Source organism: Pseudomonas fluorescens (assembly GCF_902497775.2).
GTDB classification, from domain to species: Bacteria; Pseudomonadota; Gammaproteobacteria; order Pseudomonadales; family Pseudomonadaceae; genus Aquipseudomonas; species Aquipseudomonas putida_F.
The window spans coordinates 1010491-1241176 of sequence record NZ_OZ024668.1 but is presented as its reverse complement, the minus strand read 5'-3'; the positions used below and the strand labels follow the sequence as shown (position 1 = coordinate 1241176).

Below are 230686 nucleotides of genomic sequence, written 5' to 3'. Positions count from 1 at the left end.
GCAGCAGCCTGACTGCCCAGAAAATCATTGTGAAAGTCGATTGGATCCGTAAGCGCCATGGCTATTTACCTGTGGTTGGAGGATTGGAATTGCCAGGATGCCGGGGATGTCTTGATGTACCCCTGCTCACCTGCCTGATGGGAGAGCCCCTTGAGCGGGTCATCCTGAAGCACGATGGAAAAATGCACGAAACGCGAGCCCCACTGTTGCTCGAAGCGCCGTATGAAGCGCCGGGTGGCCTCCAGTTGGCTGTCCTGCAAGTTGCCTTCGATGCGCAAGGCGATGCCGCCCGCCTGGTCACTGCGCTGGAACGGCACACCGATCTGACGCAGGCCGGCAAGGGCCTGCTCGACACTGACGCGGTCGTCCTGCACACGAAACGCCAGGTGCCCAGCGTAGGGAGCATCGCGCAGCAATTGCTGCTCAAGGCGCTCCTTGAGGCCTGGCTCCAGGGTGTTGCCGGCAAGCACCAGTAACGGCCGTTGTGGATCGTTCAGGTCAAGCAGCCTGATCGGCAACCCGGGCTCGACCGCCAGCAGTTGCTGCTCCAGCCGTTGCTGCTCCTGTGCCATCACGGCAACCACCACGCTGCCCAGTTGCTGACGCATCAGTACCTGGCGGTTCCAGGCAGCTTCTCGTTGCGAGTCGACCAGCACATAGACCAGCTGATCACGCCCCTGCAGTACCTGCGCCTGAGCGCTGACCAAGGCCGAGACGCTACGCTGTTGCGCAGAGGCTGTGCGATCGGGCAATGACCAGACGCCCACCGAAGCTACCAGCAGGCCCAAGGCGAGCACGACGCTGGCCAGGCGCAACGAAACCGAGAGTTTTTTCCGTGCGATCGAGGCCACGACGGGTTGTTGCAGCGCCCACTCCTGTGAACTCAAGCGGAACGCGAGCTGCAAGCCACCGATCTGCCGCTGCTGCTGCAAGGGCCAGTGTTGCCATGTGGCTGACGCGGGTTGCAACGGCCGTAACCGGACCGAGTGGGTATCGGGGTCGGGTGCCACTACCTCGAAACTGCAATTGTCCTGCTCGAACGGTACGCACAGTACCTGCTCGCCAATCCCAGGCCCGGTGCCGGGATCCTGCGTCTGGAGCGGCCCGACCAACACCCGGGTCGGGCCCTGCGCCAGGACAAATTCGCACCCGGCCATCGGGCCGTTGAACACGCGCATGACGCAAGGATCTGTCGCGGTCGTTTGCATACCAGCACTCTTGAAAGACGTGAACAAACACGAACAGTGCAGAGCCTAGGGAAGTTGGCGAAGGCGATCCTGATGAGAATCTGATGATTGCCAGCCATCAGTCGCCAGCAGCGGAAAATGCGCCTCGAGAAAATCGAGCAACTGCCCCAGCACCTGTTGCTGGCATCCGGTGAACAGAGCGCAATCGATAACGCGATGGTCATGCCCCCTGACCAGTTCCACCGCCAGTTGGTAAACCCCGTCAGAGTCGACGCAACAACCACACAGGTAATGGCCGGGCGCCAGGCATTCGATCAGGTCCAGGGCTTCCAGGGGAGTGGCGCACAGGCTCGCCACCGACAGCGACAGCAGCTCGACGCGTTGGCGCAAAGCATTGCGCAGCAGGCATTTGATGGTCTCATTGAGCACCAGCATCTCCACCGGCATCCCGCCTCTTAACGGCAGGATGGCCAAGGTAGGCAGCGCCGGGCGCGTGACGGGCTCGCTGGGTATGCCTCGAACCTGGCCGTTGAACCGATAGCCCCGGCCATAGACCGTGACAATGAGGCCGCGGCGCTCCTTGAGCAGCTTGCGCAGCACGCAAATACAACGGGTCAGGGACTCTTCGGCGGTATCCAGGCCTGGCCAGACAGCATCGAGCAAACTGTCCTTGGACATCAGCGTACCGGCGTTGGCCAACAGCAGACGCAGCACTTGCCGCTCCTTGGGCGGCAAGTGCTGGCCACATTGGTCATGCCACAACACACCATCGGGACACAGGCGCCAGTGCTCGAAGACATAGGTGATGTTAGTGGGGACATGGTAAAAGGCGGTCATCGGGGCGGTGCCTGTCATTGTTCTTCGAACGCAGTGCCAACCCGTTGCCGCCGGGCCGCCTGCCGCCGACGACTATAAGAACTCCTTCCCGGCAAAACTGTAGGCAAACACCTACATACGCACCCCAACGAATCGGAAAGAGCCTGTAAGACTATTCATCCGAATAGCCCTACAGCGCCTGCCGGACCGTTTCAATCACATCCCCGACCCGCCGCCAGTGCCTGACCGCTTCGGGGTCCAGCCGGCGGTCAAAGTGTTCATTGAGCGCCTCTACCATCTCGACAATGTTCAGCGAATCACAGCCCAGGTCATGCACCAGGTCGGCCTGGCGTGTCACCTGCCCTGCATCGCCACCCAGGCAGGTCACCAGTACGGCGATGACCTGCTGCTCCAGTGGCGAACTCACCAGGTACTCATGTGCTTGAGCATGTCGGCGTACTGGCTCAGGTGTGCCGACAGGGTCTTGTTGAAATTATCGTGGTAGGAGTTGGCATTGGCATACTTCGAGGTGATCGATTGCAACATGTTCTTGAGGCGTTCCTCCTGGGCATTGAAACCCGATTGCCAGGCATTGAACTTGGCGGTATCGATTTCATGCGGTTTGCCAGGCTTGGGTGGTTTCGAGGCACTGGGTAGGCTGTTGCGAATAGTCAGCACCGGGCTGTTGTCCAGGTTCACCACCCAGCTGCCATTGCCAAGCTGTTGTAGACTTTTGTCAGGCAAGCCCAAGGCAAGCTGCCATTTGCGTGCTTCCTCCTTGCCCATCGGCGCAGCGCCGGGAATGGGCACAAGCTGGCTGGGGCTGCCCGAGAAACTGTTGAGCAGCGAGCCCAGGCGCTGTTCAAAGGCATCCCGATTGAATTTTATTTTTTTGCCATCTTTGTCGGCTTCAAAGTACTCGCTCATCTTGCTGGTAATCTGGTCAGTAAAGGCGGCATAAAACTTGGTGTACACATCGAGAACATGCTCGTAGACACTCAGGTACTGGTCCTTGATCACGCCGATCAAATCAAGCAGCTTGTCGAAGAACGGTGCCACCGCCTGCATGTCTAAATTCAGTTCGCCAGGAAGTTCACGCACCTGCTTGTCCGCCATGGCTGCCTCGTGAGTGCGTATCCGCTCGCGTTTCTCAGGGGATAAACCGGTGCAGTCACATTCGACGCGCTGTTGGAACACCCGCAACTCATTCTGTGCAAAAGCCATGCGAACCCGACGCGCTTCTGCCGATTGCGCAGGTTTCAGGTGACGCTGCAGGCGACTGAGGGAGTCATCCAGCAGCTGTTCACGGCTGGCGCGAGCGCTGCCTGATTGCGCCCCTGTCGCAGGTGTATCCAACCGAGGATTGTCGCTGGGCACCTCGCTCTCTTCTGCCCGCGTCAACCGCGCAACACCATTTGTAATGGCAAATTCCATATGTACTACCTCAGCGAACGGTAAGTGCGGCTGCCCGCGACTGCATGATCTGCATGAAGATCTCCATGATCTTGTTCAGCAGGCTGGCATCGGCGCCATCTTTCTGGCTCACCTCATCGGAGAGCCCCTTGCCCAACCGCGCCTGACCTTGCTGCCTGGTTTCTTCAGCCCTGGCAGACGACTCGACGGTACGCAGGATACCGCCCACGGCCTGGCCAACCACGCTCGCCATAGTCGACAGTTGCTGACCTCGCTGCTGCAGAATCGACGTGTTCTTTTCGCTCATTGCGCTGTTCCAGTCGGCCAGACGGGCCTGCTTCTCAGCCTTGACGATCTCACCATCGAACCAGGCCAGCTCTTCGGGGCTCGCGTGTTTGCCCTTGGCGACAAACTCATGCGTTTTGGGCTTGCCCGCTGCATCCAGCACCTGCAGATCATTGCGTTTACCGGGCTCGAAATCCTGGCGGTTACGCTGCAGGCGCAGGTCGCTGGCAACTGTGTTGGCATCCAGGGCCTGGCGTTTGTTGGTGCTGATGTCCTGATGTCGCCCATTGATACCCTGGATGCTCTTGGCCGTGCCTACCCCCGACATGGTGGTCACCACTGCACCCTGGGCAATGGCGCTGTACATCTGCATCAAACCGGCCTGACGAATCGCCTGGGCCTGCCCCTCGATGGCCTTTGCCTCGAAGCCTATGAAGACGCCCTTGAGCGCAGCATTCACCACCCGCGCGACGTTTTGCGCAATGACGAGCAGGATCAGCACATTGACATGTTTCTCCCATGCACCCGGATCGAACACCAGGCTATCGCGAGCCTCCTGATCCAGTGACTGTTTGAACGCCTCCAGAACCATTGCCTTCTCCTGCGACGACCAAGCGTCGGTACTGAGCATCCGCTCGACCTCAGTTTCATCGGGCAGTCGCACCGATGGGGTCGGCGGCACCTGCACCTGCGCCAACAGATTCAGGCTTTCCAGCGAGCTTGTGATCGAAGACTTGCCCATGGACCAAGACGAGAGCGCAGCACCATCAACCTCAATCCTCTGGGTTGTCGGCAAGGCAGCTTTTTCAATCATTTCGACCTCCTTAAATGCGTTGTGTGATGAACAGGCGCGTTGCGGTCTGTTGCTCAAGATCGCCAAACAAGTGCTGCACCGCAGCGGTGCGCTGCTTCATTGACTCGGAAAATCGATCGACCACTTCTTTGAGGTACTCGCTGACCAACTCGACCTGGGCCTGGGCCAAGTGCGCCTCGGCCTGGTGGTCGGCAATGTGCTTTTGTTGCACGCCAATCCCCACTTGCAGGCCCGACTCAAGCAGGCTTCCCCCCACCTGGATACCCTCCAGCGCCATCTCCACACGCGTGGAGAAACGCGCCAACGACACACTGTCCGACCCTACGCCCATCGCCGTACGCATCGATTGGCCCATCGCCGAGCCCGCCGAGCTGGCGGCCTGGCGTAGCGTCTGCAGGCCTGAAGTTGCCGTTTGCGGAAGCACGGCTGCGATCTTGGCCCCCACCTTGGAAGCAATGCTGCTGACCACGCTGCCGGCGACGCTCGCCGCAACCGTAGTCGCAACCGCAGCAGCGATCATTCCAGCGATTTCGGCAACCTTGCGTGACTCTTCGCCGAAACCCAGCATTTTCAATTGCGCTGCGTATAACTCGGTGAAGACTTTCATGAGAAACTGCATGAGCTCCATCAACGGCTCCATGGCCTTGGCCATGAACGAGGTACCGGTGGCTTTCTCGACGACCATGTCGGTGACCCCCAGGGCCAGTCCAGCCGCCGCGACTACCACTTTGACGGATATGGCTGACGTAGTAGCCGCCGTTGCTGCGCCAGCACCGGTGGCGGCAGCAGCAGCCCCGCCAGCTGCGGCGGCTCCACCGACGACGGCAGTTCCAGCACCGGCGGTGGCGACAACCAGCACGGCGGCCGCGATGGCAATGCCCACCCACTTGAAGATGCACCCCAGCGCATTGCCGCGTTCGGCCTTGCGCGCTTCTTCCTCAAGCTTTTCCTGTTGCCCCTTTTGCACCACTTGATAGAGTTCGCGGCTGGCCAGCTCTTTTTCTTCTGCCGCCTCGCCCAGTAACTCGATAATCTGCAAGCGCAGCAGCAGAGCCCGGCCAATGGCGTTACTCAATTGAGTATCCACTTGCTTGATATCACCATTGTCGAGCGACGAATCCTGGACCCGTGCCTGAAGCTCAGTTGCCCGAAGGGCGGCCTGATCGGCCCCCGCGACGGCCTGGCGCAGATGTTCAACTTTGCTGTCGACTACCTGCTGGCGAACCTCCAGGCGCTCTTGCAACCTCTGTAACAGTCGCTGCTCCTGTGCATGTTCGGCGGAGCCAACCGGCAGCCCGGCCAAACGCTCTTCACTTTCTTGCGCACGCTGCGTGATGGCCTCCAGGCGTACCTGTGCCTTTTCCAGTTGGCCTTGGCCCTGCTCGACTTCGGCCTCGGCAGCCTGGAACTCATCGACGGCTTGCAGATACTCACTGGACAACCGCTCAAGCGCCTTTTGCCGCTCCCCTTGCAGGCTTTGCACGATCGACAGACGCTGCTTGAGCTTGTGGTTGTCGGCCTCACCCAGCAATTCGCTGACAGCAGCCATCAGTTCGATAAAGGTGGCCTGGCTGTGCGCTTGACTGTGAGGGGGAGCCAATTGTGGTCGACCGGCAATTACCTGACCAACAGCCGCGTGCTGCACCCCGGCCAGCGCCTGTGTGGCGATATGGCGAAAGTCCAGCGTCTGTGCGGCACTTGCAGCCGCCGCTTTGTAGTCCAGCGGCTGCTCAAGCCCCTGTGGTCGCCCTGCGGGCGTGACCGTCATGCTCATTCTTCCTGCTCCTCACTCGAAGTTTCACGCAGTTGATCCAGCGCCTGCAGACAGGCAGTTGCCTGGGCATGGAGTTGCTTGTCGCTGCTGTAGCGCCTTATATAGTCAAAGCACCGCCGCGCCTTGCCGGGCTTGCCCTGAGCCAGCTGACACTGGCCGACAAACAGCATGGGCCGGCAGTCCTTCTCGTTCTGCACCAACGCCACGCTGTACAAATCGATGGCTTTGGCATAGTCCTGCTTAAGCTGGTGCACGGCCGCCAGGCCGGTCCAGTACTGGCTGTTGTGAAAGTCGTAGATACACAGGAAGTGAAACAACTTACCGGCGTCATCCAGCCGCCCCTGCTCGTAGAAGCGGTAAGCAAATGCATACAGGTCGTCCATGCGGGTGTCGCTGAGCCCATGGATCTCCCGCAGCGTCGCACCGCTCATGACGGCGTCGGCAATACCGAGTGCCACCTCTTCATCCAGCGTATCGCTGTCTTTCATCACACCACTCCTTGATACCGACAATGGGATTGAGCCAGACCCTGCGCATAGCCGCTGCCACATAACGCTCATCGAGCAAACCTCAGGCCTGCTCCACCTGCTCGAGCCAGACCAGCAGGCGCAGCACCTGCTCGACTTCCTGCACCTGCAGGAAGCTGTAACGCCGATGGGTCTTGAAAATGCGCCGGGCCAGGTTGACGTCGGTGATCACCGGCACCCCGACCTCCTTGGCATACTCGCGCACCGCCAGGGCGCGCTGGTTGGTCTCGATGACGGAGATGAACGGCAGCAGGCTGACCTCCGGGCGGAAGTAGATGCCGATGGCGATATGGGTTGGATTGGCGAGGATCATTCGCGAGTTGCCCACGTCGGAACGCACCTGCTCATTGAGCAGTTCCTGATGCAGTTGGCGGCGCTTGCCCTTGATCTGCGGGTCGCCGTCCTGCTCCTTGTGCTCGCGCTTGACCGAATGCGCGTCCATCTTCATGTCGCGCATGAACAACCAGTACTCCGCCAGCGCGTCGAGCACCACGATCAACACGATGCAACCGAGGATCAGCATGAACAGGGCGAGCAACATCTCGCCCCAGATCGCCAGCAACACCAACGGCGTGGCATGCAGCTGGGCAAACAGGAGGTGCCGGTACTGCCACCACACAAGACACAGGGCCAGGGCGAAGCAACCCAGGTACAGCAATGCCTTGAGCGTGTCCTTGACGGTGCGAATGCTGAACAGTTTCTTGAACCCGTTGATCGGGTTCAAGGCGCCCAGGTTGAGCTTCAACGCTTCACTGGCCAGGCGAAAGCCACTTTGCACCAAGGCTGGCAAGGCGCTGCCCAGGGTGCAGATCAGTACCATCGGCAGGATCAGCTCCAGGGCCAGACGCAACAGGCCGGCGCTATAGCGCGCCAGATCATCCTCCATGCCACTGGCCAGGATCTGCCGGTACACCTGCATTATCTCCAGCACGCGCGCATCGTTGAGCATGAAAGCCAGGCCCACGAGCATCATGCAACTGGTGACCAGGTCGCGGGCCTTGAAAGTCTGGCCTTTGCGGGCGGCATCGCGCAGGCGCTTGGCCGTGGGTTTTTCGGTTTTCGAGGCACTGGAGGACATCAGTGCGATTCCTCTGCCTGCAGGTACTGCGGCAGGTAGTGGGGGACCGCGGCCATGCGCATGATTTCCTCGGGCAAATGCGTACCGAAATACAGCAGCAGTACCACCAGCGCCGCCAGGCTCTTGATGGTCAGCGAAACCGAGAAGGCGTTCATCTGCTGGGCATAGCGTGACAGCAGCCCGAGCAAAGCCTCGCTGAGCAGCAATGCAGCCACCACCGGCGCACTGATCGCCAGGGTCTTGGCGACAATGGCATCCAGCAGCGTCGCGACAGCCGACAAGGAAAACCCGCAACTGCGCCCGGGATCGCAGAGCTGGTAACTCAGCTCTATCGCCTGGAGCATCAGCAGCAGCCCGCCACCTTCAAGGTAGATGACGGCGGCAAACATCTGCAGGAAGCCCGCCAGCTCCGAATTGTCGACGCCGTTGGCCGGATCGATGACATTGCTGAGCATCGCCCCGCGCTGATTGTCGATGAGGTTGCCCATGCCGTGCAGAACCCAGAACGGCCAACACAGCAAGCAACCGAGCAAGGTACCAATGCCCGCTTCACGCAACAGCAGGCCCAGAAACGCCAGGCTGTCGAGCGCCGGCAACTGCTCGCCGATCAGCGGAGTGAGCGCCAGTGCCAGCAGGAACAACACCGCCTGGCGCGGCGCACCGGTCAACACCCCACTGTTGAGGAAAGGCATCATGAAAAACAGCGGCGCCAGCCGTGCCACACCCAGCAAGGCCACGGCCATCAGGTTGTGCAGCTCAAAAAACAGCCCCGCGGCCATCAGCGCAACGCCAGCTGCAGCACTTCACGACTGAAACCGAGCAACACTTCACCGTACCAGCCAGACAACAAGAACAGACAGATCGAGACCGCGAGCAACTTGAAGCCGAACGGCAAGGTCTGTTCCTGCAACTGGGTGACCGTCTGGAACAGGCCGACCAGCAGACCGACCACGGTGGCAACCACCACCGGCCATGCCACCATCAGCAGGATCAGGTACAAGGCCTTGTTGCCCGCGTACACCAGCTCACCCATGCCCCACCTGCCGGCCCACGGCCAGGTACTGCTCGACCAGCCCGGTGGACAGCAACGCCCAACCATCGAGGGCAACGAACAGCACCAGCTTGATCGGCACTGAAATAATCACCGGACTCATCATCATCATGCCCAGCGCCAGCAACAGGCTGGAGATCACCAGGTCAACGATGACAAACGGCAGGTACAGGTAGAAACCGATCTTGAACGCGCTCTTGATTTCACTCAGGGCATAGGCCGGCAGCAGGGCGAACAGCGAAGGCTCGGCGCCCTCCTCCTGCCACTGATCCGCGCCTGGCTGGCCACTGTGCTGGGCACGCTCGAAAAACAGCGCAAGCTCAGGATCGGTGTACTGGCGCAGGTAGCGCTTGTAGCTACCCAGGCCGTTCTCGGCAAAGTCCACCACCGCCTCGATGTCGTTGAACGCGACCTGATGCTCCTTGTAGTAGCTGTAGCCCTGCTGCACCACCGGGGTCATGACAAAGATCGCCAACATCAGCGCGATCGCATTGAGGCTCATGTTCGACGGCACCTGTTGCAGGCCCAGGGCGTTACGCACGATCACGAAGACAATCGAGAACTTCAGGTAGCAGGTGCCTGCGGCCACCAGAAACGGCAGCAGCGAGGCGAATGCCAGAATGGCGATCAGCGAAACATCATTCATGGCCTGGCATATCCCGCACCTGATGCAGCTCAAGCGCCAACTGCTCACCCTGGCGCACCAGCTCGCCACAGCCCAGCCACTGCCCGTTGGCACGCACCTGGACCTGCTGCAATGCCTGCGGGTCGAGCTTGAGCAGGCCGCTCTCAAGGCTCGCGGCCAGTTCGGCAAAGCTCAGGTCGACGGCGGGCAGAAAGAACTCCAGGGTCACCGGCAATGCCGCCAGCAAGGGCTGGCGGCATGTCTGCTCGGGATCGGGGGATGGGACGGTGGTCATGTGTATTCCTTGCTCGATGAAATTGAACGCGCCACCGAAGCGGCCGCTCAGACGCCAGTGCGGGGTGAAATCAACAATGCGCAACAGGTCGCCTGCGACGGGTGACAGCAGCGGTCGCCACTGGCTCAAGCCAAGCAACAGCTCAAGGCTGGCAGGCAGCTCCGCGCACGGTTCGAGTAGCGGTTCGGGCAGCGGTAACGCAGCGGGCAATTCGCTCAGCCACAGCGGCCCCGCAGCGCTGCTGAGTACCGGCAGCGGCCAGTGTGACAACGCTGCGCCCGCCACGCGTTCGACCGACTCCAGGCGCTCGTAGGCCAATGCCGGCAGCGGCGCGGCTACCGGCTGCGGCAGGCGTTCGAACAGTTGGCGGATGTGTTCCGTGCACGGTGGGCGCAGTAACAGCGCCGACAGTTGCGGCAGACGCTGCTCCAGCCAAAGGGTGGCAACCACCAGCCCCGACCACCGGCCCGCGGCGCAATGGGCGCGAAACAGCAGGCAGTCGGTGTCTGCGGGCGGTGTGCTCATTTGCAGCTGCCCTGTAGGGCGCAGCAAGCGCCGCTGCAGCGCTGCCTGGGGGTGAATCTGGCGCAGGGCGAGCGAGTTCAACGCGGGTCCTCCTGCTCATCGTCCAGCTCGTCCCGGCTCGGCTGCCCACGCTCCTGTGGATGCTCGCCGGCGCGCTCTGCCAAGCGCCAGGCGGGCTGCTCGAGCCGCGCCAAAGGTTCGCGCAACTGCTCCAGCAGCAGGCTGTTGCTGGGGGTCAGCAGCATGCCCGGCGTGCTTTCACTGCCCGTGACCAGCAAGCTTCCGCTGACCCGACCATTGTTGAACGGCACCCGCAAGCCCTCGCCCGGGGCCCTGGTTGACGCCGGAGCGATCGGTAGCATCGGGGCGGCAGGCGGCTGCGTGGGTAGCGAAGGTTTGCCCGCCAGCGCAGATTGCGCAGCGCCAGGTACCGGCCGAAGTGGCTCGACAACCACCACAGGGCTGGCCAGTACGGCGCCTGGTACGGCGGCCCTTTCACTATCGGCTTCGAGCACAGGTGCTCGCGCTGGCGCCGGTATTGCGGGCAGTGGGGTCTCGATGCTCAGCACGGGTCCGGCAACAGGCGGACTACGCTGCTGCACGCCAGTAACCGGCATCGCTACACCCGGCAGGGTTGGCGTTTGCGCTATGTCGGCAGCCAGCGCCTTGGCCTGCGGTTTGAGGCTCAGTTGCGGTTGCAGAATAAAAGCGGCCAGGGCCTGCACGACAGCCTCGGACATTTCCGGTAGTTCAAGTGGAAGCTCGAGCGCTTGCGGCTTCAGCGTTTCCAGATCAAGGTGCAGCGTGTTGCTATTCCCGACCGGTGTGATCATTCGTTCCATACCTTGCCCGTGAGCCTGTGCTCATCCAGTTCGTTGTCTTCCTGGCGCTGGCGTTGCAGCAGCCATTGCCGATGCAACTGCTGCAGATGCTGCTGATACTTGTCATGGCGGCGCTGCAAGGCGCTCATCTGCTTTTGGCTGTCTGCTTGTTGCTGCTGCAGTTGCTGCTGGCGATGGCTGATCTGCTCCAGCTCCAGGGTCAATACCTGGGCCTGGCGGCGCAGCAAGGCCTGACGGCGCAACAGGTCGAGCAACTGGCTATGACTGAGCCGCTGGCCCGGCTCCTCGACCCGTAACTGGCGCAGCGTTGCCTGTTGTTGCTGCAACTCGTCCGCCTGTTGCTTCAATGCCTGCAACTGCTGGGCGTTGCCTGCCAGGTGCTGCTGCAACGCCTGCAGGCGCCCTTCGCCCAGGCGCAGCCAGGCCTGCCACTCAGGTGAACAGCGCATGCAGGGCCTGCTCCGCGTCATCGGCCGTGACAGCCTGATCGCTGCTCTGGCGCAGCCATTGCTGCAAGTCATCGCGACGCGCCAACGCCTGGTCGTTGAGTGGATCGACGCCGCTCTGGTACTCACCCAGTTCCAGCAGCAGGCGCATGGCCTGCAGCCGGGCCAGACACTCGCGGGCCTGGCCGGCCAGGGCAATACTCGCGACGCTGCACACCTGGTGGGCGACCCGGCTGGTGCTGCGCAACACATCAATAGCGGGAAAGTGGCCTTTGCCAGCCAGCTCGCGGCTCAGGTAGATATGCCCATCGAGGATCGAGCGGATTTCCTCGGCCAGCGGGTCGGGCTCGTCGTCGCTTTCCAGCAACACCGTGTAGAACGCCGTGATACTGCCACTGGCCGTCACCCCCGGGCGCTCCAGCAGGCGCGGCAAGGCCTCGAACACCGAGGCTGGATACCCGCGCCGCGCCGGTGCTTCACCGGCGGCCAGGGCCAGGTCGCGACGGGCGCGGGCATAGCGGCTCAACGAATCGATCAGCAGCACCACACGCTGGCCGCGGTCGCGGAAATACTCGGCGACACTGGTCGCCACCAGAGCCGCGTTACAGCGATCGACCGCGGCGCTGTCGGAGCTGGCCTGTACCACCACGCTGCAGCTACTGCGCGCCGAACCGCGCAGGCGCTGGACGAACTCCGCGACTTCACGGCCACGCTCGCCGATCAAGCCGATGACGAACACGTCCGCCTCGCTGTGCTCCACCAGCATGTCGAGCAAAGAGGTCTTGCCGGTACCGGCCGCCGCAAAAATACCCACCCGCTGACCGACGCCGCAGGTCAGCAGGGTGTCAATCACGCGGATCGCCGTGTCCAGGCGCTGGCTGACCGGACGGCGCTGGCTATAGTGCGGTGGTGGGTTGTCCAGGCCATAGTGGTAAACCGGCAGGCCCTGGGCCGGCGCCAGGCGCTCGACCACCTGCCCGCGGGCATCCAGTACGGCGCCGAGCAGATCATCGCCGCAGTAAAGGTACATCGGTGCCCCCGTGGCCATTACCAGTGACTGGCGCGACAACCCCTGCGGCTCGCCCAGCAAGCTCAGCAGCGCCACTTCGGCATTGAAGCCGATGACCTGGGCCCAGGCTCGCGGCACCGGGTCGCGCCAGTGCTGAAAGACTTCGCATAGCTCACCGATGGCCACGCCGGCCAGCGGCACCTCAAGCAGGGGCCCGAGCGAACGGCGCGGGTGCGCGCCCTGGCGGGCCAGTTGCAGCAGCGTCATCGCAGCACGAGGGCGCGCAATTGCAGAAGCACGCCAAAGAATTCGTCCAGGGCCATGGCAAAGCCCTGGACACTGCTGTAGGCCTGGTCGGCCAGCAGCATGCGCAGCTCCAGGCTATCGCCCTGGCCAAACAACTGTAATTGTTGGTTACGCGCAGAGGTACTGGGGCGCATCAGCAGTTGCAGGATCGGTTCGGCATGGCGGCGCAGTAAGGCCGGGGTCAATGGCACAGCGGCTGCGGAAAACCAGATATCGCCTTCCTGCTCGCTGATGCTGATGTCCGGCAGGTCGTCCAGCAGCCGTTCAAGACGCGTGTCGCCGTGCTGATGCTGGCGCAAGGTGCCACGCAACAGGTTATCAACAGTTGCCATACCTACTCCTAGAGTGTCTTGATCACGTTGACCGAAATGTTCTCGGCGACTTCAGCGAAGGACATCACGTCCAGTTCCCTGAAACGGCCATCAATCAGTTTCTTGATGTAGCGCCGGACATCCACCGAACACAGCAACACCAGGTCCTTGTGCGGGATGTACAGGTCGCTCAGGCCCGCGCCGACGCGATCGAGCAGCTCTTCGACCTGGGCCGCATCGAGGTTGACGAAATTACCTGCCGAGGTCTGGCGCACAGCCGAACGCACCACCTCCTCGAACTCGGCACCGAGCAACAGCACGTTGAGCGTGTCTTGGCGGGCGAACTTGTTGCTGATGTAGCGCGCCAGTGCGGCCCGGACATGCTCGACCAGGGCCAGCGTGTCCTTCTCGCGGGAGGCCCAGTGCGCCAGGGTTTCCATCACCAGCTTCATGTTGCGCACCGAAATGCGCTCGCCAATCAGCCGCTGCAGCACTTCACTGATCTTCTGCACGGTGACGTAGCGATAGACTTCCTTGAGCAGGTCGGGGTACGGCTTTTCCAGTTCATCGAGCAGGGTCTTGGTTTCCTGGACGCCGAAGAACTCCTGGATATTGCGCGCCAGCACCACCGCCAGACTGTGATAGAGCTCCTGCTGGGCGGTCCGCAACGGATAACCGAGCGCGGCGATGGCCTGGCTCTGGTTGTCGGCGACCCACAGGCTTTCGACTTTATTGCTGTCGTGCCCACGCTTGATCTCGATCCCCGAGTCCTGCAACTGCTCAGCGAAATCGAGCAAGCGGTGATGCTCGAAAAACAGATCGAACTGGTCGGCGCGCACTTCGTTGATCAGGATCGTGACCTGATGCTCGGGCAAGTTCTCGGCAGCCCTCAGGTGCGGCAGCGGAACACGCAAGCCGTAGTCGATGAAGAACTGGCTGCGTAAGCGCTCGGTGAAACGCGCCTGCTGCAATTCAGCCAGCCGGGTCGACGGGACCAGCAACAGCAGCGGTAAGGTTTCGGTGTTCAGGTTGTCGACATCCACCAAGCCCTGCGCCGAACCCTTGTCGCCAGCGGGCTGGGGGCTTGCGCCCTGTTCCGTCACAGCCTGCTGCGCCCGGCGCCGGCGACGCCAGAGCACCGCGACCAGGGTAAAGGCGATGAACACGAACACCGCCAGCGGAAAACCCGGCAGCAAGCCGACGCCCAGCGCCAGCAAGGCACTGACGCCAAGCACGAAGGGGTTGCCGAGCACCTGGCTGAGCATGTTGCGCCCCAGGTTCTGCTCATCGCCGTTGACGCGGGTGACAATGAACCCGGCACCGATGGCAATCAGCAACGCGGGGATCTGCGCCACCAGGCCATCACCGATGGTCAACAAAGTGAAGGTCGACAGTGCCGTGGACAGGTCCATGCCCAACTGCCCGACACCAATGGCCATGCCCCCAATGAAGTTGACGAAGATGATCACGATGCCGGCAATGGCGTCGCCCTTGATGAACTTCATGGCTCCGTCGAACGAGCCATACAACTGGCTTTCGCGCTCCAACTCGCTGCGCTTGGCGCGCGCCTGGGCAGCGTCGATGGCGCCGGCCTTGAGGTCGCCGTCAATGCTCATCTGCTTGCCCGGCATGCCATCCAGGGAAAAGCGCGCGGCGACTTCCGCCACCCGCTCCGAGCCCTTGGTAATCACGATGAACTGGACAATGGTGACGATCGAGAAAATAACGAAGCCCACCACCAGGTTCTCGCCAATCACAAACTCGCCAAACGAGGCGATGATCTCGCCAGCGTCGGCCTGGGTCAGGATCAGTCGGCTGGTGCTGATCGACAGGGCCAGGCGAAACAGCGTGGTCAGCAACAACAGGGCCGGAAAGGTCGAGTAGCTGAGAATGCGCTCGATATAGAACGAGCCCATGAAAATCAACAAAGACAGGACGATGTTCAGGCCGATCAAAAAGTCCACCAGCACCGTCGGCAAAGGAATGATCAGCATGGCGATGATCATGACCATCAACGCCAGAATCAGCAGTTCCGGACGCGCGGCGAGCCTGGCCAGCCAGAGGTTCAGCAATGCCATGGGTTCACCCTCGCAACGCCGGCGGCAGGCCGTGTCGGTGACGTTGCAATAGCGCTTCAGCAGCGAAACTGCTGTCGGCCAGGTGCTCGAAACGCTCAGCCAGGTAGAGCAAGGCATGCTCCTCGCTGAACAGTTGTTCCGGCAGGGTCAGGCAGGCGCGACGCACGCACTGCAAGAGGCTGGCGCGGGCAACCGCATCGACCTGCAGCAAAATCGGGCCGACCGCCTGCTGCAGCAGTTCATCCAGTGCATGGGGGTAGCGCAGAATGCCAAGCAGCAGGACCAGCCAGTCCAGTTCGCTGACGGCGAAGCGCCCGAGCAACGCCCCAACGAACATGCGGTCGGCCGAGCGCAGCCGCTTCAACTGCCCGAGCAGGATCAGCAGCGGGCCGAATTCGTGCAGGCTGCAACTGGGGTCCTGGCCCTGGATATCGGTCAGCAGACTCTCTTCCAGAAAGCTCAGGACGCTGTGGCGGTGCTCGGGCCCATACAGTCCGATCCACTGCTCGTAGTGATCGGCAGCCTCGCCGTCGGACTCCAGAAAGTCCCGGTAGTTTTCTCGCAGGGCGCAGGCGCGCACGGCCATGCGCCGCCCATAAAGCCGCGCCTTGAGCGCAGTGTTGATGCCCGCCTGCAGACGTTTGGGGCAAGCCCGCTCGCGCAAAGCCTGCTCAAGTTGCAGCAGGCGCCTGCGGGTTTCATTGGGCAAATCGGACTGGCGCAACAACAGGCCGAGGATCAGCGCCAGGTCGCTGTCATCGGCAAACAGCGCGGCCGCCTGCTGCATCAGCAAGCGCAGCGGCAACTGCCGGTCCGCCGTCAGGGCCAGCAGTTGCCGGGCCTTGGGCGGGGCGTCGTCTTCGAGCACGCGCTCGAACAACTCGCTGGCCGACTCGCTTTTGAGCTCGAACTGACGGCGACGAAACTGCGCCATGACCTGGGCCAGGTCATCGCTGCTTTGCACCGCATGCTGCAACAGGTTACTGCGCGCATCCTGATTATCATCCTGGACTTCGGTCGCCGGCGCCTGGCTCTCCGCTGCAAGCTCCCGGCTCAGCCGCGCCTGTGCGGCACGCCCGCCCAGATGAGGTAAGCCGGTGATCACAGCGACACCGCGCGCATGAAGGCCTTGCGCAAACGTTCGTGCTGTTCGGCTTCGAACAGTTCCTGCTTCAGGCTCTGCGGGTCGAAGGCCAGCGCCTCACCAATTTCCCGTGGCTGGATGAGAAACACCCGCACGGTGTTGGACGAGCGCTCCACACGGTAGCTGAACAGCCGGCCGATCCAGGGCAAGGCACCGAGCACGGGCACCCTGCCGACCTGCTCGGCGCTCTCATCGCGGCTGAAACCACCGACCAGCAGGCTCTTGCCCTGGGGTACCCGGGCTACGGTACTGATCCGCGTGCGGCCAACGGTCGGCAATACCGTATCAGTGCGGCGTGACTCCACCTCGTTGCCATCTTCGATGTTCAGCGACATCTCGATTTCGTCGCCCAAGGCAAAACGTGGCAGCACACTGACCAAGGTGCCATAGGTGACATGCTGCAGATCGACACTGCGCTCGCCAACCAGCGGCGCATAGAAGGTGCGGTTGTTGTCGAAGATCGCCGGGACGTTCTCCTGGGTGAGGATCACCGGCCGCGCCACCACATTGGCCAGGTCGCTGCGGGCCAGGGCCGAGACCCGGGCTATGAACGAGAGGCCATCGAGGGTGGTCGCCGAGCCACCGTTGAGCGAGATGGCGAACTGCGTTCCGATGTTGACCTGGCCCTGCCAGTCGATCCCCAGTTGCTCCAGCGCCTCTTTTTGCAGGTCGATGATCCACAGCGACAGCTCGACGTGGCGCTTGGGCGTATCCAGGGCCTCGACCAGGTTTTCGATGAAGCGCACCTGCTCGGGCAGGCCCTTGACCAGCAAACTGTTGGTATCCGGGTAGGCGACCACACGAATGTTCGCCGCGGCCATTTGCTCCGCAGGCAAGCGTACGCTCTCCCAGGCGTCGTCGATCAACTGCTCGTTCAGCGTCGAACTCAGCAGGCCCGGCGCCTGCTCACCCGAGCCAGGCTCGCCTCGCAGGTCGACCCGGGCTTTTTCGTCACGCAGCAGGTTTTCGATGACACTGGCAATGCCCGGGATGCTGACAGACTGGTCGCGCAGCTCATAACGGCGATCTCCCACAAAGGTGTTGAGCAGGTGAATCACCCCGACCTGCTGGCGCCCCAGCAAGATCTGCGACGACTCCTGATCGACCATGGCCGCCGAGCGCTGGACCAGGTCGACATAGATCGGCGGCCCGGAGACATAAAAGGTGCGCCGGCCATCGCCACGCAGCGGGTAGCGTGAATCGAGCAGGCCGGAGCGGCGCAGGAAGGCGCGCAGGCTGTCAACGCTGGTGTTCTGCAACGAGACCACCGCGCTCTTGAGTTCGGCGCTGTCATACAGGTAGATCGCCTGGCCGTCGCTGTACCAGATAAGGCCCATCTGGCGTACCACGCGATCGAACACCTGTTGCGCCGAAGTCATGGCGAAGTCACCGGAAATACGCTTGCCGGCAGCCGCCTTGCTGACGATGATCGGCTTGCCCAAAGGCTCGGACAGGGCGACGAAGAAACTGCGCAGGCTTTCTTCCCGCGCCCGGTAGCTGTCCGCATGCGCCATGGCACTGTGAAACAGGCACAGCAGCAGGGTGCAGCACCAGATCAGCCCTCGGCTGTCGAAACGCACAACCCCGGTCATGGCCGCAGGGTCCCGATGATGTCGCCCAACTGGCTGGGCGCCACACCCAGCAACTCACGCACCTCCCGCGAAAAGTGCGAGGACGAACAGTACCCCTGATTCTGCGCAACCTCAGTCAACGAGCGCCCTTCGCGGATGCTTTCCAGCAATGCCCGCGCCACCCTCCAACCGCGCAGAGCCGGCTTGGTCGCACCGCCCAATGCCTGATGGCACAAGCGGCGAAAGTGCGACACCGACACACCATAACGCCGGGCCAGCATCTGCAGGCTGTCCTGGCCAGTACCTTGCTCGAGCAGATAGCGGACCAACCCGTATTCCTCGCTGCTGCGCAAGGCGGTGGCAAAGCGCTCGAAGTCCTGGCTCGCACCCAGCGCTTGCTGGATGTACCAGGACTCAAGCAACTGGGCATCCCGGGCCACCTCGAATGGCAAAGGCAAGCAGGCCGCCGCGGTGCTGGTCACGGGCGGGTGCTGCGCAACCTCGCCCTGGTCAATGAACACCTGCAGCCTGGTCAGCGACTGGCAGCGCACAACTCGAAGGTCTGCCGGCAAGCCATTGAGCCGGCTGTGAGCGGTCACTGCCAACAGCCCCTGCCAACCTGGCGCCACGCCTGATTGCGTCCCCCTCTGCTGCCAGTGCAGCGGATGACGGCCAACCGTCACATGCCAGACGCCATCAGCCAGTTGCGCGGTCGGTGAAGCGTGGGGCAGCAGCTGAGACACCTGGGCCTCCTCGGGCATCGGCAATTGGAAAGATGGCCAGATTGCATCAGCCCCGTTCGGCAATCCTGATGGAAAACTGATGAGCCCTGGCACACGCCTTGCTCCAGAAGCAGGACACCTACGCAGGAGAACCTTACAAATGCCGAGCGCCGATCCGCTGGCTTGGGTCCATGGCAGCGATGCACCGGAAAAACCGCTGCTGGAGCTGGGCTTCATGGCGCTCACCGACTGTGCCCCGCTGGTGGTCGCCGCCACCCAGGGTTTCGCCCAGCCCTATGGCCTGAGCCTGAACCTCAGGCGCCAGAGCTCCTGGGCCGGCCTGCGGGACAAGCTGGCCAGCGGCGAACTGGATGCCGCCCACAGCCTCTACGGCCTGATCTATGCGCTGCAACTGGGCATCGGCGGTAGCGCGGCCACTGACATGGCGGTGCTGATGGGCCTGAACCAGAACGGCCAGGGCATCAACCTGTCTGCGGCCTTGCAACGCCAGGGCGTGACCAGTCCCGAAGCGCTGGAGCGTTTCGTGCACCAAAGCAGGACAAAATTGACCTTTGCCCAAACTTTTCCCACCGGCACCCATGCCATGTGGCTGTATTACTGGCTGGCCAGCCAGGGCATCCACCCATTGCATGATGTCAACAGCGTGGTGGTGCCGCCGGCACAGATGCTCGCGCACCTGCAGGCCGGGCGCATCGACGGCTTTTGCGTCGGCGAACCCTGGTCGGCAGGCGCCATCGAACAGGGCCAGGGGTTCACCCTGGCTACCAGCCAGTCGATCTGGCCGGACCACCCGGAAAAAGTCCTGGGTTGCACCCGCGCCTTTGTCGAGCAGTACCCTAACAGTGCACGGGCCCTGGTGATGGCCGTGCTGGCCGCCAGCCGCTTCATCGAGCAGAACAGCGAAAACCGCCGCAGCACCGCACAACTGCTCAGCGGCCAGGCGTATCTGGATGCACCGTTGTCGAGTATTGAACCGCGCCTACTCGGCCAGTACCAGGATGGCCTGGGCAACCAGTGGCACGATCGGCACGCCCTGCGCCTGCATGATCAGGGCCGGGCCAACTTGCCATACCTGTCCGATGGCATGTGGTTCATGACCCAGTTCCGCCGCTGGGGCCTGCTGCGCGAGGACCCCGACTACCTTGGCGTGGCCCGTCAGGTCCAGCAACTGGCGCTGTACCGCGATGCCGCCACGGCGATCGGCGTGCCCTGCGCAGGTCCCGACATGCGCAGCAGTCAGCTGAACGATGGCATCCGCTGGGATGGCAGCGACCCACACGGCTATGCCCGCAGCTTTCGTCTGCATGCGCTGGCTGAACCTCACGCCGCCCTCGCCCGCCACTAAGAAGGAGACGCCCGCATGCTGCGAATCCTGTTGATCGACGACACCGCGAAAAAAGTCGGCCGCCTCAAGGCCGCCCTGGTCCAGGCCGGCTTCGAGGTGATCGAAGAGTCGGGACTGACCATCGACCTGCCGGCGCGCGTCGAAACGGTGCATCCGGACGTGGTGCTGATCGATACCGAGTCACCGGGCCGTGATGTCATGGAGCAAGTGGTGCTGGTCAGCCGCGACCGGCCACGACCGATCGTCATGTTCACCGACGAACACGACCCTGGGGTAATGCGCCAGGCAATCCGCGCCGGAGTCAGTGCCTACATCGTCGAAGGCATCCATGCCGCGCGCTTGCAGCCGATCCTCGACGTGGCCATGGCCCGCTTTGAAAGCGATCAGGCGCTCAAGGCCCAGCTACAGGCCCGCGACCAGCAACTGGCGGAGCGCAAGCGCATCGAGCTGGCCAAGGGCCTGCTGATGAAAATGAAGGACTGCAACGAAGAACAGGCCTACACCCTGATGCGCCGCCAGGCCATGAGCAAGCAGCAGAAGCTGATCCAGGTGGCCGAGCAGATCATTGCCATGAGCGACCTGCTCGGCTGAGCGATTGTGGCCCGGCTCTTGCTACCACCAGAGGACAGGTAGCCAACGGCGGTTGCCCCCTTCACGACAAAGACGTCGCACCCCCACCCGCGCAAGCGGGTCGGGTGGCGACGTCTTTTTCGTTTCCGTCCCTGTTCAACGAGGTGTTCGATGAATACGAGTTTCTGGAAGTCCGGGCATGTCCCCACCCTGTTCGCCGCCTTTTTGTATTTCGACCTGAGCTTCATGGTCTGGTACCTGCTCGGCCCGCTGGCGGTGCAGATTGCCGCGGACCTGCAACTGACCACCCAGCAGCGCGGGTTGATGGTAGCCACGCCGATCCTTGCCGGGGCGATCCTGCGCTTTATCATGGGCCTGCTGGTAGACCGGCTGTCACCCAAGACCGCCGGGCTGATCGGCCAGGTGATTGTCATCGTCGCGCTGTTCTGCGCCTGGCGCCTGGGCATCCACAGCTATGAGCAAGCCTTGTTGCTCGGGGTGTTCCTCGGTGTTGCCGGCGCCTCGTTTGCCGTATCACTGCCGCTGGCCTCACAGTGGTACCCGGCGCAGCACCAGGGCAAGGCCATGGGCATCGCCGGTGCGGGTAACTCCGGCACGGTGTTCGCCGCCCTGCTGGCCCCGGCCCTGGCCGCAGGCTTTGGCTGGAACAACGTGTTCGGTTTTGCGGTGATCCCGCTGCTGCTGACCCTGGTGTTGTTCAGCCTGCTGGCGCGCAACGCCCCCGAGCGGCCCAAACCCAAAGCCGTGGCCGACTACCTCAAGGCCCTGGGCGATCGCGACAGCTGGTGGTTCATGTTCTTCTACAGCGTCACCTTCGGCGGCTTTATCGGCCTGGCCAGCGCCCTGCCCGGCTACTTCAACGACCAGTACAGCCTGAGCCCGGTGACGGCTGGCTACTACACCGCCGCCTGCGTGTTTGCCGGCAGCCTGATGCGGCCGTTGGGCGGCGCCCTGGCCGATCGCTTCGGCGGCATCCGCACCCTGCTGGCCATGTACAGCGTCGCCGCCATCTGCATTGCCGCCGTCGGCTTCAACCTGCCCAGCGCGGTAGCTGCCCTGGCACTGTTCGTCAGCGCCATGCTCGGCCTGGGTGCCGGCAATGGCGCGGTGTTCCAACTGGTGCCGCAACGCTTTCGCCAGGAAATCGGCGTAATGACCGGGCTGATCGGCATGGCCGGCGGCATCGGCGGTTTTCTTCTTGCAGCGGGCCTGGGGGCGATCAAGCAGCACAGCGGCGACTATCAACTGGGCTTGTGGCTGTTCGCCAGCCTCGGCATCCTTGCCTGGTTCGGCCTGCACGGCGTCAAGCAGCGCTGGCGCACCACCTGGGGCTCGGCGGCGGTGACTGCGGCGCGGGTCTGAGGGTGATGCCATGAGCCTGCAACTGAGCTTCGCCCAGGCCAGCGCCAGCGGCCCCCGGGAGGAAAACCAGGACGCCCTGCGCCTGGTCACGCCCAACTCGGAACTGGCCGCCAGCAAAGGCTACCTGTTCGCCCTCGCCGACGGCGTCAGCCAGTGCGCCGATGGCGGGCTGGCGGCGCGGGCCAGCCTGCAGGCGCTGGCTTTGGACTACTACGCCACGCCGGCCACCTGGGGCGTGGCCCAGGCCCTGGACCGCCTGCTGCTGGCGCAGAACCGCTGGTTGCGCGCCAACGGCGGCGGCCAACCGCTGCTGACCACCCTCAGCGCCCTGGTGCTGCGCGGCCGGCGCTTTACCCTGGCGCATGTCGGCGACTGCCGGATCTACCGTTGGGCTGCCGGGCAACTGCAACGCATCAGCGAAGATCACGTCTGGGACCAACCAGGCATGCAGCACGTGCTCAAGCGTGCCCTGGGCCTGGACCAGCACCTGCAGGTCGACTACCTGGAGGGCGAGCTGCAGGCCGGTGAGTGCTTTGTGCTGCTCAGCGATGGCGTCTGGACCAGCCTCAGCGAAGCGCAGATCCGCGCGGTGCTGCGCGAACAGATCGACCTGCAGGACGCCGCCCAGACCCTGGTCAGCTCGGCCCACCACAGCGGCAGCCAGGACAACGCCAGCGCGCTGCTGGTGCGCATCGAGCAACTGGGTGCGAGTAACCTGGGCGACTCCCTCGCCCAACTGCAGCAATGGCCGTTGCCAGCCGCCCTGCGCAGCGGGCAGACGATTGACGGCTGGACAGTCGAGCAACAGCTGGGGCATAGCCGCCAATCGCTGCTGTACCGCGTGCATGACAACCAGCAACAGGCCTGGCTGCTGAAAACCCTGCCGGCAGAGCGCAAGGACGAACCTGGCGCGCAACAAGGCCTGCTGCTCGAAGAATGGTTCCTGCGCCGGGTAGCCGGGCGCTACTTCCCCGAAGTGCACCCGGCCACCCAGCGCCAGCACCTGTACTACCTGATGCGCGAATACCCCGGCCAGACCCTGGCGCAACTGTTCGCCCGCACCGGCCCCTTGCCGCTGGCGCAGTGGCAGTCACTGGCCCAGCAACTGCTGCAGGCGGTGGGCTCGCTGCACCGGCGCAACATTCTGCATCGCGACATCAAGCCCGATAACCTGCACCTGGGCGAAGACGGCCAACTGCGCCTGCTGGATTTCGGCCTGGCCTTCTGCCCGGGGCTTTCCGAAGACCGCGCCCACGAGCTGCCGGGCACCCCCTCGTTCATTGCCCCGGAAGCCTTCGAAGGTCAGCCCCCCAGCCCGCAACAGGACCTGTATAGCGTCGCGGTATCGCTGTTCTACCTGCTCACCGGGCATTACCCCTATGGCGAAATCGAAGCCTTCCAGCACCCACGCTTTACCCAGGCGGTCAGCGCCGCCCGCTATCGCCCGGACTTGCCCGAATGGCTCGAACACAACCTCGCCCAAGCGCTGCTCGCCGACCCACAGCAACGCTTTGAAACCGCCGAGCAATGGCTGTTGCTGCTCGAGCAGGGCGAACGCCAGCCGTTGAGCGTGCGCCCGCGACCACTGCTTGAACGCGAGCCGCTGAAGGTCTGGCGCGGCCTGGCGCTGCTGTCCCTGCTGCTTAACCTGATCCTGCTGATCGGCCTGCTAAAAGGCTGACGGCCCCTTTGCCGATGAGGAATACCCGATGCATGCGAAAGTCTGGCTGATTGGTGCTGGCCCCGGCGATCCGGAGCTGCTGACCCTCAAGGCGGTCCGTGCCCTGGGTCAAGCCGAGGTGGTGTTGATCGATGACCTGGTCAACCCGCAGATCCTTGAACACTGCCCGCAGGCGCGGGTGGTTGCCGTGGGCAAGCGCGGTGGATGCCGGTCCACGCCGCAAGCCTTCATTCAGCGCCTGATGCGGCGCTATGCCCGTCAGGGCCGCTGCGTGGCCCGGCTCAAGGGCGGGGACCCGTGCATCTTTGGCCGTGGCGGCGAAGAAGCCGCCTGGCTGCAGGCCCATGGCATCGAAACCGAGCTGGTCAACGGCATTACCGCCGGCCTGGCCGGTGCGACCCAATGCGGCATCTCACTGACGTTGCGTGGCGTCAGCCGTGGCGTGACCCTGGTCACCGCCCACACCCAGGATGACAGCCCGTTGAACTGGCAGGCGCTGGCCCAGGGCGGTACCACCCTGGTGGTGTACATGGGCGTAAGCAAACTTGAGGAGGTGCAGCAGGGCTTGCTGGCAGGTGGCCTGGCGGCGCAGACGCCGGTGGCCATGATCGAGAACGCCTCGCTGCCCCAGCAGCGCGAGAAACGCAGCAGCCTGGCGCGGATGTGCCTGGATGCCGCGCACTTCAAGCTGTGCAGCCCGGCGATCCTGGTGATCGGTGAGGTGGCTGCAGCGAACAGCGCAGCGCTGACGCAACTGACGGCCTGAATCGCAGGCAAAGAAAAGCCCGGCCTAGGCCGGGCTTTTCAGTAGGGCTTGGACCAATTACTTGGCTTGGGCTTCTACTTGTGCTTCTACGCGACGGTTAACAGCGCGACCAGCGTCGGTGGCGTTATCAGCAACCGGACGGGTTTCACCGTAGCCAACCGATTCAACGCGGTTCGACTCAACACCGTACTGGTTGGTCAGAACCTGTTTAACGGCGTTTGCACGACGCTCGGACAGTTTCTGGTTGTAAGCGTCAGGACCGACGGAGTCAGTGTGACCTTCAACAGTGGTGGTGGTCTGTGGGTACTGCTTCATGAAGTCAGCCAGGTTCTTGATGTCGCCGTAGCTGTTAGGCTTGACGACCGACTTGTCGAAGTCGAACTTGACGTCCAGCTCAACACGGACGACTTCAGCAACAGCTGGGCAGCCATCAGCGTCAACGGTAACGTTGGCTGGGGTGTCAGGGCACTTGTCGACGTTGTCGCAGACGCCATCGTTGTCGCTGTCGGAGCAGACTTCAGCAACTGGAGCAGGAGCTGCTTCAACCTTGCCGCCGCTACCACCGAAGTTCAGACCCAGACCAACGGTCGGACCCCACTCGGTGTTGCCGTTGTCGATGTTGTACATGGCTTCAACGCCAGCACGGGCGAAGAACATGTCGGTGATGTACCACTTGGCGCCAGCGCCAACGTTGGCGAAGGTGGAGTGGTCACGACCATTGCGCTCAGCCTGGCCCAGGCTCTCGTGAGCGAAACCAGCCGAAACGTACGGACGCAGAGCGTCGCCGACGGTACCGAAGTGGTAGGTAGCGTCCAGCTTGGCCTTGGAACCTTTGATGTCTTTGTTGAAGACGTCGCCACGAACGTTGTGAGTTTCGTTGTAGCCCAGGTCCAGGGACAGGTCGTCGGTCAGGAAGTAACCGAGGCGAACACCAGGATTGGTGCCGTCGTTCTTGAAGTTACGCTCGCTGTCGTAGTACTGCTTGGTGACGTTGCCTTCAATTTCGACTGCGCCTTGGCCTTGTGCCAGAGCGCCGAAGGAAGTTGCGGCTACAAGAGAACCAATGGCCAAGCCCAAGGTGTTTTTCAATTTCATCCGTTAAATCCCCATCTGGTGATAGTTAAGCAGTCCCACCAACATCCGGGGGACAACTCGACGGCAAGTCTAGCAGAACTTGCCGGTACGTTAGAGATATTTGCGCGCCACTAAGTTTCAGCAAGGCCCGCAAATTTCTCACGTAGCTTGTCAAGCGCACGCTTGTACCGCATTTTCGTTGCGCTCAAGCCCATGTGCATGATATCGGCGATTTCCTGAAATTCCAGTTCTGCGACAAATCGAAGCACCAGAATCTCGCGGTCAATCGGATTGACATGCACTAGCCATTTGTCCAGCCCGCCTTTCTCTTCTGGTTTTGGCGCCTTCTCTTCCGAGGCCTCCTCGAGTGGATCAAGACTCAAGGCATCCATCAGTCGACGTTTGCGCCGCTCCTTGCGGTACTGGGTGATGCATTCGTTGTAGGTGATGCTGTAGAGCCATGTCTTGAACTTCGATTTGCCCTCGAAGTTCTTCAGCCCATAGAGCACCTTGAGCATCACCTCCTGACAGACATCGTCAGCATCCCGATCGTTCCCTAAATAACGTGCACAGACGTTAAAAAGGGTCCGTTGGTAGCGGCGCATGAGCTCCTCATACGCGCGAGTAACATGAAACAGCTCCTCATGCGAACGCGCCACCAACTCCTCATCAGTGAGCTCGCGGGGGTCGTAACGCATGGGCAGCGAGTGAACTTTATTCAAAACGGATCTGGCCGACAGTCAGGTCAATGTCGCCGCATACCCCTGCCTGGGGCATTTTTGCGGCGGCATACATTAGCAGGATTTGCCCGGTTAGCGGCTATTGACTCGCTGCTCGAGCAGAATCCGGTTGGACAACGACACCAGTTCGCCGTCGTCGGTCAGCAGGGTCGTCTTGACCGTGCCGATCTCCTCGATCTGTCCTTCGACCTCGCCAATCCGCACTTGTTGGCCCACTTGATACAGTTCACGCACGTAAATTCCAGCCAGGATCTGCCCGGCAATTTCCCGGCTGCCCAGGCCCATGGCCAGCGCCACGGCCAGACCAACGGTAATCAAACCGATGACAATCACATGGTTGAGCAGGTCGGTCTTGACCTCGAGCTGGCTGATGGCCACCGAGATGCTGATGATGATTACCAAGCCCTGGGCGATGCGCCCGACGCCTGCGGCGTATTCCAGGCCGATGCCTTCGGCGGCGCCACGCACCAGGCCGTTGACCAGTTGCGCCAGCAATACGCCCGCCAGCAGCACCAGCGCCGCGCCAAACACCTTCGGCAGGTACAGGGCGAGCATGTCGAGGGTGGCCGAGACGCGCTCAAGGCCAAGGGATTCAGCGGCCGAAACGAGGAAAATCAGCAGCACGAACCAATAGACGATCTTGCCGATCAGGGTCGAGATCGGCACCTGGATACCCACCCGGCTGAGCATCTTGGTCAGGCCGGTACCGCCCATCAGGCGATCCAGGCCGAGCTTGGCCAGCAGTTTCGACAGCAGGGTATCGAGCAACTTGGCAACGACGAAACCGAGCAGCACCACAACCAGCGCGCCGAACAGGTTGGGGATGAAGTTCGCCACTTTGGTCCACAACGCTGTCATGGCGGTGACCAGGCTCTGGGTCCAGAGATCAAGTTCCATATTCAATCGGCCTTATCAGCTTTACGAGCGGTAGCGTTACGGCGCACCGGCGCAACATGCGCCGAGCCATTATTCACGGCGATCATCAGCGCCTGGCTCCAGCGGCCCAGCAGGCTGAACAGATCGCCCGCGCCAACCTGGCGGTTGGCGGTTTTCAAGACCCGGCCCAGGCAGGCATCGTCGTCGCGGTCCTGGCCGGACGGCGACGCCTTGAGCAGGTCTCGCAGGGATTCTTCAAACGGATCGTGCATAGGCACCTCGCGCAATATCTGTCAAAGACGAGGTCGCCACAGCACGGGTCACATGAACCAACCAGGCAGTTTGTGACTGCATGTTCACAAATTTCATCTTCACACCCAGCGCAGGCGGCGAAACAGCCACCATTGCCCCAACGCCAGCGTTAGCACCAGCAGGCTGGCGAAGAGAAAGCCGTAGGGGCTGTCGGAGCCGGGAATGCCACCGACGTTGATACCCAACAGCCCGGTCACGAAGCTCATGGGCAGGAAGATGCAGGTGATGATGCCGAAGCGGTACATGGTCCGGTTCATGCGCTCGCTGCGGCGCCGGTCTTCGCTTTCGAGTACCAGGGCGGCACGTTCGCGGGTCAGTTCCAGCTCTTCCAGGTAACGGGTCAGGCTGTTGTTGAGCTCGTTCCAGTAGTCGGCGTCGTCGGCGGCGAACCAGCTCCACTTGTTGCGCGCCAGTTGCGCGTAGATTTCCCGCTGCGGGTTGAGAAACCGCCGCAATCCGGCCGCACGTCGGCGGATCTGCTGCAGGCTGCCCTGGTCCGGGGCATAGCGTTTGTCGGCTTCAAGCTTCTCTTCTTCGACATCGACCACTTCCGACAGATCGCTGATCAGCGCCTGGACCTTTTCGGTCAGCAATTGCGCCATGCTCAGCAACAACTCGGAGGCGGTTTTCGGTCCGCGGCCTTCGGCCAGTTGCTGCAGCAGTTCGTCACTGGCGCGCAACGGTCGCAGGCGCAGCGAGATCACCCGCTGAGCCTCGGCAAAAATTCGCACCGAGACCATGTCTTCAGGTTCGGCACCGGGGTTGAGGTTGACGCCGCGCAAAAACAGCAGCATTTGCGCATCCGGCAGTGGCAGCAGGCGTGGACGGGTGTTTTCCTCCAGCAACAGGTCGCAGGCAAACTCGTTCAGGCCGCTGTCGTGGCGCAACCAGGTGCGGGTCTGCGGGTGGCTGCGGTCCCAGTGCAGCCACAGGCTTTCCTGGGGCTGCAGCTCGAGGGCGTCCAGTTCAGTTCGGGCGATTGCACGGGCACCGCCTTTTCCATCCAGCACCAGGGCATGCACCAGCCCCCATTGTGCGTTTTCTTCCTCGAACATCCCTACCCCACTGACCGGTTTCAGAGCTTTATTCAGGCATTTTCAACGGGCTTGGCGAGACGATCACGCCATTGTTGTCGGCGTAGATGTACTCGCCCGGGCGGAAGGTCACACCGGCAAAGGTCACGGGTATGTTGAGCTCGCCAACCCCGCGGCGTACGGACTTCAACGGGTGACTGGCCAGGGCCTGCACGCCGACGTCGGTCTGCGCCAGGACATCGACATCACGCACGCAACCGTAGATCACCAGGCCTTGCCAGTGATTCTTCGCCGCCTTCTCGGCCAGCATGTCGCCGAGCAAGGCATGGCGCAGCGACCCGCCGCCATCGACCACCAGGACCTTGCCGGTGCCATCGAGCTCGACCTGCTCCTTGACCCGCGAATTGTCCTCGAAGCACTTGATAGTGACGATCTCACCCCCGAAGGAGTCGCGGCCGCCGAAGTTGCTGAACATCGGCTCCAACACCTGTACCAGTTCCGGGTAGGCGTCACACAGATCGGGGGTGATGTAATGCATGGGAAACTCCTGTCAGTAGCAAGACAAAGGGATACCGCAGTATCAATCAGTTAACGAGGCATGGCGATCAGGCTTTAGGTTCAAGGCTACACGTCGGCGTCGAATCGGTCACCTGCTGCGCGGCATTGCCGGGCAAAGCGGCCAGCGGGTCGCGCAACCAACGCTCGACCAGCGGCCAGACCTGCGCCTGGGCCGGCTTGCTGACCAGCATGTCGACGTGGCCGAAGTTGTCGAAGCCCTCTTCGCGGCCCAGGCGGACAAACTGCTTGTGCTCGCTGCCCAATTGCTCGAACAGCTTGCGACAGGCCCATACCGGGTCCTGGTAATCACCGGCACCGGCCACGGCCAGTACCGGCACATCGACCTCGGCCAGGCCCGCCCACCAGTCGCGGTCCTTGTCAGCAAAACGGCCGAACAGGCCAAACCAGCGCATGCTTTCCAGCGCCAGGCCAATCGGCTCGTCTTCCGGCCCGCGCTTGAGCCGCGAGCCGGAGATCTGCGCAAAGCGCTTGAGCAGCAGGCGCCCGCCCCACTCCACCGGTGGCAACTTCAGCGGCCAGTAGGTACGGCTGACCTGGGTGCCGAAAAACGCGACGCTGGCCACCTGCTCGGCCCCCAGGTACTGGCCGCCCAGCGCTGCCGCCAGGGTGGTGCCACCCAGGGAGTGACCGATCCAGTGCGCAGGCCTGCCGGCTTGCTCGCAGATGAATGCGGCGATCACCGGCAGGTCGTAACGGGCGTAGTCGGCGACACGGTTGTGCCGGTAGTTGTGATTGCGCGGCGACAGGCCGTGGCCACGCATTTCCGGGATCCACACATCGTAACCGGCGCGCGCTAGATAAGCGCCCAGGCCAATGCCCCGGGGCGAATACCAGAAACGCCGGTTGGAAAAGCTGCCGTGCAGCAAGACCACCGGGGTGCCACGCACCTCGGTTTGATCGGCCATGCCCAGGCGGGTGAGCGCCAGCTCCACGGTGCGATCCGGGCTGTTACCGGCTTTGATCCGGTACACATCCTCGCTCAGGTCGCCACGGCGCTCAGCACTGAGCAAGGCCACGGGAAAAAGGCTACTGCTGCTTTGCATAGGGTTCTTGCACAAAAAAGGGCGAGGTCCATCACTGGATCACGCCCTGGAATACGGTCGGAACCTTCACCGGCACCAAGGCCAGGTGAAGGTTCCGGTTCAGCGCATCAGTTCGCGGCCTGGCCTTCAGCCAGGAAGAACCAGGTCTCGAGGACCGAGTCCGGGTTCAGCGAGACGCTTTCGATACCCTGTTCCATCAGCCATTTGGCCAGGTCCGGGTGGTCGGATGGGCCCTGGCCGCAGATGCCGATGTACTTGCCAGCCTTGTTGCAGGCCTGGATGGCGTTGGCCAGCAGCTTCTTCACCGCAGGGTTACGCTCGTCGAACAGGTGCGCAATGATCCCCGAGTCGCGGTCCAGGCCCAGGGTCAGCTGGGTCAGGTCGTTGGAACCAATGGAGAAGCCGTCGAAGAACTCGAGGAACTCATCGGCGAGGATGGCGTTGGACGGCAGTTCGCACATCATGATCACGCGCAGGCCGTTGTCGCCACGGGCCAGGCCGTTTTCGGCGAGCAGGTCGACGACCTGGCTGGCCTCGCCCAGGGTGCGCACGAACGGCACCATGATCTCGACGTTGGTCAGGCCCATCTCGTTGCGTACGCGCTTGAGGGCGCGGCACTCGAGCTCGAAGCAGTCACGGAAGGTTTCGCTGATGTAACGCGAAGCACCGCGAAAGCCCAGCATCGGGTTTTCTTCTTCCGGCTCGTAGAGCTTGCCACCGATCAGGTTGGCGTATTCGTTGGACTTGAAGTCCGACAGACGCACGATGACCTTCTTCGGCCAGAACGCCGCAGCCAGGGTGCTGATGCCCTCGACCAGTTTCTCGACGTAGAAGCCGACCGGGTCGTCGTAGCCGGCAATGCGCTTGTCGACGCTCTCTTTGAGCTCGGCAGGCAGGCCTGCGTAGTTGAGCAGCGCCTTGGGGTGCACGCCGATCATGCGGTTGATGATGAATTCCAGGCGCGCCAGGCCGACACCGGCGTTGGGCAGCTGGGCAAAATCAAAGGCGCGATCGGGGTTGCCGACGTTCATCATGATCTTGAACGGCAGCTCCGGCATGGCGTCGACGGAGTTCTTGCGGACATCGAAGCCCAGCTCACCTTCGAAGATGAAACCGGTATCGCCTTCGGCGCACGACACGGTCACGCCCTGGCCATCCTTGAGCAGCTGGGTGGCGTTGCCGCAACCCACAACCGCCGGGATCCCCAGTTCACGGGCGATGATCGCCGCGTGGCAGGTACGCCCGCCGCGGTTGGTAACGATGGCGCTGGCGCGCTTCATGACCGGTTCCCAGTCCGGGTCGGTCATGTCCGAGACCAGTACGTCGCCTGGCTGGACCTTGTCCATCTCCGAGACGTCCTTGATGATCCGCACCTTGCCGGCGCCGATGCGCTGGCCAATGGCACGGCCTTCGACCAGTACGGTACCGGTCTCCTTGAGCAGGTAACGCTCCATGACGTTGGCCTGGGAGCGGCTCTTCACGGTCTCAGGGCGAGCCTGAACGATGTACAGCTTGCCGTCGTCACCGTCCTTGGCCCATTCGATGTCCATCGGGCACTTGTAGTGCTTCTCGATGATCATCGCCTGCTTGGCCAGCTCGCTGACTTCGGCGTCGCTCAGGCAGAAACGGGTGCGGTCGGCCTTGTCGACATCGACGGTCTTGACCGAGCGACCGGCCTTGGCTTCTTCGCCGTAGACCATCTTGATCGCCTTGCTGCCCAGGTTGCGGCGCAGGATTGCCGGACGGCCGGCTTCCAGGGTGCCTTTGTGCACATAGAATTCGTCGGGGTTGACCGCACCCTGAACGACGGTTTCACCCAGGCCGTAGGCGCCGGTGATGAACACCACGTCACGAAAGCCCGACTCGGTGTCGAGAGTGAACATCACGCCGGCGGTGCCGGTTTCGGAGCGGACCATGCGCTGTACGCCGGCCGACAGGGCCACCAGCTTGTGGTCGAAGCCCTGGTGCACGCGGTAGGAAATGGCGCGATCGTTGAACAGCGAGGCGAACACTTCCTTGGCCGCGCGAATGACGTTTTCGACACCGCGGATGTTCAGGAAGGTTTCCTGCTGGCCGGCGAACGAGGCATCCGGCAAGTCTTCGGCGGTGGCCGAAGAGCGCACGGCCACGGCCATGTTCGGGTTGCCCTGGGACATAGTGGCGAAGGCGGTGCGGATTTCGGCGTTCAGACGCTCGGGGAACTCGGCTTCCATGATCCACTGACGGATCTGCGCACCGGTCTTGGCCAGGGCGTTGACATCGTCAACGTCCAGCGCGTCGAGGGCCGCGTGGATCTGGGCGTTCAGGCCGCTCTGCTCGAGAAAGTCACGATACGCCTGAGCCGTAGTGGCAAAGCCGCCGGGGACCGAGACACCGGCGCCCGCGAGGTTACTGATCATCTCGCCGAGGGATGCGTTCTTGCCCCCCACATGCTCTACATCATGGACGCCGAGCTTATCGAGGGAAACTACGTACTCTACCAAGGTGATCTCTCCACTAACTGTGTTGGAAAAGCTCAGGTCGCCCGCCTGCCAGCTCTGGCTTGGCCGGGCGCTTGTGGCCTGGACCTGGAAAATAAGTGAGAATGCCGAACGCAGTGTTCGGTAAACCGAACCTATCATATCCAAGATTCGTCACCAGCTTAAGGCCCAAGGCGCAAATGAAACGATCTGCTTTCTTTATCTCCGATGGCACCGGCATCACTGCCGAGACGCTGGGACAAAGTCTTCTAGCGCAGTTCGATACCATTCCGTTCAATAAATTCACACGGCCGTACATCGACAGCGTGGAAAAAGCGCGGGTGATGGTACAACAAATCAACAGCGCCGCTGAGAAAGACGGTGTCCGTCCGATCATCTTCGACACCATCGTCAATCAGGATATCCGCGAGGTGCTGGCCACCTCCAACGGCTTCATGATCGACATCTTCTCGACCTTCCTGGCCCCGCTGGAGCAGGAACTGACCGCCCACTCTTCCTATTCGGTGGGCAAATCCCACTCGATCGGCGGCAACTCCAACTACATGGAGCGCATCGAGGCGGTCAACTTCGCCCTCGACAACGACGACGGCGCGCGCACCCACTACTACGACAAGGCCGACCTGATTCTGGTCGGCGTGTCGCGCTGCGGCAAGACCCCGACCTGTCTGTACATGGCCATGCAATTCGGCATCCGCGCGGCCAACTACCCGCTGACCGAAGACGACATGGAGCGCCTGCAGCTACCCCAGGCCCTGAAAAACCACCAGCACAAGCTGTTCGGCCTGACCATCGACCCCGACCGCCTGACCGCCATCCGCCACGAGCGCAAGCCCAACAGCCGCTACGCAAGCTTTGCCCAGTGCGAGTTCGAGGTACGCGAGGTAGAGAACCTGTTCCGGCGCGAGAACATTCCCCACATCAACTCCACGCATTTTTCGGTGGAAGAGATTTCGGCGAAGATTCTGGTCGAGAAAGGTGTAGAGCGGCGATTCAAGTAGGAGCGGGCTTGCCCCGCGATCGCGGCCTGCCAGGCACATGGCATCGCGGGGCAAGCCCGCTCCTACAGGGTCCTGAGACAAAAAAGCCCCGGCAAATGCCGGGGCTTTTTCATTTCAGCTCACACTCAGGACGGCACCACCGTCGCCTGGCCACTCAGGGCCAGGTCGACCAGCTCACGGTTGGCCACCGCGTACATGGCGTAATCGGTACCGGTCGCAGCACGCAGCTCGTCGAGCATGGCGCGCCAGCGCTCGACCATGACCCGGTGCTGATCCAGCCACAGGGCCACCCGGGCGTCCATGTCCTCTGGCGCATCGACCATCTGCAGTACCGAGATGGTAATCGCCCGCTGCTGCAGGTCGATGTCATCGCGGAAGGCTTCACGGGCCAGGGCCTGCCAGTTGTTTTCCACCGGCAGGTTGCTGATTTCCTGCAAGTACCAGGTCAGGTCCAGGGCACTGCCAACGGCGAAGAACGCCTTGGCCACTTCGGCCGGGTCCTGGCCAGTGACGTCGGAGGCCTCGATGATCGGCAACAGGGTGTACAGGTGCGTAGTACCGGCCACCATGCGCGCCAGCAGCTCCGGCACGCCGGCTTCGACGAAGCCCTGGTAACGGGTCATCCAGCGCTCGCGGGTCGGCCCTTCCAGCAGTTCGTCGAGCTTCAGGCCCAGGGCGGCGATCTTCGGCCCGAAGTGCGCCACGTCACGGCCAGCATCCTGCTCGTTGCGACGGCTGCGCAGGAACCAGCGGGTCGCACGGCGGCCCAGGCGCATCAGCTCGTCCATCAGGGTCAGCTGGATCTCAGCCGGGACCTGATAGTCCAGGGCCTCGATCTGACGGAACCAGTGCGGCAGGTGGAAGATGTCACGCACGATCACGTAGGCACCAGCGACGTTCGCCGGGCTCATGCCGGTGGACTCTTTCAGGCGCTGAACGAAGGTGATACCCATGTTGTTGACCAGATCGTTGGCGATCTGGGTGCTGACGATCTCGCGCTTCAGGCGATGGCGACGCATGGCCTCGGCGAACTTGCTCACCAGCGACGGCGGGAACGCGGTTTCCATGTCGCGGGTCAGGTAGTCGTCGTCCGGCACCAGCGACTTGAGCAGTTGCTCCTTGAGGTCGATCTTGCTGTAGGAGATCAGCACCGACAGCTCGGCACGGGTCAGGCCCTGGCCAGCCGCCAGGCGCTCGGCCAGTTGCTCTTCGGTGGGCAGGAACTCGATGGCGCGGTCCAGCTTGCCACGGCCCTCAAGATCGGCCATCAGCCGCTTGTACTCGGCAATGCGTTCCTTGGCCCGACGTGCAGCCAGCGACAAAGCCTGGGTCTGCTTGTAGTTGTTGCCCAGCACCAGGCCGGACACTTCCTCGGTCATGCTGCCCAGCAGCTGGTTGCGCTGTTTCTCGGTCATGTCGCCAGCCTGCACCACTTCGTTGAGCAGGATCTTGATGTTGACCTCGTGGTCGGAGCAGTCCACGCCACCGGCGTTGTCGATGAAGTCGGTGTTGGTGGCGCCGCCATTGAGGCCGAATTCGACCCGGCCCAGCTGGGTCATGCCGAGGTTGCCGCCCTCGCCTACCACCTTGCAGCGCAATTCGTTGCCGTCGACACGCAGAGCGTCGTTGGCCTTGTCGCCAACATCGGCGTGGCTTTCTTCACTGGACTTGACGTAGGTACCGATACCGCCGTTCCACAGCAGGTCAACCGGCGCCTTGAGCAGTGCGTTGAGCAGCTCGGTCGGGGTCAGTTTGTCGGCTTCGATGGCGAAGCGCTCTTTCATCTGCGGGGTGATCGCGATGCTTTTCGCGCTACGCGGGAAGATCCCGCCGCCTTCGGACATGATGCTGGTGTCGTAGTCGCTCCAGGCCGAACGCGGCAGGTCGAACAGGCGCTGGCGCTCGGCAAAGCTGCTGGCCGGCTCCGGGTTCGGGTCGATGAAGATGTGCAGGTGGTTGAACGCCGCCACCAGTTGCAGCTTGTCGGACATCAGCAGGCCGTTGCCGAACACGTCGCCGGCCATGTCGCCGACGCCGACCACGGTGATCGGGTCTTCCTGGACGTTGATGCCGCGCTCACGGAAGTGACGCTGCACGCCAACCCAGGCGCCACGGGCAGTGATGCCCATTTTCTTGTGGTCGTAACCGGCCGAACCACCGGAGGCGAACGCATCGCCGAGCCAGAAGCCGTAATCGATGGCAATGCCGTTGGCGATGTCGGAGAAGGTCGCGGTGCCTTTGTCGGCGGCCACTACCAGGTACGGGTCATCGTCGTCATGGCGCACGACGTTGGCCGGCGGCACCAGGGCGCCGTCCTTGAGGTTGTCGGTGATGTCCAGCAGGCCGGAAATGAAGATCCGGTAGCAGGCGATGCCTTCGGCCTGGATATCGTCACGGCTGCCGCCCAACGGCAGGCGACGCGGCAGGAAGCCACCCTTGGCGCCGACCGGCACGATCACCGAGTTCTTCACCTGCTGGGCTTTTACCAGGCCCAGCACTTCGGTACGGAAGTCTTCTTCGCGGTCCGACCAGCGCAGGCCGCCGCGGGCGACGTTGCCAAAGCGCAGGTGCACGCCTTCGACCCGTGGCGAGTAGACGAAGATCTCGAACTTCGGCACCGGCTTGGGCAGCTCGGGGATCAGCTTGGGGTTGAACTTGAAGCTGAAGTACGACTTGTTATGGCCCTGGGCATCGGTCTGGTAGAAGTTGGTGCGCAGGGTGGCCTTGATCAGGTCCAGGTAGCGACGCAGGATGCGGTCTTCGTTGAGCACCTGAACGTCGTCCAGGGCGGTCAGAATGGCCTGTTCCAGACGCTGCTGCTTGTCGTCGAGGTCGTCGCTGGCGAGCTTGCGCGCCAGGTAGAAGCGGGTCTTGAACAACCGGGTCAGCTCACGGGCGATGTCGGTGTGGTTGTTCAGGGTGCTGGCGATGTAGCCCAGGTCGAAGCCCAGGCGGATCTGCTTGAGGTAGCGGGCGTAGGCACGCAGCAGCGCCACGTCGCGCCACGGCAAGCCGGCGGTCAGCACCAGGCGGTTGAACGCGTCGTTCTCGGCATCGCCATTGACGATGTGCACGAACGCATCCTGCAGGGTGTCGTTGAGCTGCTGGATGTCGAGGTTCAGGCCTTCGGCGGCAGTGAAGGCAAAGTCATGAATCCAGTACTCGCGGCCATTGGCATGGCGCAGGCGATACGGGAACTCGCCGAGCACGCGCAGGCCGAGGTTTTCCAGGATCGGCAGGACATCCGACAGCGCCAGCGGCGTATCGGCGTGGTACAGCTTGCAGTGCAACTGCTGTTTGCCGGCCTGGGTCAGCGGCTGGTAGAAGCTCATGACCAGCGGCTTGCGCTCGGACAGGGTCATCAGGTGCTGCATGTCGACCACCGCCGAATGGGCGGCGAAACGCTCGCGATACCCAGCAGGGAAGCCTTTCGGGAAGTCGGCCAGGACGTTGGTGCCCTGGGCTTCGCCGAAACTTTCGACGGTCAGGCTGGCGTAGTCGTCCTGCCACGAACGGCAGGCCTGGATCACTTCGTTTTCCAGCTGTTGCGGGTCAATGTCGATGCGGTTTTTCGGATCGACACGCAGGATCAGCTGTACGCGGGCCAGCACCGACTCGGAGAAGAAGGTCCAGAACTCGCAGTCGCTGGCCTTCAGGCGCTCCATCAGCACCTGCTGGATCTTCTGCCGTACCTCGGTGGAGTAGATGTCGCGCGGCACGTAGGCCAGGCAGTAACAGAAGCGGCCGTACGGGTCCTTGCGCAGGAACACGCGAATCTTGTTGCGCTCCTGGATCTGCACGATCGACATGACGGTGGTGAACAGCTCGTCGACCGGGGTCTGGAACAGGTCGTCACGGGGCAGCACTTCCAGGACCTGGGCCAGTTCCTTGCCCAGGTGGGCTTTGGGGTCGAAGTGCGAGCGGCGCTCGACTTCGGCGACCTTGCCACGGATGTACGGGATGGCGCGCACGCTCTCGCCATACACCGAGGAGGTGTACAGGCCCATGAAGCGGCATTCCTTGATGACCTTGCCGTCGGCATCGAGCTGGCGGATCGACACGTAGTCGGGGTAGGCCGGACGGTGCACGCGGCTTGGGTGCGCAGCCTTGGCAAAGGACAGCAGCAGCGGCTCGTTGAGGTAATTGACGGCGTAGTCTTCGATGCGCAGGTCTTCGGCGGTGAGACCGGCGCGCAGCAGGCGGGTCAGGCCGAGGAACGACTGCTCGTCGTATTGCAGCTGGCCGCCCTGGGCGTCGCCATGGACGACGAATTCTTCGTAGCCGAGGAAGGTGAAGTGGTTGCCCAGCAGCCACTCGAGGAATGCCTTGACCTCGGCCTTTTCGTTTTGTGCCGGGGCGTAGGCGGTCTGCTCGACCAGCGCCACGACCTCGCGCAGCTTGACCTTCATCGGTTCGAAATCGGCGACGGCAACGCGCACTTCAGCCAGCACCTGCTCAAGCTCACGGGTCAACACGTTGAGTTCGGCGGTGTTGGCGCAGCGGTCGATCTCCAGGTACATCAGCGATTCTTGCAGCACGCCCCCGCCCTGGGTGCCCTTGGGCAGGATTTCCAGCAGCTCGCCTTTCGGCCCGCGACGCACGCTCAGTACGGTGGTCTGCAGGGTATGGATGCTGTAGCCGCGGCGGTTGAGCTCGGTGCGCACCGAGTCGACCAGAAATGGCAGGTCATGGTGCAGGACTTCGACCGCGGTGTGGGTCGACTGCCAGCCATGACGCTCGTAATCGGGGTTGTAGACGCGAACCTGGGGCTGGGAGTGCTCGAAACGCTCGATGATGCGCCAGGCAGAGAGGGTGCAACCGGCCAGGTCCGACATGCGGCGCTGGGTGAGTTCGTCCAGAGAGATGATGCCGAAGAACTGTTCGGCGAACAGCGCCACTTGTGGCAGTGCCTGCTCGCTGATGTGCTGCGCCAGGGCCGCTTGCAGTTGATGCTGGAAGTCGGCTTTGCTGGCTGCGGTGAAAAACGCCATCTGTGGTACTCCGCTTGGGCTTTATTATTGAGTGAAGCGTCGCGCGCGTCCGCCGTGTACGGATCAACGATAGCCAACCCGTAGCAGGAAGACGGTAAAACCATAGAAACAGGCGCTCGAGGTGACCTATGAGTCACATCTTCCCGCTCCACGGATGGGCATCTGCAAAAACGACTGCCGGGCGGGCTGTGTCTTTACGGGTGTCCATCGACAGCGCAGCTTAACGAGTGCCCGCCCGCCCCTGCTTGCGGTGCTGCGACATATTCGGTCATTGAGGTGCAAGCGCACGTTTATCCACAGGCCGAAGACTGGCAGAATCGTGTTTCAACTTATTGATCGAGTCGCTCATGCAACTGACAACCGCCCTGCTCTTCGCCACCCCCTGCGATGATGAAGAAGACAACATGGCTACCCTGTGCTGCCACAGCGACAAGGGCCAGATGTTTCTCATGACCCGCTATCCGGACGAAGACCGAGTGGACATTACCCTCGACGAGCATTACGCACCCGTCGAAGGTTTGAAGGTCACGTTCAGTGCCGAAAGATTGCTGATTGAAGTTGCCCCGCTGGATGCCGACGCCCTCGGTGGTGACGACCATCTGGAAATTATCCTGACCTCGAAAGGCACCGACCTCGCCGAAGTCGAAGAAACCCTGCAGAACATTCTCAAGGACACCGGCACCTACGTCAGCGAGCTGTAATCGCCCACGGGGTTTCTTGACAAGGAACCGTTACAAAAGGCATTGTCTGACAACCTGACTAATGAGCCACCCCTCATGCTTGAGCTTCAGCGCCCCGACACCCTGGTTGAACGGGTTGTCGGCGCCATCCGCGCCGAAATCGATTCCGGTCGCCTGGCGGCCGAATCGCGCCTGCCCACCGAACAGCAACTGGCCGAGCAATTGAACGTCAGCCGCTCGGTGGTGCGCGAGGCGGTGGCCCAGCTCAAGGCGGACGGGGTGCTGATCGCCCGCCGCGGCCTGGGGTCGTACATTTCGCAAACCCCGACCGGCACGGTGTTCCGCTTCCCTTCTGCGCAAGGTCGCAGCCCGGACCTGGTGCAGATGTTCGAAGTGCGCCTGTGGATCGAGACCCAGGCCGCTTCGGTAGCCGCCCAGCGCCGCGACGCCGCCGACCTGGCACGCATGAGCAAGGCCCTGCAGGAGATGCTCGACAAGCGCAGCGAGTTTGCCGTGGCTGCCGCCGCTGACGTGGAGTTTCACCGCGCTATCGCCGAGGCCAGCAAGAACGATTATTTCGTCGCCTTCCATGACTTTCTGCGTGGCCAGTTGGCCGCGGCCCGCCGCACCGCCTGGGAAAACTCCGCAGCGCATTCGGTGGGCGGTTCGGCCGATGCCCACCGCGAACACCAAGCGCTGTACCAGGCCATCGCCGATGGCGACCGGCTTGGCGCCGCAGCCTGCGCCGAAGCGCACCTGCGGGCCTCGGCCAAACGCCTGAAACTGGACCTGCCGAGTATCGACTGAACCACCCTTTAGAATGGGCGCTGCACCATGGCGCCCTTTTGTTTGACCTACTTAGTCTGACAACCTGATAAGCAGACTCTCTGATAAGAACAAGCCAAGGTGACACCTGCATGATCTACGACTACTGCATCATCGGCGGCGGCATCGTCGGCCTCGCCACCGCCATGGCGCTGCTGGAACGCCAACCGGGCGCCTCCCTGCTGATTCTGGAAAAGGAAAGCAGCCTGGCCAGGCACCAGACCGGGCACAACAGCGGCGTGATCCACGCAGGGATCTACTACGCGCCGGGCAGCCTCAAGGCCGACCTGTGCAAGCGCGGCGCCCAGGCCACCAAAGAGTTCTGCACCGAGCACCAGATCAAGTTCGAGGTCTGCGGCAAGCTGCTGGTGGCTTCCACGCCGCTGGAGGTCGAGCGCATGCACGCCCTGTACGAACGCTCGCAGCAGAACGGCCTGAAGGTCGAACAGCTGGATGCCAAAGAGCTGCAACGGCGCGAGCCAAACATCGTCGGCCTCGGCGGCCTGTTCCTCGACGCCACCGGCATCGTCGACTACAAGCAGGTCTGCGAAGCCATGGCCCGGGTCATCCAGCGATTCGGCGGCGAAGTGCAGTTGCAGACCACCGTGCGGGCCATCGTCGAAACCGCCGACAAGGTCACCATCAGCAGCGACGACAAAGTCTGGAGCGCCCGCCAACTGGTGGCCTGTGCCGGCCTGCAATCCGACCGCCTGGCAACCCTGGCCGGGGTCAAGATCGACCACCAGATCATCCCCTTCCGGGGCGAATACTTCCGCCTGCCAGCGGCCAAGAACGACATCGTCAACCACCTGATCTACCCGATCCCCGACCCGCAGCTGCCGTTTCTCGGCGTGCACCTGACGCGGATGATCGACGGCAGCGTGACCGTCGGGCCCAACGCCGTGCTGGGACTGGGCCGGGAGAACTACCGCAAGTTCTCGGTGAACTGGCGCGACGTGGCCGAATACGCGCGCTTTCCGGGGTTCTGGAAAACCATCTGGAACAACCTTGGTTCCGGCACCGCCGAGATGAAGAACTCACTGTTCAAAAGCGGTTACCTGGAGCAATGCCGCAAATACTGCCCATCGCTGAATATCGAAGACCTGCTGCCCTATGAAGCCGGCATCCGCGCCCAGGCAGTGATGCGCGACGGCACCCTGGTGCACGACTTCCTGTTCGCCGAAACACCACGCATGGTGCACGTCTGCAATGCGCCATCGCCGGCGGCCACTTCGGCCATCCCGATCGGCCAGATGATCGCCGAACGAATTTTCAAGGCCCGCTGAATCCTGCTGCACACCTAACTACAAAGACAAAAAAGGAAAACCCCACATGTCCCTACATGAGGCGGCTGCGGCCGCGACCGAAACCCCGGAACAGAAACGCAAACGCCTGCGCAAAGTCGCTGCGGCAACCATTTTCGGCTCGATGCTGGAGTGGTACGACTTCTACCTGTACGCGACCATGGCGGCAATCGTGTTCTCGAAGATCTTCTTCGACCCGAGCAACCCGGCGGTGGCTTCGCTGCTGGCGTTTTCCACCTTCGCCATCGGCTTTATCGCCCGCCCCTTCGGCGGCGTGCTGTTCGGCTACCTGGGCGACCGCTTCGGGCGCAAGCAGGTGCTGGTCATCACCTTCTGCATGATGGGTGTGTGCACCACCCTGATCGGCCTGATCCCCAGCTACGCCTCGATTGGCATCTGGGCGCCGATCATCCTCGTGCTGGTGCGCATCATTCAGGGCCTGGGCGCCGGTGCCGAGCTGTCTGGCGCGGCGGTGACTTCCTACGAGCACGCCAGCGAAGGCAAGCGCGGCAGCCAGGGTGCCTGGCCGGCGCTGGGTTTGAACCTGGGCCTGCTGCTGTCGTCGCTGACCGTGTACCTGTTGACCATGAACGGCAACGAGTTCCTGCTCTCCGGCGGCTGGCGCATCCCGTTCATCTGCAGCATCGTGCTGGTCGGCGTGGGCCTGTGGGTGCGCAAAAGCATCCCGGAAACCCCGGATTTCAAAGAACTCGACAAAACCCCGGCCAAAGACCAGGTATCGCCACTCAAGCTGCTGTTTCGCAACGACCTCAAAGGCTTGGCCGTGGTGTTCTTCGTGGCCATCGGCTACAACGCCCTGAGCTACATCTTCAAGACCTTCTCGCTGGCCTACCTGACCCAGTACAAAGGCGTCGAAGCCCATGTCACCTCGTTGTCGGTCACCATTGCCAGCCTGGTGGCAATCATTGCCGTGCCGTTTTTCGGCTGGCTGTGCGACAAATGGAGCAGCAAGACTGTGCTGATGCTTGGCGGGATGTTCTCGGTGCTGTTCGCCTACCCGTTCCTGACCCTGCTCAACACCGGCGAGCCGATGATGATCTACCTGGCGATTGCCATCGGTACCGGCATCCTCGCACCGATGATGTTTGCCCCGCAGGGCTCGTTCCTCAGCCGTCAGTTCCCGACCCAGACCCGCTCTTCGGGCTTTGGCACCGGGCGTGAAGTCGGCACCGCCGTGGCCGGCGGCCTGGCACCGCTGGGCGGCCTGGCGCTGGTGGCCAACTCGGCGACCCACTCCACTGACGGCGTGGCGCTGATCCTGGTGGTGGCGGCGGTGTTTGTGGTGGTGTTTGCCCTGTGTGACCAGGGGCGCAAGCATTCCAGCTTCAAGAACTGAGTCATGGCCATCGCGGGGCGATCCGACTTGCCCCGCGATGCTTTTCGCCCCCGGATGCATTAAAGTATCAGCCCCCGCCCGGGCGCTTTTACGCCGCACGCCCTGGCTTTTTTCCAGGAACCTTCAACGATGGAACACCGTGAGGCGCTGATCGCGCTGCGCACCTTTCTTTCAACCCAGATCCTGGGCCAGGAAAAACTCGTCGAGCGCTTGCTCATCGTGCTCCTCGCCGACGGCCACATGCTGGTCGAAGGCGCCCCGGGCCTGGCCAAGACCAAGGCCATCAAGGAACTGGCCGAAGGCGTTGAAGCCGAATTCCATCGTATCCAGTTCACCCCCGACCTGCTCCCGGCCGACATCACCGGCACCGAGATCTATCGCCCGGAAACCGGCAGCTTCGTGTTCCAGCAGGGACCGATCTTCCACAACCTGGTGCTGGCCGACGAAATCAACCGCGCCCCGGCCAAGGTCCAGTCGGCGCTGCTCGAAGCCATGGCCGAACGCCAGGTCAGCGTCGGGCGCAGCACCTATGAACTGTCGCCACTGTTCCTGGTGATGGCCACGCAAAACCCGATCGAGCAGGAAGGCACCTACCCTTTGCCTGAGGCCCAGCTCGACCGTTTCCTCATGCACGTCAAGATCGGCTTCCCGGATGCCGCCGTCGAGCGACGCATTCTGCAGCAGGCCCGTGGCGAGGCGCTCAATGGCGAGACCAAGCCGGAGCGCCGGGTCAGCCAGCAGGCGATCTTCGCCGCGCGCAAGGAAATCCTCGGCCTGTACATGGCCGATGCGGTAGAGGAATACCTGGTGCAACTGGTGATGGCCACCCGCACCCCGGCCAAGTTCGACCTGGAGCTGGCCGACTGGATCGCCTACGGCGCCAGCCCGCGCGGCTCGATTGCCCTCGACCGCTGCGCGCGGGCCCATGCCTGGCTGGCCGGGCGCGACTTCGTCAGCCCCGAAGATATCCAGGCAGTGCTGTTCGACGTGCTGCGCCATCGCATCATTCTTTCCTTCGAGGCCGAGGCCGCCGGGATTGACCAGGACCGGGTGATCCAGCGCATCCTCGACGTCGTCGCCGTCGCCTGAGCCCATGCCCAATCGCCTGTTGGCCGCGCCCGGAATCCGCATCAGCCTCGCCGAGCTGATCGAGATGCGTCATCGCGTGCGCGAAGTGCAGCTGTTCTCCCGGCCGGGCCAACGCAGCCCGCTGGTCGGCCTGCACCACTCGAAACTGCGCGGGCGCGGGGTCGACTTCGACCAGGTGCGGGTCTACCAGGCCGGCGACGATGTGCGCAACATCGACTGGCGGGTGACCGCGCGCACCCAGGAGCCGCACACCAAGCTGTTTCATGAGGAACGCGAGCGGCCAATCTTCATCCTCGTCGAACAGAGCCAGCGGCTGTTCTTCGGCTCGGGGCTGATGTTCAAGTCGGTGCTCGCCGCCCAGGCTGCCGCCCTGATCGGCTGGGCCGCGCTGGGCCACAACGACCGCATTGGCGGCCTGGTGTTCGGCGACAACGAGCACTACGAGATCAAACCGCGGCGCAGCAAGCAGAGCCTGCTGCAACTGCTCAACCGCCTGGCGCGGGTCAACCAGTCGCTGCATACCGAAGCCGTGCCCCAGGCCGATAGCCTGGGCATCGCCTTGCGCCGCGCCCGCGAAGTGCTGCGCCCGGGCAGCCTGGCAATCATCATCTGCGACGAGCGGGCGCTAACGCCTGCGGTCGAGCAGCAACTGAGCCTGCTTTCGCGCCACTGCGACCTGCTGCTGTTGCCGCTGTCCGACCCGCTCGACCATGCCCTGCCCGCCGCCGGCCTGCTGCGCTTTGCCCAGCGCGGTGCGCAACTGGAGCTCGACACCCTCGACCCGACCCTGCGCAAGAGCTACCGCCAGCAAAGCGAAGCGCGCATCGAGCGCTGGGAGCTGCTGGCGCAAAAGCTGCGGGTAGTGCTGATGCCGCTGAGCACCCAGAGCGAGATGATCGAGCAACTGCGCGAATACCTCAACGCGCAACGACCAGGGAAATCCTCGTGAACCCGCTCGATCAGTTGCAGCCCTTGATCACCCCGGCACCGATCAATTGGTGGCCGCTGGCCCCGGGCTGGTGGGCACTACTGTTGCTACTGCCGCTGCTCGGTTGGGGCATTTGGCGTCTGCGCCATTGGCGCCCGGGCAAAAAAGCCATCGTGCGCGCCGAACTGCCCCTGGACCCGGTACGCGTCGAAGCCCTGGCCGAACTCGCGCGCCTGCCCAAACCCTACGACGGCGCCCCGGCCGGGGCCTGGCTGCAGCAGATCAACGCCCTGCTCAAGCGCCTGTGCCGCAATCATTACCCGGGCAGCCACAGCCATACCCTCAACGGCCGCCAATGGCTGGCGTTTCTCGATAACCGCTGCCCGGCCGCCGGCCTGACCCGCTGGATGGTGCTGGTCGAAGGCGCCTACAAGCCCGAATGCAAACTCGACGACAAAGCCATCAACGGCCTCAACCAGTCGGTCGAAACCTGGATCCGCAAACATGTTTGAACTGGCCTGGCCGTGGATCTTCGTGCTGTTGCCGCTGCCCTGGCTGGCGCGCCTGCTGCTGCCGGCCGCCGACAGCGGCGAGCCGGTGCTCAAGGTCAGTTTCCTCGATGAACTCGAAGGCCTGGCCGGCCGCCGCGCGCGCCTGAACCTGCCGACCTGGCGCCAGCAAGCGCCGTTCGTGCTGGTCTGGCTGTTGCTGCTGTTCGCCGCCGCTCGCCCACAGTGGCTGGGCGAGCCGCTGCCGGTGGCCGCCAGTGGCCGCGACCTGCTGGTGGCGGTGGACGTCTCCGGCTCCATGGACTTTCCCGACATGCAGTGGCAAGGCGACGACGTCAGCCGCCTGACCCTGGTCAAGGCCCTGCTCGGTGACTTTCTCGAAGAGCGCCAGGGCGATCGCGTCGGCCTGATCCTGTTCGGCAGCCAGGCCTACCTGCAAGCGCCACTGACCTTCGACCGGCGCACCGTGCGCACCTTCCTCGACGAAGCGCAGATCGGCATCGCCGGCAAGAACACCGCCATTGGCGACGCCATCGGCCTGGCCCTGAAGCGCCTGCGCCAGCGCCCGGCACAGAGCCGCGTGCTGGTGCTGGTCACCGACGGCGCCAACAACGGCGGGCAGATCCACCCGCTGACCGCAGCGCGCCTGGCCGCCCAGGAAAACGTGCGCATCTACACCATCGGTATCGGTGCCGACCCGGAACAGACCGGTGCCGCAGGGCTGCTGGGCATCAACCCAAGCCTGGACCTGGACGAAGCCTCGCTCAAGGAAATCGCCGCGCTGACCGGCGGCAGCTACTTCCGCGCCCATGACGGCGCAGAACTGCAGGCCATCGGCCAAGCCCTCGACCGCCTCGAACCCGTAGCCCAGCAGCCAACCCAGGCGCGCACCGCCGAGGCGCTGTACAGCTGGCCGTTGGCCCTGGCGTTGTTGCTCAGCGTGCTGCTGGTGATCGAGCAACAATGGCCAGACAACCTGTTGCAGCGCCTGCTGCGGCGCCCACGCTTCTTGCAGCCACACCCGCAATGGCGTCAACGCCTGCAACGGCTGCGCTTGAGGAGACGGCGATGAGCGAACCGTGGCCGCAATGGTTGCGCCCGCTGTGGCTGATCATCCTGCCGCTGCTGGCCTGGCTGCTGTGGAAGCTCTGGCACCGGCAAAAACGCGCCGGCCGCTGGCAGATGATCTTGCCTGCGGCCTTCCATGCCGTGCTGCTCGGCGGCGGCAACGGCCGCGACAGCAAACTGCCGTGGATCGCCCTGGGCCTTGCCTGGGTGATCACCGTACTGGCCTTGGTGGGCCCGAGCTGGCAGCGCCTGGAAGACACCCGCCAACGCCCGGCCGACCCGCTGGTGATCCTGCTTGAGCTGACCCCGCAGATGCTCGCCGACGACGCCGCGCCAAGCCGCCTGGAACAGGCCCGGCGCAAGATCCTCGACCTGCTCGAGCACCGCCGCGACAGCCAGACTGCGATCATCGTCTACGCCGGCAGTGCCCACACCCTGGTGCCGCTGTCCGACGACCTGGCCACCAGCCGCAACCTGCTCGAAGCGCTGGACCCGGCGATCATGCCGCAAACCGGCCAGCGTGCCGATCTCGCCGTGCGCAAGGGCCTTGCCCTGCTCGCCCAGGCAGGCATCGGCCAGGGTCGGCTGCTGTTGATCGGCTCCGCGCTCGATGCCCAAGAACGTCAGGGCATCGTGCAAGCCCTCGGCCGCCAGGGTCCGAGCCTGTTGATGCTCGGTGTCGGCAGCGCCGAGGGCGCGCCGGTCAAGCAGGCCAATGGCGAATTCCTCAAGGACGACCAGGGCGGCATCCTCTTGCCGCGCCTCGACAGCGCCAGCCTCAAGGCCTTTATCAACAGCACCGGCGGGCGCTACCGCAGCGCCCGCATCGACGACCTCGACCTGCGTGGTCTGCGCCTGTTCGACAACCCGCGCAACCTGCGTGACGATGGCCAGACCGTGCAACTCGACAGCTGGGCCGACCAGGGCTACTGGCTGTTGCTGCCACTGTTGCTGCTGGCCGCCTGCGCCGGCCGCCGCGGCTGGCTGTTCTGCCTGCCGTTGCTGCTGGCCCTGCCGCAGCCCGGTTACGCCTTCGAGTTCAACGACCTGTGGCTGCGCCCCGACCAGCAAGGCCAGCGCCTGCTTGAGCAGCAGCGCCCGGCCGAGGCCGCGCGGCACTTCCAGGACCCGCAATGGAAAGGCTTGGCGCTTTTCGAGGCCGGCGACTTCAACGGCGCCGCCCGCCAGTTCGCCCAGGGCAACAGCGCCGCCGACCATTACAATCGCGGCAACGCCCTGGCCCGCAGCGGTGAACTGGAAGCGGCGCTGGATGCTTACGAACAGGCCCTTGAGCGCCAAGCCGAACTGCAACCGGCGCTGGCCAACAAGGCCCTGGTCGAACAATTGCTGCAACAGCGTCAGGCCGAACAGGCACCCGAACAGCCGCCCGAAGATAACCCGCAGAGCAACCCCAACAGCAGCGACGCCGCCAGCAGCTCGCAGAACGCCCAGGACCAGGCTGCGGCGAAACCACCGGAAGTAGCCGATGAAGCGGGCAAACCTGAGGACAACGCCAACGAGCAGGCGCAAAACCAGGCCAGCGGCGCGGACGACGATGACACTACCCGGCCACCCCAGCGCCCGACCGACAGCAGCCTCGATGCCGAACAGCGCCAGGCCCTGGAACAATGGCTGCGACAGATCCCGGACAACCCGGCCGAGCTGTTGCGGCGTAAATTCTGGTATGAACAGCAACAACATCAGGAAACCCATCGATGAGTCGCGTCTGCGTCCTGGTCTTCAGCCTCTTTCTCGCCCTGCAGGTGCAGGCGGCGGCGCTGCTCGCCAGTGTCGACCGCACCCGCCTGAATGCCGGCGAAACCCTTGAGCTGACCCTCGAGACCCAGGACGTCACCCAGTTCGGCAAGCCCGACCTGACGCCGCTGGACGCCAGTTTCGAGGTGCGCGGCACCCGTCAGGTCAACAGCCTCAACAGCCTTGACGAAAACAGCGCCAACACCCGCTGGATCATCACCCTGCTGCCGCGCCAGAGCGGCAGCGTGGAGATTCCGGCGTTGCAGCTGGGGGAGGTGCACAGCCAGCCGATCAGCCTGCAGATCCAGGCCAACGAGGTCAGCAGCGAAAACCACGGCCCGGTGTTCATCGACGCCAGCCTCGATCAGCCGGAAGTCTACGTGCAGGCCCAAGCGGTACTGACCCTGAGCATCTATCACTCGGTACCGCTGTACGATGACAGCAGCCTCAGCCCGCTGCAGCTGGACAACGCCAAGGTCGAGCCGCTGGGTGAGTCGCGCACCTTCGAGAAAGTCATCGACGGTGTGCGCCACGGCGTGATCGAGATGCGCTATGCGATCTACCCACAGCAAAGCGGCGACCTGAAAATCCCCGCCCTGACCTTCAGCGCCACCGCCGCACAGAATGACGCCGAGCAGGAGCTCAACACCCCGCGCGCCGGCAAGCAGGTGCAGGTCAGCTCAACGCCGCTGGTGCTGACGGTCGAGCCGATCCCGGCCGACTACCCGGCCGATACACCCTGGCTGCCGGCCAACAGCCTGACCCTGGAAGAGCACTGGAGCCCGGACCCGGCGCAGCAGCAGACGCAGATCGGCGACTCACTGACCCGCACCGTGATCCTCCAGGCCGAGGGCTTGTCCAGCGCCCAGTTGCCACCGCTGCCCGGTACCGAGGTGACCGGCCTGCGTCGCTACCCGGACCAGCCGCAACTGCGCAACCAGGTCAACGATCGTGGCCTGCTCGGGGTGCGCGAAGAGCGCGAGGCGCTGGTGCCGACCCACGCCGGCAGGCTGGAACTGCCGAGCCAGGAAGTGGTCTGGTGGAACACCCGCGAAGATCATCTGGAGCGCAGCAACCTGCCAGCGCGCAGCCTGCAGATCCAGGACAACCCAGCGCTGAGCGGCGACAAGCCAGCCAGCGTCGATCCGCTGACGGTGCAAACCTACCTGCTCTGGCCCTGGCAGTTGAGTACCCTGGTGCTGGCCCTGACCACCCTGCTCGGTTTTGCCCTGTGGTGGCGGGCACGTTCGCAACCGGCGGTACTGCGTGCCGCGCAAACCGGGCCGAGCCCGCGCACTTTGCTGGATGACCTCAAGCGCGCGTGCCAGGCCAACGACCCTCAAGCGACGCGCCAGGCTCTGGATGCCTGGGCGCGCCAGCAACCGGAAACCCTGGCCGAGATGGCCGCGCGTTTCGTGCCGCTGTCCGATGCCCTCGACGGCCTCAACGGCGCGCTGTACAGCGAAAGCGGGCAGTATTGGCAAGGTGAAGAATTATGGCGGGCCATTGGCACCATCCCGGCCGCCGAGCAGGTCCAGCCTGCGCAAAGCGAGAACGGCAGCTTGCCGCCGCTGTACCCCAAATAACCTCAAGGCGTGACGCCCCGGGCGCCACGCCGGCACACTGCGGAACCCTTCATGCGTCTGTTTCACACCTCCGACTGGCACCTGGGACAAACCCTGCACGGCCAGGAACGCGACTTCGAACACGCCTGTTTTCTCGATTGGCTGCTCGGCCAGCTCAAGCTGCGCCAGCCCGATGCCCTGCTGATTGCCGGCGACATCTTCGACACCGTCAACCCGCCGGTCAAAGCCCAGGAACAGCTCTACGACTTCATCGTCCAGGCCCACGAACAGCAGCCCAAGCTGAACATCGTGATGATCGCCGGCAACCACGATTCCGGCTCGCGTATCGAATTGCCGGCGCCGCTGATGCGCAGTCTGCGCACCCATGCCCTGGGCCGCGTGCAGTGGCTGGATGAAGGTGAGCTGGACAGCGAGCGCCTGCTGATTCCACTGACCAACGCCAAGGGCAAGGTCGCCGCCTGGTGCCTGGCGCTGCCGTTCCTGCGCCCGGCGCAAGTTACCGGGGCGCACCTGGGCGATGACTACCTGCGCGGCATTGCCCAGGTCCACGAAAAACTCACCGCCGCCGCCCTGCAACGGCGCAAGGCCGGCCAGGCGCTGATTGCCGTGAGCCACGCACACATGGCCGGCGGCTCGATCTCGGAAGACTCCGAACGCAGCCTGATCATCGGCAACGCCGAAGCCCTGCCGGCGCGGCTGTTCGCCCCCGAAATCAGTTACGTCGCCCTCGGCCATCTGCACAAGCCGCAGAAGGTCAACCGCGAAGAGCGCATCCGCTACAGCGGCTCGCCCATTCCGCTGTCGTTCTCGGAAATCGGCTATCAGCACCAGATCCTCGAGATCGAGCTGGACGGCGCCAACCTCGTCAGCGTCGAATCACGCCTGGTGCCGCGTGCCGTGCACCTGCAACGCCTGGGCCCGGCACCGCTGGCCGAAGTGCTCGAACAACTGGCCGAGTTGCCGGTGGTCGACCTGCTCGACGACCCGCAGCGCCAACCCTGGCTGGAGATCCGCGTACGCCTGGACGAACCCCTGCCTGACCTGCGCGCCCAACTCGAAGGCGCCTTGCACGGCAAGGCCGTGCGTCTGGTGCGCATCGCCGCCGACTATGCCGGCAATGGCCGCAGTGAAGACGACAGCAGTGCCGACTTGCTGGAGCTGGGCCAACTGACCCCGCACGAGCTGTTCAGCCGCGCCTGGGAGCAGGCCTATGGCAACGCCGTCGATGAACAGACCCTGGCCGACTTTGCCCTGTTGCTGCAGGACGTCCAGCAGGAGGAAGAACAGCCATGAAGATTCTCGCCATTCGCCTGAAGAACCTGGCCTCTCTGGAAGGCCCGGTCGAGATCGACTTCACCGCCGAGCCGCTGGCCAGCACCGGCCTGTTCGCCATTACCGGGCCCACCGGCGCCGGCAAGAGTACCCTGCTCGACGCCCTGTGCCTGGCGCTGTTCGGCGCCGTGCCGCGGCTGAACAACATCGGCCGCGAGACCAAGCTGCCGGAAGTCGACAGCGACATCCTCACCAGCGACCCGCGCACCCTGCTGCGCCGAGGTTCGGGCAGCGGCTTTGCCGAGGTGGATTTTGTCGGCATCGACGGCCGCCGCTACCGCGCACGCTGGGAAACCAACCGCGCCCGCGACAAGGCCAACGGCAAGCTGCAAGGCAGCCGCCAGAGCCTGCACGACCTGGACAGCGAGCAACTGCTGAGCAACCAGAGCAAGGCCGAATACAAGCAACTGATCGAGTCGCGCCTGGGCCTGAATTTCGAACAGTTCACCCGCGCGGTGATGCTCGCCCAAAGCGAGTTCAGCGCCTTCCTCAAGGCCGATGACAAAGAGCGTAGCGAGCTGCTGGAAAAGCTCACCAACACGGCGATCTACAGCCAGTTGGGGCGCCGCGCCTACAGCAAGAGCAAGGAAGCCGAAGAGGCGCACAAGGCCCTGCAGGATCAGGCCAGCGGCGTCCTGCCCATGGCCGCCGAGGCCCGCGCCGAACTCGACCAGCGCTACACCCAAGCGCTCGAACGGTTCAAGGCCGAACAGGCGCAACTGCGCCAGTTGGAACAGCAACGCAGCTGGCTCAGTGAGCTGTTGCAACTGCAGGAGCAACTGCAGGCCAGCAGCGCCCAACTGCACAGCGCCCAGCAACACAACGACAGCCTGCATGGCGAGCGGCTGAAGCTGGCGCGTCTGGACCAGTTGGCGCCGCAGCGTCACCAGTTCGCCCGCCAGCAGGCGCTCACTGCCCTGCTCAGCCCGTTGGCGATGAGCATCGCCGCGCAGCGCCAGCAGCATGAGCAGCTGCACAGCCGCCAGCAGCAATTGCAGGATGAACAGGCCAAGGCCCGTGAAACCCTGGCCCAGGCCCTGGCGCAACAGAGCGAAAGTGCACCAGCGCTACGCCAGGCCTTTGCCGAACAGCACACCCTGGCCCGCCTGCAACAGGAACTGGCCAGCAGCGCGACGCTCAAGCAACAGGCCGAACAGGCCAGTGCCGAAGGCCAGCAACAGCTGCTGAGCCTCAATGAACAGCAGCGCCTGAGCGAACAACGCCTGCAGCAGATCGGCGAGCAGCTTGAGCAAAGCGTGGCGCTGGCCGGGCTGAGCGAAGCCTGGAACGCCTATCGCGACCGCCTGCAGCAACTGATGCAATTGGGCAACCGCCTCAATCAGGGCCGCGCCGAACTGCCCGGCCTGCAGCAACGTGCCAGCCAGGCCCACGCCCAACTTGAAGAGCAGCGCGCCGCCCTGGCCCTGCTCTACCGCGAAGCCGAGGCCGAACCCGAGGCCCTGGCCGAACAAATCGGCCTGCTCGGCGAGCTGCTGCAGAAAAACCGCCAGCAGCAGCGTCAGGTCGAAGAGCTGAGCCGACTGTGGAGCAACCAGCAGGACCTCGAACAGCGCCTGCAAGCCCTGCGCGAACGCCAGCAGGCCGCCCTGCAGCAGCGCGAACAGCTGATCAGCGAAGGCCTCAACGGCAAGAACCAGCTAACCGCCGCCGAGCAAGCGCTGAACGTCACTCGCCAGTTGCTCGAACGCCAGCGCCTGGCCCGCAGCCAGAGCGTCGAAGAGCTGCGCGCACAGTTACAGGACGACCAGCCCTGCCCGGTCTGCGGTAGCCAGGAGCACCCGTACCACCAGCCCGAAGCCCTGCTGCAAAGCCTCGGCCGCCATGACCAGAACGAAGAGGCCAACGCCCAGCAAGTGGTCGACGGCCTGAAGAAGCAGCTTGATGAACTGCGCACCCAACTGGGCGGGGTCAACGGCCAGATCAAGGAATACCTGCACCAGCAGGAGCAACTGGGCAACCAGCAACAGGCGCTGCTGCCCAGCCTCGAAGCGCACCCGCTGTACCCGTCGCTGGCCGATCAGGACGCCAGCCAGCGCAGCAACTGGCTGGACTTGCAGGCGCGCAACCTGAACCACGGCATCAGTCGTGACGAGCAGCGCCAGAACGCCCTGCTGACCCTGCAAAAAGACGCCAGCCGCCTGCAACAGCAAGTGCACGCGGCCCAGGAAGCCAGCCAGCAGGCCAACCAGCACCTGAGCCAGCAGCAAACGGCGCTGGCCAGCGATGAAGAGCGCCTGGAGCAAGAGCTGGCCAGTTTCGCCAGCCTGTTGCCCGGTGACATCCTCAATGACCTGCGCCAGGAACCGGCCGCCGCCTTCATGCGCCTGGACCAGCAACTGGCCCTGCGTCTGGACCTGCTGCAACGGCAAAAGGACGAACACCAGGAGCACGGCGAACGCCAGCAGACCCTGGACAAAGCCCAGCTGCAGCAACAGGCACGGCTGCAAAAGCAGGAAGAACTGCAACAGCAGTTCACTGAGCTGGAACATCAGCATCAACTCAGCCGCGACAGCCTCGCCAGCTTGCTCGGTGAACAGTCCAGCGCCGAGCACTGGCAGCAGAACCTGGAACAGGCCGTGGAGCACGCGCGCCAGGCCGAAGCCCAGGCGCTTCAACAGCTGCAGGAGACCCAGGCACGGTTGATCGAGCTGGCCGCCGAGCTCAAGGCTAAAGGCGAACGCCAGAGCAGCCTGGAACAGGAACACCACGAGGTTCGCGCCCAGATCGAACAATGGCGCCAGGGCCACCCGGAGCTGGACGACAGTGGCCTGGAGCAACTCCTGGCACTGGACGACAACGCCGTGGCACAACTGCGCCAAGGGCTGCAGGGCAGCGAAAAAGCCATCGAACAGGCCCGTACCCTGCTGCACGAGCGCCAGCAACGCCTGGACCAGCACCAGGCCCAGGGCAATGCCGAACTCACCCGCGAAGCGCTGGAGCAGTCCCTCGACAGCCTGCAGTTGCAACTGGCAGCCAGCGAACAGACCTGCGCCGAACTGCGTGCCGCCCAGGCCGAAGACCAGCGCCGGCAGCTGGCGCACCAGGCCCTGGCCGAGCAGATCGCCAGCGCCTACAGCGAGTGGCAGCGCTGGGCCCGGCTCAACGCGCTGATCGGCTCGGCCACCGGCGATACCTTCCGCAAGATCGCCCAGGGCTACAACCTCGACCTGCTGGTGCATCACGCCAACGTCCAGTTGCGTCAGCTGGCTCGGCGCTACCGGCTCAAGCGCGGTGGCAGCCTGCTCGGCCTACTGGTGCTGGATACGGAAATGGGCGACGAACTGCGCTCGGTGCACTCGCTGTCGGGCGGCGAAACTTTCCTGGTCTCGCTGGCCCTGGCCCTGGGCCTGGCGTCGATGGCCTCGAGTACCCTGCGCATCGAATCGCTGTTTATCGACGAAGGCTTCGGCAGCCTCGACCCGGAATCGCTGCAACTGGCCATGGACGCCCTCGACGGCCTGCAGGCCCAGGGCCGCAAGGTCGCGGTGATCTCCCACGTGCAGGAGATGCACGAGCGCATCCCGGTGCAGATCCAGGTGCGCCGCCAGGGCAATGGCCTGAGCACGGTGGAAGTCAGCGGATGATCCTCTACTCGTTCCGCCGCTGCCCCTGGGCCATGCGTGCGCGCCTGGCGCTGCGCTATGCCGAGTGCCCGGTGGAGATTCGCGAAGTCAGCCTCAAGGCAAAGCCGGCCGAACTGCTGGCGCTGTCGCCCAAGGGCACGGTGCCAGTGCTGAGCGCTGGCGACCTGGTGCTGGAAGAGAGCCTCGACATCATGCGCTGGGCCCTGGCCCGGCACGACCCGCAGGACTGGCAACTGGCGGCCGACCCGCAGGCGGCGCAGGCCGCCGATGCGCTGATCGAGCGCAATGATCGCGAGTTCAAAGCGCAGGTCAATCTGTACAAATATGCTGAACGTTACCCGCAGCACTCACGCGAGGAGTACCGGGCACAGGCTGAAACCTGGCTGGCCGAGCTGAATGAGCGACTGGTGCACCAGGCGTACCTGTTCGCTGATCATCCCAGCCTGGCTGACGCGGCGTTGCTGCCGCTGATGCGCCAGTTCGCCGGGGTGGAGCCGGAATGGTTCGCCCAGGCGCCCTACCCGCACGTGCGGGCGTGGCTGCAGGGCTGGCTGGAATCGGCGCTGTTCAAGGCGATCATGGCGCGATGAGGCCAGAAGCTACAGCGCCAGAATCGGCGAAGAATAGAGGAACAGCAACACCGCCAAAATTCGCCATTTCATGCCTGCATCCTCTGACGTCAATAAATTAGCGTCAAATTCAATCACATGGCGATGTGCTATTACCAGAAAAATCTACCGGCTCAGTGTTGCGATTTGTGGTCCAGCGCGGCGTAGAAGTTGGCACTTTGTTGCAGGTATTTCTGGGTGTAGCTCTGAGTCGACGATTTGCGCTCGCTAAGCTCGACATGGGCGTTGGCCGGCAGGACCACCGAAGCAGAAATGGCGGAAGCGGCGATGACCGGAAAAAGGTTGAAGTTCATGGCGCTGACCTCGAAGTCTGTGGTTTGAAGTGGCCGCCTGGGGCCGTGGTTCAAACTTACGCCGCTGACGCGGCGCACAGAAATTCATTGCAGCAGTAGCCAACATCAAGGCAATTGATAGTCAGTTGACGAACTTCAGGTCCGAGGGGGCATCCTGGTCCAGCTTCTGCACGGTTTCACCGAGCAGGCCACTGCGCGGATCCCGGCGGATCACCACGATCTGGTTGCTCTTCTGGTTGGCCACCAGGAGGAACTTGCCGGTGGGGTCGAGGGTGAACTCCCGTGGGTGATCGCCTTCGACACTGCGCCGCTGCACCTGCATCAGCTTGCCGGTCTTGTCATCGACGGCAAACACCAGCAGCTCGTTGGCCGTACCGCGGTTGCTGACATACAGAAAGCGCCCGTCAGCCGACAGGTGCAAGGCCCCCGCCGCCCTGGCCGAGGCATCGGTCTGCTCGGTCAATGGCAGGCGCTGAAGCTCCAGCAGCTTGCCGCCGTCCTGATAATCGAAAGCCACCACCTGCGCGCTCATTTCCAGAGTCAGGTAGGCATGCTTGCCATCGCGGTCAAACAGCAAATGCCGCGGCCCGCTGCCCGGCGGCAGGCTGACCGGCTCGAGCGCGCTCAATGGCTGCGTGGGGCTGGCGCCGTCGTAGCGGTAGACAAACACCCTGTCGGCGCCAAGATCGCTGGCAAACACGTATTCGCCATCGTCGGACGACACCACCGAATGCACGTGCGGCCCGGTCTGGCGCTCCGGGTTGACGCCGCTGGGCTTGTGCCGGTCTTGTTGCACCGACGCCTGCAGGTGGCCGTTACGGTCTACCGGCAACACGCTGAGGCTGCCGCCCGGGGCAGGCAACACGCCGTAGTTGGCGACGAACAGGTAGCGCTGGTCGTGGCTGAGGCTGGAATGGGTCGGCTCGTCGCCCTGGCTTGGCACCTGGCTCAGGGCCTTGAGGCTGCCGTCCTTGCCGATGGCAAAACTGCTGACCTGGCCATTGCCGGCGCCATTCTCGTTGACCGCGAACAGCAGGCGCTTATCGACCGAGAGGGTCAGCCAGGACGGGTTTTCACTCATGAGAATCTGCAGCGGCGTGGGATCGATCTGGCCGCTGTCGCTGTTGAAGCGGTAACGGTAGATACCTTCGCTGCTGCCTGCGGTGTAGCTGCCGACCAGCAGGTCGTGAGCCTGGGCGGTGAGAGTCAGGCACATGCTACTGGCGATCAGCAGATTCTTCAGCAGGCGCTTCATCTTCGTCCTCATCGCTGGCACTAAAGGCACTCATACAGACTAGCCGATGCTCGCCAGTGTCGGCGTTGATCAGCCAGTCGGCACCTTCAGCACGGGCGGCGCCGATCTGCTCCGGGGTGAACGACCATTGTTTAAGAACGCGGCCGTCCATCAATTCGATGCGCAGGCCGGTTTCGTCGAAAGTGAAGTCAAAGGCGTGCAGGCCGTCGATTGTGAGCATGTCGCAGGATTCGAGGGCTTGGGAGAGGGTTGTCATTGCAGGAAGATCACTGGCGGGAAAACCCCATGATACCTGAAAGCATCGCGGGGCAAGCCCGCTCCCACAGCCAAGGTGGGAGCGGCGGTGCGGCGATCCGACTTGCCCCGCGATTGCCCCATCAATGGGCGAAAATCGAACCGCCCTGCTTGCCCGCCATTTTCTCCGGTTTGATCAGGAACCGCGCCAGCGCCGGCAGCAGCCACAGCGCACCGAACATGTTCCACAACAACATGAAGGTCAGCATCAGGCCCATGTCGGCCTGGAACTTGATCGCCGAGAAGATCCAGGTGCACACGCCGATGGCCAGGCACAGGCCGGTGAACAGCACCGCCTTGCCGGTGGATTTGAGGGTCTGGTAGTAGGCTTCCTGCAACGGCAGCCCGGCGCGCAGGAAGCTCTCCAGGCGGCTGTAGATGTAGATGCCGTAGTCCACGCCGATGCCCACGCCCAGTGCCACCACCGGCAGAGTCGCGACCTTGACGCCGATGCCCATGTAGGCCATCAGGGCGTTGCCCAGCACCGAGGTCAGCACCAGCGGCAGGACGATGCACAGGGTCGCGGCGAAGGAGCGGAAAGTGATCATGCACATCACCGCCACGCAGATGTACACCAGGATCAGGATGGTCAGCTCGGCCGACTTGATCACTTCGTTGGTAGCCGCCTCGATCCCGGCGTTACCGGCCGCCAGGAGGAACTCCAGGCCTTCCTTGTTGTGGGTGTCGGCAAATTCCTGCACCGCCTTGACCGCGCGGTCGAGGGTCTCTGCCTTGTGGTCGTTGAGGAAGATCAGCACCGGCGCCAGCGAGCAGTCGGCGTTGTACAGGCCGTCAGCGCGGGAGATCGAGCTGTTGAGCACATCGGGGTTGCGCGACAGGCTTTCCCATTTCAGGTTGCCCTCGTTCATGCCCTTGATCATCTGCTTGGACACGGTCACCAGGGAGATCGCCGACTGCACCCCCGGGGTGTTCTCCATCTTCCACATCAGTTCGTCGATCGGCGCCATGGTCGAGTGCACCGAGCAGCCTTCGGTCGGGGTCTTGACCATCACCACCAGCACGTCGGAACTGGTCGAGTAGTTGTCGATGATGAAGGCGTTGTCCTGGTTGTAGCGCGAGTCCGGACGCAGCTCCGGTGCGCCCTGGTCGAGGTCGCCGATCTTCAGGTTCTGGCTGTACCAGAGGCCGCCGCCGAAGGCCAGCAAGGCCAGGACGATGGACACCGGCGCCACCTTGGCGCTGGCAAAGTTGGACAGCAGGCGCCAGAACGGATGCTCGCGGGTGGCGTCCTTCTTGCTGCGCTCGATGGCCTTCTTGCTGATACCGACATACGAGATGGCGACCGGCAGCAGGATCAGGTTGGTGAAGACGATCACCGCCACACCGATCGAAGCGCCGATGGCCAGTTCGCGGATCACGCCGATGTCGATGATCAACAGGGTAATGAAGCCCACGGCATCGGCCAGAATGGCGATCATCCCCGGCAGGAACAACTGGCGGAAGGTCCGCCGTGCCGCGGTCAGGGCGTTGTCGGCGTCACTGGACTGCAAGGCGATGCCGTTGATCTTCTGCACCCCGTGAGAGATGCCGATGGCAAAGATCAAAAACGGTACCAGCATCGAGTACGGGTCAAGGCCGAAGCCCACCGCATGCATCAGCCCCAGTTGCCAGACCACCGCCACCAAGGTGGTGATCAGCACGGCGATGGTGCTGCGAATGCACCAGGTGAACCAGTACAGCAGCACCCAGGTGATCACCAGGGCGATACCGAAGAACATCGCCACCATCATCAGGCCGTCGATCAGGTCGCCGACTTTTTTGGCGAAGCCGACGATGTGCACCTTCACATTGGGGTTCTGCGCCTGGAACTTGTCGCGGATCTTCTCTTCGAGCTGATGGGAGAACTGCTGGTAGTCGAGCTTGACCAGTTTGCCCTGGTCCTGCGGGTCGGGGTAGGACTCCAGCAGCGGAATGTCGATGATGCTCGACTTGAAGTTGTTGGCCACCAGGCGCCCGACCTGCCCGGACTTGAGCACGTTGTTACGCAACTGGTCGAGGCTGTCGGCCGAACCGTTGTAGGTCTGCGGGATGACCTCGCCGCCGGCGAAGCCCTCTTCGGTGACTTCGGTCCAGCGCACGCTGGGGCTCCACAGCGACTTCAGCCCGGAGCGGTCGACGCCGGGAATGTAGAACACCTCGTCATGCACCTGACGCAAGGTTTCCATGTAGTCCTTGCTGAAGATATCGCCGTCGGTGGCCTCCACCGAGATGCGCACGGTGTTGCCCAGGTTGGCCAGGTCATTGCGGTGCTCAAGCATCTTCTCGATGAAGGGATGCTCGAGCGGGATCATTTTTTCAAAGCTGGTAGAAGGACGAATCTGCGTGGCCTGCCAGAACAGGAACACGCTGACCAGCAGGCAGATGAGGATCACCACCGGGCGGTTGTTGAAGATCAGGCGTTCGAGCAAAGTCGCCTTGTCCTGATGGTGTTGCTGCTGATTCATGTTGAACTGCTCCTGACGGGTCATGGCTGCACTCCTTCGGCGCCCTGGGCCGAAGCCAGGTGCACGCCACCCTGGCCTACCAGCACCAGGCGCCCTTCACTCAGCCCGCTGACGCCGGCCAGGGCGATGCGATCGGCCCGGTTGAACACGCTGAAGCTCTGGCCGTCGTCGCTGCTGCGCAGCACGCTGCCGCCATTGCCCACCAATACCAGGCTGCCATCATCGAGAAGCGTAGCGCTTGCCAGGCCAAATTCGAGGTTGCCGCGCGCGGCTTTCAATTCGATCTGTTGCCAGGTGTCGCCAAAATCGCTGGAACGGTAGAGGTTGCCGCGCAAACCATAGGCCAGCAGGGTTCGTGGCTGGGCGGTGCCGGTGACGCCGAACAGCGAGCCTTCATAGGGGCCTTCGAGCTTTTCCCAGGTCTGGCCGTCGTCGCTGGAGCGGAACATGCTGCCCTGTTCGCCAACGATGAACAGGCCGGCGTCTTTTACGGCGGCGATGCCGTTGAGGTGAAACTGGTCTTCGTTGTGCAGGCGCTCGCCGACATCGTTCCAGCGCTTGCCACCGTCGGTGGTTTCCAGCAATGCGCCATACGCGCCCACGGCGAAGCCGTGCTGAGTGTCCCTGAACCAGACATCGAGCAGCGGCGCTTCGCGCGCCAGGTCTTCGAACTGTTTGCTCCAGGTGACGCCACCATCAGTGCTGGCGAGGATCTGCGCATCGTGGCCGACGGCCCAACCGTGCTTGTCGTCGACGAAATAGACCGCAGTGAGCAGTTGCCGGGTCGGCACCTTGGCTTGGGTCCAGGTCGTGCCCTGGTCATCGGAAAACAGGATATGGCCGCGATCACCCACGGCGACCAGGCGTGCACCGGCCTTGGTGACGTCCAGCAACAGGCTTTTAGCCGCCTTGGACGATTCGGTGGAGTAGACATCGGTTTGCGCGGTTGCGGCTTCGGCCGTGTTGGCCAATAGCCCGATCGCCAATACCAGCAAGCCGCTGGCGGCCAATGCCCATGGGCGACTGCCGGCTTTACGCGCAGCACCGCCGAGACCCGCCATGACAGGCTCAGTCATAGATCTATCCCCCGGTTATTGTTATTTGGGTCAATCTATATGCAGGTACTGCAAAAACCTTGTTCCAGAGCCCCGCAATAGCTGAGAGCCATCCTATCGGGGTTTGCAAAGGGCTGACAACGAACGGGACGTTATCTTTTGTTAAGCGGGGGAATTGCGGGGAAGCAATCGCGGGGCAAGCCTGCTCCTACAGGAGCGGGGCTTGACCCGCGATAGGGCCATCAAGCCAGGCTCTTGCTCACAACTTCATACACATCGCTGGACAACGAACCCGACGCCAGAATCCGCTCCAGCTCGGCCTTCATCAACGCCTGACGGGCGCTGTCGTACTTGCGCCAGCGGGTCAGCGGCGCCAACTGGCGCGAGGCGATCTGTGGGTTGAGTGCGTTGAGCTCGATCACCAGGTCCGCCAGGAAGCGATAACCCGAACCATCGGCGGCGTGGAAGTTGACCAGGTTCTGCCCGGCGAAGGCACCGACCAGGGCGCGGACCTTGTTCGGGTTCTTCATCGTGAACGCCGGGTGCTGCATCAGTGCCTTGACCCGTGCCAGGCCGCCCGGCAGGGTACTGGCCGCCTGCACGCTGAACCATTGGTCCATGACCAGCGGGTTGTCCTTGAAGTGCTCGGCAAAGCTTTCCAGGGCCGTGGCCCGCTCGGCTTCGAACGGCGAGTTGACCAGCACGGCCAGGGCGGTGAGACGCTCGGTCATGTTGTCACAGGCGTCGAACTGCTCCAGGGTCGCGGCCAGTACTTCAGGCTTGGCGCTGAGCATCAGGTACGACAGCACGATGTTCTGCAGGCTGCGACGGGCAAAGTGCTCGGCTTCGGCGACATACTCGGTGCCACGGGACACCGCACGGTTGGCCTGGTAGCGTGCGTTCAAGGCATCGAACAGCTGCTCGGCGATCTGTTTGCGGGCAAATTCGCGGGCGGCATGAATAGCATCGACGTCGGCCACTTCGCTGATTTCGGTGAGGTAGGCCTCACTCGGCAGCGAGAGCATTTCGGCGACCATGGCCTGGTCCAGTTGCTCGTTGGCCAGCACCGTGCCCAACGCAGTCACCAGGCGCTGGTCCAGAACCAGCTTGGCGCCCTGCTGGTGCTGGGCGATCAGCTCCTGCAGCACCTGTACCGACAGTTGCTGGCCGGCTTCCCAGCGGTTGAAACCGTCGCTGTCGTGCTGCATGAGGAACATCAGCTGGTCGCGGTCGTAGGGGAAGCTCAGCTTGACCGGGGCACTGAAGCCACGCAGCAGGGAGGGCAGCGGCTTGGCGGCAATGCCTTCGAAGGTGAAGGTCTGCTCGGCCTCGGTCACCGACAGCACCCGCGAGGTGCCAACCGCAGCCGCTTCGCCTTGCAGGCGCAGGGCAATGTCGTTGCCCTGGGCATCGAGCAGGCCCAGTTCCAGCGGGATCACGAACGGCTTCTTCTCGACCTTGTCCGGGGTTGCCGGGCAGCTCTGGCGCAAAGTCAGGCTGTAGGTCTGCGCGGCGCTGTCGTACGCCTCGCTGACCGCCAGGCGCGGCGTACCGGCCTGGCTGTACCAGCGCTTGAACTGGCTCAGGTCGACGCCGTTGGCATCTTCCATGGCCTTGATGAAGTCGTCGCAGGTCACGGCCTGGCCATCATGGCGCTCGAAGTACAGGTCGCTGCCTTTGCGAAAGCCCTCGGCGCCGAGCAGCGTGCGTACCATGCGCACCACTTCCGAACCTTTCTCGTACACGGTCAGGGTGTAGAAGTTGGAGATCTCGATGAAGCTGTCGGGGCGTACGGCGTGGGCCATTGGCCCGGCGTCTTCGGCGAACTGGTGGGTGCGCAGGTAGGCGACGTCCTCGATGCGCTTGACCGTGCGCGAGTTCATGTCGGCGCTGAATTCCGAATCACGGAACACCGTGAAACCTTCCTTGAGCGACAGTTGGAACCAGTCGCGGCAGGTCACGCGGTTGCCCGACCAGTTATGGAAGTATTCGTGGGCGACCACCGCCTCGACCCGCTGGTGGGCGGCGTCGGTGGCGGTTTCGGCACGGGCCAGCACGCAGCTGGAGTTGAAGATGTTCAGGCCCTTGTTTTCCATGGCACCCATGTTGAAGTCGTTGACCGCGACGATCATGAAGATGTCCAGGTCGTACTCGCGGCCATAGACTTCTTCGTCCCAGCGCATGGACTTCTTCAGGCTGGTCATGGCGTGCTGGCACTTGTCGATGTTTTCCGGCTCGACATAGATGCGCAGGGTCACGTCACGGCCCGACTGGCGGGTGAACTTGTCTTCGACGCACCACAGGTCACCGGCAACCAGGGCAAACAGGTAGGCCGGTTTCATGAACGGGTCTTCCCAAGTCGCCCAGTGCCGGCCGTCTTCCTGCGGGCCCGTACCGACCGGGTTGCCGTTGGACAGCAGCACCGGGTAGCGATGCTGCTCGGCGATCACCGTGGTGGTGAACTTGCTCATCACGTCCGGGCGGTCGAGGTAGTAGGTGATCTTGCGAAAACCCTCGGCCTCGCACTGGGTGCAGAACATGCTGCCGGACTTGTACAGGCCTTCGAGGGCGGTGTTGCGCTCGGGGTGGATCTTCACGCTGGTGTCGAGGGTGAAGGTCGCCGCCGTCGGCTGCACGGTCAGGTGGCTGTCGTCGAGCTGGTAGGCGCCTGCGTTCAGCACCTGGTCGTCCAGGGCGACGCTGAGCAGCTCCAGCTGCTGGCCGTCGAGCACCAGCGGCGGCAGGCCGGCACCACGGGCCGGGTTGCGGCGCATGACCAGCTGCGCGTGGACCAGGCTGTGGTCCTCGAACAGTTCGAAGGTCAGGTGCGTCTCGTCGATCAGGTATTCGGGGGCCTGATAGTCCTTGAGGTAGATCACTTGCGGCTGTTCGGTACGCATGTGGCGGTCCTTTTTTACTGATGCACGGCGAGCTGGTACGCCGTGTATTTGCGAATATTGATCACGCCGGTGTCGAAGATCAGGTACTGGCCCTTGATGCCCAGCAGCGTGCCTTCAGCCACAGGATTCTTGTCCAGGTTGAAACTGACGATCTTGCTCGGGTAGGCCTCGACCGGGTAGCGGATTTCCAGGACCTCGGCGTCATTCAGCGGCTGGATCGCCTGCAGGCCGAAGCGTGCCTGCAAGGCGCTGAAGCCCTCGGCGCAGCTGTCGAACAGTTGCTGGCGCACGGCAAGCAGGTCGACCGCCTCGGCATCGCCCTTGAGCAAGGCGCGCCAGTTGGTGCGGTCGGCCACCTGGCTGCGGAACAGGTCTTCGACCAGGCCCGATTGCTGACGGGTGGCAACCCGCACGATCGGCAAGGCCTGGCTTGCGCCCTGGTCGAGCCAGCGGGTAGGCAGTTGGGTCGCACGGGTGATGCCGACCTTGATACCCGAGGAGTTGGCCAGGTACACCACATGATCGGTCATGCAGAACTGCTCGCCCCACGAAGGTTCGCGGCAGGTGCCCTGATCGTAGTGGCATTTTTCCGGGGCCATGATGCACACGTCGCACTGCGCAAGCTTGGTCATGCACGGGTAGCAATAACCCTGGCTGAAGCTGGTCTTGGTCTTGCGCCCGCAGTGGCTGCAATGGATTGCACCGAGGTATTCCAGGCGCACGGTCTTGCCGATCAAGGGGTTGACCGGTACTTCCTGCTCGCCCAGACGAAAAGCGTACTGCACCACCGGCGCTTCGAGACGCGCCGACATTTTGCTGATGGAGCCGCGGCCGAGTTCGATCAATGGATCGCATCCGACTTGAACAGGATGTTTGGCACTGGCGCCGACTTCGAGCTGCACTCCTGCGGGCCCATGTAGCCGGTACGCTGGTCTTCCGGCAGGTTCTGCAGCTCCCAGGCGATTACTGCCTGCAGCGACAGCTCTTTCTGCTCGGTGGTGAGCTTGCGCCCGTCTGCCCATTTGCCCAGTTCTACGGCCAGCTTCAGGCTTTGGTAGATTTCCGGGGTGATGTTTTCAATCATTTGCGCAAAAGTGGACATAAGGTCTCCCAAAATCAAGCGGTCAGTTTACGCCGGGCCAACGCCCCGCCCAAGAGCCCACTGAGGCAACCGACCAACAGCCCGCCGACATGGGCGGCGTTGGCGATCTGGCCGAAGCCGAGCAGGCTGATCAATCCGGACAGGCACAGCAGCAGCCAGACCAGCATCATCACCAGCACGCCACGCGGCATGCGATACACCGGGTTGGGCGCCAGCCATTGGTACAGCCAGACATGCCCGAGCAAACCGTAGAGCACCCCCGACAGGCCGCCGAACAGGCTCGGGCCGCCAAACAGGTACTGGGCGGCGTTGGACACCAGGCTGAACAGCAGGGTCAGGCCGAGCAGGTTCCACGGGCCCTGGCGCAGTTCGATGCGCCGGCCCAGTTCCCAGTACCAAAGGCCGTTCATGGCCAGGTGGAGGATGCCGAAATGCACCAGCATCGGCGTGAACAGGCGCCACCACTGGCCATCGGCAAGGCTGGCGGCCAAGGGGGTGAAGTACAGGTAGTCGCCCTGCACGCGAAAATCGAGGAACGTCAGCCAGCTCAAGGTGGCGAAATTGTCGCCAAGGCCGGTAAGGCCGGCAACGATCAGGCACAGCAGCAGGATCGCCGCCGTGGCCTTGCTGGCGCGCAATTGCTCGCCAATGCTCGGCCGCGCCGGTGCGGCCAAGGCGGTGTCGGCCGGCAGTTCGAACTCGGCATTGCCCTCGGGAAAACGCTGGTACAACTGACGCACGTCTTCGGCAAGATTCTCGGCCACCCACAGCACTTGGTCGCCGCCCTCCTCGCTGACCCGGTGCGGCACCTGCAGGCGCCGCAACAGGCCGACAAAGCCGCTGAGATCGGTACTCAACGGCATGCGTAATACCACAACAGCAGTCATTGGCTGGCCTCCGGCCGGTCGACATCGACCCAGACGAACTTGCGCGGGTCGATGCGGGTTTCAGCATCCAGGCGGTAAGCGACCAGTTTGCCGTACAGCACCGCACTGTAGTCCAGGCAGGCCAGGTTGGCGCGGATCGGCGCCGGTTTGCCGCTGCGCCAGTAATGCCCGACGAACAGCATCGGTTCGTCCTCGCTGTAGCGCAGCAAGGCGTTCTTCTGGCTGTGGCTGAGCGGCGCGTTGGCCACCTGCTCGGGCAGTGCATCGGGCTGGAAGACGATATCGCCGTAGGTCTGCGGGTCTTCTTCCCAGAACTTGGTGCGGAAAAACGCGCGGGTCAGGCCGTCGCCACCGGTCAGGGTCAGGCCGTCCGGCAGGCGCATGTCGGTACCGCGCAACAGGCGGTTGCAGACCGTGGCGGCAAAGCTTTCCGGCACGGCCGAGGCCTGGATGAAATGCTCGTCGATGCGCCCGTCCGGGTACTGCTGGCGCAGCGGGTCGATCAGGCGCGCGTCCCAGCAGGCGTGCACCAGGCGGAAACGCCCGGCGTCGATGAACAGCGGTAGCTCGTAGAACCACTCGAGAAAATCATGCCAGTCGCCCGGATGCTGTTCGAACTGGGTCAGGGTCTCGTAGATCAGCCGCCCGTGGCGCGGAGTGTGCTCGCGCACGTAGTGCTTGCCGCTCTCGGGCAGGGCCGGGGTGTTCCAGCCCAGGGCGTTGTACTCGTGGTTGCCCATGATGCAGTAGGCCTGGCCAGCATCGACCATGTCATGGACGATGTGCAGCGCTTCGCGAATCCGCGGGCCACGGTCGATGATGTCGCCCAGAAACAGCGCCTGGCGCGACGGATGACGCCAGACGCCGCCCTGGCGCTGGTAGCCAAGGGCGTCGAGCAGCCGTTCGAGGGTGTGTGCACAACCGTGCACGTCACCGATCAGGTCGAAACTGCGAGCGGGATCGAGCATCACTCGCCTCCACCACCCAGGCGGCTGCCCCAGCCGAGCTTGGTCCGGCAGACCTCATAGTAATTGTGATCCAGCGGGTGGATCAGACGCAGCTTCTGCGGCTTCTTGTTCACCGTGATGGTATCGCCGGGGGCGCAGGTGAAATGGTTCTGGCCGTCACAGGAAATCTGCGGGTAGATCTGCAGGTCCTTGGACACGACGATTTTCAGCTCGCTGTTGCCGTCGACCACGATCGGCCGCCCGGACAGGGTGTGCGGGTACATCGGCACGATGACGATGGCGTCGAGCTTGGGGTGCATGATCGGCCCGCCCGCCGACAGCGCGTAGGCGGTCGAGCCGGTCGGGGTGGCGACGATCAGGCCGTCGGCTTTCTGGCTGCAGACGAACTGGCCATCGATGTAGATCTCGAACTCGATCATCCGCGTCGACTTGCCCGGGTGCAGCACCACATCGTTGAGGGCGTCGCCCTGGCCGATGGCTTCGGCGTGACGACGGACTTCGGCCTGCAGCAGGAAGCGGTTTTCCACCAGGTAGTGGCCGTCGAGCACCTCGGCGACCTTCACCTCCAGCTCATCGGGGCGAATGTCGGTCAGAAAGCCCAGGCTGCCGCGGTTGATGCCCAGCACCGGAATGTTATGCCGGGCCAGGGCGCGGGCGGCGCCGAGCAGGCTGCCGTCGCCACCGACGACGATCACCAGATCGCAGACTTCACCCAGCAGCTTGCGGGTCGAGGTCTGCAGGCCATGGCCGGGCAGGACTTCGGCGATGGTGTCCTCGAGGATGACGTGCAGATGCCGCTCCAGCAGGAATTTTTTCAGTCGGCGAATGGTATCGAGCACCTGGGAGCTGCCCAGCCGTCCGATGATACCGATATTGCGAAATTGCTCCATGGGGCTCCAGGGCTCTGCGGCGGGTAAAAAGGCGATGCTCGCCAAAGAGTTCGATTATGGGCGAAAGCGCCGGGCAGCGGCAAACCCCGGAGAAATTCAGCAAGCGCACAGGCTGAGCGGCTATGCTCGCTGAATGAACCCGTTCCCCAGCCTGACCGACCTGCCCTGCCAGTTGCACCAGCCCCAGGTGCGCGACCTGGCTTGGGTCATTCTTGCGCCGCCGATGCTGCGCGATACGCCGTGGCCGCAGCGTCATCCGCTGGCGGCCAGCCGCTGGGTGGCCGAGCCTGAACAACTGCGCCAGTGGCTGCTCGAGCAAGACCGCGACAGCCACGCCCTGCTGCACTGGCTGGCCCAGGCCAGCACCCGGCGCCTGGGGCTGTACTACGAACGTCTATGGCAGTTCGCTCTCCAGCATGCTCCCGGCGTGACCCTGCTGGCCGCCAACCTGCCGATCCGCAATGGCGGGCACACCCTGGGCGAGCTGGACCTGTTGCTGCGCGACAGCGACGGCGTGCACCACCTGGAACTGGCGATCAAGCTGTACCTGGGGCCGCAAAACGGCCCGGGGGACAACCCGGCGCAGTGGCTGGGGCCGGGGTGCCATGACCGTCTGGACCGCAAGCTTGCGCACCTGGCCGAGCATCAACTGCCGATTTCGGCCCGCGCGGAAAGCCGCGACGCGCTGGCGGCGCTGGAGATCGAGCAGTTCAGTGCACAGTTGTGGCTGGGCGGTTACCTGCTTTATCCCTGGCCGGGGCAGGCGCAACCGCCGCAAGGAGCGAATCCGCAGCATCTGCGTGGGCGCTGGTTGCACCAGCGCGACTGGGCGGCGTTCCGGGCCCAAAGCGCGCCCGGTCGCTGGCAGCCGTTGCCGCGCCATGCCTGGCTGGCGCCGGCCTGTTACCCGGCGCAGGACTGCTGGTCGGTGCAGCGCTTCGAGACCTGGTTGCAGGCGCTGGACCCGCTGGCGCCAGCGCAGTTGCTGGTGCGGCTGGTCGCGGGTGAGCGTGGCGAGTGGGAGGAAGCCGAGCGGTTGTTTCTGGTCTCGGACTTATGGCCGAACCTGCCAGGGTGACGGGTTTTGCGCCTGCTGCGCAGGCGATCGCCGGCAAGGCCAGCTCCCACAGGTTGTGGGAGCCGGCCTTGCCGGCGATGAAGCCAGCCCTAAACCACAGTCAACCGCAGCGCCAGCGCCACCAAGGTCAGCAACAACACCGGCACCGTCAGCACAATCCCGACCTTGAAGTAATACCCCCAGCCAATCTTCACCCCCTTGCGCTCCAGCACATGCAACCACAAAAGCGTCGCCAGGCTGCCAATCGGGGTGATTTTCGGCCCCAGGTCGCTGCCGATCACGTTGGCGTAGATCATCGCCTCCTTGACCACACCCGTGGCGGTACTGGCATCGATCGACAAGGCGCCGATCAGCACCGTTGGCAGGTTGTTCATGATCGACGACAGCACGGCAGTCAGCAGCCCGGTGCCCAGCGCCGCGCCCCACACCCCGCCCGCGGCAAAACCGTCGAGCCAGCCGGCCAGGTAGTCGGTCAGCCCGGCATTGCGCAGGCCGTAGACCACCAGGTACATCCCCAAGGAGAACACCACGATATGCCAGGGCGCCTCCTTGAGCACCTTGCGCGTGGAGATTTTGTGCCCGCGTGCCGCCACCAGCAGCAACACCAGTGCACACACCGCCGAAATCGCGCTGATCGGAATGCCCAGCGGCTCCAGGGCAAAGCAACCCAGGAGCAGGATCAACAACACCAGCCAGCCGGCGACAAAAGTCGCCGGGTCCTGCACCACGCTGCGCGGCGCATCCAGTTGCAGCGGATCATAGTCAGCCGGGATGTCCCGACGGAAGTACCACAACAGCACCGCCAGGGTCGCCGCCACGGCGACCAGGTTGACCGGCACCATCACCGCCGCATAGCGGTTGAAGCCGATGCCGAAGAAGTCGGCAGAGACGATGTTGACCAGGTTCGACACCACCAGCGGCAAGCTGGCCGTGTCGGCAATGAAGCCCGCGGCCATGACGAAGGCCAGGGTCGCCGCCGGGCTGAAGCGCAGGGCCAGAAGCATGGCCACCACGATCGGGGTGAGGATCAGCGCCGCGCCGTCGTTGGCAAACAACGCCGACACCAGCGCCCCCAACAGCACGATGTAGCAGAACAGCCGCCGGCCACTGCCGCGTCCCCAACGCGCCACATGCAACGCCGCCCAGGCGAAGAAGCCGGCGGCATCGAGCAACAGGCTGATGATGATCAGGGCGATGAAAGTACCGGTAGCGTTCCAGATGATCTGCCAGACCACCGGGATATCGCTCCACTGCACCACCCCGCAAAGCAAGGCCAGCAGCGCCCCGCCCGTGGCACTCCAGCCGACGCCAAGGCCTCGGGGCTGCCAGATCACCAGGGTAATGGTCAGCAGGAAAATCAGTGATGCCATCAGCATGAAGTACAAGCCTTGCAGATTAGAGTGGGTACAAGCGCCGGATTCTAGCGACAGATCAAGGTTGCCGTGATGAATTTCTGCTGCAATGCCCGGGTAACCGGCTGGCAAGCGGTTACAGTTAGCTGACTGCGCCAGAAGAGCGCGGATTTCGACCTGATGATGAGGAACACCCATGACTTTGAGCCAAAACCAGGCCCGCTACGGCGGTCTGTCGATAGCCCTGCACTGGCTGATGCTGGTGCTGCTGGCGGCGGTTTACGCCTTTATCGAACTGCGCGGGATGTTTCCCAAGGACAGCGCCGAACGCGCCTTGATGAAAGACCTGCACTTCATGCTGGGCCTGAGCGTGTTCGTGCTGGTCTGGCTGCGCCTGGCCCTGCGCCTGGGTCGCCCGACCCCGCCGATCATTCCGGCGCCACCGGCCTGGCAGACAGGCCTGGCGCACCTGATGCACCTGGCCCTGTACCTGCTGATGATCGGCCTGCCGCTGGCCGGCTGGCTGCTGCTCAGCGCCGCCAACAAGCCGATCCCGTTCTACGGTTTCGAGCTGCCGGCGCTGGTCGCCCCGGACCCGGACCTGGCCAAGTTCATCAAGGGCTGGCACGAGCGCATCGGCACCTGGGGCTACTGGCTGATCGGCCTGCATGCCGTGGCCGGCCTGTTCCATCACTACGTGCAGCGCGACAACACCTTGTTGCGCATGCTGCCGCGCAACAACTAGGCAAAACCGCGGCGGCCCTGCAGGCCGCCGCTGTGCAGGAAGATCAGCCGGGTGCCGGCGGCAAAGGCCCCGGCTTCGACTTCCCGGCGCAGCGCCAGCAAGGCCTTGGCGGTGTACAGCGGTTCCAGCGGCATGCCAGTTTCAGATTCGCAGTCGGCCATAAAGGCCAACAGCCCGTCATCGACCTTGGCAAAGCCGCCACGGCAGGCCTCATGCAAGCGGTAACCGCCCTTGCCGACCAGCGCTTGCACAGCCTCGGGCACGCCATGATCCAGCGGCACGGCCAATGCGCCATGGACCTCGTGCCTGCCTGCTTCCGCCAACACCATCCCGGCCAGGGTGGTACCGGTACCGGCCGCCAGCCACCAGCCGTGATAATCCGCCCAGCCCAGCGCCGCCAATTGCGCTTGCGCCTGCTCGACGATCAAGGCGCAGCCCTTGGCGCCCAAGGGCCCGCCCCCACCTTCGGCGACACATTGCCAGCCTGGATACAGCGCCTGCCAGGGCTGCCAGAAATCCGGCTGATGACGCTCGCGATAACCGCCATACCCCAACCAATGCAGCTGCATGCCGAAGGCCTGCAGGTCGCGCACGGTCGCTGTGTCCTGGGCATGGCCACGCAACAGGCCAGCGGTGGCAAAACCAAAGCGCTTGCCGGCCGCCGCCAGGGCATGCAGGTGATTGGAATGGGCGCCGCCGAGGCTGATCACCCCGGGCGCACCTTGGGCCTGGGCGAGGCGCAGGTGTTCGAGCAGCTTGAACCACTTGTTGCCGCTGATCAGCGGGTCGATCAGGTCCAGGCGCAACACCGCCAGCTCCACGCCATGGGCGCGCAGCCAGCTCAGGGGCAAGGGTTGCAGGGGTGCGAGGGGAAGGTCGTCGAATCTGCCGATCATGGGCGGGGCACAACAGGGCTGCCAGGGCCGCGCAGTGTAACAGCGCGACGGGCCCGGCAGCCCGCCGCGCTGCGCCAGTCAGAGCTCGGCGGCCAGGCGCGAACCCTGGTTGATGGCGCGCTTGGCATCCAGCTCGGCGGCGACATCGGCGCCACCGATCAGGTGCACCGACTGGCCGGCGGCGAGCAGGCCGTCCTGCAGTTCGCGCAGTGGATCCTGGCCGGCGCAGATGACGATGTTATCCACAGGCAGCACCTGCGGCTCGCCCTCGGCGATGCGGATGTGCAGGCCGGCGTCGTCGATGCTCAGGTACTCGACGCTGTTGAGCATCTGCACCTGCTTGTTCTTCAGGCCCGTGCGGTGAATCCAGCCGGTGGTCTTGCCCAGGCCGTCGCCGACCTTGGTCTTTTTGCGCTGCAGGAGGAACACCTGACGCGCCGGCGCGTGCGGCTCGGCCTCGATCCCGGCTACGCCGCCGCGGGCCTCGAGGTGGGTATCGATGCCCCACTCCTTCCAGAACGCTTCACGGTCCTGGCTGGTGGCCACGCCCTGGTGCACCAGGTACTCGGAGACGTCAAAACCGATACCGCCGGCGCCGATCACCGCCACCTTCTGCCCTACCGGCTGGCGCTGCAGCAGCACATCCAGGTAGTTCAGCACCTTGGCGTGCTCGATGCCGGGGATGGCCGGCAAACGCGGGGCGATACCGGTGGCGAGGATGATCTCGTCAAAGCCGCCCGCCGCCAGCTGCGCGGCATCGACGCGGGTGTTCAGGCACAGCTCGACGCCAGTGGTCTGCAGCTTGCGTTTGAAGTAGCGCAGGGTTTCATAGAACTCCTCTTTGCCCGGCACGCGCTTGGCCACGTTGAACTGACCGCCGATCTCGCTGGCCGAATCGAACAGGGTCACTTCATGGCCGCGCTCCGCCGCAACGGTGGCAGCCGCCAGGCCCGCGGGGCCGGCACCCACCACGGCGATGCGCTTGACCTGGGTGACCGGCAGGTAATTGAGCTCGGTTTCATGGCAGGCGCGCGGGTTGACCAGGCAGCTGGTCAGCTTGCCGCCGAAGGTGTGATCCAGGCAGGCCTGGTTGCAGCCGATACAGGTGTTGATCTCGTCGCCACGCCCGGCGGCGGCCTTGTTGACGAACTCCGGGTCAGCGAGGAACGGCCGCGCCATCGAGACCATGTCGGCATCGCCCTCGGCAAGGATCTGCTCGGCGACTTCCGGGGTGTTGATGCGATTGGTGGTGATCAGCGGGATCTGCACCGCACCGCGCAGCTTGGCGGTGACCTTGCTGAACGCCGCGCGCGGCACCTTGGTGGCGATGGTCGGGATCCGCGCTTCGTGCCAACCGATACCGGTGTTGATAAGGGTCGCGCCGGCCTGCTCCACGGCCTTGGCCAGCTGCACGATCTCTTCCCAGCTGCTGCCGCCCTCGACCAGGTCGAGCATCGACAGGCGGAAGATGATGATGAAGTTCGGCCCTACCGCTTCCCGCACACGACGGACGATTTCCACCGCCAGGCGCATACGGTTCTCATAGCTGCCACCCCAGCGGTCGGTGCGCTGGTTGGTGTGGGCGGCGAGGAACTGGTTGATGAAGTAGCCTTCCGACCCCATGATCTCGATGCCGTCGTACTCGGCGCTTTGCGCCAGCAGCGAGCAGGTGACGAAGTCCTGGATCTGCTTCTCGATGCCCTCTTCATCCAGCTCGCGCGGCTTGAACGGGTTGATCGGCGCCTGGATGGCGCTCGGCGCTACCGATTTCGGGCTGTAGGCATAGCGACCGGCGTGGAGGATCTGCATGCAGATCTTGCCACCGGCCTCATGCACCGCCTGGGTGACGATGCGGTGTTTATCGGCTTCTTCCGGCGTGCTCAGCTTGGCAGCGCCGGAATACACCCCGCCCTCCACGTTCGGGCCGATGCCGCCGGTCACCATCAGGCCGACGCCGCCACGGGCGCGCTCGGCAAAATAGGCCGCCATGCGCTCGAAACCGCCGGGCTTTTCTTCAAGGCCGGTGTGCATCGAGCCCATCAGGGTGCGGTTGCGCAAGGTGGTGAAACCCAGGTCCAGCGGGGCGAGCAAATGCGGGTATTGAGCGGCGGCCATAGTCAACTCCACAACAGGCGTAATCACGGAATGCGGGCGCCTCGCCAAGGCTGGCGGGGCCCGTCAGTTATCTGAGGCCGACATTAAAGAGCCAGCGGGCGCGGCTCAATGACCGAAAGTGACAAGTTATTGATCCTACTGCACCCGGGTCCCCTTGGGACCGATACTCAAAGTGTGTAATCACCTGTCGTTTTTCCGGAGAATCTTATGATTGCACCATTGCTCCTTTTGCACCTTTGTATTGACCGAAAACATGGTGGACCGGTGTGCGGGGACATAGTGGACACTTTCGGCACGATTTCTAGCCGGGATTTCACCCATGACCTGAAAGGCCAGGAGCCGCCCCCGAGGTGATCGCACAACTGCAGGACTACGCCGAGGGGCGGCGGGAGATCGAGGTGGTGCTGGAGAAATTTCAGGGGCAAGATTGTCGATGGACAACTGCTGCCTCACAAGGCATAACCCAGGAACCACGGAAATAACATGAGCAGCAAACAACTCAACGAAACCAGCAAGTTTCTCAGCTATGTTCTCAGGCATGAGCCACAAGCTATCGGCTTGCAGCTAGACAGCGAAGGCTGGGCAGATATCGATTCTATGATTGCCGGCGCGGCTAAAGACGGGCGAATCCTAGATACCGCACTTATTCAAGCGGTCGTCAGCAGCAGCGATAAAAAGCGCTTCAGCATCTCGGATGATGGACAACGCATTCGCGCCGTACAGGGCCACTCGACATCCAGCGTCAGCCTTCAGCACATAGAGAAAGAACCACCGGAATTTCTCTACCATGGCACAGCAACACGCTTCCTGGCGTCGATCCGCCAACAAGGGCTGATTGCTGGCTCACGCCACCACGTGCACCTATCGCAGGACAGATCAACAGCGATTGCTGTCGGACAGCGCTATGGAAAACCTGTGGTACTAAAAATTGAAGCCCTGCGTATGTACCAACAGGGCTTCAAGTTATTTCAGGCGGAGAATGAAGTTTGGCTAACTAGCCATGTGCCAGAAAAATTCTTGTGCGAAATATGAACTACCCGTTAACGGCCCAACAGAAATTATTTCCAAACAAGATACAATAAATAACGCCATTCTGAAAATCAGACTTTAGCAACGTCACTCAGCCAGACATCAAAGCTCGGCAACTCATAAGATCGCCCCTTGTTGCCTAGATCAATAACAACAACTCGAGGATCGCCACCTAGGCAGTGTACGAAAAGTAATGTCGCAAACACCGCATAGCACAAGCTAACGAGACCATTGCTGCGTAGCTTTTCGCGAGCTTGTCGAAGCGTGTGACGATGCGGCGGTTCTCTTTCAGCCAGCCGAACATGCGTTCGATGATGTTGCGTTGCCGGTATTTCGGCCGATCAAACAAGCGCGGCAAGCCGGGCTTGGGTTTGCGCTTCATAGATCGCAGAGGGATTACCGGCTGCATCCGGTATCGGTCACAGTAGCGTCGCAGGGCTTCGGCATCGTAGCCCTTATCAGCCAAAAGCCAACGGCAGCGTTTGCGAGGGCGACCGCGCAAACTGGGGACATAGGCTTCATCGAACAGTGGCTGGGCGTACGAGATGTCACTGGCCTGTCCGCCCGAAAGCAGAAAGCGCAGCGGTACGCCATTGGCGTCGCAAAGCATATGAATCTTGGTCGTCAGGCCTCCGCGACTGCGGCCTAGGGCGTGGTCTGAGGGTTCATCAGGCCCCCTTTTTTCCCGGCGCCAGATGAGGCTAGGGTTGCACGTACAGCAGTGGAGTCGATCATCCAGGTTTCCAGGTCGATCAATCCTTGCTCGTTTAGCTTGATGTGCAGCCGCTTGAGCATCAGGTCGAACGTTCCCTGGTTACGCCAATCCCGAAACCGCTGGTAGACCGTTGACCAGGGCCCGAAGCGCTCGGGCATGTCGCGCCACGCGGCGCCTGAGCAAAGCACCCAGAGCACGCCATTGAGCATCAAACGGTCATCGGCTCTCGGCCGACCGCTGCGCCGGGGCTGTTCAAAGAGATCAGCAACCAGCTCCCAGGCTGCATCGGGAATTTCGTACCGCTTAACCATCGTGGCCTCCTGCCTTCGATGGGCGCGAACTCTACCGAATATCAGTGTCCAGGTGCGGTGACGGCGGTTTCAAAGGATTTCGTACAGAACCTAAGTCGTCACCATCAAAAAAAGCGGCGTCATCATTTAACTGAGCAAATGGAATTAAATTTCGACCCTCTAAACCTACCCCCATAACTGTGCCGCAAACGCCACGACAACTCACCACCTTCCGTGCTTGCATCATCAAACCACCAGACAAAGTCATTAGGTAAATCTACCGACTTGGCCAGCTCCAGATATTTTTCTGGATACTTAAAGCCAGCGGGTAACTGCGCAGTTGAATAGGTACGAAAAGCCTTCTGCATTATCATCACCTCGGAATCTCAGGATCGGAAATAGATCTGCGGGGGAGCTTCTCCGCCCAATGTCTATCCACACTAGGCACTCCATAGAGATTTAACCCCCCAGCTTTTGAAGGGCGAACCTCAATAATTTCCCCTTTACCACCTGAAGCATAAAGTAACTTTCTTGCAATGCCTGAACAGTCTGATCCTGAGCAGCTCACCATATTTTTAATTTGCGAGCTCCGCATCACATCATCAACAGACTTGCTTGGCGAAAACTCCGGACTGACAGGGCGGAATGGACGATCCATTCCTGGCGGGATAAACTCGTCGACCTTTCCAGCAGAACCTGCGCCTTTTGCACCTATTCAGTTATTTGATAAAAAGTAACAGTAGGCCCGTAATCCTGATCCGAATTCGAAACTTCAACAGAAAATTTCCTCTCTGGAAATTTGTCTTTCAAGACCAACCGCCATGACAAAGAAACAATTTCAGCTAGCTGTTCAAAAACAACGTCATCGACCTCATCATTGCAGCCTGAAAAAACATCGTACAAGTGAGTATGGTTCATTATTTCTTCAACTGCACGAACATCACCATCAAATTTTTTTAGCCATACAAAAAAAACATCATGATCGTATTTAGCATTTAAAATAACAGCGCCCTGACTAACAAAAAAATCAGGAAACAACAGCCTGCAAAACAGCAGACAATCTTCAGGACTGCACACGGCGCTGACATAAGAAAATATATCAATATTATCTTTTTCAGCCCAGCTTGATGCCCACAACTCGTATCTGCTCAAACCACTAAATGGTCTAATTGTATTAATCTTCATTATGGAATCTCATCCGGGGTGGTAGGCCGCGGAGCCAGTTTCGTAGAAGGCGACTGAACCCTGACCGTCCCGTCCGGCAACGTATTTCGACCATATTCTATTACATGTGGTGTCGACACATTAGCATGAGCTTTGCCGGTAACGTCAACTCGCTTAACAATCATCCCGGCTGAATCATAGACGGCATAGCTGGTGATATTTCCTTGATTATCGGCCCGATACACAGTTCCATTCGCTGGTCCACCATCATGCTTAAAGCGGCCGCTAACCTGAGTAGCGTTTTCAAGCGGACCTCCAACAAGATCATTTGCGTTACGAGGAACAGAATTGATGCTAGTTGAGCCTTTTGCACCAACAGAAACTCAAAACTTAAGTATTACCCACATAAACGGCCCCGCCCGATAATTCCATGACCCAAGGTTCGGTTGATGACGAACAAAACACATTCAACACACGACCGTCAGATAGTTTAAAGCATGGGTCAATTGGCTGATCATCAATGAGCCAACTCACCTCAAGAACGGATAAATTTAAAAATCCAGAAACAAGATCGCGAGCGTCATTATCCCAACAAGCAAACAGCAAATCCCCATCCTTTGATACACGCCATGCACTCTCAGTCTGAAAGCTCCAATCCACCGAGAAAAGCATAAGCTTATCGCCATCCCACAATACTCTTTCAATTTTTATTGGCAACAAAAGAGCCACAGCTTGCAAAAATGTATTCATTGTTTAGTCCACTTGCTCAATATGCGTACGTTCTCTTATCCACTGCTTTCGCTCCGCCTTCGATAAACCCTGCGGGGGTTGCGGCGGCTTTCCTGTAGTAGGGTCCACAGGTCCGCCATTGGAGTTCTCAAATGATGCGCGCTGGGGACTTCGACCATCTGCCTGCATCACCCGAACTCGCGAACCATCAGGCAAGATGTACTGAGTTCCAACCACATTTCCGCTGGTTGGAGAAATCACTGGTTTTGTTGGATACCCTGCCGCTTCAAAGTCAGCAATCATCTTAGACTGACTTTTAGAAAGATTCACTCCAGAGACATGACTTACTGATCCCACATTTGCTTTTGCACCATTAAATCAGTCCAAGCTCTCGCAACTGCATCTCACTAGCAAAATCTAACCCCCCACTCTCAACCCTGGATCCATCTGAGTAATGGGAGTACCCACAAACATTGCACTGATACGCCAACAACCCATTATGTTTACCTATAAAAACGCGCATCCCTTCAGATTCACACTTGGGACATTGCTTATCAACTTCAACAGTCGCCAGCTCCTCAAGCGTATCGCGTAAAAATCTCGCAATCGCCTCTACATCTCTAGGCTGACGCTTCAAAATAACACTCTTGAAATTAATTAAATCACTCACTTTAAAGGACGAATACTCAACTGGAATCTCCCTCTCATTTAACTTTGCAAAGCTATCGAACCCATAGACCGAAAACGGCTCACCGGCAAGATACTTATAGTTACTCCTTATCCAAAACAATATTATCTCAAGAACTTGCCTCAAAGGTGCTTCATTAGTCAGAGTCGCCACTGCCAACTGAAAATCACGCCATATTTTAACAGGAAAAGTACGCATCAGTTGCTCACCTTAATCGGGAAGGTTGTAATTAAATTCCCTGCTTTATCGGTGAACACTTTTATCACAGAAGTAGGAACACCACCATCCTTCAATGTAGTAGTGCCAATAGCCCGACCTACATCGACCGTTCTTAAAAATTGGCCATCTGGCAGCGCAACAACCGGAGACTTCACAACAGCACTGCTTTGCAGGATCCCTTTCAGCTCGTCCGGAGCAATAGTAAACACCGAGCGCGAATTGGAGATTTCTCTATTAAAATGCCCATCTAGAACGTGGTCGAAACCCGCAGATACCGGATTGCCGTTATCACGAAGAGGAGTCGTTCCCGTACGACCATTGGCAATGTTTATACGAGACTGCACTCGGCCTGGGATCTGAGTAGCACCTTCGCCTGTCGCTTTTGCACCTTGCCCCGGACCAGATTCAACCTTGCTGACCGCCGGCTTCTTGCCACCTTCAACAACGCCATGCCCTTTGCGTCCAGGTACACCACCCGCAAGTATAGCTGCGATCAGCTCTCCGCCACCGACCAGATATCGATCACTCTCAACATTCAGGTCAAGAGTGTCCTTGCCTTCCATCCGTTCAGCAATCGCTTTCCCCAGCCTTTCCTGTATTTCGCCCAGCCTTGCCTGCAACTCCTCGGCAAACGACGTCTGCTCCAGAGCACCGAATACCATCGCTTGCGCGACACCTTTGGGCCCTTGAGCAAGCGCCAGTACGACTCTAACCGCTTGGGCTTTTTCGTCGTTATCTTTGATGTACTTGCTGATTGCCGATGTATAGCGCAGGGTTTTCTGCAGATGGTTCAGTTCATGCTCACGCCGTGCCTTCGACTCCTCCGCCTTGATTACAAGTGCATCCAAAAGCAGAGCTTTCGGATTTTCATAGCCGGAAAGCTCGGATCCCTTAGGCAGGGAATTCTGCACCTCCCGCAACTCGGTTTCCGACAATTTCCAGAAGTCGCTAAGTTGTTTCAGCACACGTTCCTGGAACTTGGCATCTCCCATCATCTCCATGGCAGCTGAACGACTCAGACCCGAGATAATCAGAGCCTCCAGGGTATTCTCAGCCAAATCCCTGCCGCCGATTTGCGCCGCGCCAGCCGCCATCTCCCGGCCCAGCACACGTTCCATGCGATTGATAACCGCGTTGACCCCTTTGCTTGCCTCCTCATAGTTGGCCAGGGCGGTCTCGTCGTAGTCGAGCAGCGAGTTGGACCATTGCTTGAGGGTCTCATCGGTCTTGAGTACCGCGTCGACAGACGACCCAGTGACATACAGATCCGTACGCGACTCTTCATCGCGGGTGATCTCGTAGGCCTTGTCGACATCGCGGTTCAGCCCCGCAGTGGAGTCGTCACCGGACTCGGCATCCTTGCGCACCACGATCTGGCCATCACCGACGGTGGCGCGGACGATCTGCTCGCGGTCCTTGTCGTACTCCCAGCCGTTGACGCTCCAACTGGTCTTGGCGTCTTCACCCCTGCCGCCCTTGCCCACCTGCGTGCTGTCCTGGGTGGTGTTGCCCTTGCCGGCGCTGTAGCTGCCGCCAGCGTTCAGGTAGTAGCCGTGCTCCTTGTCCTTGCCAGCGATATCGCTGAAACCCAGGGTGTCGGTATCGAGCTTGAGGTTGCCGTTGTCAGCGGCGATCAAGGCTCCATCAAGCTGGGTGTGATTCTCGGTACGGATATCGACCTTGTTCTTGCCGGTGATGCGCGTCTGATCCTCGACCCAGTCGGTCTTGCCGGTGGTCTGGCCATAACCGACCGAACCACTGACACCGGCCCCCGGGCCGAAGGTTGCGGTGACGCTGATGTCGAACTCCTTGCCCTTGACCTCACCGCTATTGGCCACCGACGACACGTTCAGGTCGCCGCCGACTCGGCCGGTCACCTCATCGCCACGCAAGTTGGCACCGGCGATGGTGGTGTCTTTGCCGCTGGTGAAGTTCAGACGGTCGCCGGCATACAGGTAGGCGTCCTGCTGACGCAGGGCGTCACGGTCCAGATTGCCCTTGCCCATGCTGACGCTGACGTAGATGCCCACGCCTTCAGAACCGACGGTGAGACCGACTTCGCCTCCACCGTTATGGCGATTGCTGTCGCTGCTGCTGTCGTTCTGCGCCGAACGAATGTTCAGGTCGTTAGCGGCAGCAAGGTCGATGTCGCGACCGGCCTGGACCTGGGTAGCGGTCATGTTCAGGTCATTACCGGCATCGAGCTTGACGTCGCGCCCTGCCTGCAGTTGGGTCGGCGTCGACGTGCCCTGGGTGCCATCCTCGAGGGCTTCACCATAGCTGCCACCGACGCCGGCCTTGAAGCCGCCGCTGGTACCGCCGTGCAGCCCCGCCCAGATCACGCGCTGGCTGCTTTCCTGGCTGACGCTGCCCTTGGCCACATCCAGGTTGATATCGCGGCCCTGGACGACAATGTCGCGACCGGCCTGCAGTTGCCCGCCCTTGACCGTGACATCATTGCCAGCCTTGAAGTTGAGGTCATTGCCGGCATTGAGCGTCGAAGCGCGATTCGACTCTTCGACCTGCTCCTGGTGGCTGCGCTGGATGCTGTCGCCCATCTTGCCGTCGCCCGTCGGCCCGGACAGAAACTCTCCGATCGAATCGACCGCGCGCAAGGTGCTCGACCCTTTGCTGACGCCGTTCTCACCCTTACCCGCGCCATTTATGGCGTCCTTGGTTTTGCCGAAGTTGTGGTTGAGAGTGGCGGTGGCACCATGGGTAGAGTGCTCGCGCATCTGCTCGAGGGTGCGGGTTTCGCGGGCTGCATCGACGTTGATATCGCGCCCGGCATTGAAGTTGATGTCGTTGTCAGCCAGCAGGTCGGAGCCGCTCTGGTTGATATCGCGCTTGGCGTTGATGTCCAGGTCGTTGCCAGCCTTGATCTGGCTGGCGGAAGCGAGCTGCTGCTCAAGGCGATCCTTGGTCTTGAGCCGCTCGGCGCCGACGAACATGCTCACGCCGTTGTCGTCACTGGAAACCCCGAAGCCAGCGCGCTTTTCCTTGGACCAGTTGGTTTCGCTCTGCTCGCTCTGCGCCGCAACCACGTTGACGTCACGCCCGGCATTCAAACTGACATTGCGCCCGGCACTGATGCCGCTACCTTCCACGTTGATGTCACGCTCGGCCTGCAGCATCGCATCACGCTCGGCCGTCACCTGGCTGCCGACGCTGGTGCTGCTTTGCGCCTGACGCCCCGATTCCTTGGCCGAAGCCACCGAGACAAAGCCGCCGGAAGTCGACAGGCCAGTTTTCTTCCGGTACTCCTCGCTCCGGCTGTAGGCCGTATCGTTGGCCGAGACCAGGTTGATGTCGCCGCCGGCATCGATCAGCCCGGCACGCAGCTCGACATCGTTGCCGGCCTTGGTTTCACTGGCGCGTACGCGCACATCGCTGCCAGCGGCAACGACCACGTCGTGGCTGGCTTCAAGCACGCTGGCGACCTGGGTGGCACTGGTTTGCAGCTGGCTCTTGCCGCTCTTGGACAGGCCGAGGAAGCCTGACTTGGTTTTCTTGCTGTACTCGCCGTGCTCTTCGATCCCCGAAAGCACCGCGATGTCACCCGTGGCGCCGACCAGCAGGTCATTGCCAGCCTTGAGCTGGCTACCGATGACGCTGACGTCTCGACCACCGTCCAGAGCGATGCCTCCGCTGGCAGTCTTGCTGGCATTGACGGTCAGGTCATGCCCCGCTTCGATCACCGAGGCGACGTTGGTGCTGTGGTAGCTTTCCTGCTGCTTGCTACTGCTGCGACCTAAGGAGCCTTTGCTCTTTTTCAAGTAGAAAGAAGCGCTCTCATCCTTGGCCGACGCGATGTTCAGATCACGCCCGGCATCAAGATCGACATCAGCCCCGCCCTTGACCCGGCTGGCGATGATGTCCATATCGTTGCCGGCACTCAGGGCAATATTGCCTCCGGCATTGAGCGTGGTCGAAACCTGGTTGATGCGGTCCTCTTGCGCGGTGACTTTTTTGCTTTTGCTGTAGAAGTGCTGCTCATTCGCTGCCGAGCTCAGGCTCAGGTCGCCGGTGGCGGCCATGGCGATATCGCGCTTGGCGTCGATCTGACTGGCAATGGCGCTGATATCGCGACCGCCACTGAGGCTCAGGTCGCGGCCGGCTTCAAGGCTTGAGCCATGTTGAGTGATGCGCTGGTCCTTGAAGTGTGTGCCACGGCTGGTGCCCGACACCTGTTCCACCGAGGCCAGATTAATGTCGCGCCCGGCCTTGATGCTGGTGTCGGCGCCGCTCTTGATGACCCCTCCGAGGTTGCTGACATCGCGCCCACTCTGCAGGCTCAGGTTATTGGCGGCCTCGATGCGGGCGGCGCTGTCGAGGAAGTCGCGGCGCTCGCTATAGCCACCACTAGCAGTCTGGAAACTACTGACGCTGCGCTCGTTGATGACATCCCCATCGATGGCACTGAGGCTGACGTCGCGACCGGCGATAATCCCACCGGCCTTATTCACCAGGTTATTGCCCGCCAACAGATCGAGACGGTTGCCGGCTTCCACCAGCCCGCTGTTGACCAGGTTGTTGCCGGCCTGGGCCGACAGGTTATTGCTGGCGCGCAACGTGCCGACGTTGTCCAGGTTGTGCCCGGCGATCAGGTTGAGATTGTTACCGGCGATCAAGGCACCGTTGGGCGCCAGCCGATTGTTCGAGTGGGCCAGGTACAGCACTGGCACCAACACCTGTTCGCCCTTGACCTCGGCGCGCTCCATCCAGACGATGTCGTGGGTCAAGGCCGCGACCTGTTCGGCGGTCAGGCTGACGCCAATGGCCAGATCAAGCTTTTGCTTGCTCTGGATGGCGTTGTCCATCAGGTACTTGAACAGCTGCTCGTCACTGGTTTGTCCTGCCAGCAGGCGCTCACCGGTACGCGCTACTACCGCTTGCTGGATCAGCCGCTGCTCGTAGTAGCCATCGCCCAGGCGTTTCCAACTGTCGTCGGGGTTGTAACCGAGGTTGGCCAGCAGGTAGTCCGAGCTCATGAACTGCTTGAGGTCGGTGAGGGCCGGGTTGGTTTCGATCAGGTACTTGTGCGGCTGAGACCGGGCAGTGTTGTCCGGCAGGCCTTGCACGCGGTTGACCACCTGATCGGCCGCTGAGGTTATCTGCTTGGCGACAGCCAGCGGATTAGCGACGACAGGCCCAAGCCGCTCACCCATGTTCGGTACATCAACCTCGACTGGAATCGCTCCAGGAAGATTGATTGACGTTTGTCCATCACGCGGCACGGGGGCGAACGGAGAAACCACCGAGGGCTGTGGCGCATTCACCGACACAAGGGCATCACGTTCGGCGGGCGCCAAGCCAGGCAAGTCGAGATCAAGCTGGACAGCCTTGTCCGCCGACTGCGACGAGCCGTTGCTCAGGTCCAGACCATTGACCTTGTTGCCTTGAGTGATTTCGCCAGTGACGGTACGACCGGATTGCCAAACGCCCGTGTCGGCTTCAACCACATCTGCGGTATTGATTACTCGACTACTGGCGTCGATGCCGCTGGCCTCCCGGGCTGCCACTGAGACCTGATGGGTGCTGGCGGACACCTGCGCAGCGTTCGCCGTTTCGATAGCGCGGCTGTGGGTTTCAGGAAGGGTTTGTTGCCGCTGGGTACTGCTGATGGCAGCAGCGCCCATGGTCCAACTCTGCGGTGCAGAGCTGGCGCTGGTGCTGCTGGTTTCACCGCTCAGACGGAACAGGCCGTTCTGGCCCACGGGCAGGCTGAAACCCGGCAGGCTCAGCGGGTTGATCTGCTGCTGGGCCAGATTGGGTGGCAGCTGTGCATTGAGCAGGATAACCGGCGCCTTGTTGGCGCCAACCTGGGTATCCAGTGAGCGATCATTCACCGCCAATGCGGTCTTGAGCACACTGATGTTGCTGATGTCGTTACTGGCCGTGAGTTGCGCGTTGCCACCCGCCTGGATAACGGCCGGCGCCATTGACTCGCCATTGCCCTGGACCACCAACGGCTGGTTGATACCGGGGAACAGCGACGGGCTCAGCTTGCTCATCAGTGTCGCGAAAGCCGCCTCATCCACCGGCGCCCCCGCGGGGCTCGACCGGTTGAAGTCCTGTACGGCCTGGGACAGTTGGTTGTATTGATTGCGGTAAATTTTACTGGTGCCATCGTAGCGCCGACTCTCGGTGCCGGAGCCGCCAGTGGCGCCCAGGTTCACGATGTTCTCGCCACGAATCGTCAGGTCATTGGCAGCGGACACCACGCTATAGCGGTTGGTGAAGTTCTGGCTGGCAATCTCCAGGTTGCCGCCAGCCCCGAGCGTGGCAGATGGCGAGTTCGCCTCGATCACACTCTCGACGGTGCGACTCATGGTGATGACCGGTCTTTTGTCACTCCAACCGCCGCCGCAGTGCTGCGAGCAACTGAGATCGACCGCTACGGACGTCAACCTCTGGTTGAGCTTGAACTTCTCCCGCTCGTTGACCACCTCATTTGCCGAAAGCCTGAGATCGACCCTGCTCTGCATGCTGCCGGAAACGTTTCTGACGCTCTGCGCGAAGGTTGCCTTGGTAAAACCTGCCACCGTCAGATTGCCGAGGCTATAGACCTCACCGTAGTCGTTGGTGAGGTTGTTCAGATTGAAGGTCGAGTCCTCACCACTGAACATGAAGCCGCGAATGTTCGAGTCCGCTGCGTCGCGGCCGTTGAACAGGCTTTGCGCGGTCAGGTCAAGATTCTGCGTGGCGCCCAGGGTGCCGGTGTTCTGTACGCTACCGGCGCCAATGCGCAGATCGGCAGCGGAGGTCAGGCGGCCCTGGTTGGCAAGCAGCCCGGCGACATCGATCGATGTATCGCCGCCCCCGGCCAAGCTACCGGCAGCCGCCAGATTCAGCTGCGCTGCGCTCAGCTCGAAGCTGCCGACACTGCTGGCACGACCGCTACCGCTATAGCTGCCACCCAGGTTCAGCTTGAGGCTGCCGTCACTGGCGATCAGGCCGTCGTTGTTCCAGTTACCGCCGTTGCCCACCAGGCTGTCGGAGGCCAGCAGTTGGCCGCCCGCCACCTGGTTGAGGGTGTTGACGTTGACCGTCAGCCGTCCGGCCTGGATCACGCTGCTGTTGGTCCAGTGGTCCGCGCTCAGGGTAAGCCCGCCACGGGTGACCAGGTTACCGCCGGCTCGGGTCAGGTTGGCGGTACTGATATCGAAGGTGCCGCGGCCAGCATGCAACACACTGCCGCCGCTGTTCTGGAAGTCGCTGGCGTTGAGGGTCAGGTCGCTGTTGGCTGTTTCAAGCACACCGCCACGGTTATCCAGCAAGCCGCCAATCTCGAACTCGGTCTTGCCGCTGCGCCCCAGAGCGCGCAGTTGCCCCTGTTGGTTGGCCAGGCTGGCCGCGCGCACGCTCAAGGTGCTGTCGCTTTCGATAATGCCTTGCTGGTTGTTCAGCGCACCGCTGAGGTTGAACTCGACCAGGTTGCCGGCGATCTGACCACGAGCGTCGCCGCCGTTGATGAAGTCATGACCACTCACCTTCACTGCACCCTGGCTGTAAAGGCCGCCATTGCGGTTGTCGAAGGTAGCGGCAGTAACGTTCACATCGCCGGTTTGTGCAGCGATTCGCCCGCCATTGTTGCCGACGCTGGTACTGATCAACTGCAAGCGCTGGGCCTGGAGAATGCCGCCTTGACGGTTGTCCAGGTCGAAGCCGTTGCGCAATACGCCCAGGGTACGCGCCTGCAGGGCGCCATTGAGGCTGGCCAGGGTGCCAGCACGGTTGTCGATGCTGCCGGCCTTGAGCGTGGCATCACCGGTCTGGGCAAGGATTTTGCCACCTTGGTTGTCTAGATCTGCCGCGACCTCGATGTCCAGGTCTGCCTGGCTCTGCACGGTACCTGCGGCGTTGCCGAGGCGCCCGGCCTTGAGCGACACGCCGGCATTCTGGCTGTAGATCAAGCCATCGCCGCTGTTGAGTACAGCGCCGCTGGCATTGAGGGACAGTTGGCCGCTGGCAGCGACAGTACCGCGATTGCGGTTGTCGAGGTTGCCCGTGAACAGACTCAGCAGACCCTGGCTGGCCAGTTGGCCGCCCTGGTTATCGATCTGGGCGGAACGCTTGATCATCAGCGCACTACCACTGGCCAGCTTGCCGTTGGTATTGATCAGTTTGCCGAGCAGGTCGAGGGTCACGGTGCCATTACTGGCCAGGGTGCCGGAACTGTTATCCAGGTCAGTGCCATTGATATCGATAGCCTGTTGGGCCTGGATCGAACCACCGGCATTGCCAAGGGCCTGCCCTTGAATCTCAAGCGTTGTGCCGCTGTCGATCAAACCGCCTTGGCCATTATCCAGCTGGCCGGAAACGATCAAACGTTGGCTGGTACCACTGGAGAGGATGCCTTTGGCGCTATTGTCGAGGCTGGCAGCATTGACGCTCAAGGCCTTCTGACTGACCAGCGCACCGCCAGTACTGTTGAGCAGGCTGTTGGTGAGATGGGCGTCAAGGTTGCCGAAACGGCTGGAGACAGTGCCACCATTGCGGTTGTCCAGGCTGCCAGCCGAGATGTTCAGGCCTTGCCAACCGGACATCAGGCCGCCCTGATTGAGCAAATCCAAACCTTTGAGGCTCAGCAAGTTGTTGCTGATCAGCTTGCCGTTGCTGTTGTCCAGGGTCCGCCCGGTCAGTTCCAGGCGCTGGGCGCTGGAGAGTTCGCCCCCTTGGTTGTTCAGGTCACGCAAGTGCTGGAGGGTCAGGGCGCCGGCGGTGGTGATCAGGCCGCCACGATTGTCCAGGTCGCCGGTGGCCGCCCCGAAGTCGATAGCAATGGCTTTGCCCAGCAACGCACCTTTGCGGTTGTCCATCGCGGTGCTGTTGAGCGTCAGCGTATCGGTGGCGTTGATCAGACCATCATTCTGGTTGCGCAACAGGCCATTGATGTTCAGCAGCAGATCGCTGCGGCTGGTCAGCATGCCGCCGCTGTTATCCAGCATGGCAGCATGACCATCGATGGATTGCGCGGCAATCAGGCCCTTGACGTTGTTCAGGGCCTGGTTGACGCGCAAGGTCAGGGCTTGGTTGCTCAGCAGTTTGCCGTCATTGTTTTGCAGGTTGTCGGCGGCCAGGGTGAAGGCTTGGGCACTGGAGATTTCGCCGCCCTGGTTGTTCACCCCCTTGAGGTTTTTCAGTACCAGCAACGGACCGTTGATCAAACCGCCCTGGTTGTTCAGCTGACCCTGGCTGAGGTCCAGCGTCACCGCTGTACTGCTGAAAAGCTTGCCACCTTGTTGATCCAGGCTGCTGACCCTGGCGGTCAGTGCCTTGCTGCTGGCGAGCTGACCGCCATCCTGGTTGGTCAATGGCCCAGCGGTGATATCGAGGGTCTCGGTGCTGCTGACCACGCCGCCGTGGCTGTTATCCATGGCCCCTGTAGTGATGTTCAGGGCTGCCTTGCTGCTCAGAGTGCCCTTTTGGCTGTTGTCGAGGCTGGCGCTGTGAACATCCAGAGTGCTGTCGGTGACCAGTTCACCGCCCTGGTTATCCACGGCCTGCAGCGTAGTCACACTCAAGGCACCCGCGCTGGACAGACTGCCCTGGCGGTTATCGAGGTTGGCCGCTTGCAGGCGCAACTGGCCTTCGCTGCTGATCAGGCCCTGGCGGTTCAGCGCCTCGCCACTGAGTACGAGGTCAAGCCCCTGCTGGCTGAGCAGGCGACCGCCACTGTTATCCAGGCTGACACCTGTCAGGCTCATGCCAGCCAATGTACTGAGCAACCCGTTGCTGTGATTGAGGAGCTTGTCGACAGTAAGGCTCAACGCTTTTACGCCAACAACCCGACCACCGTCACTGTTGTTCAGTTGCAGCCCCTGGAGACTGACACCGCTCGTGCTGAATATCTCACCGCCACGGTTGTCGACATCTACGACCTTGAGCTGCACGTCTCCGATCGCACCGACCAGACCGTTGTTGCGGTTGTCCAGCGTCGTACCGTCAAGCACCAGCGCACCCTCGGCAATCAACAGACCGTTCTGGTTGCTGACCGTTGTCACGCTCGCCTTGAGGTCACCTTTGCTGGAAATCTGCCCGTCGCTGTTTTCCAGACTGGCCGCACTGAATCGGCTACTGCCATCGGCAATCACCGTGCCGACCTGGTTCTTCAACGTACCGTCAATGGCCAGGCCCAGGTCACCGCGACTGCTGAGCAGGCCGCCCTGGTTGTCCAGACTGGCGCTACGCACTTGCAGCGCAGCCGCAGAAATCAATCCTTTGACGTTGGCCAAGGCGTGATTGACGCGCAGGGTCAGCGCCTGGTTGCTGATGAGTTTGCCGTTGCTGTTATCCAGGTTGCTGGCGGTCAGGGTGAACGCTTGAGTACTGGATATCTCGCCGTTCTGGTTATTGACGCCATTGAGGTTCTTCAACAGCAACGATGGCGCGTTGATCACGCCTTGGTTGTTCAGTTGGCCATTATTCAGGTCCAGGTCCAGGGCAGTTTTGCTAATCAGCTCACCGCCCTGTTGAGTCAACCCCTTTACATTGGCGCGCAAGGCGCCGGCACTGGCAATACGCCCGCCATTGTTGACCTGCGCGGCAGTCAATTCGAGGCTATCGGCACTGATCAGGCGTCCGCCAGGGGTGTTGCTGAACAGACCTGTGGTCAGCTTCGCCGCACCATCACTCTTGATCAGCCCTTGCAGACTGTTGTCGAGCATTGCGCTGGTCAGAATGAGACTACCCGCCGTCTCGACAGTGCCACTCCGGTTAAGCAGATCGGCAACACTGGCGATGTCCAGTGTTCCTGCACTGGACAGGTTGCCATTGCTGTTGTCGATAACCTGCCCCTGCAACTGCAACCGGCCTTCGCTGTTGATCTTGCCGCCGGAGTTGGTCAGACGACCGTCGAGCTCTGGGGTTGCCGACAGCTGAATCATCAGCGAGTGCTTGCCGGCAAAAGTACCCTGGTTGTTATCCAGACGTGCACCGGTAACCCGTGCGTTCTGGGCAAACACCAGTCCCTTGGCGTTGTTGATAACCTGAGCCACGGCAAGCTCCAGCGCGCTTGCGACCATGAGCTTGCCTGCGCTGTTGTCCAGGCGCTGGCCGCTGAAATCGGTGTCGCCCTGGCTGGAGATTTCACCGGCGCGGTTGTCGACAGTGCCGGCTTTGAGTTTCAGCGCTTTTGTAGCAGCCACCAAGCCGCCATCGCGGTTGTCGAGCGTGGTCGCAACCAGCGTCAGGTCGCCTTCAGCCACGAGCTCGCCGCCCTGCTGATTCAGCGCGCCCACGGTTGCCTCAAGATCACTTTGGCTGGAAATACGGCCGCGGCTGTTAGTCACGGTATCGGCGTTCAGGCGCAGGGGCCCTGTGGCACGGAGCAGACCGTCCTGGTTATTCAACTGCTGCCCGCTGAAGGTCAGCGCCTGCTTGCTTTTCAGTTCGCCGTGACGGTTATCCAACTGGCCAACCTGCAACAGCAGATCGCGACTGGCGCGTACTTTGCCGCCACGGTTATCCAGTGCATTGCTGCGCACGGTCAACAGGTTTTGCCCGACAAAGCTGCCACCGCGGTTGTCCAGGCTCCCCGCTTGCACGTCCATGACCCCCTTGGCCAACAAACTGCCCTTGGCCTGGTTATCCAGCAAACCATCGACCTTCACCGTCAAACTGCCGTCGGTGGCCAGGCTTCCGCCCAGGCTGTTGTCCAGGCTCAACGCCATAACCCGCAGTTGCTGACCGGCCCCAAGCTTCCCGTCATGGTTTGTCAGTGCGCCCTTGATCCTCAGTTCGAGGCTACCGTCACTCGTGACCTCGCCCTGATGGTTGTTCAGGGTCGCAGCGTTGACCACACTGAAGCCGGCTGCGGAAACCTCGCCTTGCTGGTTGAGCAGATCACCGCTCAGGCTCAGCGCCAGGTCGGTCGAACTGGTGAAGACGCCCGTGGTGTTATCCAGGCTCCCGCCTTGCGCCTGAAGCCCGGCCGCCGCGATCCGTCCTTTGACGTTTTTCAAGGCTTGGTCGACCTTCAGCGTCAGAGCCTGGTCACTGAGCAGCTTGCCCGTGCTGTTATCGAAGCTCTGCGCGGCGACAGCAAAAGCCTGTTTACTGGAAATTTCGCCCCCCTGGTTGACCACCCCGGCCAGGTTCTGCAATACCAGTGGGCCCGGCGCGTTGATCAAGCCAGTGGTGTTGTTCAGGTACCCGCGATTCATATTCAGGGTCAGGGCACTGTTGCTGTAGAACTCGCCACCGCCCCGTTGATCCAGGCCGGCAATGCTGGCATCGAGTGTTTTGCCGCTGGCAATACGACCGTGTTCGCGGTTATCCACTTCACCCGCCATCAGAGTCAGGTCGTCGGCACTGGTCAGGCGTCCACTCTGCTGATTGTTCAAGGCGCCTGTAGCCACGCGCACCGCGCCGTCGGCGACAATGTGCCCCTGACGGTTATCAAGGCTGGCGCTTGTAAGGTTCAGGGTATCGGCGCTGAGCAGCTCGCCGCCCTGGTTAGTGACTACACCTTGTGCCGACAACACCAGCACCTGAGCGCTGGACGCCCGGCCACGGTTGTTGTTCAGGCTGACGGTGTGCAGGGTCAGCGCGCCATCACTGCGAAGTGTCCCCTGTTGATTGTTCAACTGCCCATCAAGCGTGGCGTCGCGCGCGGTTGCCTCGCGCAGGGTCATGTTCAGGTTTCGCTTGGCGAACACGCTGCCCTGATCACTATTGTCCAGGTGCGCGGCATTCAACGTGACCGACTGCTGGCCACTGATGATGCCTTTGATCTGGTTGTTCAGCCGATCGAGGGTCAGCTGCAGGTCGGCGTTGGCCAGCAGGCGGCCGCCACTGTTGTCGAGTTGACGGCCCGTGAGGTCCAGTTGCGTAACACTGGAGATTTCCCCGGCACGGTTGTCCAGGGTATCGACGGCAAGGTGCATGGCCTTGCCCGAATTGAGCAGGCCGCCCTGCCTGTTATCCAGGGCACCGGCGTTGATCTTCAGCACGCCGACCGCAGCGATGCGGCCTGTGCGGTTATCAATGCGGGTGCCGTCGAGCAGCAGGTTCGCCTTGCTGGTAAGCCGCCCCTGGGACAGGTTATCGAGGCTGCCGGTGCCCAGTTGCAGGTCGTCGGCTGCGGCGATCAGGCCGGCCTGATTGAGCAGATGCCCGGCAATGCGGGCCGTCAGCGCGCCATCGCTGGTGAGTTTGCCGTCGGTGTTATTGACGCTGGCCGCGCTGAGCGTGAGCGTGTTGCCAGCCGAAAGTGTACCGCCAGCGTTGCTGATGGCGCCGTCGGCGCTGAGCGTCAGCCCATGATCCCCCTGAACTACACCTTGGCTGTTGTCCAGTGAACCGACAACCAACGAGGTGTCATTGGCCAGAATCTCGCCTTCGCGGTTATCCAGCCCCCTTGCAACCTTGAGGGTCAAGCTCTGCCCAGCGTTCAGGCTGCCTTCGTTGTTGGCCAGGCTGCCGAGTTCGAGATCCAGTCCCCTGGCCGATACCAGCCCTTTGGCGTTTTCCAGTGCCTTGGCAATGCGCAGGGTCAGCGTCTGTTCACTCAGTACCTTGCCGCTGCGGTTGTCCAGCTGCTGCGCGGTCAGTCCAAACCCGCGCACGCTGGAGATTTCCCCGCCCTGATTGTCAACCGTGACGAGGTTGCTCAACAGCAATTGCCCAGGCGCATTGATCAGGCCGTCCTGGTTGTTCAGGTAGCCGTGATTGAGGTCCAGGTTCAGGTCGGCCTGACTGCTCAGATGACCATCATTACGCTGATCGAGCCCGTTGATACTGACCGTCAGGCCCGTGCCGTCGACGCGCCCGCTGTTGCGGTTGTCCAGCAAACCGGCACGCAGTTGCAGCGTGCCGCCAGCGCTCAGTTGACCGGCCTGATTGTTCAGGTCGGCGCTGCTGAGCTGCAGGCCTTGCCCTGCAGCGAACAGACCTGTCTGGTTGAGCAGGTTGCCGGCGATAGTGGCAGTCAGTGCGCCGCCGCTGGTCAACTTGCCCAGGGTGTTATCCAGGCTGGCGCCAGTAAGCTCCAGCGCTTGGCCACTGTGCACAGTGCCGTTGCGATTGTTGACCGCGCCGCTGCTGTTGAGCTTGAGACCGCTGTCACTTTGTATCAGGCCTTGGGCGTTATCCAGCGATGCCACGTTGAGCAGCAAATCCCGCCCAAGGATTTTGCCACTGCGGTTGTCCAGCACACCGTCGGCAGAAAGCTTCAGACCTTCCCGGGCCTGCAGTTCGCCGCCGCCATTATTGACACGGCCAGCGTGCATCTGGAGTGACGATGCTTTGATCAACCCCTTGGTATTGTCCAGCGCACGGAGGATGGTCAGGTTCAGAGCCTGGTCACTCAACACCTTGCCATCGCGATTGCCCAGGGTATCGGCACTGAAGTCGAACGCCTGGACGCTGGAGATTTCACCGCCCTGGTTTTCGACGCTGTTGAGGTTTTTCAGCAGCAGCGTGCCCGGCGCATTGATCAGACCGCTTTGGTTGTTCAGGTGGCCACGATTGAGATCCAGGCTCAGATTCGCTGCGCTGTACAGATGACCATCGCCTTGCTGGTCAAGGCCGGTGACATTCGCCGTCAGGTCTTTACGACTGAAAATGCGTCCACCGCTGCTGTTGTCCAGCAGCCCTGAAGTCAACTGCAGGGTGTCTTCGCTACTGACCTGCCCGTTGCGCTGATTGTTCAGTTGGCCTGCCTGAATCTGCAGCGCGCCCTGACTGGCGAGCTTGCCGGCGCTGTTGATCAGGGTGCCGGCATTGAGCTGGGCAGCGCCATCCGCCGTGATGCTGCCGCCCCGGTTGTCCAGCTCTCGCGTCACCTTTGCATTCAGGGTGCTGCGGCTGTGGATTTTGCCCTGCTGGCCATTGATCAGGCTGGCAACATCCAGGTGCAGGCCGTTGGCAGTAATCAGGCCAGCCCCGTTGCTCAACTGCTGGGCCACTTGCAGGGTCAAGGCCCGATCACTGAGCAATTTGCCGGCATCGTTGTTGATCGTGCTGGCGACCACAGCGAAAGACTCGGGGCTGGATATCTCGCCACTGCGGTTATCCACGCTGCCGAGGTTCTTCAGCGTCAGCTGACCGGCCGAGTTGATCAGTCCGTCCTGGTTATTCAGGTGCCCCTGGTTAAGGTCCAGACTCAGGCTGGTGTTGCTGTAAAGGTGCCCCTTGCCTTGCTGGTCCAGGCTGCCGATCGATGCGTTCAGCGCTTGAGCACTGGCAATCGAGCCGCCCTGACTGTTTTTAACCGTCCGGGCCGTCAGATCAAGTGCTTGCTCGCTGGCGAGCGAACCGCCCTGCTGGTTATCCAGCTCACCTACCTTCACAGCCAGTGCAGCGATGGACTCGATGCGTCCCTGATGGTGGTTGGTCAAAGCACCCGCCACCTCCAGCCCCAGCGTTCCCTGACTGCTCAGCAGCCCTTTCTGGCTGTTGTCCAGTGAACCCGCAACAATCTTCAGGTCCTGGCCGGCCGCAGTACGCCCTGCCTGATTATTGATCGCCTCTCGGGCATTGATACTCAGCCCCGTGCCCGCCGACACCAAGCCTGCCAGGTTATCCAGGCGGGTGACGTTCAAGGCCATGGCATCAAGGCTGGATAATTCGCCAGAACGGTTGTTCAGCTGGCCAAGGCTCGCGGTAAACGGGCCGCTGCTCGTTACCAGGCCGCCTTGAGCATTGAGCAATTGCTCGGCATTGAGCTGCAGGCTGCCGGTGCTCAGCACTCGGCCTCGATTCTGGTTGTCCAGGCTGCCTGCGCTGAGGGTCAGCGCTTGCCTGGCGCTTAATGTGCCGCCCTGGTTATTGGTAGCCAGGTTTGTATTGACGGCCAGATTACGACTGGCAATAAGGCTGGCACCACGGTTATCGAGATACTCGGCGGAGATACTGAGATCACCCTGGGTGTTGCGACTGTTATCGGCATTTACCCCGGCTTCGATCACATCCTGGTTGCGTAACTGACCACCGCTGGAGAGGCTGATGCGATCAGCGGCTGCCAGTGATTTTCGGCTTTCGAGGTCGCCTCGGGTTTCCACGTCCAGGGTGGAGGCGGCGTATACCGGCCCTTGCAGTTGCGCACTTGCCGCCTTGATCTCGACGGCACCGGAAGCCACCGTCTGAGCCAGGCTCAGGTGGCCGTTGGCATCCAGCTGAATGTCACCTGCGCTGGCAGCCAGGGTACCGTCAAGCTTCACGCCGACCCCGGCCTCGGTGCCGACCAGCTTGATCGCCCCTGCGTACATGCCGCCCAGTGCGCTGGAGTCGATGGTCAATTGTGGCGCGTCCGCCGGGTTGGCAGCGCGGGCGGTAGCTTTGAGGGTGCTGGCGTCGACATCATTGGCGCCGGCGATCACCTCCAGTTTGTTGGCGTTGATCCGGGCATTGATCCGGGCACTGCGGGTGATGATTTCGAAACGGTCGACATTGCCCGCGTTAAGCCCCGCGCCTTCGATGGCAACACTGCCCTGATCCACTTGGTAATGGGTGATCTGGCCGTTCTCGATCACCGCCTTGCCGGTACTGAGCGTCGCCCGTGGGGTATTGATAAAGCCACAACCATCACAGCTGATGCCGTAAGGGTTGGCTACGATGACATGGGCTGATTGCCCCGCCACTTCGGTGTAGCCCTTGAGCTGGCTGGGGCTGCCGCCGTTGACCTCGTTGAGAATGATGTTGGCCGCACGGCCATCCAGGTTCGGGTTGCCGACAATGATGCCGCCCAGTTGAGTGTCCTGGGTGCGGTTGGTGGCATTGTTGAGGATTACCCCCTGCTGGCCGACGTTGTAGTCCTGGAATTGGTTATGCGACAGGCCATTGCCGTTGGGCGCGGCAATGTTGACGATCGGCACGCCATTGCCCGCCTGGCCCAGGGTGGTGCCAGGGGCACTGACCACAATACCCTCGGCCTGGGCCCACAACGGTTGCCAGAACATGACGTTGGCCAGCAAGAACGCCAGGCCCCGCCGGGGCATGCCCCAGAAATGATCGCGGGTTTTCAACCTGGCGGAGGGTTGGCGGGCCAGGAAGGCAAATTGGCTAACGTCCATGTCGGCTGTCTCGGAAAAGCGAAAATTAAAGGTAGAAATCCAGGCGGAAGTAGATCGGCGCTTCGTGCTCGCTCAAGGCGGCCGGGCGTTCCAGGGAGTGGGCGAAGGTCACGCTGGCGGCCATGTGCTGGCCACGGGTGAACAACTCCAGGGAATTGCTGGAAGCCCTTCCGTGGACCTCACCGTTGTAACGATCATTACGGATCACACCCTGGTCGTAGCCAAGGCCAGCGCCATACTCGCTCAGCAGCGGGTGTAACCAGTCCCAGGTCACCGCCCGGCTCCAGCGCACGTCGTTGCGCCAGTAACCGCCGCTGTCGCCGGATAAAGTCTGGTCCTTGTAGCCACGCACCGAAGACAACCCGCCCACGCTCATACGCTGGGGGCTGAAGAGGATGTCTTCGCTGCGTTGACCGGTCATCAAGCTGCTGAACACCAGCGACTCACCCCACAACTTGAAGGGCTGCAAGTAGCTGATCGTGGCGGTGTACTTTCGGTACCTGGCGTTTGCCTGCCGGCTACCGAGCTCACCGCGTTCTGCCTGATCCTGAGCGCCCAGGGCACTGATGCCCTGCTGCAGACCCAGGTCGAGGTTGACGAACGCATTACCAACCCGGCGCCCGTGGTTGATGCCGAACTGGGCCTCGGTCAGCCGGTTGCTGCTGACCCCCAGGCGGCTCTTCTCGATGTAGTTGTTGGTGCGCAGGTGCGACAGACCGGCGTTGAGCGACGTCTTGCTCAGGGCGTCTCGGTGAACCACCCGTTCAGCGCGCAGTTGATGGCTCTCGCTATCACCGCTCTGCTTGAACCCAAAGCCGTTGACCTCGCCCTGGGAGCGATAGCGACTCTGGTTGAAGTTGTAGTTGAAGTTCCACCAGCCCATTGGCAGGTTGTAGTTGAGCGTCTCGTTATGGGAGATGCGCTGGTGATCACTGACCGCGTCACGCCCGCCGCGCAGCATCAACTGGTCCGCCAGCCCCAGGGGGCTGTCCCATTCAAAGCTGCTGCCCCATTGCTGCTCACCGGTGCTTTTCTGACCCTCGTTGCTGCGCCACAGGCCAGCACGCCAAGGTTTTTTCGGGTTGTTCTTGACCAGTACTTCGCTGCCGCCCACGGCCTTGCCAGGCGCCAATTCCATCTGCGCCTGGTTCGATGGCAAGCGGTTGAGTTGATCCACCAGTTGCTCGATATCGCGCAGATTGAGCAGCTCGCCTGTCTTACCCGGAAAGGCCATGGCCAACTCACGGCTGGACAGTTCGCTGCCCTCGGCTCCTTTCAAGCCCTCAAGGCGACCTTCAACCACCAGCACTTGCAGATGCCCGCTGGAAAGGTCCTGTTGCGGCAGATAGGCGCGACTGGTGACCAGGCCTTTTTCGATGTAGTGATCAGTGATGACCTTGAGCAGTTCGTTGAGCTGGGCCACGCCCAGGCACTGGCCGATGTACGGCTGCAGGAGGCGCTCACGCGCGACGGCCGAAAGGGAATCGGCGCCCTTGAGTTCGATCTGCTTGATGAGAAAGCAACGGCTGTCGGCAGGGGCCGCGGGCGCTGCAGGGGTGGCAGGCTTGCCGGGTAGATCCTTGAGTTCCTCAAGGCGTCGGCGCTGCTCTTCGAGCAGGCGGTCCTGACGGTCACGGATCAGGTCCTGGTCACCCGGGGAAGTCAATGTAGCGGCGTGGACGGTGCTCGTAAGAAGTGCGCTGAAAACCAATAGGCCAGGCAAAAACCGCGTCCCTGGAAATACGGGGTGCATGTTCGATCCATCGAAAAAATTAGTGGCAAATTAACATCACCCATCTGTTCAGACAAGAATTCGAGGCACTCAGCCTGTCCAGACGGTAGTAAAAACCGCTGTTTGCGACTCAATCGCTATTAAGCCCCTTTCCATAAACCCAAGGGCGGCGAGCCAACGACAAGGGAGAAAAGCTGCACTAAACCGTTGATTTGCTGTATTGCTATGGCAAATCTCAGTAAAATTCCCAGCCATGCGAAAACTTCTGTTGAGCGCCCTGGCGCTGGTTGTCATTGCCGCCCTGAGTGGCTACGGGTTCTGGACCGAACAGCGCCCGGCCGGGCACTACCTGTCGGACCTGCGCATCGAGCTGGCCCTGAGCGAAGGCGTGCCGGCCGATCACGGCAACCTGCTGGGCGTCGAGCCGCAACTGTTCCCCGGTGACTACCAGAGCCTGCAGCGCCTGCATCGCAAGCTGGCCGCCTACCTTGAACATGCCCGCGCCCAGGGCCTGATCAACGCCAAGACCATCGTTATCCTGCCGGAACACATCGGCACCTGGCTGTGGGCCCGTGGCGAGAAAAACGAGCTGTACCAGGTCACTGAGCGCCGCGAAGCCCTGCAGTGGCTGGAGCTGAGCAACCCGCTGCGTTATGGCCTGGCCATGCTTGGCGCCGAAGGTGACGACCGCCGCGCCGATGCCCACCTGCGAATGAAGGCCGGGCAGATGGCCGAGGACTACCAGCAGCTGTTCGGCGGCCTGGCCAAGGAGTTCGGCGTGACCCTGGTGGCGGGTTCCATCGTGCTACCTGAACCCTATGTCGAGCGCGGCACCCTGCGGATCGGCTCCGGCGCCCTGTACAACGCCAGCCTGGTATTCGCCAGCGATGGTTCGGTACTCGGCCAGCCGCAACGCCAGCAGCACCCGGACAGTGAAGTGCGGCGCTTTATCAGCAGCGGCACCGACCAGCCGCCGCAAGTACTGCAAACCCCGGCCGGGCGCCTCGGCGTGTTGATCGGCAGCGACAGCTGGTACCCGAGCAACCAGCAGCAACTGGTCAACCAGTTCGCCCAGATCGTCGCCAACCCGGTGTTCCTCAGCGGCCTCAACAGCTGGAACGCGCCATGGCGCGGCAACCGCCATCAGCCGCTGGCCTCGTCGCTGGCGCTCAAGCCTGGTCAAGTGAGCGAACGCGACGCCTGGCAGCGCCTGACCCTGGACGCCAACGCCGCCAAGGTCAGCAGCATGAGCGTGTTCCTGCGCGGGCGCTTCTGGGACCAGGCCGCCGATGGCCAGGGCTTTGCCCAACTCAACGGAGCGAACCTGGGCGGCACCGCCAGCCCGGGTGCGCGCCTGTTGAACGTCTGGCTGTAAGGCATGAACAGCCCGCGTGTGCGCCTGGGCGATCTGTCGGTCGGTTTTATCCAGCCGTTGAGCGAAACCCTGCAACAACGCGGGATCGATCCCGGGCCCCTGCTCACCCGCTACGGGCTGGACTCGGCGCGCCTGGCTGAACCGGGCGCGCGCCTGTCGATCCCGCGCTATATGCACCTGGGCCATGCCGCCATCGAGCTGACCGGCGATCCGGCCCTCGGGCTGCACATGGGCCACATCAGCCGCCTCGGCCAGGCCGGCCTGGCCGGCGTCACCGCAGCGCAAGCGCCAACAGTCGGCGAAGCGGCGCGCACCTTGCTGCGCTTCGAGCCCCTGTATGCGGCCAACTACCGCGGGCACTCAAGCTTTCATGAGGACAGCGGCGGCGCCTGGCTGCGCTTCTACTCGATCAGCCCGTACAACGCCTACAACCGCTTTGTAGTGGATTCACTATTGGCCGGCTGGCTGGCGCAGTTGTCGAGCCTGGCAGGGGTGGTCCTGCTGGCGGAACGGGTCGAGATCGAGTTCGAGGCGCCCGCCTACGCCGCCCACTACCAGGCCTTGAGCAGCAACCAAGTACAGTTCGGCGCGCCCACCAACCAGTTGCGCCTGAGCCGCGCCAACCTTGCCCTGCGCAACCCGGCGCACTGCCCGAGCACCTGGCAGCACCTGCTGCAACTGTGTGAGGCGGAGCTTGAACAACGCACACGGATACGCAGCCTGGGCGAGCGCATCGCGCACCTGCTGGGGCCGTTGCTGAACGGCGGACGGGAACCGGATCTGGAGGAAGTGGCCAGGCATCTGCAACTGCCGACCTGGACCCTGCGGCGCAAGCTGGCCGAGGAAGGCACGCAGTTTCGCGCCATCCTCAACGATACCCGGCGCGACCTGGCCATGACCTACATCCGCGACACGGAGCTGGCCTTTGGCGAGATCGCCTATTTGCTCGGGTTTGCCTCGGCAGAGGCCTTTCAGCGCGCGTTCAAGCGCTGGAACGGTATCACTCCGGGGGAGTTTCGCCGCAGCCAGCGGCGTACCGGCTGATTACAGCTCGGTAGCGTCTTCGGCGGGCTCGACCGGGTCGAGCTCAATGGCGCGGTATTCGAGTAGTTCTTCTTGATAGTCGTCCATCATCTGCTCCGTCGTTTCACATTCATGTCATTGATTCGTCAACGAGCCTAAAGTGCCGTGATGAAAGAAAAATGACAATGACGCTTATCAAAACAACGTAGCAGGGACTGCTGAATTTACAGCGGCGCCTGCCCGCTGCTGCTGGCCGGTGCTGCCGGGGCGATGCTCGGGGTCGGCTCGGCCGGCGTGCTGCTGTCCTGGACGCTGATCGGCGCAGCTTCTGCCGGTGGCGGTACCGGCTTCGAGCCGTTGCTGTCGTCCACCACTGGCGCGGCGGGCGCCTCGGCAGCCGGGGCCGGCGCAGGTTCGCTGACCGGCACGGCAGACGCCGGAGCCGCTGGCGCAGGCGCTTCGGCCGGCGTGGGGGCCAGGGCGGCCGGTGGCGCTACCGGCGCAGTTTCCGGCACACCCAGCTCCACTGCCGGCTTGGCCGCAGGCTTGGGGTCGGCCTTTTTCTTGTTTTCCTTGGGCAGGAAGCTTTCGACCAGAGCGAAGTAACGCTCGTAGAACTTGGCCGACGTCACGGTCTCGCTGGCGACCTTGACCATCGAATCATCGCTGGAACCGATCGGCATCGACACCGAACCCAGCACACCCACGCCGAGGCTGGCCGAGGTGTTGGATTTTTTCAGCGCGTAGCGGTCCTGCAGGGCGTTGGCGAACATGGTCGAGCGCTGCTCGTCGCCGCTGTCAGGGGCGCAGACCACATTGAAGCTGATCTGCAGGTGAGAATCGCCGGTCTGCTGGAAGCTCTTGTTGCCATTGACCTGGCCAGCGTCGCTGCTGGTGATGATGTAGCCCTGGCTGAGCAAGGCACGGCGCGCCGCTTCGCAGGTACCGGCTTCACTCACCGGAAAGCTGCGCGAGAAGGTGCCCGAGTCGGCGAAATTCTCGTGTTCGTAGATGGCAGCTTTCTTCGAAGAACAGCCGGAAACACCCGCCAGCACAAGGGCCAGCCCGAGCGCACTGCAGACGGTTGACTTTGACATTGCAAATCCTGAGGAAAACGGTCGGTGCCTATTGTGCAACACATCGGCGGAATGCTGAAACCATAGCCTGCCAATCACCGCAGAAAATTCATGCAAGGCGCCAGTTACCGCCCCTGACGCCGGGGTTTGACCATTGGTCGATAAGCCCACAGCAACTTCGACCAAGCCCTACCTGTTGATCGGATCCATCCGACTATTGCCTGGCACATTCTACGGCTACGCTGGCAACTAGCCACCACCCCATCCATACAGGTCGACAGGAGTTACCTCGGTGAAAAACCTCTCCGTGAAAATCAAGCTGTTGCTCGGTTTTGCGCCCATCCTGGTGTTGATGGCGCTGCTGGCCATTACCGCCATCAACAGCCTGAACACCCTGACCCAACGGGCCGACCGCCTGGTGTCGGTCAATTACATCCTCGACAACCTCAATGAAATGCGCGCCGCCCAACTGAGCTTCGAGCAACGGCGCGACGCCACCTTCGCCAGCCAGCTGACCAAGGCCCATCAACAGGCCACACAGTTGGTCGAGGAAAACCTCGCCGCCTTGCCCGATGCCGATTCGCAGCGCTTGCTCACAGCCACTGGCGACGACCTCAAGCAATACCTGGAGCAGTTCGAGCAACTGAAAGCGGCCACCGGAGGCACCCTGCTGCAGACCAAGCTTCACGATCAACTGCTGGAAAACGTCCATCGGGGCCTTGAAGCGATCAACCAGCTAATCACCCTGCAAAACCAGAAGAGCACCGAGGAGTCGAGCAACAGCCGCAGCTTGATGCTCAGCCTGCTGTTCGCCGCCCTGGTGCTGGGCGTGCTGATCAGCGCGCTGATCATCCGTCAGGTCACCCAGCCGCTGCGCCAGGCCGTGGAAATTGCCCGGCGCATTGGCGAAGGCGACCTGACCAACACCGCCAGCGAACCCCGCCGCGACGAGTTCGGCCAGTTGTTGCAAGCCCTGGCGCAAAGCGGCAACAACCTGCGGGAAATGCTCGGCCAGGCCGGGCATGTCACCCGCCAGCTGTCGACCGCCGCCGAAGAGCTGTCGACCATCACCGAACAGACCAGCGCCGGCATCACCAGCCAGAAGGTCGAGACCGACCAGGTGGCCACGGCGATGAGCGAGATGGTCGCTACCGTGCAGGAAGTCGCGCGCAATGCCGAAGAAGCCAGCGAAGCCACGCGCCAGGCCGACAGCCAGGCCAAACAGGGCAATCGCGTGGTGCAACAGGCCCTGAGCCAGATTGGCCAGTTGGCCGATGACATCGGCAACTCGGCCAGTGCGGTCAGTCAGTTGTCGGAAGAAAGCGAGCGTATCGGCACGGTAATGACGGTGATCAACGCCATTGCCGAGCAGACCAACCTGCTGGCCCTCAACGCCGCCATTGAAGCAGCGCGCGCTGGCGAGGCCGGCCGCGGTTTTGCCGTGGTGGCCGACGAGGTACGCGGGCTGGCCCAGCGTACCCAGCAGTCGACAGCGCAGATCGAGACGCTGATCGTGTCCTTGCAACAGGGCGCGCAGAAGGCTGCCGAAATGATGCACGCCAACCAGCAGCAGGTCGGCGGCACGGTAGCGTTGGCCAATCAGGCCGGTATCGAACTGCAGGCCATCACCCAGACCGTGACCAGCATCCAGAGCATGAACCTGCAGATCGCCACCGCTGCCGAACAGCAGAGCAGCGTGGCCGAATCGATCAACCGCAGCGTGCTCAGCGTGCGTGACGTGGCTGAACAGTCGTCAACCGCTTCGCAGCAGACCGCGGCCTCGTCGGTGGAACTGGCGCGCCTGGGCAGCGAACTGCAACAACTGGTGGCGCGCTTTCGGGTTTGACGGTCAGATCAGCCGAACAGGCCGCCGTCATCACTGTCGATCACGATCGACGACAGGCTCACATGCCGCGGCCGGGTCACGGCAAACAGCACGGCCTCGACCACGTCACGGTTGGTGCCGCGCTCGCCCTTCTGACGCAGGGCAGCCGCCTCCCAGGCAGGTTCAGTCGGCGAAATATCGTCCAGGTACGGCGGGTGCACGCACAGCGAACGGATCGGCGTACCGGCCAACTGCTGGTGCAGCCCCTCTGCCAGCGCACGCTGAGCCTGCTTGGCGGCGTAGAACGGCACTGAGACGCTGTGCAAGGCGGCATTGGGCAGCGCGCTGATCGAGCCTATGGTGACGATGTCCGGGCGCTGAGAGCGGCGCAGGGAAGGCAGCAAGCCCTGGGTGAAGAGGAAGGTACCGGTGACTGCGGCGTTGATCACGCCGTGGACCTCTTCAGGGGAATAACCCTCTTCGTTCTGCTCCAGCCACATGGCGCCGTTGTTGATCAGCAGGTCGATGGTTGGCAAGCGCTGGCTGATGGCCTGGGTAGCGCGGGTGACGCTGGCGCTGTCGGCGAGGTCGACCTGGACAGTCAACGGCAGATGGCCGCTGCGGGTTTCGATGGTGGCGGCGACTTGGGCCAGCGCGGCTTCGTTGCGGCCACAGAGCACCACCTTGCAACCGGCGTCAGCCAGGGAGATGGCCAGGGCCGCACCCAGGCCGCGTCCGGCACCGGTGATTACCGCGATCGAGTCTTGAAGCTTGTTCATCCTGAACCTCAGTGGAAGACTGGAGGCTCCAGCATAACGGTTGTCAGGGATTTGATGTTGATCATGCGGGCCTCATCACGGGTCAAGTCGGATCGCCGCACCGCCGCTCCTGCAGAGTCCGAAATTCAGGCACAAAAAAAGCGACCCGAGGGGCGCTTTGTTTGTTACTGCAATATGGCGCAGCGGACGGGACTCGAACCCGCGACCCCCGGCGTGACAGGCCGGTATTCTAACCGACTGAACTACCGCTGCGTGTCGTGCTCACCCGAGTTGCGTAAAGGCTGCAAATCTCGGGCACAAAAAAAGCAACCTCAGGTCGCTCTCTTTGTTGCTTCGAGGAGTTCAAGGGCCTCGAAGCGAAGATGGCGCAGCGGACGGGACTCGAACCCGCGACCCCCGGCGTGACAGGCCGGTATTCTAACCGACTGAACTACCGCTGCGTATCGTACAGGCTTGCGCCCGCTTGAAACTGGGATCTGGCTACAAGGCCTTAGCCTTGAAACCTCAAACCGGTCGTTAAACCGATCTGGAAAATAGTGGCGCAGCGGACGGGACTCGAACCCGCGACCCCCGGCGTGACAGGCCGGTATTCTAACCGACTGAACTACCGCTGCGCATATGGACTTGCGTCCGGTTCCTCTCTGGTAACACCTTCTTGCGAAAGTGTCGGGTCAGGAACATCTCAGGAAGTGGTGGGTGATGACGGGATCGAACCGCCGACCCTCTGCTTGTAAGGCAGATGCTCTCCCGGCTGAGCTAATCACCCGTGTGCTTCGCTGAGGTGGCGAAATTTACGCAGGTATCGAACCTAAGTCAATACCCCCGTTGAAGTTTTTTTCAAAAAGGGCAAAAAAAGCAGTGTTACTTGTAGATCATCTTCTTGGTCATACCACCGTCGACCACGAATTCCTGGCCGGTGACGAATCCGGCATTGCGCGACAGCAACCAGGCCACCATCGCCGCCACATCTTCCACCGTCCCTACCCTGCCCGCCGGATGCTGGGCATGGTCGGCTTCGCTCAGGGGCTCGGCACGGCGCTGGGCAGGATCACGGGCATCGATCCAGCCAGGGCTTACCGCATTGACGCGAATCTCCGGGCCCAGGCTCATGGCCAGGGCATGGGTCAGGGCCAGCAGCCCGCCCTTGCTCGCGGCATAGGCCTCGGTGTCGGGTTCCGATTGCGCAGCACGGGTAGAGGCCAGGTTGACGATCGCCCCGCAATGGGCGCGCAGGTACGGCGCACAGTGCTTGGCCAGCAGCATCGGGCCACCGAGGTTGACCGCCAGCACCCGGTTCCAGTGCGCCAGGCTCAGGCTTTCGAGGGTGGTGTTGTGCGGGTCGGCAATCGCCGCATTGCACACCAGGGCGTCGAGCCGGCCAAACTGGCCCAGCACCTCGGCAACGCCGGTCATCACCTGGGTTTCGTCGGCGACATCCATGCCGACGAACCAGGCGTTGTCGCCAAGCACCTTGGCCACTTTTGCGCCACGGGCACGGTCGAGGTCGGTAAGCACCACCTGCCAGCCTTCGCTGATCAGCCAGGCAGCAATGCCCAGGCCAATGCCCCGCGCCGCCCCGGTGACCAGGGCGACGCGGCCGTTATGGCTGCTGTCGCCCACCGACCAGTCGATCACAGCGCCGCCAGCCCGCGGGCCAGATCGGCCTTGAGGTCAGCGACGTCTTCCAGGCCCACGGCAACCCGGATCAGGCTGTCGCGAATGCCGGCGGCCTCACGCTCCTGCGGCGACAGACGGCCGTGGGAGGTGGTGCCCGGGTGGGTGATGGTGGTCTTGCTGTCACCCAGGTTGGCGGTGATCGAAATCAGCCGGGTGGCGTCGATGAAGCGCCAGGCGCCCTCTTTGCCGCCCTTGACCTCGAAGCTCACCACCGCGCCGAAGCCGCTCATCTGCTGCTTGGCCAGCTCATGCTGCGGATGGCTCTGCAGGCCCGCGTAATGGACCTTGTCGATGCCGTCCTGCTGCTCCAGCCATTCGGCCAGGGCCTGGGCGTTGGCGCAGTGGGCGCGCATGCGCAGGTTGAGGGTCTCCAGGCCCTTGAGGAAGATCCAGGCGTTGAACGGGCTCAGGGACGGCCCGGCGGTGCGCAGAAAGCCCACCACTTCCTTCATCTGCTCGCTGCGCCCGGCAACCACGCCGCCCATGCAACGACCCTGGCCGTCGATGAACTTGGTCGCCGAGTGCACGACAATGTCGGCGCCCAGCTTCAGCGGCTGCTGCAAGGCCGGGGTGCTGAAACAGTTGTCGACTACCAGTTGCGCGCCCTTGGCATGGGCGATCTCGGCCAGGGCGGCGATATCCACAAGCTCCGCCAAGGGGTTTGAGGGCGATTCGACGAACAGCAGCTTGGTGTTGGCCTTGATCGCCTGGTCCCAGGCGGCCAGATCGGTCAGCGGCACGTAGTCGACCTGCACGCCGAAGCGCTTGAAGTACTTCTCGAACAGGCTGATGGTCGAACCGAAGACGCTCTGCGACACCAGCACGTGGTCGCCGGCGCTGCACAGGGCCATGACGATCGAGAGGATCGCCGACATGCCGGTGGAGGTGGCTACCGCCTGCTCGGCGCCTTCAAGGGCGGCGATGCGCTCTTCGAACGCGCGCACGGTCGGGTTGGTGTAGCGTGAATAGACGTTGCCTGGAACCTCGCCGGCGAACCGCGCGGCGGCATCGGCCGCCGTACGGAACACGTAGCTGGAGGTGAAGAACAGCGGGTCGCTGTGCTCACCTTCCGGCGTGCGATGCTGGCCGGCGCGTACCGCCAGCGTGTCGAAAGCGACCCCTTCGAGGTCGCTGTCCAGGCGCCCGGCATCCCATTCCTGTGTCATGCCGCTGCTCCTAACTTAGTTGTTGTAGAGGTCGATGATCGCGCTGACCGCCTGGTTCTTGACCTTGGAGGCGTCGTTACGCGCCTGCTCGATCTTGTCCAGGTAGGCTTCGTCGATGTCGCCGGTGACGTACTTGCCGTCGAATACCGCGCAATCGAAATGCTCGATCTTGATCTTGCCACCGCCGACCGCTTCGATCAGGTCCGGCAGGTCCTGGTAGACCAGCCAGTCGGCGCCAATCAGTTCGGCGACATCCTGGGTGCTGCGATTGTGTGCGATCAGCTCGTGGGCACTCGGCATGTCGATGCCGTAGACGTTAGGGAAGCGTACCGCCGGAGCAGCCGAGCAGAAGTAGACGTTTTTCGCGCCGGCTTCGCGGGCCATCTGGATGATCTGCTTGCAGGTGGTGCCGCGCACGATCGAGTCGTCCACCAGCATCACGTTCTTGCCGCGGAATTCCAGCTCGATGGCGTTGAGTTTCTGGCGCACCGATTTCTTGCGTGCGGCCTGGCCGGGCATGATGAAGGTACGGCCGATGTAGCGGTTCTTGACGAAGCCTTCGCGGAACTTGACGCCCAGGTGGTTGGCCAGTTCCAGCGCTGCGGTGCGGCTGGTGTCGGGAATCGGGATGACCACGTCGATGTCGTGGTCAGGGCGCTCGCGCTGGATCTTCTCGGCCAGCTTCTCGCCCATGCGCAGACGCGCCTTGTACACCGAGACGCCGTCGATGATCGAGTCAGGGCGAGCCAGGTAGACGTGCTCGAAGATGCACGGCGACAGCTGCGGGTTGGTCGCGCACTGACGGGTGTGCAGCTTGCCCTCTTCAGTGATGTATACCGCCTCGCCCGGTGCCAGGTCACGGATCAGGGTGAAGCCCAGCACGTCCAGCGACACGCTTTCGGAGGCGATCATGTACTCGACGCCTTCGTCGGTGTGACGCTGGCCGAAAACGATCGGGCGAATACCGTTCGGGTCACGGAAACCAACGATGCCATAGCCGGTGATCATCGCCACCACCGCGTAGCCGCCGACACAGCGGTTGTGCACGTCGGTGACCGCGGCGAACACGTCTTCTTCGGTCGGTTGCAGCTTGCCACGCACCGCCAGCTCATGGGCGAAGACGTTGAGCAGCACTTCCGAATCGGAATTGGTGTTGACGTGGCGCAGGTCGGACTCGTAGATCTCCTTGGCCAACTGTTCGACGTTGGTCAGGTTGCCGTTGTGCGCCAGGGTGATGCCGTAGGGCGAGTTGACGTAGAACGGCTGGGCCTCGGCCGAGGTCGAGCTGCCCGCGGTCGGGTAGCGCACATGGCCAATACCCATGTGACCGACCAGGCGCTGCATATGGCGCTGCTGGAACACGTCACGGACCAGGCCGTTGTCCTTGCGCAGGAATAACCGGCCATCATGACTGGTCACAATACCGGCAGCGTCCTGGCCGCGGTGCTGGAGGACGGTTAGCGCGTCATACAGCGCCTGATTGACGTTCGACTTACCGACGATACCGACGATGCCACACATGCGACGCAACCCCTACTTAATGAAACTGGATTGAAAAGCGCTCAAGGCGTTTTGGGCCCCAGCAGCTGTTCCTGGAACGGGAGATCAGCCGGTGCGCTGATCCCGCTGGCTAGCCACTGACTGGTGAAACCCAGAATGAGGTTTTTCGACCAGTCAGCCACCAATAGAAATTGTGGCAGGAGGCGAGACTCCTGCCACCACTGATCCTGTTGTACCGGCCCCAGGCTCAACAGCCCGACAGCCACTACCACCAGCAAGGCCCCACGGGCGGCACCAAAGGCCATGCCCAGGAAGCGATCGGTCCCGGACAGCCCGGTGACGCGAATCAGCTCGCCGATGAGAAAGTTGATCATGGCCCCCACCAGCAGGGTGGCGACGAAAAGAATGGCGCATCCGCCGATGACCCGGGCCGAAGGCGTCTGGATATAAGCTTCCAGGTACTGCGACAGCGAGCCACCGAACATCCAGGCCACGGCACCGGCGATGATCCAGGTAAGCAGCGACAAGGCCTCTTTGACAAAGCCGCGCTTGAGACTGATCAGCGAAGAAATGGCGATGATCGCGAGAATCGCCCAGTCGACCCAGGTAAATGCCACAGTGTTGCCTGCAAACGGATAAGGCGGCGCATTTTACCAGAGCAACGGGCTGTCGGTAAGCAGTGATTTACCGCCCGGTACGGGCCGGGCGGCAAGGGTTCAACTGCGCTCGGGCTGGAAGCGTACGACAAAGCCCTTGAGCTTCTGCTGGCGGTTGATCACATCGCGCAGGCGCTCGGCCTCGGCGCGCTCGATCAACGGCCCGACATACACCCGGTTCATGCCTTCGGCCGAACGGATATAGGCATTGTAGCCCTGGCTGCGCAGGGTTTTCTGCAGGTTGTCGGCGCTTGCGCGATTGGACAGGCTAGCCATCTGGATCGACCAGCTGACCGGCAGGCCATTGGCGTCGACCTTGCTTGCAGCCGGTTTAGGCGCGGTGGCGACCGTAGCTGCCGGCTTGGTTTCGACCTTGGCTGGCGCAGGCGCAGCCGGTTTTGCGGCGACAGCCGGTGCAGCCGGGGCTGACGTCGGCGTGGCGCTTGGCGCCGGGGCAATCGGCGTGCTCGGCGCCTGTACCGGTGCAGCGGACTGCTCGACGATGACCGGCTCTTCAGGCAACACCTGCGGCTCCGGGACCTGAACAGGCTCGACCTGCACTTGCGGCAGGGTCGGCGCAGCCGGTGCCTCGGGGGCCGAGACACGCACCTGGCGCATTTCGTCTTCGCGGGAGAACAGCATCGGCAGGAAAATCACCGCCAGTGCCACCAGCACCAGCGCCCCGACCATGCGTTGCTTGACCACTTTATCCAGCAATGCCATTTGCCCCGTCCTCCGTGGCCTGCCGGTCGAGCCACTGCAAGGCTTCGCCGACACAGAAAAATGATCCGAACAGCAGGATTTCATCATCCGCCGTTGCCTGTGCGCACTGCCCTTCCAGGGCCTGCGCAACACTGGCGTAAGACTGCACCACAGCGCCAAGGTTCGTCAGCGCCACCTGCAACTCGCTTGCAAGCCGGCTGCGGGCGGTTTCCAGCGGCGCCACGGCCCAGGCCTGAACCTGAGATTGCAGCGGCTTGATCACCCCTTCGAGGTCCTTGTCGGCCAGCAAACCGAACACGGCCAGGCGCTTGCCCGGCACTGGCCGGGCAGCCAGGCGCTGAGCCAGGTACTCGGCAGCATGCGGGTTGTGCCCGACATCCATGAGAATAGTCAACGCTTTGCCTTGCCAGGTGAAGGCCCGACGATCAAGGCGGCCGACCATGCGCGTATCGCGCAGGGTCTTGGCGATCTGCCCGGCATCCCACGGCAGGTCGAGCAACAGGTAGGCCTGCAGCGCCAGCGCGGCGTTTTCCATCGGCAGGTCGAGCAGGGGCAGATCATACAGCTCGACCGTCTGGCCGCGCGCATCGACGCCCCGCCACTGCCAGTGGTGATCGGTGCTGGCGAGGTCGAAATCACGCCCACGCAGGAAGAACGGGCACGCCAGTTCGCGCGCCTTGTCGAGCAGCGGCTGTGGCGGGTTCAGGTCACCACACAGGGCCGGCTTGCCCTGACGGAAGATCCCGGCCTTCTCGAAGGCCACCAACTCTCGCGTGTCGCCCAGGTAGTCGACATGATCGACACCTATGCTGGTGACCAGTGCAACATCGGCATCGACGATGTTGACAGTGTCCAGCCGCCCGCCCAGGCCGACCTCAAGCACCACGGCGTCCAGCGCCGCCTGCTTGAACAGCCAGAGCGCCGCCAGGGTGCCGGCCTCGAAGTAGGTCAGGGAGATTTCGCCGCGGGCCGCTTCGACAGCGGCAAAGGCCTGGCACAGTTGCTCATCGCCGGCTTCAGCGCCGTTGATCTGCACCCGCTCGTTGTAACGCAGCAGGTGCGGCGAGCTGTAGACACCGACCTTGAGACCCTGGGCGCGCAGCAACGCGGCGACAAAGGCACAGGTCGAACCCTTGCCGTTGGTGCCGGTCACGGTGATTACCCGTGGCGCCGGCTGGCCCAGCCCGAGCCGCGCAGCGACCTGTTGCGAACGCTCCAGGCCCATGTCGATGGCCGACGGATGCAACTGCTCGAGGTAGGCGAGCCAGTCGCCAAGGGTACGTTGGGTCATACGGTGGCAGGCGCCGGCGGAACGATGATCGGCTCGATCACCGGAGCGACGAACTTCGGCGTCGGCAGGCCCATCATCTGGGCCAGCAGGTTGCCCAGGCGCGGACGCAGCTCCTGACGCGGGATGATCATGTCGATGGCGCCGTGCTCCAGCAGGAACTCGCTGCGCTGGAAGCCTTCTGGCAGCTTCTCGCGTACGGTCTGCTCGATCACGCGCGGGCCGGCGAAGCCGATCAGCGCTTTCGGCTCACCGACGATGACGTCGCCAAGCATTGCCAGGCTGGCGGAAACGCCGCCGTAGACCGGGTCGGTCAGCACCGAGATGAACGGAATGCCTTCTTCGCGCAGGCGCGCCAGTACCGCCGAGGTCTTGGCCATCTGCATCAGCGAGATCAGCGCTTCCTGCATGCGCGCACCACCGGAGGCCGAGAAGCAGACCATCGGGCAGCGGTTTTCCAGGGCGTAGTTGGCGGCACGTACGAAACGCTCGCCGACGATGGCACCCATGGAACCGCCCATGAAGGAGAATTCGAAGGCGCTGACCACGATCGGCATGCCCAGCAGGGTGCCGCTCATGGAAATCAGTGCGTCCTTCTCGCCGGTCTGCTTCTGGGCGGCAGTCAGGCGGTCCTTGTACTTCTTGCCATCGCGAAACTTCAGGCGGTCGACCGGCTCCAGCTCGGCACCAAGTTCCGCGCGGCCTTCGGCGTCAAGGAAGATGTCGATACGGGCGCGGGCGCCGATACGCATGTGATGGTTGCACTTAGGGCAGACATCCAGGGTCTTTTCCAGCTCCGGACGATACAGCACGGCCTCGCAGGACGGGCACTTGTGCCACAGACCTTCTGGGACCGAACTCTTCTTCACCTCGGAACGCATGATCGAAGGGATCAGTTTGTCTACTAACCAGTTGCTCATGCTTTCTTTCTCCAGTAGCGGCGACCGGCAGGCTATGGCTGCCAGCTCGCGCGTATGCCCTTGAGCTCAATTCGTGTATGTCGCGATGATGGTCCGGCTCCGGTGCCCGCCTGCAGCGAGCCACCCCGATACCGCACCCTCGTCAACCTGTAAGGGCGACGCCTATGGCGTCACCCGGTAATTTCGACCGGCCCATGGGCGCGATCCGGCAGCACCGGGCTGCGAAAGCTATGGACGATGGCGCGCGGCCAGCCGTCACATCCGCAGCATGCCGCGCTTTCACGCCTGCTTGACCGCACGGATAAATGCCTCGATCCGTGCCGGATCCTTGATGCCCTTGGCCTGCTCCACGCCCCCGCTGACATCCACCGCGTAAGGCCTGACCTGCTGGATGGCTTGCGCCACGTTAGCAGGCGACAGGCCGCCGGCGAGGATGATCGGCTTGCTCAGTTGCTTCGGTACCAGCGACCAGTCGAAGGCCTCACCGGTACCGCCCGGCACGCCGGCCACATAGGCGTCGAGAAGAATGCCGCTGGCACCGCTGTACAGCTTGCAACTGGCCTCCAGGTCGTCGCCCGGGCGCACGCGCAGGGCCTTGATCCATGGGCGGTTGTGACCTGCGCATTCGGCCGGGGTTTCATCACCATGGAACTGCAGCAGGTCCAGTGGCACCGCTTCGAGGATTTCCGTCAGCTCGCAACGGCTGGCGTTGACGAACAGGCCCACGGTGGTGACGAATGGCGGCAGTGCGGCGATGATCGCACGCGCCTGCTGCACATCGACCGCCCGCGGGCTTTTGCCATAGAACACCAGGCCGATGGCATCGGCGCCCGCCTCGGCTGCGGCCAGCGCATCCTCGATGCGGGTAATGCCGCAGATTTTGCTGCGAACGGCGCTCATGACCTGTGAACCTCAGCAGAAAGCGGAAAGTCCCGGATGTTAGCAAATGGCTTGCGGGCCGTCAGCCCGTCAATGCCTCGTAGCCGGTAAGGAAGTGTGGGCCGATGTAACGCTCGGGCAATTCGAACTCGTCGTGGTACTCGACCTGCACCAGGTACAGCCCGTACGGATGCGCGGTCACCCCGCCGGCGCGCCGCTCGCGGCTTTCCAGTACTTCCCGGGCCCACTCTGGCGGACGCTCGCCGGCGCCGATGGTCATCAGCACGCCGGCAATGTTGCGCACCATATGGTGGAGGAAGGCACTGGCGCGGATGTCGAGGACGATCATCTTGCCGTGGCGGGTGACGCGCAGGTGATGGAGGTTCTTGATCGGCGACTTGGCCTGGCACTGGCCAGCGCGAAAAGCACTGAAATCGTGGGTGCCGACCAGGTACTCGGCGGCCAGGGCCATGCGCTCGGCGTCCAGCGGGCGGTGGTTCCAGGTCACCTCTTCACCGAGGTGCGCCGGGCGGATCTGGTCGTTGTAGATCACATAGCGGTAACGCCGGGCAATGGCCTTGAAGCGCGCATGGAAGTGCGCCGGCATTTGCTTGGCCCAGGACACACTGATGTCGTGCGGCAGGTTGATATTGGCGCCCATGGTCCAGCCTTTCATGCTGCGCACCGCCTGGGTGTCGAAATGCACTACCTGGCCGCAGGCATGCACGCCGGCATCGGTGCGCCCGGCGCAATGCAGGATGACCGGCGAATCGGCCACCCGCGACAAGGCCTCTTCCAGGGTTTGCTGCACGCTCGCCACGCCACTGGCCTGGCGCTGCCAACCGCGGTAGCGCGAACCTTTGTACTCAACGCCCAGGGCGATACGAAAGAAGCCTTCGGCGGCCACTTCGGCAGCCGCGTTATCAATGATTTCCAAGGGGATACAGCCTGTCGGTTTAGCAGATGGCGGGAATTATAACGACAACGGCAGCCACTGGGGCTGCCGTCGGCCATGCAAAAGCTGAACTCAGACCAGACGCGAGAGCAGCTCGTCGGCTTCCTGGCGCTGGGCATCGCTGCCGTCCTTGCGCACTTCGTCGAGGATGTCGCGGGCACCATCATGGTCGCCCATGTCGATATAGGCCCGGGCCAGGTCAAGCTTGGTGGCCACTTCATCGGCGCCGCCGAGGTAGTCGAAATCATCGTCCAGGTCGTCGCTTACAGCGGCGTCCGCTTCGGTGAAATGCGGCTCGATCGACGGTTGCTCAAGGCTTTGCGACAGCTTGTCGAGTTCGGCGTTGACGTCATCGAGCTCCGAGGCAAAGTTTTTGTCGGCCTCAGAGTCGTCCAGCGACAGCGAAAGATCGAAGTCTTCCGGCAGGTCCAGCTCGCTGAGCGGGTCGAACTCCGGCATGGTTTCATCGAACGCTGCCAGCTCGGCGGCGACGTCGACGTTTTCGCTGCTCGGTTGTGGCGAAGGTTCGTCGCCGGCAACGTCGAGGTCGAAATCGGCGAGGTCGTCCAGGGCCTGTTCAGGCTGGGCAAGATGCTCTGCGAGCAAGGCATCGAAGTCCGGTTGAGCCTGGCTGGCCTCACTCGCGACTTCTTCGGCCTGAGGCTCTTCAACGGCCAGCGATGGCTCCTCGAGCAGTGGCGGCTCGTCCAGCTCCAGACCTTGCAGGTCGTCTTCCAGGCTCAGGTCGAAGGCACTGTCCAGATCGCCTTCAGGCTCAGGCTCAAGGTCAGCCAACGGCTCTTCAACAACAGGTTCAGGCTCGATAACCGGCTCGGCTTCGATTACAGGCCCAACTACTGGGGCAACTTCAGCCTCGACTACAGGCTCGACTTCGGCCACGGGCTCGGCAGGCGATTCGTCCTGCAGCAGCTCCTGGACGTACTGGGCATCCAGTTCGGCCGCCAGTGCGGCAGCGCTGACGCCTGCCGCCGCGACTGCCAGCATGGCCGGGAAGCGGTTTTTCAGGGCCTCGACGTCGGCATGGTTCTGGCCGGTGGCGATCAGTTGGCGCTCATGACCGACAAAGGCATCGCGGTCGCCCTGGCGTGCATAGACTTCCATCAGTTTCAGGCGCAGGTCGCTGCGCTCAGGCGCTGCGGCAACCGCAGGCTCGAGCAGCTCGGCGGCGTGATTGAGGCGGCCGCGGGCAATGCTCAGTTCCGCTTCATCAAGCACGGCGTCGCCGGTCGGTGCCGCAGGGCTGGCCGCCGGAGCAACCAGCGGCGCAGCAATCGGGCCTTGCACCGGTTTGCTCGGTTCAGGCTCGGTAACGACTGGCGCAGGCTCTTCAGCCGGCAATGCGGCGGCTGTCGCGGCAGCGGCAGACGCGGCCACCACAGCCGGCGCCAGGGTCACGTTCGGCGGCGCCACGTCGAGGCCTTCAAAGCTGCTTGGCGGCAGGTCCAGGTCTGGAGAGCGATCACTCTCTTCAGCCAGGGCCCGAGCCATGCGCAGATGTTTTTCCGCTTCCTGGTCGGCCTTGCGCTTGCGTGCCAGCAACAGCAGCAGAAGCAACAGCACCAACAGTGCAGACCCCGCGATCAACGCCAGCAGCAACGGATTGCCGAGCAGGTCGTCGAGCATCTTGTTCGAGTCGGCCGGCGCCTGGTCGGCAGCCGCAGGCTGCGCCGGGTCAACCGGTGCGGTATCGACCGCAGCCGGGGCTGGCGTGACCACAGGCTCGGCTGGGGCCGGTTGCAGCTCGGCGGTTACCGCCGGTGGCTGGGCCGCAACAGCTTCAGGCGTACCCGCATCGGCGGCACCCTGGGCTTCGAGTTTGGCCAACTGGTCGTTCTTCAGCGCGATCAGGCGCTGCAGTTTGTCCAGCTGGCTCTGCAGGTCGGTCATGCGGCCTTTGAGTTCTTCGTTGTCACGACGACTGGTATCCAGGCTTTCCTGAGCCATGGCCAGCTTGTCGTTGAGGCCTTTGCTGCCCGCAGCGGCCGTGCTGCCGGGTGTGACCAGCTTGAGGTTGTCCTGGTTGGCGATGCGCGCCGGTGCCGCTTCTGCAGCGCTGCGCCGGGTAGCGTCGAGCTGCCGGGCACGCGGGCCCAGACGCCGGCCTTGGCGCCAGGCAGCGTACTGCTCGGCAACCTCGGTGACGGCCTGGCCCTGGGGAATACTGGTGATCTGCTGTTGATCGGGCAGGCGCAGGACCTGGCCGGTTTTCAGCAAGTTGATGTTGCCGTTGATGAAGGCATCCGGGTTCAGTGCCTGGATGGCCAGCATGGTCTGCTGCACTGATCCGCCCTGACGGGCTTTCGAAGCGATTTCCCACAGGGTGTCGCGACGCACGGTGGTGTAGTTGGCCGCGGTCACCGCAGGCGTAACGCCCGCCGGTGCTGGCTGACCGGCCGGGGTGTTGAACTTGGCCGGGTCGATCAGCACGCTGTAGTCGCGCAGCAGGCGGCCGCTCGGCCACATGACCTGGACCAGGAACTTGACCATCGGTGCCGGCAGCGGCTGGCTCGAGGTCACCCGCAACACGCTCTTGCCGTTGGGGTTGATCACCGTGGTGAAGTTCAGGTCATTGAGAAACGCCTGGCGCTCGACACCGGCCTTGGCGAACTCTTCGGGCGGCGCCAGGCTCGGCGCCACTTCGGCCGCCGTCAGGTCGCGGACATCGAGCAGTTCGATCTCGGCATCCAGGGGCTGGTTCTGCGCTGACTTCAAGGTCAGCTCGCCCAACCCGAGGGCATGCGCCATACCGGACGACAGCGCCGACGCCGCGGCAATTGCTAAGACCAGTTTGCGAATTCGAAGCATGACCTCTTCCTTTGAATGAACCTTCCCCGGCAACCGAGAACAAGTGGGGCAAATTGTCGGCAAGTATCTTTTACACAAGGCCTTTTATCAACAATTGCGCCAGCTGTACTGCGTTCAGGGCCGCGCCTTTGCGCACATTGTCGGTGGTCAGCCAGAGGTTGAGCTGCTCAGCCTCGTCGATTCCACCGCGTACCCGTCCAACATAGACCACGTCCTGGCCCACTGCGTCACCCACCGGCGTCGGATAATCACCCTCCTCCACCAGCTCGATGCTCTCAGCAGCTTCCAGTGCGGCATTGACCGCCGCCAGGTCGACTGGCGTGCGGCTTTGCACGGACACACTGTAGCTATCGCCGAAAAACACCGGGACTTGAACGCAGGTCACGGAAATCTTCAGTGAAGGCAAGCCGAGCACTTCGCGCAACTCGCTGACCAGGCGGCGCTCCAGGGCGCCATGGCCTTCGGTGTCGCTGGCACCGACCTGGGCCAGCAGGTTGAACGCCATCTGCCGGTCGAAGAAACGCGGCTCCAGCGGGCGGGCATTGAGCAGCTCGGCGGTCTGCCGGGCCAGTTCATTGACCGCCTCGCGGCCCTGGGCCGAGACCGCCAGGCAGGCGGTGACGTTGACACGCTCAAGTTCCAGCAGGCCCTTGAGTGGCGCCAGGGTGACCGCCAGGGCGATCGCAGCACTGCTCGGGCTGCTCAGTTGCAGCGGGGCCTTGAGGCTGTCGAGCACTGCTGGGTTGGCTTCCGGCACCACCGCTGGCGCCTGCTCGGCCGGCAGGCCGCCGGACAGGTCGATCACCGCACAACCGGCTGCCTGGGCCCGTGGCGCGAAGCTGCGGGTCACCGCGGGGCCGGCGGCAAAGAAGGCCAGCTTGACCTTGCTGAAGTCGAAGCTGTCGACCTCGCGCACGCGAAGGCTCTTGCTGCGGAACATCACGCCGCTACCCGCCGATTCGTTGCTGGCCAGCAGGTGCAGGGTGCCGACCGGGAAATCGCATTCATCCAGAATCTGGACAAGGGTTTCACCGACAGTACCGGTGGCACCGATGACGGCGATATCAATAGGCTGGCTCATGGAAAAATCCTCTGCTGGAACGGCGGGAGCGGCACTTTACTTGGATTCTCCCGCGCGGGACACCTGAATCGCGGGACAAGCCCGCTCCCACAGCGTTCATCCATCCTGTAGGAGCGGGCTTGCCCCGCGATGGGCCACCCACAAAAAAGCCCGCGCTGTTTCCAGCACGGGCTTCGGTTCAACACAACGCAGCGATCAACGCTCCAGCAGGATCCGCAGCATGCGCCGCAGCGGCTCGGCCGCGCCCCACAGCAGCTGGTCACCGACGGTGAAGGCGCCCAGGTACTGGGAACCCATGTTCAGCTTGCGCAGGCGACCCACCGGGATGTTCAGGGTACCGGTGACGTTGGTCGGGCTCAGCTCCTGCATGCTGATTTCACGCTGGTTCGGCACCAGTTTCACCCAAGGGTTGTGCTGGCTGATCATGCCTTCGATGTCGGCAATCGGCACGTCCTTGTTCAGCTTGATGGTCAGCGCCTGGCTGTGGCAACGCATGGCACCGATGCGCACGCAGATACCGTCGACCGGGATCGGGCTCTTGAAGCGACCGAGGATCTTGTTGGTCTCGGCCTGGGCCTTCCACTCTTCACGGCTCTGGCCGTTAGGCAGCTCTTTGTCGATCCACGGGATCAGGCTGCCGGCCAGCGGCACGCCGAAGTTCTCGGTCGGATAGGCTTCGCTGCGCATGGCCTCGGCGACCTTGCGGTCGATGTCGAGGATGGCACTGGCCGGGTTGGCCAGGTCATCGGCCACAGCGGCGTGGGTAGCGCCCATCTGGCGGATCAGCTCACGCATGTTCTGCGCGCCGGCACCCGATGCTGCCTGATAGGTCATGGCACTCATCCACTCGACCAGGCCGGCTTCGAACAGGCCGCCCAGGCCCATCAGCATCAGGCTGACGGTGCAGTTGCCGCCGATGTAGTTCTTGGTACCGGCGTCCAACTGCTGGTCGATGACCTTGCGGTTGACCGGGTCGAGGACGATGACCGCGTCATCCTGCATGCGCAGGCTGGAGGCGGCGTCGATCCAGTAGCCCTGCCAGCCGGCTTCGCGCAGCTTGGGGAATACTTCGTTGGTGTAGTCGCCGCCCTGACAGGTCAGGATCACATCGAGGGTCTTGAGCTCTTCAATGCTGTAAGCGTCCTTGAGCGGAGCAATATCCTTGCCCACTGCCGGACCCTGGCCACCGACGTTGGAGGTGGTGAAGAACACCGGCTCGATAAGATCAAAATCCTGCTCTTCCAGCATCCGCTGCATGAGCACGGAACCGACCATACCGCGCCAACCGATCAGACCTACACGTTTCATCGCAACTACACCTTTGCTAAAAAGTGGGCCGCTGCTTCACAAGGAAAAACAGCAGCGGGCCCGAGAGATTACAGATTCCGCAGCGCTGCGACTACTGCGTCGCCCATTTCCTGCGTACCTACCTTGCTGCAACCGTGCGACCAGATGTCGCCGGTGCGCAGCCCCTGATCCAACACCAGGCTGACGGCCTTTTCAATGGCCTCGGCTGCCGCCTGCTGGTTGAAGCTGTAACGCAGCATCATCGACACCGACAGGATGGTCGCCAGCGGGTTGGCGATGCCCTGGCCGGCGATGTCCGGTGCCGAGCCGTGGCAAGGCTCGTACATGCCCTTGTTGTCGGCATCCAGCGACGCTGATGGCAGCATGCCAATGGAGCCGGTGAGCATGGAAGCTTCATCCGACAGGATGTCGCCGAACATGTTGTCGGTGACCATCACATCGAACTGCTTGGGTGCCCGCACCAGCTGCATGGCGGCGTTATCGACGTACATGTGGCTGAGCTCGACGTCCGGATAGTCCTTGGCCACTTCCTCGACGATTTCCCGCCACAGCTGGCTGGAAGCCAGAACGTTGGCCTTGTCTACCGAGCAGAGCTTCTTGCCGCGCACGCGGGCCATGTCGAAACCGACCCGGGCAATACGGCGGATTTCGCTCTCGCTGTATGGCAGGGTGTCGTAGGACTGACGCTCGCCGCCTTCCAGCTCGCGGGTGCCGCGGGGCGCGCCGAAGTAGATGCCGCCGGTCAGTTCGCGAACAATGAGGATGTCCAGGCCAGCGACGATCTCCGGCTTGAGCGACGAAGCGTCGGCCAGTTGCGGGTAAAGGATTGCCGGGCGCAGGTTGGCGAACAGGCCCAGTTGCGAACGGATCTTCAGCAGGCCGCGCTCGGGGCGAATGTCGCGCTCGATCTTGTCCCACTTCGGCCCGCCAACAGCGCCGAGCAACACGGCGTCAGCCTTGCGTGCACGCTCCAGGGTCTGGTCGGCCAGCGGCACGCCGTGCTTGTCGATGGCGGCGCCACCGATCACGTCGTGCTCCAGGCTGAAACCGAGCTGGAACTTGTCGTTGGCCAGTTCCAGAACCTTGACCGCCTCGGCCATGATTTCCGGACCAATGCCATCACCTGGAAGAATCAGAATCTGCTTGCTCATGCTTTCCTCTATTCAATTCAAGCGGCACGCCCTGTTGGCCTGCCGAAAAAAACCTAGCGTTCGGCCCAGAGCACCACGACATCGGTGCTGAACGAGCCGTCGGCTTCAATCTGGTAATACTGGCGTACTTCTTCGCCCATCGCCTGCTGCAATTGGCGGATGGCGCCGCGCATCACCTCGGGGGTGCGCATGCGCTCGACCCAGGAGCTGTACTCCAGGCGCAGGCGCTGGCGGCTGTGGCTGCGAGTGAAGAGGCCGGCTTCGCTGACCTGCTGCAGCCATTCGCTGGCCGAATAATCGCGCACATGGCTGGTGTCGCGCAGCACTTCGACGCTCTGCAGGTAGGTGTCGAGCAGCGGGCTGCCTGGCGACATCACGTCGATGAAGGCCGCCACGCCACCGGGCTTGAGCACCCGCTTCACCTCCCTGAGCGCCAGGCCCAGGTCGCTCCAGTGGTGCGCCGAGTAACGGCTGAAGACGAAATCGAACGAAGCATCGGCGAACGGCAGGCGCTCGGCGGCGCCACGCTCGGTGACAATGTTCTCGAAACCGCGCTCGGCGCCCGCGGCGGCAACCACGTCGAGCATCTGCTGCGACAGGTCGTAGGCCACCACTTCGCGCACCAGCGGGGCAACGTGGAAACTCACATGGCCAGCGCCACAGCCAAGGTCCAGCAGGCGTGCACGGCCTTTGCCGGCAAGCTCTGCCTGCAACAGGGCAAATTCACTGCCCTGGGCGTGCACGGCGCTGCTCAGGTAGGCGCTGGCCTGCTCACCGAACTGGCGCTGGACGACGTCCTTATGGGTGGTGCTGGTCATCTGGATCTCCTGGGGGCTTGCCCCGCGATTGGCATCAATCAAGCATCACGAAACAACCAAGGCTGGCTAGCCCGATGCTTGGCTTCAAACGTGGCAATCGCATCGCCATCCTGCAAGGTCAGGCCGATGTCATCCAGGCCGTTGAGCAGGCAATGCTTGCGAAACGCGTCGATCTCGAAGCTCAGCACCTTGCCGTCCGGGCGGGTCACGGTCTGCGCCTGCAAGTCGATGTTCAATTGATAGCCAGGGTCGGCTTCAACCTGCTTGAACAGCTCGTCGACTTCCTCATCGCTGAGGATGATCGGCAGCAAGCCGTTCTTGAAGCTGTTGTTGAAGAAGATGTCGGCGTAGCTCGGCGCAATGATGCTGCGAAAGCCATATTCTTCCAGAGCCCACGGCGCATGTTCACGGCTCGAACCGCAACCGAAGTTCTCGCGGGCGAGCAAGACGCTGGCACCTTGATAACGCGCATGGTTCAGCACAAAATCCGGGTTCTGCGGGCGCTTGCTGTTGTCCTGGTACGGCTGACCGACATCCAGGTAGCGCCATTCATCGAACAGGTTGGGGCCAAAGCCGGTGCGCTTGATCGACTTCAGGAACTGCTTGGGAATGATCTGGTCGGTGTCGACGTTGGCACGGTCCAATGGCGCGACAAGGCCGGTGTGCTGGGTAAAGGCTTTCATGCTGCGCTCCCTTGGATCAACTCGCGTACATCGACAAAACGACCGGTAACGGCGGCGGCGGCGGCCATGGCCGGGCTCACCAGGTGGGTACGGCCACCGGCGCCCTGACGGCCTTCAAAGTTGCGGTTGGAGGTGGAGGCGCAATGCTCGCCACTCTCCAGGCGGTCGGGGTTCATCGCCAGGCACATCGAGCAACCCGGCTCACGCCACTCGAAGCCCGCTTCGAGGAAAATCTTGTCCAGGCCTTCTTTCTCGGCCTGGGCTTTGACCAGGCCCGAGCCCGGCACCACGATCGCCTGCTTGATGGTCGCGGCAACCTTGCGGCCCTTGGCGATCTCGGCAGCGGCGCGCAAGTCTTCGATACGCGAGTTGGTGCAGGAGCCGATGAACACCCGGTCAAGCTGGATGTCGGTGATCGCCTGGTTAGCGCTCAAGCCCATGTACTTCAAGGCGCGCTCGATCGAGCCACGCTTGACCAGGTCGGCTTCGGCGGCCGGGTCCGGCACGCGCTGGTCAACGGCCAGGACCATTTCCGGCGAAGTACCCCAGCTGACCTGCGGCTTGATCTGCGCAGCGTCCAGCTCGATCACCGTATCGAACACGGCGTCGGCATCGGAGACCAGGTCCTGCCAGGCTTGCACGGCCATGTCCCACTGCTCGCCCTTGGGCGCATAAGGGCGGCCTTTGACATAGGCGATGGTCTTTTCATCGGTAGCCACCAGGCCAACCCGGGCACCGGCTTCAATGGACATGTTGCAGATGGTCATGCGCCCTTCGACCGACAACTCGCGAATGGCGCTGCCGGCGAATTCCATGGCATGGCCGTTGCCGCCCGCGGTGCCGATCTTGCCGATCACCGCGAGGACGATGTCCTTGGCAGTGACGCCGAACGGCAATTTGCCTTCGACGCGCACCAGCATGTTCTTCATCTTCTTGGCCACCAGGCACTGGGTGGCGAGCACATGCTCGACCTCGGAGGTGCCGATACCGTGGGCCAGGGCGCCGAAGGCACCGTGGGTGGAGGTGTGCGAGTCGCCGCAGACCACGGTCATGCCCGGCAAGGTCGCGCCCTGCTCCGGGCCGATGACGTGGACAATGCCCTGACGCACGTCATTCATCTTGAATTCGACGATGCCATACTCGTCGCAGTTTTCATCGAGGGTCTGAACCTGCAAACGCGAGACCTGGTCGACAATGGCGTCGATACCGCCCTTGCGCTCCGCAGTGGTCGGCACGTTGTGATCAGGCGTGGCGATGTTGGCATCGATGCGCCAGGGTTTGCGATTGGCCAGGCGCAGGCCTTCGAAGGCTTGCGGCGACGTCACTTCGTGGATGATGTGACGGTCGATGTAGATCAGCGCCGAACCATCGTCGCGCTGCTTGACCAAATGCGAATCCCAGAGCTTGTCGTAAAGCGTTTTGCCGGCCATCAGACTGTTCCTCATCAGCGTCTTTCTATGCCAATAACCCCTTGGCTTGTACGGGCGATGCTATGCCGGTAGATTGAATAACTCAAATTCATAATTTTTATGCTTTGGATAACCAAAAGGAATCTGAGTAGTGGACCTGGCCAACCTCAATGCCTTTATTGCCATTGCCGAGACTGGCAGCTTTTCCGGGGCGGGCGAGCGCCTGCATCTGACCCAGCCGGCGATCAGCAAACGCATCGCCGGCCTTGAGCAACAACTGGATGTGCGCCTGTTCGACCGCCTCGGCCGCGAGGTCAACCTGACCGAGGCCGGACGCGCCCTGCTGCCGCGCGCCTACCAGATCCTCAATGTGCTGGACGACACCCGCCGGGCCCTGACCAACCTCACCGGGGAAGTCAGCGGGCGCCTGACTCTGGCCACCAGCCATCACATCGGCCTGCACCGCCTGCCGCCCCTGTTAAGAGCCTTTACCCGCCAGTACCCGGCGGTGGCGCTGGATATCCAGTTTCTCGATTCAGAAGTTGCCTACGAAGAAATCCTCCATGGCCGCGCGGAGATCGCCGTCATCACCCTGGCCCCGGAGCCACACCACCTGGTGCGCGCCGTGCCGGTATGGGACGACCCCCTGGACTTCGTCGCCGCCCCCGAACACCCGCTGGCGCGCAAAGGCGCGGTCAGCCTGGCCGACATTGCCCACCATCCGGCGGTGTTCCCCGGCGGTAACACTTTCACACACCATATTGTCCAGCGCCTGTTCGAAGCCCAGGGCCTGACCCCGAACATCGCCATGAGCACCAACTACCTGGAAACCATCAAGATGATGGTTTCCATCGGCCTGGCTTGGAGCGTACTGCCACGTACTATGCTCGATGAGCAGGTTGCGCCCATCGCCTTGCCGGGCATACAACTGTCGCGCCAGCTAGGCTACATTCTGCACACCGAACGAACGTTATCGAATGCCGCCAGGGCCTTTATGGCATTGCTCGAAAGCCATGCAAGCCCCTTGAACCACTGAGGTAGCACCCGGGCAAACCTGCCCACTCAAGGACGCGTTATCTGCCAAAGGTCTGGTATCGATGCCCAAATCAGCAAACCGTTTTCCGCGCATGCCCCGTATTCATGCAGCGGACCCCCAGGAATCGGAGCAAACCTGGGAAAACGCCCCGCAACTGCTGGCGGCGCTTAACGGTGCGCGCCTGGGCGCCTGGTTCTGGGATGTCGAGACCGGGCAGATCAGCTGGTCGCGCGGCACCCAGGCGCTATTCGGCTTCGACCCGCACCAGCCACTGCCCAACGACCTGGACTACCTCGAACTGGTGCCCATGGAAGACCGCCCCCGCGCCCTGCAGGCGTTTCATGCGGTGGTCAATGGCGAGCCGGTGGAACAAGCTTTGCGCCATCGCATCCGCTGGCCCGACGGCAGCCTGCACTGGCTGGAAATCAACGGCAGCATGACCACGGACCGCAACGGCCGGCGGCAGATGGTCGGGGTGATCCGCGAGATCACCCGCCAGCGAGATCGGGAAGCAGCGCTGATCAACTCGGAAAAGCGCTTTGCCACCCTCTTCCACCTGAGCCCCAATGTGATCCTGCTGACCCGCCGCGCCGACGGCAGGATCTACGAGGTCAACCAGCACTTCGAGAAGATCCTCGGCTGGCCAGGCCACCAGATCATCAACAAGAGCACCCTGGAGCTGGGCCTGTGGGTCCATCCGCAGCAGCGCAACCAGGTGCTGGCGGCGACCAGCGGCACCAGCGGCCCGGTGACCCTCGAAGTGCAGTTTCGCGGCAGCAGCGGCGAAATTCACGACGGCATCCTCTGCACCCAGAACATCGAACTGGAAGGTACCGCCTATCTGCTCAGCACCTTCGTCGACACCAGCGAACACAAACGCGCAGAACAGGCGCTCAAGGACAGCCAGGAACGCCTGGACCTGGCCCTGGACTCGGCGCAGTTGGGTACCTGGGACTGGCACATCCCCAGCGGCATGCTCTATGGCTCGGCACGTGCGGCCGAACTGCATGGCCTTGAGCCGGTGCCCTTTCACGAATCCTTCGAGTCTTTTTTCGAAGGCGTGCCGGAAATGGAGCGCAGCACCATGCGCCAGGCCTATCGCAGCCTGCGCGAAGGCCCGGCCGGCAATTACCAGATCACCTATCGCATCCAGATGGAAGACGGCAGCTCGCGCTACATCGAAAGCCGCGCCCGGCTGTACCGCGACGAACAGGGCAACCCGCTGCGCATGGCCGGCACCCTGCTGGACATCACCGACCAGGTCGAACGCGAACAACGCCTGACCAGCTCGGAAGAAAAGTTCGCCAGCCTGTTCCAGGCCAGCCCCGACCCGATCTGCGTGACCCGCCAGGACAGCGGCCAGTTCATCGAGATCAACCCGGCCTTTACCCAGGTATTTGGCTGGAACGCCGAGCAGGTGCTGGGCAACACCGCCGAACAGATCGGCCTGTGGGCCGAATCTGCCGAACGCGCCCGACGCATTGAACGGGTGATCCGCGACCAGGCCCTGAACAACGTCGCCGTGGTGGTCAACCACAAGGACGGGCAGCCGCTGACCTGCGTGATTTCCAGCCGCTTGATCAAGGTCGACAACCAACCCTGCAGCGTCACCACCCTGCGCGACATTACCCAGCAACAGCGCGCCGAAGCGGCGCTCAAGGCCAGCGAAGAGAAATTCGCCAAGGCGTTCCATTCAAGCCCCGACGCCATCACCATCACCGAGCGCGACAGCGGCCGCTACCTGGAAGTCAACGACGGCTTCTGCCGCCTGACCGGCTACAGCGCCGCCGAAGTGATTGGCCAGACCGTGCACGAAATCGGCATCTGGGCCGACGACAAGCAACGCACCGCACTGCTCAACGAATTCCAGGACAAAGGCCGCGTGCATCACCGGGAGATGCTCGGACGCAACAAGCGCGGCGACATCCTTACCGTCGAAGTGTCGATCGAGCCGATCAACCTCAACGAAACCGAGTGCCTGCTGCTCACCGCCCGCGATGTCAGCCAGTTGAAGAATGCCCAGGCGCAAATCCGCCACCTGGCCTACCACGACCCGCTGACCAACCTGCCCAACCGCGCCCTACTGATGGACCGCCTGAGCCAGCAGATTGCCCTGCTCAAGCGCCACAACCTGCGTGGCGCCCTGCTGTTTCTCGACCTCGATCACTTCAAGCACATCAACGACTCCCTTGGCCACCCGGTCGGCGACACGGTGCTGAAAATTATCACCGCCCGCCTGGAAGCCAGCGTGCGCCTGGAAGACACCGTCGCGCGCCTGGGCGGCGATGAATTCGTGGTGTTGCTCAGCGGCCTGGAAGGCAGCCGTGAGGAAGTCACGGAAAAAGTCCGCGAACTGGCCGACACCCTGCGCGAACTGCTGGCCGAGCCGATGTCACTGGACGGCCAGCGCCTGCAGGTGACGCCGAGCATCGGCATAGCCCTGATCCCCGACCACGGCTCGACCCCGGCCGACCTGCTCAAACGTGCCGATATCGCCCTGTACCGGGCCAAGGACTCCGGGCGCAACACCACCCAGATGTTCCACACCACCATGCAAAAGGCCGCCAGCGAGCGCCTGCGTATGGAAAACGACCTGCGCCTGGCCCTGGCCCGCGGCGAACTGGCGCTGCACTTCCAGCCCCAGGTCGATGCCCGCGACAACCGCATCGTCGGTGCCGAAGTGCTGTTGCGCTGGCACCACCCGCAACTGGGTCAACAGCCGCCGGCGCAGTTCATCCAGGTGCTGGAAGAAAGCGGGCTGATACTGGAAGTGGGCAGTTGGATCCTCGACGAAGCCTGCGACGCCTGTGCCGGCATGCTGCGCGACGGCCTGATCGACCCGAACGACTTCAGCCTGTGCGTGAACATCAGCCCGCGGCAGTTCCGCCAGAACGACTTCGTCGAACGGGTGATGCGCAGCCTCGACGACTTCCGCCTGCCACACAAGATCCTCAAACTGGAGATCACCGAAGGCATCGTCATCCAGAACCTGGAAGACACCATCAGCAAAATGCGCGAGCTCAAGGCCTTTGGCGTGAGCTTTGCCATGGATGATTTTGGTACCGGCTACTCCTCGCTGACCTACCTCAAACGCCTGCCGGTGGATGCCTTGAAAATCGACCAGTCCTTCGTCCGCGATGCGCCGCTGGACCCCAACGACGCCGAGATCGTCCGGGCGATCGTGGCCATGGCCCGCAGCCTGGAACTGGCGGTGATTGCCGAAGGGGTGGAATTGTCGGAGCAACTGGAGTTTCTTGAACGGCTGGGGTGCCATTTGTACCAGGGGTACCTGCATAGCCGGCCGTTGCCGCTGGGGGAGTTTCGGGCAATGTTGCTTGAAGCGCCGGCAGGCTACTGAAGCTCCCACAAGAGCAACGCGAATTGTGCTCTTGATCTGCTTGTGATCTTGATCTACCGGCCCCGTTAACCAGAAGGGCCGAGTGGAGGTGTTGCGAAGGGGCTAGTGCGCAGCACCTTCGGCGTAGCCGAAGTTGCGAAACGTAGAGTTGCTTGCAACTCGTAGTTCGCAATGCCCTGTAGTGACACCGTAGCGAGGGAACCCGAAGCGCAGCGTAGGGCCCCTGGTGGGGCGAGAATTTTTGCTTACTTTTTTTTCGACTGAAAAAAGTAAGCCGCCGTAAGGGCGCAAAGGTGCCTCAGCACCAACAAATCAACCGGATCAACACCAAAATCTCAGAGCCAAAAAAAAGGGTGCCCGAAGGCACCCTTTCCTAAACAAACAACAATCAATTCAGAGCAGGCTTGCCATCCCCATTGATCGGAATCCGCTTGGCCTTGGCCTCTTCCGGCACAATCCTCAGCAGATCGATGCTGAGCAGCCCATTAGCCAGACCAGCCGCCTTGACCTCGATATGGTCAGCCAACCGGAACGACAACTTGAACGCCCGCTGGGCAATGCCCTGATGCAGATAGGTAACGCTTTCAGCGTTGCTGTCACGCTTGCCGCCAGTCACGGTCAAGACGCCTTTTTCCACCTGCAGGTCCAGATCCTGCTCCTGGAAACCTGCCGCAGCAACGACGATTCGATAGTGGTCATCGCCATGTTTTTCAACGTTGTAGGGAGGGTAGCTGCTACCCGCCTCGTTACGCGCCGCAGATTCGAACAGATCATTGAAACGGTCGAAACCCACGGAATGACGGAACAGTGGAGCCAGAGAAAAAGCAGTAGTCATGATGCATCTCCTGAAAATCAGCGAGGTTGTGTAGTAGCGCGACCCGACTTCGGCATCGCGTACTCCCTAGATAAGGACCCTCGCCTGCTTTTCAAGCAACCCTGCAAAAATTTTTCAGGCCGCCTCGCTGACCGGTACACCGATCAACTGCCCGACCCGATCACAGTCGGTTTCCCGGCGCAATTCGGTAAACAGCGCCACTGCCTCGGGATAAGTGCGAGTCAGCATCGCCACCCATTGCTTCAAACGCCCCGGCGCCTGGCGCGGGGTCATCTGCGCGCGGGCCTGGCCCCAGAAGTCCTGGATCAGCGGCAGCAAGCCCTGCCAGTCCATGGGCACGAATTCGACGCCATCGCGTTCGGCGGCAATCTGCCGGGCAAGGTCCGGGCGCGAAACCAGGCCACGCCCCAGCATGATGTCTTCGACGCCGCTGACTTCGCGGCAACGCCGCCAGTCTTCCAGGGTCCAGACCTCGCCATTGGCATACACCGGTACCTTGACCACCTCCTGCACCCGCGCCACCCACTCCCAATGGGCCGGCGGCTTGTAGCCGTCGACCTTGGTCCGCGCGTGCACCACCAGTTGCTCGGCGCCGCCTTCGGCCAAGGCCCGGGCGCAGTCCAGGGCGCCGTCGGGGCTGTCGAAGCCCAGGCGCATCTTGGCCGTGACCGGGATATGCGCAGGCACCGCGCGACGCACTTCACGCAAGATCGCGTGCAGCAGCTCCGGCTCCTTGAGCAGTACCGCCCCGCCCCGCGACTTGTTGACGGTCTTGGCCGGGCAACCAAAATTGAGGTCGATCACCGGCGCGCCCAGTTCACAGGCCAGCACCGCGTTTTCGGCCAGGCACACCGGGTCGGAACCGAGCAATTGCACCCGCAACGGCACCCCGGCAGCAGTGCGGGCACCCTGGCTCAGCTCCGGCGCGAGCTTTTCGAAGGTCGCCGCCGGCAACAGGCGGTCGCAGACCCGAATGAACTCGGTGACACACCAGTCGATGCCGCCCACCTGGGTCAGTACGTCGCGAAGAATGTCGTCGACCAGCCCCTCCATCGGGGCCAGGGCAATTTGCATGGGTTGCATCTCGGCTGGAAAAGGCCGGCAGTCTAGCAAAATCCGCGGCCTACAGCGCTCCGGCCATCAGCGCCGGCCCATAGCCGTCGATGAACTCACCCGGCATGCGCTTGGGCCGCCCTGTGGATAACTCGATGCAGACGAAGGTGGTTTGCGCACGCAGCAAGGTGGTGCCGTCGCTGGGACGAACCAGCTGGAAGTGCCGGGTCATTTTCAGCCGCTGGTCCCAGTCGACGATCCAGGTTGCCAGTTGCAACTCGTCGTCTTCGTAGGCAGCGGCCAGGTAGTCGATTTCGTGGCGGACCACGGCCATGGCCCGGTCCAGGCGCCGGTACTCGGTCAGGTCCAGGCCCAGGCGTTGGGAGTGGCGCCAGGCGCAGCGCTCAAGCCAAGTGACGTAAACCGCGTTGTTGGCGTGGCCGAGGCCGTCGATATCGTCGGCAGCGACCCGCAGGTCGATGATGAACGGTGTTGCCAGGTCCCAACTCATGCCCGCTCCAGATCCGTGGTGAACGGGCAGAGTGTACCGGATGCTCAGGCCGATTGCCGCGCCGGTGAACTGCTGCGTTGCAGCAGTGCCAGCACCCCTTCGCGCAGTTGCGGGTCGGCCAGCACCCGCAGATGGCCGCCGTCGGGCAGGCGCAGCAGACGGCTGTCGAACCAGGCACGGTGGATAGCGTCTGATTCGTCTACCGGTACCAGTTGGTCGTCCTCGGCATGCACGATCAAGCCGGGCAGCTCCAGTTGGTAGCCGCTGACATCCAGGCGGGAAATCTGCACGCCGACATCGCGTTCAATCTGACGGATGAACGCCGCCCGCGCCCGCGCCGGCATGCCCAGGTGGCGAGCGAAACCGCGGATAACGCCAAGCAACTGCGCCGGTGCGGCGATGCTCACCGCCACTTCGGCGCGCAGGCCCCACTGCAAGGCCAGGAGCATGCTGGCGCCACCCATGGAATGGCCAACCACGGCCTTGAGCGGCGGCAGTTCGGCGGCGGCTTCCAGCAAGGCACGGGCGAACAGCACCACGTTGGCTTCGTTGCCCGGTGAGTGGCCATGGGCCGGGCCTTCCAGGGCCACGGCGGTGTAACCGGCGTCGACCAGGCTGTCGATCAGATGGGCGAACTGGGTCGGGCGCCCTTCCCAACCGTGCATCAGCAGCACGGTCGGGCCTTGGCCCCAGCGCAGTGCCGAGAGGCCGAAACGCAAGGTGATGCGCTCGGCGCGGGCCAGCAGCGGCAGTTCCCAGTCCCGCGGCGGCCGGTTGCGCGGGGTCATGAAGGCGCGGCGCATCTTGCGCGCGACATGCTCTGGCGCCAAATGCCCGAGGGTGCCGTTAACGCTACGAATCCAGCTCAAGGTATTCATCGCTTCGCTCCGGTGGATATCGCGTGGTTCAGACAACCGCCGATTTGGCGGCGCGCAGAATGCGGTCAGACAGCTCGTCAGTGCCCAGGGCCCGGGCCAGGGCCAGGCCACCGATCATCAGGGCCATGTCGGCCAGGACCTTGTCGGCGTCTTCGGGGCTGTCGGCGAGATTGGCCATCATCAGTTCGATGTGTTCGGCCAGCACCTCACGAAAGGCCTCCGGCAGGCGCGCCATTTCGCCCAGTGAGGTCGGCAACGGGCAGGCGCGCTCGGTGGCGTCGCGGTGCTTGCGCGACAGATAGAAGGCGGCAACCAGGGCCCGGCGCTCCTCGCCCGTCATGTTCGGATCGACTTCGGCGAGCAATGCCCGACGTTCGCCCAGCAACTGGCGAAAGGCTTCGAGCATCAACGCATCCTTGCTATCGAAATGGGCGTAGAAGCCACCGACGGTCAGACCGGCGGCGCCCATCACCTGATTGACACTGGGCTCGGCCGGACCGTGCTGGATCAGCGCGCTGCAGGCTGCATCGAGAATCCGTTCGCGGGTCTTGGCCTTTTTGTCGTTCATGCTCGCCTCCAAAATATTATGGTTAGAATATTATTCTCATAATATTTTTTAGCAAGCAGAAATTGCCGCCGCTTGTCGCTTCAGGTAATGAAAGGTTGGGGGAAGTTTTTTCGAGACAAAAACAAAAGGCTCATTCAATAATCGAATGAGCCTTGAAATCCCACAAAGTGGGTAAAATGGCGTCCCCTAGGGGACTCGAACCCCTGTTACCGCCGTGAAAGGGCGGTGTCCTAGGCCACTAGACGAAGGGGACTTGTAACCTTCGTGCAGATCCGTTTTCACGAATCCTGGCAAAATTGGTGGAGCTAAGCGGGATCGAACCGCTGACCTCCTGCATGCCATGCAGGCGCTCTCCCAGCTGAGCTATAGCCCCAGATTTTTAGCCTCGCGGCCCAGCGACCTCTTTCGATGTCGCTTGTGTAAAACTGGCGTCCCCTAGGGGACTCGAACCCCTGTTACCGCCGTGAAAGGGCGGTGTCCTAGGCCACTAGACGAAGGGGACGAACCTTCTTACCTTACCAACCCGGTCGCTGGAACCCGGTTGATTTCGCAGTCAGTCTAGCTGACTACGAATCGGAATTTGGTGGAGCTAAGCGGGATCGAACCGCTGACCTCCTGCATGCCATGCAGGCGCTCTCCCAGCTGAGCTATAGCCCCACAATGTCGCTTTGAACTGAATCGCTTGGCTGGGTGCTTCGCGTTTCGTTTTCGTTCATCGCTGTGGACGGGGCGCATATTAAGATCGGATGGCGAACCTGTCAAATATATTTTCAACAAAATTCAAAAAAAATTTCCGAGATAACAAACACTTACCGCCCGACCGAAGGAAACACCCCGGTTTTACAGGGGTTTGCGGGCCTCTTCGCGGGGCAAGCCCGCTCCTACAAATCAGGTAGGAGCGGGCTTGCCCCACGAAGTTTTACCAAGGTCAGGCAATCAGGTGAGGGTGCCCAACAGCTTTTCCCACTCTTTGTTTTCTTTCTTCGACACACCACCGAGCAGGTCCAGAGCCTGGCGCAGGCGGTAGCGGGTCAGGTCCGGGCCAAGGATTTCCATGGCATCGAGCACCGAGACCGAGCTGGCCTGGCCGGTGATGGCGGCGAACATCAGCGGCATGGCATCACGCAGCTTCAGCTCCAGGGCTTCGACGACCGCCTGGATGCAACCGGTGATCCGCTCTTTTTCCCACTGACGCAGGCTTTCGAGCTTCCACAGGATCAGCTGAATGACCTGGCGTACCTGGTCGGCCGAGAGTTTTTTGCTCTCGAACAGCTTGGCATCGAGCTTGAGCGCACCTTCAAAGAAGAAGCCGCCCAACGGCACGACCTGGCTGAAGGTCTCTACCCTGCCCTGCACGTGCGGCGCGATCTGCATCATGTAGTCACTGTTGAACGCCCACTTGTGCAGGCGCGCGGCGAACTCTTCCACCGGCAGCTCGCGCAGCCACTGGCCATTGAGCCACGACAGCTTCTCGATGTCGAAGATCGGCCCGCCGAGGGAAACCCGCGACAGGTCGAAGTGCTCGACCATCTCGGCCAGGGAGAACTTCTCGCGCTCGTCCGGCATCGACCAGCCCATGCGGCCCAGGTAGTTGAGCATGGCTTCGGGCATGAAGCCCATGCGCTCGTAGAAGGTTACCGAGGTCGGGTTCTTGCGCTTGGACAGCTTGCTCTTGTCCGGGTTACGCAGCAGCGGCATGTAGCACAGGGTCGGTTGTTCCCAGCCGAAGTACTCGTACAGCTTGATCAGCTTGGGCGCCGACGGCAGCCATTCTTCGCCGCGCAGTACGTGGGTGATGCCCATCAGGTGGTCATCGACGACGTTGGCCAGGAAGTAGGTCGGCAGGCCGTCGGTCTTCATCAGCACCTGCATGTCCATGCGGTCCCACGGGATCTCGACGTCGCCACGGAGCATGTCAGGTACCACGCAGACGCCTTCGCTCGGCACTTTCATGCGGATCACGTGCGGCTCGCCCGCAGCCAGGCGGCGCTGGACTTCTTCAGCCGACAGCAGCAAGGCCCGACCGTCATAGCGCGGGGTTTCACCGCGGGCCATCTGCTCGGCACGCATCTGGTCGAGCTCTTCGGCGGTGCAGAAGCACGGGAAGGCGTGACCAAGGTCGACCAGTTGCTGGGCGTACTGCTTGTAGATGTCACCGCGCTCGCTTTGCCGATACGGGCCGTGCGGGCCGCCGACGTCCGGACCTTCGCTCCACTCGATGCCGAGCCAGCGCAGGGCGTCGAAGATCTGCTGTTCCGACTCGCGGGTCGAGCGCAGCTGGTCGGTATCTTCGATACGCAAGATGAACTCGCCGCCGTGCTGCTTGGCAAAGCAGTAGTTGAACAGGGCGATGTAAGCGGTGCCGACGTGGGGATCGCCAGTAGGCGAAGGCGCGATACGCGTGCGAACGGTGGTCATGGACAGTCTCGAACTAGAGATGAAACAAAGGCTGGATGTTAACAGGGAGCGGGCATCGGGCTCCAGCAATGGGCGCGATCGGCACTTGTAAGCACGGATCCAAACACTGTTAAATTTGCTTACATTTTTAGAACGATCGTCCCTATGCCTGCTCAACTCAAGCGTCGCCTACTGGTTTTTCTTGCCCTTGTCCTGCTGATTGCCCTCGCCTTCCTTGCCCACTGGTACTTCAAGGGACGCTTCTATGAAAGCACCGACAACGCCTATGTGCAGGGCGAAATAACCCGGGTTTCCAGCCAGCTAAGCGCGCGTATCGACGAAGTACTGGTGCAGGACAACCAGCACGTGGCCAAGGGCGACCTGCTGGTGCGCCTTGAGCCAGAGGATTTTCGTCTGGCCGTGGAGCGCGCCCGCGCCGCCCTCGATACCCGCGAAGCCGAGCGCCTGCAGGCTGAAAGCCGGCTCACCCAGCAAGCCAGCCTGATTGCCGCCGGGCAAGCCCAGGTCGCCGCCAACCAGGCCACCCTCGGCCGCGCACAACTGGACCTGAACCGCGCCGAAGCCTTGCGCAAACCGGGCTTTGTCTCGGAAGAACGGGTCACCACGCTGTCGGCCGAGAACCACGTCGCCCGCTCCCAGGTGAGCAAGGCCCAGGCCGACTTGCAAGGCCAGCGCCAGCAGGTCAACGCCCTGGCCGCCGAGATCAAGCGCCTGGATGCGCAGATCGTCAACGCCCGCGCCGACCTGGCCCAGGCCGAACTGAACCTGACCCGCAGTGAAATCCACGCACCGATCAGCGGCATCGTCGGTCAGCGTGCCGCGCGTAATGGCCAGGTGGTCCAGGCCGGCGCCTACCTGCTGTCGCTCGTCCCCGATGAAGACATCTGGATTCAGGCCAACTTCAAGGAAACCCAGATCGGCCACATGCAGCCTGGGCAGAAGGCCGAACTGCTGTTCGACAGCTACCCGGACACGCCGATCGAGGCGCGGGTCGACAGCCTGTTCGCCGCCTCCGGCGCCCAGTTCAGCCTGCTGCCACCCGACAACGCCACCGGCAACTTCACCAAGGTGGTGCAGCGCATCCCGGTGAAACTGACCTTCGCCGCCAACAACCCGCTGCACGGCAAGATCCGCCCAGGCATGTCGGTGACCGCCACCGTCGACATCCGCGACAACGCCGACCATGGCCGGTGATCAGTTGATCCGTCCCGCCGGCGAACCCAGCCGGCGCGACTGGATCGCGGTGATGAGCGTGATGCTCGGCGCCTTCATGGCGGTGCTCGACATCCAGATCACCAACTCCTCGCTCAAGGACATCCAGGGCGCCCTGTCGGCGACCCTGGAGGAAGGCTCGTGGATCTCCACCTCCTACCTGGTAGCGGAGATCATCATGATCCCACTCACCGCCTGGCTGGTGCAGCTGCTCTCGGCGCGGCGCCTGGCGGTCTGGGTGTCGTTGGGTTTTCTGGCCTCATCGCTGCTGTGCTCCATGGCCTGGAACCTTGAGAGCATGATCATCTTCCGCGCCATGCAGGGTTTTACCGGCGGCGCGCTGATCCCCCTGGCCTTCACCCTGACCCTGATAAAACTGCCGGAACACCACCGCGCCAAGGGCATGGCGATGTTCGCCATGACCGCCACCTTCGCCCCGTCGATTGGCCCGACCCTGGGCGGCTGGCTGACCGAGAACTGGGGCTGGGAGTACATCTTCTATATCAACATCCCGCCGGGGCTGATCATGATCGGCGGCTTGCTGTACGGCCTGGAAAAGAAAGAAGCCCACTGGGAGCTGCTGAAAAGCACCGACTATGCCGGCATCCTTACCCTTGGCGTCGGCCTTGGCTGCCTGCAGGTGTTCCTCGAGGAAGGCCACCGCAAGGACTGGCTGGAGTCGAGCCTGATCGTCTCCCTGGGCAGCATCGCCCTGCTCAGCCTGATCAGCTTCGTCATCCTGCAGTTTTCCAAGCCAAACCCGCTGATCAATCTGCGTATCCTCGGCAACCGCAACTTCGGCCTGTCGAGCATTGCCAGCCTGGGGATGGGGGTGGGTTTGTACGGTTCGATCTACCTGCTGCCGCTGTACCTGGCGCAGATCCAGAACTACAACGCCCTGCAGATCGGCGAAGTGATCATGTGGATGGGGGTTCCGCAGCTATTCCTGATTCCGCTGGTGCCGCAGCTGATGAAGGTGATTTCGCCGAAGATTCTCTGCACCCTGGGTTTCGGCCTGTTCGGCCTGGCCAGTTTCAGCTCTGGGGTGCTCAACCCGGACTTTGCCGGCGAGCAGTTCAACCACATCCAGATCATCCGCGCCCTCGGCCAGCCGATGATCATGGTGACCATCTCGTTGATTGCCACCGCGTATATCCAGCCCCAGGATGCCGGCTCGGCTTCAAGCCTGTTCAACATCCTGCGCAACCTGGGCGGTGCCATCGGTATCGCCTTGCTGGCAACCTTGCTGGATGCGCGGACCAAGGTGTACTTCGACTACCTGCGCGAGTCGATCGTGCCGAGCAACCCGCAGGTCGCCGAGCGTCTGGCGCAACTGGCGGAGCGACTGGGCAGCGATACCGCGGCGCTGGGCAAGCTGAGTGAAATTACCCACCAACAGGCGATGATCATGGCCTATAACGACGCCTTCCATTTTGTCGGCATCGGTTTGGCGATCAGCATGGTGGCGGTGGTGATGACGCGCAAATTGCCGCAGGGGTTGAAGGCCGGGGAAGCGCATTGACCTGTATTGGGCCTGCTTTGCCAGCGATAGGGCCTTCAGGCGGTAATCATCCGTTCGCGCAGTGCAGTAATCTCGTCGCGCAACTGCGCCGCCGCCTCGAACTCCAGGTCCCGCGCCAACTGGTACATCTTCTCTTCCAACTGCTTGATGCGCTTGGCGATCTCGCCCGGTGAACGCAGTTCGGCTTCGTAACGGGCGCTCTCCTCTGCCGCCTTGGCCATGCCCTTGCGCTTTTTGCTGCGCGAGCCGGGCACGTTGGCGCCTTCCATGATGTCGGTGATGTCTTTGACCACACCCTTGGGCACGATGCCATTGGCGGCGTTGAAGGCGACCTGCTTGTCACGGCGCCGTTCGGTCTCGCCAATTGCCCGCTGCATGGAGCCGGTCATGTTGTCGGCATAGAGGATCGCCCGGCCATTGAGGTTACGCGCCGCACGGCCGATGGTCTGGATCAGCGAGCGCTCGGAACGCAGGAAGCCCTCTTTGTCGGCATCGAGAATCGCCACCAGCGACACCTCGGGCATGTCCAAACCTTCACGCAGCAGGTTGATACCCACCAGCACATCGAAGGTGCCCAGGCGCAGGTCGCGGATGATCTCTACCCGCTCCACGGTATCGATGTCCGAGTGCAGGTAACGCACCCGCACGTCGTGATCGGCCAGGTAGTCGGTGAGGTCCTCGGCCATGCGCTTGGTCAGGGTGGTGACCAGCACGCGTTCTTCTACGGCCACGCGCTTGCGGATCTCCGAGAGCAGATCGTCGACCTGGGTAGTGGCCGGGCGCACTTCGACCTGCGGGTCGACCAGGCCGGTGGGGCGCACCACCTGCTCAACCACGCGACCCGCATGTTCGGCCTCGTAATTGCCCGGGGTCGCCGAGACGAAGATGGTCTGCGGGCTGACGTTTTCCCACTCGTCAAAACGCATCGGCCGGTTGTCCAGCGCCGAAGGCAGGCGAAAGCCGTACTCGACCAGGGTTTCCTTGCGCGAGCGGTCGCCCTTGTACATGGCGCCGACTTGCGGAACGCTGACGTGGGATTCGTCGATTACCAGCAGCGAATCGTCCGGCAGGTAGTCGTAGAGGGTCGGTGGCGGCGCCCCGGCCGGACGCCCGGACAGGTAGCGCGAGTAGTTTTCGATGCCGTTGCAGTAACCCAGCTCGAGGATCATCTCCAGGTCGAAGCGGGTGCGCTGCTCCAGGCGCTGGGCCTCGACCAGCTTGTTGGCCTTGTGCAGGTACTCAAGGCGCTGGGCCAGCTCTTCCTTGATGCCATCCACTGCCTCGAGCAGAGTCTCGCGCGGGGTCACGTAGTGGCTCTTGGGGTAGAAGGTGAAGCGCGCCAGCTTGCGGATCACCTCGCCGGTCAGCGGATCGAAAGCGGCGATGTTTTCCACCTCGTCGTCGAACAGCTCGATGCGGATGGCTTCCAGGTCCGATTCGGCCGGGAAGATATCGATCACATCGCCGCGCACGCGGAAGGTGGCGCGGGCAAAGTCCATCTCGTTGCGGGTGTACTGCAGGTCGGCCAGGCGGCGCAGCAGCGCGCGCTGGTCGAGCTTGTCGCCGCGGTCCACGTGCAGGACCATCTTCAGGTAGGTTTCCGGGCTGCCCAGGCCATAGATGCAGGAAACCGTGGTGACGATGATCGCATCACGGCGCTCCAGCAGCGCCTTGGTCGCCGACAGACGCATCTGCTCGATATGGTCGTTGATCGAGGCGTCCTTCTCAATGAAGGTGTCCGAGGACGGCACGTAGGCTTCTGGCTGGTAGTAGTCGTAATAGGAAACGAAATACTCGACGGCGTTGTTCGGGAAGAACGACTTGAACTCGCCATACAGCTGCGCCGCCAGGGTCTTGTTGGGTGCCAGCACCAAGGTTGGGCGCTGCACCTGGGCGATCACGTTGGCAATGCTGAAGGTCTTGCCCGAGCCGGTCACCCCGAGCAGGGTCTGGTGCGCAAGGCCCGCCTCGATTCCTTCGACCATCAGGCGAATGGCCTCGGGCTGGTCGCCGGCCGGCTGGAAACGGGTGACGAGCTGGAACTCGGACATGACAAACCTCTGTGTGATCGCGATGGTTTCATCGCTGGCGCGGGCAACTGTATTTATAGACAGTAGTTATACCGAATTTAAGGGCCGGAGCGCCAGTTTCAACTCAGTGTTGTGGGCATTTCTGACTATGGACCGGTCAAATCGACTAACGGTCGAAAAATATTCGGCCAAACAGCAGGAAAAGCTGCGACAGACTGTCGCCGTGACCGACCGGTATCACTATACTGACTCCCCGTTTGTGCACCGCTCTAGTGCAAGCGACTGGAGCGTGCGACCTCTTCCACTCTCCATTCAGAGCCAAGGTAATAATGAGCCTGTTTTCCGCTGTCGAGCTGGCACCACGCGATCCCATTCTGGGCCTCAACGAAGCTTTCAACGCCGATACCCGTAGCAACAAGGTCAACCTGGGTGTAGGTGTTTACTGCAACGAAGAAGGGCGTATCCCACTGCTGCGCGCAGTGATCGAAGCCGAAACCCAGCGCGCTGCCCAGCACGCTTCCCGCGGTTACCTGCCGATCGACGGTATCGTCGCTTACGACCAGGCCGTGCAGAAGCTGCTGTTCGGTGCCGAGTCGCCACTGCTGAGCGCCGGTCGTGTGATCACCACCCAGGCCGTCGGCGGTACCGGCGCCCTGAAGATCGGTGCCGACTTCCTCAAGCAGCTGTCGCCAAACGCCGTGGTCGCCATCAGCGACCCGAGCTGGGAAAACCACCGCGCACTGTTCGAAACCGCTGGTTTCCCGGTACAGAACTACCGCTACTACGACGCCGCCACCCATGACGTCAACCGCAGCGGCATGCTCGAAGACCTCAACGCCCTGCCGTCCGGCTCGATCATTGTACTGCACGCCTGCTGCCACAACCCGACCGGCGTCGACCTGACTCCGGAAGACTGGAAGAACGTCCTCGACGTGGTCAAGGCCAAAGGTCACGTGCCGTTCCTCGACATGGCCTACCAGGGCTTTGGCGCTGGCATCACTGAAGACGCCGCCGCGGTACGCCTGTTCGCCGAGTCGGGCCTGGACTTCTTCGTTTCCAGCTCGTTCTCCAAATCCTTCTCGCTGTACGGCGAGCGCGTTGGCGCCCTGTCGATCGTCACCGAGTCCAAGGAAGAGGCGACGCGCGTGCTGTCGCAAGTCAAGCGCGTAATCCGCACCAACTACTCCAACCCGCCGACCCACGGCGCCACCATCGTCGCCACCGTGCTCAACAGCCCAGAGCTGCGCAAGATGTGGGAAGACGAACTGGCCGAGATGCGTCTGCGTATCCACGGCATGCGCAAGCAGATGGTCGAGCTGCTGGCCGAGTACGGCGCCAAGCAGGACTTCAGCTTCGTCGGTCGCCAGTGCGGCATGTTCTCCTACTCGGGCCTGACCGTTGAGCAGGTCGCTCGCTTGAAGAACGAGTTCGGTATCTATGCTCTGGATACCGGTCGCATCTGCGTCGCCTCGCTGAACCAAAGCAACATCCATGTGGTGACCAAGGCGATCGTTGAGGTTCTGTAATTACTGAATTGCATGGGGAAGGCTTGACTTCCCCTTAGCAATCAGTAAGATACGCCACAGATTCCGCGATAGCTCAGTCGGTAGAGCAAATGACTGTTAATCATTGGGTCCCAGGTTCGAGTCCTGGTCGCGGAGCCAAACACCAGAAAAACCTCCAGTTGCCCTGAGCACTGGAGGTTTTTTCGTTTCTGACACAGTAAATCGCACCACCCCTGCCAAGGATGCCCGGTCGCCCACCAGGGCAAACCGGGCGACCGATCAAGTCCGGCCGATGGGGTAGAAGCAGCCGCCACTCCAGACGCCCAGCCATTGCTGGCCATCGATCTGCCTGGGCACCGCCAGCTCGACCAACTGGTAGAAGACGTTGCGGTGGATCAGCGCTTCGAGGTTGCTGCGCATGTGCACATACGGCGAAGGCTCCTGGGTTTGCGCATCGATTTCAAAGCGCAGCGGATGCTCGGGGCCGGCCTCGACCTGATCGTCGACATTACTGGTAAAGCGCAGCAACTGCTGCTCGCCTTCGCCCTGCACTTCAAGGCTGACCGCGACAAAGGGCGTGTCATCGACCTTGATGCCGACCTTTTCCACCGGCGTTACCAGGAAGTAGTCATCACCGTCGCGGCGGATGATGGTCGAGAACAAGCGCACCATCGGCTTGCGCCCGATCGGCGTGCCCAGATAGTACCAGGTGCCGTCGCGGGCGATGCGCATGTCGATGTCGCCGCAAAAATCCGGGTTCCACAGATGCACGGGTGGCAGGCCCTTTTCTGCCTTGGGAATCTGCGCCAGCAGATCATTGGCCTTGCCGGTGTCTTGCATCACCCTCTCCTTAACGACTCATGCCCAACAAACTACGAGCGTAATCTTCAAGCGGGGGCCTGAGCAAATCTTCCGGCTTGTTGTCGTGGAACGTCAGCAAACCGCCGCGGCTTTTGATACGTGCAGTGTCGATCAGGTAGCGGGTGCTGGTTTCAATCAGCATCAGCTGCACCACGCCGGTATCGATGCCCATCCGATCAACCGCCTGCTCGTCATACCACTCATCGCCATTGCCGATGCGATCGTCGGTGCGGGCAAAACGGGTGTACAACAGGTAATGCGCGCCAACTTCACGCGCCTCGATCAATGCCTGCTCCAGACCCAATGGTGCCGGGGCACGGCGGACCATGGGGAAATACTCGATAAAGCCATTGAAGGCTTGTTCAGCCACCACGTTGGGGCGCGGATACGGACCCTTGCCCGGCGGCACGAAGGCACCCTGGCCAATGTAAATGAATGAATCAGGCTGCAGGCGCACCGACAGCGAACGACGGGTGTCGCTGTGATCGAGCAGACCGGCATCGCTCATGTGATAACGGGCACCCTCGCCCATATCGCTGACATTCATGCAGCCGCCCAGCGCCATCAGCGCCAGCAGCAAAACCAGGCTACGCATCTATCCTCCAGTGGCCGGTGACGGAAAACCGGCGAACAGCTGACAGATGCAGCTTTTGCGCCAGTCTTAGCCACCAATGATCTTCATCACCGTCGCACCACCGGAAAATGCCACCGGCTGCTTGTCACCCAGGGCTTTGACCAGCAACCCTTGTAGCGCCGGCAAGGCCTGATGGCGCGGTTTGTCGAGCAGGTCGCCGATATAGTGACGGTTGCTCGACGACAGGCAACCATGCAGCCAGCCGGTGGACGACAGGCGCAAACGCGAGCAGGTGCGGCAGAACGGCACGCTCTCGTTGGCGATCACGCCAAAATAGCCTTGCCCCGGGATCTGATAGCGCAAGGCGGTGGCATCCACCGGTGCGTTGGCCTGCAGGTACTCGTAGTGTTCGCCGATCAATTGCAGCAGGTGCTCAAGGCTGACGAACTGTTGCAAAAAGGCATTGCTGTCGCGAGCCAGGTGGCCCATGCGCATCAGCTCGATGAACCGCAGCTCGTAGCCATGGGCCAGGCAATACTCCAGCAGCGGCACGACCTGGTCGAAGTTCTGCCCGCGCAAAGGCACCATGTTGACCTTGATCTGCATACCGGCGGCGCTGGCCTGGCTCATGCCATCAAGCACGCTGGCCAGGTCGCCGCCACGGGCAATGCGCCGGAAAGCGTCCGGGTCAAGGGTGTCGAGGGACACATTCAGGCGGCGGATACCCGCCGCGCGCAGCAAAGGCAGCTTGCGCGCGAGCAACTGGCCATTGGTGGTCAGGCTGATTTCATCCAGACCAAGATTGGCAATGGCGCTGAGGAAAGTTTCCAGCTTCGGGCTGACCAGCGGCTCGCCACCGGTGACGCGCACCCGCTCGATGCCGGCAGCCTCTATCAGGTAAGCCACACCACGGGCCATGGCCTCGGCCGAGAGCTCGTCCTGGGCCGCCACCAGACGCTTGCCGTCCGGCACACAATAGGTACAGGCGTAGTTGCAGGCAGCCGTCAGGCTGACACGCAAATTGCGAAAACGCCTGCCTTGGCGGTCGACGATCATGGGTGACTCCGGCATGGGTGAATCGGGCCTGCAAAACCTGACTCAAAAATCAGGTTTTTGCAAGCCTCATACCTGAGTATATTCCTCGGCACCCAATCCCAGTAGCGCCATGGTTTGGCTGAATGTCTCAGCTACCGGCGTTATCCGGGTCGCGTTTGCGCTTGTTGCCCATGCGCACGCCGATATCCATGAGGAACTGGAAGAAGCCTTCCTGATCTTCCAGGACATTGCTCCAGAACGGCGAGTGATAGAGCGCCACGGCCCCATGCACCAGCGCCCAGGCGGCGCAGTAGTGGAAGTACGGCGGCACGTCCTCGAGCTTGCCTTCGCTGATGCGGCCCTTGATCAGCAGGGTCAGGCGGTCGAAGTTGGAGGCGCGGATCTTGTGCAGCTCCTCGACCATCTCCGGTACCTGGTTACCCTTGACCACCTTCTCTTCGAGGCGGTCGAACAGGCGGTAGCGCTGCGGATCACGCATGCGGAATTCGAAGTAGGCGCGCGACAGGGCTTCCTTGTCGCGGTCGACGTCGGCAGAGTGCAGCAGTTCGTTCAAATCGCGCTCGTAGTCGAGCATCAGGCGCAGGTAGATCTCCGCCTTGGATTTGAAGTGCTTGTAGATCGTGCCTTTGCCGATACCGACGGCATCAGCGATCATCTCGACGGTGACACTGTCTTCACCCTGTTCGAGAAACAGCTTGAGCGCGGTATCGAGAATTTCTTGCTCACGGCGACGAAACTCACGGACCTTACGAGGTTCTTTCTGCATAAGAAGGACTGGATCAAAATCGAAGCCGGTTATTATGCCTAACTTGCGCAAAAATGCACGGATCATCCAACCATGTCTATGTTTCTTGATGAGTTTGAACAGGCCCCGGGGCTTCGCTATCTGAACCATGCTGCCGTGGCACCCTGGCCGAAACGCGCCTGCCAGGCGGTTTCACGTTTCGCCAGCGAGAACGTTTTACTCGGTGCAAGGGACTATTCGGACTGGATGGCCATGGAGCAACGTTTACGTGAACGCCTGATGCGCCTGACGAATGCACCGTCGACGGATGACATTGCCCTGGTCAAAAACACCTCCGAGGCGCTTTCTTTCGTCGCCTTCGGTATCGACTGGCAGGCCGGCGATCAGATCGTCATCAGCGACGAAGAATTCCCATCCAACCGGATCGTCTGGGAAGCCCTGGCCGACAAAGGCGTCAGCGTTATCCAGGTGAGCCTCAAGGGCAGCGACCCGGAAGGCGCCTTGCTCGCTGCCTGCGGCCCCAAGGTGCGCCTGCTGGCGATCAGCGCCGTGCAGTTCGCCAGCGGTTTGCGCCTTGACCTGGTGCGCCTGGGCCAAGGCTGTCGTGATCGGGAAGTACTGTTCTGCATCGACGCCATCCAGCAACTGGGCGCCCTGCCCTTCGACGTACAGGCCTACCAGTGCGACTTTGCCATGGCTGACGGGCATAAATGGATGCTCGGCCCGGAAGGCCTGGGGGTGTTCTATTGCCGCGCCGAGGTGCGCCCGCTGCTCAAGCTCAGCGAGTACGGCTGGCATATGCTCGAACACATGGGCGACTACACGCGCAGTGAATGGCAACCCGCCCATAGCGCCCGACGCTTTGAATGCGGCAGCCCGAACATGCTCGGTGCAGCGGCGCTTGAGGCCAGCCTGGCGCTGCTCGAAGAAGTGGGCATGGATCAGGTGGCAGCAGCGCTACTGCAACGGGTGCAATGGCTCAACGAGGGCCTGGCAGCGATCCCCGGGGTCCGCGTGCACAGCCCGCAGGATCCGCTGCGCCGCTCGGGGATTGTTTCCTTCAGCGTTGAGGGTGTCGAGAACGCGCAAGTTTATCAGCGGCTCAAGCAAGAACAGGTGGTGTGCATTACACGGGGCCCCGGCGTGCGATTTTCCCCGCATTTCTACACACCTAAACAGATAATCGACGAAACTCTGGCCATTGTGCGGCAGATCGCAGAGCGATGAGTGCTCAGCAGCGGCAGACGTATTCCAAATCTGTTTAAAAAACGACCAGCCACCGGTGGCGGCGCGCCAATCCTGGCCAATACTTCAGATGTTGGCGCAGCGCATCCCCCCATGTGGCGCCGATAAAGGCGCTCAGGGACCGCGTGCCTTTGTTTTACTCCTAATGGTCTTAACCCGGATTCACCCCCCAGAACCCGGGTTTTTTTTGCCTGCGATTTTTACCGCCCGGCAAAAGCCGCTCAGGCCACCCGCGCCAACGGAAACAGCCGCTTGAAGTTGGCCGTGGTCTGCGCGGCCAGTTGCTCATAGCTTTCACCGCGCACCATCGCCACGAACTCCGCCACTTCGCGCACGTACTGTGGCAGGTTGGGCTTGCCGCGATAGGGGATCGGCGCCAGGTACGGCGAGTCGGTCTCGACCAGCAGCCGATCGGCCGGCACCTGGCGGGCCACATCGCGCAGCGCATCGGCGTTGCGGAAGGTGACGATGCCCGACAGCGAGATGTAATAGCCCAGATCCAGCGCCGCCTTGGCCATCTCCCAGTCTTCGGTGAAGCAATGCAGTACCCCGGCCTGACTCAGATCTGCTTCACGCAGCAGGGTCAGGGTGTCGGCGCGCGCCGCCCGGGTGTGGATGATAACCGGCTTGCCGGTGACCTTGGCCGCCTCCAGGTGCAGGCGAAAGGAGTCCTGCTGCACTTGCGCCGCTTGCGGCTCGTAGTGATAGTCCAGGCCGGTTTCACCAATCGCTACCACGTGCGGGTGCTCAAGCTCCTTGAGCAGCCAGTCCAGCGGCGGCGCACCATCGGGCGTGAGATCGAGCGGGTGGATGCCCACCGAGCAGTCGACATCGCTGTAGCGTTCGCTGAGGTCCTTGACCGCCTGGGCGTTGTCGGCGCTGACGCCGATGCACAGAAAGTGCCCGACGCCGCGCGCGCGGGCAGCATCCAGGGCCGCATCCAGCGAGCCCTGGTGGGCGGTAAGGTCAAGACGGTCGAGGTGGCAATGGGAATCTACGAGCATGGGCAAATGACAACGCTGAAAAGTAATAAAGGAACGGCGCAGCTCAACGCTGGCCCGGCAACATCGCCCAGGACGCCAGCAGCGCCTCGAGCAACAGCACCCGGTTGAGGTTGGCCTTGCCCAGGACCTTCTGGCGCTGGGCCAGAATCCAGTCCTGGATCTCCAGGACCTTGGCCTGGCCGCTCTTCTGCGCCAGGTACTGGACCACCTTGCGCATATCGCTCAAGCCTAACCCCTCCTCGTCCTGGGTCAACTGATAACGCAGGACCAGGTTGGACCAGTCGCAGAACCAGTCGAACAACTGCAACAGGGGAATGGCACTCCAGGCTTCGGCCAGCTGGCTGGGCGACTGCTGCTGCTTGAGCAGCTTCTTTACGCCCTCGACCACCAGCGCGCGCTGCTCACGCACACCCTGGGCCTGCAGGCTGACCGCCGCCAACGGCGAGCCGGCGGCCAGGCTGAGCAGCTCCATGCGCTCCTGCTCGTCGCAGTCGGGCAAGGCCTGTTCGAGCCAGGCCAGGCTTTGCTCGCGACTCGGCAGCGGGCAGGCCTGCTGCTGGCAGCGGCTCTTGATGGTCGCCAGCAAGCGGCTGGGCTGATGGCTGACCAGCAGCAAAACGGTATTGCCCGAAGGCTCCTCGAGGCTTTTGAGCAAGGCGTTGGCAGCGTTGACGTTCATGGCCTCGACCGGCTCGATCAGCACCACCTTGCGCCCGCCCATCTGCGCGGTCTGCACCACAAAGGACACCAGGTCCCGAACCTGATCGACCTTGATCGGCTTGTCGGCCTCTTCCGGCTCCAGCACGTAGTTGTCCGGGTGGCTGCCGGCTGCGAGCAACAGGCACGACTTGCACTGACCACACGCCTGCAGCCCTTGCGGGCGCTGGCACAACAGCAAGGCCATCAAGCGCTCGGCCAGGGCCCGCTTGCCGATGCCTTGCGGGCCGTGCAGCAGGTAGGCATGGGCATGCTGGGTACGCCCGGCCAGTTGCTGCCACAAAGCCTGCTGCCAGGGAAAGGCCTCAGCCACGGCAACGCTCCAGAATCTGCGGCAGCAAGGCGTCCAGGGACTGCTGTACCTGGGCCAGCGGCAAGGCCGCATCAATCAGCCGGTACTGCTGCGGCGCAGCCTGGGCCCGAGCCAGATAGGCCTGGCGCACCGCCTCGAAGAAGGCCTGGCCTTCCTGCTCGAAACGGTCCAGGCGGCCACGGGCGGCAGCGCGAGACAGGCCGATTTCCACTGGCAGGTCGAATACCAGGGTCAGGTCCGGGCGCAAATCGCCCTGGACGAAATTCTCCAGGGTGGCGATACGCTCCAGCGATAGACCGCGACCGCCGCCCTGGTAGGCGTAAGTGGCATCGGTAAAACGGTCACACAGCACCACCGCGCCCCGGGCCAGAGCCGGGCGAATCACTTCGGCAAGATGCTGGGCACGGGCGGCAAACACCAGCAGCAGCTCGGTGTCGGCATCCATCTTCTCGTCGCTGGGAGCCAGCAGCAGCTCGCGGATTCGCTCGGCCAGCGGCGTGCCGCCGGGCTCGCGGGTCAGCACGACATCCAGGCCCGCGGCGCGCAGGTGCTCGGCGAGGTATTCGCGGTTGGTGCTCTTGCCCGCGCCTTCGGGACCTTCCAGGGTGATAAACAAGCCGCTCACAGGCAGTCCTTACAGTTGATCATTGCGGGGAGGCTGCGTCGCTGGCCGGCGCCGCTTGCTCGGGCACCGGCTCAGGGCTGACGTCCGGCAATTGCGGCGTCTGCGACTGGGCCTCAGGTTCGGAAACAGGGGCCGGGCTCGAGCGATAGTCGGCACGGCGCTTGATCTGGTATTCGCGGACAGCCGAATTGTGCGCATCGAGGTCATCGGAGAACACATGGCTGCCATCGCCACGGGCAACGAAATACAAGCTGCTGCCCGGCGTCGGGTTCAACGCGGCGTGAATGGCTTCGCGGCCGACCATGGCAATCGGCGTCGGCGGCAGCCCGGCATTGGTGTAGGTGTTGTACGGCGTCGGCTCGCGCAGGTCGGCGCGGGTGATCTTGCCATTGTAACGCTCGCCCATGCCATAAATCACCGTCGGGTCGGTCTGCAGCAACATGCCGATGCGCATGCGCCGCACGAACACCCCGGCAATCTGCCCGCGCTCTTGCGGCACACCGGTTTCCTTCTCGACCAGCGACGCCATGATCAGCGCCTGGTACGGGTCGCGATACGGCACGTCACTGGAGCGTTCAGCCCACTCCTTGGCCAGCACTTCGTCCAGGCGCGCGTAGGCTTGCTGGAGGAACTCGACGTCACTCATGCCCCGCACGAAGCGGTAGGTATCGGGGAAGAACCGCCCTTCGGGGAACACTCCCGGATGGCCGAGCTTGTCCATGACCTCGGCGTCGCTCAGGCCGTCGATGGTCTTCCTGATTTTTTCGTGCTTGGCCAGCGCGGCGCGCACCTGGCGGAAATTCCAGCCTTCGACCAGGGTCAGGGTGTACTGCACCACATCACCACGACGCCAGACCTCGAACAGGTCGCGCACGCTCATGCCCGGGGTCATGCGGTATTCGCCGGTGTGCAGCGGCACCCCGGCCATATTGAAGCGCCAGTACAGGCGCAGCCAGAAGGCATCTTCCAGCACACCGTCGTTCTGCATACGGTAGAACATGCGGTTGGGGGTGGTACCGGTGGGCACGTCGAGCAACTGCTCCTGGGACACGTGCAGGGTCTGCTCCAGCGCCGACTTCACCTTCCAGGCCGAATAGCCCAACATCAGGCCGGCCAGGATCAAACCGATCTCCAGCAGCACCAAGAATTTACGTCTCACAAATCAGGCATCCAGTAGCGTACGGGCAATGGCCTGCAGTTTACGGGTGAGCGGCCCCGGCGGCCAGTTCAGCGATGCAAAAGCCTGTACCGGCCAGATGCCGTAGACGCTGTTGCAGACAAATACTTCGTCGGCCTGCTCCAGGTCCTGCAGGCTCAAGTCGGTTATCTGCACAGCAATTGCGGCGCCCCTGGCATGATCGAGCAAGGCGGCGCGCATCACCCCAGCCACGCCGCAGCGGCTCAGGTCGGCGGTTAGCAACTGGCCATCGCGCACCAGGAACAGGTTGCTATACACCCCTTCGATGATGCGCCCGGAAACATCGCGCATCAAACCTTCGGCGTGGCCGGCATCCTGCCACTCGGCACGGGCCAGCACTTGCTCAAGGCGATTGAGGTGTTTCAGGCCAGCCAGCAACGGCTGCTCGGCCAGGCGGGTCTGGCAGTCAAACAGGCGAACGCCCTGCTCGGCATGCTGTGCGGGATAAGCGGGCAAGGGATTGCCCTGGAGAATACGCCGTGGCGCCACGCCAGAAGCCGGCGCATAACCGCGCTGGCTGTCGCCACGGGTAACAATGAGCTTGAGCACGCCGTCGCCCAGCAAGCTGGCATAACGGCATAGCTCGTCGCGAATCAGGCCGTGATCGGCGCTGATCGCCAGGCGCTGGCAACCCAGCGCCAGGCGCTCGAGGTGGTACTCGAGCAACGATGGCCGACCGGCCCGTACGGCGATGGTCTCGAACAGACCATCGCCATAGGCCAGCCCTCGGCTTTGCAACGTCAGTGCATCTGCCGGTTGGCCATCGATCCAGCTGTGCATCAGCCGGCGAACCGGCGGAACACCAGCGAGCCGTTGGTACCACCAAAACCGAAGGAGTTGGACAGCACCACTTCGATCGGCATGTTGCGTGCCTGGTGCGGTACGAAGTCGAGGTCGCAGCCTTCGCTCGGCTCCTCCAGGTTAATGGTCGGCGGCGCCACCTGGCTGTTGATCGACAGTACGCTGAAGATCGCTTCAACTGCACCGGCAGCGCCGAGCAGGTGACCGGTCATCGACTTGGTCGAGCTGACCGCCAGCTTGTAGGCGTGATCACCGAACACCGACTTGATCGCCGAAGCTTCTGCCAGGTCACCGGCAGGCGTCGACGTACCATGGGCGTTGATGTAATCAACCTCGCTGGCGTTCAGGCCGGCATCGCGCAGGGCATTGGCCATGCAGCGCGCAGCACCGCTGCCGTCTTCTGGCGGCGAGGTCATGTGATAGGCATCGCCACTCATGCCAAAACCTACCAGCTCGGCATAGATGGTCGCACCACGGGCCTTGGCGTGCTCGAGCTCTTCGAGCACCAACGCACCGGCGCCGTCGGCGAGGACGAAGCCGTCACGGCCCTGGTCCCACGGACGGCTGGCGCGGGTCGGATCGTCGTTGCGGGTCGACAGCGCCCGCGACGCACCGAAACCGCCCATACCCAGACCACAGGCGGCCATTTCCGCACCCCCGGCAATCATCACGTCGGCCTCACCGAAGGCGATGTTGCGCGCAGCCATGCCGATACAGTGGGTACCGGTGGTGCAGGCGGTGGAAATAGCGTAGTTCGGTCCCTGTACACCCAGGTGGATCGACAGGAAACCGGAAATCATGTTGATGATCGAGCCCGGCACGAAGAATGGCGAAATGCGCCGCGGGCCCTGGTCATGCAAGGTCCGGCTGGTTTCTTCGATGTTGGTCAGGCCACCAATACCCGAGCCCATGGCCACGCCAATGCGCTCACGGTTGGCATCGGTCACTTCCAGGCCGGCGTTACGCACTGCCTGAAAACCGGCTGCCAGGCCGTACTGAATGAACAGATCGAGCTTGCGGGCTTCCTTGACCGACAGGTACTGCTCGACTTCAAAGCCCTTTACCGAGCCGCCAAAACGGGTGGAGTAGGCAGACAGGTCAGTATGCTCGATCAGACCTATGCCACTGCGGCCAGCCAGAATGCCCTGCCAACTGCTCGGCACATCCGTGCCCAGTGGCGACAGCATACCCATACCGGTGACCACGACGCGTCTACGCGACACAGCACTCTCCTTATTCAATTGACTACATCTCTTGTAAAGAAAAAACCGCACGCCGGCGAAGGCAGTGCGGTTTTTCCATGACAAGAAGCGACGACTACAACGTCTTAGGCCTGGTGGCTGGTGACGTAGTCGATAGCAGCTTGAACAGTAGTGATCTTCTCAGCTTCTTCGTCAGGGATTTCGGTCTCGAATTCCTCTTCCAGAGCCATCACCAGCTCAACGGTGTCAAGGGAATCGGCACCCAGATCTTCGACGAAGGAAGCAGTGTTCACTACTTCTTCTTCTTTAACGCCCAGTTGCTCGGCGACGATTTTCTTGACGCGTTCTTCGATGGTGCTCATACCTTGTTTTCACTCCTAATGGACATATGTCAGGCAGCTGGCCGGTGTGTAAGTGTATAGAAAGACGTCTGCTTTTCAAGCGCAACACGCCTTGCAAGACCACACCTGCCAACCAACTAGAATCTGGTTGCAGCTTTATAACGGATTTTAGACAGCTCGTATGACATTTTTTTGAAGCAATCCGTCACATTCAATTTTACATGTACATGCCGCCGTTGACCGGAATGGTCGCGCCGGTGACATAGCCTGCACCTTCGGAGGCCAGGAAAGCCACCACATTGGCGATCTCCTGAGCCTGGCCCAGACGCCCCAGGGGGATCTGGGTCTGCAGCGCTTCACGCTGAGCTTCAGGCAGCTCGCGAGTCATGTCGGTGTCGATGAAGCCCGGGGTCACCGAGTTGACGGTGATCGCACGGGAGCCGACTTCACGCGCCAGGGCGCGGCTGAAGCCTTCCAGGCCGGCCTTGGCGGCGGCGTAGTTGACCTGGCCGACGTTACCCATGGCACCCACTACCGAGCCGATGCTGATGATACGACCCCAGCGCGCCTTGGTCATGCCACGCAGCACGCCCTTGGACAGACGGTAGAGGCTGTTCAGGTTGGTGTCGATGACGTCGAACCACTCGTCGTCCTTCATGCGCAGCATGAGGTTGTCGCGGGTGATACCAGCGTTGTTGACCAGGATGGTCGGCGCGCCGAACTGCTCCTGGATCTTGGCCAGGGTGGCGGTGACCGACTCGTCGCTGGTCACGTTCAGCTCCAGGCCGGTGCCGGTAATGCCGTGCTCCTTGAGGGTCGCGGCGATACGCTCGGCGCCCGAAGCGGAGGTGGCGGTACCGATCACGGTAGCGCCCAGACGGCCCAGTTCCAGGGCGATAGCCTGGCCGATACCACGGCTGGCGCCGGTAACCAGGGCAACTTTACCTTGCAGGCTCATGCAAGCTTCTCCTAAATCAGGCCTGCGCCGCGAGCGTCGCGGCGAAAGCATCCGGGGTATTGAGGTTAGAGGTGTTCACGCCGTCGGCGCAGCGCTTGTTCAGACCAGCAAGAACCTTGCCCGGGCCGCACTCGACCAGCTGCACCGCGCCATTGGCGGCCAGGGTCTGCACGCATTCGACCCAACGCACAGGCTTATACAATTGTTCCAGCAGGTCGCGCTTGAGGGTGTCGAGGTCAGCGGCAACGGCGGCGCTGACGTTCTGCACCACCGGGATCTGCGGAACCTGCCAGTCGATGGCATTGACCGATTCGGCAAAGCGCTCGGCGGCTGGGCGCATCAGCTCACAGTGCGACGGCACGCTGACCGGCAGCGGCAGTGCACGCTTGGCGCCCTTGGCCTTGCAGGCTTCCATGGCGCGTTCGACGGCCGCCTTGGCACCCGCGATCACGACCTGACCTGGCGAGTTGAAGTTCACCGCACTGACCACTTCGCCCTGGGCAGCTTCTGCACAGATGGCAACGACGTCAGCGTCGTCCAGACCAAGGATTGCGGCCATGGCGCCCTGCCCGGCCGGCACGGCCTCTTGCATGAGCTCGCCACGACGCTTTACCAGCTTCACCGCGTCACCCAGGCTCAGGCTGCCAGCGGCAACCAGGGCGCTGTACTCGCCCAGGCTGTGACCGGAAACGAATGCCGGACGCGCGCCGCCCTCGGCCAGCCACAGGCGCCACAAGGCGATCGAGGCGGTGAGAATGGCCGGTTGGGTTTTGTCGGTTTGGTTGAGTTGCTCTTCCGGACCGTTCTGGGTCAGCGCCCAGAGGTCATAGCCCAGAGCCTCGGAGGCCTCACGGAAGGTATCAATGACCAGCGGATACTGGGCGCCCAGCTCGGCGAGCATGCCGAGGGACTGCGAACCTTGACCGGGAAAGACGAATGCGAGGGATGCAGACATTGAACAAGCCCCTAGTGATCTTGTCGTCGGAAATAAAGCGCCCAGCACCAGGCTGAGCACAAGAAACTGAAGAGTTGGATGGTAACGAGGACCAAGCGGTCACATTTAACCACTTCCTGAGGCATATGCCTAAAGCAACAGGTCTTCCAGGCGCCCGTGCAGGCGCTGTGGCAGGTTCTCCTGGATCTCGATAAGCGCCCGCTGGATGGCGCTCTGAAAGCCCTGCACGCCGGCAGAGCCATGACTCTTGATGACGATCCCCTGCAGACCCAGGAAGCTTGCGCCATTATGTCGCGCCGGCGCCAGGTCGGCCTGCAGGCGGCGCAGCAGCGGCATGGCCACGGCACCGGCCAGACGCGCGCCAAGCCCGCCCTTGAACAGGGCCTCGATGCGCAAACCGATCATGGTCGCCAGGCCTTCGCTGGACTTGAGCAGGATATTGCCGACAAAACCGTCGCACACCACCACATCCGCCTCGCCACGGTACAACCCATCACCTTCGACGAAGCCGATGTAGTTCAGGCCGCGGGCGTTCTGCAGCAGATTGGCCGCAAGCTTGACCTGCTGGTTACCCTTGATGTCTTCGGTGCCGACATTGAGCAAGGCCACGCGCGGCCGGGAGATCCCCAGCGCCTGGGCGGCCACCGAGCCCATCACCGCGAACTGGTAGAGATTTTCTGCACTGCAGTCGACGTTGGCGCCCAGGTCGAGCAGCTGACAATAACCGGTCTGAGTAGGGATGGCGGCAACCATGGCCGGGCGATCGATGCCAGGCAGGGTTTTCAATACATAGCGCGACAGCGCCATCAGCGCACCGGTGTTGCCGGCACTCACGCAGGCCTGGACCTTGCCATCACGCAATAATTCGAGGGCCACGCGCATGGACGAATCGGGCTTGCCGCGCAGCGCCTGGGACGGCCGCTCATCCATGCCGATCACTTCGCTGGCAGCCACAATCTGCAGGCGCGCGCGATCCGCTGCCGACTGGCCAGCGATCAGATCTTCAAGGAGGGAGGGTTGACCGACGAGGGTCAGGTGCAGCGAGGGGGTAGCCGACAGGCAAGCAATACTCGCCTGAACAATGCTGCGGGGACCGAAGTCCCCGCCCATTGCGTCAATCGCGATGATCTGAGCGGACAAGGATTACTCGTCAGCGCCCTTGTCGATCACTTTACGACCACGGTATACGCCTTCTGGCGATACGTGGTGACGCAGGTGCACTTCACCAGTGGTTTTCTCTACGGACAGAGCGTTTTCCGAGAGGGCGTCGTGCGAACGGCGCATGTCACGGGCAGAGCGGGATTTTTTGTTCTGCTGAACAGCCATAATTGATTAACTCCTAAACGTTTGGGTCACGCTTTAACTGCGCCAATACACTGAACGGGTTGGACCGTGTTACCTCGTCCTTGCTCGGTTCGGGCTCATCGGCGCCCGCCGGCTGCTGGCATTCTTCCGGATGATGAGCAGGCACGATAGGCAAGGCGAGCAGAAGCTCCTCCTCGACCAAGGCCTGCAGATCCAAAGGATCTTCGCCCAGTTCCAGCACGTCATAACCTTTCGGCAACGACTGGGTATTCGCACCCTCCTTCACCACAGCGTATGTAGTTTCGCTGTGGATCGGCAGGGTGACCAGCTCAAGACAACGCTGGCAAACCATCTTGACCTCGACGCTCAGTTCGGTGTGGATAACCACAGCCTTCTGCTCGTCGCGCTCAAAATCGAATTTAGCCTGCACCGTACCGACAGTGTCGGAAAGCGGGTCGCAGAGTCTCTCCAAATCGGCGAGCTGCAGTGTTCCTTCAAGGGAAACACCACGATCGGCCAATTTGCGCGGGTCAACGTGAGGTGGAATCGGGTCATTCAACATAGGCGCAGCATTCTAGGGATGACCCCCGCCCCTGTCAAAGGAAATTCGGCTCCGTTCAGCATGTTAGAATCGTTTCACCCGTCCAGGAGTCTATCATGCTGCCTTTATTACTGGCTTCCAGCTCACCTTACCGGCGCGAACTGCTCGAACGCCTGCGCCTGCCGTTCAGCTGGGCCTCACCGGATATCGACGAACAACGCCTGAGCGAAGAGCCCGCCCTTGACCTGGTCAAGCGCCTGGCCCAAGAGAAAGCCCAGGCCCTGGCCGGCAGCCATCCGGGGCATCTGATCATCGGCTCCGACCAGGTCGCCGTGCTCGGCGAGCAGATACTCGGCAAACCGCACACTTTCGAACGCGCCTGCGAGCAACTGCTGGCGGCCAGCGGCAACCATGTGACCTTTCTCACCGGCCTCGCGCTGCTCAACAGCGCTACCGGGCACTGCCAGGTCGACTGCGTGCCTTTCACCGTCAACATGCGTGAACTCGACCTGCCGCGCATCGAGCGCTACCTGCGCGCCGAGCAGCCCTATGACTGCGCCGGCAGCTTCAAGGCCGAAGGCCTGGGCGTAAGCCTGTTCCAGAGCACCCACGGAGTGGACGCCACCAGCCTGATCGGCCTGCCGCTGATTCGCCTGGTGGACATGCTGCTAGCTGAAGGCGTGAGGCTGCCCTGACACCAACACACAAAAAAGCCGACCTCGAAGGGTCGGCTTTTTCAATGAACCAGGCAATCAGCGCAGCGATGGCCCCTGAAAGCCCATCCACATCGCCAGGTGCTCGGCAACACTGGCACCCAGGCGCTTGGAGAAGCGGTCGAACGGCGATTCCTCGACGGTGAAGTCAACCAGCTCCTTTTCCCCCACCACCTCACGCGCCACGTAACCGGCGCTACCCAGGCCATCCACCAGCCCCAGGGCCAGCGCTTGCTCGCCCGACCAGATCAGACCACTGAACAGCTCGGGATGCTCTTTGTCCTTGAGGCGCTCACCACGGCCCTGCTTGACGCTGGCAATGAACTGCTTGTGGGTGGTTTCCAGCACACCTTGCCAGAACGCAGTTTCTTCAGGCTTTTGCGGCTGGAACGGGTCCAGGAACGCCTTGTGCTCACCGGCGGTGTAGGTACGGCGTTCGACACCGAGTTTTTCCATGGTGCCGACAAAGCCGTAACCCGCCGCAGTCACACCGATAGAGCCCACCAGACTGGCCTTGTCGGCGTAGATCTGATCTGCGGCGCTGGCAATGTAGTAAGCACCGGAAGCCCCCAGGTCACTGATGACCGCATACAGCTTGATCGCCGGATATTCAGCGCGCAGTCGGCGGACTTCATCGTAGATGTAACCCGACTGCACCGGACTGCCGCCCGGGCTGTTGATGCGCAAGATCACCGCCTTGGTTTTCGGATCCTTGAACGCCTCGCGCAAGCCGCTGACGATGTTGTCGGCACTGGCGGGCTCCTGATCGGCGATCATCCCGCGCACCTCGACCAGCGCGGTATGGCTGGCGCTGCGCGAGGCAGCCTTGTCCATGTCCATCAATGGCGTAAACAGGGCAAAGATGCCAAACAGGTAGACAAAGGTCAGCAGCTTGAAAAAAATCCCCCAGCGCCGGGCCCGACGCTGCTCCTGCACACCGGCCAGGAGGGTTTTCTCCAGCAGCTTCCAGCTTTTCTGATCTTCGTTGCCGTCGTTACCTTCGGCGCTGGGCGCCTTCCACTCGTCAGCCATGCTCACCTACCCTGGAATGTACTGCTACAGGCACGCGGCGAAGCCAGGCCTGCAACTGTGAAAAATGATCGATACACACCTGTGGCCCGAAGGCACTCAAGGCCTCCAGCGACATGGCGCCGTAGCCAACCGCTACCGAGTGCATGCCGGCATTGCTGGCCATCAACAGGTCGAATGAAGAATCTCCGACCATCAACGCACGCTGCGGTTCGACCTGGCAATGCGCGAGGATCTCTTCGAGCATCTGCGGGTGCGGCTTGCCGCGACTCTCGTCGGCCGCGCGAGTGATGTCGAAATAGTCTTCCCAACCGTTGGCGCGCAACACCCGATCCAGGCCGCGACGAGCCTTGCCGGTCGCCACCGCCAGGCGGTAGCCCTCGGCCCGAAAAGCCTCCAGCGACTCGACCACGCCCCCGAACAGCGGCGAAGGCTGGTCATCCAGGGCCATGTACACGTCAGCATAGTGCTGGCGGAACTCCGCCACCTGGGCCGTATCGAGGTGCGGATAAAGCACACTGATGGCCTCAGGCAGCGCCAGGCCGATAATACCCTTGACCGCCTCGTCAGCGCAGGTGGCATACCCTGCGCGACCGGCGGCCAGGTGCATGGCCTCGACGATGCGGCCGATGGAGTCGGCCAGGGTACCGTCCCAGTCGAAGATCAGCAGGTCGTAATCACGCTGCACTCAGGCGCTCCACAGTCTTGGCCCACATCTCGTCCACTGGCGCCTCGAGTTTGAGCTCGCCGCCGTCAGGCAGCGGCACGGTCAGGGCATAGGCATGCAGGAACAGGCGCTTGCCACCCAGGTCGCGAATCTCGCGGGTGAAATCTTCATCGCCATACTTGCTGTCGCCGGCAATGCAATGCCCGGCATGCAGGGCATGCACGCGAATCTGGTGGGTACGACCGGTGATCGGACGCGCCTCGACAATAGTGGCGAACTCACCGAAACGGCGCAGCACGCGGAAGATCGTCAGCGCCTCCTTGCCTTCGTCATTGACCTCGACCATACGCTCGCCAGAACGCAGGTTGCTCTTGAGCAACGGCGCATTGACCTGCTTCTTGGCGGTGGCCCAATGACCACGAACCAGGGCCATGTAGCGCTTGTCGACACCGTCGCCACGCAGGGCGGCGTGCAGGTGACGCAACATGCTGCGTTTCTTGGCGATCATCAGCAGGCCCGAGGTGTCACGGTCCAGGCGATGGACCAGCTCCAGTTCCTTGGCATCCGGGCGCATCTGACGAAAGGCTTCGATCACACCGAAATTCAGGCCGCTGCCACCGTGCACGGCGATGCCGGCCGGTTTGTTGAGCACAATCAAGGCCTTGTCTTCGTAGACGATCGCGGCCTCAAGACGCTGAAGCAAACCCTGGGCCACTGGCACCGGCTCGTCGCGTTCAGGCAGACGAACGGGCGGCACGCGCACGACATCACCGGCCTGCAACTTGTACTCGGGCTTGATCCGGCCCTTGTTCACGCGCACTTCGCCTTTTCGCAAAATGCGGTAAATCAAGGTCTTGGGAACACCCTTGAGCTTCGTTATGAGAAAATTATCGATTCGTTGGCCGGCAAGTTCCGGCGCGACCTCGATCAGCTGGACGCCGGAGGTCGGAGGGGCATTAGTCGTCATTTGCCAATCATAACAATTTTTTATGGATTTGAAGCACTTAATGATTGCTGCTATAGTCGCGAACGCCGCCAAAAGCGGCTGGCCAGCGGACTCACGGCTTACAGCCGGCCCTGACCGACGCAATTCTCGAGGACGCGAGGCCGTCCGACGGGGCTTTCGCCAGTTTACAGAAATGCCTGGAATCGCCACCAGCGCCGTGCAGAGAAGACCGATAAAAAACCATAAGAGCGGTATTTCACCCTCCCCCACGTTTTTTTTCGCTGCCACTCTGTCAGTGCCGTCAATTTCACGCAGTCATGGCGACGGCTTCGGAAATACCAGCCTTGGACATAAAAGGCGCGGGCTCCCGTATGGAGCTGGCGAAAATGCAACCCGTTGCGGATTCAGCGCGCGGCAGCACCCGAATTATCAGGGATACGTGTAGGGTGGAGATGCACAACCGTCGGACCGTGTAGTACTGCGTCCAGTCCAGCGGCCTATTGGCCAGGCGACCGGACCCGGTCTTGATCAAGATGCCCCACGGGCGTCCACGGCCGAAGGCTGATTCCTCCTCCTGACTGAGTGCATTTGACACCACAGCAAGCAGGACGCGTCGTCGCGACTTCGGCAGTACTGGGTGACCAGTCGGACTCGAAAGTTGCTGGACACGGGGGTGGCCCGCCACCCCTTGCGCACCTGACACCGACCGTGAGAAGTCGTGTGTGCCGAACGCCGTTTCCGGCAGCCCGGAAACCGACGGTATTACATGAAAAGAATGCTGATTAACGCGACTCAACCCGAAGAGTTGCGTGTAGCTCTGGTGGACGGCCAACGTCTCTACGACCTGGACATCGAGTCCGGCGCGCGTGAGCAGAAGAAGGCCAACATCTACAAAGGCCGGATCACCCGGATCGAACCTAGCCTGGAAGCCGCTTTCGTCGACTTCGGCTCCGAGCGTCACGGCTTCCTGCCGCTGAAGGAAATCTCCCGCGAATACTTCAAGAAGTCGCCCGAAGGCCGGGTGAACATCAAGGAAGTGCTCAGCGAAGGCCAGGAAGTCATCGTCCAGGTCGAGAAAGAAGAGCGCGGCAACAAGGGCGCAGCCCTGACCACCTTCATCAGCCTGGCCGGTCGTTACCTGGTGCTGATGCCGAACAACCCGCGTGCCGGTGGCATCTCCCGTCGCATCGAAGGCGAAGAGCGCAACGAACTGCGCGAAGCCCTCAACGGCCTGGTCGCCCCTGCCGACATGGGCCTGATCGTTCGCACTGCCGGCCTTGGCCGCAGCAGCGAAGAAATGCAGTGGGACCTCGACTACCTGCTGCAGCTGTGGACCGCGATCAAGGAAGCTTCCCAGGACCGCGCCGCACCGTTCCTGATCTACCAGGAAAGCAACGTCATCATCCGCGCCATCCGTGACTACCTGCGTCAGGATATCGGCGAAGTACTGATCGACAGCATCGACGCCCAGGAAGAAGCCCTGACCTTCATCCGCCAGGTGATGCCGCAGTACGCCAGCAAGATCAAGCTGTACGAAGACAGCGTGCCGCTGTTCAATCGCTTCCAGATCGAAAGCCAGATCGAGACCGCCTTCCAGCGCGTCGTCGACCTGCCGTCCGGCGGCTCGATCGTCATCGACCCGACCGAAGCCCTGGTCTCCATCGACATCAACTCGGCGCGCGCCACCAAAGGCAGCGACATCGAGGAAACCGCCCTGCAGACCAACCTGGAAGCGGCTGAGGAAATCGCCCGCCAGCTGCGCCTGCGTGACATCGGCGGCCTGATCGTGATCGACTTCATCGACATGACCCCGGCCAAGAACCAGCGCGCCGTGGAAGAAAAAGTCCGCGAATGCCTGGAAGCCGACCGTGCCCGCGTACAGGTTGGCCGTATCTCGCGCTTTGGCCTGCTGGAAATGTCCCGTCAGCGCCTGCGCCCTTCGCTTGGCGAAAGCAGCGGCATCGTCTGCCCACGCTGCAGCGGCACCGGCATCATCCGCGACGTCGAATCGCTGTCGCTGGCCATCCTGCGCCTGATCGAAGAAGAAGCCCTGAAAGACCGCACCGCTGAAGTCCGCGCGCAAGTGCCGATTCCGGTTGCCGCCTTCCTGCTCAACGAAAAACGCAATTCGATCACCAAGATCGAACTGCGTACCCGGGCCCGTATCGTCATCCTGCCGAACGATCACCTGGAAACCCCGCATTTCGAAGTCCAGCGCCTGCGCGACGACAGCCCGGAAGCCCTTAGCAGCCAGTCCAGCTACGAGATTGCTGCCGCCGAGACCGAAGAAGTCCAGCCGACTGCCGCCACCCGCACCCTGGTTCGCCAGGAAGCCGCAGTCAAGACCGCACCGGCCCGCGCCAACGCTCCGGTACCTGCCGAAGCTGCCGCACCAGTAGCCGCTCCGGTTCAGCACGCACCTGAACCAAGCCTGTTCAAAGGCCTGGTGAAGTCGCTGGTGAGCCTGTTTGCCGGCAAGGACGAACCTGCCGCCGCCCCTGTGGTAGCCGAGAAGCCTGCCACCGAGCGCCCGCAACGCAACGAAGAGCGTCGCAACGGTCGCCAGCAGAGCCGCAACCGCAACGGCCGCCGCGACGAAGACCGCAAACCGCGTGAAGAGCGTGCCGAACGCGCCCCACGTGAAGAGCGTCAGCCACGCGAAGCCCGCGAAGAAGCACCTGCCCGCGAAGAGCGCGCAGCACGTCCACCGCGTGAAGAGCGTCAACCACGCGCACCACGTGAAGAGCGCCGCTCCCGCGAAGACCGTCCGGTCCGCGAACTGCGCGAGCCACTGGATGCCGCCACCCCGGCCGTACGCGAAGAGCGCCCTGAGCGCGCCCCGCGTGAAGAGCGCCAGCCTCGTGAAGAGCGTGCTCCACGCGAAGAACGCGCACCACGTGAAGAGCGCGCACCGCGCGAAGAACGTGCTCCGCGTGAAGAGCGTACCCCACGTGAAGAGCGTGCACCGCGCCCGCCGCGTGAAGAGCGCCAGCCTCGTCCAGCCGAGCAGGCTGCTGAAGCCGCTGAAGAGCAACTGCCGAACGAAGAACTGCTGCAGGATGACAACCAGGAAGGCACCGAAGGCGAACGCCCTCGCCGCCGCTCCCGTGGCCAGCGTCGTCGCAGCAACCGTCGCGAGCGTCAACGCGATGCCAACGGCAACCTGGTAGAAGGTTCGGAAGAAGGCGGCGAAGAGCAGCCTCAAGCCTCCGAGCTGGGTGCTGAACTGGCCGCAGGCCTGGCCGTGACCGCCGCTGTTGCTACCAGCAACATCAGCGCCGAAGCCGAAGCCGAAGCCAACCAGCAGGCCGAACGCGCCACTGCTGCTGTCGAAGAGCAGACGGTTGTTGAAGTCGCTGCCAGCGAAACCGTCGTCGAAGCAACCCAGCCAGTGGTTGAAGTCGCCGAGATCGCCGAAGTGGCCCAAGTGACTGAAGTAACCGAAGTGGTGGAAACCGCTCAGGCCGCTGAAGTCGCTGAAGTCGCTGCCGCACCCGTTGTCGAGCAACCCTTCACTGCCCCGGTGCAAGCACCAGAAGCCGTCGAAGCCAGCATCGCTCCAGTGGTTGAAGCCCCTGTTGCTGCGCCAGCTGAAGTGATCGAGCCTGTTGCTGCGGTCGAGCCAGAGCCTGAAGTCCAGGCACCGGTTGTGGTCGAGCCGGTAGCAGTTGCCGAAGTCGTCGAAGCGCCTGCGCCCGTAGTTGCCGAAGCAGCCCCGGTTGAAGAGCCAGCTGCCGAAGCACCGGCCAGCGCCCTGACCAGCAACGGTCGCGCGCCGAACGATCCACGTGAAGTTCGCCGTCGCAAGCGTGAAGCCGAAGCTGCCGCAGCCGCCGCTGCAGCGGTCGCCGCCGAAGCCAGCGCTGCAGTAGTCGTTGAAGAAGCGCCTGGCGCACCGGCTGAAGAAGTAGTCGAAGAAAAACTGGAAACCGCAGAAGAGCACAAACCGCTCGTCTGACCTTCCAGGCAATAAAAAAGCCCCGCCAGGTAACTGGCGGGGCTTTTTTTTGGCTCTTCACGGAATCCCGGGTTGGGATGTTGAGGCTGCGAGTTTATCCATTCAGTGCGGGGCTGCTGTTGGCCCCTTCCGCCTTTACGGCGGCCTACTTTTCTCTTGGGAAAAGATAGGCATGGAACTGTTGCCAAGAACAAAAGGGACCCGCCGTAAGGGCGGAAGGGGCCAACAGCAGCCCCGCACCGAATGGATAAGCCCGCAACCCAACCCAAGAATCATAGCCCCCGGGATTCCGTGAAGAACCTTTTTTATTGCCCGCTCCTACAACTCATTCAGTACAGGTTCGGTTCCATTTCCAGCTCAACCCCGAAGCGTTCGAGGATATCGGCCTGGATTTTCTGCGCCAGTTGATGCAACTGCACACCGGTCGCCTGGCCATAGTTGACCAGCACCAGCGACTGCAAGCGATGCACCCCGGCATCGCCTTCACGATGGCCCTTCCAGCCCGCCTGCTCGATCAACCAGCCGGCAGCCAGCTTGAACTGGCCATCAGCCTGTGGATAAGCCACCAGCCCCGGATGCTGCAAGCGAATCTTGTCGGCCAGCACCGCAGCTACCACCGGGTTCTTGAAGAAACTTCCGGCGTTACCCAGCTCGACCGGGTCAGGTAGTTTTTCCCGACGGATACTGCAAATCGCATCACTGACATTTTGCGCAGTCGGCTGGCTGACGCCCTGCTCGTTCAGACGCTGGCGAACCGGACCGTAGTCCAGATGGGCATGCATGACCCGACTCAAGGCAAAGCGCACGCGCAGGATCAACCAGCGCCCCGGATTACGCTTGAACAGGCTGTCGCGATAAGCGAAGGCGCACTCTTGCAGGTTGAAGTCGCGCAGCTCGCCGGTCTGGCGATCCAGCGCGGTGAGCCCGGCGAATACGTCCTTGATCTCGACACCGTAGGCGCCAATGTTCTGCATCGGTGCGGCGCCGACTGTGCCCGGGATCAAACTGAGGTTCTCCAGCCCGGCCAGGCCCTGGGACAGACTCCATTGCACGAACGGATGCCAGGGTTCGCCAGCTTCGGCCTCAACTACCACCCGCTCGCCGTCGTCCGACAGGATGCGCAGGCCACGGCTGGCCATACGCAGTACCAGTGCCTGGATATCGGCAGTCAGCAGCAAGTTGCTGCCGCCTCCCACCACCAGCACCGGTACACCCTGCTCACTCGCCTGGGCCAAGGCCTGACGCACCTCTTCGTCGTTGTGGGCTTCGGTGAAATACCGGGCCCTCACATCAATGCCAAAGGTGTTATACGGCTTGAGCGATACCTGTTGCTGCCACTGCCCGCTCATAGACGGCCCTTGAGTTCGATGACCAAACGGCTGCAGGCGACCTCGATCAGGTCGAGGACCTCCTCGAAATCCTGCTCGGCACCGTAGTAAGGATCCGGCACCTCATCCAGCGCGCCTTCATAGCGGCGCAGGAACAGGTCCAGCTCGGCTTTCGCACCGGCCGGGCGCATGGCCTGCAGATGGCCAAGATTGCTCTTGTCCATGGCCAGGATCAGGTCGCATTCATTGAAGTGCGCGACCTTGATCTGCTGCGCACGCTGCTGCGACAAGTCGTAGCCACGCATGCGCGCGGTGCGGCAGGTACGGATATCAGGCTGCTTGCCGACATGCCAGTCACCGGTACCGGCCGACGCCACTTCGATCAGTTCGCCCAGGCCTTCAGCCTGCAATTGCTGACGCAGCACGCCCTCGGCGGTGGGCGAGCGGCAGATGTTGCCCAGGCACACGAACAGAACCCGCATCAGGCCTCCAGCAAGCGCCGTACGCGCTCCAGGTCTTCAGGGGTATCGACGCCCACAGGTGGCGCATCGATGGCATCGGCAACGTGAATACGCACGCCATGCCAGAGGGCCCGCAGCTGCTCCAGCGACTCGGTCTTCTCTAGCCAGCACGGGCCCCAGGCGACGAAATCCTGCAGGAAACCGGCGCGGTAGGCGTACATGCCGATGTGACGCCGGTACGGCACACCCTCAGGCAGTTGCTCGCGGCTCTGTGCCAAGGCGTCCCGCGCCCACGGCAAGGGGGCACGACTGAAGGTCAAGGCCAGGCCGTTGCAATCGCTGACCACCTTGACCGCATTGGGGTTGAACAGTGCTTCGACGTCGCTGATCGGCTCGGCCAGGGTGGCAATGCCCGCTTCCGGATGGGCCGCCAGGTTGGCTGCCACCTGATCGATGATCACCGGTGGAATCAGCGGCTCGTCTCCCTGGACGTTGACCACGATGGCATCGGCAGCCAGGCCCAGCTTGGCCGCCACTTCGGCCAGGCGATCGGTACCGGAGTCATGATCCTCGCGAGTCATCAACACTTCGGCGCCGAAGGCCTCGCAGGCCTTGAAGATATCCGCGTCGTCGGTGGCAATCACCACGCGGCTGGCGCTGCTTTTGCTTGCCTGCTCCCAGACATGCTGGATCATCGGCTTGCCGGCAATCGGCAGCAACGGCTTGCCCGGCAAGCGCGTGGAGCGCAGCCGTGCCGGAATCACAACGGTAAAGGCCAGGCTCATTTGTCCAGACGCTCGTCATCGGTCAGAGTACGAGCTTCGCTTTCGAGCATCACCGGGATGCCATCGCGGATCGGATAGGCCAGACCTGCACCCTTGCTGATCAGCTCGGTCTTGTCGGCACTGAGCTTGAGCGGGCCCTTGCAGATTGGGCAGGCAAGGATATCGAGCAGTTTGGTGTCCATGGAAATTCCTCAGGCCGGTGGCCGGAAAAAGAAACGAATCAGGAGGGCCGTGACCCAGGCAGCAAGCGTGCGAGCTGAGCATCGAACCAGGCCCGGAAGGCCGGCGAAGGCACAGCATCGACCGCAAGGTACCACCAGTCGTCGGCAGCAAAGGCGCGGCATTTGACCGCGTCCTTCTCGGTCATGACCAGGGGCAGCGCAGGGGTGAAACTCAGGGCCTGGGCGCTGTACTCGGCATGATCGGCAAAAGGGTGTGGCACAGGGCGCCAGTTTAGCCCCTGTAAGGTATTGAAGAAACGTTGCGGGTTACCAATACCGGCCACGGCGTGCAAGGCCTGGCCTGGCGCAAAGTAGTCGAGGCCTTGGCGCTCGCCGCTGCGCAGGTTGACCAGCGCGGTAGGCTGCAGGGCAAAGGCAAAACCGTCTTCGCGGTCGGCCGTGGCGCCGTTGTAGAGCACCGCGTCGACGTCATGCAGGCGTTCTACCGGCTCGCGCAGGGGGCCGGCCGGCAGACAGCGGCGATTGCCCAGCCCGCGGGCGGCATCGATCAGCACCAGTTCCAGATCGCGGGCCAGACGGTAGTGCTGCATACCGTCGTCACAGAGGATCAGGTCCAGCGGCTCGCTGGCCAGCAACGCCTGCACCGCGCGCGAACGGTCCGGGTCGATCATCAGCGGCACACCGCTGCGCTGGACGATCAGCAAGGGTTCATCACCCGCCTCGGCCGCACTCTGTTCGGCACGCACGCGCCACGGCAACTGCGCCGGCTTGGCGCCATAACCACGACTGACCACACCGACGCGCAGGCCTTGCTGGCGGCAATGCTCGATCAACCAGAGGATCATCGGCGTCTTGCCGGTACCGCCGACGGTGATGTTGCCCACCACGATCACCGGCACTGGGGCGCGGTAGCTGGGGCTTTCACCGTTGAGGAAACGCGCACGCTTGCCCAGCACTACCCGGCGATACAGGGCTTCGAGCGGACGCAACAGCGCCAGGGCCGGATGCCCGGCGTACCAGGCATCGAGCAGGCGATCGGCAAAGGCCATCAGGGTGTCCCCTGAGCCGCCTCGACCGTGGTCATGCGCAACTGGCTGAAACCGAGCTTGCCGGCCGCATCCATGGCAGTCACCACCGCCTGGTGCGGGGTCTTGCCGTCGGCGCTGATCGACAACGGCAGTTTGGTGTCACCTGCGGATTCACGCTGCAGGGCTTCGGTCAGGGTCGCCAGGTCGCTCTTGGGCAACAGCTGGTTGTTCACCGAGTAGACGCCGTCGGCGCTGATGGTGATGTCCAGTTGCTTGAGCTCCGAATCCGGTGCCGGTGCGCCGCTGACCGACTCCGGCAGCTCGACGCGCAGTTGGGTTTCGCGGGTGAAGGTGGTGGTGACCACGAAGAACAGCAGCAGGATGAACACCACGTCGATCAGCGAGGCCAGGTTGATGTCCACGGTCTCCCGTGGCTTGCGCCGGAATTTCACGCCTTGCCCTCGGCCAGGTCGACATCACGATCGCCCTGCACCACTTCGACCAGCTTGATCGCCTCCTGCTCCATGCCAACCACCAGCTCGTCGATACGGCGCTGCAGGAAACGGTGGAAGAACACCGATGGAATACCGACCATCAGGCCGGCTGCGGTGGTGATCAGTGCCTTGGAGATACCCCCGGCCAGTACCGCGGCGTTGGTGGTCATACCGGTGCCCATGAAGGCACTGAAGATGTCGATCATGCCCAGCACGGTGCCGAGCAGGCCGAGCAGCGGCGCCATGGCGGCGATGGTGCCCAGGGCATTGATGTAACGCTCCAGCTCGTGGATGACCCGGGCGGCGGCCTCTTCGATGCATTCCTTCATGATCTCGCGGCCATGGCGCGAGTTGGCCAGGCCCGCGGCAAGGATCTCGCCCAGCGGTGAATCGGCGCGCAGGGCCTTGAGCTTGTCACTGGTGAGTTGCTTGTCCTTGATCCACCTCCACACCTGGCCCAGCAGGTGCGGTGGCGTGACCCGGCTGGCGCGCAGGGTCCAGAGACGCTCGGCGACGATCGCCATGGCAGCGATGGAGCTCAGAATGATCGGCAGCATCATCCAGCCACCGGACTTGACCAATTCCCACACAGTAAGCATCCCCTCGAAAAAGTCCGCCACTTTACCATAGGACCCCAGGGGGCTCATCTGCCGAAGGTCGTCATCTCGGCTCGCGCCAGAAACGCCGCTGGGCACGCACCCCCTCTGGCTCGCCAAACGTACCCAGGCGCAGGCGCAGCGCACCGTGCTCGACACTGTCGTAGGCTTGAATACCGTGCGTCCGATAGCGCGCCATCACCTCTGGGTGAGGATGACCGAAAGCGTTGTAGCGCCCACGCGAAATCAGCACGCCGCGCGGGGCGGTAGCCTGCAACAAGGCTTCGCTGGAGGAGCTGCGACTGCCGTGGTGGGGGGATTGCAGCCAATCGATCCGACTCGCCTGCCAGTCCCGGGCCCAGGCCCGTTCGCCACGGGCATCCAGATCGCCGGTCAGCAGCAGCTTTTCGCCATTTGCCTCAACCAGCAGCACACAGGAATCCTGATTGCTGTCACCGGCCTCTTGCCATTGCCAGACAGAAAAGCTAACCCCGTCCCACTGCCAGCGCTCGCCACTGCTGCAAGGCTGGGCCTTCAGTACTTCCGGCAAGGCTGCAGCCTCACCGCCAAACACCCGCAACACCGGCAAGCCGCGCTGCACGGCGCGAGCACCGCCAGCGTGGTCGGCGTCAGCATGGCTGAGCAACATCAGGTCAAGCTTGCCCACCCCCAGCTTACGCAAGCTGGGCAGCACCACACGCTCGCCCAGATCAAAATCGCCCATGGCCGGGCCCGCGTCATACAACATGGCGTGATGACGGGTGCGCAATACAAAGGCCAGCCCCTGGCCGACATCCAGCTGCCAGACTTCGACCTGCCCCACAGGCACCCGCTCTCTGGGTGCAAACACTGCCAGCAGCAACAATGGCCAGCCGAGCACGCGCATGGGCACGCCGCGCGGCAACAGCAGTAGAAACGCCCCCAGGCACACCAGCAACCATGCCCATAAAGGCAAAGGCTCAGGCAGCCAGGCCGGCCGCCAGTGCGCCATTTCAGCCAACAAGCGGAACAAACCATCGAGCAAGCCACCGGCCAGCCACAACAGCCCCTCGCCCAGATACGGCACAGGCAGCAACAAGGTGCCGAGCAGCGCCGTCGGCAACACCGCCAGGCTGATCCACGGCACGGCCAGCAAGTTGACCAGCGGCGCGCTGAGGCTCACCGGCAAACCCAGCGCCAGCAACAGCGGCAACAAGCCGATGGCGATCAACCACTGGGCGCGCCCCCAGGCCAGCCAAGGGCTCCAGGCGCCGAGCCGGCCACTGAAGGTAAAGATCAGAATCGCCACGGCCATGAACGACAACCAGAACCCCGGCTGCAAACTGGCCAACGGCTCCCACAGCAGTACCGCATTCAGCGCCAGCAACAGCGGCAGCCCGACACCCAGGTGCCGAAAGCGCAGACGCCAGAGCAGCACCATCGCCAGCATCATGCAGGCGCGCTGCACCGGCACCTGAAAACCGGCCAGAACACCGTAGGCAAGCGCCGCAACCAAGGCCAGGGCACAGGCCCAAGGCAACCAGGGCAGCGTTGGCGGCCACCAGCCCACGCGCGCCAGCCCGGCAATCAAGGCATACACAAGCCCAGCCAGCAGGCCCACATGCTGACCGGAAATCACCAGCAGGTGCACCGTGCCGGTGGCCTGCAGCGCTTGCCAGTCTTCCCGCGCCAGGCCGCCGCCATCGCCCAGCACCAGCGCCACCAGCGCCGCCTCGCGCCCCTGGGCATCCACGGCCAGCAAACGCTGGCGCAAACCATCACGCCAGGCCGCCGTCGCCGGCGCCAAGCGCTCGCCGGCCTTGACGCTGCCGGTCGCGCCGATTCGCCGAGCCAACAGGCTGGCCTCCTGATCAGGACCGTGAGGATTGAGCAAACCGGAGGGCTGTTTAAGGCTGACCGCCAGACGCCAGTATTCGCCGCTGTTGACCGCCGGACCGCCGAACCAGCTGAGCTGCATCCGCGGCGGCAGTTGCGCGCGACGCGAGCGGGCATTGCTCAGCTCGAAACGCACCGAGCGCACGCCCTGCTCCGGCAAGCCGGTGACCCGACCTTCTATCCACAGGGTACGGCCATCGAGCTGCGCTGCCAGACGCTCATCCAGCGCCAACTGCGCCGAGACACAGGCCCAGGCAAAACCCAACAGAAACAGGCCGATTGGCCAGAGCCGCGAAAGCAGGCAGCAAAGCCCGACTAGCACCAGCAGGAGCAGTGTCCAGACGGACGGCAAAGCCGGTAGGTACCCGAGGCTGATCAGCCCGAGTGCAAGCGCCAACATCCCTGTGCGCATAAGCGTGAAGCTCCAGAAGTAAACCACCCCCTGAGGCTTAGATCAGTGACGGCAACAGCTCGCTAAATAATTGTCACAAAGTCTGAATAAGGCACTTTTAGAATCCGTGCATACTGGCACCCTTCAGATTGCCGAGACCCCACATGCCGCGTCGTCTCTTCAAACGCTACATGCCCGATCCGACCAGCATCAGGGAACACAAATCCTTACGCTTTCTCGGCCGGCTGTTGCATGACCCCAACCTCTGGCACCTCAACCGGCATTCGGTTGCGCGCGCCATGGCCGTGGGCCTGTTCGCCGCTTTTATACCGATTCCGATGCAGATGCTGCTGGCTGCAAGCCTGGCAATCATGGTGCGCGGCAATATGCCGATCGCGGTCAGCCTGGTGTGGCTGACCAACCCGATCACCATGCCGCCAGTGTTTTTCTGCACCTACCAGATGGGCGCCTGGCTGATGCAAATCCCGCCACGCACCCTGCCTGAAGAACTGACCTTCGAGTGGATCACCGACCAGCTATCGACCTTGTGGCAGCCGTTCCTGCTCGGTTCGCTGGTGTGTGGCGTGCTGCTCGGCGCCCTCGCTTACTGCCTGACCATGCTCTACTGGCGCTGGTGGGTAGGCCGGCAGTGGCGCCGGCGCAAGGTCAAGCAATCAGGTACGCATTCCTCGCCCGCTGACCAGTAGGCGCGCACAGCCGATGTACAGCACTGCCGTGGCGACCAGCATGAAGCTGATGGCGACCCCGATACGGATATCCGACACGCCGAGAATGCCATAGCGGAACGAGTTGACCATGTGCAGCACCGGGTTGGCCATCGACACGGTCTGCCAGAATGGCGGCAACAGGGTAATCGAGTAGAACACCCCGCCCAGGTAGGTCAGCGGCGTCAGCACGAAAGTCGGGATGATCGAGATGTCGTCGAAGTTGCGCGCGAACACGGCATTGATAAAGCCCAGCAGCGAGAAGATCGTCGCTGTCAGCAGCACCACGACAATGGTCACGCCCAGGTGATGGACCTGCAGGTCGGTGAAGAACAGCGACAGCAAGGTGACGATCACCCCCACCGCCAAACCGCGCAACACGCCGCCCAGGGTGTAGCCAATGAGAATGATGTGCGGCGACACCGGCGACACCATCAGTTCCTCGATCGAGCGCTGGAACTTGCTGCCGAAGAAACTCGATACCACGTTGCCGTAGGAGTTGGTGATCACCGACATCATGATCAGCCCCGGGACGATGTACTCCATGTAGGTGAAGCCGCCCATGTCGCCGATCTGCCGGCCGATCAGGTTACCGAAGATCACGAAGTACAGGACCATGGTGATCGCCGGGGGCAGCAGGGTCTGCGGCCAGATCCGGGTAAAGCGGCGAACTTCGCGGTAGACGATGGTGTTGAGGGCGACCAGGTTGGCGCTCAGCTCCGAACTCATACCGCCACCTTAGCCAGGTTTTTCTCAACCAGGGACACGAACAGCTCCTCGAGACGATTGGTCTTGTTGCGCAGGCTCTGCACTTCGATGTTCTGCAGCGCCAGCTGGCCGAACAGCGCAGTAATGCCCACTTCCTTGTCGACTTGCACTTCCAGGGTGTGCGGGGTGATCAACCGGCACGGGTAGCCGGCCAGGTTTGGCGCCTGGGGCAGGTCCTGCTTGAGATCCAGCAGGAAGGTCTCGACATGCAGCTTGCCGAGCAATGCACGCATGCTGGTGTTCTCGACGATGGTGCCGTGGTCGATGATGCCGATGTGACGGCACAGCTGCTCAGCCTCTTCCAGGTAATGGGTGGTAAGGATGATGGTGATGCCTTTCTGGTTGAGCTCGGTGAGAAAGCTCCACATCGAACGGCGCAGCTCGATATCGACGCCCGCGGTCGGCTCGTCGAGGATCAGCAGGCGCGGCTCGTGGATCAAGGCACGGGCGATCATCAACCGGCGCTTCATGCCACCAGACAACGAACGCGACGGTACATCGCGCTTGTCCCATAAGCCGAGCTGGGTCAGGTACTGCTCAGCGCGTTCCTTGGCCACCTTGGCCGGGATGCCGTAGTAACCGGCCTGGGTGACGACGATGTCAAAGGTCTTTTCGAACTGGTTGAAGTTGAATTCCTGCGGTACCACGCCGATGCAACGCTTGAGCGCGGCGGGCTGGCGATCGAGGTCATGACCAAAGATATTGACGCTGCCACTGGTCTTGTTGACCAGGGTCGAGAGGATGCCGATGGTGGTGGATTTGCCGGCGCCGTTGGGGCCGAGCAAGGCGAAGAAATCACCTTCGGCGACATCCAGGTCAATACCCTTGAGGGCCTGGAAACCGTTGCCGTAGGTTTTGGTTAGCTGCCTTATGGACAGAGCAGAACTCATAGCGGGTCGCGTACCAGTTTGGAAGGTTCTAGACGCGGCCGGGCAAGGCCGGCCGCAGTGAATATGAACATGGTGCTTGTCAGGGGCGGACAAGTACAGTCATGAGTATCGATAATAACTATCAGATTGACCGCAATGATCAGGTCAGCGCCGTCATCACCGCTGCCTGATAGGCCGCACGCTCCTGCAAGCGCTCATACCAGGCGCGCAGGTGACGCATTTCCGGGCGCTCAATGGGCATCTCGAACCAGGCATAGGCAAAACAACCCAGGGGGATGTCGCCCATGCCCAGGGCGTCACCGGACAGATAAGGTTGCTGCGCCAAAGCCTGGTCAGCGATCGACAGCAACTGCGCGCAGGTCTTGTGCGCGGCATTGATGGCCACCCAGTCCTGCTGCTCGGCCGGCGTGCGCAGGATGCCCCAGAACAACGGCCGGAACGGCGTGGCCAGGGAAGAAGTGACCCAGTCCATCCACTTGTCGGCCTCGGCACGTTTGCGCGCGTTCGGCTCATACCAGCCCGAGTCGCTGCCATACTGCGCCGACAGGTAGCGCACGATGGCATTGGACTCCCACAGCACCAGGCCGTCGTCCTCGATCATCGGTACCAGACCGTTGGGGTTCAGCGCCCGGTACTGCGGCTCGTTGACCAGGCCGAAGGCGCCACCGGCATCGATCGACTGATACTCAAGCCCGAGCTCTTCGGCGCACCACAGTGCCTTCCTGACATTTGTCGAGTTCTTCCTACCCCAGATCTTGAGCATGGCGTTTCCCTGATGGTTTGGCTGGTCGCCCAGTCTACTCCTGGCGCTCACGCTGGCAATCGTTTGGCATCCAGGCGAACTCCTGTGCTCATGTCCTGTCACTGTTCAGACAGGCCGTTTAGCCGATGCAGTCTAAGCTTCGATGGATGGCGAAATGCCCCGATGTTTCACGGAGGAATTCCTATGTTGCTGTTGTGGTTAGTGGTCCTGGTGATCGGCGCCGCCTACCTGGCCCACCGTCGCATTGCCGCCTTGCCGGCGTTGGGTATCGTTGCCCTTTACCTGCTGGCGATGGGTATCTTCAGCCACGCACCGGGCTGGCTGCTGACAATTTTCTGGCTGCTGCTGGCGGCAGTGGCCGCACCTCTGCTGCTTCCGGACCTGCGCCGCAAAGTGCTCACCGCCCCTCTGTTCGGTTGGTTCCAGCGCACCCTGCCGCCAATGTCGCAGACCGAACGCGAAGCCATCGACGCCGGCACCGTGTGGTGGGACGGCGAGCTGTTCAGTGGCCGCCCAAACTGGAACACCCTGCTCGGCTACTCCAGGGCCGAACTCACGGAAGAAGAACAGGCGTTCATCGACGGTCCCACCGAAGAGCTCTGCGCCATGGTCAGTGACTGGCAGATCGGCCAGGACCTGGACCTGCCGCCAGCGGCCTGGGAGCACATCAAAAGCCATGGCTTCTTCGCCCTGATCATCCCCAAGGAATACGGCGGCAAGGGTTTCTCGGCCTACGCCCATTCGCAGGTGGCGATGAAGCTGGCGACCCGCAGCGGCGACCTGGCCTCGACTGTGATGGTGCCCAACTCCCTGGGCCCGGCAGAGCTGTTGCTGCATTACGGCACCGACGAGCAACGTAATCACTACCTGCCGCGCCTGGCCCGCGGCGACGAGATCCCCTGCTTCGCCCTCACCGGCCCGCTGGCCGGCTCCGACGCCGGCGCGATGCCTGATACCGGGATCATCTGCAAAGGCCAATGGCAAGGCGAGGAAGTCATCGGCCTGCGCCTGAACTGGGAAAAACGCTACATCACCCTCGGACCGGTCGCGACCCTGCTTGGCCTGGCCTTCAAGGCCTACGACCCCGAGCACCTGCTCGGTGATAAAGAGGAACTGGGCATCAGCCTGGCGCTGATCCCCACCGACACCCCCGGCGTCGAGATCGGCAAGCGCCACCTGCCATTGGGCGCGGCGTTCATGAACGGCCCCAACAGCGGCAAGGACGTGTTCGTACCGTTGGACCTCCTCATCGGTGGCCAGGACATGCTCGGCAAGGGCTGGATGATGCTGATGAACTGCCTGTCGGTGGGCCGCTCGATTTCCCTGCCGGCCGTGGGTACCGGCGCGGCCAAGTACACCAGCCTGGTCACTGGCCAGTACGCACGCATCCGCGAGCAGTTCAATGTGCCGCTGGCGGCCTTCGAAGGGATCCAGGAATCCCTGGCTCGCATTGGCGGCAACGCCTTCCTGATGGACAGCGCGCGCCTGCTCACCGCCAAGGCCGTGGACCTGGGCGAGAAACCTTCGGTGCTCTCGGCGATTCTCAAGTACCACCTCACCGAACGCGGCCGCGAATGCATCCAGCACGCCATGGACGTGCATGGCGGCAAGGGCATCATCATGGGCCCGAGCAACTACCTGGGCCGAAACTGGCAAGGGGCGCCGATCTTCATCACTGTCGAAGGGGCGAACATCCTCTCGCGCAACCTGATGATCTTCGGCCAGGGGGCGATCCGTTGCCATCCGTTCGTGCTCAAGGAAATGGCCCTGGCCGGTCGCGAGGACCACGACCAGGCGCTCAAGGAGTTCGATCACCTGCTGATGCAGCATATTGGCTTCGCCGTGGGTAACGCCGCCAGCACCCTGGTGCTCGGCCTGGGCCTGGGCCATTTCGAGAAAGTCCCGGGCGACGCGCTGAGCCAGGGCTATTTCCGCGCCCTCAACCGTCAAGCTGCAGCCTTCGCCCTGCTCGCCGACCTGTGCATGATGCTGCTGGGCGGCGAACTCAAGCGGCGCGAACGCCTGTCGGCGCGCCTGGGCGATGTCCTCAGCCATCTGTACCTGGGTTCGGCGGCGCTCAAGCGCTACCACGACCTGAACTCGCCCGAGCACCTGCAACCGCTGCTGCGCTGGGCCATGGAAGAAAGCCTGGGCCAGGCCGAAAAAGCCCTGGACCGGCTGCTCGACAACTTCCCCAATCGCTTGCTCGGCTGCGCCCTGCGCCTGGTGGTATTCCCCTTCGGCCGTCGCCACACCGGGCCAAGCGACGAACTGGACGCCGAGATCGCCGAGCTTATCGGCCGCGCCAAGGGCGACCCGGCGCTGGAAGAGCTGCTTGCCGGGTGCTACCGGCCGCAAGCGGACGGCGACCCGGTTGCGGCCCTGCAACAGGCCTACGATCAACTCGACGCCGGCGAGCCTCTGCGCAAAAAACTTCACCAAGCGCTCAAGAGCGGCCAGATCACTCCCGCCCCGGGCGAGTCGGCAATCGATGCCGCCGTGCAGGCCGGCGTGCTGCAGGCCAATGAAGCGCAAAGCCTGCACGCGGCAGAAGTAGCGCGCCGTCGGGTGATCGATGTCGATGCCTTCGACAAGGAGCAATTGCTACCGGCTGACGGCAAGATTCGCTAAGGGCCGGGACATCGGGCGCCGGGAGCCGTATACTCCCGCGCCCGTTTTTGCTCATGAGGACCGCCAGCATGGCTACCGATCGCCTGGAATATCATCTCGCCCTGCTTACCCACCTGCGCACCATTCTGGTTGCCTTGGGCGAAGCCGAGCAGGTGCCGGAAGAAAGCCACGCGCTGTTTCTGGAACGCTTCGACGACCTGATGCTGCAACTGCCCGTCGACCCGGAAAGCACTTATCTTGGCCAGGACCTGATGTGCCAGGTCATCCAGCGCTATCCACAGGTCGCGCACCTGGTACCACGCGACCTGCTGTGGTTCTTTGGCGGCGACTGCCTGCACTTCATGCCGGAGAACGAGCTGGGCATGTACCAGGAACTGGAAGAGCGCCGCTTCGAAGCCGAACAGAATGACGAGCCCTTCGACTGGAATCAGGAAAAAAAGTTGCTGAGCATGTCGGACGACGACAGCAAACACTAAGCGATGAAGGCGCGCAGGGCCGACAACAGCCCTGCCGCCTACAGGCAGCGATTAAAAAATCGAGACGAAAAAAAACGCCGTTCAAACGAACGGCGTTTCTTTATTTGGAGCGGGAAACGAGACTCGAACTCGCGACCCCGACCTTGGCAAGGTCGTGCTCTACCAACTGAGCTATTCCCGCAAACTTTGTAGCGACCGAGAAACTCGGCAAGAATCAAAGGCCGGTAGCCCTTGCTTCTATCACTACAGCGTTATCAAACGCTGGAGCACCATATTTGGAGCGGGAAACGAGACTCGAACTCGCGACCCCGACCTTGGCAAGGTCGTGCTCTACCAACTGAGCTATTCCCGCAAAAATGGCGTCCCCTAGGGGACTCGAACCCCTGTTACCGCCGTGAAAGGGCGGTGTCCTAGGCCACTAGACGAAGGGGACGACGCCCGAAACATGCAATGCATGCTTCAGTTACCAACTCAAACCATAAAGATCCGACGCTGGGTTTTTACAAGCCCTGCCGTTAAGCAAAGCCTTTGTAAACTGGAGCGGGAAACGAGACTCGAACTCGCGACCCCGACCTTGGCAAGGTCGTGCTCTACCAACTGAGCTATTCCCGCACTGGCGTCCCCTAGGGGACTCGAACCCCTGTTACCGCCGTGAAAGGGCGGTGTCCTAGGCCACTAGACGAAGGGGACACGCTACAACATTCACTCCCTGCCGCGTTTCGCTGTGTGCTTTACGCTGCAAGTGGCGCGCATTCTAGGGATGCTTTGATAAGCCGTCAACCCCTCTGTATAAATTTATTTAAATCAATGACTTCCCGGTGCTTTGCAGTCTTCTGCCAGGGCATGGCGCGCCTGAGGCTTGACGATTATTTTCTGACGCCCTACCCGCCTTCGGCCCAGCAGCCACGGCAATCTACAAGCAAAAGGCCATCAATTGCCCCCGGGCAACCGCCAAACAGCTCTATCCGGCCAAAAGCTTAGCCACTACACTCAAACAGTAAATCATCCTGTATGAGGCGTTAACGGTGACACCACTTCTGATCACCCTGCTTATAGTAGCGGGGATCGCGTTATTGATCGTGATCGGCTACCTGAACAACGTGGTCGAGAACAACAAGCTCGAGCGTGCCCGGCTGAAGATCGAGCTGGCCGAACGCTTGCGCCGTTGTGGCGAAATCACCGAAACCTTCCCTGGCCAGTTGATGACCCCGGCGCTCAAGTTGCTGCTGACCCGCCTGGAGCTCAACCTCAACCAGCGCCAGCTGGCCCTGAACAAGCACAGCCGCGACATCAGGGCGCGGATTGCTGAGCTCGAAGGCCTGATCGCCAAAGGTGAGGCGCTGCCGGTGAACAACCCCCCCATGCCGATCCAGACCGAAGCCCGGGCCAAGGATGTGCGCTTTTTGCTTGAAGGCATGCACAACCAGATCACCCGCGCCGCACAGGAAGGCTTCCTGCCGACCAACGAGGCCAAGTACTGGGTCAAGGAAATTCGCCATATCCTGGTGCTGCTGCACATCGAGTTCTTCAACAACCTCGGCCAGCAGGCGCTACAACAGAACCAGCCGGGGCATGCCCGCCTGGCATTCGAGCGTGGCGTGCAATACCTGCGCAAGCAGCCTGACCCGGCGATTTATCGCGAGCAGCTCGAATACATGGAAAAGCTGCTGGCCCGAGCCAACGCCCAGGTACTCAGCCAGCTGGAACCGGCGGAAGACGATACCAATGCCTTGACCGAAGGCTTGAAAACCGACACCACCGAAGACTGGAAGAAAAAGGTCATCTACGACTGAAAAGTTTCGCGGGGCAAGTCGAGGCGTCGCACCGCCGCCCCCACAGTAACCCCCTGTGGGAGCGGCGGTGCGACTTGCCCCGCGATCAAGGTTCACTCCTTAGCAATCGGTCAAACGCAAAAAGATCGCCGCCAAACGCTCCAGCCCTACCTGGTCCACCTCACTGAAACGCGCCAGCTTCGGACTGTCCAGGTCCAGCACACCAATCAGCCGCCCTTCCTTGACCAGTGGAATCACCAGCTCACTGTTCGATGCACTGTCGCAGGCGATGTGCCCGGCAAACGCGTGCACATCTTCCACCCGCTGGGTTTCCCGGCTGGCCGCGGCCGCACCGCAAACACCACGGCCGAAGGGAATGCGCACGCAGGCCACTTGCCCCTGGAAGGGCCCAAGCACCAACTGCTCATCGCGATTGAGGTAGAAGCCAGCCCAGTTCAGGTCTTCGACCTGACTATAGAGAAACGCCGAAAACTGCGCGGCGTTGGCGATGAAGTCGCGCTCATCGGCCAGCAGGGCTTCCAGCTGTGCCGCCAGCAGGCCGTAGCCCTCGAGGCCGGCGCCGGTAGCGTTGAGGTCGATCATTATTTTTGCTCCAACAGTTTCAGCCCGACCCAGTAGCGGGCGAACTGGTAGGCACAGCGGCCGTTACGGTTGCCGCGGCCGGTCGCCCAGCGCACGGCGAGAATGTCCAGTTGCTCATCGCGGCGCCAGTCCAGGCCAGCGCGCTGCGCCAGCTGGGTGATCCAGTGCTCGACCACGTTGAGGAAATGCTCCTGGGTAAAGGGGTAGAACGACAGCCACAGGCCGAAGCGGTCAGACAGGGCAATCTTGTCTTCCACCGCCTCGTTGGGGTGCAGCTCGCCATCAACCATCTTCCAGTTTTCGTTGTCGCTTTGTTTCTCCGGCACCAGGTGGCGACGGTTCGAGGTGGCGTATAGCAGCACGTTGTCCGGCGCCTGCTCCAGCGAGCCATCGAGCACGCTCTTGAGCACCCGGTAGTCGCCCTCCCCGGCTTCGAACGAGAGGTCGTCGCAAAACAGCACAAAACGTTGCGGCAGTTTCTGCAGTTGCTCGACCACCCGCGGCAGGTCGGCCAGATGATCACGCTCGATTTCGATCAGACGCAGGCCGGCTTCGGCATGCTCGGCCAGCAATGCCCGCACCAGCGATGACTTGCCAGTACCCCGCGAGCCCCAGAGCAACGCATGGTTGGCCGGCATACCATCGAGAAACTGGCGGGTGTTGCGCCCCAACTGTTCGCGCTGCTGATCCACGCCAATCAGATCGGACAGGCGCATATCAAGGCTGACCTCCAGCGGCAACAGGTAGCCACTGCGACCATCACGCTGCCAGCGCGCTGCCAGGCATTGCGACCAGTCGATATTCGCACGCACCGCCGGCAACAGAGGTTCAAGGCGGGCGAGTACGGTTTCGGCACGTTCCAGAAAAGCATTCAAACGAGAGTCCACAAGATTTCCTCAAGACAGATGCAAGTACAAAGGCATAGCTGAATGTGTGACAGGGCGTGCCAGCAGCCGGGACTGATCGGCTATGCTTGCGCAGCGCACGGAATGTGAAACTGGCTCGGGACTCATGGATATCAAGTTCACCAATCGCCTGTCCTACAAGCAAGCCCGGCTGACGGTCCTGGTCGGCTTCATCCTGGGTACATTGCTCAGTCTCATCCAGATCGGTATCGATTATGCCAGTGAAGACGCCTCTATCAACCGCGAGATGCAGGCGCTGCTGCAAATCAGCCACAACCCCGCCTCACGCATCGCCTACAACATCGATGCCGAGCTTGCCCAGGAGCTGACCCGTGGCCTGCTGCAATCGCCGGCGATTACCCGCGCCTGGCTGATCGACAACAACGAATCCGTACTCGCCGATGTTCAGCGCCCGCGTCAGGAAAGCAGCTACCGATTGATCAGCGATTTCCTCTTCGGTGAATCGCGCCAGTTCCAGGACCGGCTGTTTCTCAGCCACATGCCCGACGAATCCCTGGGCACCCTGTACCTGGACGTCGATACTTTCGCCTTCGGCAGCCGCTTTCTCAAGCGCGCCGAGGTCACCCTGCTCAATGGCTTCATGCGCAGCCTGATCCTGACCGGGATTCTGCTCGGCCTGTTCTACATCATGCTGACCCAGCCGCTGGTACGGGTGATCAGCGCCCTGAGCAACAGCGACTCGCGTAATCCGGCGCAATCAAAACTGTCGTTTCCGCCGGGCCACGAGCACGACGAGATCGGCGTGCTGGTCAAGGTCGCCAACCAGCAGTTCGTCAGCATGGCCACCGAGATCCAGCAACGGCGCAACGCCGAAAACCGCCTGACCGATTACCTCAACGAACTGGAGAACATCGTTTCGGCGCGTACCAACGAACTCAAGGCCAGCAACACCCGCCTCAGCCAGTCCAATGAAGAGCTCGAAGACGCCCGGCGCCGCGCTCTGGACATGGCCCAGGCCCGCGCAGCCTTCCTGGCCAACATGAGCCACGAGATTCGCACGCCGCTCAATGGCCTGCTGGGCATGATTGCCCTGTCTCTGGACAGCCCGCTCAATGCCGAACAACGCCAGCAGCTGTCGATCGCCCACGACTCGGGCAAGGTGCTGGTCGAGTTGCTCAACGATATTCTCGACCTGTCCAAGTTCGATGCCGGGCAACTGGAGCTCGAACGCATCCCCTTCGACCTTGGCGCCCTGGTCGAAGACACCGCCAACTTGCTGTCGCAGAACGCCGCGCCGAGTGTCGAGCTGACCTGCCTGATCGATCCGCAGTTTCCCTCGATGGTGCTCGGCGACCCGACCCGGGTACGGCAGATCGTCAGCAACCTGCTGTCCAATGCCCTGAAGTTCACCCGCTTCGGGCGTGTCGATGTGCGCCTGAGCAGCTACCCCGGCGGCGTTCACCTGGACGTCTGCGACACCGGCATCGGCATCCCCAGTGAGGCTCAGGTGCGGATCTTCCAGCCCTTCACCCAGGCCGGTGCCGGCATCACTCGCCAGTATGGAGGGACTGGCCTGGGGCTGGCGCTGACCAACAACCTCTGCGAAGCCATGCAGGGGCGCCTGAGCATCAGTTCCGAAGCCGGCTTCGGTAGCCAGTTCAGCGCCGAACTGCCATTGCCCAGTCATACCCCGGCAGTCCCTGCGCAACCATTGCATGGCAGCGTTGCAGCCATCAGCAGTGCCAGCAGTGGCCTGGCCGAACTGTTGCAGACGCTACTGCCCGGCTGGGGCCTGGAATACCAACGCTATGACCACCCGGCGCAGCTCGGACAAGCCAAGCCGGACCTGCTGATCACCGACGACCTGGACTGCCTGTTCAGCCTGCGCCCGCAGATCAGCGCACCGATTCTGCTGGTGACCGCCTATGGCAACTTCCTGCCCGGCGAACAGGCCGCCCATCTGGCACCGCTGCAGCAGCAGGCGCGGCCGCTGGCGCGCAACGCCCTGTACCAGACACTGCGGCGTACCCTGCATGGCAGCGACAACGTCAACCAGTCACCGTTGGGCGGCGCTCAACAAAGCGAACGGCGCGCGCGCATCCTGCTGGTTGAAGACAACCCGGTGAACCAGTTGGTGGCCAAGGGCATGCTGGCCAAGCTCGGTTGCGAGGTCAGCGTTGCCGCCCATGGCGCCGACGCCCTCGAACAGCTGGAGCAGGCAGCCTTCGACCTGGTGCTGATGGATTGCAACATGCCGGTGATGGACGGCTACGAAGCCAGCCGGCGGATCCGCCAGAGCGGGCACTGGCCCGACCTGCCAATCGTCGCCCTGACCGCCAACGCCATGCCCGAAGAGCGCGAGCGTTGCCGGGCAGCCGGAATGAGCGACTACCTGGCCAAACCGTTTCGCCGCGAAGAGCTGCTGGCGCTAATCGATCACTGGGTGCCGCTGACCGCTACCTGAGCAGTTTTTCGATCGATCCGCTCAAGGCATCCGGTTTGGTGCTCGGCGCATAGCGGGTGACCTTGCCGGTGGCCGGATCGAGCAGGAACTTGGTGAAGTTCCACTTGATCCCTTGCGAGCCGAACAAGCCGGGGGCACGCTTTTTCAGCTCGACAAACAGCGGATGAGCGCCGTCGCCATTGACCTCGATCTTGCGAAACAGCGGGAAGCTGACGCCGAAATTCAGCTCGCAGAACTGCGCAATTTCGCGCGCATCGCCCGGCTCCTGCTTGCCGAACTGGTTGCAGGGAAAGCCCAGCACCACCAGCCCCTGCTCGCGATAACGCTGCCAGAGCTGCTCCAGGCCCTTGTACTGCGGGGTAAAACCGCATTGGCTGGCGGTGTTGACCACCAGTAGTGCCTTGGCGGGGTAATCGGCCAGGGCTTTTTGCTCACCGGTCAGGGTAATGCAGGGAATCTTCAGCATTGCGTCGGCCATGACCTTTCTCCTTTGTCAGCGTGGAACCAGGTCCAGGCAGACCGAGTTGATGCAGTAGCGTAGCCCGGTCGGCGGCGGACCGTCGGGAAATACATGGCCCAGGTGAGCGGCGCACTTGGCGCAGGTGACCTCAGTACGGATCATGCCGTGGGAGGTATCGCGGATTTCGATCATCGCGCTGTCGGCAATCGGCGCATAGAAGCTTGGCCAGCCGCAGCCGGAATCAAATTTGGCGTTCGAATCGAACAGCGCTTCGTTACAGCAGATGCAATGGTAGACGCCGTCGGTCTTGGTGCCATTGTACTTGCCACTGAACGGCCGCTCGGTGCCCTTCAGGCGGCACACGTTGTACTGCTCGGGGTCGAGCATGGCACGCCATTCTTCCAGGGTTTTCTCGAGTTTTTCCATCATCAGGCCTCATCTGTCCAAAAACCGCGCGCCATGGCTTTTCCACAGCGCGGGCGGCACGTATATTATTGCGCCTCATCAGACATCAGTCTGGCACCCGCGTCATACGCATTTCAAACGTTTTCACAGCGCAATGCGCGGCGATCTTTTCTAATCGGGATCACATCATGCAGGTCAGCAAATCGAACAAGCTCGCCAATGTCTGCTATGACATTCGCGGCCCGGTGCTCAAGCACGCCAAACGCCTGGAAGAGGAAGGCCATCGCATCCTCAAGCTGAACATCGGCAACCCGGCACCCTTTGGTTTCGAGGCGCCGGACGAGATCCTCCAGGATGTAATCCGCAACCTGCCGACCGCTCAAGGCTACAGTGACTCGAAAGGCCTGTTCAGCGCGCGTAAGGCCGTGATGCAGTACTACCAGCAAAAGCAGGTAGAAGGTGTCGGCATCGAAGACATCTACCTGGGCAACGGCGTCTCCGAACTGATCGTGATGTCGATGCAGGCGCTGCTCAACAATGGCGATGAAGTGCTGATTCCGGCCCCGGACTACCCACTGTGGACCGCCGCAGTGAGCCTGGCCGGCGGTAACCCGGTGCACTACTTGTGCGATGAGCAGGCCGACTGGTTCCCGGACCTGGACGACATCAAGGCCAAGATCACCTCCAACACCAAGGCCCTGGTGATCATCAACCCGAACAACCCGACCGGTGCGGTGTACTCGCGCGAATTGCTGCTGGGCATGCTCGAGCTGGCCCGCCAGCACAACCTGGTGGTGTTCTCCGACGAGATCTACGACAAGATCCTCTATGACGAAGCCGTGCACATCTGCACCGCCTCGCTGGCCCCGGACCTGCTCTGCCTGACCTTCAACGGCCTGTCCAAGTCCTACCGAGTGGCGGGTTTCCGCTCCGGCTGGCTGGCCATCTCCGGGCCCAAGCATCACGCCCAAAGCTACATCGAAGGCATCGACATGCTGGCCAACATGCGTCTGTGTGCCAACGTGCCGAGCCAACACGCGATCCAGACGGCCCTGGGTGGTTATCAGAGCATCAACGACCTGGTGCTGCCACAAGGCCGCCTGCTGGAGCAGCGCAACCGCACCTGGGAACTGCTCAACAGTATTCCCGGAGTCAGCTGCGTCAAGCCGATGGGCGCGCTGTATGCGTTCCCGCGCATCGACCCGAAGGTCTGCCCGATCCACAACGACGAGAAGTTCGTCCTCGACCTGCTGCTTTCGGAAAAGCTGCTGATCGTCCAGGGCACCGCTTTCAACTGGCCGTGGCCTGACCACTTCCGCGTGGTGACCCTGCCACGGGTCGACGACCTCGAGCAGGCCATCGGCCGCATCGGAAACTTCCTGAAGACATATCAGCAGTAACCTACCGTTGATATGGAATCGTCTGCGCCCCTCCGGGCGCAGACCTTACAGACCAAGCTTTCAGCACCGACATCTCCCGCCGCTCTGGCGTGCGGGTTGCTGGAATTCGCCTGTAATAAAGGCAAGTACACAGTTTGAAATAGTCGCCCGGTTGAATCACTGCAGCGCGCACCTTATATACCCCGCATACGTGACACTTTTATCCGTCAGGAGAACGTAACAACCATGATGCGCATCTTACTGTTTGTGGCCACCAACCTCGCGGTTGTGCTGATTGCCAGCATTACCCTGAGCCTGTTTGGCTTCAACGGGTTCATGGCGGCCAACGGGGTTGACCTCAAACTCGACCAGCTGCTGATTTTCTGCGCGGTGTTCGGATTTGCCGGCTCGCTGATCTCGCTGTTCATCTCCAAGTGGATGGCGAAAATGAGCACTGGCACCCAGATCATCAGCCAACCGCGCACCCGCCACGAACAATGGCTGCTGCAGACCGTCGAGGAACTGTCCCGCGAAGCCGGCATCAAGATGCCGGAAGTCGGTATCTTCCCAGCCTACGAGGCCAACGCCTTCGCCACCGGCTGGAATCGCAACGATGCCCTGGTAGCGGTCAGCCAGGGCCTGCTCGAGCGCTTTTCGCCCGATGAAGTGCGCGCCGTGCTGGCTCACGAAATCGGCCACGTGGCCAATGGCGACATGGTCACCCTCGCCCTGGTGCAAGGCGTGGTCAACACCTTCGTGATGTTCTTTGCCCGCATCATCGGCAACTTCGTCGACAAGGTGATCTTCAAGAACGAAGAAGGCCAGGGCATTGCCTACTACATCGCGACCATCGTCGCCGAACTGGTGCTGGGTATCCTGGCCAGCATCATCGTCATGTGGTTCTCGCGCAAACGCGAGTTCCGCGCTGACGAAGCCGGTGCCCGCCTGGCCGGCACCAACGCAATGATCGGCGCCCTGCAGCGCCTGCGTTCGGAGCAAGGCGTGCCGGTGCACATGCCCGACACCCTGAACGCCTTCGGCATCAACGGCGGCCTCAAGCAGGGCCTGGCCGGCCTGCTGATGAGCCACCCGCCGCTGGAAGACCGCATCGAAGCCCTGCGCCGTCGCGGCTGATCGTTACCGGCAATAAAAAAGGGCGACTTCGGTCGCCCTTTTGCATTTCAGCGCTGTAAGCGGTACACCCGCTCGAGCAACTCCAGCACCCCAGCCTGCACGAACTTCGGGCTTTCAGCGAGAATGTCCCGCGCCTCAAGCTCCAGAGGCTGCCAATCAGCAAACAACTGTCGCACCTCTGCATCGACCACGGCAAAGGGCGGCCCCTGCAGCAGGGCCTGGTCGTAATCCAGCGTAATCAAAAGGCCCTGGCAACCCTGCGGCAGGTATCCGCTCAGCAACGCACCATAGCGCTGGCGCAACATAGGCGGCAAGGCAATCACCGCGGCACGGTCATACAGCGCGGTGCAGTTCGCGATATCCTCGGCCGTCAGGGCGAAGAAATCACCACACCACAACTGTAGGTTGCCGCTGCGATAGGTCTTGAAGGCGCCCTGCTGGCCGACTTCGGGTTGCAACTGCTGCTCGCTGAAAAAATCCTCCACCGCCTTCTGTGAAAGCTCGATACCGAGCACCTGATGACCCTGCCCGGCCAGCCAGAGCAGATCCAGGCTTTTGCCGCACAACGGCACCAGCACCTTGCTACCCGGCGCCAGGCCCAGGCTGGGCCAGTATTGTTGCAGATCGCTGTTGACCCGCTGCTGATGAAAGCCGATCTGGTTGTCTGCCCAGCGCTTGTGCCAAAACTCTGCCTGCATGGCATACCTCGAATTATTCGATAAGATTATGCAAAAACTTATATTGGAATCAGATCAATGATCTGCCGGAAGATGGACCCATCTTAACCGCCAGGACCCTTTCCATGCTGCCCAGCCTGTTTATTTCTCATGGCTCGCCCATGCTCGCCCTCGAGCCCGGCGCCAGCGGCCCGGCCCTGGCACGCCTGGCCGCAGAGCTGGCGCACCCCAAGGCCATCGTGGTGGTCTCGGCGCACTGGGAGAGCCACGAGCTGTGGATATCCAGCCATCCACAACCGCAGACCTGGCATGACTTCGGTGGTTTTCCTGCCGCCCTATATGCCGTGCAGTACCCGGCACCCGGCGAACCGGCGCTGGCCGAGCGCCTGACGGGCCTGCTGTGCGACGCCGGGCTACCCGCCCGCCTCGACCCCAAACGCCCTTTTGACCATGGCGCCTGGGTGCCCCTGTCGCTGATGTACCCGGCGGCCGACATCCCTGTGGTGCAGATTTCCCTGCCCAGCCAGATGGGCCCGCAACTGCAGGAACTGGTGGGCAAGGCGCTGGCGCCGTTGCGCGAGGAAGACATCCTGCTGATCGGCTCGGGCAGCATTACCCACAACCTGCGCGAGCTGGATTGGCAGGCCGGCCCGGAAAGCGTCGAGCCGTGGGCCTTGGCGTTTCGTGACTGGATGATCGAAAAACTGACAGCCAACGACACCCCTGCCCTGCATGACTACCGCCAGCAGGCGCCGTTTGCGGTGCGTAACCATCCGAGTGATGAACACTTGCTGCCGCTGTACTTCGCCCGGGGTGCCGGCGGGCAGTTCGCAGTTGCCCATCAGGGGTTTACGCTCGGGGCGCTGGGCATGGACATTTACCGGTTCGACTGATCAGAATTGCGACCGCTTCGCGCTCGATCGCGGGCTTGACCCGCGATGAGGCCAGTCCCGCCAACTTTCATACAGGCAAAAAAATCCCCGACTCAGTCGGGGATTTTTTTATCGCTTGCGGATCAGTCTTCGCGGTAGCGGCGCAGCTTCAGCTGCTTGCCGGCAACACGAGTGTCCTTGAGCTTGGTCAGCAGACGCTCCAGACCTTCCTCCGGCAGCTCGACCAGGCTGAAGCTGTCTCGCACCTGGATGCGGCCGATAGCTTCGCGGGCCAGGCCGCCTTCGTTGAGGATGGCGCCCAGCAGGTTCTTGGCGGCGATACCGTCACGCGCGCCCAGCGCGGTCCGGCAACGAGCACGACCCTCGCCCAGCGGCATTGGTGCACGACGCTCACGCTCGCCACGCTCTGGACGATCGCCAGTGCGCTCACGCGGGGTGTAGGTCGGAACCAGCGGCTGCTCTTTCTCGACGGCGTCCAGGGTCAGGGCCTGACCGTTGGTAGCCTTGCGCAGCAGAGCGGCGGCCAGGGCACGTGGGCTGCAACCGATGTCGGCGGTCAGGCGATCAAGCAGATCACCGTGAGTCGACTCAGCGTCAGCAACCAGCGGCGCCAGGCTGTTGGTCAGCTTCTTGATGCGTGCATCCAGAACAGCCTGGGCGTTCGGCAGGCGAACTTCAGCAACCTTCTGACCGGTAACACGCTCGATCACCTGCAGCATGCGACGCTCGCGCGGGGTAACCAGCAGCAGCGCACGACCTTCGCGACCGGCACGGCCAGTACGGCCGATACGGTGGACGTAGGACTCTGGGTCGTACGGCATGTCAACGTTGAACACGTGAGTGATGCGCGGTACGTCCAGACCACGGGCAGCGACGTCGGTAGCGACGACGATGTCCAGACGACCATCCTTGAGCGAGTCGATAACGCGCTCACGCTGGTTCTGGGCAATGTCACCGTTCAGCGCAGCGGCCTTGTAGCCTTTGGCTTCGAGGGCGCTGGCCAGGTCCAGGGTGGCTTGCTTGGTACGCACGAAGGCGATCAGTGCGTCGAACTCTTCTACTTCCAGCAAACGCAGGACAGCGGAAACCTTCTGGTCAGCGTGGACCATCAGGTGAGCTTGTTCGATGGCGGTGACGGTCTGGGTCTTGGTCTGGATCTTGACGTGCTTCGGCTCGCGCAGGTGGCGCTCGGCGATGGCACGGATAGAAGCAGGCAGGGTGGCCGAGAACAGTACGGTCTGACGGCTTTCCGGCATGGCCTTGAAGATGACTTCGAGGTCGTCCATGAAGCCCAGCTTGAGCATTTCGTCGGCTTCGTCGAGCACCAGGTGGTTGACGGTCGCCAGGACTTTCTCGTCGCGACGCAGGTGGTCGCACAGACGGCCCGGGGTAGCTACGACGATTTGCGCGCCATTGCGGATTGCTTTCAGTTGTGGGCCCATCGGGGCACCACCGTATACGGCTACCACGGTAACGCCCGGCATCTGCTTGGCGTAGGTTTCGAATGCGGTAGCAACTTGCAGCGCCAACTCACGGGTTGGCGCCAGGATCAGGGCTTGCGGCTCGCGCTTGCTCGGGTCGATACGGTGCAGGATTGGCAGAGCGAAGGCAGCGGTTTTACCGGTACCTGTCTGCGCCTGACCGATCATGTCGTGACCAGCAAGAATAATCGGGATCGATTGCTGCTGAATTGCCGATGGCTCTTCGTAGCCAGTGGCAACAACGGCGGCAACAATACTTGGATGAAGATCGAGAGCGGCGAAGCCGCCGGTTTCCTGGGTCATGGGTCTGCCTCTAAGTGCATCCGCAAAGACCCATGCTCCAAAGCTGCACATGCCTTGTAAGACCCGAAGGTCACCCTGGCAGCTTTGTCGGCGGGGATTTGCGAAAACGATTGAAGAAAAATAGGAACGTCAAGGAGAGTCCGCGGGGCGGACGCGCAGCCGAAGCTGGCTTCGGGGAATTGCACTACCTTAAACGAGGTCCGGTGAAAGACCGGCGCGTACTATACCTGAATTCGCCATTCACGGGAGATTTTTTTAATGAAACACGCCAGCGCCAGGCCACGCTACGGCGGGCCCGGGAAGAGAACGACGCTGGCGGCTGAATCGATTTTCCGCCAGTGACACAGTGACGCGCCTCAGGACGCCGGGCGAATCGCCCCGATCAACGGTTGCAACGAGTAGCCCAGCTGCGGCGCCAGGGCTTCGGCCCGCGCAGTCAGGCCGGGCAGGTCGAGCTGCTGCTCCAGGTCGGCCGGGACCATGAGGATCACATTGCCCTCCTTGACCGGCAGTTCCCAGTAATGACGATGGTACAGGCCGCGCAGCAACGCCGCGCCCAAGGGCTTGCCGTCGTCACTGGCCCATTGGTTGATCACCAGCCAGCCGCCGGGGTTCAGGCGCTTCTGGCAATTTTCCAGAAAGCCCCAGGCCAGGTGGGCGACACCGGGGCCATGGTCGGTGTACAGGTCGACGAAGATCAGGTCGGCGGGCTCGGCAGTCTCGAGCAGCTCCATGGCATCGCCGATGCGAATGTACAGCCGCGGATCGTCATCCAGGCCCATGTATTCGATGGCCAGGCGCGGCACATCCGGGCGCAGTTCGATGGCTTCGACGTCTTCCAGCGGCAGGAACTTGAGGCACGCCTGGGTCAGGGTGCCGGCGCCCAGGCCAAGAAACAGCGCGCTCTCGGGCTCAGGGTGCGCCAGCGCGCCGATCAGCATGGCCCGGGTGTAGTCGTACTCCAGCCAGCTCGGGTCGGCGGTGAACACGCAGCTCTGCTCGATCGCCTCGCCAAATTCGAGAAAGCGATAGTCGTCGACTTCCAACACGCTGATGGTGCCGTACTGGTCATGCACCTGGGCCAGCAGTCGCTCTACCCGTTCCTCTGTCATGCTGTCTCCCGGCAGGCGCCGCTGTACCGCGCAAAAAACCGCCATTGTCGGTCAATAGCGCCAGTGCAACAAGGCATGCAGCACCTGTTAACATGACAGACAGCCCTTTTCCGACCAGATCGAGCCTGCAATGAACCACCCTTGGAGTCCTGACAGCTGGCGCGCCCTGCCGATCCAGCAACAACCAAGCTACCCCGACACCACGCACCTGCTCAAGGTCGAGCAGACCCTGGCCAGCTATCCGCCGCTGGTGTTCGCGGGCGAAGCCCGGGAGCTGCGCCGGCAATTTGCCGAAGTCACCCACGGCCGGGCGTTCCTGTTGCAAGGCGGTGACTGCGCCGAGAGCTTCGCCGAGTTCTCTGCGGCGAAGATCCGCGACACCTTCAAGGTACTGCTGCAAATGGCCGTGGTCATGACCTTCGCCGCCGGCTGCCCGGTGGTCAAGGTCGGGCGCATGGCCGGGCAATTCGCCAAACCGCGTTCGGCGGGCGATGAAACCATCGGCGGGGTAACCTTGCCGGCCTACCGTGGCGATATCGTCAACGGCATCGGTTTCGACGAAAAGAGCCGGGTGCCGGACCCCGAGCGCCTGCTGCAGGCTTACCACCAGTCCACCGCCAGCCTCAACCTGCTGCGCGCCTTCGCCCAGGGCGGTTTTGCCGACCTGCATCAGGTGCACAAGTGGAACCTGGATTTCATCGCCAACTCGGCGCTGGCGGAAAAATACAGCCAACTGGCCGACCGCATCGACGAGACCCTGGCCTTCATGCGCGCCTGCGGCATGGACAGCCTGCCGCAACTGCGCGAAACCAGCTTCTTCACCGCCCACGAGGCACTGCTGTTGAACTATGAAGAAGCGCTGGTACGGCGTGACAGCCTGACCAACGACTACTATGCCTGTTCGGCGCACATGCTCTGGATCGGCGACCGCACCCGCCAGCTCGACGGCGCCCATGTGGAGTTCATGCGCGGGGTGAACAACCCGATCGGGGTCAAGGTCGGCCCGAGCATGAACACCGAAGATCTCATCCGCCTGATCGATGTGCTCAACCCGGACAACGACCCCGGCCGCCTCAACCTGATCGTGCGCATGGGCGCCAACAAGGTCGGCGATCACCTGCCGGCGCTGATCCGTAGCGTCGAGCGCGAAGGCCGCAAGGTGCTGTGGAGTTCCGACCCGATGCACGGCAACACCATCAAGGCCAGCAGCGGCTACAAGACCCGCGATTTCGCCCAGATCCTCAGCGAGGTCAAGCAGTTCTTCCAGGTGCATCAGGCCGAGGGCAGCCATGCCGGCGGCATCCATATCGAGATGACCGGGCAGAACGTCACCGAATGCATTGGCGGCGCAAGGCCCATCACCGAAGACGCCCTCTCCGACCGCTACCACACCCATTGCGACCCGCGGATGAATGCCGATCAGTCGCTGGAACTGGCCTTCCTCATCGCCGAAACCCTCAAGCAGGTACGTCGCTAGAAGTACTGCGGGCCAGCGCCACGCGCAAGCGTGCGGCGCTGGCCCGCGGGCAGTTCAACTGCACCTCGGCCAGGCCCAGCCAGGTGGCCATACCTTGCAGGCTCTGCGCCAGGGCCTGCATGCCCGCTTCATCCAGCCCCACCGCCTCTTCATGCACGGCGTGTACCGCCAGGCGCTCATTGCCACGCTCGGCACGCAGGTCGACCCGGGCGGCAATGCGTTCGTTGTGCAGGAACGGCAGCACGTAATAGCCATACACGCGCTTGTGCGCAGGCGTGTAGATCTCCAAGCGGTAGCGGAAATCAAACAGACGCTCGGTACGTTCACGCTCCCAGACCAGCGAGTCGAAGGGCGAGAGCAAGGCGCTGCTGCTTACCTTGCGCGGCACCCGGAGCGCGCCCAGGCAGTACGCCGGTTGCGTCCAGCCCTGTACCGCACAGGCCTGCAGGGCCCCCTCCTCGACCAGCTCGGCCAGCCGTGCGCGGCTGTCGCCAGGGGCCAGGCGAAAGTAGTCACGCAGGTCCTTCTCGGTGGCCACCCCCAACGCCCCGGCGGCATGCAGTATCAGTGCGCGTTGAGCGTCGGCCTCTGCCATGGGCGCTTGATCAAGCAATGCCGCCGGCAGCACCCGTTCGGGCAAATCGTACAGGCGCTCGAAACCGCGGCGGCCGGCGACATTGACCAGCCCTGCGGCAAACAGCCATTCCAGCGCGTGCTTCTCGGCACTCCAGTCCCACCAGGGGCCGGCGCGCTCCTGGCGGGTCGACAGGCTCCCCGCGCCCAGCGCGCCCTGCTCGGTCACCGCCGCCAGCACCCGGGCGATGGTCGCTTGCTGCTCGCGACCAAATCGCGCCAGCTGTTGATAGATACCCTGGCCCTGGCGCGCACGGTCCATGCGCCAGCGCAACAGCGGATACAGCTGCAGCGGCAGCAGCGAGGCTTCATGTCCCCAGTATTCAAAGAGTTTGCGCTGCCGGTTGCGGCCCCAGGCCAACTGATCGAGCAGCGCCTGTGGATAATTGCCGAGACGGGAAAACAGCGGAAGGTAGTGCGAACGCACCAGGGCATTGACCGAATCGATCTGCACCACACCCAGGCGCTCGATCATCCGGTTCAGTTGCGCGGCACCGATCGAGGTACTTGCCGGCCGGTTGTTGAAACCTTGTGCGGACAACGCCAGGCGGCGCGCCTGGGCCAGGGAAAGGGACTGTGTGGTGGGCATGCCCGGCTCCTTGTGAACAAGCCCACTTACACTAGTCGCGGCACCTGCATGACGCGACTCATTTTTTCAGCGGGTCATCCCAGAATGGCCGCTCCACTTCGCGCAGGATATCCGCCCGGCTCAAGCCGATATCGTCCAGTGCCGCATCGCTCAGGCGTGCCAGTTCGCGGCGCTCGCGATGCAGTTGGCGCCAGCGCGTCAGTCGCTGGGTCGCGGCATGGGTGACGTAGTGAAACCAGCTGTGCTGGGACGTCGAGTACTGCAGAACAAGCGACTTCTGACCTTTCATCGTCTTACCCTCCTGTTGGGATGACGACAGTGTCAGACTCGGCATAAGATCAATCCAACGAATGTTTCTTATGTAATACATCTAGGAGATTGATGCCTTGTCCCAGTACCAGAGTATCGATTCCGACGTGCTGCGCACCTTCGTCGCCATTGCCGAACACGGCGGCTTCACCCGCGCCGGCGAAGTGGTCAACCGCACCCAGTCGGCGGTGAGCATGCAGATGAAGCGTTTGGAAGAGGACATCATCCAGCGCCAGCTGTTCGAGCGCGATGGCCGCCAGGTGCGCCTGACCGCCGAGGGCCAGGTGCTGCTCGGCTATGCCCGGCGCATCCTCAAGTTGCACGGCGAGGTGTTCAATACTTTGCGCATGCCGCACATGGTCGGCATGGTACGCATCGGCACCCCGGACGACTATGCCATGCGCTTTTTGCCGGGCATCCTGTCAAGCTTCGCCCAGGCCTATCCGCTGGTTCAGGTCGAGGTCCATTGCGAAAGTTCGCGGCAGTTGATGCAACGCCAGGACCTGGACCTGACCATCATCACCCGTGAACCGGGCAACGAAATTGGCCAACTGCTGCGCCGCGAGCGTGCAGTGTGGGTGCAGGCCCAGGGCTTCTGCCCGCATGAACACAACCCGCTGCCGCTGGCGATGTTCAACTGCGACTGCTACTGCCGGACCTGGGCCTGCAATGCCCTGGATGCCATAGAAAAGGAGTACCGGATCGCCTACACCAGCGCCAGCACCGCGGCGATCATGGCCGTGGTCAGCGCCGGCCTGGCCGTCACCGCGCAGCTGCAAAGCCTGATCACCAGCGACTTGCAAATCATTGGCGAGGCCGAGGGCCTGCCGCCTCTGCCGACAGCGAGCATCATGCTGCTGCGCAATCGCACCACACAGTCGGAAATGACCGACAGCCTGGCCGAGTACATCATCGAAGGCTTCAGATCTTGAAGGCGAGCATTACCGCGCAGAGCACCAGAAAGCCACAGAACAGCGAGCGCAGGACTTTTTCCGGCAGGGCGTGAGCCAGCTTCACGCCCCAGCTGATGCTCAGCAGGCCACCGATTGCCAGCGGTATGCCCATGCTCCACAGCACATGCTGATGCAGGCTGTAGGTCAGCAAGGTGACGGCGGTACTGGGGGCCGCCAAGGCCAGTGACAAGCCCTGGGCAACCACTTGGGTGGTGCCGAACACGCTGGTCAGCACCGGGGTTGCCACCACGGCCCCACCGACACCGAACAAGCCGCCCAGCACCCCGGCGCCGCTACCCAGCACGCCGAGCCACGGCCAGGGCTGGCGCAGCTCGCTGGACGGCTGTGCGCTGCGCATGAACATCCGCGCCAGGTTCCAGGCCGCCAGCGCGACCAGAAACAGCACAAAGCCCAAACGCATGGCCTGGGCATCGACGCCCACCGCCCAGATCGAACCGAGCCAGGCAAACACAAAGCTGGTCGCAGCCAGGGGCAAGGCATGCTTGAGTTCGATGCGATTGCGCTGGTGATAACGCCACAGCGCCAGCAGCACATTGGGCACTACCATCACCAGGGCTGTGCCTTGGGCCAATTGCTGGTCGAGACCGAACAGCACCCCCAGCGCCGGAATCGCGATCAGCCCGCCGCCAATGCCGAACAACCCACCTACTGTGCCCAATGCCGCGCCCAGTGCTATGTACATCGCCCACTCGATCATCGCCGTCTCTCTGGATTGCCAATCGCTGCATGCTACCGAGCCGGCGCTAGCGGGGAAACGCACAGCAACGCACAATGGCTATGCCATTTTCGCAAAAGCAGATCCACCCCATGAACCCCGATGCCCTGACCGAACAACTCAGCCTGTTTCTCGATGTACTGGAAACCGGTAGTTTTTCCGCCACCGCCCGGCGCCACCCATTGACGCCTTCGGCGGTGGCACGACGTATCGACAGCCTGGAAAGCGCGGTCGGCAGCCGCCTGTTTGTGCGCAGCACCCATGCGGTTAGGCCGACCCCGGCGGGCAATGCCTTTGCCGAACGCGCCCGACGGATTGTCGAAGAGCTGCGCCTGGCCCGCGCTGAAGCGGTATCGCTGAGCAACGCCCCGGAAGGCCTGATCCGCATTGATGCCCCGGCCGCCTTCGGCCGCCGCCACCTGGCCCCGGCCATTGCCGACTTCCTCGTCGCCTACCCCGGGCTGGACGTGCAACTGCGCTTGATCGACAGCTTCGTCGACCTGCACGGCTCGCACCTGGGTGAGGTCGACCTGGTGCTGCGCGCAGGCCCCCTGGCCGACACTCGCCTGGTAGCCACGCCCCTGGCCTATATGGTCCGCATTGCCTGCGCCAGCCCCGCATACCTGGCCCAGCGCGGCATTCCCGCAAGCCCGGCAGAGCTGCCCGAACACGACGGCCTCGATTGGGACGGCCTGGCCCCGCCTTTCGCCTGGCGCTTCGCGGTCGAGGGGCACATGCGCCTGTACCGCCCGACGCGCATGCGCATGAGCGCCAACAACGCCGAAACACTGCTGTTCGGTGCCCTAGCCGGACTGGGCATCGCCCACCTGCCCACCTGGCTGATCAGCGAATACCTGCTGCGCGGCGAGTTACTCCCGCTATTCTGTGACAACGGTCTGCCCAGCGCCGAAAGCAGCGGTATCTATGCCTTGCGCCTGGAACATGAAACGAACTCTCGCAGCCGTTTGCTGCTCGAATTCCTCAAGAGCCGCTTCAGCCCAATCCCACCGTGGGACCTGGCGCTGCAAAGCGAGCTGCGCTGGCAGTAAGTGCGCAAATGACCTGCGTGCTAAATTTAAAGGACTTAACCCATTAAAGGATGTGCATGAACGCCGACCCGAAAGCGCCTGTTCCCTGCGACGAACTGCGCCTGGATAACCAGCTGTGTTTTGCCCTGCACTCGACTTCGCTGCTGATGACCAAGGTCTACAAGCCGCTGCTGCACAAGCTCGGGCTGACTTATCCACAGTACCTGGCGATGCTCGTGCTGTGGGAACAGGACGGTTTGACGGTCGGCGAGATCAGCCAGCGCCTGCTCACCGATCCGGGTTCACTTACCCCGTTGCTCAAACGCCTGGAAGCCGAAGGCCTGCTCAAGCGCACCCGCAGCCGTGAAGACGAACGGGTCGTACTGGTGCAGTTGACCGAGCAAGGCCGCGCCCTGCAGGCCCGGGCAAAAGAGATACCCCACTGCCTCCTGGCCGCCAGCGGCGAGAACCTCGAACGCTTGCAACAGTTGCAGGCCGACTTGCTGGAATTGCGCGCCAACCTGCAAAAAAGCCTCTGAGCGCTATGCTGAGAAATGACCGTTCGTAGGTCAGCCGAAAAATTATCTTGCGCGCTAAATAATTGCGCGCTAATTTAATTTCCATACCCACTCAGCGCTGCGGCGCAACTCACCAAGCGAGGCTCATCATGCAAAAGGTCACTCCGCTGTACATTGCCCAAGCCACATCCACCGGTGGTCGCGACGGCGGTTCGCGCGCCAGCGACGGCAAGCTGGAAGTCAAGCTGAGCACCCCCAAGGAGCTGGGCGGCGCGGGTGGAGACGGCACCAACCCAGAACAACTGTTTGCCGCCGGTTATTCGGCTTGCTTTATCGGCGCCCTGAAATTTGTCGCCGGCCTGCAGAAGAAGGCCCTGCCCGCTGACAGCTCGATCACCGCCAAAGTCGGCATCGGCCAGATTCCGGGTGGTTTCGGCCTGGACATCGACCTCGACATCAACCTGCCGGGCCTGGAACAAGCCGAAGCGCAAGCACTGGTCGACGCCGCCCACCAGGTTTGCCCGTACTCCAATGCCACACGCGGCAACGTTGATGTACGCCTGAACGTGACTGTCTGATCGGCAGCTTGCAGGCATAAAAAAACCCGGCCAAGGCCGGGTTTTTCGATTTCGCAGGAATGCCAGGCTTAAACCTTGGCACGGCCCTTGTAGGAACCGCCTTCGCGAGTGTCGATCTCGATCCAGTCGCCGATTTCGATGAAGTCAGCAACGCTCAGCTCGGTACCGTTCTTCAGCTTGGCAGGCTTCATGACCTTGCCCGAAGTGTCGCCGCGAGCGGAACCTTCGGTGTAGTCAACCTGACGTACGATGGTGGTTGGCAGGTCAACCGAAACCAGGCGCTCTTCGAAGAACACTGCTTCGCAGACGTCTTCCATGCCTTCTTCGATGAACGGCAGAACGGCCTCGATGTCTTCGGCGTTCAGCTCGTACATGGTGTAGTCAGTGGTATCCATGAAGGTGTAGGTGTCGCCGTTGATGAACGACAGGGTCGCTTCTTTGCGATCCAGGATCACGTCGTCCAGCTTGTCGTCGGCCGAGTAGACGGTTTCAGTCTTGTAGCCGGTCAGCAGGTTCTTCAGCTTGGTCTTCATGATCGCGCTGTTACGGCCCGACTTGGTGAACTCAGCCTTCTGAACCAGCCATGGATCGTTGTCGATACGGATCACGGTACCGGGTTTCAGTTCTTTACCAGTTTTCATTGCGATATATCCGAATTTGGATGGATTTACAAAAATCGAGGCCGCATATCATAGCCAATTTCGGTAAAACTGTACCAGCGCCGTGGCAAGGTCCGGCTGAGCGGCCTGGGTGGCGCTCCAGCGACGGGCGTGCTGGTCGAGTTCGTCCCAGTGCGCCAGCACCTGTTGCCAGGCCTGGCCCATGTCGCTATCCATGTTCCAGGCTCGCCACAATTGCACCAGCGCCTCCCCGGCCGGCGCCGACAATCCCTGGATGTACAGGTCGAGAAAGGCTTCAAGTTTTTCCCAGTGCGCATACTCTTCCTGCACATAAATGTGCCAGAGCAGCGGCCGTGCGGCCCATTGCGCACGGACGAAGGAATCTTCACCGCGCACCGCATTGAAATCGCAGCTCCACAGCAGCCGGTCGTAATCGTCCTGGCTGACAAACGGCAGGATCTGCACGGTCAGCGCGCCACGCCGGGCTACGCTGCCCACACTCAGAGCCTGCTCGCCGAGCCAGGCCTGAACATCGCCCAGCACGCGGCCTTCCGGCACCAGCAGGTGATTGGCGCGGCTGTCGGCAGCCAGAGCATCCAGCCAACTGGCTACGCCAGGGTTTTCATAGGCGAACAGCGAAATCAGCCGGGCGTTGGCTTCTGGCAGCACGCCCAGGCCCTGCAGAAAGGCCTTGCGTACGGCCGGGTCGTGCTGAAGCGCGTCGCGTTGTGCCAACAGGTTTGCCTCACGCAGCAAGCCGCCGGTTTTTGCGGTAAAGCCCGGAAAGAAAAATACCTTGCGCAGGCCATTGGCCTGGGGCGACGGCAGGCCATGGCAACCTTCGACCCAGTCTTCAGCGCTGAGGTAATCCAGGTTCAGCCACAGCGGCGCACGGGGTTGATCGAGCATGCCCTGCACATAGGCAGGCGGCAGCTGGCAGGCGAAAGCGCCAATTACCACATCAGCTACCGCCGTGTCCTGCCACTCATGGGGCCATTGGCGCACATCCACGCCCTGCTGCCATTGCTGGGCGGCATCGGCTTGGGCCTCGGGACAGATACGCACGAACGCCTTCAGGTCATCGACCCACAGGCGCACCGCCTGGCCCTGCTCGGCCACCAGTTGGCGGGCCAGGCGCCAGGTCACGCCGATGTCGCCGTAGTTATCGACGACGCAACAGAAGATGTCCCAGTGCGTTTTCATCGCTGGCCCCTTGGAAAAAGCGCCGATTGTCCGGGTAAATCATCGCAGACAAAAGCGTGGCACGAAAAAAACCCGTTGCACCATGCGACAATGGCTGCCCGTGCCCTGGCCAGGAGGCCATCATGCCCCGCCCTCGCGAACTGAAGATCACCCTCAAGCCGCTGCAACTGATCCTGTGCATTGCCCTGGGTTTGTGGCTCGGCGCTGTGGCCATTGCCCTGAGCCTGTGGCTGGCCGGGCGCTGGTTGCCGGCGACGCTGCAGCCGATCGGCCAGGTGCTTGCGCCGCCCGCCATTGCCCCGCCATCGCCGGCGGCAGAGGACCCGCAAAAGCAAATGTTCGAACAGTACAAGCAGATCCTGCGCAACCAGGAAGTACAGCAGGCCGAAGAGCAGGCGCAAGGCAGCCTGCGCAACCTGTCCAACCCCAAGTGCCAGTTCTGGCTGCAACAGAACCGCACCGCGCCGAGCGAAAAAAGCCGTGCCCTCGTTCTTGAGTTCTGCAACTGAAGCCATGACCAAAGCCGACCTGCTGCAACGCATCATCGACACCCTGACCTTCGATCTGGACGTCGCCCAGCGGGCGGCGCGAACCGCCTATGAAGCGGCCACCGCCGAAGAGAACATCGCCGAGAACAAGTACGACACCCTGGGCCTGGAGGCTTCGTACCTGGCCACCGGGCAGGCCCGGCGCATGGAGGAAATCCGCCAGGCGCGAGCGGCGTATCTGCAACTGTTGCTGCGCGACTATGACCCGCAATGCGGCATTCAGATCAGCAACCTGGTAACCCTCGAAGCCGAGAACGGCGCTTGCCAGCAGTTGTTCCTCGGCCCGGAAGGCGCGGGCCTGAAGATCGGCCAGGGCGAGCAACGGATCACGGTGATCACCCCGCGCTCGCCACTGGGGCAGAGCCTGCTGGGCAAGGTCGAAGCGGATGAGGTGAGCCTGGTGCTCGGCGGCGTACCCCAGAGTTACTACATCCTCAAGGTTCTGTGATTTAAAGATTCATCGCACACCTGTAGGAGCGGGCTTGCCCCGCGAAGCTTTTCAGCTCGCCAACGCATCAAAGCGCTGCGCCAACCCCTGGCCGGCAAACTGCTCGATGACAAAATCGACAAACGCCCGGGTCTTGCCCGGCAGCAATTTGTGCTCGGCGTAATACAGCGAGATATTGCCGTCGTCCACATACCAGTCCGGCAACACCCGCAACAGGCGCCCGGCCTGCAGGTACGGCACGGCGAACGGCATGCTTACCAGCGCCACGCCCAGGCCCTGCTCCGCTGCGGCGCAGGCTGCCTCCGAATCGCTCATGGTCATGCGCACGCGCAGGCTCAACGGGCTCTGCTCCCGCTCGCGACTGGTCAGCGGCCAGGAGCGCACGCGCCCGGTCTGCGGTGAACGAATGAGGATGCCATCGAGTTCGTGCAAATCAGCGGGCTGGGTAATCGGCGGATGCAGCTGCAAATAGGCCGGCGCCGCCACCAGAATCCGGTGCGCCGGGGTCAGCTTGCGCGCCACCACGCCTTGCGGCAGATCAAAGCCGCCGCCAATGGCCGCATCGAAACCCTGGCCGATCAGATCGACCTGACGGTTATCAAAATGCCAGTCAGGGCTGATCGCCGGGTAGCGCCGCAAGAACTCGGCCAGCAGCGGCACGATGTACAGACGGCCGAACACCGTACCCATGCTCACTTTCAAGGTGCCGGCCGGTTGCCCTTCGGCACTGGCCAGGTTGGCCACGGCGTACTGGATGGTCTGGAAGCTTGCCGCTACCTCACCCAAAAAACGCTGCCCGGCCTCGGTCAGGGTCAGGCGCCGGGTGCTGCGCTGGAACAAGCGCACGCCCAGGCGCGCCTCCAGCCGTGCGACATTCTTGCCCACCGCCGCCGGGGTCAGGCTCAGGCGTCGCGCGGCTTCGGCAAAGCTGCCGACTTCGGCACTGCGGACAAAACACTCGATGCTGCTGAACGATTCCATAACGGCGATTCCATACTTCTGGTTTACACAGACTATAGCGATTACTGGCTACCGACAGGGTAATCAGCGGCCGATACTGCACCCCATCCAAGGCATCCGGCCTTGTTCTTTCGGGAGCACAGCATGTCGACCCCATCCAGCCTCCACGGCAAAGTAGCCCTGATCCAGGGCGGTTCGCGCGGTATCGGCGCCGCCATCGTCAAACGCCTGGCCGCCGACGGCGCCAGTGTCGCCTTCACCTATGCCAACGCCACGGCCCAGGCCCAAGCCTTGCAGCAGAGCATCATCGCCGCCGGTGGCAAGGCCCTGGCGATCAAGGCCGACAGCGCCGATGCCAGCGCCGTGCAGCAGGCCGTGGCAAGTACCGTCGAAACCTTCGGTGGCCTGGATATCCTGGTCAACAACGCCGGGGTACTGGCCGTCGGGCCACTTGCGGACTTCAGCCTGGAAGACTTCGACCGCACCCTGGCGGTGAATGTGCGCAGCGTCTTTGTCGCCACTCAGGCGGCTGCCCGGCACATGGGCCAGGGCGGACGGATCATCAACATTGGCAGCACCAATGCCGAGCGCATGCCCTTCGCCGGTGGCGGCCCCTATGCCATGAGCAAGTCGGCGCTGGTCGGCCTGACCCGCGGCCTGGCCCGGGACCTGGGGCCACTGGGCATCACCATCAACAATGTCCAGCCTGGCCCGGTGGACACCGACATGAACCCGGCCCAGGGCGAGTTTGCCGAAAGCCTGATGGGCTTGATGGCTGTAGGTCGTTACGGCCACGTTGACGAAATCGCCAGCTTCGTCGCCTACCTGGCCGGCCAGGAGGCGGCCTACATTACCGGCGCCAGCTTGACCATCGATGGCGGCTTCGCAGCCTGAGGCAGGTCAATGACTGTCCCTGCCCGCCAGGCGCTGTTCAATCAGCTGGACAAAGGCCCTGGCGGCCGGGGTCGGGTGCACCGACCAGATCGCATAGACATGACGCACCGGTGCATCCTCGACCGCAACCGATACCACGCCGTTGAAGCTGTGGGCGATCCGTGCCGGCACCAGTCCGACCGCCAGGCCGCGCTTGGCGAACTTTTCCACCAGGCGGATATTGGTCATTTCGAACTGCACCCGATGGCGCACCCCAGCGGCGGCAAAGGCCTCGTCGGTTTGCCGGCGGGCCCCCGTACCGGCAGGGAAATCCACCAACGGCTGGGCTTCGAGATCAGCCAGGGACAGACGTGCCGCGCCCGCCAAAGGATGGTCGACGGCCATGACCGCCACCAGCTCTTCTTCGGCCAACAGACGGTATTCCACGCCCTCCAGCCGCTCGCCCGGCCAGACCCCGATAAAGCCTACGTCCAGGCGCCGTTCGCGTACGTCGGCGATCAGCAATTCGCTCTTGGCCATCAGCCAGCGGATATCCACCCGCGGGTGCTGCGCATGAAAATCGGCCAGCAGGTCGACCAGGTCCAGTTCTGTCAGCGAGGTGATCTCGCCGATCGACAATTGCCCGCGCACCTCTCCACAGGCCGCAGCAACGTCTTCGGCTATTCGCCGGGTGGCCTCCAGCGCTGGCCGCGCGCTCTGCACGAAGGCCTCCCCGGCCGGGGTCAGGCGCACACGCCGCGAGGTACGCTCGAACAGGCTGACGCCGAGGGTTTCTTCCAGCCGGGCGATCTGATGGCTCAAGGCCGACTGCACCACATGGCAACGCTCGGCGGCGCGGGTGAAACTGCCGGTATCGACTACCGCCAGGGCATATTCAATTTGCTTGAGGTTCATGGACTGATCTATTTTCAAGATGGATAAAATGAAAACGATACATTGGCGTCATGCTAGCGCATTTCCCATACTGTCACCTCCCAACTGCCACTGATTAGAGACGGTCCATGACCTCTGCCACCCACCCCTTGAGCCGCGGCCTGATTCTGCTGATGGCCACTGCTACAGGCCTTGCGGTCGCCAGCAACTACTACGCACAACCCTTGCTGCACAGCATCGCCGAGCATTTCGGCCTGACCACCGCAAGCGCCGGGGCCATCGTCATGGCCGCTCAGCTGAGCTACGGTGCCGGCCTGTTGCTGCTGGCGCCGCTGGGCGATCTGTTCGAACAACGCAAGCTGATCGTCAGCATGATTACCATCAGCACCCTGGGCCTGCTGATCAGCGCCTTCTCGCCAAGCCTGGCGTGGCTGTTGATCGGCACCACCCTTACCGGCCTGTTTTCGGTGGTTGCCCAGATACTGGTACCCATGGCGGCCGGCCTGAGCAACCCGGCGCAACGCGGGCGGGTGGTCGGCACCCTGATGAGCGGGCTGCTGCTGGGTATCCTGCTGGCACGTACGGCTGCCGGGTTCATGGCCGAACTGGGCAGTTGGCGCAGCATCTACCTGCTGGCAGCAGCGTTGATGGGGCTGTCGGCGATCGCCCTGTTCCGCGCCCTGCCTGAGCGCCATCAGCACGCCGGGCTCAGCTATCCGGCGTTGCTCGGCTCGGTATTCCGCCTGTTCGTCGACGAGCCGATCCTGCGATTGCGCTCGTTGCTGGGCTTGTTGTCATTCAGCCTGTTCGCCTTGTTCTGGACACCGCTGGCGTTTCTGCTGTCGGTCGAGCCCTACCACTATTCCGACGCTGTCATTGGTCTGTTCGGCCTGGCCGGTGCCGCCGGCGCCTTGTCGGCCAACTGGGCCGGGCGCCTGGCCGACCGTGGCAAAGGCCCGCTGGGCACCACGGTGGGCTTGCTGGTACTGCTGGTTTCGTGGGTACCACTGGCCTTTGCGCAGTCGTCGCTGGTGGCATTGCTGGTCGGCGTGCTGCTGCTCGACCTGGCGGTGCAACTGGTACACGTCAGCAACCAGAACGCCGTCATTGCCCTGCGCCCGGAGGCCCGCAACCGCCTGAATGCCGGCTACATCACCTGCTACTTCATCGGCGGCGCACTGGGCTCGCTGCTCGGCACGCAGCTGTTCCAGCGCTACGGCTGGGACGGCATCGTCATTGCCGGTTTGAGCATTGGCGCCCTGGCCTTGCTGGTCTGGGGCCTGGCTGAACGCCAGCGCGCCTTGCGCCTGCACACTGCCTAACGCCGTACAAACGCCTCATCGACCCGGGCCAGGTGCTCCTCGCGCAAGGTCCCGGCGTAGTAATGCAGCTTGATCCAGGCCAGCAGATAGTCATAGCGGGCTTGGGCCAAGTCGCGGCGAGTGGTCGCCAGTTGCTGCTCGGCATTGAGCACATCGAGGTTGACCCGTTCGCCACCGAGCACACTCTGGCGGGTCGATTGCACCAGCGCCTCGGCTGAAGTCAGCGCCCGCTGATAGGCACGCAAGCGACTGACCCCGGACTGACAGGCGTTGTACTGGCGGCGCAGCTCGATCAGGGTCGCACGGGTATTGCCGTCCAGCTCGTATTCGGCCTGCTCCAGGTTGCGACTGGCCTGACGGGTGGCCGCCGACACCCCGCCACCGGCAAATAAGGGCAGACTGACTTCGATGCCGATGGTGTTGGTGTCGTAGCGCTGGTTGTAGGTGTTGCCACTGTCGGACTGCATTTGCCGTGAAGTGGCGTAGGCCGTCACCTTGGGCAGATGCCCGGCGCGGTTGCGTTCCACTTCGTACTCGGCCACTTCCAGGGCCTGGCGCTGGGACGCCAGCTGTGGATTGTTGGCCAGGGCCAGTTCATGCCAGGCCTCATAGGTCGCCGGTTGCAGCGCCAGCAGGGCAAAGCCGTCGTTGAGCGGTGCCAATTCGTCGATGCGCGCCGAAGGCTCGCCGATCAGCGCCCCCAGCTCACGCAGGGCGGCGTCCTGGTCATTGCGCGCCTGGATCTCTTCGGCGTCGGCCAGCTCATAGCGGGCCTGGGCTTCGAGGATATCGGTACGGGTCCCCTCGCCCTGCTGGAACAATTGCTGGTTCTGCTGGAACTGCTGTTGATAAGCCTGCTTGCTGGCCACGCTGATGCTGATCTGGTCGTCGGCGAACAGCGCCTGGGTATAGCTGGTCATCACCCGTACCAGCAGTTCCTGGCTCTTGCCGCGAAATTCCTCATCGGCAAACAGCGCCTGGGCTACGCCCTTGCGGTAACTGGCGTAGGCCTCGTAGTCGAGCAGCGGCTGCTGGAGGATGAAGCTGGAGCCGTAGCTGTTGTAGTGGCGGTCTTCATCCTCGCGCCGCGAATCGCCCAGGTAGCGGGCCTTGGAATCGTTGCGGCCCTTGTTGTAGTTGTACGACAGGTTCGGCAGCAAGCCGGCGCGGCCGATGGCGCGGTTTTCCTGCCCGGCCTCGCGGGCCTTGAGCGCACCAAGGAACACCGGGTCCTTGCGCAGCGCCTGTTCATACACCTGAAACGGCCCCATGGCCTGTGCGCCCGCCCCTGTTGTCAGGGCGAACGCCGCCAGCAGCCCGGTCATCAAGCTCTTCATGCACGGGCTTCCTTATTGTTCGGTCAACGCGGTGCCTGCCCGGTCGAGCAGGGGTTTGAACAGGTAATTGAGCATCGAGCGCTCGCCGGTGCGCACGAACAGTTCGGCAGGCATGCCCGGTTTGATCACCAGGCCGTCAAGACGCGCCAGTGCCTGTTCGCTGACCGTGCTGCGCAGTACGTAGTACGGCTGGCCGGTCTTGTCGTCGAGCAACTGGTCGGCGGAAATCAGTGCCACCTCACCCGCGACCCGTGGCGTACTGCTCTGGCTGAAGGCGGTGAAGAGGATATCCACAGGCAACTGCATTGCGACTTTATCCACAAGATTGACCGGCAGGCGCCCTTCGACTTCCAGGGCAGTCCCCTGGGGCACCACCTCCAGCAAGGTTTCACCGGCGCGTACCACGGCGCCCTCGGTATGCACGCCGAGGTTGACCGCAATGCCATCGGCCGGGGCCAGAATCTCGCTGTGCTGCAGGTCGAAACCGGCCGAGGTCAGTTGCTGTTCGAGGGTCACGCTTTTCAGTTGCACCTCAGCCAGCTGGCTGCGCACTTCTTTCTGATACTCCTCGCGCCGTTGTTGCAGGTTCAGCCGCGACTCGACGATGCCCTGCTGCAGACGCGCGCTGTCGCCACTGTTCTGCGCCAGGTCGCGCTGGACCTGGGACAACTGACGCTGATACTCGAGCAAGCGGTTGCGCGGAATGTACCCCTGGCTGGCCAGTGGCTTGAGGTTCTCCAGTTGCTCACGTAACGAGTCGGCCTGGGCCTGCAGATCACCACGGGCGCGGCGCATGCCAGCTAGTTGAGCGACCGCGCCGTCGATACTGGCGGTCAGCCCGGCCTGCTCGCGGGCCTGGGCATCGCGGCGGCTGCTGAACAGCTGGCGCTGGCTTTCCAGCACCAGGCTCAGCTGTGGGTCGGGGTTGCTGCTCAGCTCTGCCGGAAAAATGATTTCGCCGAGGTTGTCGCGCTCGCTCTGCCAGCGCGCCAGGCTCGCCCAAGCCAAGCGGTACTGGGCCTGCAGCGATTGCACGTCGGCCTGGACCTGGGTCTGGTCGAGACGGAACAACGGCTGCCCCTGCTTAACCAACTGGCCCTCGCTGACCAGAATGCGGCTGACCACGCCACCGGCCAGGGACTGCACTGCCTTGCGCTTGCCCGAGACCACCACGGTACCTTGCACGGCAATGCCTTGATCGAGTGGCGCCAGAGTTGCCCAGGCGATGAATCCGCCAAAGCCGACCAGGGTCAGCAACCACCCGAGGCGCACGTAGAAACGCGCACTGCGGCTTTTATCGACCTGGCTCATGCGCCACCTCCGGTTGCCAATGCGGCATTGGCGGGTTGGCGCTGGGCCTGTTCCTGGGCGCGGCTCAGGGCCTGCATGACCTCATGTGCCGGACCGAAGGCTTGCATCCGCCCTTCGCTGAGCACCAGCAGTTTGTCGGCCTGGGCCAGGGCTGCCGAACGGTGAGTGACCAGCACCACGGTACGGCCCTGGGCTTTCATCTGCACAATGGCGGTGGCCAGCGCCGCTTCGCCGCTGGTGTCGAGGTTGGAATTGGGTTCGTCGAGCACGATCAGGCTTGGCCCACCGTAGAGGGCCCGCGCCAGGGCGATGCGCTGTTTCTGCCCACCAGACAGGTCGCCGCCGTCTTCACCCAGGCGTGTGTCATAGCCTTGCGGCAGGCGCAAGATCAGCTCATGTACGCCAGCCTGACGTGCCGCCTCGACCACCTTGTGGCCGTCCAGCTCGGCAAAGCGGGCGATGTTCTCGGCAATACTGCCGCGCAGCAGTTCGATGTTCTGTGGCAGGTAACCGATATGCGGGCCCAGGGCCTCGCGGTCCCAGCGGTGCAGGTCGGCGCCGTCCAGGCGCACGGTACCGGCCAGGGTCGGCCAGACGCCGACCAGCACCTTGGCCAGGGTCGACTTGCCCGAGCCAGAGGTACCGAGCACGCCGAGCACTTCCCCGGCACCAAGGTTGAAACTGATCTGCTGCAAGGTGGCCACGCGCTTGCCAGGCGGTGCGGCACTGACCTGCTCGAAACTCAGGCGCCCGCTTGGCGCCGGCAAGGCCATCGGTGCCGGCGGCTCGGGAAACGCGCGCAGCAGGCCATCGAGACGCTGGTAAGCCATGTGCGCCCCGCTCCACTGCTTCCACACGGCAATCAGCTGGTCGATAGGGCTGAGTACCCGGCCCATGAGGATGGAGCCGGCGATCATCATGCCCGGGGTCATCTGCCCCTCGATCACCAGCAGGGCACCCAACCCCAGCACCAGCGATTGCAGGCACAGACGCAGCGACTTGCTGACTGCGGTGATCACCGCCGAAGTATCGCTGGCCTGGTTCTGCAGGGTCAGAAAGCGCGAATGCAAGGTAAACCAGCGCTGGCGCAAGGCGCCGAGCATGCCCATGGCCTGGATGCTCTCGGCATTGTGCAGCTGGCTGCTGGCCAGGTGCGTGGACTGTTGCTGGAAACCGCTGGCTTCGACCAGCGGCTTATGGGTCAGGCGTTCGTTGAGTACCGCCAGGGCGATCAGCAACAACGCCCCGGCGCAGGCCATGACGCCCAACCAGACGTTGAACAGGAAAATCACTGCCAGATAAATCGGAAACCAGGGGGCGTCAAAGAAAGCAAACAGTGCAGGACCGGTGACAAATTGTCTCACTTGCGTCAGGTCGTTAAGTGCCTGCCCTGCCTGCCCGTCGCCTTGGCGCAAGTTGCGTTCAAAGGCCGCCCGGTACACGTTCAGGTTAAAGCCTTGCTCCAGCTGATTGCCAACGCGGATAACAATGAAACTGCGGATCGCTTCCAGCGCACCGATAAATACAAAGAAGCCGACCACCATCAGGGTCAACATCCACAGGGTTGTTTCATTTTGCGAAGACAGTACCCGATCATACACTTGCAGCATATAAATCGAGGGCACCAGCATAAGCAGGTTAATCAACGCGGTAAAACAACCCACGCTCAGTAGCGTGGACTTGTGATCTGCCAGCGCCGCCCACAAGGGCGCACCGGCTTTATGAGTCGGCCTGTTCATTGTCCGCCTTTCTATCCCTGAAAAATCGGCAATCGCCTACAAGGCTTTATTCTTTATTCTTACGTTCCAGTAACAATATCTTTCCGGACGCGGAAGTCCATTTGTAGATGCCGGGCTTATAACGGCCAAAGTGCACAGGTGGTCTGTCGCTGCCATCGAGCAAAGCTATCGTATCGGGGGTCGGCAACCAGCCGTTGGGGCGCCGCCCTGTCAGCCCTTCTACGCATTCGAGATCACCGCGCAGGGTTTGTGCTACATCCAGTTGCAGCTCACAACCTGCGGCCCAATTGCCTTCGGGGTAAAGCGTCCAGTCACCGGCCAGTTGCGCGGGAGTGGGGAGTACCAGGCTACTTGCCATACCGACCTCAGTCATCAACATCAGGGGAATCGCGCCGAGCGCGATCATTCGCTTCAAAGCCATCATCTGTCCGCCTCGGAAAAAGCGGCGCATGAGCGCCGCCCTTTCAGGTTGCTATCAGACCACGATATCCGTGGCGACTGCCTGACCTACGGTAGTCACCAGGAAATCAGACAGGCTGTTGCCGGTGAAGTCGATCGACAGGCTGCCGAGGTTGCTTGCCTGATCGAAGCTCAGCACCGCTTCGCCAGCATGGCCGGTGAAGGCATCAACGAACTGCAGTGGCAGCTTGTTGACGGCAAAGGCTGACATTGCCGACAGATCGATCTTGTCCTGACCGCTGACGAAATCCATGATCCGGTCGGGGTTGCTCGGGGTCGAATCGCTGCTGGCAGCGAAGACGAAGGTGTCGGAACCGGCACCGCCCCAGAGTTTGTCGGCACCGCCGCCGCCGTAGATGATGTCGTTGCCGGCACCGCCCTTGAGCTCGTTGGCCACGGCGTTGCCGATCAGCAGGTCGTTGCCCGAGCCACCGATGGCATTCTCGACGATGGCACCCTTGGCAATGGAAATGTTGCCGATCATGCCGCCGACATCCGAGAACGACGCGTCATTGAGGTTGATCTTCTGGTTCTGGGTAAAACCGGAGAAGTCCAGGGTGTCGTTGCCGCCGCCGTCCCACACCGAGAAAACGATTTTCGACGAGGCCGAGGTGGCCGAGTAGAAGTCGCGGTCAGCGGTGGAGTTGAAGCCGTACACGGTGTCGCCGGAGCGGGTCGCGTAGTTGGCGCCGTAGAGTTTCTGGATGGCTGCGATGTCATCCATCAGCGGTGCCGAGGAGTACACCTGAACGCCGCCCTTGGTGAAGTCCTGGCTGGTGTTGCTCTCGCCCCAGTAGCTCATGACGCTGTAACCACGGGTGTCCTGAGCGTAGGAGGCGTCGCCATAGGTCGGGTAGCCTTCCCCGGCGTTGTAGTCGCCCGGGTGAGACAGGCCCAGCACGTGGCCGATTTCGTGGGTCAGGGTCTGACGGCCGTAGTTGCCGTTTTCCGGATTGATGTTGGCCTGGTACTGGTTGTTGATCAGGTACCAGGATTCACCCTTGTGCGAGCCCGGGCCGTCGAACGGCAGGTAGGCAAATGCCGCGCCGCCGCTGCTGCCATCGCTGTAGTTGCCGAAGGTCATGTGACCGTCGCCGCCTGTAGCCCCTTCCTTGAAGGTGACCTTGGCCACGTCTGCCCACGACTGCATGGACAGTTTTGCCTGGGCCTTCTGCTGGGCGGAAAAGGCGCTGAACGAGCCCAGCCCCTGACCGTAGAAGTCAGACGGTGCTTTGGTCAGAAAGGTATAGGTCAGGCTGATGGTGCCGTCCTTGTTCAGGTCTTTCCAGGCAGCGCCGTCGCGCAGCAACTGGGTAGCGGCCTGGTCGACCGAGAACGAAGGTTTGCCATTGACTGTCGCACTGCCGCCGCGATCATATTGATGGCCGAAACTATTGATCAGGCTGTAAGCGGAACTTGCACCGTGCGGTTGCAATACCGAGCCAGCTGAAACAATAGCGTTTTCTTTGACTTTCGACATACAGACACTTCCTTGTTTACAAAAAAGCAGTTGTTGTCCGACAGGACGCTCCCGCGGCGAGATCGTCCTATCACTCGCCTGAATGAGGCGGGGAAAAACTGACACAGGAGGAATTGAACTGTCCAGCTTTTTTTGACGTCAATTTCCAATAACACAACTTGTTTATTGTCCTACAATTTCAAAAGCCATGATTTAGCTGATGTGCGCCAATTTGCGCAAACCGCGATATATCGACAGCAACTAAAAAGCGAGCCGTAAACGAAAAACAAGCGCACCGCTTTAGTTGCCAACCCGAACTTTAATTATAAGAACGCGACATGCGCTTATAACTCGCTGGCTGAGCCTTTACTTTTTTGTGACAACTAGGCGGCGACCCTCCGTCGCCTGGCCATTGACTTGTGCCTTGCGTTGGCGCTGAGTAGGAATTGGTCAATAGCCCTTTCAACCTGGACGCCACTATGACAAGACTCACGGTTCAATCCGGCGATTTCTTGCAAGGTGAAGGCGAGTACCGCAACGGATCGCTCACACTCAAGACCGCCCGCAGCCCTTCACCCGGCGAGAAAATCGCCCTTACCCGCATCACCGACCTGATCGTCGCCAATCAGGAATCCAGCCGCAGCCTGAGCAGCGCCCTTGGCTGGGGTGTCGCCGGTGCCCTGGTGGCCGGCCCGGTTGGCCTGATCGCCGGCCTCTGGTTAGGCGGCAAGGAAGAGGAGGTGACCTTCCTGGCGACCTTCAAGGATGGTCGCAAACTGATGGCCATCACCGACAAGAAAACCTGGACCAAGCTCGACGGCAACTGGCGGCGTCACGCCCAGACGGCAGCGAACGGCTAAGTCCGCATGGCCCTCACTCGTTCCTGGCAATAGCAGCCGATTGAAAACAGGGGCGCCGCCCGCCAGTCGCCCCTGCTAAGATTGCGCCCCCGCCTGCCCGGCGCAATACCAGGCAGGCTTTGAGTGCCCGGGTTCGCGCCCACGCTTCACCTATCGGGCAAACAAACCCTGCCGGACAGCAGCCGATTGATAACGGCGCGTTCGCGCTCGCCTTCAAGGAGCTTCTGCATGACCCTGCCCCGCCCTCGCCTGCCCTTGCGCCTGCTCGGCCTGAGCCTGGCACTGCCGGCTACGCACAGCTTGGCCGAGGGCAGCATCACCCTGGCCCCGCTGCAGGTGTCCGAGGCCTACAGCGAGGGCTATCAGGCTCGCGAAGCCGCGGTCGGCGGTTTCCAGCCGGCGCCGTTGCTGGATACCCCGGCGTCGATCGCGGTGTTCAGCGAACAATTGCTGGCCGATCGCCAGGTGCGCAAGCTCAGTGAAGTGCTGCAAAGCGATGCCTCGGTGGGTGAAAGCTATGCCCCGATCGGTTACTACGAAAACTTCAACGTGCGCGGTTTCGAGCTCAATGCTGCCAGCAGCTACAGGATCAACGGCCAGACCATCGCCGGCGAACAGAACGTGGCACTGGAGAACAAACAGCAAGTCGAATTGCTCAAGGGCCTGTCGGGCCTGCAAAGCGGTGTGTCGGAACCCGGCGGGCTGATCAACTACGTCACCAAGCGCCCGGAGGATGTGCGCTCGGTGACGGTGTCGAGCAACGAGCAGGGCGAGCGCTACCTTGCCACTGACCTTGGTGGCTGGTTCGGCAGCGAGCGCCAGTTCGGCCTGCGCGCCAACCTGGCCCACGAAGACATCCGCTCCTCCGTCGACCACGCCGACGGCAAGCGTGACTTCGCCTCCCTGGCCTTCGACTGGCAGATCAACCCCGACGCGGTGCTGCAACTGGACGCCGAGTACCAGCAGCGTGAGCAGCGTTCGGTCCCCGGCTATCAGTTGCTCGGTGGCAACAGCCTGCCCCACGGCATCGACCCGCACGACCGCCTGGCTTACCAGCACTGGGCCAAGCCGGTGACCATCGATTCGCTGAACCTTGGCGGGCGCTTCGAGTATCGCTTCAGTGACAACTGGACCGGCAGCATCAGCGCCTCGCGCAGCAAGGTGGTGATCGATGACTACAGTTCGTTTGCCTGGGGGTCAGAAGGTGGCACGGCTGTACACTTCAGCCCGGAAGGCGACTACGACATCTATGATTTTCGCAGCCCTGACGACACGCGCCGTATCGACGAGGCCCAAGCGCTGCTGAACGGGCGCGTTGAAGTGGCCGGCCTGAGCCACGAACTGACCGTCGGCAGCAGTGCACAACGGCGCACGCTTGATCAGCGTCCCACCTTCAATCAGCTCATCGGCAGCGGCAACATCTACCAGTCAACCCCTGCACTGAAACCATTCGACGGCATGCCAGGGCACTCCGAGCGGCGCCTGGACAGCCGTCAGTACGGTATTTTTGCCAGCGATCGAATCACCATCAATGAGCACTGGCAAACCCAATGGGGCGCGCGCGTGGTGCGCCTGGACGAAAAATCCTTCGATGAAGCCGGTAACGACCGTCGGCACACCCGCCAGTACGAACTGCTGCCCAACGCAGCGCTGATCTACAAACCACGGGCTGACATCTCGCTCTACACCAGCTACAGCAAAGGCCTTTCAGCGGGCAGTGCGGCGCCATGGTTCGTACAAAACAACCAGGACATCCTCGCCCCGACCACCTCGCATCAGATCGAGCTCGGCATCAAACGCGACTGGCAACGCCTGAGCCTCAGCGCCGCCCTGTTCCAGCTGCGCCAGGCCTATCAGTACTCGCAACCTGACGGCGCCGGTGGCTTCACCTATGTGCAGCAAGGCCAGCAGAAGAACATCGGCCTGGAGCTGGGCGCCAGCGGTTGGTTGACTTCCAACCTGCAGATCAATGCCAGTGCTGCGGCGATTCGGGCGCGGGTGAAGAACAGCGGCACGGCTGATTATGAAGACCATCAAGCGCTGAACGTACCGAACTTGCGGGCTGCCGTGCAGGCTGACTACAGCTTGCCGATCCCGGGCCTGGCCCTGCTCGGCGGTGCGCGATACAGCGCCAGCAAGTACGCCAACCAGGCTGGAACGGTTGAGGTTGGCAGCTATGCGGTGTTCGACCTGGGCAGTCGTTACAGCACCAGGATCGGTGGTTACGACACGGTGCTGCGGCTGATGGTGGATAACGTCTTCGATAAACGCTACTGGCGCGATGCCGGGGAGTATCTGGGGGATGGTTATCTGTTTCAGGGGGCGCCGCGCACGGCGCGGGTTTCGGCTTCCGTGAGCTTCTGAGGGCCTCATCGCGGGTCTGTGGGAGCTGGACTTGCCAGCGCCCACAAGACACCACCATCAGAACGGTTCGCTACCCTCGCGAATCTCCACTTCCAGCACTTTCCCCAGTGCAACCAGCTGCGCCGCCACGTCCTTGGTGGTGATGAAGCCACTGTAGCAGTCACTGTCGGTGGACCAATTCCACAGCACCAGGCCCTGCTTGTGCAGTTCTTCGTGGGCCGTGACCATCAGCTCCGGCACAGTGGTGTCGTCAAGAAACTCTTCATCCTCCGGGTCTTCGACACCGAAAGTAACTTCGGCATCCCGCGCCTCCGCCAGCTGCTGCACGCTCTGTACAAAGGACTCGGTGTCCTTCCAGTCAACGAAGAACACCGACTCCCAGTCAGCCACATCCTTGACGATATACATCAGTTGCTGGGGGTCATCCTCGAACTCTTCGACGTCATCTTCATCCAGCTCGACCTCGCGCAGGGCCTGGACGTGCTGGCTGGCCATTTCGGCCGTCGGGCTGATCAAGGTCAGCAATTGTTCAGCGGCCAGGATCTGGGCCTTGGTGAAACATTCTTTGAGCATTTGAAACATCCTTTTTCATGGGCAAAACAAAAAGCCCCCGGCCTTGTTCAGGTCGGGGGCTTTTCTAGATGTGGCGGTGAAGAAGGGATTCGAACCCTTGATACAGTTTCCTGTATACACACTTTCCAGGCGTGCTCCTTCAGCCACTCGGACACTTCACCGGTTCTCGCCAAGCTGTTCAGCCTGTCGAGGCGCGCTAATGTAGTCGAAAGAGGTTCTGTTGGCAAAGGTTTTTTTCAGAATTTTCATGCGCTTAAGCCAATTAGTGAAAATAACCGGGCGCAGAGGGCAAAGCCGCCATTCTCTGGCGTGCTTTTTCAGGCCCGCCCCGCCAGGCTAGGCAAGTACCGCTCAAGCTGACCGGTCAGTCAGTCACAGCGCTTTACCTCGCGCACTTGCCTGAGTAACGTCTGCCCCACTCCCCCTTAAGGAACCCTGTCATGAGTGAGCTGATTACCTACCACCTCGAAGACGGCATTGCGACCCTGACCCTGAACAACGGCAAGGTCAACGCCATCTCGCCTGACGTCATCCAGGCCTTCAATGCCGCCCTCGACCAGGCCGTGCAGGACCGTGCGGTGGTAATCATCACCGGCCAGCCGGGCATTCTCTCCGGCGGCTACGACCTGAAAGTCATGACCGCTGGCCCCAAAGAAGCCGTCAGCCTGGTGACCGCAGGTTCGACCCTGGCCCGGCGCATGCTCTCGCACCCGTTCCCGATCATCGTTGCCTGCCCGGGCCACGCCGTGGCCAAAGGCGCCTTCCTGCTGCTTTCGGCCGACTACCGCATCGGTGTCGAAGGCCCGTTCAGCATCGGCCTTAATGAAGTACAGATCGGCATGACCATGCACCACGCCGGTATCGAACTGGCCCGAGATCGCCTGCGCCGCTCGGCGTTCCACCGTTCGGTGATCAACGCCGAGATGTTCGACCCGGCCAGCGCCGTCGACGCCGGTTTCCTCGACAAGGTGGTGCCGATCGAACAACTGCAGGAAGCTGCGCTGACCGCAGCCCGGCAACTGAAAAAGATCAACATGAACGCCCACAAGCACACCAAGCTCAAGGTGCGCAAAGGCCTGCTGGATCTTCTCGACGACGCCATCATCCGCGACCAGGAACACCTGGGCTGACCCCCTACCAAGGCCTGATTGCAACTATTTGTGTAATCAGGCCTACCTGCCCCAATGAGCGTTTGCCGATAGAAGTGCACACCCGTACACTGCGCCGCGTTTGCCTGGTGTGAGTCGTACGATGCTTTTTATTATCCGCATGCTCCTGTTGGGGCTGCATTTTCTCCTGGCCGGTGTTCTCGGTGTGCTGGTTGGCCTGTGCCGACCGTTCAACCCGGACAACAGCCGAATCTGTGCACGCCTTTATGGGCTGCCTGCCACCTGGCTGATGCGCCTTGAGATCAAGGCCGAGGTCGGCCCGCTGTTCGACCAGCCGCCGGGCTGTGTGATCATCGCCAACCACCAGTCCAACTACGATCTGTTCGTCCTCGGCCATGTGGTACCGCCGCGCACCGTGTGCATCGGCAAGAAGAGCCTGAAGTGGATCCCTCTGTTCGGCCAGCTGTTCTGGCTGGGCGGCAACGTGCTGGTCGATCGCGGCAACGCCTATCAGGCGCGTCGGGCGATGCAAACCACCACCCGCACCCTGAGCGAAGACGACACCTCGATCTGGGTGTTCCCCGAAGGCACGCGCAATGCTGGCGAGCACCTGATCACTTTCAAGAAAGGGGCCTTCCACATGGCCGTGGAAGCCGGCGTGCCGATCGTGCCAGTGTGCGTCAGCCGTTATGCCTGCCGCCTGAACCTCAACGGCTGGCGCCGCGCCAAGGTGATCATCCGTTCGCTGGCACCGATTGCCACCAGCGGCCTGACCCAGCAGGACGTCCCGGCCCTGGCTGAACAGTGCCGCCTGCAGATGCAACAGTGCATCGATCGCATGGAAGGTGAATTGGCCCAGGCGTGAACGGTTGCCGAATCGTGCCGGTCAGACCAAGCTACTGGCACGGTTAACAGAAGAAGCGGACAACCATGGGTCGAGTCGTTGCAGCGGCGGTGTACAGCGCCGGCAGAAAAGTCACCAATATCAGTCTCGATGAAGGCAGCCAGTGGGCGAGCAAACCCGGGCATTTTGTCTGGATTGGCCTGGAAGAGCCCGACGCCCAGGAACTGGCCAACCTGCAGCGCCAGTTCAACCTGCACGAACTGGCCATCGAAGACGCGCTGGAAAAGCACAGCCGGCCCAAGCTCGAGACCTTCGGCGATGCCCTGTTCATCGTCACCTATTCGCCGGTGCGCCACGAAGGCAAGCTGGAGTTCATCGAAACCCACATCTTTGCCGGCAACGGCTACATCATCACCGCCCGCAACGGTCACTCGAAATCCTACGCCCTGGTGCGCCAACGCTGTGAGGCCCGGCCGTTGCTGCTCGAGCACGGCGAAGACTTCGTGCTCTATGCCCTGCTGGACTTCGTCACCGAAAACTACCAGCCGGTCAGCGAAGCCATTCATGGCGAGATCGAGGAGCTGGAGCGCAGCGTGCTCAGCGGCTCGCTCAAGGAAGAAGACATCCAGCGCATCCACAGCCTGCGTCGCGACATCTTGCGCCTGCGCCGCTACGTGGCACCGATGGTTGAGGTCAGCGAAGAACTGCAGCGCCTGACCTTCCCCTTCATCGACAAGAACATGCGCCCGTACTTTCGCGATGTGCAGATCCACGTCACCCGGCAGATGGAAGACCTGGCCGGGATTCGCGATATCGCCAGCCAGACCATCGAGATCGGCATGCTGCTGGAGTCATCACGCCAGAGCATCGTCCAGCGCAAGTTCGCCGCCTGGGCGGCAATCCTGGCATTCCCCACCGCGGTGGCGGGGATCTACGGGATGAACTTTCAGAACATGCCGGAGCTGAGCTGGCACTACGGCTATTTTGCCGTACTGGGCGGGATCGCCGTGGGCTGCACGGCGTTGTACGCGAGCTTCAAGCGCTCCGGCTGGCTGTAACGGCAGGCCTCAGGCCGAACGGCCCCGGGGCTTGTGCGCGACGAAGCGCATCATCCATTCGGCCACCGTGCTGCCCTGGTGCTCGTGCGCCAGGCTGTCGATACCCTTGCGGTACACCTCCTGGCCGAGGTTTTCCTGACGCAGCTCCAGCAGCGCCCGCGAATAGTCGTGGATGAACTCCGGGTGGCCCTGGAAGCACAGCACCTGATCGCCGATGTGATAAGCCGCGTTGGGGCAGAAATCGCTGGAGGCGATCACCGTGGCGTTTTCCGGCAGGCGGGTGACCTGGTCCTGATGACTGATCAGCAAGGTCAGCTCTTCGACCTGCGGGCTCATCCACGGCGCCTTGGCATTCATCACGTAACGGTGGGTACCTACCCCCCAGCCCTGGTGCGCGCGTTCGCTCTTGCCGCCCAGCAGCAGCGCCAGCAACTGATGACCAAAACACACGCCAAGCAATTTGTCGCCACGCTGATAGCGCTCCAGCAGGAACGCCTTGAGCTTGTGTATCCACGGATCATCACCGAACGAGTCGGCCTTGCTGCCAGTGACCAGGTAGGCATCGAACACCTGGTCATCATCGGGGTATTCGTCGTTCAACACGTTGTAGACGCGAAACTCGGCGGCGATTGGCTGGCGGGTAAACAACTGCTCGAACATCCGTCCGTAGCCCTGATACTGCTCGACCAGCTCCGGTCGCAGGACGTCGGTTTCCAGGATGCAGATGCGTAGCGACATAGAGATAGTCCTGAACGACAAAGGCGGGATTGCCCCGTAAAGCCTGCCCCGAATAAGGCGCGTAGGCAAGTATGATGCTCGGACGAACGGTCATGAAGTTGGGATCCACTTGCTGATGTCCCGCAGGTGTCTAGCAGGGGGAATGCTGGTGGATGGCTAAAGGCCTCATAGCGAAAACTAACTGTAGCGCAATAAGTACAGATTAAAGCGTTCTAAAACACGGGTGACGTTGACCCTAAGGTTAGCTGTATACCCATTAGCAACGGTTCGCGTCTTAATGTTTCACCGCGTTAAATGATGTCGCCAGATCGATGACAAGGAAGCCTCTGGGCACTCAGGAATAACAACAAAAAGGCGGTCAGCCATGTTCAAACAACACAAAGTACGTCAAGCCGGGCTTATTCTCTTCGCCACTACGCTGCTGTTGATCCTGCCGAACCTTTCACGCCTGTTCGGCTGAGCGGCATGCCCTCCTCCCTGGGTTTGTGCCTGGCACAAACCGGTTGTGTGCAGGTAATCTGCCGACCCTGATGGTTGGAGACTGCCCATGCGCCATTGCTTTAGCGTGCTCTTTGCCCTGCTCTGCCTGCCCTTGCAAGCGGCGCAATTGACCCTGGACCTGGGCAACGGCAGCCGCCAATGGCAGAGCGCCGAGCTGCTCGCGCACCCGTTGGCGCAGGATATCCAGATCGACAACGACGTTTCCTACAAGAGAACCATGCATTACCGCGCGGTGCCATTGGCTGCCCTCCTGCAGGGAGTGCAGGCCGATGATCACCTGCAGGCCGTCGCCCTCGATGGTTTTGCCGCCGAGATGCCCGCCGCACCCTTGCTCAAGGACGGCCCAGCGCGGGCCTGGCTGGCCATCGAAGACCCGGCAAAACCCTGGCCAACACTGGCCAAGGGCAAAGCCGGCGCCGGGCCGTTTTATCTGGTCTGGACTAACCCGCAAGCCGGGCGCATCAGCCCCGAACAATGGCCTTTTCAGGTCGCCAGCATTCGCCGCCTGGCTGGCGTGGCCGAGCGCTTCCCGGCCATGCGCCCAGCACCCGGGCTGAGCGCCGACGACCCGGTCAATCAGGGTTTTGCCGTGTTCCAGAAGAACTGCCTGGCCTGCCATCGCCTTAACGGCGCCGGTGACGCTCAGTTTGGCCCGGACCTGAACCTGCCGCACAACCCGAGCGAATACTTCCAGGCCGATTTTCTCAGGCGCTATATCCGCGACCCACAAAGCCTGCGCCAGTGGCCCCAGGCGAAAATGCCCGGATTTGCCGCAACCGTCATCAGCGACGCCGAGCTGGACGCACTGCTTGCGTACCTGAGCCATATGGCCACGCGCAAACCCTGAGGTTTACTGCTGCTGGGCGTTGAGGGTCGGGGTCACCAACACCTTGGCGTGCATCTGCTCCAAACCGCCACCGCGGCGCATGCCACGCACCGGACAGGCATCCAGGTAGTCCAGGCCCACCGCCAGCTTCAGGTGCCGTTCGGGCCGGGCCAATTGGTTGGTGACATCGAAGCTGTACCAGGCATCCTCCAGCCAGGCCTCGGCCCAGGCGTGGCTGGCCATCTGCTGGCTGTCGCTGTCGAACAGGTAGCCGGACACGTAGCGCGCCGGAACGCCCAGGCTACGCGCGCAGGCCAGGAAGGCATGGGTGTGGTCCTGGCACACCCCGGCCCCGCCGGCGAACGCCTGGGCGGCACTGGTATCCACAGCGGTGCTGCCGGGCCGGTAGGCCATGCGCTGGTTCAGCGCATTCATCAACTCGATCAAGGCCGAGCGGTCGCGGCGCTTGCGGCATTGCTGGCTGGCGAAGCTGCGCAAGGCTTCGTCGGCCTCGGTCAGGCGGGTGAAGCGCAGGAACGGCAGCGGCGATTGCAGCTCATGCTCGGCTTCGCGGCTTTCGTCGATGGCCACCAGACCGCGGGCAGCGATGACCAGGTCCGAATGCGGTTCCTCCAGGCTCAGCACATGGAGGATGTTGCCGAACGGGTCCAGTTGCGCCCGCACCGGCCGCGGCAGGTCCAACTGCCAGCTGAGCACCTGCTGGCGCTCACTGTCGTGCGGGGTCAGGCGCAGGTACTGGATACTGGCGCGCACCTGGTCTTCGTAGTGGTAGGCGGTTTCGTGGCTAATGGTCAGTCTCATACGGCCTCCAGGTAGGCACTGTGAATGGCATTACCCAGTTCACGCACCAGCGGGATGTAATGGGTCAGCCAGGGGTGCAGGCCCTCGGCGAGGATTTCATCGATCGAGGTGTAGCGCAGGCATGCGTCCACCTCGGCGGCCAGACGCTGGGCCGGGCGGCCGTTGCCGCCAGGCAGGCTGGCGAGGATCAGGTCGATCTCCTCGGTGCAGGCACGCAGCGAGCGCGGCACGTCGGCACGCAACAGCAACAGCTCGGCGACATGACGAGCTGCTGGCGCATCACGGTAGATCTCGGTGTAGGCCTCGAATGACGACAGCGCACGCAGCAAGGCGCTCCATTGGTAGTAACCCCGCGCCGAGCTGTCGCTGACCGCCTCGGCTTCGTCGCCGAGCATTTCGTAGCGGGCATCAAGCAGGCGCAAGGTGTTGTCGGCCCGCTCGATGAAGGTGCCCAGGCGAATGAAGCGAAAGGCGTCGTTGCGCATGATGGTGCCGTAGGTAGCGCCGCGAAACAGGTGCGAGCGCTCCTTGATCCACTCGCAGAAACGGCTCATGCCATAGCGGCCCAGGCCCTGTTCGGCGATACCGCGAATCTCCAGCCAGGTGGCGTTGATGTTTTCCCACATGTCGGCGGTGATCCGCCCGCGTACCGCATGGGCACTGGCCCGCGCGGCGCCGAGGCAGCTGTAGATGCTCGCCGGGTTTTCCGGGTCCAGGGCAAAGAAGTGCAGCAGACGCTCGGCATGCAGCTGACCGTGGCGCTCCAGGTAATCGTCGAGGGTGCCGGTGATCAACAGCGGCATGGCCATTTCATCCAGGCCATCGCCGCGGCCGTCCTGCGGCATCAGCGACAGCGAATAGCTGACATCGAGCATCCGTGCGAGGTTTTCCGCCCGCTCCAGGTAACGCGACATCCAGTACAAATCGGAGGCAGTTCTACTCAGCATGACTTAATCCTCGACCACCCAGGTGTCCTTGGTACCGCCGCCCTGGGACGAGTTGACCACCAGCGAGCCTTCACGCAGGGCAACCCGGGTCAGGCCGCCAGGCACCACTCGGGTTTCGCGCCCGGACAGTACGAAGGGGCGCAAATCGATATGCCGTGGGGCAATACCGTTCTCGACAAAGGTCGGGCAGGTCGACAGCGACAGCGTCGGCTGAGCAATGTAGGCCGCCGGCCGTGCCTTGATTCGCGCGGCGAAGGCTTCGATCTCGGCACGGGTCGCCGCCGGGCCGACCAGCATGCCGTAGCCGCCGGAGCCCTGGGTTTCCTTGACCACCAGTTCCGGAAGGTGCGCCAGCACGTGGGAAAGCTCCTCAGGCTTGCGGCACTGCCAGGTCGGCACATTCTTCAGGATCGGCTCCTCATCGAGGTAGAAACGGATCATGTCGGTGACATAGGGGTAGATCGACTTGTCGTCGGCCACGCCCGTGCCAATGGCATTGGCCAACACCACGTTGCCGCAGCGGTAAGCCGCCAGCAGACCGGGCACGCCAAGCATAGAATCGGGATTGAACGCCAGCGGGTCGAGGAAGGCATCGTCCAGGCGTCGGTAGATCACATCGACCGCCTTGGGGCCGTCGGTGGTGCGCATGAATACCCGCTCGTCACGCACGAACAGGTCGGCGCCTTCGACCAGCTCGACGCCCATCTCGCGGGCGAGGAAGGCGTGCTCGAAGAAAGCGCTGTTGAAACGCCCGGGGGTCAGCACCACCACGCTGGGGTTACCCAGGGGGCTTGAGCTCTTGAGGGTATCGAGCAACAGGTTGGGGTAATGATCGATGGGGGCGATGCGCTGGGCAGCGAACAACTCGGGGAACAGGCGCATCATCATCTTGCGGTCTTCAAGCATGTAGCTGACGCCGCTGGGGGTGCGCAGGTTGTCCTCCAGCACGTAATAACTGCCATCGCTGTCGCGCACCAGGTCGACCCCGGAAATGTGCGAATAGATGTCGCGGTGCAGGTCCAGGCCCTGCATGGCCAACTGGTACTGGTCGTTGGCCAGCACCTGTTCGGCCGGAATGATCCCGGCGCGGATGATGCGCTGGTCGTGGTACAGGTCGGCGAGAAACAGGTTCAGCGCCTTGACCCGTTGTATGCAGCCACGCTCGACCACTCGCCACTCACTGGCCGGGATGCTGCGCGGGATGGTATCGAAGGGAATCAGGCGCTCGGTGCCCTGCTCGTCGCCATAGAGGGTGAAGGTAATACCGGCGCGATGGAACAGCAGGTCGGCTTCACGTCGACGTTGCGCCAGCAGCTCCGGCGGGGTTTCGCCCAGCCAGCGGGCGAACTCCCGGTAATGCGGACGGACCTGGCCGTCAGCGGCGTACATCTCATCGTAAAAGGTGCGGATCATGCCGAACTCCTTGTCACCCGTGCACCCGAGCCATCGCAAGCCCCGTGCCAGCGGCATAATTCCTTGTTATTCAATAAGTTGTGTTTTAAGCGAAGAACGGTCGCACCAGATCTGTGCAACCGCCCCGGTTGCTTTGACGCCAGCGCTTCATTGCGAAGCGCCGAGCGGCCCACGAGAGACGGTCCGATGCCGCCCTGTGGGACCGTTTGTTCAGGCCAGTTGGCGCTCCTGCTTGACGCCCCAGCCTTCGATTTCACCACCCAGCGGGGCAATCACCGCCTCGAAATCCTGTTCGAATTCGCCGATACCGCCATAAGTTGCAAACATCACCTTGCTCAGCTCCAGGTGCCAGGCGCCATCATCGCGCTCGTGTACCTGGGCACTGAGTGATTCGCCGCGAAACTTACCTGCCGCTCGCCGCGCCCGTGCCTCGTCCGGAAATACTGCATAAAACTCGATGGGATGAATCTGCGCGAAGTTGAACCCCCCTTCTTTCATCCGACGCAAGACCGTGCTGCTGATGTCCTCGTATTGGCTGCTCATGAATCGTCCTCCTCATTACCGATGGATAGACTTTCAGTGCAAAACGCACCTGCCCGCCACACAAGCCGTGCGGGGGCAATTCGAGCTGTTGCGTGACGTGGATCGGCAAGCCCGGACAATCAGAAAAAATTGCCCGACCTTGTCTGCAGCGTAGCGCCTGATTGCCCAGCGTGCCAACCGGCATGCGGGTTCAGGGTCCTTCAGTGATGGCAGTGATCTCCACCCCGTTCTGCTCTTTCAGCCATTTGGCCGTCGGCGAGGTTTCGCGGTCCTGAAAATCATTGAGGTCCAGTTCGCCCAAAACCGGAAACAGATGGGAGCGAATCAGCCGCGCAGCCTCTTCGATACTCGGCTCGAGCTCTGCGGTGAGCGGCAGCGAGGTACGCTCGCCCTTCTGGTCAACAAAGGTAATGACCCAGGCTTTCATTGGACTCTCCTCTGTACAGATGTTCAGGGTGAATCGGGCTTACCTTCCGTTGACCTCACGACAGGGGTGGTTGTTCAGTCGGCTTGCGCCTCGAAGCGATGGCCGCCTGGTAGCGCGCGGATGCTTTGCAACGTGCGCAGGAAGTCGTCCCTGGAAGGCTCGAACTGCAGCGGCGGCTGGGAGTGCTCGTTGATCACTCCCAGCACCAGGGTGGGCTGGTGCCCGGAGGACGAGACACCGGCGACCATCCTGAACGTTTCGACGGCCGAGGGTTCGAGCGTTTCAGGATCATGAGGGCGAAAGCGCGCGCCGCCGATGCGACCCTTGGCGGCACCAATGCGCACGCTTGAAGGCCCGAACTTGTCGATACTGAGCAACCCGGGAAACGGGTTGGCAACCAGCCGATCCAGCATCATCGGGACCATTTCGACGGCTTTTTCATCATCGTTGCTCATGCTCAGGCGGTGCAGCAGTTTCGGGTTGTCTGCCGGGTTGAAGCCCAGGGTGATGGCATGCCGCGGTGCGCCATCGTCGGCAATGAAGCCATATGGCACACAGAAGCCGTTTTCCTGGGGAGTTTCGTATTGCGCCCGGGTACGGAACGCGGCCAGCACGGCGCGTGCCTTGGGTTCCAGTAATGCCAGCGCATCGGATGCTGTCGCCGTGTTGGCGCCGCTATGGAAATTGAAACGGTAGATTCGCTGGTTGCGCCACAGATAGGCTACCAGTTTGCCTTCATACCAATTGGCAAACGCATCCGGCAGCCCCAGCTCGATAGAACGTTCATGCTCGAACTCTACATCGGTCGGCCACTGTGCCTGTTCTTTGAAGAAGGCATCGCGCTCGACCTGCGCCTTCGCCACCGACCGACCCTCGGCAGTAAATTGCCGAATCAGATCGTCAAGCAAGATCAGTTGAGAATGCACATAGCCGATACGCTTGAGCTTTTTATCCAGTTCGATACTTTGGTCCAGCAGTGCCCTGTAGCCCGAGTCGTCACTACTGGTTGCGCTGATGACGGCATCCAGCGCCTTTATCTCTGCCTTGACAACCCGCTGTTGCGCAGGCTCAACGTTGAGGGTTTGGGAATAGCGGATCTGCTCGAAGAGCTCGCGGGTGGTCAACGGGCTGACATCGATATCAACCAGATAGCGTTGCTTGGGAGTCAAGCCGTCGCCGTAGGCAATCTGCTCCTCACCTGGGGTGATCGTGGGGTTGGGCCGCTCGAAATTGTAGTACTGCCAATAGCCGCTGGAAATGTGCCAGACAATATCCTTGGGTACATCGAACTGCACCCGGCCCATGCATTCGGTACGCCAGCCAGGGGGCGTCTGGTAGTCCGCCGACGCAACATCGGCCATTGCCAAAACTGAATGGCACAGGCAGGCAAACAAGACGAATACTCGCACGCAAAAATCCTTTTTTGATGGGCGCCATTCCAGCCCCCCGTTTCCTGAGGCGCGCGATTTGAGCATCCATGACCCCAAAAGCCAAGACCCCGGCAAGCCGGGGTCCTGTTTACAGCGCCAGAAACGTCGTTACTCCGGAGTGCCGTGAATGACACCGGCGGTGTTGTCCAGCAGGCTCTTGGTCGCCGTCTGGATGAACGACTCGAGCTTGTGGGTCAGCTCGGTCTGGTCCGGGCTTTCGATCAGTTCGGCCTTGAAGTTGGCACCCAGCTCATAGCGGTACATGCGTGGCGACATGTCCTTGGACTCGATCAGGATGCGGTCCCCCTTGACCAGGCCAACGATCTGCTCGCTACCCGATGGCTTGATCATGCCAAAGCCCTGATCGCCGGCTGGCAGGTTGAGCAGGTCACGGCCCCAGCACTGATGACGGGTTTCGCCACCCAGGCGGCCCATGATGGTCGGCACGATGTCGATCTGGGTACCCACGGTGTGGTTGAGCGCACCGAACTTCTCCTGGATACCCGGGGCGATCAGCAGCAGCGGCACGTTGAAGCGCCCAAGATCAAGCTCGGTGACCTGCTGGTGGTTGCCAAAGCCATGGTCGCCAACGATGACGAACAGGGTCTCCTTGAAGTACGGCTCCTTGCGCGCCTTCTCGAAGAACTGACCCAGGGCCCAGTCGGAGTAGCGCATGGCGGTCAGGTGCTCATCCAGGCGACCCTGGCCTGTGACCTTCTCGACCGGCAGATCCTTGGGCAGTGCATACGGCGTGTGGTTGGACAGGGTCTGCAGCAGCGCGTAGATCGGCTTCTTGCCATCGTGCTTGGCCAGCTCTACGTTGCCGCGGTCGAACATGTCCTGGTCCGACACGCCCCAGGTCGGGTCGGAGAACACCGGATTGACGAAGTCGTTACGGCCGATAAAGGTGGTCATGCCCTGGTTGCCGAAGAAACCGGACTGGTTGTCCCAGGCAAAGTCACCGTTGTAGACGTAGACGTCGTCGTAGTCACGGGCACTGAGCAGCGCTGGCAGGCCCGACAGCTTGTGGCCGCCTTCCGGAGTCTGCATCAGGTACTCGAAGCCTGGCAGGTTCGGGTAACAGGCCATAGTGGCGAACATGCCCTGGTGGGTATGGGTGCCGTTGGAGAAGAAGCGGTCGAACAGCACACCCTCTTTCGCCAGTTTGTCGAAATACGGGGTGATGTTGTTCGGGCTGCCCAGGGCGCCTACCGAATGACCGGCGAAGCTCTCCATGAGGATCACCACGACGTTCTTGATCGGCAGGGTGTTGTCCGCTGGCGGGATGAAATCACGGCGCACTGCGGCGCTGTCGGCATCGACCAGCTTGTCGTTGGCGGTCAGCAGCATGTCGCGCACGGTCTGGGTAGCCAGGCCTTGCTCGATGGTCGACTTCCAGATATTGGCGCGGTCTTCGCCGAAACGACTCTTGGCCGCGTCGATCAGGGTCAGGGTGCCGTTCAGGCCCAGCTGGTTGACGAAGTTCGAGTCAGTGGTGAAGGCATCGCCCCAACGCATCGGCGGGCCCTGGCGCAGGGTGCCACGGGCAGCGATGACCGCCACCAGCAGAACCAGGAAGAACACCACGCCGCGCACATACCAGGGCGCTACGCTACGCGTGCCCGCCACCTGGCTTTCATACACGCCACTGGGCCGGGTCAGGCGGTCGATGCCCTTGAACAGCAGGCTCAGCAACCAGGTGCCAAAGGCCCATGCCAGCAGGTAGCGCACCACCGGGAAGCCGTACCAGAGCATACTCAGCACGGTTTTCGGGTCTTCCTTGACGTACTGGAACACCAGACCGTTGAGGCGCTGGTGGAACTCGCGATAGAAGTCCATCTCCATCAGGCCGAGGAACATGACGATGCTCGAGGCGATGGTCAACCAGGCCCGGAACAGGCCTCGTGCGGCCATGGCCCGGGCACTGAGGATCGCCAGCAGCAGCGGAATGCTCAGGTACACCACAACCCGCAGGTCGAAACGCAGGCCATTGAGGAACCCCTCGGCCACGGTCGACATCGGCGTGTCGCCGATCATGTCATTGTTGTAGACCAGCAGGGCCAGGCGGACCAGGCTGAGCATCAGCATGATCACCAGGCCGCACAGCAGGGTGTAGGCCAGGTGTGATTTCAGCGTCGGTTGCAACGGGCGCGACGCAGCCCGCTGTTGACTCAAGGCGTCCGTGTTAGCCATGAATTGGAGGATCCTAGGGTTCAGGTTCGAGGAAGGCGGTAAAACGAATCGGCAAATGTGCCTTAAACGCGAGCGCGTTGCACGGCCATTCGGCGAACGGATAATTGCGCGCGCAAATTGTCGGCAATCGTTTGTGAAAATTTCGTAATAGAATCAGGCTTATCCGCAGGGAGATCATTACGCCATGTTTTATCGCTACCTTCCAAGCCCGCTGGGCCCGCTGCTCTTGGCAGGCGATGAACAGGGCTTGCGCATGCTGCACATGGACGCCGCCCAGCCGTGGCAACTGACTGAAGACTGGCAGCCGGCCAACAGCCAGCTGGACGACGTGGCGCGCCAGCTGGATGAGTACTTTGCACGCAAGCGCGAGACCTTCGAGGTGCGTGTGGCACCGCAGGGCACGCCGTTCCAGCGCGAAGTGTGGCAGGCCCTGCAGCGCATCCCCTACGGCACCACCTGCAGCTACGGCGAGCTTGCCCAGGCGATTGGCAACCCCAAGTCGGTGCGGGCGGTGGGCACTGCCAATGGCGCCAACCCGATCGCCATCATCATCCCCTGCCATCGGGTGATCGGCAGCAATGGCACCCTCACCGGGTTTGCCGGAGGGATCGAACGCAAGCAGATCCTGTTGGAACTGGAAGGGACCTGGTTGATCTGAAGATCATCGCGGGGCAAGCCTGCTTCCACGGTATGGACAGGCTAAATCCGTACATTGCCCCGCGGCCCGGCAATCGCCCAGATGATCAGGCCCAGCACCGGCAACAGCAGAATCAGCAGGATCCAGAGAATCTTGGCGCCACCGCTGGCACCGCTCTTGATCACGTTGATGATCGCCCAGATGTCCAGGGCAAGGATGATCAGCCCAACCAGGCTGTTGAACGTGGAACCCATGGTGTTGCTCCCTTGATCGAGTCTGCCCTCAGGATAGCTGGCTATCAGCCCAATAGAGGCGAATCGTTCGCCGCGGCCCGGCAGTGCTGGTTACACTCGATGCATTGAACTGCGCCAGAGAGGTCCCTATGCCACCCGCCCACAGCCACAGCAGTCCCGCCCCCGCCCCCGCTCCACTGTGGAACGCCTGGCTGCAACAGGCCCAAAGCAGCCCGTGGCTGAGCGCAGGCCTTGGCTTGAGCCTGCTGGTGGTGCTCGGCCTGTTGATCGCCAGCGCCTGGAACGCCGTACACGGCGACCACCAGCAAAACCTGCACATGGCCATGCTCGGCGGCCTGGCCGGGTTTGCCGCCACGGCCCTCGGCGCGGTCATGGCCGTGGTACTGCGCGAGATCAGCGCCCGCACCCAGGATGTGATGCTCGGCTTTGCCGCCGGCATGATGCTCGCCGCCAGTTCGTTCTCGCTGATTCTGCCGGGCCTCGACGCCGCCCGGGAGATTACCGGCAACGGCCCTTACGCAGCGCTGACGGTAGTGGTCGGCATGGGATTGGGCGTGCTGCTGATGCTCGGGCTCGATCGCTTCACCCCGCACGAACATGAAAGCACCGGCCCATGCGGCCCGCAGGCGGACCGGATCAATCGGGTGTGGCTGTTCGTGCTGGCGATCACCCTGCACAACCTGCCCGAAGGCATGGCCATCGGCGTCAGTTTTGCCAACGGCGACCTGAATGTCGGCCTGCCGCTGACCAGCGCCATCGCCATCCAGGACATCCCCGAAGGCCTGGCCGTGGCCCTGGCATTGCGCGCCACCGGTCTTTCGACCTTCAAGGCGGCGCTGGTGGCCATCGGTTCTGGTTTGATGGAGCCCATAGGCGCGGTGATCGGCCTGGGCATTTCCACCGGCTTTGCCATCGCCTACCCGGTGAGCATGGGCCTGGCGGCCGGGGCGATGATCTTCGTGGTGTCTCACGAAGTCATCCCCGAAACCCACCGCAATGGCCACCAGACCTCGGCAACCCTGGGCCTGATGGGCGGCTTTGCGGTGATGATGTTCCTCGATACCGCCCTCGGTTAAACGTGCACGGCAACCCGCAGCGCTTCCAGGGCCGGCGCTGCGGCGATGCCGACTTCGGCGCACAACTCCAGCACCCGTGGCAGGTCATCGTTGCCAACCAGAACCATCTGCAGCTCGTCATCGAGCAACTGACTGAAGTTCATCAACACATAGCCGCCGGCTTCCTTGTTCATCGCGCCCATCTGTACCTGGATGCGGTTAAGCGCGGTCAACGGCTCGACCTTGGCCAACTGCTTGGGCTTAAGGTTGAACGGCACGCTCTTGTCGAAAGAGTCGCTGATCTGTTGGAACAGATCCTGATAGCTATCGGCCTGGAACAACACGGTATCGGGCAGGCTGCCGACCACAATCCATTCACCCAGGGGGATCGGGAAGCTGTCGTCGTAGTTGATATCCGGGTTGGCGGCGAGGAACGCCTGCGGGTCGGCATAGGCCTGGGCGGCTTCGTCGGCGATGCGTGCGATGTCGTCCTCGCGCATGCAGCCAGCGCTGATTTTGCCGATGAGTTCGACCAGTTGGAGTTTCATGAAGGGGCCCTGCGACGCTGAAAAAAGTCGCCAAGGATAGCCGCAAAAGGCCCCTTAGGGTTAGCCGAGCAGCTTGAGCAACTGCTCGGTGGTCTCGACGGCGCCCATGGTTTGCGCCGCGCCCAGAGCATCGGTGCCGCGGGCATCACGATGGCGCAAGTTGGCGCCCTTGCCCAGCAGGTAGTCGACGATCACCGTGCGGTTGAACATCGCCGCCATCATCAGCGCGGTACGCCCGTCGGCAGACGTGCCATCGACCTCGGCGCCTTTATCCACCAGCAACTGGACCATCTCCAGGTTGCCCTTGAACGCGGCGCCGGCAATCGGCAGCTGGCCTTTGTCATTGGCGATCTGCGGGTCGGCACCGTGCTCGAGCAGCACCGCCACCGCATCCAGATGCCCGTGGTAGCTGGCAAGCATAAGCAAAGTGTCGCCATTGCCGTTGCGCAGGTTCACCGGCAGGCCTTTTTCCAATAAGCGTTCGAGCATCACCGCGTCGCCCTTGCGCGCCCGGTCGAAGACCTCCTCGGCGAACGCCGCAGCCTCGTCGTCGTTCATGGGCGTGGGGCTACGTTGGTCAGACATGGGGAACCTCCTGGCTATCGGAAAGGCCCAAGTCTTGGTCAGGGAGCGCGGCGGGTCAACTGTGGATAAGGCATGGCTGCGACAGAAGAAATCTATTGGCCCAGCCGCCCTGCAAAATGCACTGTGCAAAATGCACGACCATGCAGAATGCACGGTAACGCCTGCCAGATAAAACTATAACTTATTGATTTATAATGTATTTATTAAAAAGCAAAGCTGGCACAGTCGCTGCACCTATCACTCCATGTCTGCCACTAACAGTCAGGAGCTGATATGGACCTCATCCAGGAAAAATTCGCCTCGGTATTCTCCGCCTATGACGTCATCACCCAGGCGCGCCCCGACGGTGGAATTCTGCTGACCCTGCGGGCAGCGGACGGTACCCAGACCAAGCGCTCGATTTCTTATGCACAGCTGCACAGTGCCGAACAACTGTCGTGGGCGATCAGTGCGATTCGCCGCGACTTGGCTGAGCAGGCCAGTGAGCTGCCGGTGATTTCGATGCTGCAGAGCCAGCAGCGGTTTGCGTTGCCGACTTATCGGTAACTTCGCGGGGCAAGCCCGCTCCTACCTGTAGGAGCGGGCTTGCCCCGCGATGGCGATCACTCAGTCATCAAGCCGAGGAAAGTCTGCAGCGATCTTGTCGCCAGTAAAGATGGCAACCGAACCTTGTGCCTGGTTAAACACCCGAATCGCCACGAACCGCGGCTCCTCGCCCATGTCGAGCCAATGCCTGACCCCCGCCGGTACGCCGATCAGATCGCCCTTCTCGCACAACACCGCATAGATATAGTCCTCGATCCGCAGGCTGACCAGCCCGCGCCCGGCGGCAAAAAAGTGCAGTCGTTGCTCGTCACAGGTGTGTTCGGCGAGCAAACTGGCGTCCGTTTCGCGGGTCACCTCGACACTGGCGTAACCAGTCTCGGCCTTCAGCGCATCGATATTGGCTTGATAAGCGTCGATCACCTGCTGATCGCTGGCGCCCGCCTGAATCGGCGCGCCAGCTTGCCAACGGGTGAAACGCACGCCCTGCTCGGCCAAGGTCGCGGCGATATCCTCCAGGTGCGTCAGTACCTTGTTGGGAATGTCCGGGGTGGACTGGTGATACACGCTAAGGCTGCTCATCGGGGCAACTCCTTACTACCGGTTCACGGCCAAGGCTCATGCCCTGTCCTCTTTCATTCGAAGCGCAATGATAACGGCTGCGGCCAGGGCTGCGACGCTGGCAATACTAAAGGTGGTCGCCGCCCCCAGCAGGTTCCAGCTGTAGCCCGAATACAAGGCGCCCAGCGCACCGCCGGTACCGGCGAGTGCGGCATACAGCGCCTGACCCTGGCCTTGCTGGCGGGCGCCGAAGCTACGCTGCACGAAGGCAATCGCCGCCGCATGGAAGCTGCCGAAGGTGGCCGCATGCAGGACCTGGGCAAACAGCAGCACGCCCAGATGCTCGGCAAAGTTACCGAGCAGCGCCCAGCGCAGTGCCGCCAGGGCAAAACTGGCCAACAGCACCCGGCGTAGCGACACCCGCGCCAGAATCCAGCTCATGGCCAGAAACATCAGCACCTCGGCCACCACCCCCAGCGCCCAGAGCATGCCGATGGTGCCGCGGCTGTAGCCCAGGTGTTCAAGGTGCAGGGTCAGGAAGGTGTAGTAGGGGCCGTGGCTCAATTGCATCAACGCCACGCACAGGTAAAACGCGGCAACGCCGGGGCTGGCCAGCTGCTGGAGAAAACCGCCGCCGCTGGCCCGGTCGTTCTGCCCCGGCGGCTGGGCATTGGGCACCCAGAGGCTGGCCAGGACGATACCGGCCATGATGATCACCAGCGCCACCGGGTAGATATCCAGGCTCAACCCGTCGAACAGCCGGCCCAGGCCGACCACGGTGAGGATGAAGCCGATCGAACCCCACAGGCGGATCTGGCTGTAACGTGCGGTCTGCCCTTGCAGGTGGGCCAGGGTGATGACCTCGAACTGCGGTAATACCGCATGCCAGAAGAACGCATGCAAAGCCATCACCAGCGCCAGCCAGGCGTAACTTTTGCCGAAGAAGATCAACGAAAAGGTCGCCAGGGTCGACAACGCGCCCAGGCGCACGATCAGCAGGCGCTGGCCACTGCGATCACCCAGCCAGCCCCACAGGTTTGGGGCCACGCAGCGCATCAGCATGGGAATGGCGACCAACTCGCCGATGCGCGCGCTGGAAAAGCCCAGATGATCGAAATACAACGCCAGAAACGGCGCGGTCGAGCCGAGCAAGGCGAAGTAAAACAGGTAGAAACTGGACAGCCGCCAGTAGGGAATCGCCGCCACGGCTCAGCGAGCCGCAGCGCGAATGGCAGGTGCCAGCATTACAGCTGGCCCAGCACCGGGGTCTTCACCCGTACATCGGCGTTCTGCCCGCGGTGGCGCAGCAGGTGATCCATCAGCACGATGGCCATCATCGCTTCGGCAATCGGCGTAGCGCGGATACCCACGCACGGATCGTGACGGCCCTTGGTGATCACTTCAACCGGGTTGCCATCGACGTCGATGGAACGGCCCGGGGTGGTGATACTCGAGGTCGGCTTGAGCGCCAGGTGCGCAACGATCGGCTGGCCGGAGGAAATACCGCCGAGAATGCCGCCGGCATTGTTGCTGAGAAAGCCTTCCGGGGTCAGCTCGTCACGGTGCTCGGTACCGCGTTGGGCGACGCTGGCAAAACCGGCACCAATTTCCACGCCCTTGACCGCGTTGATGCTCATCAGCGCGTGGGCAAGCTCGGCATCCAGGCGATCGAAGATCGGCTCGCCCAGGCCGGGCATGACACCTTCGGCCACCACGGTGATCTTCGCCCCGACCGAATCCTGGTCGCGGCGCAGTTGGTCCATGTACGCCTCAAGCTCCGGGACCTTGTCCGGGTCCGGGCTGAAGAAGGCGTTCTGCTCCACCGAGTCCCAGGTCTTGAAGGGGATTTCGATCGGGCCGAGC

198 protein-coding genes, 15 tRNA genes and 1 pseudogene (2 of these 214 running past the window's edge) are annotated in these 230686 nt (G+C 62.4%); 60 read left to right on the top strand and 154 right to left on the bottom strand.

The features are described from left to right. The 21 genes from sctF to F8N82_RS05740 all read right to left on the bottom strand — a co-directional run. Positions 1–59, bottom strand: partial view of a type III secretion system needle filament subunit SctF gene (gene sctF, locus F8N82_RS05840; RefSeq protein ID WP_038994278.1) — the beginning only. The gene continues 199 nt to the left of window position 1, outside the view; 59 of the gene's 258 nt are visible here — the first part of the coding sequence; it begins with the start codon at positions 57–59; its stop codon lies off the left edge, out of view. Between the two features lie 6 nt (positions 60–65). Then, the gene (locus tag F8N82_RS05835; protein ID WP_080764704.1) at positions 66–1208 is read right to left on the bottom strand and encodes a PrgH/EprH family type III secretion apparatus protein; all 1143 of its coding nucleotides are present in this window, start codon (positions 1206–1208) and stop codon (positions 66–68) included. Positions 1209–1253: 45 nt separating this feature from the next. Continuing rightward, on the bottom strand, positions 1254–2024 hold the full coding sequence (locus tag F8N82_RS05830) for a winged helix-turn-helix domain-containing protein (protein WP_052251405.1): 771 nt from the start codon (positions 2022–2024) through the stop codon (positions 1254–1256). A gap of 169 nt (positions 2025–2193) precedes the next feature. After that, positions 2194–2430, bottom strand: a complete 237-nt coding sequence (locus tag F8N82_RS05825) for an acyl carrier protein (protein WP_052251404.1) — start codon at positions 2428–2430, stop codon at positions 2194–2196. Next, complete coding sequence (locus F8N82_RS05820; RefSeq protein WP_080764702.1) at positions 2427–3437, bottom strand: IpaD/SipD/SspD family type III secretion system needle tip protein; 1011 nt, start codon at positions 3435–3437, stop codon at positions 2427–2429. Before F8N82_RS05820 ends, F8N82_RS05825 begins: the two co-directional genes overlap by 4 nt. A gap of 10 nt (positions 3438–3447) precedes the next feature. Next, positions 3448–4515 (bottom strand): hypothetical protein, encoded by a 1068-nt coding sequence (locus tag F8N82_RS05815; protein WP_052251402.1) that lies wholly within the window; start codon positions 4513–4515, stop codon positions 3448–3450. A 10-nt stretch (positions 4516–4525) separates the two neighbouring features. Next, on the bottom strand, positions 4526–6289 hold the full coding sequence (gene sctE, locus F8N82_RS05810; RefSeq protein WP_150776774.1) for a type III secretion system translocon subunit SctE: 1764 nt from the start codon (positions 6287–6289) through the stop codon (positions 4526–4528). After that, positions 6286–6777 carry a SycD/LcrH family type III secretion system chaperone gene (locus tag F8N82_RS05805; protein WP_038994271.1) on the bottom strand — a complete coding sequence of 164 codons (492 nt, stop codon included), beginning with the start codon at positions 6775–6777 and terminating at the stop codon, positions 6286–6288. The genes sctE and F8N82_RS05805 overlap by 4 nt, the downstream gene beginning before the upstream one ends. Positions 6778–6859: 82 nt before the next feature. Beyond that, a complete protein-coding gene (locus F8N82_RS05800; protein WP_038994270.1) occupies positions 6860–7894 on the bottom strand; it encodes an EscU/YscU/HrcU family type III secretion system export apparatus switch protein in 1035 nt (344 codons plus the stop codon). Beyond that, on the bottom strand, positions 7894–8673 hold the full coding sequence (sctT, locus tag F8N82_RS05795; protein WP_038994269.1) for a type III secretion system export apparatus subunit SctT: 780 nt from the start codon (positions 8671–8673) through the stop codon (positions 7894–7896). The genes F8N82_RS05800 and sctT overlap by 1 nt, the downstream gene beginning before the upstream one ends. Then, complete coding sequence (locus F8N82_RS05790) at positions 8673–8927, bottom strand: EscS/YscS/HrcS family type III secretion system export apparatus protein (RefSeq protein WP_038994268.1); 255 nt, start codon at positions 8925–8927, stop codon at positions 8673–8675. Before F8N82_RS05790 ends, sctT begins: the two co-directional genes overlap by 1 nt. Then, entirely contained in the window at positions 8920–9591 is a 672-nt protein-coding gene (locus F8N82_RS05785; RefSeq protein WP_038994267.1) for an EscR/YscR/HrcR family type III secretion system export apparatus protein, read from the bottom strand. The genes F8N82_RS05790 and F8N82_RS05785 overlap by 8 nt, the downstream gene beginning before the upstream one ends. After that, entirely contained in the window at positions 9584–10471 is an 888-nt protein-coding gene (locus tag F8N82_RS05780) for a FliM/FliN family flagellar motor switch protein (RefSeq protein WP_038994266.1), read from the bottom strand. The genes F8N82_RS05785 and F8N82_RS05780 overlap by 8 nt, the downstream gene beginning before the upstream one ends. Further along, complete coding sequence (locus tag F8N82_RS05775) at positions 10468–11130, bottom strand: hypothetical protein (protein WP_150776775.1); 663 nt, start codon at positions 11128–11130, stop codon at positions 10468–10470. The genes F8N82_RS05780 and F8N82_RS05775 overlap by 4 nt, the downstream gene beginning before the upstream one ends. 89 nt (positions 11131–11219) lie before the next feature. Continuing rightward, positions 11220–11681: a hypothetical protein gene (locus F8N82_RS05770; RefSeq protein ID WP_038994264.1), complete on the bottom strand. Its 462-nt coding sequence runs from the start codon at positions 11679–11681 to the stop codon at positions 11220–11222. Further along, positions 11665–12954 carry a type III secretion system ATPase SctN gene (gene sctN, locus F8N82_RS05765; protein ID WP_038994262.1) on the bottom strand — a complete coding sequence of 430 codons (1290 nt, stop codon included), beginning with the start codon at positions 12952–12954 and terminating at the stop codon, positions 11665–11667. The genes F8N82_RS05770 and sctN overlap by 17 nt, the downstream gene beginning before the upstream one ends. After that, the gene (locus F8N82_RS05760; RefSeq protein WP_038994261.1) at positions 12951–13325 is read right to left on the bottom strand and encodes a hypothetical protein; all 375 of its coding nucleotides are present in this window, start codon (positions 13323–13325) and stop codon (positions 12951–12953) included. The genes sctN and F8N82_RS05760 overlap by 4 nt, the downstream gene beginning before the upstream one ends. 8 nt (positions 13326–13333) lie before the next feature. Continuing rightward, the gene (locus F8N82_RS05755; RefSeq protein ID WP_038994260.1) at positions 13334–15382 is read right to left on the bottom strand and encodes an EscV/YscV/HrcV family type III secretion system export apparatus protein; all 2049 of its coding nucleotides are present in this window, start codon (positions 15380–15382) and stop codon (positions 13334–13336) included. Positions 15383–15386: 4 nt separating this feature from the next. Continuing rightward, positions 15387–16487, bottom strand: coding sequence for a type III secretion system gatekeeper subunit SctW (sctW, locus tag F8N82_RS05750; RefSeq protein WP_052251399.1), 1101 nt, complete (start codon positions 16485–16487; stop codon positions 15387–15389). Then, positions 16484–18118 (bottom strand): type III secretion system outer membrane ring subunit SctC, encoded by a 1635-nt coding sequence (gene sctC, locus F8N82_RS05745; RefSeq protein ID WP_038994259.1) that lies wholly within the window; start codon positions 18116–18118, stop codon positions 16484–16486. The genes sctW and sctC overlap by 4 nt, the downstream gene beginning before the upstream one ends. Continuing rightward, the gene (locus F8N82_RS05740) at positions 18115–18840 is read right to left on the bottom strand and encodes a helix-turn-helix domain-containing protein (protein WP_224793721.1); all 726 of its coding nucleotides are present in this window, start codon (positions 18838–18840) and stop codon (positions 18115–18117) included. Before F8N82_RS05740 ends, sctC begins: the two co-directional genes overlap by 4 nt. Positions 18841–18979: 139 nt before the next feature. Between F8N82_RS05740 and F8N82_RS05735 the strand changes: the two genes are divergently transcribed. The 5 genes from F8N82_RS05735 to cobA all read left to right on the top strand — a co-directional run bounded on the left by F8N82_RS05735 (position 18980) and on the right by cobA (position 24585). Next, positions 18980–20185, top strand: a complete 1206-nt coding sequence (locus F8N82_RS05735; protein ID WP_038994257.1) for a CmpA/NrtA family ABC transporter substrate-binding protein — start codon at positions 18980–18982, stop codon at positions 20183–20185. Between the two features lie 15 nt (positions 20186–20200). Beyond that, positions 20201–20776: an ANTAR domain-containing response regulator gene (locus F8N82_RS05730; RefSeq protein ID WP_038994256.1), complete on the top strand. Its 576-nt coding sequence runs from the start codon at positions 20201–20203 to the stop codon at positions 20774–20776. Positions 20777–20926: 150 nt separating this feature from the next. Then, positions 20927–22138 (top strand): nitrate/nitrite transporter, encoded by a 1212-nt coding sequence (locus F8N82_RS05725; RefSeq protein WP_038994254.1) that lies wholly within the window; start codon positions 20927–20929, stop codon positions 22136–22138. A gap of 10 nt (positions 22139–22148) precedes the next feature. Next, positions 22149–23819 carry a bifunctional protein-serine/threonine kinase/phosphatase gene (locus tag F8N82_RS05720; RefSeq protein WP_038994253.1) on the top strand — a complete coding sequence of 557 codons (1671 nt, stop codon included), beginning with the start codon at positions 22149–22151 and terminating at the stop codon, positions 23817–23819. Between the two features lie 28 nt (positions 23820–23847). Then, positions 23848–24585, top strand: a complete 738-nt coding sequence (gene cobA, locus F8N82_RS05715; RefSeq protein WP_038994252.1) for a uroporphyrinogen-III C-methyltransferase — start codon at positions 23848–23850, stop codon at positions 24583–24585. Between the two features lie 57 nt (positions 24586–24642). Here the strand turns inward: cobA and F8N82_RS05710 are convergent, their stop codons facing one another. The 8 genes from F8N82_RS05710 to ppsA form a co-directional block, all read right to left on the bottom strand. After that, a complete protein-coding gene (locus tag F8N82_RS05710; protein ID WP_038994251.1) occupies positions 24643–25680 on the bottom strand; it encodes an OmpA family protein in 1038 nt (345 codons plus the stop codon). Positions 25681–25790: 110 nt separating this feature from the next. Beyond that, a complete protein-coding gene (sigX, locus tag F8N82_RS05705) occupies positions 25791–26357 on the bottom strand; it encodes an RNA polymerase sigma factor SigX (protein ID WP_036990388.1) in 567 nt (188 codons plus the stop codon). Between the two features lie 114 nt (positions 26358–26471). Further along, entirely contained in the window at positions 26472–27296 is an 825-nt protein-coding gene (locus tag F8N82_RS05700; RefSeq protein ID WP_038994250.1) for a mechanosensitive ion channel family protein, read from the bottom strand. 2 nt (positions 27297–27298) lie between these two features. After that, the gene (locus tag F8N82_RS05695; protein ID WP_371128640.1) at positions 27299–27553 is read right to left on the bottom strand and encodes a CrfX protein; all 255 of its coding nucleotides are present in this window, start codon (positions 27551–27553) and stop codon (positions 27299–27301) included. Between the two features lie 93 nt (positions 27554–27646). After that, positions 27647–28642, bottom strand: a complete 996-nt coding sequence (locus F8N82_RS05690; protein WP_038994249.1) for a zinc transporter ZntB — start codon at positions 28640–28642, stop codon at positions 27647–27649. A 28-nt stretch (positions 28643–28670) separates the two neighbouring features. Beyond that, complete coding sequence (gene rraA, locus F8N82_RS05685) at positions 28671–29159, bottom strand: ribonuclease E activity regulator RraA (protein ID WP_038994247.1); 489 nt, start codon at positions 29157–29159, stop codon at positions 28671–28673. Positions 29160–29226: 67 nt separating this feature from the next. After that, on the bottom strand, positions 29227–30243 hold the full coding sequence (locus F8N82_RS05680) for an alpha/beta fold hydrolase (RefSeq protein WP_038994246.1): 1017 nt from the start codon (positions 30241–30243) through the stop codon (positions 29227–29229). A 107-nt stretch (positions 30244–30350) separates the two neighbouring features. Continuing rightward, positions 30351–32726 (bottom strand): phosphoenolpyruvate synthase, encoded by a 2376-nt coding sequence (ppsA, locus tag F8N82_RS05675; protein ID WP_038994245.1) that lies wholly within the window; start codon positions 32724–32726, stop codon positions 30351–30353. Between the two features lie 176 nt (positions 32727–32902). Here ppsA and ppsR point away from each other — a divergent pair, with 176 nt between their 5' ends. Further along, positions 32903–33721, top strand: coding sequence for a posphoenolpyruvate synthetase regulatory kinase/phosphorylase PpsR (gene ppsR / locus F8N82_RS05670; protein ID WP_038994244.1), 819 nt, complete (start codon positions 32903–32905; stop codon positions 33719–33721). 125 nt (positions 33722–33846) lie between these two features. Here the strand turns inward: ppsR and F8N82_RS05665 are convergent, their stop codons facing one another. After that, positions 33847–38712 (bottom strand): NAD-glutamate dehydrogenase, encoded by a 4866-nt coding sequence (locus F8N82_RS05665; RefSeq protein ID WP_038994243.1) that lies wholly within the window; start codon positions 38710–38712, stop codon positions 33847–33849. 347 nt (positions 38713–39059) lie between these two features. On the opposite strand from F8N82_RS05665, the gene F8N82_RS05660 reads away from it, so the two are divergent. From F8N82_RS05660 to F8N82_RS05600, 13 genes are all read left to right on the top strand, one after another. Beyond that, positions 39060–39413 (top strand): hypothetical protein, encoded by a 354-nt coding sequence (locus F8N82_RS05660; protein WP_038994241.1) that lies wholly within the window; start codon positions 39060–39062, stop codon positions 39411–39413. A gap of 75 nt (positions 39414–39488) precedes the next feature. Continuing rightward, entirely contained in the window at positions 39489–40199 is a 711-nt protein-coding gene (locus F8N82_RS05655; protein WP_038994239.1) for a FadR/GntR family transcriptional regulator, read from the top strand. Between the two features lie 110 nt (positions 40200–40309). Further along, entirely contained in the window at positions 40310–41503 is a 1194-nt protein-coding gene (gene lhgO / locus F8N82_RS05650; RefSeq protein ID WP_038994237.1) for an L-2-hydroxyglutarate oxidase, read from the top strand. Between the two features lie 46 nt (positions 41504–41549). Continuing rightward, a complete protein-coding gene (locus F8N82_RS05645; RefSeq protein ID WP_038994236.1) occupies positions 41550–42878 on the top strand; it encodes an MFS transporter in 1329 nt (442 codons plus the stop codon). 129 nt (positions 42879–43007) lie between these two features. Further along, positions 43008–43967 (top strand): AAA family ATPase, encoded by a 960-nt coding sequence (locus tag F8N82_RS05640; RefSeq protein ID WP_038994235.1) that lies wholly within the window; start codon positions 43008–43010, stop codon positions 43965–43967. Positions 43968–43971: 4 nt separating this feature from the next. After that, on the top strand, positions 43972–44916 hold the full coding sequence (locus F8N82_RS05635) for a DUF58 domain-containing protein (RefSeq protein WP_038994234.1): 945 nt from the start codon (positions 43972–43974) through the stop codon (positions 44914–44916). Continuing rightward, positions 44913–45407, top strand: coding sequence for a DUF4381 domain-containing protein (locus tag F8N82_RS05630; RefSeq protein ID WP_038994233.1), 495 nt, complete (start codon positions 44913–44915; stop codon positions 45405–45407). Before F8N82_RS05635 ends, F8N82_RS05630 begins: the two co-directional genes overlap by 4 nt. Next, entirely contained in the window at positions 45400–46476 is a 1077-nt protein-coding gene (locus F8N82_RS05625; protein ID WP_038994232.1) for a vWA domain-containing protein, read from the top strand. Before F8N82_RS05630 ends, F8N82_RS05625 begins: the two co-directional genes overlap by 8 nt. After that, positions 46473–48191: a VWA domain-containing protein gene (locus F8N82_RS05620; protein ID WP_038994231.1), complete on the top strand. Its 1719-nt coding sequence runs from the start codon at positions 46473–46475 to the stop codon at positions 48189–48191. The genes F8N82_RS05625 and F8N82_RS05620 overlap by 4 nt, the downstream gene beginning before the upstream one ends. Further along, on the top strand, positions 48188–49813 hold the full coding sequence (locus F8N82_RS05615) for a BatD family protein (RefSeq protein ID WP_038994230.1): 1626 nt from the start codon (positions 48188–48190) through the stop codon (positions 49811–49813). The genes F8N82_RS05620 and F8N82_RS05615 overlap by 4 nt, the downstream gene beginning before the upstream one ends. 51 nt (positions 49814–49864) lie before the next feature. Beyond that, entirely contained in the window at positions 49865–51106 is a 1242-nt protein-coding gene (locus tag F8N82_RS05610) for an exonuclease SbcCD subunit D C-terminal domain-containing protein (RefSeq protein WP_038994229.1), read from the top strand. After that, positions 51103–54750 (top strand): AAA family ATPase, encoded by a 3648-nt coding sequence (locus tag F8N82_RS05605; protein WP_038994228.1) that lies wholly within the window; start codon positions 51103–51105, stop codon positions 54748–54750. Before F8N82_RS05610 ends, F8N82_RS05605 begins: the two co-directional genes overlap by 4 nt. Next, positions 54747–55340, top strand: a complete 594-nt coding sequence (locus tag F8N82_RS05600) for a glutathione S-transferase (protein ID WP_038994227.1) — start codon at positions 54747–54749, stop codon at positions 55338–55340. The genes F8N82_RS05605 and F8N82_RS05600 overlap by 4 nt, the downstream gene beginning before the upstream one ends. A gap of 152 nt (positions 55341–55492) precedes the next feature. On the opposite strand, the gene F8N82_RS05595 is transcribed toward F8N82_RS05600, so the two are convergent. From F8N82_RS05595 to F8N82_RS05545, 11 genes are all read right to left on the bottom strand, one after another. Further along, complete coding sequence (locus F8N82_RS05595) at positions 55493–55672, bottom strand: hypothetical protein (RefSeq protein ID WP_010223291.1); 180 nt, start codon at positions 55670–55672, stop codon at positions 55493–55495. A 121-nt stretch (positions 55673–55793) separates the two neighbouring features. Then, positions 55794–56939 (bottom strand): lactonase family protein, encoded by a 1146-nt coding sequence (locus F8N82_RS05590; RefSeq protein WP_038994226.1) that lies wholly within the window; start codon positions 56937–56939, stop codon positions 55794–55796. Next, positions 56890–57183 carry a DUF5629 family protein gene (locus F8N82_RS05585; RefSeq protein ID WP_038994224.1) on the bottom strand — a complete coding sequence of 98 codons (294 nt, stop codon included), beginning with the start codon at positions 57181–57183 and terminating at the stop codon, positions 56890–56892. The genes F8N82_RS05590 and F8N82_RS05585 overlap by 50 nt, the downstream gene beginning before the upstream one ends. 121 nt (positions 57184–57304) lie before the next feature. Then, positions 57305–59686 carry an efflux RND transporter permease subunit gene (locus tag F8N82_RS05580; RefSeq protein WP_038999230.1) on the bottom strand — a complete coding sequence of 794 codons (2382 nt, stop codon included), beginning with the start codon at positions 59684–59686 and terminating at the stop codon, positions 57305–57307. Positions 59687–59706: 20 nt separating this feature from the next. Further along, positions 59707–60762, bottom strand: coding sequence for a WD40/YVTN/BNR-like repeat-containing protein (locus F8N82_RS05575; protein ID WP_080764698.1), 1056 nt, complete (start codon positions 60760–60762; stop codon positions 59707–59709). 221 nt (positions 60763–60983) lie between these two features. Then, complete coding sequence (gene pepN, locus F8N82_RS05570) at positions 60984–63641, bottom strand: aminopeptidase N (RefSeq protein ID WP_038994222.1); 2658 nt, start codon at positions 63639–63641, stop codon at positions 60984–60986. A 14-nt stretch (positions 63642–63655) separates the two neighbouring features. Then, positions 63656–64486 (bottom strand): DUF2797 domain-containing protein, encoded by an 831-nt coding sequence (locus F8N82_RS05565; protein WP_038994221.1) that lies wholly within the window; start codon positions 64484–64486, stop codon positions 63656–63658. Next, a complete protein-coding gene (locus F8N82_RS05560) occupies positions 64483–64743 on the bottom strand; it encodes a YeaC family protein (protein ID WP_038994220.1) in 261 nt (86 codons plus the stop codon). The genes F8N82_RS05565 and F8N82_RS05560 overlap by 4 nt, the downstream gene beginning before the upstream one ends. Positions 64744–64757: 14 nt before the next feature. Beyond that, complete coding sequence (locus F8N82_RS05555) at positions 64758–65630, bottom strand: rhomboid family intramembrane serine protease (RefSeq protein ID WP_038994219.1); 873 nt, start codon at positions 65628–65630, stop codon at positions 64758–64760. Beyond that, a complete protein-coding gene (locus tag F8N82_RS05550) occupies positions 65627–66601 on the bottom strand; it encodes a metallophosphoesterase (protein ID WP_191626720.1) in 975 nt (324 codons plus the stop codon). Before F8N82_RS05550 ends, F8N82_RS05555 begins: the two co-directional genes overlap by 4 nt. Continuing rightward, complete coding sequence (locus F8N82_RS05545) at positions 66598–67488, bottom strand: NAD(+) kinase (protein WP_010223281.1); 891 nt, start codon at positions 67486–67488, stop codon at positions 66598–66600. The genes F8N82_RS05550 and F8N82_RS05545 overlap by 4 nt, the downstream gene beginning before the upstream one ends. Positions 67489–67621: 133 nt before the next feature. Between F8N82_RS05545 and F8N82_RS05540 the strand changes: the two genes are divergently transcribed. Continuing rightward, a complete protein-coding gene (locus tag F8N82_RS05540; RefSeq protein ID WP_038994217.1) occupies positions 67622–68566 on the top strand; it encodes a DUF1853 family protein in 945 nt (314 codons plus the stop codon). A gap of 89 nt (positions 68567–68655) precedes the next feature. Here the strand turns inward: F8N82_RS05540 and F8N82_RS05535 are convergent, their stop codons facing one another. Then, positions 68656–69942 (bottom strand): arsenic transporter, encoded by a 1287-nt coding sequence (locus tag F8N82_RS05535; RefSeq protein ID WP_038994216.1) that lies wholly within the window; start codon positions 69940–69942, stop codon positions 68656–68658. A gap of 172 nt (positions 69943–70114) precedes the next feature. On the opposite strand from F8N82_RS05535, the gene F8N82_RS05530 reads away from it, so the two are divergent. After that, complete coding sequence (locus tag F8N82_RS05530; protein ID WP_052251397.1) at positions 70115–70663, top strand: cytochrome b; 549 nt, start codon at positions 70115–70117, stop codon at positions 70661–70663. On the opposite strand, the gene F8N82_RS05525 is transcribed toward F8N82_RS05530, so the two are convergent. Further along, complete coding sequence (locus F8N82_RS05525) at positions 70660–71559, bottom strand: 1-aminocyclopropane-1-carboxylate deaminase/D-cysteine desulfhydrase (RefSeq protein WP_038994215.1); 900 nt, start codon at positions 71557–71559, stop codon at positions 70660–70662. The genes F8N82_RS05530 and F8N82_RS05525 overlap by 4 nt on opposite strands. A gap of 78 nt (positions 71560–71637) precedes the next feature. Next, a complete protein-coding gene (locus tag F8N82_RS05520) occupies positions 71638–73674 on the bottom strand; it encodes an NADPH-dependent 2,4-dienoyl-CoA reductase (protein WP_038994214.1) in 2037 nt (678 codons plus the stop codon). A gap of 483 nt (positions 73675–74157) precedes the next feature. Between F8N82_RS05520 and F8N82_RS05515 the strand changes: the two genes are divergently transcribed. Next, a complete protein-coding gene (locus F8N82_RS05515) occupies positions 74158–74706 on the top strand; it encodes an RNA 2'-phosphotransferase (protein WP_038994213.1) in 549 nt (182 codons plus the stop codon). Between the two features lie 169 nt (positions 74707–74875). Here the strand turns inward: F8N82_RS05515 and F8N82_RS05510 are convergent. The 7 genes from F8N82_RS05510 to F8N82_RS05485 form a co-directional block, all read right to left on the bottom strand. Next, positions 74876–75729 (bottom strand): IS5 family transposase gene (locus tag F8N82_RS05510; protein ID WP_095161635.1). Its coding sequence is split into 2 segments (ribosomal slippage): positions 74876–75385 and positions 75388–75729, totalling 852 coding nucleotides; the frame shifts between segments, so codons are not numbered across the junction. Between the two features lie 690 nt (positions 75730–76419). Further along, a complete protein-coding gene (locus F8N82_RS05505; protein ID WP_224793722.1) occupies positions 76420–76893 on the bottom strand; it encodes a hypothetical protein in 474 nt (157 codons plus the stop codon). Next, positions 76893–77225 carry a polymorphic toxin type 24 domain-containing protein gene (locus F8N82_RS27510; protein ID WP_080764697.1) on the bottom strand — a complete coding sequence of 111 codons (333 nt, stop codon included), beginning with the start codon at positions 77223–77225 and terminating at the stop codon, positions 76893–76895. Before F8N82_RS27510 ends, F8N82_RS05505 begins: the two co-directional genes overlap by 1 nt. Before the next feature lie 37 nt (positions 77226–77262). After that, positions 77263–77622, bottom strand: coding sequence for a hypothetical protein (locus tag F8N82_RS05500; RefSeq protein ID WP_141231028.1), 360 nt, complete (start codon positions 77620–77622; stop codon positions 77263–77265). A 352-nt stretch (positions 77623–77974) separates the two neighbouring features. Continuing rightward, positions 77975–78487 carry a hypothetical protein gene (locus F8N82_RS05495; protein WP_038994208.1) on the bottom strand — a complete coding sequence of 171 codons (513 nt, stop codon included), beginning with the start codon at positions 78485–78487 and terminating at the stop codon, positions 77975–77977. Beyond that, the gene (locus tag F8N82_RS05490) at positions 78487–95526 is read right to left on the bottom strand and encodes a hemagglutinin repeat-containing protein (protein ID WP_038994207.1); all 17040 of its coding nucleotides are present in this window, start codon (positions 95524–95526) and stop codon (positions 78487–78489) included. Before F8N82_RS05490 ends, F8N82_RS05495 begins: the two co-directional genes overlap by 1 nt. Before the next feature lie 25 nt (positions 95527–95551). Then, positions 95552–97279 carry a ShlB/FhaC/HecB family hemolysin secretion/activation protein gene (locus F8N82_RS05485; RefSeq protein ID WP_038994205.1) on the bottom strand — a complete coding sequence of 576 codons (1728 nt, stop codon included), beginning with the start codon at positions 97277–97279 and terminating at the stop codon, positions 95552–95554. A 232-nt stretch (positions 97280–97511) separates the two neighbouring features. On the opposite strand from F8N82_RS05485, the gene F8N82_RS05480 reads away from it, so the two are divergent. After that, on the top strand, positions 97512–98633 hold the full coding sequence (locus F8N82_RS05480) for a nitrilase-related carbon-nitrogen hydrolase (protein WP_038994204.1): 1122 nt from the start codon (positions 97512–97514) through the stop codon (positions 98631–98633). Between the two features lie 3 nt (positions 98634–98636). Then, positions 98637–99677: an AraC family transcriptional regulator gene (locus F8N82_RS05475; RefSeq protein ID WP_038994203.1), complete on the top strand. Its 1041-nt coding sequence runs from the start codon at positions 98637–98639 to the stop codon at positions 99675–99677. 203 nt (positions 99678–99880) lie between these two features. Here the strand turns inward: F8N82_RS05475 and F8N82_RS05470 are convergent, their stop codons facing one another. Next, positions 99881–100753 (bottom strand): DUF2242 domain-containing protein, encoded by an 873-nt coding sequence (locus F8N82_RS05470; protein ID WP_038994202.1) that lies wholly within the window; start codon positions 100751–100753, stop codon positions 99881–99883. A gap of 271 nt (positions 100754–101024) precedes the next feature. Between F8N82_RS05470 and F8N82_RS05465 the strand changes: the two genes are divergently transcribed. Then, positions 101025–102578, top strand: coding sequence for a methyl-accepting chemotaxis protein (locus F8N82_RS05465; protein ID WP_038994200.1), 1554 nt, complete (start codon positions 101025–101027; stop codon positions 102576–102578). Between the two features lie 8 nt (positions 102579–102586). On the opposite strand, the gene F8N82_RS05460 is transcribed toward F8N82_RS05465, so the two are convergent. From F8N82_RS05460 to leuC, 21 genes are all read right to left on the bottom strand, one after another. Continuing rightward, entirely contained in the window at positions 102587–103336 is a 750-nt protein-coding gene (locus tag F8N82_RS05460) for an SDR family oxidoreductase (RefSeq protein WP_038994199.1), read from the bottom strand. A 175-nt stretch (positions 103337–103511) separates the two neighbouring features. After that, positions 103512–103588: transfer RNA gene (locus tag F8N82_RS05455), tRNA-Asp, on the bottom strand. A gap of 111 nt (positions 103589–103699) precedes the next feature. Further along, positions 103700–103776 (bottom strand) — tRNA-Asp (locus F8N82_RS05450). 97 nt (positions 103777–103873) lie between these two features. Further along, a tRNA-Asp gene (locus F8N82_RS05445) sits at positions 103874–103950 on the bottom strand. 76 nt (positions 103951–104026) lie between these two features. Continuing rightward, positions 104027–104102: transfer RNA gene (locus F8N82_RS05440), tRNA-Val, on the bottom strand. Positions 104103–104197: 95 nt separating this feature from the next. Next, positions 104198–104956, bottom strand: coding sequence for an SDR family oxidoreductase (locus tag F8N82_RS05435; protein ID WP_176470410.1), 759 nt, complete (start codon positions 104954–104956; stop codon positions 104198–104200). Between the two features lie 11 nt (positions 104957–104967). After that, on the bottom strand, positions 104968–106179 hold the full coding sequence (locus tag F8N82_RS05430) for an O-succinylhomoserine sulfhydrylase (protein WP_038994196.1): 1212 nt from the start codon (positions 106177–106179) through the stop codon (positions 104968–104970). Between the two features lie 15 nt (positions 106180–106194). After that, the gene (gene purF, locus F8N82_RS05425) at positions 106195–107700 is read right to left on the bottom strand and encodes an amidophosphoribosyltransferase (protein ID WP_038994195.1); all 1506 of its coding nucleotides are present in this window, start codon (positions 107698–107700) and stop codon (positions 106195–106197) included. A 41-nt stretch (positions 107701–107741) separates the two neighbouring features. Next, on the bottom strand, positions 107742–108296 hold the full coding sequence (locus F8N82_RS05420; RefSeq protein ID WP_036996463.1) for a CvpA family protein: 555 nt from the start codon (positions 108294–108296) through the stop codon (positions 107742–107744). A 99-nt stretch (positions 108297–108395) separates the two neighbouring features. Further along, positions 108396–109058 (bottom strand): SPOR domain-containing protein, encoded by a 663-nt coding sequence (locus tag F8N82_RS05415; protein ID WP_038994193.1) that lies wholly within the window; start codon positions 109056–109058, stop codon positions 108396–108398. Then, a complete protein-coding gene (gene folC / locus F8N82_RS05410; RefSeq protein WP_038994192.1) occupies positions 109042–110349 on the bottom strand; it encodes a bifunctional tetrahydrofolate synthase/dihydrofolate synthase in 1308 nt (435 codons plus the stop codon). The genes F8N82_RS05415 and folC overlap by 17 nt, the downstream gene beginning before the upstream one ends. Beyond that, the gene (gene accD, locus F8N82_RS05405; RefSeq protein WP_038994191.1) at positions 110346–111266 is read right to left on the bottom strand and encodes an acetyl-CoA carboxylase, carboxyltransferase subunit beta; all 921 of its coding nucleotides are present in this window, start codon (positions 111264–111266) and stop codon (positions 110346–110348) included. The genes folC and accD overlap by 4 nt, the downstream gene beginning before the upstream one ends. A gap of 279 nt (positions 111267–111545) precedes the next feature. After that, positions 111546–112166 (bottom strand): phosphoribosylanthranilate isomerase, encoded by a 621-nt coding sequence (locus F8N82_RS05400; RefSeq protein WP_038994190.1) that lies wholly within the window; start codon positions 112164–112166, stop codon positions 111546–111548. Positions 112167–112227: 61 nt separating this feature from the next. Further along, a complete protein-coding gene (truA, locus tag F8N82_RS05395) occupies positions 112228–113052 on the bottom strand; it encodes a tRNA pseudouridine(38-40) synthase TruA (protein ID WP_038999226.1) in 825 nt (274 codons plus the stop codon). Between the two features lie 120 nt (positions 113053–113172). Further along, entirely contained in the window at positions 113173–115926 is a 2754-nt protein-coding gene (locus F8N82_RS05390) for a FimV/HubP family polar landmark protein (protein WP_038994188.1), read from the bottom strand. A 70-nt stretch (positions 115927–115996) separates the two neighbouring features. Beyond that, positions 115997–117007, bottom strand: coding sequence for an aspartate-semialdehyde dehydrogenase (locus F8N82_RS05385; protein WP_038994186.1), 1011 nt, complete (start codon positions 117005–117007; stop codon positions 115997–115999). Between the two features lie 195 nt (positions 117008–117202). Beyond that, on the bottom strand, positions 117203–118315 hold the full coding sequence (gene asd / locus F8N82_RS05380) for an aspartate-semialdehyde dehydrogenase (protein WP_010223256.1): 1113 nt from the start codon (positions 118313–118315) through the stop codon (positions 117203–117205). Between the two features lie 68 nt (positions 118316–118383). Continuing rightward, a complete protein-coding gene (leuB, locus tag F8N82_RS05375; protein ID WP_038994185.1) occupies positions 118384–119466 on the bottom strand; it encodes a 3-isopropylmalate dehydrogenase in 1083 nt (360 codons plus the stop codon). A gap of 53 nt (positions 119467–119519) precedes the next feature. Continuing rightward, positions 119520–120284 carry a class I SAM-dependent methyltransferase gene (locus tag F8N82_RS05370; protein ID WP_038994183.1) on the bottom strand — a complete coding sequence of 255 codons (765 nt, stop codon included), beginning with the start codon at positions 120282–120284 and terminating at the stop codon, positions 119520–119522. 38 nt (positions 120285–120322) lie between these two features. Beyond that, a complete protein-coding gene (gene leuD / locus F8N82_RS05365; RefSeq protein ID WP_038994181.1) occupies positions 120323–120967 on the bottom strand; it encodes a 3-isopropylmalate dehydratase small subunit in 645 nt (214 codons plus the stop codon). After that, positions 120964–122397 (bottom strand): 3-isopropylmalate dehydratase large subunit, encoded by a 1434-nt coding sequence (gene leuC, locus F8N82_RS05360; RefSeq protein WP_038994180.1) that lies wholly within the window; start codon positions 122395–122397, stop codon positions 120964–120966. The genes leuD and leuC overlap by 4 nt, the downstream gene beginning before the upstream one ends. Positions 122398–122527: 130 nt before the next feature. Here leuC and F8N82_RS05355 point away from each other — a divergent pair, with 130 nt between their 5' ends. Together F8N82_RS05355 and F8N82_RS05350 are read left to right on the top strand one after the other, a co-directional pair. Beyond that, positions 122528–123412 (top strand): LysR family transcriptional regulator, encoded by an 885-nt coding sequence (locus tag F8N82_RS05355; RefSeq protein ID WP_038994179.1) that lies wholly within the window; start codon positions 122528–122530, stop codon positions 123410–123412. Positions 123413–123473: 61 nt separating this feature from the next. Continuing rightward, the gene (locus tag F8N82_RS05350; RefSeq protein ID WP_038994178.1) at positions 123474–126770 is read left to right on the top strand and encodes a sensor domain-containing protein; all 3297 of its coding nucleotides are present in this window, start codon (positions 123474–123476) and stop codon (positions 126768–126770) included. A 388-nt stretch (positions 126771–127158) separates the two neighbouring features. Here the strand turns inward: F8N82_RS05350 and F8N82_RS05345 are convergent, their stop codons facing one another. From F8N82_RS05345 to gltX, 10 genes are all read right to left on the bottom strand, one after another. Then, the gene (locus F8N82_RS05345) at positions 127159–127605 is read right to left on the bottom strand and encodes an Hsp20 family protein (RefSeq protein WP_010223248.1); all 447 of its coding nucleotides are present in this window, start codon (positions 127603–127605) and stop codon (positions 127159–127161) included. Positions 127606–127719: 114 nt separating this feature from the next. Continuing rightward, positions 127720–128679: a tRNA dihydrouridine synthase gene (locus F8N82_RS05340; protein ID WP_038994177.1), complete on the bottom strand. Its 960-nt coding sequence runs from the start codon at positions 128677–128679 to the stop codon at positions 127720–127722. 49 nt (positions 128680–128728) lie between these two features. Then, positions 128729–129169 (bottom strand): acyl-CoA thioesterase, encoded by a 441-nt coding sequence (locus tag F8N82_RS05335; RefSeq protein WP_038994176.1) that lies wholly within the window; start codon positions 129167–129169, stop codon positions 128729–128731. A 44-nt stretch (positions 129170–129213) separates the two neighbouring features. After that, positions 129214–130047 (bottom strand): alpha/beta fold hydrolase, encoded by an 834-nt coding sequence (locus F8N82_RS05330; protein WP_038994175.1) that lies wholly within the window; start codon positions 130045–130047, stop codon positions 129214–129216. Between the two features lie 28 nt (positions 130048–130075). Continuing rightward, complete coding sequence (locus F8N82_RS05325; RefSeq protein ID WP_038994174.1) at positions 130076–130615, bottom strand: TetR/AcrR family transcriptional regulator; 540 nt, start codon at positions 130613–130615, stop codon at positions 130076–130078. Positions 130616–130792: 177 nt separating this feature from the next. Beyond that, positions 130793–130868, bottom strand: a tRNA-Glu gene (locus tag F8N82_RS05320). Between the two features lie 44 nt (positions 130869–130912). Next, a tRNA-Ala gene (locus tag F8N82_RS05315) sits at positions 130913–130988 on the bottom strand. 53 nt (positions 130989–131041) lie between these two features. Further along, positions 131042–131117: transfer RNA gene (locus F8N82_RS05310), tRNA-Glu, on the bottom strand. Between the two features lie 79 nt (positions 131118–131196). Next, positions 131197–131272, bottom strand: a tRNA-Ala gene (locus F8N82_RS05305). Positions 131273–131551: 279 nt separating this feature from the next. Then, entirely contained in the window at positions 131552–133033 is a 1482-nt protein-coding gene (gene gltX, locus F8N82_RS05300) for a glutamate--tRNA ligase (RefSeq protein WP_038994173.1), read from the bottom strand. 144 nt (positions 133034–133177) lie between these two features. On the opposite strand from gltX, the gene F8N82_RS05295 reads away from it, so the two are divergent. Continuing rightward, the gene (locus tag F8N82_RS05295) at positions 133178–134227 is read left to right on the top strand and encodes an HlyD family secretion protein (protein WP_038994172.1); all 1050 of its coding nucleotides are present in this window, start codon (positions 133178–133180) and stop codon (positions 134225–134227) included. A 49-nt stretch (positions 134228–134276) separates the two neighbouring features. Continuing rightward, complete coding sequence (locus tag F8N82_RS05290; protein WP_191626754.1) at positions 134277–135767, top strand: DHA2 family efflux MFS transporter permease subunit; 1491 nt, start codon at positions 134277–134279, stop codon at positions 135765–135767. Positions 135768–135802: 35 nt separating this feature from the next. Here F8N82_RS05290 and uvrB read toward each other — a convergent pair whose 3' ends face one another. After that, a complete protein-coding gene (gene uvrB, locus F8N82_RS05285) occupies positions 135803–137818 on the bottom strand; it encodes an excinuclease ABC subunit UvrB (protein WP_038994170.1) in 2016 nt (671 codons plus the stop codon). Positions 137819–138126: 308 nt separating this feature from the next. Here uvrB and F8N82_RS05280 point away from each other — a divergent pair, with 308 nt between their 5' ends. Continuing rightward, positions 138127–139323 (top strand): amino acid aminotransferase, encoded by a 1197-nt coding sequence (locus F8N82_RS05280; protein ID WP_038994169.1) that lies wholly within the window; start codon positions 138127–138129, stop codon positions 139321–139323. A gap of 62 nt (positions 139324–139385) precedes the next feature. Continuing rightward, positions 139386–139461, top strand: a tRNA-Asn gene (locus tag F8N82_RS05275). A gap of 120 nt (positions 139462–139581) precedes the next feature. On the opposite strand, the gene F8N82_RS05270 is transcribed toward F8N82_RS05275, so the two are convergent. From F8N82_RS05270 to F8N82_RS05255, 4 genes are all read right to left on the bottom strand, one after another. Next, a complete protein-coding gene (locus tag F8N82_RS05270) occupies positions 139582–140142 on the bottom strand; it encodes a DUF1285 domain-containing protein (RefSeq protein WP_038994168.1) in 561 nt (186 codons plus the stop codon). Positions 140143–140152: 10 nt separating this feature from the next. Next, on the bottom strand, positions 140153–140758 hold the full coding sequence (locus F8N82_RS05265; RefSeq protein ID WP_038994167.1) for a DUF4823 domain-containing protein: 606 nt from the start codon (positions 140756–140758) through the stop codon (positions 140153–140155). 66 nt (positions 140759–140824) lie between these two features. Next, positions 140825–141793, bottom strand: a complete 969-nt coding sequence (locus F8N82_RS05260; protein ID WP_038994166.1) for a GTP 3',8-cyclase MoaA — start codon at positions 141791–141793, stop codon at positions 140825–140827. A gap of 127 nt (positions 141794–141920) precedes the next feature. Next, positions 141921–142559, bottom strand: coding sequence for a TetR/AcrR family transcriptional regulator (locus tag F8N82_RS05255; protein ID WP_038994165.1), 639 nt, complete (start codon positions 142557–142559; stop codon positions 141921–141923). Between the two features lie 72 nt (positions 142560–142631). Here F8N82_RS05255 and F8N82_RS05250 point away from each other — a divergent pair, with 72 nt between their 5' ends. Beyond that, the gene (locus F8N82_RS05250; protein ID WP_038994164.1) at positions 142632–143765 is read left to right on the top strand and encodes an aminotransferase class V-fold PLP-dependent enzyme; all 1134 of its coding nucleotides are present in this window, start codon (positions 142632–142634) and stop codon (positions 143763–143765) included. Positions 143766–144004: 239 nt separating this feature from the next. Here the strand turns inward: F8N82_RS05250 and F8N82_RS05245 are convergent, their stop codons facing one another. The 12 genes from F8N82_RS05245 to F8N82_RS05190 form a co-directional block, all read right to left on the bottom strand. Next, on the bottom strand, positions 144005–144787 hold the full coding sequence (locus F8N82_RS05245; RefSeq protein ID WP_038994163.1) for a TatD family hydrolase: 783 nt from the start codon (positions 144785–144787) through the stop codon (positions 144005–144007). A 43-nt stretch (positions 144788–144830) separates the two neighbouring features. Continuing rightward, a complete protein-coding gene (locus F8N82_RS05240; RefSeq protein WP_038994162.1) occupies positions 144831–145817 on the bottom strand; it encodes a DNA polymerase III subunit delta' in 987 nt (328 codons plus the stop codon). Further along, entirely contained in the window at positions 145810–146442 is a 633-nt protein-coding gene (gene tmk / locus F8N82_RS05235; protein ID WP_038994161.1) for a dTMP kinase, read from the bottom strand. Before tmk ends, F8N82_RS05240 begins: the two co-directional genes overlap by 8 nt. Positions 146443–146461: 19 nt before the next feature. After that, entirely contained in the window at positions 146462–147601 is a 1140-nt protein-coding gene (mltG, locus tag F8N82_RS05230; RefSeq protein ID WP_038994160.1) for an endolytic transglycosylase MltG, read from the bottom strand. A 3-nt stretch (positions 147602–147604) separates the two neighbouring features. Beyond that, complete coding sequence (pabC, locus tag F8N82_RS05225) at positions 147605–148420, bottom strand: aminodeoxychorismate lyase (protein ID WP_038994159.1); 816 nt, start codon at positions 148418–148420, stop codon at positions 147605–147607. After that, on the bottom strand, positions 148420–149664 hold the full coding sequence (gene fabF, locus F8N82_RS05220; RefSeq protein ID WP_038994158.1) for a beta-ketoacyl-ACP synthase II: 1245 nt from the start codon (positions 149662–149664) through the stop codon (positions 148420–148422). The genes pabC and fabF overlap by 1 nt, the downstream gene beginning before the upstream one ends. Positions 149665–149768: 104 nt before the next feature. After that, the gene (acpP, locus tag F8N82_RS05215; RefSeq protein WP_003175607.1) at positions 149769–150005 is read right to left on the bottom strand and encodes an acyl carrier protein; all 237 of its coding nucleotides are present in this window, start codon (positions 150003–150005) and stop codon (positions 149769–149771) included. Between the two features lie 196 nt (positions 150006–150201). Then, complete coding sequence (fabG, locus tag F8N82_RS05210) at positions 150202–150942, bottom strand: 3-oxoacyl-ACP reductase FabG (protein ID WP_038994156.1); 741 nt, start codon at positions 150940–150942, stop codon at positions 150202–150204. A gap of 16 nt (positions 150943–150958) precedes the next feature. After that, the gene (gene fabD, locus F8N82_RS05205) at positions 150959–151897 is read right to left on the bottom strand and encodes an ACP S-malonyltransferase (protein ID WP_038994155.1); all 939 of its coding nucleotides are present in this window, start codon (positions 151895–151897) and stop codon (positions 150959–150961) included. A 129-nt stretch (positions 151898–152026) separates the two neighbouring features. Further along, positions 152027–153037, bottom strand: a complete 1011-nt coding sequence (gene plsX / locus F8N82_RS05200; protein WP_080764696.1) for a phosphate acyltransferase PlsX — start codon at positions 153035–153037, stop codon at positions 152027–152029. Positions 153038–153040: 3 nt separating this feature from the next. Further along, positions 153041–153223 (bottom strand): 50S ribosomal protein L32, encoded by a 183-nt coding sequence (gene rpmF / locus F8N82_RS05195; protein ID WP_010223221.1) that lies wholly within the window; start codon positions 153221–153223, stop codon positions 153041–153043. Between the two features lie 13 nt (positions 153224–153236). Continuing rightward, positions 153237–153764 carry a YceD family protein gene (locus tag F8N82_RS05190; RefSeq protein ID WP_038994153.1) on the bottom strand — a complete coding sequence of 176 codons (528 nt, stop codon included), beginning with the start codon at positions 153762–153764 and terminating at the stop codon, positions 153237–153239. Between the two features lie 95 nt (positions 153765–153859). Here F8N82_RS05190 and F8N82_RS05185 point away from each other — a divergent pair, with 95 nt between their 5' ends. Beyond that, positions 153860–154438 carry a Maf family protein gene (locus F8N82_RS05185; protein ID WP_038994152.1) on the top strand — a complete coding sequence of 193 codons (579 nt, stop codon included), beginning with the start codon at positions 153860–153862 and terminating at the stop codon, positions 154436–154438. A 57-nt stretch (positions 154439–154495) separates the two neighbouring features. Here F8N82_RS05185 and F8N82_RS05180 read toward each other — a convergent pair whose 3' ends face one another. From F8N82_RS05180 to rluC, 3 genes are read right to left on the bottom strand one after another with little or no spacing between them, the layout of a single operon-like run. Next, entirely contained in the window at positions 154496–155488 is a 993-nt protein-coding gene (locus F8N82_RS05180) for a S49 family peptidase (RefSeq protein WP_038994151.1), read from the bottom strand. Beyond that, complete coding sequence (locus F8N82_RS05175) at positions 155481–156173, bottom strand: HAD family hydrolase (RefSeq protein ID WP_038994149.1); 693 nt, start codon at positions 156171–156173, stop codon at positions 155481–155483. The genes F8N82_RS05180 and F8N82_RS05175 overlap by 8 nt, the downstream gene beginning before the upstream one ends. After that, positions 156163–157119, bottom strand: coding sequence for a 23S rRNA pseudouridine(955/2504/2580) synthase RluC (rluC, locus tag F8N82_RS05170; RefSeq protein WP_038994148.1), 957 nt, complete (start codon positions 157117–157119; stop codon positions 156163–156165). Before rluC ends, F8N82_RS05175 begins: the two co-directional genes overlap by 11 nt. 745 nt (positions 157120–157864) lie before the next feature. Between rluC and rne the strand changes: the two genes are divergently transcribed. Then, positions 157865–161056, top strand: a complete 3192-nt coding sequence (gene rne, locus F8N82_RS05165) for a ribonuclease E (protein WP_224793856.1) — start codon at positions 157865–157867, stop codon at positions 161054–161056. A 329-nt stretch (positions 161057–161385) separates the two neighbouring features. Here rne and murB read toward each other — a convergent pair whose 3' ends face one another. The 8 genes from murB to F8N82_RS05125 form a co-directional block, all read right to left on the bottom strand. After that, a complete protein-coding gene (gene murB / locus F8N82_RS05160; RefSeq protein ID WP_038994146.1) occupies positions 161386–162405 on the bottom strand; it encodes a UDP-N-acetylmuramate dehydrogenase in 1020 nt (339 codons plus the stop codon). Next, positions 162402–162866 carry a low molecular weight protein-tyrosine-phosphatase gene (locus tag F8N82_RS05155; protein WP_038994145.1) on the bottom strand — a complete coding sequence of 155 codons (465 nt, stop codon included), beginning with the start codon at positions 162864–162866 and terminating at the stop codon, positions 162402–162404. Before F8N82_RS05155 ends, murB begins: the two co-directional genes overlap by 4 nt. Beyond that, positions 162866–163630 carry a 3-deoxy-manno-octulosonate cytidylyltransferase gene (gene kdsB, locus F8N82_RS05150; protein ID WP_038994144.1) on the bottom strand — a complete coding sequence of 255 codons (765 nt, stop codon included), beginning with the start codon at positions 163628–163630 and terminating at the stop codon, positions 162866–162868. The genes F8N82_RS05155 and kdsB overlap by 1 nt, the downstream gene beginning before the upstream one ends. Then, positions 163627–163812: a Trm112 family protein gene (locus F8N82_RS05145; RefSeq protein ID WP_038994143.1), complete on the bottom strand. Its 186-nt coding sequence runs from the start codon at positions 163810–163812 to the stop codon at positions 163627–163629. Before F8N82_RS05145 ends, kdsB begins: the two co-directional genes overlap by 4 nt. A gap of 38 nt (positions 163813–163850) precedes the next feature. Further along, positions 163851–164861: a tetraacyldisaccharide 4'-kinase gene (lpxK, locus tag F8N82_RS05140; RefSeq protein ID WP_038994142.1), complete on the bottom strand. Its 1011-nt coding sequence runs from the start codon at positions 164859–164861 to the stop codon at positions 163851–163853. After that, complete coding sequence (locus F8N82_RS05135) at positions 164861–165292, bottom strand: ExbD/TolR family protein (RefSeq protein ID WP_038994141.1); 432 nt, start codon at positions 165290–165292, stop codon at positions 164861–164863. The genes lpxK and F8N82_RS05135 overlap by 1 nt, the downstream gene beginning before the upstream one ends. Next, positions 165289–165924 (bottom strand): MotA/TolQ/ExbB proton channel family protein, encoded by a 636-nt coding sequence (locus F8N82_RS05130; protein WP_162195909.1) that lies wholly within the window; start codon positions 165922–165924, stop codon positions 165289–165291. The genes F8N82_RS05135 and F8N82_RS05130 overlap by 4 nt, the downstream gene beginning before the upstream one ends. Positions 165925–165994: 70 nt before the next feature. Further along, entirely contained in the window at positions 165995–168217 is a 2223-nt protein-coding gene (locus F8N82_RS05125) for a DNA internalization-related competence protein ComEC/Rec2 (RefSeq protein WP_038994140.1), read from the bottom strand. Between the two features lie 143 nt (positions 168218–168360). Between F8N82_RS05125 and F8N82_RS05120 the strand changes: the two genes are divergently transcribed. Then, positions 168361–168903, top strand: a complete 543-nt coding sequence (locus F8N82_RS05120; protein ID WP_038994139.1) for a DUF2062 domain-containing protein — start codon at positions 168361–168363, stop codon at positions 168901–168903. Here the strand turns inward: F8N82_RS05120 and F8N82_RS05115 are convergent. The 3 genes from F8N82_RS05115 to F8N82_RS05105 form a co-directional block, all read right to left on the bottom strand. Continuing rightward, positions 168871–169650, bottom strand: coding sequence for an ABC transporter permease (locus F8N82_RS05115; protein ID WP_038994138.1), 780 nt, complete (start codon positions 169648–169650; stop codon positions 168871–168873). The genes F8N82_RS05120 and F8N82_RS05115 overlap by 33 nt on opposite strands. Further along, positions 169647–170579 (bottom strand): ABC transporter ATP-binding protein, encoded by a 933-nt coding sequence (locus F8N82_RS05110; RefSeq protein WP_038994136.1) that lies wholly within the window; start codon positions 170577–170579, stop codon positions 169647–169649. The genes F8N82_RS05115 and F8N82_RS05110 overlap by 4 nt, the downstream gene beginning before the upstream one ends. Before the next feature lie 139 nt (positions 170580–170718). Further along, positions 170719–171342 carry a glutathione S-transferase gene (locus F8N82_RS05105; RefSeq protein WP_095161592.1) on the bottom strand — a complete coding sequence of 208 codons (624 nt, stop codon included), beginning with the start codon at positions 171340–171342 and terminating at the stop codon, positions 170719–170721. A 183-nt stretch (positions 171343–171525) separates the two neighbouring features. Between F8N82_RS05105 and F8N82_RS05100 the strand changes: the two genes are divergently transcribed. Then, positions 171526–173973: an acyl-CoA dehydrogenase gene (locus tag F8N82_RS05100; protein WP_038994134.1), complete on the top strand. Its 2448-nt coding sequence runs from the start codon at positions 171526–171528 to the stop codon at positions 173971–173973. 68 nt (positions 173974–174041) lie between these two features. Next, on the top strand, positions 174042–174449 hold the full coding sequence (locus tag F8N82_RS05095; RefSeq protein WP_038994133.1) for a PA2817 family protein: 408 nt from the start codon (positions 174042–174044) through the stop codon (positions 174447–174449). A 105-nt stretch (positions 174450–174554) separates the two neighbouring features. Here F8N82_RS05095 and F8N82_RS05090 read toward each other — a convergent pair. The 5 genes from F8N82_RS05090 to F8N82_RS05070 all read right to left on the bottom strand — a co-directional run bounded on the left by F8N82_RS05090 (position 174555) and on the right by F8N82_RS05070 (position 175139). After that, positions 174555–174630 (bottom strand) — tRNA-Gly (locus F8N82_RS05090). A 95-nt stretch (positions 174631–174725) separates the two neighbouring features. Further along, positions 174726–174801 (bottom strand) — tRNA-Gly (locus F8N82_RS05085). A 5-nt stretch (positions 174802–174806) separates the two neighbouring features. Then, positions 174807–174882, bottom strand: a tRNA-Glu gene (locus F8N82_RS05080). A 103-nt stretch (positions 174883–174985) separates the two neighbouring features. Beyond that, positions 174986–175061, bottom strand: a tRNA-Gly gene (locus tag F8N82_RS05075). A gap of 2 nt (positions 175062–175063) precedes the next feature. Next, positions 175064–175139: transfer RNA gene (locus F8N82_RS05070), tRNA-Glu, on the bottom strand. A gap of 335 nt (positions 175140–175474) precedes the next feature. Between F8N82_RS05070 and F8N82_RS05065 the strand changes: the two genes are divergently transcribed. Next, complete coding sequence (locus F8N82_RS05065) at positions 175475–176242, top strand: hypothetical protein (protein ID WP_038994132.1); 768 nt, start codon at positions 175475–175477, stop codon at positions 176240–176242. Between the two features lie 99 nt (positions 176243–176341). Here the strand turns inward: F8N82_RS05065 and F8N82_RS05060 are convergent, their stop codons facing one another. Both F8N82_RS05060 and F8N82_RS05055 read right to left on the bottom strand, forming a co-directional pair. Beyond that, the gene (locus tag F8N82_RS05060; protein WP_038994130.1) at positions 176342–176824 is read right to left on the bottom strand and encodes a GAF domain-containing protein; all 483 of its coding nucleotides are present in this window, start codon (positions 176822–176824) and stop codon (positions 176342–176344) included. Next, a complete protein-coding gene (locus tag F8N82_RS05055) occupies positions 176824–177711 on the bottom strand; it encodes an ATP-binding protein (protein ID WP_038994129.1) in 888 nt (295 codons plus the stop codon). Before F8N82_RS05055 ends, F8N82_RS05060 begins: the two co-directional genes overlap by 1 nt. An 82-nt stretch (positions 177712–177793) precedes the next feature. Here F8N82_RS05055 and F8N82_RS05050 point away from each other — a divergent pair, with 82 nt between their 5' ends. Continuing rightward, complete coding sequence (locus tag F8N82_RS05050) at positions 177794–180154, top strand: response regulator (RefSeq protein WP_080764695.1); 2361 nt, start codon at positions 177794–177796, stop codon at positions 180152–180154. On the opposite strand, the gene F8N82_RS05045 is transcribed toward F8N82_RS05050, so the two are convergent. Both F8N82_RS05045 and msrB read right to left on the bottom strand, forming a co-directional pair. After that, a complete protein-coding gene (locus F8N82_RS05045; RefSeq protein WP_038994127.1) occupies positions 180147–180632 on the bottom strand; it encodes a glutathione peroxidase in 486 nt (161 codons plus the stop codon). The genes F8N82_RS05050 and F8N82_RS05045 overlap by 8 nt on opposite strands. Before the next feature lie 15 nt (positions 180633–180647). Continuing rightward, positions 180648–181040: a peptide-methionine (R)-S-oxide reductase MsrB gene (gene msrB / locus F8N82_RS05040; RefSeq protein ID WP_038999224.1), complete on the bottom strand. Its 393-nt coding sequence runs from the start codon at positions 181038–181040 to the stop codon at positions 180648–180650. A 167-nt stretch (positions 181041–181207) separates the two neighbouring features. On the opposite strand from msrB, the gene F8N82_RS05035 reads away from it, so the two are divergent. Together F8N82_RS05035 and htpX are read left to right on the top strand one after the other, a co-directional pair. After that, entirely contained in the window at positions 181208–182419 is a 1212-nt protein-coding gene (locus F8N82_RS05035) for a pyridoxal phosphate-dependent aminotransferase (RefSeq protein ID WP_038994126.1), read from the top strand. Positions 182420–182644: 225 nt separating this feature from the next. Then, a complete protein-coding gene (gene htpX, locus F8N82_RS05030) occupies positions 182645–183532 on the top strand; it encodes a protease HtpX (RefSeq protein ID WP_036996500.1) in 888 nt (295 codons plus the stop codon). 47 nt (positions 183533–183579) lie between these two features. Here the strand turns inward: htpX and F8N82_RS05025 are convergent, their stop codons facing one another. Next, a complete protein-coding gene (locus F8N82_RS05025) occupies positions 183580–184230 on the bottom strand; it encodes a thiopurine S-methyltransferase (RefSeq protein WP_038994125.1) in 651 nt (216 codons plus the stop codon). 104 nt (positions 184231–184334) lie between these two features. Here F8N82_RS05025 and F8N82_RS05020 point away from each other — a divergent pair, with 104 nt between their 5' ends. Next, positions 184335–185102: a DODA-type extradiol aromatic ring-opening family dioxygenase gene (locus F8N82_RS05020; protein ID WP_038994124.1), complete on the top strand. Its 768-nt coding sequence runs from the start codon at positions 184335–184337 to the stop codon at positions 185100–185102. A 122-nt stretch (positions 185103–185224) separates the two neighbouring features. Here the strand turns inward: F8N82_RS05020 and F8N82_RS05015 are convergent. Next, positions 185225–186920, bottom strand: a pseudogene (locus tag F8N82_RS05015) (DEAD/DEAH box helicase). 322 nt (positions 186921–187242) lie between these two features. Then, positions 187243–187998, bottom strand: a complete 756-nt coding sequence (locus tag F8N82_RS05010) for a spermidine synthase (protein ID WP_038994121.1) — start codon at positions 187996–187998, stop codon at positions 187243–187245. A gap of 130 nt (positions 187999–188128) precedes the next feature. Between F8N82_RS05010 and F8N82_RS05005 the strand changes: the two genes are divergently transcribed. Beyond that, the gene (locus F8N82_RS05005) at positions 188129–189475 is read left to right on the top strand and encodes a class II 3-deoxy-7-phosphoheptulonate synthase (protein WP_038994119.1); all 1347 of its coding nucleotides are present in this window, start codon (positions 188129–188131) and stop codon (positions 189473–189475) included. Here the strand turns inward: F8N82_RS05005 and F8N82_RS05000 are convergent. Both F8N82_RS05000 and F8N82_RS04995 read right to left on the bottom strand, forming a co-directional pair. Further along, positions 189456–190697 carry a winged helix-turn-helix domain-containing protein gene (locus F8N82_RS05000; RefSeq protein WP_038994118.1) on the bottom strand — a complete coding sequence of 414 codons (1242 nt, stop codon included), beginning with the start codon at positions 190695–190697 and terminating at the stop codon, positions 189456–189458. The genes F8N82_RS05005 and F8N82_RS05000 overlap by 20 nt on opposite strands. A 58-nt stretch (positions 190698–190755) precedes the next feature. Beyond that, complete coding sequence (locus F8N82_RS04995) at positions 190756–190986, bottom strand: DUF1127 domain-containing protein (RefSeq protein WP_038994117.1); 231 nt, start codon at positions 190984–190986, stop codon at positions 190756–190758. 97 nt (positions 190987–191083) lie between these two features. Here F8N82_RS04995 and F8N82_RS04990 point away from each other — a divergent pair, with 97 nt between their 5' ends. Further along, complete coding sequence (locus tag F8N82_RS04990; protein ID WP_038994116.1) at positions 191084–191938, top strand: LysR family transcriptional regulator; 855 nt, start codon at positions 191084–191086, stop codon at positions 191936–191938. Here F8N82_RS04990 and F8N82_RS04985 read toward each other — a convergent pair. Beyond that, positions 191928–192677, bottom strand: coding sequence for a sulfite exporter TauE/SafE family protein (locus F8N82_RS04985; protein ID WP_038994115.1), 750 nt, complete (start codon positions 192675–192677; stop codon positions 191928–191930). The genes F8N82_RS04990 and F8N82_RS04985 overlap by 11 nt on opposite strands. Positions 192678–192787: 110 nt before the next feature. On the opposite strand from F8N82_RS04985, the gene F8N82_RS04980 reads away from it, so the two are divergent. The 3 genes from F8N82_RS04980 (at position 192788) to F8N82_RS04970 (ending at position 194819) form a co-directional block, all read left to right on the top strand. Continuing rightward, positions 192788–193744: a LysR family transcriptional regulator gene (locus tag F8N82_RS04980; protein ID WP_038994113.1), complete on the top strand. Its 957-nt coding sequence runs from the start codon at positions 192788–192790 to the stop codon at positions 193742–193744. A 56-nt stretch (positions 193745–193800) separates the two neighbouring features. Beyond that, entirely contained in the window at positions 193801–194262 is a 462-nt protein-coding gene (locus F8N82_RS04975) for a MarR family winged helix-turn-helix transcriptional regulator (RefSeq protein ID WP_038994112.1), read from the top strand. 128 nt (positions 194263–194390) lie between these two features. Continuing rightward, positions 194391–194819, top strand: coding sequence for an organic hydroperoxide resistance protein (locus tag F8N82_RS04970; protein WP_038994111.1), 429 nt, complete (start codon positions 194391–194393; stop codon positions 194817–194819). Between the two features lie 68 nt (positions 194820–194887). Here F8N82_RS04970 and F8N82_RS04965 read toward each other — a convergent pair whose 3' ends face one another. Beyond that, entirely contained in the window at positions 194888–195460 is a 573-nt protein-coding gene (locus F8N82_RS04965) for an elongation factor P (protein WP_038994110.1), read from the bottom strand. Between the two features lie 48 nt (positions 195461–195508). Continuing rightward, the gene (gene earP, locus F8N82_RS04960) at positions 195509–196642 is read right to left on the bottom strand and encodes an elongation factor P maturation arginine rhamnosyltransferase EarP (RefSeq protein ID WP_038994109.1); all 1134 of its coding nucleotides are present in this window, start codon (positions 196640–196642) and stop codon (positions 195509–195511) included. Between the two features lie 122 nt (positions 196643–196764). Here earP and F8N82_RS04955 point away from each other — a divergent pair, with 122 nt between their 5' ends. Both F8N82_RS04955 and F8N82_RS04950 read left to right on the top strand, forming a co-directional pair. After that, positions 196765–197151, top strand: a complete 387-nt coding sequence (locus tag F8N82_RS04955; RefSeq protein ID WP_038994108.1) for a hypothetical protein — start codon at positions 196765–196767, stop codon at positions 197149–197151. Between the two features lie 4 nt (positions 197152–197155). Continuing rightward, positions 197156–197638, top strand: coding sequence for a GreA/GreB family elongation factor (locus F8N82_RS04950; RefSeq protein ID WP_038994107.1), 483 nt, complete (start codon positions 197156–197158; stop codon positions 197636–197638). Positions 197639–197689: 51 nt separating this feature from the next. Here F8N82_RS04950 and F8N82_RS04945 read toward each other — a convergent pair whose 3' ends face one another. Next, on the bottom strand, positions 197690–198619 hold the full coding sequence (locus tag F8N82_RS04945; RefSeq protein WP_038994106.1) for a LysR family transcriptional regulator: 930 nt from the start codon (positions 198617–198619) through the stop codon (positions 197690–197692). 123 nt (positions 198620–198742) lie between these two features. On the opposite strand from F8N82_RS04945, the gene F8N82_RS04940 reads away from it, so the two are divergent. Beyond that, positions 198743–199492 (top strand): 3-oxoacyl-ACP reductase family protein, encoded by a 750-nt coding sequence (locus tag F8N82_RS04940; protein ID WP_038994105.1) that lies wholly within the window; start codon positions 198743–198745, stop codon positions 199490–199492. Between the two features lie 6 nt (positions 199493–199498). Here F8N82_RS04940 and F8N82_RS04935 read toward each other — a convergent pair whose 3' ends face one another. Beyond that, positions 199499–200386: a LysR family transcriptional regulator gene (locus tag F8N82_RS04935; protein ID WP_038994104.1), complete on the bottom strand. Its 888-nt coding sequence runs from the start codon at positions 200384–200386 to the stop codon at positions 199499–199501. Positions 200387–200493: 107 nt separating this feature from the next. Here F8N82_RS04935 and F8N82_RS04930 point away from each other — a divergent pair, with 107 nt between their 5' ends. Beyond that, entirely contained in the window at positions 200494–201687 is a 1194-nt protein-coding gene (locus F8N82_RS04930; protein WP_038994103.1) for an MFS transporter, read from the top strand. Here F8N82_RS04930 and F8N82_RS04925 read toward each other — a convergent pair. Genes F8N82_RS04925 through F8N82_RS04905 form a run of 5 tightly spaced genes read right to left on the bottom strand, consistent with a single transcriptional unit; the run spans position 201684 to position 208013 of the window. Then, entirely contained in the window at positions 201684–203024 is a 1341-nt protein-coding gene (locus F8N82_RS04925) for a TolC family outer membrane protein (protein WP_038994102.1), read from the bottom strand. The two genes, F8N82_RS04930 and F8N82_RS04925, sit on opposite strands and share 4 nt — an antisense overlap. A 12-nt stretch (positions 203025–203036) precedes the next feature. Next, the gene (locus F8N82_RS04920) at positions 203037–204335 is read right to left on the bottom strand and encodes an HlyD family type I secretion periplasmic adaptor subunit (RefSeq protein WP_038994101.1); all 1299 of its coding nucleotides are present in this window, start codon (positions 204333–204335) and stop codon (positions 203037–203039) included. Continuing rightward, complete coding sequence (locus tag F8N82_RS04915; protein ID WP_038994100.1) at positions 204332–206074, bottom strand: type I secretion system permease/ATPase; 1743 nt, start codon at positions 206072–206074, stop codon at positions 204332–204334. Before F8N82_RS04915 ends, F8N82_RS04920 begins: the two co-directional genes overlap by 4 nt. 46 nt (positions 206075–206120) lie before the next feature. Further along, positions 206121–206525: an AprI/Inh family metalloprotease inhibitor gene (locus tag F8N82_RS04910; protein WP_224793798.1), complete on the bottom strand. Its 405-nt coding sequence runs from the start codon at positions 206523–206525 to the stop codon at positions 206121–206123. Positions 206526–206549: 24 nt separating this feature from the next. Next, a complete protein-coding gene (locus tag F8N82_RS04905) occupies positions 206550–208013 on the bottom strand; it encodes a serralysin family metalloprotease (RefSeq protein WP_038994098.1) in 1464 nt (487 codons plus the stop codon). A gap of 458 nt (positions 208014–208471) precedes the next feature. On the opposite strand from F8N82_RS04905, the gene F8N82_RS04900 reads away from it, so the two are divergent. Beyond that, entirely contained in the window at positions 208472–208852 is a 381-nt protein-coding gene (locus tag F8N82_RS04900) for a hypothetical protein (RefSeq protein ID WP_038994097.1), read from the top strand. 228 nt (positions 208853–209080) lie between these two features. Further along, positions 209081–211216: a TonB-dependent siderophore receptor gene (locus F8N82_RS04895; RefSeq protein WP_038994096.1), complete on the top strand. Its 2136-nt coding sequence runs from the start codon at positions 209081–209083 to the stop codon at positions 211214–211216. Between the two features lie 57 nt (positions 211217–211273). Here F8N82_RS04895 and F8N82_RS04890 read toward each other — a convergent pair whose 3' ends face one another. Together F8N82_RS04890 and F8N82_RS04885 are read right to left on the bottom strand one after the other, a co-directional pair. Next, on the bottom strand, positions 211274–211789 hold the full coding sequence (locus F8N82_RS04890) for a DUF6630 family protein (protein ID WP_052251396.1): 516 nt from the start codon (positions 211787–211789) through the stop codon (positions 211274–211276). Positions 211790–211860: 71 nt separating this feature from the next. Then, a tRNA-Ser gene (locus tag F8N82_RS04885) sits at positions 211861–211950 on the bottom strand. 279 nt (positions 211951–212229) lie between these two features. Between F8N82_RS04885 and F8N82_RS04880 the strand changes: the two genes are divergently transcribed. The 3 genes from F8N82_RS04880 to F8N82_RS04870 all read left to right on the top strand — a co-directional run bounded on the left by F8N82_RS04880 (position 212230) and on the right by F8N82_RS04870 (position 214800). After that, a complete protein-coding gene (locus F8N82_RS04880; RefSeq protein ID WP_038994095.1) occupies positions 212230–212919 on the top strand; it encodes a crotonase/enoyl-CoA hydratase family protein in 690 nt (229 codons plus the stop codon). A gap of 121 nt (positions 212920–213040) precedes the next feature. Next, positions 213041–213763 carry a lysophospholipid acyltransferase family protein gene (locus tag F8N82_RS04875; protein WP_038994094.1) on the top strand — a complete coding sequence of 241 codons (723 nt, stop codon included), beginning with the start codon at positions 213041–213043 and terminating at the stop codon, positions 213761–213763. A 65-nt stretch (positions 213764–213828) separates the two neighbouring features. Beyond that, positions 213829–214800 carry a magnesium and cobalt transport protein CorA gene (locus F8N82_RS04870; RefSeq protein ID WP_010226338.1) on the top strand — a complete coding sequence of 324 codons (972 nt, stop codon included), beginning with the start codon at positions 213829–213831 and terminating at the stop codon, positions 214798–214800. Between the two features lie 9 nt (positions 214801–214809). Here F8N82_RS04870 and F8N82_RS04865 read toward each other — a convergent pair whose 3' ends face one another. Beyond that, positions 214810–215538, bottom strand: a complete 729-nt coding sequence (locus F8N82_RS04865) for an amidotransferase (protein ID WP_038994093.1) — start codon at positions 215536–215538, stop codon at positions 214810–214812. Between the two features lie 547 nt (positions 215539–216085). Here F8N82_RS04865 and F8N82_RS04860 point away from each other — a divergent pair. Further along, positions 216086–216886, top strand: coding sequence for a cytochrome c (locus F8N82_RS04860; protein ID WP_038994092.1), 801 nt, complete (start codon positions 216086–216088; stop codon positions 216884–216886). A gap of 3 nt (positions 216887–216889) precedes the next feature. Here F8N82_RS04860 and F8N82_RS04855 read toward each other — a convergent pair whose 3' ends face one another. From F8N82_RS04855 to F8N82_RS04825, 7 genes are all read right to left on the bottom strand, one after another. Continuing rightward, complete coding sequence (locus F8N82_RS04855) at positions 216890–217687, bottom strand: transglutaminase family protein (RefSeq protein ID WP_038994091.1); 798 nt, start codon at positions 217685–217687, stop codon at positions 216890–216892. Further along, positions 217684–218634: an alpha-E domain-containing protein gene (locus F8N82_RS04850; RefSeq protein ID WP_038994090.1), complete on the bottom strand. Its 951-nt coding sequence runs from the start codon at positions 218632–218634 to the stop codon at positions 217684–217686. The genes F8N82_RS04855 and F8N82_RS04850 overlap by 4 nt, the downstream gene beginning before the upstream one ends. Before the next feature lie 3 nt (positions 218635–218637). Next, positions 218638–220047: a circularly permuted type 2 ATP-grasp protein gene (locus F8N82_RS04845; protein ID WP_038994089.1), complete on the bottom strand. Its 1410-nt coding sequence runs from the start codon at positions 220045–220047 to the stop codon at positions 218638–218640. 210 nt (positions 220048–220257) lie between these two features. Then, on the bottom strand, positions 220258–220590 hold the full coding sequence (locus F8N82_RS04840) for a ribonuclease E inhibitor RraB (protein WP_010226349.1): 333 nt from the start codon (positions 220588–220590) through the stop codon (positions 220258–220260). 190 nt (positions 220591–220780) lie between these two features. Beyond that, entirely contained in the window at positions 220781–221017 is a 237-nt protein-coding gene (locus tag F8N82_RS04835; RefSeq protein ID WP_038994088.1) for a hypothetical protein, read from the bottom strand. Between the two features lie 74 nt (positions 221018–221091). Then, on the bottom strand, positions 221092–222492 hold the full coding sequence (locus F8N82_RS04830) for a T6SS immunity protein Tli4 family protein (RefSeq protein WP_150776953.1): 1401 nt from the start codon (positions 222490–222492) through the stop codon (positions 221092–221094). 63 nt (positions 222493–222555) lie between these two features. Further along, positions 222556–224640: an LTA synthase family protein gene (locus F8N82_RS04825; protein ID WP_038994087.1), complete on the bottom strand. Its 2085-nt coding sequence runs from the start codon at positions 224638–224640 to the stop codon at positions 222556–222558. A gap of 184 nt (positions 224641–224824) precedes the next feature. On the opposite strand from F8N82_RS04825, the gene F8N82_RS04820 reads away from it, so the two are divergent. After that, on the top strand, positions 224825–225298 hold the full coding sequence (locus F8N82_RS04820) for a methylated-DNA--[protein]-cysteine S-methyltransferase (protein WP_038994086.1): 474 nt from the start codon (positions 224825–224827) through the stop codon (positions 225296–225298). Between the two features lie 41 nt (positions 225299–225339). On the opposite strand, the gene F8N82_RS04815 is transcribed toward F8N82_RS04820, so the two are convergent. Then, on the bottom strand, positions 225340–225531 hold the full coding sequence (locus F8N82_RS04815) for a PLDc N-terminal domain-containing protein (protein WP_038994085.1): 192 nt from the start codon (positions 225529–225531) through the stop codon (positions 225340–225342). A 128-nt stretch (positions 225532–225659) separates the two neighbouring features. Between F8N82_RS04815 and F8N82_RS04810 the strand changes: the two genes are divergently transcribed. Continuing rightward, positions 225660–226607: a ZIP family metal transporter gene (locus tag F8N82_RS04810; RefSeq protein ID WP_038994084.1), complete on the top strand. Its 948-nt coding sequence runs from the start codon at positions 225660–225662 to the stop codon at positions 226605–226607. Here the strand turns inward: F8N82_RS04810 and F8N82_RS04805 are convergent. Continuing rightward, on the bottom strand, positions 226604–227134 hold the full coding sequence (locus tag F8N82_RS04805; protein WP_038994083.1) for a hypothetical protein: 531 nt from the start codon (positions 227132–227134) through the stop codon (positions 226604–226606). The genes F8N82_RS04810 and F8N82_RS04805 overlap by 4 nt on opposite strands. A 60-nt stretch (positions 227135–227194) precedes the next feature. Beyond that, on the bottom strand, positions 227195–227719 hold the full coding sequence (locus F8N82_RS04800; protein ID WP_038994082.1) for an ankyrin repeat domain-containing protein: 525 nt from the start codon (positions 227717–227719) through the stop codon (positions 227195–227197). A gap of 273 nt (positions 227720–227992) precedes the next feature. On the opposite strand from F8N82_RS04800, the gene F8N82_RS04795 reads away from it, so the two are divergent. After that, entirely contained in the window at positions 227993–228265 is a 273-nt protein-coding gene (locus F8N82_RS04795) for a DUF3509 domain-containing protein (RefSeq protein ID WP_038994081.1), read from the top strand. A gap of 60 nt (positions 228266–228325) precedes the next feature. On the opposite strand, the gene F8N82_RS04790 is transcribed toward F8N82_RS04795, so the two are convergent. The 3 genes in view from F8N82_RS04790 to aroC are tightly spaced (at most 38 nt apart) and all read right to left on the bottom strand, a layout consistent with a single transcriptional unit that may run on beyond the window. Beyond that, positions 228326–228844 carry a 1,2-dihydroxy-3-keto-5-methylthiopentene dioxygenase gene (locus tag F8N82_RS04790; protein WP_038994080.1) on the bottom strand — a complete coding sequence of 173 codons (519 nt, stop codon included), beginning with the start codon at positions 228842–228844 and terminating at the stop codon, positions 228326–228328. 36 nt (positions 228845–228880) lie between these two features. Next, entirely contained in the window at positions 228881–230029 is a 1149-nt protein-coding gene (locus F8N82_RS04785) for an MFS transporter (protein WP_038994079.1), read from the bottom strand. A gap of 38 nt (positions 230030–230067) precedes the next feature. Beyond that, positions 230068–230686 carry the 3' portion of a chorismate synthase gene (aroC, locus tag F8N82_RS04780; protein ID WP_038994078.1) on the bottom strand. The gene runs 473 nt beyond the window's last position, so only the last 619 of its 1092 coding nucleotides appear in the window; the start codon falls outside the window, past its right edge; the stop codon is at positions 230068–230070.

Bases quoted from the DNA above. Each gene is read 5' to 3' on its own strand.
- F8N82_RS05835 (WP_080764704.1), bottom strand. From the start codon at position 1,208: ATGCAAACGACCGCGACAGATCCTTGCGTCATGCGCGTGTTCAACGGC.
- F8N82_RS05830 (WP_052251405.1), bottom strand. From the start codon at position 2,024: ATGACCGCCTTTTACCATGTCCCCACTAACATCACCTATGTCTTCGAG.
- F8N82_RS05820 (WP_080764702.1), bottom strand. From the start codon at position 3,437: ATGGAATTTGCCATTACAAATGGTGTTGCGCGGTTGACGCGGGCAGAA.
- F8N82_RS05815 (WP_052251402.1), bottom strand. From the start codon at position 4,515: ATGATTGAAAAAGCTGCCTTGCCGACAACCCAGAGGATTGAGGTTGAT.
- sctE (WP_150776774.1), bottom strand. From the start codon at position 6,289: ATGAGCATGACGGTCACGCCCGCAGGGCGACCACAGGGGCTTGAGCAG.
- F8N82_RS05805 (WP_038994271.1), bottom strand. From the start codon at position 6,777: ATGAAAGACAGCGATACGCTGGATGAAGAGGTGGCACTCGGTATTGCC.
- F8N82_RS05800 (WP_038994270.1), bottom strand. From the start codon at position 7,894: ATGTCCTCCAGTGCCTCGAAAACCGAAAAACCCACGGCCAAGCGCCTG.
- sctT (WP_038994269.1), bottom strand. From the start codon at position 8,673: ATGGCCGCGGGGCTGTTTTTTGAGCTGCACAACCTGATGGCCGTGGCC.
- F8N82_RS05790 (WP_038994268.1), bottom strand. From the start codon at position 8,927: ATGGGTGAGCTGGTGTACGCGGGCAACAAGGCCTTGTACCTGATCCTG.
- F8N82_RS05785 (WP_038994267.1), bottom strand. From the start codon at position 9,591: ATGAATGATGTTTCGCTGATCGCCATTCTGGCATTCGCCTCGCTGCTG.
- F8N82_RS05775 (WP_150776775.1), bottom strand. From the start codon at position 11,130: ATGTCCGAGGCTGTCGTGCAGGCCCTGGCCGCTTTTATTCTGCAACCG.
- F8N82_RS05770 (WP_038994264.1), bottom strand. From the start codon at position 11,681: ATGCGCTGTTCACCTGAGTGGCAGGCCTGGCTGCGCCTGGGCGAAGGG.
- sctN (WP_038994262.1), bottom strand. From the start codon at position 12,954: ATGACGCTGCTGCAACTGGCCCGCCAGGGCGCGCACCCGCGCCGTTCG.
- F8N82_RS05760 (WP_038994261.1), bottom strand. From the start codon at position 13,325: ATGGCAACTGTTGATAACCTGTTGCGTGGCACCTTGCGCCAGCATCAG.
- F8N82_RS05755 (WP_038994260.1), bottom strand. From the start codon at position 15,382: ATGGCATTGCTGAACCTCTGGCTGGCCAGGCTCGCCGCGCGTCCGGAA.
- sctC (WP_038994259.1), bottom strand. From the start codon at position 18,118: ATGACCGGGGTTGTGCGTTTCGACAGCCGAGGGCTGATCTGGTGCTGC.
- F8N82_RS05735 (WP_038994257.1), top strand. From the start codon at position 18,980: ATGCCGAGCGCCGATCCGCTGGCTTGGGTCCATGGCAGCGATGCACCG.
- F8N82_RS05730 (WP_038994256.1), top strand. From the start codon at position 20,201: ATGCTGCGAATCCTGTTGATCGACGACACCGCGAAAAAAGTCGGCCGC.
- F8N82_RS05725 (WP_038994254.1), top strand. From the start codon at position 20,927: ATGAATACGAGTTTCTGGAAGTCCGGGCATGTCCCCACCCTGTTCGCC.
- F8N82_RS05720 (WP_038994253.1), top strand. From the start codon at position 22,149: ATGAGCCTGCAACTGAGCTTCGCCCAGGCCAGCGCCAGCGGCCCCCGG.
- cobA (WP_038994252.1), top strand. From the start codon at position 23,848: ATGCATGCGAAAGTCTGGCTGATTGGTGCTGGCCCCGGCGATCCGGAG.
- F8N82_RS05710 (WP_038994251.1), bottom strand. From the start codon at position 25,680: ATGAAATTGAAAAACACCTTGGGCTTGGCCATTGGTTCTCTTGTAGCC.
- sigX (WP_036990388.1), bottom strand. From the start codon at position 26,357: ATGCGTTACGACCCCCGCGAGCTCACTGATGAGGAGTTGGTGGCGCGT.
- F8N82_RS05700 (WP_038994250.1), bottom strand. From the start codon at position 27,296: ATGGAACTTGATCTCTGGACCCAGAGCCTGGTCACCGCCATGACAGCG.
- F8N82_RS05690 (WP_038994249.1), bottom strand. From the start codon at position 28,642: ATGTTCGAGGAAGAAAACGCACAATGGGGGCTGGTGCATGCCCTGGTG.
- rraA (WP_038994247.1), bottom strand. From the start codon at position 29,159: ATGCATTACATCACCCCCGATCTGTGTGACGCCTACCCGGAACTGGTA.
- F8N82_RS05680 (WP_038994246.1), bottom strand. From the start codon at position 30,243: ATGCAAAGCAGCAGTAGCCTTTTTCCCGTGGCCTTGCTCAGTGCTGAG.
- ppsR (WP_038994244.1), top strand. From the start codon at position 32,903: ATGAAACGATCTGCTTTCTTTATCTCCGATGGCACCGGCATCACTGCC.
- F8N82_RS05665 (WP_038994243.1), bottom strand. From the start codon at position 38,712: ATGGCGTTTTTCACCGCAGCCAGCAAAGCCGACTTCCAGCATCAACTG.
- F8N82_RS05660 (WP_038994241.1), top strand. From the start codon at position 39,060: ATGCAACTGACAACCGCCCTGCTCTTCGCCACCCCCTGCGATGATGAA.
- F8N82_RS05655 (WP_038994239.1), top strand. From the start codon at position 39,489: ATGCTTGAGCTTCAGCGCCCCGACACCCTGGTTGAACGGGTTGTCGGC.
- lhgO (WP_038994237.1), top strand. From the start codon at position 40,310: ATGATCTACGACTACTGCATCATCGGCGGCGGCATCGTCGGCCTCGCC.
- F8N82_RS05645 (WP_038994236.1), top strand. From the start codon at position 41,550: ATGTCCCTACATGAGGCGGCTGCGGCCGCGACCGAAACCCCGGAACAG.
- F8N82_RS05640 (WP_038994235.1), top strand. From the start codon at position 43,008: ATGGAACACCGTGAGGCGCTGATCGCGCTGCGCACCTTTCTTTCAACC.
- F8N82_RS05635 (WP_038994234.1), top strand. From the start codon at position 43,972: ATGCCCAATCGCCTGTTGGCCGCGCCCGGAATCCGCATCAGCCTCGCC.
- F8N82_RS05625 (WP_038994232.1), top strand. From the start codon at position 45,400: ATGTTTGAACTGGCCTGGCCGTGGATCTTCGTGCTGTTGCCGCTGCCC.
- F8N82_RS05620 (WP_038994231.1), top strand. From the start codon at position 46,473: ATGAGCGAACCGTGGCCGCAATGGTTGCGCCCGCTGTGGCTGATCATC.
- F8N82_RS05615 (WP_038994230.1), top strand. From the start codon at position 48,188: ATGAGTCGCGTCTGCGTCCTGGTCTTCAGCCTCTTTCTCGCCCTGCAG.
- F8N82_RS05610 (WP_038994229.1), top strand. From the start codon at position 49,865: ATGCGTCTGTTTCACACCTCCGACTGGCACCTGGGACAAACCCTGCAC.
- F8N82_RS05605 (WP_038994228.1), top strand. From the start codon at position 51,103: ATGAAGATTCTCGCCATTCGCCTGAAGAACCTGGCCTCTCTGGAAGGC.
- F8N82_RS05600 (WP_038994227.1), top strand. From the start codon at position 54,747: ATGATCCTCTACTCGTTCCGCCGCTGCCCCTGGGCCATGCGTGCGCGC.
- F8N82_RS05595 (WP_010223291.1), bottom strand. From the start codon at position 55,672: ATGAACTTCAACCTTTTTCCGGTCATCGCCGCTTCCGCCATTTCTGCT.
- F8N82_RS05590 (WP_038994226.1), bottom strand. From the start codon at position 56,939: ATGAGGACGAAGATGAAGCGCCTGCTGAAGAATCTGCTGATCGCCAGT.
- F8N82_RS05585 (WP_038994224.1), bottom strand. From the start codon at position 57,183: ATGACAACCCTCTCCCAAGCCCTCGAATCCTGCGACATGCTCACAATC.
- F8N82_RS05580 (WP_038999230.1), bottom strand. From the start codon at position 59,686: ATGAATCAGCAGCAACACCATCAGGACAAGGCGACTTTGCTCGAACGC.
- F8N82_RS05575 (WP_080764698.1), bottom strand. From the start codon at position 60,762: ATGACTGAGCCTGTCATGGCGGGTCTCGGCGGTGCTGCGCGTAAAGCC.
- pepN (WP_038994222.1), bottom strand. From the start codon at position 63,641: ATGCGTACCGAACAGCCGCAAGTGATCTACCTCAAGGACTATCAGGCC.
- F8N82_RS05560 (WP_038994220.1), bottom strand. From the start codon at position 64,743: ATGTCCACTTTTGCGCAAATGATTGAAAACATCACCCCGGAAATCTAC.
- F8N82_RS05555 (WP_038994219.1), bottom strand. From the start codon at position 65,630: ATGACTGCTGTTGTGGTATTACGCATGCCGTTGAGTACCGATCTCAGC.
- F8N82_RS05545 (WP_010223281.1), bottom strand. From the start codon at position 67,488: ATGGAGCAATTTCGCAATATCGGTATCATCGGACGGCTGGGCAGCTCC.
- F8N82_RS05540 (WP_038994217.1), top strand. From the start codon at position 67,622: ATGAACCCGTTCCCCAGCCTGACCGACCTGCCCTGCCAGTTGCACCAG.
- F8N82_RS05535 (WP_038994216.1), bottom strand. From the start codon at position 69,942: ATGCTGATGGCATCACTGATTTTCCTGCTGACCATTACCCTGGTGATC.
- F8N82_RS05530 (WP_052251397.1), top strand. From the start codon at position 70,115: ATGACTTTGAGCCAAAACCAGGCCCGCTACGGCGGTCTGTCGATAGCC.
- F8N82_RS05525 (WP_038994215.1), bottom strand. From the start codon at position 71,559: ATGATCGGCAGATTCGACGACCTTCCCCTCGCACCCCTGCAACCCTTG.
- F8N82_RS05520 (WP_038994214.1), bottom strand. From the start codon at position 73,674: ATGGCCGCCGCTCAATACCCGCATTTGCTCGCCCCGCTGGACCTGGGT.
- F8N82_RS05515 (WP_038994213.1), top strand. From the start codon at position 74,158: ATGAGCAGCAAACAACTCAACGAAACCAGCAAGTTTCTCAGCTATGTT.
- F8N82_RS05505 (WP_224793722.1), bottom strand. From the start codon at position 76,893: ATGAAGATTAATACAATTAGACCATTTAGTGGTTTGAGCAGATACGAG.
- F8N82_RS05500 (WP_141231028.1), bottom strand. From the start codon at position 77,622: ATGAATACATTTTTGCAAGCTGTGGCTCTTTTGTTGCCAATAAAAATT.
- F8N82_RS05495 (WP_038994208.1), bottom strand. From the start codon at position 78,487: ATGCGTACTTTTCCTGTTAAAATATGGCGTGATTTTCAGTTGGCAGTG.
- F8N82_RS05490 (WP_038994207.1), bottom strand. From the start codon at position 95,526: ATGGACGTTAGCCAATTTGCCTTCCTGGCCCGCCAACCCTCCGCCAGG.
- F8N82_RS05485 (WP_038994205.1), bottom strand. From the start codon at position 97,279: ATGCACCCCGTATTTCCAGGGACGCGGTTTTTGCCTGGCCTATTGGTT.
- F8N82_RS05480 (WP_038994204.1), top strand. From the start codon at position 97,512: ATGCGAAAACTTCTGTTGAGCGCCCTGGCGCTGGTTGTCATTGCCGCC.
- F8N82_RS05475 (WP_038994203.1), top strand. From the start codon at position 98,637: ATGAACAGCCCGCGTGTGCGCCTGGGCGATCTGTCGGTCGGTTTTATC.
- F8N82_RS05470 (WP_038994202.1), bottom strand. From the start codon at position 100,753: ATGTCAAAGTCAACCGTCTGCAGTGCGCTCGGGCTGGCCCTTGTGCTG.
- F8N82_RS05460 (WP_038994199.1), bottom strand. From the start codon at position 103,336: ATGAACAAGCTTCAAGACTCGATCGCGGTAATCACCGGTGCCGGACGC.
- F8N82_RS05430 (WP_038994196.1), bottom strand. From the start codon at position 106,179: ATGACACAGGAATGGGATGCCGGGCGCCTGGACAGCGACCTCGAAGGG.
- purF (WP_038994195.1), bottom strand. From the start codon at position 107,700: ATGTGTGGCATCGTCGGTATCGTCGGTAAGTCGAACGTCAATCAGGCG.
- F8N82_RS05415 (WP_038994193.1), bottom strand. From the start codon at position 109,058: ATGGCATTGCTGGATAAAGTGGTCAAGCAACGCATGGTCGGGGCGCTG.
- folC (WP_038994192.1), bottom strand. From the start codon at position 110,349: ATGACCCAACGTACCCTTGGCGACTGGCTCGCCTACCTCGAGCAGTTG.
- accD (WP_038994191.1), bottom strand. From the start codon at position 111,266: ATGAGCAACTGGTTAGTAGACAAACTGATCCCTTCGATCATGCGTTCC.
- F8N82_RS05400 (WP_038994190.1), bottom strand. From the start codon at position 112,166: ATGAGCGCCGTTCGCAGCAAAATCTGCGGCATTACCCGCATCGAGGAT.
- F8N82_RS05390 (WP_038994188.1), bottom strand. From the start codon at position 115,926: ATGCTTCGAATTCGCAAACTGGTCTTAGCAATTGCCGCGGCGTCGGCG.
- F8N82_RS05385 (WP_038994186.1), bottom strand. From the start codon at position 117,007: ATGAGCCAGCCTATTGATATCGCCGTCATCGGTGCCACCGGTACTGTC.
- asd (WP_010223256.1), bottom strand. From the start codon at position 118,315: ATGAAACGTGTAGGTCTGATCGGTTGGCGCGGTATGGTCGGTTCCGTG.
- leuB (WP_038994185.1), bottom strand. From the start codon at position 119,466: ATGAGCAAGCAGATTCTGATTCTTCCAGGTGATGGCATTGGTCCGGAA.
- F8N82_RS05370 (WP_038994183.1), bottom strand. From the start codon at position 120,284: ATGACCAGCACCACCCATAAGGACGTCGTCCAGCGCCAGTTCGGTGAG.
- leuD (WP_038994181.1), bottom strand. From the start codon at position 120,967: ATGAAAGCCTTTACCCAGCACACCGGCCTTGTCGCGCCATTGGACCGT.
- leuC (WP_038994180.1), bottom strand. From the start codon at position 122,397: ATGGCCGGCAAAACGCTTTACGACAAGCTCTGGGATTCGCATTTGGTC.
- F8N82_RS05350 (WP_038994178.1), top strand. From the start codon at position 123,474: ATGCCCAAATCAGCAAACCGTTTTCCGCGCATGCCCCGTATTCATGCA.
- F8N82_RS05345 (WP_010223248.1), bottom strand. From the start codon at position 127,605: ATGACTACTGCTTTTTCTCTGGCTCCACTGTTCCGTCATTCCGTGGGT.
- F8N82_RS05340 (WP_038994177.1), bottom strand. From the start codon at position 128,679: ATGCAAATTGCCCTGGCCCCGATGGAGGGGCTGGTCGACGACATTCTT.
- F8N82_RS05335 (WP_038994176.1), bottom strand. From the start codon at position 129,169: ATGAGTTGGGACCTGGCAACACCGTTCATCATCGACCTGCGGGTCGCT.
- F8N82_RS05330 (WP_038994175.1), bottom strand. From the start codon at position 130,047: ATGAATACCTTGAGCTGGATTCGTAGCGTTAACGGCACCCTCGGGCAT.
- F8N82_RS05325 (WP_038994174.1), bottom strand. From the start codon at position 130,615: ATGAACGACAAAAAGGCCAAGACCCGCGAACGGATTCTCGATGCAGCC.
- gltX (WP_038994173.1), bottom strand. From the start codon at position 133,033: ATGACCACCGTTCGCACGCGTATCGCGCCTTCGCCTACTGGCGATCCC.
- F8N82_RS05295 (WP_038994172.1), top strand. From the start codon at position 133,178: ATGCCTGCTCAACTCAAGCGTCGCCTACTGGTTTTTCTTGCCCTTGTC.
- uvrB (WP_038994170.1), bottom strand. From the start codon at position 137,818: ATGTCCGAGTTCCAGCTCGTCACCCGTTTCCAGCCGGCCGGCGACCAG.
- F8N82_RS05280 (WP_038994169.1), top strand. From the start codon at position 138,127: ATGAGCCTGTTTTCCGCTGTCGAGCTGGCACCACGCGATCCCATTCTG.
- F8N82_RS05270 (WP_038994168.1), bottom strand. From the start codon at position 140,142: ATGCAAGACACCGGCAAGGCCAATGATCTGCTGGCGCAGATTCCCAAG.
- F8N82_RS05265 (WP_038994167.1), bottom strand. From the start codon at position 140,758: ATGCGTAGCCTGGTTTTGCTGCTGGCGCTGATGGCGCTGGGCGGCTGC.
- F8N82_RS05260 (WP_038994166.1), bottom strand. From the start codon at position 141,793: ATGATCGTCGACCGCCAAGGCAGGCGTTTTCGCAATTTGCGTGTCAGC.
- F8N82_RS05255 (WP_038994165.1), bottom strand. From the start codon at position 142,559: ATGCAGAAAGAACCTCGTAAGGTCCGTGAGTTTCGTCGCCGTGAGCAA.
- F8N82_RS05250 (WP_038994164.1), top strand. From the start codon at position 142,632: ATGTCTATGTTTCTTGATGAGTTTGAACAGGCCCCGGGGCTTCGCTAT.
- F8N82_RS05245 (WP_038994163.1), bottom strand. From the start codon at position 144,787: ATGCTCGTAGATTCCCATTGCCACCTCGACCGTCTTGACCTTACCGCC.
- pabC (WP_038994159.1), bottom strand. From the start codon at position 148,420: ATGCACAGCTGGATCGATGGCCAACCGGCAGATGCACTGACGTTGCAA.
- acpP (WP_003175607.1), bottom strand. From the start codon at position 150,005: ATGAGCACCATCGAAGAACGCGTCAAGAAAATCGTCGCCGAGCAACTG.
- fabG (WP_038994156.1), bottom strand. From the start codon at position 150,942: ATGAGCCTGCAAGGTAAAGTTGCCCTGGTTACCGGCGCCAGCCGTGGT.
- fabD (WP_038994155.1), bottom strand. From the start codon at position 151,897: ATGTCTGCATCCCTCGCATTCGTCTTTCCCGGTCAAGGTTCGCAGTCC.
- rpmF (WP_010223221.1), bottom strand. From the start codon at position 153,223: ATGGCTGTTCAGCAGAACAAAAAATCCCGCTCTGCCCGTGACATGCGC.
- F8N82_RS05190 (WP_038994153.1), bottom strand. From the start codon at position 153,764: ATGTTGAATGACCCGATTCCACCTCACGTTGACCCGCGCAAATTGGCC.
- F8N82_RS05185 (WP_038994152.1), top strand. From the start codon at position 153,860: ATGCTGCCTTTATTACTGGCTTCCAGCTCACCTTACCGGCGCGAACTG.
- F8N82_RS05180 (WP_038994151.1), bottom strand. From the start codon at position 155,488: ATGGCTGACGAGTGGAAGGCGCCCAGCGCCGAAGGTAACGACGGCAAC.
- rluC (WP_038994148.1), bottom strand. From the start codon at position 157,119: ATGACGACTAATGCCCCTCCGACCTCCGGCGTCCAGCTGATCGAGGTC.
- rne (WP_224793856.1), top strand. From the start codon at position 157,865: ATGAAAAGAATGCTGATTAACGCGACTCAACCCGAAGAGTTGCGTGTA.
- murB (WP_038994146.1), bottom strand. From the start codon at position 162,405: ATGAGCGGGCAGTGGCAGCAACAGGTATCGCTCAAGCCGTATAACACC.
- F8N82_RS05155 (WP_038994145.1), bottom strand. From the start codon at position 162,866: ATGCGGGTTCTGTTCGTGTGCCTGGGCAACATCTGCCGCTCGCCCACC.
- kdsB (WP_038994144.1), bottom strand. From the start codon at position 163,630: ATGAGCCTGGCCTTTACCGTTGTGATTCCGGCACGGCTGCGCTCCACG.
- F8N82_RS05145 (WP_038994143.1), bottom strand. From the start codon at position 163,812: ATGGACACCAAACTGCTCGATATCCTTGCCTGCCCAATCTGCAAGGGC.
- lpxK (WP_038994142.1), bottom strand. From the start codon at position 164,861: ATGGCCTTTGCCGATCGCCTGCTCGATGCCTGGTACGCCGGGCATCCG.
- F8N82_RS05125 (WP_038994140.1), bottom strand. From the start codon at position 168,217: ATGCGCACAGGGATGTTGGCGCTTGCACTCGGGCTGATCAGCCTCGGG.
- F8N82_RS05120 (WP_038994139.1), top strand. From the start codon at position 168,361: ATGCCGCGTCGTCTCTTCAAACGCTACATGCCCGATCCGACCAGCATC.
- F8N82_RS05115 (WP_038994138.1), bottom strand. From the start codon at position 169,650: ATGAGTTCGGAGCTGAGCGCCAACCTGGTCGCCCTCAACACCATCGTC.
- F8N82_RS05110 (WP_038994136.1), bottom strand. From the start codon at position 170,579: ATGAGTTCTGCTCTGTCCATAAGGCAGCTAACCAAAACCTACGGCAAC.
- F8N82_RS05105 (WP_095161592.1), bottom strand. From the start codon at position 171,342: ATGCTCAAGATCTGGGGTAGGAAGAACTCGACAAATGTCAGGAAGGCA.
- F8N82_RS05100 (WP_038994134.1), top strand. From the start codon at position 171,526: ATGTTGCTGTTGTGGTTAGTGGTCCTGGTGATCGGCGCCGCCTACCTG.
- F8N82_RS05095 (WP_038994133.1), top strand. From the start codon at position 174,042: ATGGCTACCGATCGCCTGGAATATCATCTCGCCCTGCTTACCCACCTG.
- F8N82_RS05060 (WP_038994130.1), bottom strand. From the start codon at position 176,824: ATGATCGACCTCAACGCTACCGGCGCCGGCCTCGAGGGCTACGGCCTG.
- F8N82_RS05050 (WP_080764695.1), top strand. From the start codon at position 177,794: ATGCTTGCGCAGCGCACGGAATGTGAAACTGGCTCGGGACTCATGGAT.
- F8N82_RS05045 (WP_038994127.1), bottom strand. From the start codon at position 180,632: ATGGCCGACGCAATGCTGAAGATTCCCTGCATTACCCTGACCGGTGAG.
- msrB (WP_038999224.1), bottom strand. From the start codon at position 181,040: ATGGAAAAACTCGAGAAAACCCTGGAAGAATGGCGTGCCATGCTCGAC.
- F8N82_RS05035 (WP_038994126.1), top strand. From the start codon at position 181,208: ATGCAGGTCAGCAAATCGAACAAGCTCGCCAATGTCTGCTATGACATT.
- htpX (WP_036996500.1), top strand. From the start codon at position 182,645: ATGATGCGCATCTTACTGTTTGTGGCCACCAACCTCGCGGTTGTGCTG.
- F8N82_RS05025 (WP_038994125.1), bottom strand. From the start codon at position 184,230: ATGCAGGCAGAGTTTTGGCACAAGCGCTGGGCAGACAACCAGATCGGC.
- F8N82_RS05020 (WP_038994124.1), top strand. From the start codon at position 184,335: ATGCTGCCCAGCCTGTTTATTTCTCATGGCTCGCCCATGCTCGCCCTC.
- F8N82_RS05010 (WP_038994121.1), bottom strand. From the start codon at position 187,998: ATGACAGAGGAACGGGTAGAGCGACTGCTGGCCCAGGTGCATGACCAG.
- F8N82_RS05005 (WP_038994119.1), top strand. From the start codon at position 188,129: ATGAACCACCCTTGGAGTCCTGACAGCTGGCGCGCCCTGCCGATCCAG.
- F8N82_RS05000 (WP_038994118.1), bottom strand. From the start codon at position 190,697: ATGCCCACCACACAGTCCCTTTCCCTGGCCCAGGCGCGCCGCCTGGCG.
- F8N82_RS04995 (WP_038994117.1), bottom strand. From the start codon at position 190,986: ATGAAAGGTCAGAAGTCGCTTGTTCTGCAGTACTCGACGTCCCAGCAC.
- F8N82_RS04985 (WP_038994115.1), bottom strand. From the start codon at position 192,677: ATGATCGAGTGGGCGATGTACATAGCACTGGGCGCGGCATTGGGCACA.
- F8N82_RS04980 (WP_038994113.1), top strand. From the start codon at position 192,788: ATGAACCCCGATGCCCTGACCGAACAACTCAGCCTGTTTCTCGATGTA.
- F8N82_RS04975 (WP_038994112.1), top strand. From the start codon at position 193,801: ATGAACGCCGACCCGAAAGCGCCTGTTCCCTGCGACGAACTGCGCCTG.
- F8N82_RS04970 (WP_038994111.1), top strand. From the start codon at position 194,391: ATGCAAAAGGTCACTCCGCTGTACATTGCCCAAGCCACATCCACCGGT.
- F8N82_RS04965 (WP_038994110.1), bottom strand. From the start codon at position 195,460: ATGAAAACTGGTAAAGAACTGAAACCCGGTACCGTGATCCGTATCGAC.
- earP (WP_038994109.1), bottom strand. From the start codon at position 196,642: ATGAAAACGCACTGGGACATCTTCTGTTGCGTCGTCGATAACTACGGC.
- F8N82_RS04955 (WP_038994108.1), top strand. From the start codon at position 196,765: ATGCCCCGCCCTCGCGAACTGAAGATCACCCTCAAGCCGCTGCAACTG.
- F8N82_RS04950 (WP_038994107.1), top strand. From the start codon at position 197,156: ATGACCAAAGCCGACCTGCTGCAACGCATCATCGACACCCTGACCTTC.
- F8N82_RS04945 (WP_038994106.1), bottom strand. From the start codon at position 198,619: ATGGAATCGTTCAGCAGCATCGAGTGTTTTGTCCGCAGTGCCGAAGTC.
- F8N82_RS04940 (WP_038994105.1), top strand. From the start codon at position 198,743: ATGTCGACCCCATCCAGCCTCCACGGCAAAGTAGCCCTGATCCAGGGC.
- F8N82_RS04935 (WP_038994104.1), bottom strand. From the start codon at position 200,386: ATGAACCTCAAGCAAATTGAATATGCCCTGGCGGTAGTCGATACCGGC.
- F8N82_RS04930 (WP_038994103.1), top strand. From the start codon at position 200,494: ATGACCTCTGCCACCCACCCCTTGAGCCGCGGCCTGATTCTGCTGATG.
- F8N82_RS04925 (WP_038994102.1), bottom strand. From the start codon at position 203,024: ATGAAGAGCTTGATGACCGGGCTGCTGGCGGCGTTCGCCCTGACAACA.
- F8N82_RS04920 (WP_038994101.1), bottom strand. From the start codon at position 204,335: ATGAGCCAGGTCGATAAAAGCCGCAGTGCGCGTTTCTACGTGCGCCTC.
- F8N82_RS04915 (WP_038994100.1), bottom strand. From the start codon at position 206,074: ATGAACAGGCCGACTCATAAAGCCGGTGCGCCCTTGTGGGCGGCGCTG.
- F8N82_RS04910 (WP_224793798.1), bottom strand. From the start codon at position 206,525: ATGCGCCGCTTTTTCCGAGGCGGACAGATGATGGCTTTGAAGCGAATG.
- F8N82_RS04905 (WP_038994098.1), bottom strand. From the start codon at position 208,013: ATGTCGAAAGTCAAAGAAAACGCTATTGTTTCAGCTGGCTCGGTATTG.
- F8N82_RS04900 (WP_038994097.1), top strand. From the start codon at position 208,472: ATGACAAGACTCACGGTTCAATCCGGCGATTTCTTGCAAGGTGAAGGC.
- F8N82_RS04895 (WP_038994096.1), top strand. From the start codon at position 209,081: ATGACCCTGCCCCGCCCTCGCCTGCCCTTGCGCCTGCTCGGCCTGAGC.
- F8N82_RS04890 (WP_052251396.1), bottom strand. From the start codon at position 211,789: ATGCTCAAAGAATGTTTCACCAAGGCCCAGATCCTGGCCGCTGAACAA.
- F8N82_RS04880 (WP_038994095.1), top strand. From the start codon at position 212,230: ATGAGTGAGCTGATTACCTACCACCTCGAAGACGGCATTGCGACCCTG.
- F8N82_RS04875 (WP_038994094.1), top strand. From the start codon at position 213,041: ATGCTTTTTATTATCCGCATGCTCCTGTTGGGGCTGCATTTTCTCCTG.
- F8N82_RS04870 (WP_010226338.1), top strand. From the start codon at position 213,829: ATGGGTCGAGTCGTTGCAGCGGCGGTGTACAGCGCCGGCAGAAAAGTC.
- F8N82_RS04865 (WP_038994093.1), bottom strand. From the start codon at position 215,538: ATGTCGCTACGCATCTGCATCCTGGAAACCGACGTCCTGCGACCGGAG.
- F8N82_RS04860 (WP_038994092.1), top strand. From the start codon at position 216,086: ATGCGCCATTGCTTTAGCGTGCTCTTTGCCCTGCTCTGCCTGCCCTTG.
- F8N82_RS04855 (WP_038994091.1), bottom strand. From the start codon at position 217,687: ATGAGACTGACCATTAGCCACGAAACCGCCTACCACTACGAAGACCAG.
- F8N82_RS04850 (WP_038994090.1), bottom strand. From the start codon at position 218,634: ATGCTGAGTAGAACTGCCTCCGATTTGTACTGGATGTCGCGTTACCTG.
- F8N82_RS04845 (WP_038994089.1), bottom strand. From the start codon at position 220,047: ATGATCCGCACCTTTTACGATGAGATGTACGCCGCTGACGGCCAGGTC.
- F8N82_RS04840 (WP_010226349.1), bottom strand. From the start codon at position 220,590: ATGAGCAGCCAATACGAGGACATCAGCAGCACGGTCTTGCGTCGGATG.
- F8N82_RS04835 (WP_038994088.1), bottom strand. From the start codon at position 221,017: ATGAAAGCCTGGGTCATTACCTTTGTTGACCAGAAGGGCGAGCGTACC.
- F8N82_RS04830 (WP_150776953.1), bottom strand. From the start codon at position 222,492: ATGCTCAAATCGCGCGCCTCAGGAAACGGGGGGCTGGAATGGCGCCCA.
- F8N82_RS04825 (WP_038994087.1), bottom strand. From the start codon at position 224,640: ATGGCTAACACGGACGCCTTGAGTCAACAGCGGGCTGCGTCGCGCCCG.
- F8N82_RS04820 (WP_038994086.1), top strand. From the start codon at position 224,825: ATGTTTTATCGCTACCTTCCAAGCCCGCTGGGCCCGCTGCTCTTGGCA.
- F8N82_RS04815 (WP_038994085.1), bottom strand. From the start codon at position 225,531: ATGGGTTCCACGTTCAACAGCCTGGTTGGGCTGATCATCCTTGCCCTG.
- F8N82_RS04810 (WP_038994084.1), top strand. From the start codon at position 225,660: ATGCCACCCGCCCACAGCCACAGCAGTCCCGCCCCCGCCCCCGCTCCA.
- F8N82_RS04805 (WP_038994083.1), bottom strand. From the start codon at position 227,134: ATGAAACTCCAACTGGTCGAACTCATCGGCAAAATCAGCGCTGGCTGC.
- F8N82_RS04800 (WP_038994082.1), bottom strand. From the start codon at position 227,719: ATGTCTGACCAACGTAGCCCCACGCCCATGAACGACGACGAGGCTGCG.
- F8N82_RS04795 (WP_038994081.1), top strand. From the start codon at position 227,993: ATGGACCTCATCCAGGAAAAATTCGCCTCGGTATTCTCCGCCTATGAC.
- F8N82_RS04790 (WP_038994080.1), bottom strand. From the start codon at position 228,844: ATGAGCAGCCTTAGCGTGTATCACCAGTCCACCCCGGACATTCCCAAC.